At 59.5% G+C, this 230,686-nt stretch carries 208 protein-coding genes, 3 tRNA genes, 1 other RNA gene, 2 pseudogenes and 1 riboswitch (2 of these 215 running past the window's edge); of the genes and pseudogenes, 93 read left to right on the forward strand and 121 right to left on the reverse strand.

All coding sequences use genetic code 11. From position 1 onward, the window contains the following. From ACA060_RS23235 to ACA060_RS23245, 3 genes are all read right to left on the reverse strand, one after another. A protein-coding gene (locus tag ACA060_RS23235) for a hypothetical protein (RefSeq protein WP_497313461.1) crosses the window boundary here: on the reverse strand, positions 1-498 show its 5' end (the start). 768 nt of this gene lie to the left of the window's left edge; only the first 498 of its 1,266 coding nucleotides appear in the window; its start codon is at positions 496-498; its stop codon lies off the left edge, out of view. A gap of 31 nt (positions 499-529) precedes the next feature. Then, positions 530-3,052, reverse strand: coding sequence for a TcfC E-set like domain-containing protein (locus ACA060_RS23240; protein ID WP_497313463.1), 2,523 nt, complete (start codon positions 3,050-3,052; stop codon positions 530-532). 109 nt (positions 3,053-3,161) lie between these two features. Beyond that, complete coding sequence (locus ACA060_RS23245; protein WP_497313465.1) at positions 3,162-3,647, reverse strand: CS1 type fimbrial major subunit; 486 nt, start codon at positions 3,645-3,647, stop codon at positions 3,162-3,164. A 507-nt stretch (positions 3,648-4,154) separates the two neighbouring features. Here ACA060_RS23245 and ACA060_RS23250 point away from each other — a divergent pair. Together ACA060_RS23250 and ACA060_RS23255 are read left to right on the forward strand one after the other, a co-directional pair. Next, complete coding sequence (locus tag ACA060_RS23250; RefSeq protein WP_497313467.1) at positions 4,155-4,736, forward strand: PadR family transcriptional regulator; 582 nt, start codon at positions 4,155-4,157, stop codon at positions 4,734-4,736. After that, positions 4,729-5,511, forward strand: coding sequence for a siderophore-interacting protein (locus ACA060_RS23255; protein WP_497313469.1), 783 nt, complete (start codon positions 4,729-4,731; stop codon positions 5,509-5,511). The genes ACA060_RS23250 and ACA060_RS23255 overlap by 8 nt, the downstream gene beginning before the upstream one ends. A gap of 198 nt (positions 5,512-5,709) precedes the next feature. Here the strand turns inward: ACA060_RS23255 and ACA060_RS23260 are convergent, their stop codons facing one another. Together ACA060_RS23260 and ACA060_RS23265 are read right to left on the reverse strand one after the other, a co-directional pair. Continuing rightward, positions 5,710-6,366, reverse strand: a complete 657-nt coding sequence (locus ACA060_RS23260; RefSeq protein ID WP_497313471.1) for a Pr6Pr family membrane protein — start codon at positions 6,364-6,366, stop codon at positions 5,710-5,712. 2 nt (positions 6,367-6,368) lie between these two features. After that, positions 6,369-6,599, reverse strand: coding sequence for a VF530 family protein (locus ACA060_RS23265; protein ID WP_007903672.1), 231 nt, complete (start codon positions 6,597-6,599; stop codon positions 6,369-6,371). A 283-nt stretch (positions 6,600-6,882) separates the two neighbouring features. On the opposite strand from ACA060_RS23265, the gene ACA060_RS23270 reads away from it, so the two are divergent. From ACA060_RS23270 to cmoB, 8 genes are all read left to right on the forward strand, one after another. Then, positions 6,883-8,265 (forward strand): carbohydrate porin, encoded by a 1,383-nt coding sequence (locus ACA060_RS23270; protein WP_497313473.1) that lies wholly within the window; start codon positions 6,883-6,885, stop codon positions 8,263-8,265. A 213-nt stretch (positions 8,266-8,478) separates the two neighbouring features. Then, positions 8,479-10,890, forward strand: coding sequence for a glucose/quinate/shikimate family membrane-bound PQQ-dependent dehydrogenase (locus ACA060_RS23275; RefSeq protein WP_497313475.1), 2,412 nt, complete (start codon positions 8,479-8,481; stop codon positions 10,888-10,890). Positions 10,891-11,393: 503 nt separating this feature from the next. Further along, positions 11,394-11,771 carry a DUF6124 family protein gene (locus tag ACA060_RS23280; protein WP_497313477.1) on the forward strand — a complete coding sequence of 126 codons (378 nt, stop codon included), beginning with the start codon at positions 11,394-11,396 and terminating at the stop codon, positions 11,769-11,771. A gap of 916 nt (positions 11,772-12,687) precedes the next feature. Further along, a complete protein-coding gene (gene lon / locus ACA060_RS23285) occupies positions 12,688-15,105 on the forward strand; it encodes an endopeptidase La (protein WP_109634562.1) in 2,418 nt (805 codons plus the stop codon). A 214-nt stretch (positions 15,106-15,319) separates the two neighbouring features. Continuing rightward, positions 15,320-15,712, forward strand: coding sequence for a protease inhibitor I42 family protein (locus ACA060_RS23290; RefSeq protein ID WP_497313479.1), 393 nt, complete (start codon positions 15,320-15,322; stop codon positions 15,710-15,712). Positions 15,713-15,714: 2 nt separating this feature from the next. Then, entirely contained in the window at positions 15,715-16,350 is a 636-nt protein-coding gene (locus ACA060_RS23295; RefSeq protein WP_497313481.1) for a lysoplasmalogenase, read from the forward strand. A 142-nt stretch (positions 16,351-16,492) separates the two neighbouring features. Further along, a complete protein-coding gene (gene cmoA, locus ACA060_RS23300) occupies positions 16,493-17,272 on the forward strand; it encodes a carboxy-S-adenosyl-L-methionine synthase CmoA (RefSeq protein WP_497313483.1) in 780 nt (259 codons plus the stop codon). Beyond that, the gene (gene cmoB, locus ACA060_RS23305; RefSeq protein ID WP_497270968.1) at positions 17,269-18,225 is read left to right on the forward strand and encodes a tRNA 5-methoxyuridine(34)/uridine 5-oxyacetic acid(34) synthase CmoB; all 957 of its coding nucleotides are present in this window, start codon (positions 17,269-17,271) and stop codon (positions 18,223-18,225) included. The genes cmoA and cmoB overlap by 4 nt, the downstream gene beginning before the upstream one ends. 131 nt (positions 18,226-18,356) lie before the next feature. On the opposite strand, the gene tadA is transcribed toward cmoB, so the two are convergent. The 7 genes from tadA to treP form a co-directional block, all read right to left on the reverse strand. Further along, positions 18,357-18,854: a tRNA adenosine(34) deaminase TadA gene (gene tadA, locus ACA060_RS23310; RefSeq protein WP_497313485.1), complete on the reverse strand. Its 498-nt coding sequence runs from the start codon at positions 18,852-18,854 to the stop codon at positions 18,357-18,359. Next, positions 18,854-20,230 (reverse strand): multicopper oxidase family protein, encoded by a 1,377-nt coding sequence (locus ACA060_RS23315; protein WP_109634573.1) that lies wholly within the window; start codon positions 20,228-20,230, stop codon positions 18,854-18,856. Before ACA060_RS23315 ends, tadA begins: the two co-directional genes overlap by 1 nt. Before the next feature lie 296 nt (positions 20,231-20,526). Then, a complete protein-coding gene (locus tag ACA060_RS23320; protein WP_109634574.1) occupies positions 20,527-20,826 on the reverse strand; it encodes a PTS sugar transporter subunit IIB in 300 nt (99 codons plus the stop codon). Between the two features lie 2 nt (positions 20,827-20,828). Then, positions 20,829-23,363 carry a phosphoenolpyruvate--protein phosphotransferase gene (gene ptsP / locus ACA060_RS23325; RefSeq protein ID WP_497313487.1) on the reverse strand — a complete coding sequence of 845 codons (2,535 nt, stop codon included), beginning with the start codon at positions 23,361-23,363 and terminating at the stop codon, positions 20,829-20,831. Between the two features lie 62 nt (positions 23,364-23,425). Next, complete coding sequence (locus tag ACA060_RS23330) at positions 23,426-24,649, reverse strand: maltoporin (protein WP_497313489.1); 1,224 nt, start codon at positions 24,647-24,649, stop codon at positions 23,426-23,428. 105 nt (positions 24,650-24,754) lie between these two features. Continuing rightward, entirely contained in the window at positions 24,755-26,401 is a 1,647-nt protein-coding gene (treC, locus tag ACA060_RS23335; RefSeq protein WP_497313491.1) for an alpha,alpha-phosphotrehalase, read from the reverse strand. 118 nt (positions 26,402-26,519) lie between these two features. Then, positions 26,520-27,962 carry a PTS system trehalose-specific EIIBC component gene (gene treP / locus ACA060_RS23340; protein ID WP_109634579.1) on the reverse strand — a complete coding sequence of 481 codons (1,443 nt, stop codon included), beginning with the start codon at positions 27,960-27,962 and terminating at the stop codon, positions 26,520-26,522. A 236-nt stretch (positions 27,963-28,198) separates the two neighbouring features. On the opposite strand from treP, the gene treR reads away from it, so the two are divergent. Both treR and ACA060_RS23350 read left to right on the forward strand, forming a co-directional pair. Further along, a complete protein-coding gene (gene treR, locus ACA060_RS23345) occupies positions 28,199-28,903 on the forward strand; it encodes a trehalose operon repressor (RefSeq protein WP_497313493.1) in 705 nt (234 codons plus the stop codon). A 100-nt stretch (positions 28,904-29,003) separates the two neighbouring features. Continuing rightward, a complete protein-coding gene (locus tag ACA060_RS23350) occupies positions 29,004-32,057 on the forward strand; it encodes a membrane-targeted effector domain-containing toxin (protein ID WP_497313495.1) in 3,054 nt (1,017 codons plus the stop codon). A gap of 89 nt (positions 32,058-32,146) precedes the next feature. On the opposite strand, the gene guaA is transcribed toward ACA060_RS23350, so the two are convergent. The 4 genes from guaA to ACA060_RS23370 form a co-directional block, all read right to left on the reverse strand. Then, entirely contained in the window at positions 32,147-33,724 is a 1,578-nt protein-coding gene (gene guaA / locus ACA060_RS23355) for a glutamine-hydrolyzing GMP synthase (RefSeq protein ID WP_109634585.1), read from the reverse strand. A 99-nt stretch (positions 33,725-33,823) separates the two neighbouring features. Further along, the gene (guaB, locus tag ACA060_RS23360) at positions 33,824-35,293 is read right to left on the reverse strand and encodes an IMP dehydrogenase (protein ID WP_109634587.1); all 1,470 of its coding nucleotides are present in this window, start codon (positions 35,291-35,293) and stop codon (positions 33,824-33,826) included. Between the two features lie 117 nt (positions 35,294-35,410). Beyond that, the gene (locus tag ACA060_RS23365) at positions 35,411-35,959 is read right to left on the reverse strand and encodes a sugar ABC transporter ATPase (RefSeq protein ID WP_497313497.1); all 549 of its coding nucleotides are present in this window, start codon (positions 35,957-35,959) and stop codon (positions 35,411-35,413) included. Positions 35,960-36,144: 185 nt separating this feature from the next. After that, on the reverse strand, positions 36,145-36,912 hold the full coding sequence (locus ACA060_RS23370) for a sulfite exporter TauE/SafE family protein (RefSeq protein WP_497313499.1): 768 nt from the start codon (positions 36,910-36,912) through the stop codon (positions 36,145-36,147). A 100-nt stretch (positions 36,913-37,012) separates the two neighbouring features. On the opposite strand from ACA060_RS23370, the gene ACA060_RS23375 reads away from it, so the two are divergent. From ACA060_RS23375 to leuA, 4 genes are all read left to right on the forward strand, one after another. Beyond that, the gene (locus tag ACA060_RS23375) at positions 37,013-37,963 is read left to right on the forward strand and encodes a LysR family transcriptional regulator (protein WP_497313501.1); all 951 of its coding nucleotides are present in this window, start codon (positions 37,013-37,015) and stop codon (positions 37,961-37,963) included. A gap of 87 nt (positions 37,964-38,050) precedes the next feature. Beyond that, on the forward strand, positions 38,051-39,430 hold the full coding sequence (gene xseA / locus ACA060_RS23380) for an exodeoxyribonuclease VII large subunit (RefSeq protein ID WP_497313503.1): 1,380 nt from the start codon (positions 38,051-38,053) through the stop codon (positions 39,428-39,430). 3 nt (positions 39,431-39,433) lie between these two features. After that, entirely contained in the window at positions 39,434-40,255 is an 822-nt protein-coding gene (locus ACA060_RS23385) for a peptidoglycan DD-metalloendopeptidase family protein (RefSeq protein ID WP_497313505.1), read from the forward strand. Between the two features lie 502 nt (positions 40,256-40,757). After that, positions 40,758-42,437: a 2-isopropylmalate synthase gene (gene leuA / locus ACA060_RS23390; RefSeq protein WP_109634598.1), complete on the forward strand. Its 1,680-nt coding sequence runs from the start codon at positions 40,758-40,760 to the stop codon at positions 42,435-42,437. 179 nt (positions 42,438-42,616) lie between these two features. On the opposite strand, the gene ACA060_RS23395 is transcribed toward leuA, so the two are convergent. The 21 genes from ACA060_RS23395 to trmJ form a co-directional block, all read right to left on the reverse strand. After that, complete coding sequence (locus ACA060_RS23395) at positions 42,617-43,408, reverse strand: amidohydrolase (protein WP_109634599.1); 792 nt, start codon at positions 43,406-43,408, stop codon at positions 42,617-42,619. Then, entirely contained in the window at positions 43,396-44,544 is a 1,149-nt protein-coding gene (locus ACA060_RS23400) for a pyridoxal phosphate-dependent aminotransferase (protein WP_497313508.1), read from the reverse strand. Before ACA060_RS23400 ends, ACA060_RS23395 begins: the two co-directional genes overlap by 13 nt. A gap of 310 nt (positions 44,545-44,854) precedes the next feature. Further along, complete coding sequence (gene der / locus ACA060_RS23405; RefSeq protein WP_109634602.1) at positions 44,855-46,324, reverse strand: ribosome biogenesis GTPase Der; 1,470 nt, start codon at positions 46,322-46,324, stop codon at positions 44,855-44,857. Positions 46,325-46,464: 140 nt separating this feature from the next. Further along, positions 46,465-47,616, reverse strand: a complete 1,152-nt coding sequence (bamB, locus tag ACA060_RS23410; protein WP_497313510.1) for an outer membrane protein assembly factor BamB — start codon at positions 47,614-47,616, stop codon at positions 46,465-46,467. Next, positions 47,609-48,250 (reverse strand): tetratricopeptide repeat protein, encoded by a 642-nt coding sequence (locus tag ACA060_RS23415; RefSeq protein ID WP_109634605.1) that lies wholly within the window; start codon positions 48,248-48,250, stop codon positions 47,609-47,611. The genes bamB and ACA060_RS23415 overlap by 8 nt, the downstream gene beginning before the upstream one ends. Before the next feature lie 42 nt (positions 48,251-48,292). Next, entirely contained in the window at positions 48,293-49,582 is a 1,290-nt protein-coding gene (gene hisS / locus ACA060_RS23420; RefSeq protein WP_497313512.1) for a histidine--tRNA ligase, read from the reverse strand. A gap of 37 nt (positions 49,583-49,619) precedes the next feature. Continuing rightward, positions 49,620-50,729 carry a flavodoxin-dependent (E)-4-hydroxy-3-methylbut-2-enyl-diphosphate synthase gene (gene ispG / locus ACA060_RS23425; protein WP_010457850.1) on the reverse strand — a complete coding sequence of 370 codons (1,110 nt, stop codon included), beginning with the start codon at positions 50,727-50,729 and terminating at the stop codon, positions 49,620-49,622. A gap of 3 nt (positions 50,730-50,732) precedes the next feature. Further along, positions 50,733-51,788: a RodZ domain-containing protein gene (locus ACA060_RS23430; protein ID WP_497313514.1), complete on the reverse strand. Its 1,056-nt coding sequence runs from the start codon at positions 51,786-51,788 to the stop codon at positions 50,733-50,735. Further along, positions 51,788-52,546, reverse strand: coding sequence for a type IV pilus biogenesis/stability protein PilW (gene pilW, locus ACA060_RS23435; RefSeq protein WP_497313516.1), 759 nt, complete (start codon positions 52,544-52,546; stop codon positions 51,788-51,790). Before pilW ends, ACA060_RS23430 begins: the two co-directional genes overlap by 1 nt. A gap of 17 nt (positions 52,547-52,563) precedes the next feature. After that, positions 52,564-53,706 (reverse strand): dual-specificity RNA methyltransferase RlmN, encoded by a 1,143-nt coding sequence (gene rlmN, locus ACA060_RS23440; protein WP_007948172.1) that lies wholly within the window; start codon positions 53,704-53,706, stop codon positions 52,564-52,566. Positions 53,707-53,734: 28 nt separating this feature from the next. After that, positions 53,735-54,160, reverse strand: coding sequence for a nucleoside-diphosphate kinase (ndk, locus tag ACA060_RS23445; RefSeq protein ID WP_007916882.1), 426 nt, complete (start codon positions 54,158-54,160; stop codon positions 53,735-53,737). Positions 54,161-54,252: 92 nt separating this feature from the next. Beyond that, on the reverse strand, positions 54,253-54,453 hold the full coding sequence (gene iscX / locus ACA060_RS23450) for a Fe-S cluster assembly protein IscX (protein WP_017340315.1): 201 nt from the start codon (positions 54,451-54,453) through the stop codon (positions 54,253-54,255). A 14-nt stretch (positions 54,454-54,467) separates the two neighbouring features. Then, positions 54,468-54,809 (reverse strand): ISC system 2Fe-2S type ferredoxin, encoded by a 342-nt coding sequence (fdx, locus tag ACA060_RS23455; RefSeq protein WP_109634612.1) that lies wholly within the window; start codon positions 54,807-54,809, stop codon positions 54,468-54,470. Between the two features lie 2 nt (positions 54,810-54,811). After that, a complete protein-coding gene (gene hscA / locus ACA060_RS23460) occupies positions 54,812-56,674 on the reverse strand; it encodes a Fe-S protein assembly chaperone HscA (protein WP_497313519.1) in 1,863 nt (620 codons plus the stop codon). Between the two features lie 51 nt (positions 56,675-56,725). Continuing rightward, entirely contained in the window at positions 56,726-57,247 is a 522-nt protein-coding gene (gene hscB / locus ACA060_RS23465) for a co-chaperone HscB (protein ID WP_497313521.1), read from the reverse strand. An 8-nt stretch (positions 57,248-57,255) separates the two neighbouring features. Next, positions 57,256-57,579, reverse strand: coding sequence for an iron-sulfur cluster assembly protein IscA (gene iscA / locus ACA060_RS23470; RefSeq protein ID WP_007903589.1), 324 nt, complete (start codon positions 57,577-57,579; stop codon positions 57,256-57,258). A 28-nt stretch (positions 57,580-57,607) separates the two neighbouring features. Then, complete coding sequence (iscU, locus tag ACA060_RS23475; protein ID WP_003443374.1) at positions 57,608-57,994, reverse strand: Fe-S cluster assembly scaffold IscU; 387 nt, start codon at positions 57,992-57,994, stop codon at positions 57,608-57,610. Between the two features lie 82 nt (positions 57,995-58,076). Beyond that, complete coding sequence (locus ACA060_RS23480; RefSeq protein WP_010457878.1) at positions 58,077-59,291, reverse strand: IscS subfamily cysteine desulfurase; 1,215 nt, start codon at positions 59,289-59,291, stop codon at positions 58,077-58,079. A gap of 51 nt (positions 59,292-59,342) precedes the next feature. Beyond that, a complete protein-coding gene (gene iscR, locus ACA060_RS23485; protein WP_007903581.1) occupies positions 59,343-59,834 on the reverse strand; it encodes a Fe-S cluster assembly transcriptional regulator IscR in 492 nt (163 codons plus the stop codon). 237 nt (positions 59,835-60,071) lie between these two features. Further along, on the reverse strand, positions 60,072-60,848 hold the full coding sequence (gene cysE / locus ACA060_RS23490) for a serine O-acetyltransferase (protein WP_007903579.1): 777 nt from the start codon (positions 60,846-60,848) through the stop codon (positions 60,072-60,074). 2 nt (positions 60,849-60,850) lie between these two features. After that, on the reverse strand, positions 60,851-61,621 hold the full coding sequence (trmJ, locus tag ACA060_RS23495; protein ID WP_010457884.1) for a tRNA (cytosine(32)/uridine(32)-2'-O)-methyltransferase TrmJ: 771 nt from the start codon (positions 61,619-61,621) through the stop codon (positions 60,851-60,853). Positions 61,622-61,766: 145 nt separating this feature from the next. Here trmJ and suhB point away from each other — a divergent pair, with 145 nt between their 5' ends. After that, positions 61,767-62,585, forward strand: a complete 819-nt coding sequence (gene suhB, locus ACA060_RS23500) for a type III secretion system regulator SuhB (RefSeq protein WP_008014726.1) — start codon at positions 61,767-61,769, stop codon at positions 62,583-62,585. 251 nt (positions 62,586-62,836) lie between these two features. Here the strand turns inward: suhB and ACA060_RS23505 are convergent, their stop codons facing one another. The 6 genes from ACA060_RS23505 to queA all read right to left on the reverse strand — a co-directional run bounded on the left by ACA060_RS23505 (position 62,837) and on the right by queA (position 68,923). Next, positions 62,837-63,385 carry a glycine zipper 2TM domain-containing protein gene (locus ACA060_RS23505; RefSeq protein WP_010457893.1) on the reverse strand — a complete coding sequence of 183 codons (549 nt, stop codon included), beginning with the start codon at positions 63,383-63,385 and terminating at the stop codon, positions 62,837-62,839. 120 nt (positions 63,386-63,505) lie between these two features. Then, on the reverse strand, positions 63,506-64,420 hold the full coding sequence (gene secF / locus ACA060_RS23510; RefSeq protein WP_497313524.1) for a protein translocase subunit SecF: 915 nt from the start codon (positions 64,418-64,420) through the stop codon (positions 63,506-63,508). A 9-nt stretch (positions 64,421-64,429) separates the two neighbouring features. Continuing rightward, positions 64,430-66,298: a protein translocase subunit SecD gene (secD, locus tag ACA060_RS23515; RefSeq protein ID WP_497313526.1), complete on the reverse strand. Its 1,869-nt coding sequence runs from the start codon at positions 66,296-66,298 to the stop codon at positions 64,430-64,432. A gap of 63 nt (positions 66,299-66,361) precedes the next feature. After that, positions 66,362-66,700, reverse strand: a complete 339-nt coding sequence (gene yajC, locus ACA060_RS23520) for a preprotein translocase subunit YajC (protein WP_131059389.1) — start codon at positions 66,698-66,700, stop codon at positions 66,362-66,364. A gap of 43 nt (positions 66,701-66,743) precedes the next feature. Beyond that, the gene (gene tgt, locus ACA060_RS23525; protein WP_010457900.1) at positions 66,744-67,859 is read right to left on the reverse strand and encodes a tRNA guanosine(34) transglycosylase Tgt; all 1,116 of its coding nucleotides are present in this window, start codon (positions 67,857-67,859) and stop codon (positions 66,744-66,746) included. Between the two features lie 14 nt (positions 67,860-67,873). Further along, positions 67,874-68,923 (reverse strand): tRNA preQ1(34) S-adenosylmethionine ribosyltransferase-isomerase QueA, encoded by a 1,050-nt coding sequence (gene queA / locus ACA060_RS23530; RefSeq protein ID WP_497313528.1) that lies wholly within the window; start codon positions 68,921-68,923, stop codon positions 67,874-67,876. Between the two features lie 107 nt (positions 68,924-69,030). On the opposite strand from queA, the gene ACA060_RS23535 reads away from it, so the two are divergent. The 4 genes and pseudogenes from ACA060_RS23535 to ACA060_RS23550 all read left to right on the forward strand — a co-directional run. After that, positions 69,031-69,115: transfer RNA gene (locus ACA060_RS23535), tRNA-Leu, on the forward strand. A gap of 162 nt (positions 69,116-69,277) precedes the next feature. Continuing rightward, positions 69,278-69,607: a hypothetical protein gene (locus tag ACA060_RS23540; RefSeq protein ID WP_497313530.1), complete on the forward strand. Its 330-nt coding sequence runs from the start codon at positions 69,278-69,280 to the stop codon at positions 69,605-69,607. A gap of 540 nt (positions 69,608-70,147) precedes the next feature. After that, positions 70,148-70,474: a hypothetical protein gene (locus ACA060_RS23545; protein WP_497313532.1), complete on the forward strand. Its 327-nt coding sequence runs from the start codon at positions 70,148-70,150 to the stop codon at positions 70,472-70,474. Between the two features lie 91 nt (positions 70,475-70,565). Next, a pseudogene (locus tag ACA060_RS23550) lies at positions 70,566-70,688 on the forward strand (DUF3077 domain-containing protein); the annotation flags it as partial. Positions 70,689-70,864: 176 nt separating this feature from the next. Here ACA060_RS23550 and ACA060_RS23555 read toward each other — a convergent pair. Beyond that, positions 70,865-71,362 carry a DUF4411 family protein gene (locus ACA060_RS23555; protein ID WP_497313534.1) on the reverse strand — a complete coding sequence of 166 codons (498 nt, stop codon included), beginning with the start codon at positions 71,360-71,362 and terminating at the stop codon, positions 70,865-70,867. After that, a complete protein-coding gene (locus tag ACA060_RS23560; protein ID WP_497313536.1) occupies positions 71,359-72,495 on the reverse strand; it encodes an ImmA/IrrE family metallo-endopeptidase in 1,137 nt (378 codons plus the stop codon). Before ACA060_RS23560 ends, ACA060_RS23555 begins: the two co-directional genes overlap by 4 nt. Positions 72,496-73,230: 735 nt before the next feature. Between ACA060_RS23560 and ACA060_RS23565 the strand changes: the two genes are divergently transcribed. Further along, entirely contained in the window at positions 73,231-73,542 is a 312-nt protein-coding gene (locus ACA060_RS23565) for a DUF3077 domain-containing protein (RefSeq protein WP_497313538.1), read from the forward strand. A 197-nt stretch (positions 73,543-73,739) separates the two neighbouring features. Here the strand turns inward: ACA060_RS23565 and ACA060_RS23570 are convergent. Together ACA060_RS23570 and ACA060_RS23575 are read right to left on the reverse strand one after the other, a co-directional pair. Further along, positions 73,740-73,850, reverse strand: a pseudogene (locus ACA060_RS23570) (PH domain-containing protein); the annotation flags it as partial. 12 nt (positions 73,851-73,862) lie between these two features. Then, positions 73,863-74,222: a potassium channel family protein gene (locus ACA060_RS23575; protein WP_497313540.1), complete on the reverse strand. Its 360-nt coding sequence runs from the start codon at positions 74,220-74,222 to the stop codon at positions 73,863-73,865. A 434-nt stretch (positions 74,223-74,656) separates the two neighbouring features. Between ACA060_RS23575 and ACA060_RS23580 the strand changes: the two genes are divergently transcribed. From ACA060_RS23580 to ACA060_RS23595, 4 genes are read left to right on the forward strand one after another with little or no spacing between them, the layout of a single operon-like run. After that, the gene (locus ACA060_RS23580; RefSeq protein WP_497313542.1) at positions 74,657-75,133 is read left to right on the forward strand and encodes a formate dehydrogenase subunit gamma; all 477 of its coding nucleotides are present in this window, start codon (positions 74,657-74,659) and stop codon (positions 75,131-75,133) included. Further along, complete coding sequence (locus tag ACA060_RS23585) at positions 75,130-76,692, forward strand: formate dehydrogenase beta subunit (protein WP_497313544.1); 1,563 nt, start codon at positions 75,130-75,132, stop codon at positions 76,690-76,692. Before ACA060_RS23580 ends, ACA060_RS23585 begins: the two co-directional genes overlap by 4 nt. After that, a complete protein-coding gene (gene fdhF, locus ACA060_RS23590) occupies positions 76,689-79,571 on the forward strand; it encodes a formate dehydrogenase subunit alpha (protein ID WP_497313546.1) in 2,883 nt (960 codons plus the stop codon). The genes ACA060_RS23585 and fdhF overlap by 4 nt, the downstream gene beginning before the upstream one ends. Then, positions 79,568-79,789: a formate dehydrogenase subunit delta gene (locus tag ACA060_RS23595; RefSeq protein ID WP_109634638.1), complete on the forward strand. Its 222-nt coding sequence runs from the start codon at positions 79,568-79,570 to the stop codon at positions 79,787-79,789. Before fdhF ends, ACA060_RS23595 begins: the two co-directional genes overlap by 4 nt. A gap of 133 nt (positions 79,790-79,922) precedes the next feature. On the opposite strand, the gene ACA060_RS23600 is transcribed toward ACA060_RS23595, so the two are convergent. Genes ACA060_RS23600 through ACA060_RS23610 form a run of 3 tightly spaced genes read right to left on the reverse strand, consistent with a single transcriptional unit; the run spans position 79,923 to position 82,367 of the window. After that, positions 79,923-80,291: a PH domain-containing protein gene (locus tag ACA060_RS23600; RefSeq protein WP_497313548.1), complete on the reverse strand. Its 369-nt coding sequence runs from the start codon at positions 80,289-80,291 to the stop codon at positions 79,923-79,925. Positions 80,292-80,319: 28 nt separating this feature from the next. Then, on the reverse strand, positions 80,320-81,660 hold the full coding sequence (locus ACA060_RS23605; protein ID WP_497313550.1) for a sensor histidine kinase: 1,341 nt from the start codon (positions 81,658-81,660) through the stop codon (positions 80,320-80,322). Beyond that, complete coding sequence (locus ACA060_RS23610) at positions 81,657-82,367, reverse strand: response regulator (RefSeq protein WP_109634641.1); 711 nt, start codon at positions 82,365-82,367, stop codon at positions 81,657-81,659. Before ACA060_RS23610 ends, ACA060_RS23605 begins: the two co-directional genes overlap by 4 nt. A gap of 166 nt (positions 82,368-82,533) precedes the next feature. Between ACA060_RS23610 and ACA060_RS23615 the strand changes: the two genes are divergently transcribed. The 5 genes from ACA060_RS23615 (at position 82,534) to ACA060_RS23635 (ending at position 86,619) form a co-directional block, all read left to right on the forward strand. Further along, positions 82,534-83,325 (forward strand): MlaA family lipoprotein, encoded by a 792-nt coding sequence (locus ACA060_RS23615; RefSeq protein WP_497313552.1) that lies wholly within the window; start codon positions 82,534-82,536, stop codon positions 83,323-83,325. Then, entirely contained in the window at positions 83,315-83,578 is a 264-nt protein-coding gene (locus ACA060_RS23620; RefSeq protein ID WP_497313554.1) for a hypothetical protein, read from the forward strand. Before ACA060_RS23615 ends, ACA060_RS23620 begins: the two co-directional genes overlap by 11 nt. A gap of 147 nt (positions 83,579-83,725) precedes the next feature. Beyond that, entirely contained in the window at positions 83,726-85,648 is a 1,923-nt protein-coding gene (locus ACA060_RS23625; protein WP_497313556.1) for an alkaline phosphatase D family protein, read from the forward strand. Between the two features lie 14 nt (positions 85,649-85,662). Then, positions 85,663-86,172: a P-loop NTPase family protein gene (locus tag ACA060_RS23630; protein ID WP_497313558.1), complete on the forward strand. Its 510-nt coding sequence runs from the start codon at positions 85,663-85,665 to the stop codon at positions 86,170-86,172. A 12-nt stretch (positions 86,173-86,184) separates the two neighbouring features. Continuing rightward, positions 86,185-86,619 carry a bleomycin resistance protein gene (locus tag ACA060_RS23635; protein ID WP_497313560.1) on the forward strand — a complete coding sequence of 145 codons (435 nt, stop codon included), beginning with the start codon at positions 86,185-86,187 and terminating at the stop codon, positions 86,617-86,619. 64 nt (positions 86,620-86,683) lie between these two features. Here the strand turns inward: ACA060_RS23635 and ACA060_RS23640 are convergent, their stop codons facing one another. Further along, the gene (locus ACA060_RS23640) at positions 86,684-87,859 is read right to left on the reverse strand and encodes an aspartate aminotransferase family protein (protein WP_497313562.1); all 1,176 of its coding nucleotides are present in this window, start codon (positions 87,857-87,859) and stop codon (positions 86,684-86,686) included. Positions 87,860-87,961: 102 nt separating this feature from the next. On the opposite strand from ACA060_RS23640, the gene ACA060_RS23645 reads away from it, so the two are divergent. The 3 genes from ACA060_RS23645 (at position 87,962) to ACA060_RS23655 (ending at position 90,354) form a co-directional block, all read left to right on the forward strand. Continuing rightward, the gene (locus ACA060_RS23645; protein WP_109634652.1) at positions 87,962-88,867 is read left to right on the forward strand and encodes a LysR family transcriptional regulator; all 906 of its coding nucleotides are present in this window, start codon (positions 87,962-87,964) and stop codon (positions 88,865-88,867) included. Between the two features lie 72 nt (positions 88,868-88,939). Beyond that, entirely contained in the window at positions 88,940-89,953 is a 1,014-nt protein-coding gene (locus tag ACA060_RS23650; RefSeq protein ID WP_497313564.1) for a sensor domain-containing diguanylate cyclase, read from the forward strand. Further along, positions 89,950-90,354: a GNAT family N-acetyltransferase gene (locus ACA060_RS23655; protein WP_497313566.1), complete on the forward strand. Its 405-nt coding sequence runs from the start codon at positions 89,950-89,952 to the stop codon at positions 90,352-90,354. The genes ACA060_RS23650 and ACA060_RS23655 overlap by 4 nt, the downstream gene beginning before the upstream one ends. A 12-nt stretch (positions 90,355-90,366) precedes the next feature. Here the strand turns inward: ACA060_RS23655 and msrA are convergent, their stop codons facing one another. From msrA to msrB, 3 genes are read right to left on the reverse strand one after another with little or no spacing between them, the layout of a single operon-like run. Further along, the gene (msrA, locus tag ACA060_RS23660; RefSeq protein ID WP_497313568.1) at positions 90,367-91,074 is read right to left on the reverse strand and encodes a peptide-methionine (S)-S-oxide reductase MsrA; all 708 of its coding nucleotides are present in this window, start codon (positions 91,072-91,074) and stop codon (positions 90,367-90,369) included. A 31-nt stretch (positions 91,075-91,105) separates the two neighbouring features. Continuing rightward, positions 91,106-92,869 carry a cytochrome c biogenesis protein DipZ gene (locus ACA060_RS23665; RefSeq protein ID WP_497313570.1) on the reverse strand — a complete coding sequence of 588 codons (1,764 nt, stop codon included), beginning with the start codon at positions 92,867-92,869 and terminating at the stop codon, positions 91,106-91,108. A 43-nt stretch (positions 92,870-92,912) separates the two neighbouring features. Beyond that, positions 92,913-93,431, reverse strand: a complete 519-nt coding sequence (gene msrB / locus ACA060_RS23670) for a peptide-methionine (R)-S-oxide reductase MsrB (RefSeq protein ID WP_497313572.1) — start codon at positions 93,429-93,431, stop codon at positions 92,913-92,915. 152 nt (positions 93,432-93,583) lie between these two features. Here msrB and ACA060_RS23675 point away from each other — a divergent pair, with 152 nt between their 5' ends. The 4 genes from ACA060_RS23675 (at position 93,584) to ACA060_RS23690 (ending at position 97,432) form a co-directional block, all read left to right on the forward strand. Continuing rightward, the gene (locus ACA060_RS23675; RefSeq protein WP_497313574.1) at positions 93,584-94,300 is read left to right on the forward strand and encodes a response regulator transcription factor; all 717 of its coding nucleotides are present in this window, start codon (positions 93,584-93,586) and stop codon (positions 94,298-94,300) included. Beyond that, on the forward strand, positions 94,297-95,814 hold the full coding sequence (locus ACA060_RS23680) for a sensor histidine kinase (RefSeq protein ID WP_497313576.1): 1,518 nt from the start codon (positions 94,297-94,299) through the stop codon (positions 95,812-95,814). The genes ACA060_RS23675 and ACA060_RS23680 overlap by 4 nt, the downstream gene beginning before the upstream one ends. Positions 95,815-95,867: 53 nt before the next feature. Beyond that, the gene (locus ACA060_RS23685; RefSeq protein WP_497313578.1) at positions 95,868-96,611 is read left to right on the forward strand and encodes a DUF72 domain-containing protein; all 744 of its coding nucleotides are present in this window, start codon (positions 95,868-95,870) and stop codon (positions 96,609-96,611) included. A gap of 116 nt (positions 96,612-96,727) precedes the next feature. Further along, on the forward strand, positions 96,728-97,432 hold the full coding sequence (locus ACA060_RS23690; protein ID WP_109634666.1) for a hypothetical protein: 705 nt from the start codon (positions 96,728-96,730) through the stop codon (positions 97,430-97,432). A 174-nt stretch (positions 97,433-97,606) separates the two neighbouring features. Here ACA060_RS23690 and ACA060_RS23695 read toward each other — a convergent pair whose 3' ends face one another. Beyond that, on the reverse strand, positions 97,607-98,101 hold the full coding sequence (locus ACA060_RS23695) for a RidA family protein (protein ID WP_497313580.1): 495 nt from the start codon (positions 98,099-98,101) through the stop codon (positions 97,607-97,609). Between the two features lie 121 nt (positions 98,102-98,222). On the opposite strand from ACA060_RS23695, the gene ACA060_RS23700 reads away from it, so the two are divergent. Then, entirely contained in the window at positions 98,223-99,626 is a 1,404-nt protein-coding gene (locus tag ACA060_RS23700) for an aminotransferase-like domain-containing protein (protein WP_497313582.1), read from the forward strand. 187 nt (positions 99,627-99,813) lie between these two features. On the opposite strand, the gene cyoE is transcribed toward ACA060_RS23700, so the two are convergent. From cyoE to hmpA, 7 genes are all read right to left on the reverse strand, one after another. Continuing rightward, positions 99,814-100,701 carry a heme o synthase gene (gene cyoE, locus ACA060_RS23705; RefSeq protein WP_497313584.1) on the reverse strand — a complete coding sequence of 296 codons (888 nt, stop codon included), beginning with the start codon at positions 100,699-100,701 and terminating at the stop codon, positions 99,814-99,816. Positions 100,702-100,712: 11 nt separating this feature from the next. After that, positions 100,713-101,048, reverse strand: a complete 336-nt coding sequence (gene cyoD / locus ACA060_RS23710; protein ID WP_096481055.1) for a cytochrome o ubiquinol oxidase subunit IV — start codon at positions 101,046-101,048, stop codon at positions 100,713-100,715. Then, on the reverse strand, positions 101,049-101,675 hold the full coding sequence (locus ACA060_RS23715) for a cytochrome o ubiquinol oxidase subunit III (protein WP_109634674.1): 627 nt from the start codon (positions 101,673-101,675) through the stop codon (positions 101,049-101,051). 3 nt (positions 101,676-101,678) lie between these two features. Next, entirely contained in the window at positions 101,679-103,709 is a 2,031-nt protein-coding gene (gene cyoB, locus ACA060_RS23720; RefSeq protein ID WP_109634676.1) for a cytochrome o ubiquinol oxidase subunit I, read from the reverse strand. Between the two features lie 3 nt (positions 103,710-103,712). Then, entirely contained in the window at positions 103,713-104,657 is a 945-nt protein-coding gene (gene cyoA, locus ACA060_RS23725; protein ID WP_497313587.1) for a ubiquinol oxidase subunit II, read from the reverse strand. An 826-nt stretch (positions 104,658-105,483) separates the two neighbouring features. Further along, entirely contained in the window at positions 105,484-105,993 is a 510-nt protein-coding gene (locus ACA060_RS23730; RefSeq protein WP_497313589.1) for a disulfide bond formation protein B, read from the reverse strand. Between the two features lie 286 nt (positions 105,994-106,279). After that, positions 106,280-107,461 carry an NO-inducible flavohemoprotein gene (hmpA, locus tag ACA060_RS23735; RefSeq protein ID WP_497313591.1) on the reverse strand — a complete coding sequence of 394 codons (1,182 nt, stop codon included), beginning with the start codon at positions 107,459-107,461 and terminating at the stop codon, positions 106,280-106,282. Positions 107,462-107,617: 156 nt separating this feature from the next. Here hmpA and norR point away from each other — a divergent pair, with 156 nt between their 5' ends. The 5 genes from norR to ACA060_RS23760 all read left to right on the forward strand — a co-directional run bounded on the left by norR (position 107,618) and on the right by ACA060_RS23760 (position 112,148). After that, positions 107,618-109,171: a nitric oxide reductase transcriptional regulator NorR gene (gene norR / locus ACA060_RS23740; RefSeq protein ID WP_497313593.1), complete on the forward strand. Its 1,554-nt coding sequence runs from the start codon at positions 107,618-107,620 to the stop codon at positions 109,169-109,171. A 266-nt stretch (positions 109,172-109,437) separates the two neighbouring features. Then, positions 109,438-110,340 (forward strand): chemotaxis protein CheV, encoded by a 903-nt coding sequence (locus ACA060_RS23745; protein ID WP_010458072.1) that lies wholly within the window; start codon positions 109,438-109,440, stop codon positions 110,338-110,340. A gap of 27 nt (positions 110,341-110,367) precedes the next feature. Further along, a complete protein-coding gene (locus ACA060_RS23750; protein ID WP_497318340.1) occupies positions 110,368-110,826 on the forward strand; it encodes a GNAT family N-acetyltransferase in 459 nt (152 codons plus the stop codon). 162 nt (positions 110,827-110,988) lie between these two features. Beyond that, positions 110,989-111,315, forward strand: coding sequence for a hypothetical protein (locus ACA060_RS23755; protein ID WP_109634685.1), 327 nt, complete (start codon positions 110,989-110,991; stop codon positions 111,313-111,315). A gap of 83 nt (positions 111,316-111,398) precedes the next feature. Next, positions 111,399-112,148, forward strand: a complete 750-nt coding sequence (locus tag ACA060_RS23760) for a YkgJ family cysteine cluster protein (protein WP_109636219.1) — start codon at positions 111,399-111,401, stop codon at positions 112,146-112,148. Between the two features lie 155 nt (positions 112,149-112,303). Here the strand turns inward: ACA060_RS23760 and ACA060_RS23765 are convergent, their stop codons facing one another. Both ACA060_RS23765 and ACA060_RS23770 read right to left on the reverse strand, forming a co-directional pair. Further along, complete coding sequence (locus tag ACA060_RS23765; RefSeq protein ID WP_109634687.1) at positions 112,304-112,561, reverse strand: hypothetical protein; 258 nt, start codon at positions 112,559-112,561, stop codon at positions 112,304-112,306. 232 nt (positions 112,562-112,793) lie between these two features. Continuing rightward, entirely contained in the window at positions 112,794-113,165 is a 372-nt protein-coding gene (locus ACA060_RS23770; RefSeq protein WP_497313596.1) for a DUF6124 family protein, read from the reverse strand. Positions 113,166-114,340: 1,175 nt separating this feature from the next. Here ACA060_RS23770 and ACA060_RS23775 point away from each other — a divergent pair. From ACA060_RS23775 to ACA060_RS23805, 7 genes are all read left to right on the forward strand, one after another. Next, a complete protein-coding gene (locus ACA060_RS23775; RefSeq protein WP_497313598.1) occupies positions 114,341-115,501 on the forward strand; it encodes an efflux RND transporter periplasmic adaptor subunit in 1,161 nt (386 codons plus the stop codon). Continuing rightward, positions 115,498-118,599: a multidrug efflux RND transporter permease subunit gene (locus tag ACA060_RS23780; protein WP_497313600.1), complete on the forward strand. Its 3,102-nt coding sequence runs from the start codon at positions 115,498-115,500 to the stop codon at positions 118,597-118,599. Before ACA060_RS23775 ends, ACA060_RS23780 begins: the two co-directional genes overlap by 4 nt. A 9-nt stretch (positions 118,600-118,608) precedes the next feature. Further along, the gene (locus ACA060_RS23785) at positions 118,609-119,286 is read left to right on the forward strand and encodes a heavy metal response regulator transcription factor (RefSeq protein WP_007916978.1); all 678 of its coding nucleotides are present in this window, start codon (positions 118,609-118,611) and stop codon (positions 119,284-119,286) included. Continuing rightward, entirely contained in the window at positions 119,276-120,640 is a 1,365-nt protein-coding gene (locus tag ACA060_RS23790; protein ID WP_497313602.1) for a heavy metal sensor histidine kinase, read from the forward strand. The genes ACA060_RS23785 and ACA060_RS23790 overlap by 11 nt, the downstream gene beginning before the upstream one ends. Positions 120,641-120,917: 277 nt before the next feature. Continuing rightward, the gene (locus tag ACA060_RS23795; protein WP_109634694.1) at positions 120,918-121,142 is read left to right on the forward strand and encodes a hypothetical protein; all 225 of its coding nucleotides are present in this window, start codon (positions 120,918-120,920) and stop codon (positions 121,140-121,142) included. Positions 121,143-121,337: 195 nt separating this feature from the next. Beyond that, positions 121,338-122,657 carry an OprD family porin gene (locus ACA060_RS23800; RefSeq protein WP_497313604.1) on the forward strand — a complete coding sequence of 440 codons (1,320 nt, stop codon included), beginning with the start codon at positions 121,338-121,340 and terminating at the stop codon, positions 122,655-122,657. 148 nt (positions 122,658-122,805) lie between these two features. After that, positions 122,806-124,302, forward strand: coding sequence for a sensor domain-containing diguanylate cyclase (locus tag ACA060_RS23805; protein WP_497313606.1), 1,497 nt, complete (start codon positions 122,806-122,808; stop codon positions 124,300-124,302). Positions 124,303-124,507: 205 nt separating this feature from the next. Here ACA060_RS23805 and lpxC read toward each other — a convergent pair whose 3' ends face one another. The 18 genes from lpxC to rsmI form a co-directional block, all read right to left on the reverse strand. Continuing rightward, a complete protein-coding gene (gene lpxC / locus ACA060_RS23810; RefSeq protein WP_095130494.1) occupies positions 124,508-125,419 on the reverse strand; it encodes a UDP-3-O-acyl-N-acetylglucosamine deacetylase in 912 nt (303 codons plus the stop codon). Between the two features lie 112 nt (positions 125,420-125,531). Next, positions 125,532-126,725, reverse strand: a complete 1,194-nt coding sequence (ftsZ, locus tag ACA060_RS23815) for a cell division protein FtsZ (RefSeq protein WP_007943486.1) — start codon at positions 126,723-126,725, stop codon at positions 125,532-125,534. Between the two features lie 71 nt (positions 126,726-126,796). Beyond that, positions 126,797-128,056, reverse strand: a complete 1,260-nt coding sequence (gene ftsA, locus ACA060_RS23820) for a cell division protein FtsA (protein WP_033061341.1) — start codon at positions 128,054-128,056, stop codon at positions 126,797-126,799. Positions 128,057-128,071: 15 nt separating this feature from the next. Continuing rightward, the gene (locus ACA060_RS23825; RefSeq protein ID WP_109634700.1) at positions 128,072-128,941 is read right to left on the reverse strand and encodes a cell division protein FtsQ/DivIB; all 870 of its coding nucleotides are present in this window, start codon (positions 128,939-128,941) and stop codon (positions 128,072-128,074) included. 4 nt (positions 128,942-128,945) lie between these two features. Beyond that, complete coding sequence (locus ACA060_RS23830; protein ID WP_497313609.1) at positions 128,946-129,914, reverse strand: D-alanine--D-alanine ligase; 969 nt, start codon at positions 129,912-129,914, stop codon at positions 128,946-128,948. After that, the gene (gene murC / locus ACA060_RS23835; RefSeq protein WP_109634701.1) at positions 129,911-131,371 is read right to left on the reverse strand and encodes a UDP-N-acetylmuramate--L-alanine ligase; all 1,461 of its coding nucleotides are present in this window, start codon (positions 131,369-131,371) and stop codon (positions 129,911-129,913) included. Before murC ends, ACA060_RS23830 begins: the two co-directional genes overlap by 4 nt. Continuing rightward, positions 131,364-132,434 (reverse strand): undecaprenyldiphospho-muramoylpentapeptide beta-N-acetylglucosaminyltransferase, encoded by a 1,071-nt coding sequence (gene murG / locus ACA060_RS23840; protein ID WP_010458119.1) that lies wholly within the window; start codon positions 132,432-132,434, stop codon positions 131,364-131,366. The genes murC and murG overlap by 8 nt, the downstream gene beginning before the upstream one ends. Further along, positions 132,424-133,641 carry a putative lipid II flippase FtsW gene (gene ftsW / locus ACA060_RS23845; protein ID WP_109634705.1) on the reverse strand — a complete coding sequence of 406 codons (1,218 nt, stop codon included), beginning with the start codon at positions 133,639-133,641 and terminating at the stop codon, positions 132,424-132,426. The genes murG and ftsW overlap by 11 nt, the downstream gene beginning before the upstream one ends. Continuing rightward, entirely contained in the window at positions 133,638-134,984 is a 1,347-nt protein-coding gene (gene murD / locus ACA060_RS23850) for a UDP-N-acetylmuramoyl-L-alanine--D-glutamate ligase (protein WP_497313612.1), read from the reverse strand. Before murD ends, ftsW begins: the two co-directional genes overlap by 4 nt. Before the next feature lie 5 nt (positions 134,985-134,989). Further along, positions 134,990-136,072, reverse strand: a complete 1,083-nt coding sequence (gene mraY / locus ACA060_RS23855; protein WP_109634708.1) for a phospho-N-acetylmuramoyl-pentapeptide-transferase — start codon at positions 136,070-136,072, stop codon at positions 134,990-134,992. After that, positions 136,072-137,439: a UDP-N-acetylmuramoyl-tripeptide--D-alanyl-D-alanine ligase gene (locus tag ACA060_RS23860; RefSeq protein WP_497313614.1), complete on the reverse strand. Its 1,368-nt coding sequence runs from the start codon at positions 137,437-137,439 to the stop codon at positions 136,072-136,074. Before ACA060_RS23860 ends, mraY begins: the two co-directional genes overlap by 1 nt. Next, a complete protein-coding gene (locus ACA060_RS23865; protein WP_497313616.1) occupies positions 137,432-138,895 on the reverse strand; it encodes a UDP-N-acetylmuramoyl-L-alanyl-D-glutamate--2,6-diaminopimelate ligase in 1,464 nt (487 codons plus the stop codon). The genes ACA060_RS23860 and ACA060_RS23865 overlap by 8 nt, the downstream gene beginning before the upstream one ends. Next, a complete protein-coding gene (locus tag ACA060_RS23870) occupies positions 138,895-140,634 on the reverse strand; it encodes a peptidoglycan D,D-transpeptidase FtsI family protein (RefSeq protein ID WP_497318342.1) in 1,740 nt (579 codons plus the stop codon). Before ACA060_RS23870 ends, ACA060_RS23865 begins: the two co-directional genes overlap by 1 nt. Then, the gene (gene ftsL / locus ACA060_RS23875; protein ID WP_010458132.1) at positions 140,634-140,927 is read right to left on the reverse strand and encodes a cell division protein FtsL; all 294 of its coding nucleotides are present in this window, start codon (positions 140,925-140,927) and stop codon (positions 140,634-140,636) included. The genes ACA060_RS23870 and ftsL overlap by 1 nt, the downstream gene beginning before the upstream one ends. Beyond that, complete coding sequence (gene rsmH / locus ACA060_RS23880; RefSeq protein WP_010458133.1) at positions 140,924-141,871, reverse strand: 16S rRNA (cytosine(1402)-N(4))-methyltransferase RsmH; 948 nt, start codon at positions 141,869-141,871, stop codon at positions 140,924-140,926. The genes ftsL and rsmH overlap by 4 nt, the downstream gene beginning before the upstream one ends. Further along, positions 141,868-142,323, reverse strand: coding sequence for a division/cell wall cluster transcriptional repressor MraZ (gene mraZ, locus ACA060_RS23885; RefSeq protein ID WP_008147486.1), 456 nt, complete (start codon positions 142,321-142,323; stop codon positions 141,868-141,870). Before mraZ ends, rsmH begins: the two co-directional genes overlap by 4 nt. Positions 142,324-142,677: 354 nt before the next feature. After that, positions 142,678-143,031, reverse strand: an RNA gene (gene rnpB / locus ACA060_RS23890) — RNase P RNA component class A. A gap of 76 nt (positions 143,032-143,107) precedes the next feature. Continuing rightward, on the reverse strand, positions 143,108-144,013 hold the full coding sequence (gene rsmI, locus ACA060_RS23895; protein ID WP_167362276.1) for a 16S rRNA (cytidine(1402)-2'-O)-methyltransferase: 906 nt from the start codon (positions 144,011-144,013) through the stop codon (positions 143,108-143,110). A 175-nt stretch (positions 144,014-144,188) separates the two neighbouring features. Here rsmI and ACA060_RS23900 point away from each other — a divergent pair, with 175 nt between their 5' ends. The 4 genes from ACA060_RS23900 to ACA060_RS23915 all read left to right on the forward strand — a co-directional run bounded on the left by ACA060_RS23900 (position 144,189) and on the right by ACA060_RS23915 (position 147,635). Further along, the gene (locus ACA060_RS23900; RefSeq protein ID WP_497313618.1) at positions 144,189-146,000 is read left to right on the forward strand and encodes a penicillin-binding protein activator; all 1,812 of its coding nucleotides are present in this window, start codon (positions 144,189-144,191) and stop codon (positions 145,998-146,000) included. Continuing rightward, the gene (locus ACA060_RS23905; protein WP_007904371.1) at positions 146,000-146,362 is read left to right on the forward strand and encodes a YraN family protein; all 363 of its coding nucleotides are present in this window, start codon (positions 146,000-146,002) and stop codon (positions 146,360-146,362) included. Before ACA060_RS23900 ends, ACA060_RS23905 begins: the two co-directional genes overlap by 1 nt. Positions 146,363-146,466: 104 nt before the next feature. Then, entirely contained in the window at positions 146,467-147,060 is a 594-nt protein-coding gene (locus ACA060_RS23910) for a phosphoheptose isomerase (protein WP_123365680.1), read from the forward strand. Next, positions 147,057-147,635, forward strand: a complete 579-nt coding sequence (locus ACA060_RS23915) for a BON domain-containing protein (RefSeq protein ID WP_109634717.1) — start codon at positions 147,057-147,059, stop codon at positions 147,633-147,635. Before ACA060_RS23910 ends, ACA060_RS23915 begins: the two co-directional genes overlap by 4 nt. 53 nt (positions 147,636-147,688) lie before the next feature. Here ACA060_RS23915 and ACA060_RS23920 read toward each other — a convergent pair whose 3' ends face one another. From ACA060_RS23920 to rplM, 7 genes are all read right to left on the reverse strand, one after another. Next, positions 147,689-148,102 carry a ClpXP protease specificity-enhancing factor gene (locus ACA060_RS23920; protein WP_008155980.1) on the reverse strand — a complete coding sequence of 138 codons (414 nt, stop codon included), beginning with the start codon at positions 148,100-148,102 and terminating at the stop codon, positions 147,689-147,691. A 16-nt stretch (positions 148,103-148,118) separates the two neighbouring features. Beyond that, positions 148,119-148,736 (reverse strand): glutathione S-transferase N-terminal domain-containing protein, encoded by a 618-nt coding sequence (locus tag ACA060_RS23925; protein ID WP_027922678.1) that lies wholly within the window; start codon positions 148,734-148,736, stop codon positions 148,119-148,121. A gap of 150 nt (positions 148,737-148,886) precedes the next feature. Further along, positions 148,887-149,669, reverse strand: coding sequence for a cytochrome c1 (locus ACA060_RS23930; protein WP_497313620.1), 783 nt, complete (start codon positions 149,667-149,669; stop codon positions 148,887-148,889). Then, the gene (locus ACA060_RS23935) at positions 149,669-150,880 is read right to left on the reverse strand and encodes a cytochrome b (RefSeq protein WP_109634721.1); all 1,212 of its coding nucleotides are present in this window, start codon (positions 150,878-150,880) and stop codon (positions 149,669-149,671) included. The genes ACA060_RS23930 and ACA060_RS23935 overlap by 1 nt, the downstream gene beginning before the upstream one ends. Next, entirely contained in the window at positions 150,880-151,473 is a 594-nt protein-coding gene (petA, locus tag ACA060_RS23940; RefSeq protein WP_008060255.1) for a ubiquinol-cytochrome c reductase iron-sulfur subunit, read from the reverse strand. Before petA ends, ACA060_RS23935 begins: the two co-directional genes overlap by 1 nt. A gap of 267 nt (positions 151,474-151,740) precedes the next feature. Beyond that, on the reverse strand, positions 151,741-152,133 hold the full coding sequence (rpsI, locus tag ACA060_RS23945) for a 30S ribosomal protein S9 (RefSeq protein ID WP_002555064.1): 393 nt from the start codon (positions 152,131-152,133) through the stop codon (positions 151,741-151,743). A 14-nt stretch (positions 152,134-152,147) separates the two neighbouring features. Next, complete coding sequence (rplM, locus tag ACA060_RS23950; RefSeq protein WP_007905295.1) at positions 152,148-152,576, reverse strand: 50S ribosomal protein L13; 429 nt, start codon at positions 152,574-152,576, stop codon at positions 152,148-152,150. Positions 152,577-152,821: 245 nt separating this feature from the next. Between rplM and ACA060_RS23955 the strand changes: the two genes are divergently transcribed. Next, the gene (locus ACA060_RS23955) at positions 152,822-153,862 is read left to right on the forward strand and encodes an NADP(H)-dependent aldo-keto reductase (protein ID WP_497313623.1); all 1,041 of its coding nucleotides are present in this window, start codon (positions 152,822-152,824) and stop codon (positions 153,860-153,862) included. Between the two features lie 105 nt (positions 153,863-153,967). Here ACA060_RS23955 and ACA060_RS23960 read toward each other — a convergent pair whose 3' ends face one another. After that, positions 153,968-155,104: an acyl-CoA dehydrogenase family protein gene (locus ACA060_RS23960; protein WP_497313624.1), complete on the reverse strand. Its 1,137-nt coding sequence runs from the start codon at positions 155,102-155,104 to the stop codon at positions 153,968-153,970. Between the two features lie 245 nt (positions 155,105-155,349). Here ACA060_RS23960 and ACA060_RS23965 point away from each other — a divergent pair, with 245 nt between their 5' ends. After that, positions 155,350-156,246 (forward strand): GlxA family transcriptional regulator, encoded by an 897-nt coding sequence (locus ACA060_RS23965; RefSeq protein ID WP_178082360.1) that lies wholly within the window; start codon positions 155,350-155,352, stop codon positions 156,244-156,246. A 172-nt stretch (positions 156,247-156,418) separates the two neighbouring features. Here the strand turns inward: ACA060_RS23965 and zapE are convergent, their stop codons facing one another. From zapE to ACA060_RS23980, 3 genes are all read right to left on the reverse strand, one after another. Beyond that, the gene (gene zapE / locus ACA060_RS23970) at positions 156,419-157,513 is read right to left on the reverse strand and encodes a cell division protein ZapE (protein WP_109634727.1); all 1,095 of its coding nucleotides are present in this window, start codon (positions 157,511-157,513) and stop codon (positions 156,419-156,421) included. A 91-nt stretch (positions 157,514-157,604) separates the two neighbouring features. Continuing rightward, positions 157,605-158,960 carry a tryptophan--tRNA ligase gene (locus tag ACA060_RS23975; protein WP_497313626.1) on the reverse strand — a complete coding sequence of 452 codons (1,356 nt, stop codon included), beginning with the start codon at positions 158,958-158,960 and terminating at the stop codon, positions 157,605-157,607. Positions 158,961-158,984: 24 nt separating this feature from the next. Then, the gene (locus ACA060_RS23980) at positions 158,985-159,614 is read right to left on the reverse strand and encodes an alpha/beta hydrolase (protein ID WP_497313627.1); all 630 of its coding nucleotides are present in this window, start codon (positions 159,612-159,614) and stop codon (positions 158,985-158,987) included. 144 nt (positions 159,615-159,758) lie between these two features. Between ACA060_RS23980 and ACA060_RS23985 the strand changes: the two genes are divergently transcribed. Further along, positions 159,759-160,193 (forward strand): Z-ring associated ZapG family protein, encoded by a 435-nt coding sequence (locus ACA060_RS23985; RefSeq protein WP_109634733.1) that lies wholly within the window; start codon positions 159,759-159,761, stop codon positions 160,191-160,193. 268 nt (positions 160,194-160,461) lie between these two features. Here ACA060_RS23985 and ACA060_RS23990 read toward each other — a convergent pair whose 3' ends face one another. Both ACA060_RS23990 and ACA060_RS23995 read right to left on the reverse strand, forming a co-directional pair. Beyond that, positions 160,462-161,196, reverse strand: a complete 735-nt coding sequence (locus tag ACA060_RS23990; protein WP_497313629.1) for a YiaD family glycine zipper/OmpA-like lipoprotein — start codon at positions 161,194-161,196, stop codon at positions 160,462-160,464. Positions 161,197-161,298: 102 nt separating this feature from the next. Next, on the reverse strand, positions 161,299-161,943 hold the full coding sequence (locus tag ACA060_RS23995; protein WP_311096636.1) for an MBL fold metallo-hydrolase: 645 nt from the start codon (positions 161,941-161,943) through the stop codon (positions 161,299-161,301). A 211-nt stretch (positions 161,944-162,154) separates the two neighbouring features. Here ACA060_RS23995 and ACA060_RS24000 point away from each other — a divergent pair, with 211 nt between their 5' ends. Then, a complete protein-coding gene (locus ACA060_RS24000) occupies positions 162,155-170,011 on the forward strand; it encodes a M10 family metallopeptidase C-terminal domain-containing protein (RefSeq protein WP_497313631.1) in 7,857 nt (2,618 codons plus the stop codon). 77 nt (positions 170,012-170,088) lie between these two features. On the opposite strand, the gene ACA060_RS24005 is transcribed toward ACA060_RS24000, so the two are convergent. From ACA060_RS24005 to ACA060_RS24025, 5 genes are all read right to left on the reverse strand, one after another. Then, positions 170,089-172,827, reverse strand: coding sequence for a winged helix-turn-helix domain-containing protein (locus tag ACA060_RS24005; RefSeq protein ID WP_497313633.1), 2,739 nt, complete (start codon positions 172,825-172,827; stop codon positions 170,089-170,091). Positions 172,828-173,205: 378 nt separating this feature from the next. Continuing rightward, positions 173,206-174,570, reverse strand: a complete 1,365-nt coding sequence (locus ACA060_RS24010; protein WP_109634739.1) for a DUF1329 domain-containing protein — start codon at positions 174,568-174,570, stop codon at positions 173,206-173,208. A gap of 28 nt (positions 174,571-174,598) precedes the next feature. After that, positions 174,599-176,485 carry a DUF1302 domain-containing protein gene (locus ACA060_RS24015; protein ID WP_497313635.1) on the reverse strand — a complete coding sequence of 629 codons (1,887 nt, stop codon included), beginning with the start codon at positions 176,483-176,485 and terminating at the stop codon, positions 174,599-174,601. Positions 176,486-176,821: 336 nt separating this feature from the next. Then, positions 176,822-178,504, reverse strand: a complete 1,683-nt coding sequence (locus tag ACA060_RS24020) for a fatty acid--CoA ligase (RefSeq protein ID WP_497313637.1) — start codon at positions 178,502-178,504, stop codon at positions 176,822-176,824. A 151-nt stretch (positions 178,505-178,655) separates the two neighbouring features. Next, positions 178,656-179,285, reverse strand: a complete 630-nt coding sequence (locus ACA060_RS24025) for a LysE family translocator (protein WP_109634745.1) — start codon at positions 179,283-179,285, stop codon at positions 178,656-178,658. A gap of 286 nt (positions 179,286-179,571) precedes the next feature. Between ACA060_RS24025 and ACA060_RS24030 the strand changes: the two genes are divergently transcribed. The 3 genes from ACA060_RS24030 (at position 179,572) to ACA060_RS24040 (ending at position 182,408) form a co-directional block, all read left to right on the forward strand. Continuing rightward, on the forward strand, positions 179,572-180,537 hold the full coding sequence (locus ACA060_RS24030) for a 2-hydroxyacid dehydrogenase (RefSeq protein WP_497313639.1): 966 nt from the start codon (positions 179,572-179,574) through the stop codon (positions 180,535-180,537). A 33-nt stretch (positions 180,538-180,570) separates the two neighbouring features. After that, a complete protein-coding gene (locus ACA060_RS24035; protein WP_109634748.1) occupies positions 180,571-181,569 on the forward strand; it encodes a methyltransferase in 999 nt (332 codons plus the stop codon). A 40-nt stretch (positions 181,570-181,609) separates the two neighbouring features. After that, positions 181,610-181,734: riboswitch (yybP-ykoY riboswitch) on the forward strand. An 89-nt stretch (positions 181,735-181,823) separates the two neighbouring features. Beyond that, a complete protein-coding gene (locus ACA060_RS24040) occupies positions 181,824-182,408 on the forward strand; it encodes a TMEM165/GDT1 family protein (protein WP_497313641.1) in 585 nt (194 codons plus the stop codon). A gap of 149 nt (positions 182,409-182,557) precedes the next feature. Here ACA060_RS24040 and ACA060_RS24045 read toward each other — a convergent pair whose 3' ends face one another. Continuing rightward, complete coding sequence (locus tag ACA060_RS24045; protein WP_497313643.1) at positions 182,558-183,376, reverse strand: M48 family metallopeptidase; 819 nt, start codon at positions 183,374-183,376, stop codon at positions 182,558-182,560. Positions 183,377-183,645: 269 nt separating this feature from the next. Here ACA060_RS24045 and ACA060_RS24050 point away from each other — a divergent pair, with 269 nt between their 5' ends. Next, complete coding sequence (locus tag ACA060_RS24050; RefSeq protein WP_497313645.1) at positions 183,646-185,787, forward strand: methyl-accepting chemotaxis protein; 2,142 nt, start codon at positions 183,646-183,648, stop codon at positions 185,785-185,787. 126 nt (positions 185,788-185,913) lie between these two features. Here ACA060_RS24050 and ACA060_RS24055 read toward each other — a convergent pair whose 3' ends face one another. The 3 genes from ACA060_RS24055 to ACA060_RS24065 are packed head-to-tail and all read right to left on the reverse strand — an operon-like array spanning position 185,914 to position 187,025. Continuing rightward, positions 185,914-186,537, reverse strand: coding sequence for an SOS response-associated peptidase (locus ACA060_RS24055; protein WP_046048287.1), 624 nt, complete (start codon positions 186,535-186,537; stop codon positions 185,914-185,916). A gap of 35 nt (positions 186,538-186,572) precedes the next feature. Next, a complete protein-coding gene (locus ACA060_RS24060) occupies positions 186,573-186,833 on the reverse strand; it encodes a putative signal transducing protein (RefSeq protein WP_497313647.1) in 261 nt (86 codons plus the stop codon). 9 nt (positions 186,834-186,842) lie between these two features. Further along, a complete protein-coding gene (locus ACA060_RS24065) occupies positions 186,843-187,025 on the reverse strand; it encodes a CPXCG motif-containing cysteine-rich protein (RefSeq protein WP_109634758.1) in 183 nt (60 codons plus the stop codon). A gap of 139 nt (positions 187,026-187,164) precedes the next feature. Here ACA060_RS24065 and ACA060_RS24070 point away from each other — a divergent pair, with 139 nt between their 5' ends. Continuing rightward, the gene (locus ACA060_RS24070; RefSeq protein WP_109634759.1) at positions 187,165-188,331 is read left to right on the forward strand and encodes a 1-acyl-sn-glycerol-3-phosphate acyltransferase; all 1,167 of its coding nucleotides are present in this window, start codon (positions 187,165-187,167) and stop codon (positions 188,329-188,331) included. A 224-nt stretch (positions 188,332-188,555) separates the two neighbouring features. On the opposite strand, the gene ACA060_RS24075 is transcribed toward ACA060_RS24070, so the two are convergent. Next, the gene (locus ACA060_RS24075; protein ID WP_497313649.1) at positions 188,556-188,834 is read right to left on the reverse strand and encodes a hypothetical protein; all 279 of its coding nucleotides are present in this window, start codon (positions 188,832-188,834) and stop codon (positions 188,556-188,558) included. Positions 188,835-189,026: 192 nt separating this feature from the next. Here ACA060_RS24075 and ACA060_RS24080 point away from each other — a divergent pair, with 192 nt between their 5' ends. Beyond that, a complete protein-coding gene (locus ACA060_RS24080; RefSeq protein WP_018929592.1) occupies positions 189,027-189,233 on the forward strand; it encodes a hypothetical protein in 207 nt (68 codons plus the stop codon). A gap of 191 nt (positions 189,234-189,424) precedes the next feature. On the opposite strand, the gene ACA060_RS24085 is transcribed toward ACA060_RS24080, so the two are convergent. After that, positions 189,425-190,009 carry a YajG family lipoprotein gene (locus ACA060_RS24085; protein WP_109634763.1) on the reverse strand — a complete coding sequence of 195 codons (585 nt, stop codon included), beginning with the start codon at positions 190,007-190,009 and terminating at the stop codon, positions 189,425-189,427. 205 nt (positions 190,010-190,214) lie between these two features. On the opposite strand from ACA060_RS24085, the gene ACA060_RS24090 reads away from it, so the two are divergent. Together ACA060_RS24090 and mqo are read left to right on the forward strand one after the other, a co-directional pair. Next, a complete protein-coding gene (locus tag ACA060_RS24090; protein ID WP_010458219.1) occupies positions 190,215-190,448 on the forward strand; it encodes a hypothetical protein in 234 nt (77 codons plus the stop codon). Positions 190,449-191,185: 737 nt separating this feature from the next. After that, positions 191,186-192,694 (forward strand): malate dehydrogenase (quinone), encoded by a 1,509-nt coding sequence (gene mqo / locus ACA060_RS24095; protein WP_497313652.1) that lies wholly within the window; start codon positions 191,186-191,188, stop codon positions 192,692-192,694. A gap of 239 nt (positions 192,695-192,933) precedes the next feature. Here mqo and ACA060_RS24100 read toward each other — a convergent pair whose 3' ends face one another. Together ACA060_RS24100 and ACA060_RS24105 are read right to left on the reverse strand one after the other, a co-directional pair. Continuing rightward, complete coding sequence (locus ACA060_RS24100) at positions 192,934-193,221, reverse strand: PA4642 family protein (protein ID WP_497313654.1); 288 nt, start codon at positions 193,219-193,221, stop codon at positions 192,934-192,936. A 63-nt stretch (positions 193,222-193,284) separates the two neighbouring features. Then, complete coding sequence (locus tag ACA060_RS24105) at positions 193,285-193,770, reverse strand: hypothetical protein (protein WP_109634767.1); 486 nt, start codon at positions 193,768-193,770, stop codon at positions 193,285-193,287. 151 nt (positions 193,771-193,921) lie between these two features. Between ACA060_RS24105 and dauA the strand changes: the two genes are divergently transcribed. Further along, the gene (gene dauA / locus ACA060_RS24110) at positions 193,922-195,643 is read left to right on the forward strand and encodes a C4-dicarboxylic acid transporter DauA (RefSeq protein ID WP_497313656.1); all 1,722 of its coding nucleotides are present in this window, start codon (positions 193,922-193,924) and stop codon (positions 195,641-195,643) included. Between the two features lie 9 nt (positions 195,644-195,652). Here the strand turns inward: dauA and ACA060_RS24115 are convergent, their stop codons facing one another. Both ACA060_RS24115 and ACA060_RS24120 read right to left on the reverse strand, forming a co-directional pair. Beyond that, a complete protein-coding gene (locus tag ACA060_RS24115; RefSeq protein ID WP_497313658.1) occupies positions 195,653-196,126 on the reverse strand; it encodes a WbuC family cupin fold metalloprotein in 474 nt (157 codons plus the stop codon). Between the two features lie 4 nt (positions 196,127-196,130). After that, positions 196,131-196,688, reverse strand: coding sequence for a hypoxanthine-guanine phosphoribosyltransferase (locus ACA060_RS24120; protein WP_109634772.1), 558 nt, complete (start codon positions 196,686-196,688; stop codon positions 196,131-196,133). A 165-nt stretch (positions 196,689-196,853) separates the two neighbouring features. Here ACA060_RS24120 and upp point away from each other — a divergent pair, with 165 nt between their 5' ends. Together upp and ACA060_RS24130 are read left to right on the forward strand one after the other, a co-directional pair. Further along, positions 196,854-197,492, forward strand: coding sequence for a uracil phosphoribosyltransferase (gene upp / locus ACA060_RS24125; RefSeq protein ID WP_010458234.1), 639 nt, complete (start codon positions 196,854-196,856; stop codon positions 197,490-197,492). 2 nt (positions 197,493-197,494) lie between these two features. Then, positions 197,495-198,769: a uracil-xanthine permease family protein gene (locus tag ACA060_RS24130; protein WP_109634774.1), complete on the forward strand. Its 1,275-nt coding sequence runs from the start codon at positions 197,495-197,497 to the stop codon at positions 198,767-198,769. A 154-nt stretch (positions 198,770-198,923) separates the two neighbouring features. Here the strand turns inward: ACA060_RS24130 and hemH are convergent, their stop codons facing one another. Together hemH and ACA060_RS24140 are read right to left on the reverse strand one after the other, a co-directional pair. Beyond that, the gene (gene hemH / locus ACA060_RS24135) at positions 198,924-199,949 is read right to left on the reverse strand and encodes a ferrochelatase (RefSeq protein ID WP_497313660.1); all 1,026 of its coding nucleotides are present in this window, start codon (positions 199,947-199,949) and stop codon (positions 198,924-198,926) included. A 13-nt stretch (positions 199,950-199,962) separates the two neighbouring features. Next, entirely contained in the window at positions 199,963-200,865 is a 903-nt protein-coding gene (locus ACA060_RS24140; protein WP_497313661.1) for a TIGR01777 family oxidoreductase, read from the reverse strand. A 196-nt stretch (positions 200,866-201,061) separates the two neighbouring features. On the opposite strand from ACA060_RS24140, the gene ACA060_RS24145 reads away from it, so the two are divergent. The 12 genes from ACA060_RS24145 (at position 201,062) to ACA060_RS24200 (ending at position 211,204) form a co-directional block, all read left to right on the forward strand. Beyond that, positions 201,062-202,048: an NAD(P)/FAD-dependent oxidoreductase gene (locus ACA060_RS24145; protein WP_109634779.1), complete on the forward strand. Its 987-nt coding sequence runs from the start codon at positions 201,062-201,064 to the stop codon at positions 202,046-202,048. Then, the gene (locus ACA060_RS24150) at positions 202,045-202,260 is read left to right on the forward strand and encodes a TIGR02450 family Trp-rich protein (RefSeq protein WP_497313663.1); all 216 of its coding nucleotides are present in this window, start codon (positions 202,045-202,047) and stop codon (positions 202,258-202,260) included. The genes ACA060_RS24145 and ACA060_RS24150 overlap by 4 nt, the downstream gene beginning before the upstream one ends. Positions 202,261-202,480: 220 nt before the next feature. Then, positions 202,481-203,443 (forward strand): YbgA family protein, encoded by a 963-nt coding sequence (locus tag ACA060_RS24155; RefSeq protein ID WP_109634782.1) that lies wholly within the window; start codon positions 202,481-202,483, stop codon positions 203,441-203,443. Next, positions 203,443-204,384: a MerR family transcriptional regulator gene (locus ACA060_RS24160; RefSeq protein WP_497313665.1), complete on the forward strand. Its 942-nt coding sequence runs from the start codon at positions 203,443-203,445 to the stop codon at positions 204,382-204,384. Before ACA060_RS24155 ends, ACA060_RS24160 begins: the two co-directional genes overlap by 1 nt. Positions 204,385-204,395: 11 nt before the next feature. Beyond that, the gene (gene phrB, locus ACA060_RS24165) at positions 204,396-205,841 is read left to right on the forward strand and encodes a deoxyribodipyrimidine photo-lyase (protein ID WP_497313667.1); all 1,446 of its coding nucleotides are present in this window, start codon (positions 204,396-204,398) and stop codon (positions 205,839-205,841) included. Continuing rightward, positions 205,834-206,256, forward strand: coding sequence for a nuclear transport factor 2 family protein (locus tag ACA060_RS24170; protein ID WP_109634785.1), 423 nt, complete (start codon positions 205,834-205,836; stop codon positions 206,254-206,256). Before phrB ends, ACA060_RS24170 begins: the two co-directional genes overlap by 8 nt. Continuing rightward, positions 206,253-207,035 (forward strand): SDR family NAD(P)-dependent oxidoreductase, encoded by a 783-nt coding sequence (locus ACA060_RS24175; protein WP_109634787.1) that lies wholly within the window; start codon positions 206,253-206,255, stop codon positions 207,033-207,035. Before ACA060_RS24170 ends, ACA060_RS24175 begins: the two co-directional genes overlap by 4 nt. Next, positions 207,032-208,279 (forward strand): NAD(P)/FAD-dependent oxidoreductase, encoded by a 1,248-nt coding sequence (locus ACA060_RS24180; RefSeq protein WP_109634789.1) that lies wholly within the window; start codon positions 207,032-207,034, stop codon positions 208,277-208,279. Before ACA060_RS24175 ends, ACA060_RS24180 begins: the two co-directional genes overlap by 4 nt. Beyond that, positions 208,276-209,091, forward strand: a complete 816-nt coding sequence (locus tag ACA060_RS24185; protein ID WP_497313670.1) for a DUF1365 domain-containing protein — start codon at positions 208,276-208,278, stop codon at positions 209,089-209,091. The genes ACA060_RS24180 and ACA060_RS24185 overlap by 4 nt, the downstream gene beginning before the upstream one ends. After that, positions 209,078-210,349, forward strand: a complete 1,272-nt coding sequence (locus ACA060_RS24190) for a class I SAM-dependent methyltransferase (RefSeq protein WP_497313672.1) — start codon at positions 209,078-209,080, stop codon at positions 210,347-210,349. The genes ACA060_RS24185 and ACA060_RS24190 overlap by 14 nt, the downstream gene beginning before the upstream one ends. Beyond that, the gene (locus ACA060_RS24195; RefSeq protein ID WP_497313674.1) at positions 210,342-210,845 is read left to right on the forward strand and encodes a DUF2878 domain-containing protein; all 504 of its coding nucleotides are present in this window, start codon (positions 210,342-210,344) and stop codon (positions 210,843-210,845) included. The genes ACA060_RS24190 and ACA060_RS24195 overlap by 8 nt, the downstream gene beginning before the upstream one ends. A 53-nt stretch (positions 210,846-210,898) precedes the next feature. Then, positions 210,899-211,204, forward strand: coding sequence for a YkgJ family cysteine cluster protein (locus ACA060_RS24200; protein ID WP_084320418.1), 306 nt, complete (start codon positions 210,899-210,901; stop codon positions 211,202-211,204). 130 nt (positions 211,205-211,334) lie between these two features. Here the strand turns inward: ACA060_RS24200 and ACA060_RS24205 are convergent, their stop codons facing one another. The 6 genes from ACA060_RS24205 to hemA form a co-directional block, all read right to left on the reverse strand. Continuing rightward, positions 211,335-211,853 (reverse strand): acyloxyacyl hydrolase, encoded by a 519-nt coding sequence (locus tag ACA060_RS24205; protein ID WP_109634796.1) that lies wholly within the window; start codon positions 211,851-211,853, stop codon positions 211,335-211,337. Positions 211,854-211,968: 115 nt separating this feature from the next. Beyond that, entirely contained in the window at positions 211,969-212,760 is a 792-nt protein-coding gene (murI, locus tag ACA060_RS24210) for a glutamate racemase (protein ID WP_497313677.1), read from the reverse strand. After that, positions 212,753-213,508: a molybdopterin-synthase adenylyltransferase MoeB gene (locus ACA060_RS24215; RefSeq protein ID WP_461955693.1), complete on the reverse strand. Its 756-nt coding sequence runs from the start codon at positions 213,506-213,508 to the stop codon at positions 212,753-212,755. The genes murI and ACA060_RS24215 overlap by 8 nt, the downstream gene beginning before the upstream one ends. Further along, positions 213,502-214,332: a peptide chain release factor N(5)-glutamine methyltransferase gene (gene prmC / locus ACA060_RS24220; RefSeq protein WP_497313679.1), complete on the reverse strand. Its 831-nt coding sequence runs from the start codon at positions 214,330-214,332 to the stop codon at positions 213,502-213,504. The genes ACA060_RS24215 and prmC overlap by 7 nt, the downstream gene beginning before the upstream one ends. Beyond that, entirely contained in the window at positions 214,333-215,415 is a 1,083-nt protein-coding gene (gene prfA / locus ACA060_RS24225; protein WP_219094342.1) for a peptide chain release factor 1, read from the reverse strand. It lies immediately after the preceding gene. Next, positions 215,412-216,701: a glutamyl-tRNA reductase gene (gene hemA / locus ACA060_RS24230; protein ID WP_046053450.1), complete on the reverse strand. Its 1,290-nt coding sequence runs from the start codon at positions 216,699-216,701 to the stop codon at positions 215,412-215,414. Before hemA ends, prfA begins: the two co-directional genes overlap by 4 nt. 182 nt (positions 216,702-216,883) lie before the next feature. Here hemA and ACA060_RS24235 point away from each other — a divergent pair, with 182 nt between their 5' ends. The 8 genes from ACA060_RS24235 to ychF all read left to right on the forward strand — a co-directional run bounded on the left by ACA060_RS24235 (position 216,884) and on the right by ychF (position 223,804). Next, positions 216,884-218,608, forward strand: a complete 1,725-nt coding sequence (locus ACA060_RS24235; protein ID WP_109634805.1) for a tetratricopeptide repeat protein — start codon at positions 216,884-216,886, stop codon at positions 218,606-218,608. 4 nt (positions 218,609-218,612) lie between these two features. Next, on the forward strand, positions 218,613-219,230 hold the full coding sequence (gene lolB, locus ACA060_RS24240) for a lipoprotein insertase outer membrane protein LolB (protein WP_109634806.1): 618 nt from the start codon (positions 218,613-218,615) through the stop codon (positions 219,228-219,230). A gap of 2 nt (positions 219,231-219,232) precedes the next feature. Next, positions 219,233-220,084, forward strand: coding sequence for a 4-(cytidine 5'-diphospho)-2-C-methyl-D-erythritol kinase (gene ispE, locus ACA060_RS24245; RefSeq protein ID WP_497318344.1), 852 nt, complete (start codon positions 219,233-219,235; stop codon positions 220,082-220,084). A gap of 36 nt (positions 220,085-220,120) precedes the next feature. Continuing rightward, positions 220,121-220,195, forward strand: a tRNA-Gln gene (locus tag ACA060_RS24250). Between the two features lie 46 nt (positions 220,196-220,241). After that, on the forward strand, positions 220,242-221,183 hold the full coding sequence (locus ACA060_RS24255; RefSeq protein WP_003208392.1) for a ribose-phosphate pyrophosphokinase: 942 nt from the start codon (positions 220,242-220,244) through the stop codon (positions 221,181-221,183). A gap of 141 nt (positions 221,184-221,324) precedes the next feature. Next, positions 221,325-221,927 (forward strand): 50S ribosomal protein L25/general stress protein Ctc, encoded by a 603-nt coding sequence (locus ACA060_RS24260; RefSeq protein WP_109634809.1) that lies wholly within the window; start codon positions 221,325-221,327, stop codon positions 221,925-221,927. Between the two features lie 169 nt (positions 221,928-222,096). Then, positions 222,097-222,681, forward strand: a complete 585-nt coding sequence (gene pth / locus ACA060_RS24265) for an aminoacyl-tRNA hydrolase (protein ID WP_046030136.1) — start codon at positions 222,097-222,099, stop codon at positions 222,679-222,681. A 22-nt stretch (positions 222,682-222,703) separates the two neighbouring features. After that, positions 222,704-223,804 carry a redox-regulated ATPase YchF gene (ychF, locus tag ACA060_RS24270; RefSeq protein WP_046053455.1) on the forward strand — a complete coding sequence of 367 codons (1,101 nt, stop codon included), beginning with the start codon at positions 222,704-222,706 and terminating at the stop codon, positions 223,802-223,804. A 131-nt stretch (positions 223,805-223,935) separates the two neighbouring features. On the opposite strand, the gene ACA060_RS24275 is transcribed toward ychF, so the two are convergent. Both ACA060_RS24275 and ACA060_RS24280 read right to left on the reverse strand, forming a co-directional pair. Continuing rightward, positions 223,936-224,871, reverse strand: a complete 936-nt coding sequence (locus ACA060_RS24275; RefSeq protein WP_497312732.1) for an IS110 family transposase — start codon at positions 224,869-224,871, stop codon at positions 223,936-223,938. A gap of 300 nt (positions 224,872-225,171) precedes the next feature. Then, positions 225,172-226,389: an MFS transporter gene (locus tag ACA060_RS24280; protein ID WP_497313682.1), complete on the reverse strand. Its 1,218-nt coding sequence runs from the start codon at positions 226,387-226,389 to the stop codon at positions 225,172-225,174. 332 nt (positions 226,390-226,721) lie between these two features. Here ACA060_RS24280 and ACA060_RS24285 point away from each other — a divergent pair, with 332 nt between their 5' ends. Next, positions 226,722-228,779: a methyl-accepting chemotaxis protein gene (locus tag ACA060_RS24285; RefSeq protein ID WP_497313684.1), complete on the forward strand. Its 2,058-nt coding sequence runs from the start codon at positions 226,722-226,724 to the stop codon at positions 228,777-228,779. A gap of 116 nt (positions 228,780-228,895) precedes the next feature. Then, positions 228,896-228,972 (forward strand) — tRNA-Met (locus ACA060_RS24290). A gap of 72 nt (positions 228,973-229,044) precedes the next feature. Here the strand turns inward: ACA060_RS24290 and ACA060_RS24295 are convergent. Next, positions 229,045-230,154 carry a DUF2817 domain-containing protein gene (locus ACA060_RS24295; protein ID WP_497313685.1) on the reverse strand — a complete coding sequence of 370 codons (1,110 nt, stop codon included), beginning with the start codon at positions 230,152-230,154 and terminating at the stop codon, positions 229,045-229,047. 165 nt (positions 230,155-230,319) lie between these two features. Here ACA060_RS24295 and ggt point away from each other — a divergent pair, with 165 nt between their 5' ends. Further along, positions 230,320-230,686 carry the beginning of a gamma-glutamyltransferase gene (ggt, locus tag ACA060_RS24300; protein ID WP_497313687.1) on the forward strand. The gene runs 1,466 nt beyond the window's last position, so 367 of the gene's 1,833 nt are visible here — the first part of the coding sequence; its start codon is at positions 230,320-230,322; the stop codon falls past the right edge of the window.

Here is a 230,686-nt window from a genome sequence, read left to right on the forward strand (position 1 = left end):
CCCAGGCGCTGTTCGCCAGTCGCGTCCCCACAATGCCGTATGCGCCCTGACATACTCCGTTTCCCCTGTCAGCTCCATCACGGAATCGCTGAGCCTGTAAACACCGCCCATCCCGGCAATGCGCACCTCGACCGTAGCGGGTTCACCGGTCTCGCGGTTCAACACCGTCAACGCTCGCCAGGCCGCTGGCGTCTTGATCATCGCGCCTTTTCGTACGTCCTCGTGGTTAGGCTGGATAGCGCCTTGGATTCCAACATTCACGTGAGAGCGCAAACTGAATATGCCGTAAGCATTGCAGATGGCGGGTTGATCCCAACAAAACCCTTGATTGCGCGTCGTGTTCTTGAACTCGTTTTTCTGCGGGTTGCTCGGGTCAGGGTTGAAAGTCGCGGTGATCTGTTTGACCACCGCTCCCGCCTTCAACGGCGTAGCAACCAGGCAGGCAGCGATGAAAATCGTTCTTGCCGTTCGCCATGACGCAGTCAATAAGCTCTTCATTTTGCAGACTCCAGAGATTGATCAACCCACATCAGCCGGCGCTCTGCGCGGCATCGCCAACGTCTGCCAGCGTGTCTGGGCTGCAACGCAAATCCCCGATCATCAACACATTGTTTTCAGTACGCCCCTCGCTCGGGTCCAGCCGGAACTGGCACAGCAACTGGTCGCCGTAGCGCACTTCCAGGGTCGGTGCGCCGGCGTTCATTTCCATGGAGAAGAACCCGTCCACCTCGCTCACCCCGCGACTGGCGTGGTTGATGATGTGATGGCCTTTGAGCGGATTGCCCTGGGGGTCGATCAGGCGGCCGAGTACGGTGAGGGTTCGCATCACGCGAATCTGGCGGTAGCCCACGCCGCCCTTGTTCAGGTGGTAGCTGGAACGGGCAGGCTGAATGGTTGCGGCGGGGACGTCGGTGCCCTCGAAATCGAAACTCACCGAGCTGCTTTTGTACGCCGTGATCGGCACAAAATTGCGCCCGGGTTTGAGCACCGCGCTGCCGCCGCTCAAGTCGTCGGCACGCAAGGCGATACCGTCGATGTCTGATTCGACATCGATGATCATGCCCGCACCGTTGCGGTGGAATTGACTGGTCATGACCATTTTTTGCCCGCCGACGGCCACCGTGCTGTCCAGGTTCAAACCGCCAGTGAGGTCGTTGTTGAACGACGAACGCTGGATAAATCCGTCACCGCTGACCCGGTCCGATTGCATCGTCGCCATCGCGTTCAGACCGATGCCGTAGGTGTCGGTGATCGCCGTGGCCGAGACGCTCTGCAGCAGGTGATCCTGTAAGGTTTTGCGGTAGGTGAGCGAGGCATTGTTATCGCGCCCGCCGTCGCGATCGGTGCGGGTGCCGATGCTGCCGGATAGCTGCTCTCCCGGGCCGCCCAGCGCGATGTTCACGCTCAGGTCGAGGCCGCGATTGCGATCATTGCCCGAGCTGAAACTGCCCGGACGGTCGAATAGCGACAGGCGCCAGTTGGCGTCGCTGCCAAATAGCTGAGTGCGTTGCGTCCACCCTAGATCCAGGCCGACGCCTTCGGTGTTGCCCTCGCTGTGGGACACCCGGGCATTGACCGAACTTTTGCTGGTAAGTCGATGATTCACCGATAAGGACGAGTTGCTGGTCTGGCCGATAAATACGTTGCGCTGCCGCACGCGCGTGCCGTCGGGCAGGGTGTCGTAGAGCCGGGTGGTGTCGAGCCAGCTGCGGTTATGGCTGGCGACGAGGCTGCCGCTGCCGTAGGAATAAAGGCCCTGCACATCGAGGCCGGTGCCGTAGTCCTGGGTCTTGTAGACGTTGGCATAAACGCTGGCGTTGTTGACGATGGCCCAGTCGACCGACGTGCCGTATTGCAGGGAGTCTTTCACCTGTCGACTCGACAGCCCGAGGATCACCCTTGGGTGCCACAGGAAGTTGAGCGCGGCACCGGCGGTCATGTCGCCGTCGGCCTGCTCTTCCCAGTTGCTGAGCATTTTCGATTCACGTCCGGCGAACAGGTTGTAGCGCCAGCGCTCGTCATGATTGCGCCAGTTGTTGGGCTTGTAGACCAGTTCCTGAGTGCTGGAGGTGATCTGGCCGTCTTCAATCAGCCGCACTTCTACTTCATAGATACCGCCGGGCAGTGGCCGCGTATCGAGGGTCTGCAAACCGGCCGGCATCGCCTGAGTGTTGATCAGCAAACCGTCGCGATAGATTTCCACCGAGCCTTGGCGATTGGCTGTGACGTAGATCGGGTAGACCGCCGGTTTCGGGTTGTTGATGGCCAGGCTGTCGGAGCTGCCGTACATGACGCCCAGCGCAGTGTCAGGGCTGGCGCCAAAGGAGCGTGGCTGGCGAGTGAGCCCTTCCGAGGTAGGCGTGAACAAGCCCAGGCGCAGAAAGTTGCCTTGCAGTTCGCGTTGGGTGAAAAGCTCGTGCACCGCGTGATAGGTCTGGTTGTCCATGCCGCCCAGGCGGGACAACTGCAGGTTCACCGCCTGGGTCCAGTTGCCCAGGCTGCTGCTGGCTTCCAGACCGTAACGGCCACCGAGGTCCTGGTTCTGGCCGCCATTGAGGTTCAACTGGTTGCGCACGATCAACCCGGTGCTGCCGCCTTCGGGCAAGTTGTAATAGAGCTGCACCTGATCATCGCGTTCGGCGTTTTCCGTGAGGATCGACACCAGCGAGTTTTCGAGGCTGTAGTGCACAGCCAACAGTTGTTCGGGGCAGTTGGCCTGGCAGGCGCCCAGCGCCACGCCTTGTTTAAGATGGTTGGCCCAGATGTCACGCTCGCTGGGCTTGATTGTGCTGTCGCTGACATCATTGAAGTTAACTAAGGTGATTCGATCGTCGCGGGTTAATACGACCATCGCCTCGCCGAGAAACTGTTGGTCAAGTTCCACCCGCACCGCCAATGGCACATCAAAGAAATGCTCTTCGAAGTCGGTCGGCAAACCCTTGGCTTGCGCAAGCAAACTTCGAGGTGTGTGGCCGTTTTCCGTGGGCGCGGCCAGGGCAGTTGCACAAAAACATAGGGCAAGCGCCGTCGCGATGGGCGTCATCGGGAACATGAACGGGATACTCTGCAGATAAGTGCGTTGAAACCCGATCGACAGGCAGTGATTACCCATCGACCGGTAAGTGTTAACGAATAAGGCCGAGCCTTAAGTCATGGCTGACTTAGATGCGCGGAACGGCATCGAAAATCAGGACTGGATTGGCCGTGTAAAGACCTGTCTGAGTGCTAATCGGATAGGCGGCGCTAATCACCAGATCAGCCCGCATACCCCCGTTGGATTCGGTATCGCCGACCACTTCTTGAGAAGTACCGGTCAAAGTGACTCCGTTGAATTTGTAGGTCAGAAAGATGTTGTTGTTGCCGTTGGTCAGCGGTTGCGGACCACCTTCCACGTAAGCATTGACCGAACCGAGAGTGTGGCGGATATCGTAAGTCGCACGCAGCGGCCTCAAGCCCTCGTCTACAATATCCCAGGTCATTTTTTCATCTTTACCAAAGTTAGGATCCACCGGTTGGGCGTGGAATGCAAAGGTGGGGATATTAGCGCTGATGTTGATGGACGAGCGTATTTCATCCGCAGCGAACGCCACCGAAGAACTCAGGGCCAAGAGGGTCATCGGAACGGTGATTGCAAGCTTCTTGAACATTATTAAGTACCTGTCAATTTCAAGGGATTGGGCCGAGGAAAGTCTTGTAACGCGAATACCACTCAATACGAAGATGGCGATTTCGCTTAACTTTCGACGCCGGAGAATGATCGACCAATCCCTTGAGAAAGTAAGTACGTAACTTCCGAAGAACATGTAGTAACAACGGCCTCCGAACAGCAGGAAAATAGTTAAAAAAACACCAACTGAATTGTTTTACCCTCAGAGAAATACTACACACAGATTTAACTGAAAAAGCACACAGACAATAACTAATTAAACTTCCGTAAGACCGGTACTACTGATCACGATAACGAAGTAATTATCAACTGGCGAACTTCCATGATTAGTTTAATTACTCTAAAAGAGCAACCGATGCCTCATTCCCGGTCGTTGAGGGCGCCTGTCCTCCCAGCGGCGACCGAAGCGACCGCTGGTCAAGAAGGCTTGCACAAGGCTAAAGATATATCTTAAGTTGTATCTAAACACGACGAGAGAAGACGCAAAATGAGAGACCATCATTCCCATCGAGACCACAGCGACAGCCGCGACGGCTTCGAAAAACGCCCAGGCCCCGGCCGTGAACGCGGCGGACGCGGTCCCCGGGTGTTCGCCCCCGGTGACCTGAAATTGCTGTTGCTGGCACTGATCGCCGAACAGCCCTGCCACGGTTATGACCTGATCCGCCAGATCGAAAGCATGTTCGACGGCGCGTACAGCCCCAGCCCTGGTGTGATTTACCCGACACTGACCTTTCTTGAAGAAAGCGAAATGATCCTGGGCGATGCCGAGGGCGGCAAAAAACGCTACAGCATCACCGACGCCGGACGCCTGTCGTTGACCGAGCAAGCCATTGCGCTGGACGGCGTGCGGATGCGCATTGAGGTCAGCAAGCGCTCATTGCGTGGCCATGATCGTCCCGCCGAGATTCACGAAGCGGTGCATAACTTGCGTCACGCCTTGCAGATGCACCACGGCCGCTGGAGCCCGGAAGAAATCCTGCGGGTGCGCGATCTGCTCAACAACACCGCCAAAGCCATCGTCGACGGCCCGGCCGTTCAACCCGTTCAGGAGCAGCCGAATGACTGAAGTTGTGCACACCATTCACCGCGTCATGCATGAAATCAAACGCCGTCGCCTGCAAGTGCTGCGCGTGGTCGACCTGACCCCGCGGATGCGCCGGATCACCCTGGGCGGCCCGGAGCTGGCCGGTTTCGTCAGCCTGGGCACGGACGACCACGTCAAACTGCTGTTCCCGCAGAACGCAGCAGAACAAGCAGCGCTGGAAACCCTGGTGCTCGGTGCTGGCAAGGACAACGGGCCGATGCCGGCGATGCGCGACTACACGCCCCGTCGTTATGACCTCGACACGCTGGAACTGGACATCGACTTTGTGTTGCACGGTGACGGCCCTGCCGCGACATGGGCCGAGCAGGCCCAACCCGGCCAGTTCCTGCACATCGGCGGGCCACGCGGCTCGATGATCGTGCCGGACATGTTCGACAGCTACCTGCTGATCGGCGACGAAACCGCCCTGCCCGCCATCGCCCGGCGTCTCGAAGGCCTGGCGGCCAATCGGCGTGCACTGGTGATCGTGGAAGTGGAAAACGGCGCCGAGCAGCAACGCCTGGAAAGCGCCGCGCAGGTCAATGTGATCTGGGTGTTGCGTGACGGTGGCAAAGACAATCTGCTGACCACCGTGAAGCAGCTGCAAGTGCCCATCGGCAATCTATATGCGTGGGTGGCGACGGAGACCAAGGTGTCACGGCAGATTCGTCGGGTGCTGCTTGATGAGCATGGTTTGAATGAGCAATTCGTCAAAGCCGTGGGTTACTGGCGGGCGGATGGCAGCGACGAAGAGTGACTGCGGCTTTTATGCCTGCCAGTTTTCCTGTGGTTAAGAGGCTCCTGTGGTGAGGGCTTTTGTGGCGAGGGGACTTGTCCCCGTTGGAGTGCGAAGCGCTCCCCAAAATCTTCGACAACTGCCGAGATTTTGGGGCTGCTGCGCAACCCAACGGGGACAAGTCCCCTCGCCACAAAGTCCCCTCGCCACAATGGGGGTTCACTTTCGGCCCGGTCGCCACCGATCCAACCCGATTACCAACAATGAGATCACCAAAAACCCAACCAACAATCCCCCCGCATTCAAAAACACCTGTGGATAACCCAACGTACCGACATCAATGAACGGATAGGGATAAACCGCCAACTCATGCCCACGCAGCAGTGAATAGGCGAAGTACACCAGCGGATAAATTACCCACAGGCCGATATGCCGCAGGCGCAAGGTGCCTTTGGGCACGCACCACCACCAGTACGCCAGAAACAGCAGCGGCATGACGTCGTGCATCAATTCATCGGCCAGCAACTGCCAGCCTTCGGGATGCCACAAGTGGCGCAACAACAGGCTGTACGCCAGGCCGACGACCACGATGCTCACGGCAATCGCGCTGCTGACCCACGGCTGCAAGAACCAGCGTCGCGCCGCCGACTCACGGGACGTCCATTCGCAGGTCAACACGGTCGCCACCAGCGTATTGGTCAGCACAGTGAAGTAGCTGAAAAAGCTCAGCAGCCCACCGATCAAGCTCGCTTCCAGCGTCCAGCGCGAGTACAGAATCAGGTACAGCTGAATGGCCAGCCCCGCCCAACCCAGCACCGCGGCCACCGCCACAAAACGACGCCTCGCGGCAGAACCTGGTGTCGACAGGTTGGCCATGTTCAGAGCGGGCGCTTGGTGCGCATCAGCTTCACGTACAAGCGTTCGACCTTCTCCCGCGCCCACGGGGTTTTGCGCAGGAAGGTCAGGCTCGACTTGATGCTCGGGTCACTTTTAAAGCAGCGAATATCAATACGCTCGGCCAGCCCCGACCATTCGTAATGTTCAACCAGGGCGTTGAGGATTTGCTCCAGCGTCACGCCGTGCAGCGGGTTGTTGTTCTGTTCGGTCATGCCGGGCCTTCGAGCGATGTCAGGAGGGGAAGCCGCGCACCTTAGCCGAGGGGATGGCCGGGTGGAAGCGCTCTGTGCGCTCTCTGGTAAATGTAGGTGACCTTGAACAGATCGCTGCCTGGCACTGTTACCAAACAGGAAATAATTCATGTCACGAAAAGCGCTTTCTCTATTTGTAACAGGACATTATCCTTGCGCCCGTCAAGCTGAAACGCTTCATCTGCCCGCGACATAGTGCCGCTTTCCGTTCACCCACCAGAAAAAGATCAAGAATTCCTTCTCTATGCCTGATTTCCCAACTCCGCGAGACAGCGCTGTCTGCACCGCTATTGCCAGCCGAAAAGCCCTGAACCTGATCGGTGGGTTGACCGCTTTAGGCCTTGCAACCTGCACCCAGGCCGCTCCCGCCTTCGATAGCGAATCGCCCTGGATGCTCGGCGACTGGAACGGCACGCGCACCGAACTTTCGGAAAAAGGCTATGACTTCAAAGTCGATTACACCGGCGAAATGGGCAGCAATCTGCACGGCGGCTACGACCACGATCGCACCGCGCGCTACAGCGACCAGTTTGGTTTCGGCACGCATCTGGATTTGCAGAAAATCCTCGGCTGGGACGACGCCGAATTTCAGCTGACGATCACCGAGCGCAGCGGCAACAACATCAGCAACGACCGAATCAACGACCCGCGTGTGGGCGGTTTCACTTCCGCCCAGGAAGTCTGGGGCCGTGGGCAAACCTGGCGCCTGACGCAGATGTGGTATCAGCAGAAATTCTTCGACCAGAAGCTCGACATCAAGGTCGGCCGCTTTGGCGAAGGCGAGGACTTCAACAGCTTCCCGTGCGACTTCCAGAACCTGGCGTTCTGCGGTTCCCAGGTCGGCAACTGGGTTGGCGGCATCTGGTACAACTGGCCGGTCAGCCAGTGGGCGATGCGCGTCAAATATCACCTGACGCCAGAACTGTACGCGCAAGTCGGCGCGTATGAGCAGAACCCGTCGAACCTCGATCGCGGCAACGGCTTCAAGCTCAGCGGCAGCGGCACTCAGGGCGCGATTTTACCGGTGGAGCTGGTGTGGTCACCGAAGCTCAACGGCCTGCCGGGTGAATACCGCGCCGGTTACTACTACAGCAACGCCAAGGCCACCGATGCCTACAAGGACAGCAATGGTCAGCCCGCCGCCCTGAGCGGTGAGGCTTACCGCAGCGCGTCGAGCAAGCACGGCGTGTGGCTGGGCGTGCAGCAGCAAATCACTAGCCGCGCCAGCGACAACTCTCGCGGCTTGAGCGTGTTCGCCAACGGCACGATGCACGACAAGAAAACCAACGCCATCGACAACTATGTCCAGGCCGGCGTCGTCTACAAAGGCCTGTTCGATGCGCGCGCCAAGGACGACATCGGCTTTGCGCTCGCCCGCGTCCACGTCAACCCGGCCTATCGCAAGAACGCCGAAGCGACCAATCAGGCCCGCGCTGTCTATGACTACGACGATCCCTCGTTCCTGCCACCCCAGGACACCGAATACAGCGCCGAACTCTATTACGGCGTGCACGTCACGAACTGGCTGACCGTGCGCCCGAACCTGCAATACATCCGCCACCCCGGTGGCGTGGACAAGGTCGATGACGCGTTGATTGGCGGAATAAAAATCCAGTCATCCTTCTAACCCACACCACAAAACCCTGTGGGAGCTGGCTTGCCAGCGATAGCGGTATGTCAGTCAACATCTGCGCCGGCTGACACACCGCTATCGCTGGCAAGCCAGCTCCCACAGGTATCGCGTCAACCGAACCATTTTTATATGAACCATGCCCGCACAGGATCGTCATCTACAGTGAACTTGCGCGGGACTACTTAAAACGTCACGGAGAACCACACTATGAGCACTGATGGTGCTTTGAGTCGAAGCCGTCTGTTGCCGACCCTGCTCGGCATTCTGCTTCTGCTAATGGGCCTGGCCATGCTGGCCGGCGGGATCAAGCTGAGTATGCTCGGCGGCTCGCTGTATTACCTGCTGGCCGGTATCGGCCTGACGCTGACCGGCGTGCTGCTGATCCTGGCCCGCCGCGCTGCGCTGGGCCTTTATGCATTGGTGCTGTTTGCCAGTACCGTGTGGGCTTTGTGGGAAGTCGGCCTCGATTGGTGGCAACTGGTGCCGCGTCTGGCGATGCTGTTTGCGCTGGGCCTCGTCATGTTGCTGCCGTGGTTCCGCCGTCCGCTGCTGATCACCGGCCCTGCGCCGATGGGCACTGGCGCGTTGAGCGTGGCCGTGGTGCTCGCTGGCGTTACCGCGCTGGCCAGCCAGTTCACCAACCCGGGTGAAATCAAAGGCGAACTGGACCGCGACAGCGTGCCGGGCATGACCAACACCGCCCCGGCCATGCCCGACGGTGACTGGAATTCCTACGGCCGTAGCGCCCACGGTGATCGTTACTCGCCACTGGCGCAGATCACCCCGCAGAACGTGAACAAACTGGTTCCCGCCTGGACCTACCGCACAGGCGACCTGCCTGGGCCGAACGACCCGGGCGAAACCACGGCCGAAAACACCCCGCTGAAAGTCAACGGCATGCTCTACGTGTGCACGCCGCACAGCCAGGTGATCGCCCTTGATCCGGACACCGGCAAGGAAATCTGGCGTTTCGATCCGAAGCTCTCCACGCAAAACGCGGCGAACTTCAAGGGTTGGGCGCACATGACCTGCCGTGGCGTGACCTATCACGATGACGCCGCTTACGCGTCCGAGCAAAGCCCGACCGGCACCGCCAGTTCTGGGCCAGTCAGCACGGTCTGCCCGCGCCGGATCTTCCTGCCGACCGCCGACACTCGTCTGATCGCCCTCGACGCCGACACCGGCAAGATGTGCGAAGACTTCGGCAACAAAGGCCAGGTTGACCTCACCGCCAACATCGGCGGCTTCAACGCCGGCGGTTACTACTCCACCTCGCCTCCAGCCGTCACCAAAGACCTGGTGGTGATTGGCGGCCACGTCACCGACAACGTTTCCACCGACGAACCCAGCGGCGTGATCCGCGCGTTCGACGTGCACACCGGCAAACTGGTGTGGAACTGGGACAGCGGCAACCCGGACGACACCACGCCGATTGCCGAAGGCCAGGTCTACACCCGCAACTCGCCGAACATGTGGTCCATGTTCGCGGTCGACGAAAAACTCGGCATGCTCTACCTGCCGATGGGCAACCAGACCCCGGACCAGTTCGGTGGCGATCGCACCCCTGAATCGGAGCTGCATGCCGCCGGCCTGACCGCCCTCGACATCGCAACCGGCCAGGTGCGCTGGCACATGCAGTTCACCCACCATGACCTGTGGGACATGGACGTCGGTGGCCAGCCAACCCTGATGGACCTGAAAACCGCTGACGGCGTGAAGCCAGCGGTGCTCGCGTCCACCAAGCAAGGCAGCATTTATGTGCTGGATCGCAGCACCGGCAAGCCGATCGTGCCGATCAACGAAGTGCCGGTGCCACAAGGCGCTGTCGAAGGTGATCACACCTCGCCGACCCAACCGAAGTCCGACCTCAACCTGATGCCGCCGCCGCTGCAAGAGCGCGACATGTGGGGCGTGACCCCGTTCGACCAACTGATCTGCCGGATCGACTTCAAATCCATGCGCTACGACGGCCCGTTCACGCCGCCATCGCTGCAGGGTTCGATCGTTTACCCCGGCAACTTCGGCGTGTTCGACTGGGGCGGCATCTCGGTTGACCCGGTGCGTCAGATCGCTTTCATGAACCCGGACTACATGGCGTTCAAATCGAAAATGATCCCGGCCGCCGAAATCGCCGCCCAAGGCCCGCGCAAAAGCGAAACCGAAGGCGTGCAGCCGAACAAAGGCGCGCCATACGGCGTCGTCCTCGAACCCTTGCTCTCGCCTGTGGGCCTGCCATGCCAGGCACCTGCCTGGGGTTACGTGACAGCGGTCGACCTGACCACCAGCAAAATCATCTGGAAACACAAAAACGGCACCGTGCGCGACAGCTCGCCAGTTCCAATTCCGCTGAGCATGGGCGTGCCTAGCCTGGGCGGCACCTTCGTCACTGCTGGCGGCGTTGGTTTCCTGAGCGGCACCCTCGACCAGTACCTGCGCGCCTATGACGTGAAAAACGGCAAGCAGTTGTGGGAAGGTCGCCTGCCAGCAGGTGCACAAACCACACCGATGACTTACACCGGCAAGGACGGCAAGCAATACGTGCTCGTCGTGGCTGGCGGTCATGGGTCGCTGGGCACCAAGCAAGGTGACTATGTGATTGCGTACAAACTGTCGGAATAAGTTGTAGCGACAGATAAAGGAAAGGCGACTCCTGCGAAGGAGTCGCCTTTTTTGTGGCCGCCAATTTTGTCGCCACACAACCGAACAAAATGTGGGAGCGAGCCTGCTCGCGATAGCGGACTGTCAGCCAACCTAGACGTTGAATGTTAAACAGCTATCGCGAGCAGGCTCGCTCCCACATTGGGTCGCGTCAGGCCTGAATTTGTTTACCACCGTCCTACAGCCGTTGCTGTTCTGGAGGAGGATTCCGACAAGTTCTATCGGTTGTCGTGTCAGAAGCCCGTTCGATAGGCTTTCGAGGTCGCTGCAAATTCAGCGGCCGGGTTTGGTCGCCCAGGTTTAGAATGACGCACTTTTCGTGATTGCTTCATGGCGAGCTGTGCGTGGGAGGGCTTCGGCCCTGCCGGGTTCCATTCCCTGGTCGACCAACCTGCGTACGGTTCGCCACCCAACTGCTTGGTCGCAGTCGTGGCGAACTCCCTGTCCCCGAATGGAGCTTCACCATGTTCAAAGAAACCCCGAATCCCCCGCAAACCGACGACGTTTCCCCCTACGAGTCCCTCGATTCCAAAAAACTCAACGAAGCCGCCGAGCGCGCACTGGATCACTACCTCAATCCCGCCGCCCTCAAATCCCCCGCTACCCGCAAACCCAGCACGATGTTTTTGATTGCGCCGGATATCAAAGACGAAGACCTGCTGGCCCATACCTGTGAATCGTTGGCCCAGGCCAGCGTGATGGCGAGTGATTTCGCGGATTATCTGGAAGGCCCGCACCGGCACAAGGCGATGGCCATTCAACAGATCGTCATGCTGGCCGAGCTGGCAGCAAACCGGATGCTCGATAACGTCGCTATACCAAAACCTGCGCCGCACAGCTGATCCCCAGTGGAAGCAAATCCCCTGTGGGAGTGAACCTGCTCCGGGCGGCGCTCCGACGATTGCTGTCCGACATCCGGCATTGATGTTGGCTGACACTCCGCCATCGCTGGCAGGCCAGCTCCCACAATTGGATTGGGTACTTCAGCAAGAGATTGGTCGGCTGTCAGGCCGCCTTCGCGGGCAAGCCAGCTCCCACAATTGAATTGGGTACATCAGCAAGATGTTGGTCGGCTGTCAGGTCGCCATCGCTGGCAGGCCAGCTCCCACAATTGAATTGGGTACATCAGCAAGATGTTGGTCGGCTGTCAGGTCGCCATCGCTGGCAGGCCAGCTCCCACAATTAAATTTTGTACATCAGTAAGAGATTGGTCGGCTGTCAGGCCGCCATCGCGAGCAGGCTCACTCCTACAAGGGCCCGGCGTACATCCGCTTCTCACCACTCAACAGGCCGAGCGTTAGCTCGCCTGCAGCTCTTGATCTTGATCCACCCGCCCCTTTCGGGAGGCTGAGTGGAGGTGTTCATCCGGGGAGTGGCGCGCAGCGCCGTTCGACGCAGTCGAACACGCTGCATGTAGGTCGTCGCGAAGCAGACCGGAGGGCAGTGTCCCCGGATGGATACCGGAGCGAAGGTACGCCGAGCCTTAGCGAGGGGCCGGACGCTTGGGGCGAGCGTTTTTTTGCTTACTTTTTTTAGGCGCTTGTAAAAAAAGTGAGTCGCCGTAAGGGCGAAACCGCCAGCCGCCATTACCGCAGAAACGGATATGTACACAACCACCAAGAACATGGTCGGCCCAAAGGCCGCCAAGTCAAAAGCACCTGTCCAAACCCTGAACACACACCCAGAAATATCCCGCCCCATTGAAACCACCCCCCACCTGCCCCATCTAAGACCCATACCCCATTGCGCAGGTGCCCCATGAGCGACCAGCAAGAATTCCCTGAAGACCCGAGCGAATACGCCGACCCAGAGAACGCCGAACACCATTCCACCGGCAAAGGCCTCGCCCTGCCCGGCCAGAACCTGCCGGACAAGGTCTACATCATCCCGATCCACAATCGCCCGTTCTTCCCGGCCCAAGTGCTGCCGGTCATCGTCAATGAAGAACCGTGGGCCGAAACCCTCGACCTGGTCAGCAAATCCGACCACCACTCCCTGGCCCTGTTCTATATGGACACGCCCCAGGAGGATCCGCGCCATTTCGACACCTCGGCCCTGCCGCTGTACGGCACGCTGGTCAAGGTGCACCACGCCAGTCGCGAAAACGGCAAACTGCAATTCGTCGCCCAAGGGCTGACCCGCGTGCGCATCCGCACCTGGCTCAAACACCATCGCCCGCCATACCTGGTGGAAGTCGAATACCCGCACCAGCCCACCGAGCCGACCGACGAGGTCAAGGCCTACGGCATGGCGCTGATCAACGCGATCAAGGAACTGCTGCCGCTCAACCCGCTGTACAGCGAAGAGCTGAAAAACTACCTCAACCGCTTCAGCCCCAACGATCCGTCACCGTTGACCGACTTCGCCGCTGCCCTGACCTCGGCCACCGGCAACGAGCTGCAAGAAGTGCTCGACTGCGTGCCCATGCTCAAGCGCATGGAAAAAGTCCTGCCGATGCTGCGCAAGGAAGTCGAAGTCGCGCGGTTGCAGAAAGAGATTTCCGCCGAAGTTAACCGCAAGATCGGCGAGCATCAGCGCGAGTTCTTCCTCAAGGAACAACTCAAGGTCATCCAGCAAGAGCTGGGGCTGACCAAAGACGACCGCAGCGCCGACATCGAACAGTTCGAGCAGCGCCTGGAAGGCAAAGTCCTGCCGGCCCAAGCGCAAAAACGCGTCGAAGAGGAAATGAACAAGCTGTCGATCCTCGAGACCGGTTCGCCGGAATACGCGGTCACCCGCAACTACCTCGACTGGGCGACCTCGGTGCCGTGGGGCGTGTACGGCGAAGACAAACTCGACCTCAAGCACGCGCGCAAGGTGCTCGACAAACACCACGCCGGCCTCGACGACATCAAGGACCGCATCCTCGAATTCCTCGCGGTGGGTGCCTATAAAGGCGAGATCAGCGGCTCCATCGTGCTGCTGGTCGGCCCGCCGGGCGTGGGTAAAACCAGCGTCGGCAAATCCATCGCCGAATCCCTCGGCCGGCCGTTTTACCGCTTCAGCCTCGGCGGCATGCGCGACGAAGCCGAGATCAAGGGCCACCGCCGCACCTACATCGGCGCACAACCGGGCAAACTCGTGCAGGCGTTGAAAGACGTCGAAGTGATGAACCCGGTGATCATGCTCGACGAGATCGACAAAATGGGCCAGAGCTATCAGGGCGACCCGGCCTCGGCGCTGCTGGAAACCCTCGACCCGGAACAGAACGTCGAATTCCTCGACCACTACCTGGACCTGCGTCTGGACCTGTCGAAAGTGCTGTTCGTCTGCACCGCCAACACCCTGGATTCGATTCCCGGCCCCTTGCTGGACCGGATGGAAGTGATTCGCCTGTCGGGTTACATCACCGAAGAAAAAATCGCCATCGCCAAGCGTCACCTGTGGCCCAAGCAACTTGAGAAGGCTGGCGTGTCCAAAGGCAGCCTGAGCATCAGCGACAGCGCCTTGAAAGCCTTGATCGATGGTTACGCCCGCGAAGCCGGGGTGCGCCACCTGGAAAAAGAACTGGGCAAACTGGTGCGCAAAGCCGTGGTGAAGTTGATCGACGAGCCGAAAGCGGTGATCAAAATCGGTCCGAAAGACCTCGAAGCCTCGCTCGGCCATCCGGTGTTCCGCAACGAGCAAGTGCTGTCCGGCACTGGCGTCATCACCGGCCTGGCCTGGACCAGCATGGGCGGCGCCACTTTGCCGATCGAAGCCACGCGCATCCACACCTTGAACCGAGGCTTCAAACTCACGGGGCAATTGGGCGATGTGATGAAAGAGTCGGCGGAAATCGCCTACAGCTACGTCAGCTCGAATCTGAAGTCATTTGGCGGTGATCCGAAGTTCTTCGACGAAGCCTTCGTCCACCTGCACGTCCCCGAAGGCGCCACCCCGAAAGACGGCCCGAGCGCCGGCGTGACCATGGCCAGCGCCCTGCTCTCGCTCGCCCGCAACCAGGCGCCGAAAAGAGGCATCGCCATGACCGGCGAACTGACCCTGACCGGACATGTCCTGCCGATTGGCGGGGTGCGTGAAAAAGTGATCGCGGCGCGGCGGCAGAAGATCTTTGAGTTGATCCTGCCGGAGCCGAACCGAGGGAGCTTTGATGAACTGCCGGACTATCTGAAGGAAGGGATTACCGTGCACTTTGCCAAGCGGTTTGCGGATGTGGCGAAGATTCTGTTCTGACGGTCACCTAGCGCCCTTCTACCGCTATCGCTAGCAGGCTAGCTCCCACAAGGATGGGTGGTGTTCACAAATTTTGTGTTCACTGCAACCCCTGTGGGAGCTAGCCTGCTAGCGATGGCGTCATTACTGACACCCCCATTTCTGAACCTGTCACACTTTGTCTCATCTTCAGTTATGCTCGCCGTTCGTCGTGAACGCCGGAGCCACTGACCTTATGTCCCCCACCCGCCTGTTTGTCCCCCTCGCCCTCTCCTTGCTGGCCGCCTGCGCCACGCAACCGAAACAGAACGTGACCGTGGAAAAACAAGGCGAATGCCCGCTGCAAATGCGCAACGGACAGATCCTGATCCTGACTCTGCCGAGCAACCCGACCACGGGTTATCGCTGGGCGATCCAGGATTCGGCCGGCGGTGTGCTGCATGCGCTCAGTCCTGAGGTGTACAGCAACCCGGAAGATGCCGGGATCGTCGGCAGCGCCGGGATTTCGACCTGGCGCTTTCAGGCGTTCGCTGCCGGTACGGGGCGTTTGCGTCTGACCTATTCACAGCCCTGGGCACCGGAAGTGCCGGCCGTGAAAACCTTCGACTGCCCGATCGCGGTTAACTGATCGTGGGCTGGCTGATTCTGGCGCTGATGGGCGCGGTGACTTTTCTGTATGGCCTGAGCGTGCACGCCGCGTTGCTCTGTCTGCTGGTCAAGCCGTTGCCGGTGTTGGCCTTGCTCGGTTGGTTGCATGACGCACCACCCAGCGAATACCGGCGCTGGATCAGCCTTGGATTGATTTTCTCCCTGCTCGGCGATGTGTTGCTGGCGTGGCCGGGGGATTTGTTTGTGTTTGGTCTCGGGGCTTTTTTGGTCGCCCACCTGGCGTATCTGAAAGCCTACTTGAGCGATTGCCGGCGGTTGGCGTTGTTGCCGCTGATCATCGCTTTGGGCGTCGGCGCGATATTGCTGGGGATCTTGATTTCCAATGGGCTGGGTCCGCTGCTCATCCCGGTGATCGTCTACGGTCTGGCCATCAGCGCGATGCTCTGGCGGGCGCTGGCTCGACTCGGCACTGACGTGCCCAAACGCTCGGCGCTGTTGGCAGCGGCTGGCGCCGTGGCGTTTGTGTTTTCGGACAGCGTGATTGGCATCAACCGGTTTGTCTTGCCGTTTAACGCCGCGCCTTACGTGATCATCCTCAGTTACTGGCTGGGGCAATGGGGGATTGCGGCGTCGGCGTTTGGCCCGAAATCGCGTTGAATTTGTGGTGAGGGGATTTATCCCCGTTCGGCTGCGTAGCAGACGCAAGGCTTTGATCCTAGGGACCGCTACGCAGTCCAACGGGGATAAATCCCCTCACCACGTCAGACAACCCGCGCATCCCCCCGTCAATTTGGCTAAAATGCCGGCCTTTTCCACCTATGCCGCTGGAACCGCCGTGAGCAAAGACCCCGATCGCCTTTTCGCCCAGCCTTTGGCCCAGGTGCCTGACTTCGCCTTCAACGAGGACGTGGTGCGGGTGTTCCCGGACATGATCAAGCGCTCGGTGCCGGGTTATCCGACCATCGTTGAGAACCTCGGCGTGCTCGCCGCGCAATTCGCCCAGCCCAACAGCGTGCTCTACGACTTGGGCTCGTCCTTGGGCGCCGTGACTCAAGCATTGCGTCGTCACGTGCGCACCGACGGTTGCCGAGTGATCGCTGTGGATAACTCTGCGGCGATGGTCGAGCGCTGCCGCGAATACCTCAACGGTCAGGACTCGATGTTCCAGGAGTTGCTGCCCGTGGAAGTGATCGAGGGCGACATCCTCGCCCTCGACTTTCAGCCCGCCTCGGTGGTGGCGCTGAACTTCACCCTGCAATTCATCGCCCCGGACCAGCGCACCGCGTTGCTCACACGCATCCGCCAATCGCTACTGCCCGGCGGCGCGCTGATTCTTTCGGAGAAGCTGCGCTTCAATGATCTGGAGGAACACGCGCTGCTCACTGATTTGCATGTCGCGTTCAAACGCGCCAACGGCTACAGCGAGCTGGAAATCGCCCAGAAGCGCAGCGCCATCGAAAACGTCATGAAGCCCGACAGCCTCGAAGAACACCGCGAGCGCCTGTTGGCTGCCGGGTTCTCGAAAGTCGTGCCGTGGTTCCAATGTCTTAACTTTGCCTCGTTGATTGCCTTGCCATGATTGATCTGTCCCCCCTCGCCCGCCGATTGGCCGGCACACCGCTGGCCGACTGGGCCAACACCCTGCAAGCGCAACTCGACAAGAAAATGGAAAAGGGTCACGGCGACCTTGAGCGCTGGCAAAGTGCGCTGGATGCTCTGCCGAAGATTCAGCCGAGTGAAGTTGATTTGCTCAACGGTCTGACGCTGGACACTGACTGCGATGACGAAACCCGTGCGCAAATGCGCACGGCGTTGATGGGTTTGTCGCCATGGCGCAAAGGCCCGTTTGACCTGTTCGGCGTGCACGTCGACACCGAATGGCGTTCGGACTGGAAGTGGTCGCGGGTCGCTCCGCACCTGGATTTGAAGGGCAAACGCATCCTCGATGTCGGTTGCGGCAATGGTTACTACATGTGGCGCATGCTCGGTGCCGGGGCCGACAGCGTGATCGGTGTCGACCCGAACTGGCTGTTCTTCTGCCAGTTCCAGGCGGTGCAGCGTTACTTGTCAGAACCCAATGCCTGGCACCTGCCGTTCCCTTTCGAAGACCTGCCGCCAAACATGGAAGGCTTCGACACGGTGTTTTCCATGGGCGTGTTCTATCACCGTCGTTCGCCGATCGAGCATTTGCTGGCGCTGAAGGATTGCCTGGTCAAGGGTGGTGAACTGGTGCTGGAGACGCTGGTGATCGAAGGCGATCAGCAGCAGGTGCTGGTGCCGGAAGACCGTTATGCGCAGATGCGTAACGTGTGGTTCCTGCCGTCGGTGCCGGCGCTGGAATTGTGGCTGCGGCGTGCCGGGTTCACGGATGTTCGCTGTGTTGACGTGAGCGTGACCACGGTCGAGGAACAGCGCGGGACGGAGTGGATGAAGTATCAGTCGTTGAGTGATTTTCTGGATCCGCAGGATCACAGCAAGACGGTTGAAGGGCTGCCGGCGCCGATGCGGGCCGTCATTGTTGCTCGTAAGTAGAACTCCAATTTCCCAGACACCAGATAAACCTGTGGGAGCGGGCTTGCCCGCGATAGCGTTGGTTCAGTCAAAATCAATGTTTGATGTGCCGACGCCATCGCGGGCAAGCCCGCTCCCACAGGGGCCGGTGTTTATTCTGAAGGTTTGGCTCTGCGGGCCTTGAAGAACTCGCTGAGTACAGCCCCGCACTCTTGCGCCAACACCCCGCCCTCAAACAGCACCCGGTGATTCAGGAAGCCCTGGGTAAAAAACTGCCCCTGACTCTGCACAATCCCCGCTTTCGGCTCCAGAGCGCCATACACCACCCGCGCAATCCGCGAATGCACGATCAGCCCGGCGCACATGCTGCACGGCTCAAGGGTCACGTACAGCGTGCTGCCCGGCATCCGATAGTTGCTGGCCGCCAACGCCGCGGCGCGGATCGCGACCATCTCGGCATGGGCACTCGGGTCGTTGCCGCTGATCGGGCAGTTGAAGCCGCGACCAATAATTTCGCCGTCTTGCACCAGCACTGCGCCCACGGGCACTTCACCCAGCGCCGCGCCTTGTGCGGCCAGGGCCAGGGCTTCGCGCATGAAGTCGCGGTCGCGGCTACGGTCGATGATCGCGGCGGGACGAATCTGACGCATCAGGCCACCTCGATGGCGGCCATCAGGCCGGTTTCCATGTGATCGATCACGTGGCAATGGAACATCCACACGCCGGGGTTATCCGCCACCAACGCAACTCGCGCGCGCTCGTTCTTGCCCAGCAGGTAGGTGTCGGTGAAGTACGGAATGACCTTGTGCCGGTTCGAGGCGATGACCTTGAAACTCATGCCGTGCAGGTGAATCGGGTGCTGATACTGAGTCATGTTCTTCAATTCGAAAATGTAGCTCTTGCCCTTCTCGAGCTTGGCAATCGGCCGGTCGGCACAGGTCTTGTCGGTGATGTCCCAGGCCTTGCCGTTGATCTGCCACAAGCTCGGCGGCTTGCCGTTGTCGACGTTGACCGACACCGAGCCTACCCATTCGAAATTGAAGTTGAGTTTCTCGGCATTGGCCAGGTCCGGTTCTGCCACCGGGTTGGCGGGCAGCGCGGGCGGCCATTCGGTGGGTGCATCGGTATTCGCTACCGAGCGCAATGTGCCCAGGCGAACCGGGCCGTTGCGCAGGGACAATTCCACACCGACGGGCGGCGCCTTGATCGCCAGGCAGATGCGCATGCCCGGGCCGAGCCAGTATTCCTTGCCCATGGGCCGCGGTTCTACGGGATTGCCGTCCAACGCATAGATCTGCGCTTCGACGCCGGGAATGTTGAGGCGATAGGTCAGCGTGTTATCGAGGTTGAGCAGGCGCACACGGGTGATTTGCCCGGCGGGCAAGTCAATCACCGCTTGCGAGACACCGTTGATGGTCGAGAGGCGCCCCGCCGTGCCACCACGGGCGGCCTCGCGAGGAATGCTGAACGCTACGAAAGCGCCCTCTTCATCAACGTGCCAGCTCTTGAGGCTCAGGGTTTTCTCGTACTTGAAACCGGTAGGCTCGCGCTCTTCGACGATCAGCGGGCCGACAAGGCCACGGCCGAGTTCTTCGCTGCTGTTCACGTGCGGGTGATACCAATAACTGCCGGCGTCCGGTACACGGAATTTGTAGTCGAAGTATTCGCCCGGCAACACCGGCAATTGCGAAACGTACGGAACACCGTCCATCTCCAGTGGCAGGCGAATGCCGTGCCAGTGAATGGTGGTCGCCACCGGCAGATGGTTGATGAAGCGCACCCGCAGCCATTCGCCCTGACGCACCCGCAACTCGGTGCCTGGCGCCGACGGGCCGAACGCCCAGGCTGGGGTCTTGTGCCCAGCGACCAGTTCGACATCCAGCGGTGCTGCGATCAGTTCATAGTCGTGGCCGGCGTCAGCGTCAGCCATCTTGCCCAGCCAGTACCGCGAAGCGCCCCCCGCTCCGACACCAACGACAACAAGACCGGCCAGGCCACCGAGGATTTGGCGACGGGTAAAGGACATGAACTCAACTACCTCACGTATCAGCGACAGGCCCGAGGGCCTGTAAAAGGCGAATACGATACACCTGCGGATGAGAAACGGTAAGGGTGGGGGCGGCGGATGGCCGCAGAGAGCCACCCCTCACCCTAACCCTCTCCCCAGGGGGTAGAGGGGACTGACCGAGTTGTTCCTGGAGCTACATCGACCTGAAAAATCGAGCCGAACTCAGGTTTGAAAAGCTTGAAGATCTGCTCCCTTTCCCCCTCTCCCCCGTGGGGAGAGGGCTGGGGTGAGGGGTGGCTCTTGAATCTGATCAACTAACGTCCGGCAGCTACCAATCCCATCAACAAATGCACAACGCCTTCGCCCAGCATCATGACTCCTGGCACCCCAGCCACATTCAATGCCTGCCGATCCATCCGCGACACATCCCGCAACTCCACCCGCACCCGGGTCAGCGCCACAGGCTGCTGCGACTTGAGGTTATCCACACCGCCCAGCGCGGCTACGACTTCTGGCGCCAGCCCGGAAACAGGCTGAGCAATTACCTTCGGCTCATCAACCACCAGATCCGGCGTCAACGCTTTCCAGAACGCTCGCTGCATTTTCTCGAACATGTTCAGTTCTCCAGAACCAGTGAAGTATCGACCGTCGCCTCGTGATACAGGCGCAACGCCTCGCGCACCTGCCCGGCACTTTCCAGACCCAGGACCTGTTGGGCAATGGCCTGGCAGTCCACCAGATCCACTTCGCGAACGGCCGCCTTGATGGCCGGAATCAACGGCACACTCACTGACAGCTCATCCACCCCCAGCCCCAGCAACAGCGGCACGGCCAGCGTCTCGGAGGCCATGGCGCCACACACACCGACCCACTTGCCGTGGGCGTGCGCGGCCTTCACGGTGCTGGCAATGAAGCGCAGCACCGCCGGATGAAAGCTGTCGGCCTGACTGGCCAGACGCGGGTGATCGCGATCCATGGCCAGGGTGTATTGCGTAAGGTCGTTGGTGCCGATGGAGAAGAAATCCACTTCGGGCGCAAACAGATCAGCCATCAGTGCCGCCGCCGGCACTTCGATCATGATGCCCAGCTTGGGAAGTTCCGTGAGGCCCAACGCAAGCACCTCCTCTTCAAGCAGTTGCCGAGCCAGACGCAACTCCGAAAGCTGCGTCACCATCGGCAGCATGATGTGCAGCCGGGCCAGCCCGGCGCTGTTCAGAATGGCCTTGAACTGATCGCGCAAAAGCTGCGGGCGCTCCAGGCATAAACGAATCCCGCGCATGCCCAGGAACGGGTTGGTTTCGCTGTCCATCGGCACGTAGGCCAGCGGTTTGTCGCCGCCGACGTCCAGGGTGCGCACCACCAGATTGCGCGTCGGCCCAAGTGTCTTGGCGATGGCGCTGTAGATAGACGCCTGCTCGTCATGGCTCGGTGCATGGTTGCGATCCAGATAAAGAAACTCCGAACGCAGCAAACCGACGCCCTCGCCTCCCAGTGCCATAGCCTGTTCGGCTTCAGCCAGCGAAGCGATGTTGGCCGTGACTTCAAAATGATGACCGTCGCGGGTACAGGCGGCCTGCGTTGCGTTCGCCAACTCATGTTGCTGGCGTTGCTGTTGCAGCTGCCGTTTGGCTTGCAGCTGTTCGATGGCCTGCAAGTCCGGATCCAGTTGCAGTTCGCTCTTGTCGGCGTCAAGCAGCACCTGGGTGCCGTTGACCAGCGCCAGCACTTGCACCGGCAGCCCGCAGATCGCCGGCAACCCGAACGCCCGGGCGAGGATCGCGACGTGACTGGTGGCGCCGCCGCCGACCGTGGCGAAACCCAGCACCTTTCGGGTATCGAGCCCGGCAGTCTGTGACGGCGTCAGTTGTTCGGCGATCAGGATCGCTCCTTCTGGTAGCTCCATCGTCTGATCCCGTACGCCGAGGATCAGCTTGAGCACCCGCTGGCTCACGTCGGCCAGGTCCGCCGCCCGCTCCGCGAGCAAGGCATTGCCCAGGCTTTTGAACAAAGCAGCGGTCGACTCAGTGGCCGCGCGCCAGGCAAACCCGGCACTTTTGCCTTCGTTGATCATCACGTGAGCCACTTCCAGCAAACCCGGGTCTTCGAGCAGTTCCTGATGCGCCTTGAAGATATCTGCCTGCGCTTCGCCAAGGGCGTTGTCACGCAACTGTTGCAGGGCCACCAGCGCCTCGGCCAGGGCGCGAGACAGATGATCGCGTTCAACCTGCGGTGTGGCGCCGAGTTCATTCACTTCCAGGTTTTGCTCGGCTATCTGCACCACCTGGCCAAACACCGATCCGGGTGATGCGCAAACTCCACGCAAAACGGTCAGCGATGTAGCCTCGATCGCATTTGCCTCAACCTGCGCCGGAGCTTCCACCGCTTCGCCGCACCCCGTCATTAGCAATTCGGTCAGTGTCTTGATCGCCGCTTCAGCATCAGGGCCGGCCGCGCTGACTTGCAAAACGTCACCGTGAGCCGTCTGCAATGCCATGATCGCCACCAGGGATTTCCCGTTCGCACTCTCCTGCTTCTTATGCAGGCAAATGCTCGCCGAAAAACCTTTCGCCGCCTGGGCGAACACCGCGGCCGGACGGGCGTGCAAGCCATTCGGATTGGCCAGTGTCACCGGTTTGGAGAACACTGCTTCGTCTTCTTCCACTACCGGTGCATCCGTCCCCTGCTCAATCGGATTCAAACTCAAGAGCGGCTGACCACTTTCCACCAGGCCCGTTTCCGGCGTCACCCAGGCGAACGGCTCACCGCTGACCACCAGCATCAACGTCAGCAGGCTGCGGGCATTCGTCGCAACAAAATCGGCATCGAACTCGATCAGCGCCTGCCCGACATCAACCTGCTGGCCCTCCTCCACCAGTTGCGTGAACCCCTTGCCTGCCAGGTTCACCGTGTCGAGGCCGATGTGCATCAACACCTGCACGCCGTTTTCATCGGTGATGCTGACCGCATGCCCACTGGCCTGCACATTGCTGACAACCCCTGCCAGCGGCGCACACAAGGTCGATGAAGTCGGATCGATGCACACGCCATCGCCGATCACGCGGCTGGAAAACACCGGATCGGGCACGAGGTCCAGTGGCATCAATACGCCGGACAACGGGGCGTGCAGTTGCAATTGTTGGGGTGTGGCCATGACGTCACCTGCTGTTTTGTTCTTTGAAGTGCCGATGGAGCGCGAGGCTCCGACAGCATCGCTTATTTCCACCAGTACTCGACCTGCAATCCGACATTCGAGCCGTGCCGCGCCGTGCCGAAGGCGCCGGTATCGGACAACGCCGAACCCGCCGCCAGTTCATTGGCCGCCCGTTTGGCCGCCTCGTTCCAGCTGGCATAGGTGTAATACAGACGCACCTCGGGGCGAGCCCAGAATTCCGGGCCTTTGGGCGACCACGTCGGAGCGAAGGTGAACTTGCTCAGCTTGCGTGTGCCGCCCTCGGCTTCGACCTGATCGTGACCCAGTTCGGTCACCAGCTTGAACTGCTCGGTGATCGCGTAGGCCGGGCGAATCCCCAGGGAAATCCAGTTCTGGTCGGCACCGTCCGGGCGAATGTCTTTCTGGTAAACCGCCTCGAGTTGCCCACCGAACCGCGGTGTCACTTGCCAGTCGAAAAACTCCACCACACGATAGCTTTTGTTGCTGTCGTCCAGTTTCACGTTACCGGTATAGCCCAACCCGGTGCCGGGGCCTTCGCCATACTGGAAGGCCAGTTTGTTCTTGCCGCCCAGAAAGCCTTTCTGCACATGCTGAGTGGTGATTGCCCAGCCGCGGTGTGCATTGCGGCTGTCGGGTTTGTCGATGTAGCTCAGGCCGAATTCCAGTTCACCACCGGGGTTAGTGTTGAAACCGGCGACGTTGAAATCGTGACGATTGATGTAGTCCTTCTGGTACAGGTTGTCCTTGCGTGAAAAGGCATAGCTGTATTTCAGATCGCCGATCAACACATCCTCGATACCGCCGCCGGTGGCGCTCTGGTTCCAGTAGTAGAAGTCGGAAATATGGATGTCGTTTCGCTTGTAGTAACGTCGACCGGCCCACAACGAGCCGCCGTTGAGGCTCGGCATGTTCGACCATTGCGCGTAAAGCTGTGGCAAGCGGATCGAGCCGTTATCCTCGTTGAACGTCAGGTCCTTGTCGTACTGGTTATACAGCGAAGCCATGCCGTCGACACTCAGCACCGAACCGTCGTCCAGGGTGTACAGGTCCTGGCGTAGTTCGAGTTCACCATACTGCTCACACTCGTTGCCCAAGCGGTATTTGGTCTGCGCGCCGGGCAGATGGAAACACTGCTGTTTACCACTGTTGACCGACGTTCCGACGCCGCTGCGCAAGTAACCGCCGAACTCCAGGGCCTGCGCCGACAATGGCAACGCCAGGCATACGCTCGCGACGGCAAGGCTGCGATTTAGTGTTGTTTTCAAGAACCACCCCATTATTTTTATTGTGTTGTTCTGCAAATTCGGCGCGCAAAACTCCCCCGCGCAGCGTTCTGCGTGTTTTTAAAGTCGGTGTTTTTTAGTGGTCGGTCAGTCGGTCAGGTGCAAAACGAATGACTCATAGGGCCTGAGAAGAATCTGCCGATTTCGCTGCGGGCAGTCCGGGTAGTTGCTGATGACCAGACGCTGAGCCATCGCTTCGCTGATCACGTCATCCGTCAGTTCGACTTCGCACGGCGTGCCATAGAAGTTGTTCAGTACCAGCAAACGTTCGCCATTCCCTTCGCGGACATACGCCCAGATCTGCGTGTGCTCCGGCAACAACTGCCGATAGACGCCATCGCAGATCAGCGCTTCACTGCGGCGCAGGGCAATCAACTGACGATAGTGATGCAACACGGAATCCGGGTCGTCGAGCTGGGAGGCGACGTTGATCTGCGTCGCGTTGGCCGGTACGCCGATCCAGGGTTCTGCGGCGCTGAATCCGGCGTTCGGCTCGGCGTTCCAGTGCATCGGCGTACGGCCGTTGTCCCGGGACTTCTGCATGATCGCCGCCATGTTGTCGGCATCGCTAGCACCGGCTTCGCGCTTGAGCCGGAAGATGTTCAGCGTCTCGACATCGCGATACTGATCGATGTGATCAAACCCCGGATTGGTCATGCCCAACTCTTCGCCCTGATACACAAACGGCGTGCCCTGAAGGAAGTGCAGCGCGGTGCCGAGCATCTTCGCCGACACCACGCGATGCTCGCCGTCATGGCCAAAACGCGAGACCACGCGCGGCTGGTCGTGGTTACACCAGAACAGCGCATTCCAGCCACCGCCGGCCTGCATACCGGTCTGCCAGTCCGAGAGGATGCGCTTGAGTTGGAGGAAGTCGAAGTCGGCGCGGATCCACTTCTGCAGGTTCGGGTAATCGACCTTCAGATGGTGGAAGTTGAAGGTCATCGACAGTTCTTTTGAATCCGGCTTCGAGTAGCGAATGCAGTGCTCAAGGCTGGTGGAGGACATCTCGCCAACGTTGATCAGGTCGTGACCTTCGAAGACTTCGCGGTGCATTTGCTGCAAGTACTCGTGCACGTTCGGGCCGTCGGTGTAGAAGCGTCGCCCGTCGGTGTTGTCCTCGGGGAAATCCGCCGGTTTGGAGATCAGATTGATCACATCGAGACGGAAACCGCCCACGCCTTTATCGCGCCAGAAACGCATCATCTTGAAGACTTCGGCGCGCACCTTCGGGTTGTCCCAATTCAGGTCGGCCTGGGTGTGATCGAACAGATGCAGGAAGTATTGGCCGGTTTGCGCCTCGTATTCCCAGGCCGAACCGCCGAACTTGGATTCCCAGTTGTTCGGCTGATCGCGCCAGATGTAGAAGTCGCGGTACGGGTTGTCGAGGCTGCTGCGGGCCTGCTGGAACCAGGTGTGTTCAATCGAGGTGTGGTTGACCACGATATCGAGCATCAACTTGATCCCGCGCTTGCCGGCCTCGGCGATCAATAACTCGCAATCGGCCATGGTCCCGTAGCTCGGGTCGATGGCGTAGTAATCGCTGATGTCGTAACCATTGTCGCGCTGGGGCGAACGCAGGAACGGCGTGATCCAAAGGCAATCGACACCCAGCCAGTGCAGGTAATCGAGCTTGGCCACGACGCCGAGCAAATCACCCGTGGGGTTGCCGGCGTGGCTGTGAAAACTCTTCGGGTAGATCTGGTAGATCACCGAACGTTGCCAGTCTTGCATGGCGCTATTCCTTCAATAAGTTTTGTAAGGGCCTTGAGGGCCCCTTCGCGAGCAAGCCCGCTCCCACATTGGAATGCAGTCAACCTGTAGGAGCGAGCTTGCTCGCGAATGCGATCTTTCAGGCAACCCGAAACCCTGGCCGGACAATCTTCATGCTCAACCCACAGGTCAGAACAAACGGCACCACCATCGCGATGACCATCCCGATCACGAACATCGGAATGAACTGCGGAATGATCGAGATGAAACCAGGCAAGCCGCCGACCCCGATGGCCGAGGCCTGGACCTTGTTCATCGACAGGAAGATGCAGCCCAGGGCCGAACCGCACAGGGCCGCATAGAACGGAAATTTGTAGCGCAGGTTGACCCCGAACATGGCCGGTTCGGTGATGCCGAAATAAGCGGAAATCGCCGAGGTCGAGGCCATGCTTTTATCGCGCACATTGCGGGTCATGTAGAACACCGCCAGTGCCGCGCTGCCCTGGGCGAGGTTGGACATGACGATCATCGGCCAGATGAACGTGCCGCCCTGGGTGGAGATCAGTTGCAAGTCGACTGCGAGGAACATGTGGTGCATGCCGGTGATCACCAACGGCGCGTAGAGCAGCCCGAAAATCGCCCCGCCGACCATGGGCGCGAGGTCGAACAGCATGACCACGCCTTCGGTGATGAGAATCCCCAGATGACGGGTCACCGGGCCGATGACGGCCAGTGCCAGCACACCGGTGACAACGATGGTGGTAATCGGCACCACCAACAATTGCACCGCGTTCGGCACCCGCGCCCGCAGCCATTTTTCGATGACGCTCATCACATAGGCCGCCAGCAGGATCGGCAGGATCTGCCCCTGGTAACCGACCTTTTCGATCTGGAACAGCCCGAGGATGTCGAAGTACGGAAGGCTCTGGCCGTCGAGACCCGCAACGGCCTTTCCGTAGTTCCAGGCATTGAGCAGATCGGGGTGAACGAGCATCAGACCGAGCACGATACCGAGGATTTCACTGCCACCAAATCGCTTGGCCGCCGACCAGCCGACCAAGGCAGGCAGGAACACAAACGAAGTGTTGGCCATCAGGTTGATCAGGCTCCAGAGCCCGTCGAGTTTCGGGTAGGCGTCCAGCAGGGTCTGGCCCTCGATGAACATGCCCTTGGCGCCGATCAGGTTGTTGATGCCCATCAACAGCCCCGCAATGATCAGCGCCGGCAGGATCGGCATGAACACGTCGGAAAACACCCGCACCAGACGCTGCATGGCGTTTATCTTGTCGGCGCTTTTTTGTTTAACGTCGGCGATGGTTGAAGCGGCGAGACCGGTTTGACGGCGCAGTTCGGCGTAGACCTTTTCAACTTCGCCGGGGCCGATGACCACCTGGAACAAGCCGCCAGTGAAGAACGAGCCTTTGACCAGGTCGATCTGGTTCAGTGTGGCGCTGTTGACCAGGCTCGGGTCCTTGAGGGCCAGGCGCAGGCGTGTGACGCAGTGCGCGGCCTGCTCGAGGTTGTCGCTGCCGCCGAGGCTTTGCAGCAGCTCGCTGGCGATATTCGGATAGTCGTGGCTCATGCTTTTCTTCCGCTGTAGTTTTTTGTTTTTGGCAGCACGCCGAAGCGAAAAGTACTCGTCTGTACGAGTTAAAGCAACAACTCGTACAGACGAGTTTGATTTTGTTTATTCTGAACCCGACCGGCGGCGAAGTTTCCTACTCCTAGAAGGGATGAAACCTAAAGCTGCATGGACAAACCCCTACCCTGCCCTTAAGGTTCGAAACCTTGAGTACATCGCGGCACAGAGCCATCCCCATGAGTAAATACAACCAGATCTACAGCGATCTGCTTGCCAGCATCACGACCGAACGTCTGGAACGCGGCGCACGGTTGCCTTCTGAAACCGAATTGATGGACAGCTACCAGGCCAGCCGCGGCACCGTGCGCAAGGCCATCGAGCAATTGCAGGAGCGTGGTTTCGCCCAGAAAGTCCACGGTAAAGGCACCTTCGTGCTGTCGACCAACCCGATCGAATTCCAGTTGGGCGGCATCGTCAGCTTCCAGGAGACTTATCCGCGACTGGGCAACGACGTCAGCACCGAGGTGGTGGAATTCACCCAAATTCCCCTCGAAGGGCCGCTGCTCGAACACATCAAGGCTGAAAAAGGCAGCCTGATCACGCGGATCAAACGCGTGCGGCGCATCGACGGCAAACGCGTGATCCTCGATATCAACCATTTCGTCAGCGACGTGATTCCCGGCCTGTCCCGCGACATCGCCGAGCAGTCGATCTACGCCTTTATCGAGCAGACACTGCAACTGCAAATCGCCTACGCCCAGCGCACTATCGAAGCAGTGCCGCGGAGCAAGGACGACCAGCACCATCTGGACCTCGACGGCCAAAGCCATGTGATCGTGGTCAGCAACCAGACCTTCCTGCAGGACGGTCGCCAGTTCGAGTACACCGAATCTCGGCATACCCTCGACAAATTCTACTTTTCGGATGTGGCACGGCGCTGACCCTACACGCTTCAGAATCGCGTTTGGGCATAACTATGTAGTGCACTTGCCTTGAGCAAATGGGCCATTCTCACCGCCCATTTTCTCAAGGAGCGAGAGCATGCCTGTTGATCAACAAATTGAAGTGCCCACCACTGCCGCCGATAAGGATCAGCTGAAAGTCATCGCGCCCGTCATCGTCACGGCCTGTCCGGACTTGCAGGAAGAAGCCCATGCGATGGCCAGCGAAATCCTCGCAAAGCATGGCATTACCGGCCTGGACCCGGATCGGGTCTGGTGGCATCGGTTCAACAATGTGTCAGCCAGCAGCACCAAGGCCTTCCTCGGCTGGGAACACGGTCCTAAACCCAGTGAATCAATGACCCTGACTCAACTGGTCATTCATCGGTATTACGTCACTGATCAGGACTACGCCGACCAACTGGACGCTTACGGCGGGTTTTACACCGCTGACGCTACCGCGAGCATTTTCAACGAAACCAATGAAGTGCGGATGTACCCCAGCGAAGTGCTCAAGGACTTCTGGCACGAGACCTTCAGCGACCGTTATCTGAACAAACTGAACGCCTACTGGAGCGCACATTTCGATGACTACCGGGCCTTGGCGAAATGCAATTTCCTGAGTAAAGCCGTCGAGGCACGGGAAAACGGTACGCTCCAGGAGGAAGAGTTTCAAACCCTCATCCGGGCCGTCGCCGCTGACAAAAGCTGGCCGATCACCCTGGAGACCTTGCGTGCGCAAACCTCTGTTCCCGCCGACCTGCGGGTGTGCGCCCTTGACGTCGCCGGGCATGTCGCCACGGATATTCTGCGCATTGTCGACAGCAGTGGCCGGCAAATCACCTACGTTCCCGGCGCCGCAGAAGCCTTCCATGTGCATCCGACGCTGACGGACATGCATTGGTGGATCTTGCTGCAAATGAACGATGACGCGCGCTATGCCGAATTCATGACCCATTTCCCGCTGTCGGTGCGTCAGGAAATCCACGACAACATCACGCCCCTGATGAATCAGTTGGTGGGCACGTGGGGCAAATACGACCACCATTTGATCAATCAGAAGAACATCACCATCGGCGGCGACGCGTTTACATGGCTGAGCGGCAATGTCCGGAGCGCGATGTCGGAAGAAGCGGATCTGTCCCTGGTCACCAATGGACAACTGCGCAAAGGCATGTGGCTCGGCTACCTGACTGCCGGGCTGCACGTCTTCGGACCGCTGGCACTGCTCGGCTGGCCGATTGCGCTGCCGGTGATTGGAGCCAGCATCGCTTCAATGGGCTTGAACATCGACAAGGCCGTCAACGGCAAAACCGTGGCGGAGCGCAAGGCCGGCGTCAAAGGCGCCGTGCTGGATGGCATCAACCTCCTGTTCAACCTTCCGCTGCTCAAGGAGGTCGAAGTTCTGGAGGAAGTCGGCGCTTCAGCCGAGGCCGCCGAAGCCGCCGAAATGGCCAGGCTGCGGGAGGCCAACAACCCTTCTGAGCCGATCGGTGCACAAGACCCGGAGGTAACTGACGGTTCAGAGCGCGCAACCACTCAACTTCAAGAGTTCATCCCCCTGAGACCGGCACCGGCACCGGCACAGCACCTTGAAGTACCAGAGAACTGGCAAAGCAACGAGATTCTGGAAAGTGAGGCGCCACTCGCCACCAGTGGCAAGTTCCAGGGCATCTACACACTCAACTCCAACCCCTCGACTGCCATCATGATGAACGACGTGGCTTACTACGTGCGCTACGAAGCCGACATCAACGGCGGCGGTAACTGGGCCATCATCGACCCGGCAAACCCTCACGCCTCCTCAGGATCGATACCTGTCCGCTTGAATGGCGAGGGTGAGTGGGAGCTGATACCGAAATCCGGTTTAAAGGCTGGCGGCAACGACGGCCTCGCCGCTGTTCCGGGACCGTCCCGGTTGCCCGACCCTGTCCGACCACCGGAAGAACTTCGCGTACCCTCGACGAAATACGATACCCCCAATGGGCGGTCACTTAACGTCCTGGCGCTAGGTAAAAAAGAAACGCATATAAAAGTCATCAACCTTCCCGATGGGCGCCTAAAAGGGATGACTCCGTATGAAGAGTTCGTCGCTGGACGTCGCGCAACCCTATTGAGCGATACTCGCGCCGCGCTTTCGAAAAAGAACTTTTTTTCCTCATTACCAGCGCGTCCGGTACAACCCGTCATTACGCCATCCATGACCGTGCAGGAACTCATCGAGAAGATATTCGACGCCGCGCCCGGGTTAGTGATTGGTGAAAGCCAGGATCGAATTGCCAGCATGCAGTTCCTGATCGAGAACATGCAGACATTGGCCCGGCAAGGCGTCAAGACGATCTATATGCATCGCTTGCTCAACGATTTCAATCAGTTAGACCTGAATATTTTCGCCAGAAGCGAAAAGATGGACGGCATGCTCGAAAAATATCTGAAGCAGTTACAAAGCGATCCGAGCGGACAGTTCACCCCCCTTGAGGTCGTCAAGGTGGCTCGCGAGAACGGTATCCGGATCCAGGCGATCGACTGTCTCGCAAGTTACCGCTATCCAGCATCGTCCTTCATTGACGTTCAGGAACAATCCATTAAAAACTACCTCACCACTGCGATCATGCGTGCCGATGAAGCGCTTGGCAGGACAGGTAAATGGGTCGTACTGACAGGCCAGGAAAACACCAATACCTTTAGAGGGATGGCCGGCATCAGTGAAATGAATGGCGGTATCGGTTTGCGTATTGAGGAGGTACTTCCCGAACACAGCCTGCAAATAGAGATAGATCACGGCGTAGAGATGGGCCGTAATGCCAGCCCGCTTCCCGTCAACTTTCATGGAGATTTCGACACCTTGTATACCGATATCAACCTGCAGGTCCCCTTGCCCATGCTGCAACGAACCCCGGTTGAAATAGATCGCATCCTGTTCCGTCAGGGAATGTTCTCCTTCAAGGAATCCAATGGAGCCTGGACACTGATCCATCGCAGCAGGACCGGTCTGATCACCGAAACGCTGGTTGAACGAACAGCCGATGGGCAATACCTGGTCAATCGCCCCGCCTGGGCCGATATCCATCAAAAACCTTACCCTGGACTGGTCGATCTCTCGCACGCCCTCACCCGCATGGGCATGAAACTCGAAGGACGCTTGCCCATGTAGGAAAACACCGTACCGCGATACGCAAAAGGCCCCGTGAACTCACATTCACGGGGCCTTTCGGTTGTCACGGACGATCAGTCAGACCGGGATCACTCCCACTCGATCGTCGCTGGCGGCTTGCTCGACACGTCGTATGTGACGCGGGAGATGCCCTCGATTTCGTTGATGATCCGGCCGCTGACGGTTTCCAGCAGTTCGTAAGGCAGGTGTGCCCAACGCGCGGTCATGAAGTCGATGGTTTCCACGGCACGCAGGGCCACGACCCAGGCGTAACGACGGCCATCGCCTACAACGCCAACCGATTTCACCGGCTGGAACACCACGAATGCCTGGCTGACCTTGTGGTACCAGTCGGCCTTGCGCAGTTCTTCGATGAAGATGTGGTCGGCGCGACGCAGCAGGTCGGCGTATTCCTTCTTCACTTCACCAAGGATCCGCACGCCCAGGCCCGGGCCCGGGAATGGGTGACGGTAGACCATGTCGTACGGCAGGCCGAGTTCCAGGCCCAGACGACGGACTTCGTCCTTGAACAGCTCGCGCAGGGGTTCAACCAGCTTGAGGTTCATTTCTTCCGGCAGGCCGCCCACGTTGTGGTGCGACTTGATCACGTGAGCCTTGCCGCTTTTGGCGCCAGCCGACTCGATCACGTCCGGGTAGATGGTGCCTTGGGCGAGGTACTTGATGTTGTCCAGTTTGTTGGACTGGGCATCGAAGACGTCGATGAAGGTACGGCCGATGATCTTGCGCTTCTTCTCTGGGTCGCTTTCGCCAGCCAGGTTGTCGAGGAACTGGTCTTCAGCGTTGGCGCGGATCACCTTGACGCCCATGTTCTCGGCGAACATGGCCATCACTTGCTCGCCTTCGTGCAGACGCAGCAGGCCGTTGTCGACGAAGACGCAGGTCAGCTGGTCGCCGATGGCTTTGTGCAACAGCGCGGCAACCACCGAGGAGTCAACGCCGCCGGACAGGCCGAGCAAGACGTTGTCGGTGCCGACCTGAGCGCGAACCTGAGCGATGGCGTCTTCCGCGATCTTCGACGGCGTCCACAGGGCTTCACAGCCGCAGATGTCGAGGATGAAGCGCGACAGGATGCGACCGCCCTGCTTGGTGTGGGTCACTTCCGGGTGGAACTGCACGCCGTAGTAGCCGCGAGCGTCGTCGAACATGCCGGCAATCGGGCAGCTCGGGGTGCTGGCCAGGATGTGGAATTCCTGCGGCATCTTGGTGACTTTGTCACCGTGGCTCATCCACACGTCGAGGCCGAACAGGCCATCAGCGTCGATGTGATCTTCGATGCCGTCGAGCAGGCGGCTCTTGCCGACTACGTCAACGCGGGCGTAACCGAACTCACGCAGCTCGGAACCTTCAACCTTGCCACCCAGCTGTTCAGCCATGGTCTGCATGCCGTAGCAGATACCGAAGACCGGTACGCCCAGGTCGAACACCGCTTGCGGGCAGCGAGGGCTGTTGGCTTCGTGCACGGACTCGGGGCCGCCGGCGAGAATGACGCCTTTTGGAGCGAATTCGCGAATCGCTTCTTCATCCATATCGAACGGATGCAGTTCGCAGTACACGCCGATTTCACGCACGCGGCGGGCAATCAGTTGGGTGTACTGGGAACCGAAATCGAGGATCAGGATGCGGTGAGCGTGAATGTCGAGGGCCATGATTCAGTCTCGTCTAAGTAATTCAGAAACAGTCGTGATTCAGAAACAACTCGGGGCTGAATAAAACAGCCCCGGTTACTTAACTTTTTGCTGGAAGCCTCAACCTACGCGGTAGTTTGGCGCTTCTTTGGTGATCTGTACGTCGTGGACGTGGGACTCGGCCATGCCAGCGCCGGTGATCCGCACGAACTCAGGCTTGGTGCGCATTTCTTCGATGTCGGCACTGCCGGTGTAGCCCATCGAGGAACGCAGGCCGCCCATCAGTTGATGGATGATGGCGCTCAGGCTGCCCTTATAAGGAACACGCCCTTCGATGCCTTCCGGAACCAGCTTCTCGGCGCCCGCGGAGGAGTCCTGGAAGTAACGGTCGGAAGAACCTTGAGCCTGGGACATGGCGCCCAGCGAACCCATGCCGCGGTAAGCCTTGTACGAACGACCCTGAAACAGTTCGATCTCGCCCGGCGCTTCTTCAGTACCGGCGAACATCGAGCCCATCATCACGCAGGAAGCACCGGCTACGATGGCCTTGGACAGGTCACCGGAGAACCGGATGCCGCCGTCGGCGATCAACGGAACGCCGGTGCCTTCAAGGGCAGCGGCGACGTTGGCGATGGCACTGATTTGCGGGACGCCGACACCGGCGACGATACGGGTGGTGCAGATCGAGCCCGGGCCGATACCGACCTTGACTGCGTCAGCGCCGGCTTCGGCCAGGGCCTTGGCGGCAGCGCCGGTGGCGATGTTGCCGCCGATGACCTGCACTTCAGGGAAATTCTGTTTGACCCAGCGAACGCGGTCGATCACGCCTTTGGAGTGACCGTGAGCGGTGTCGACCACCACTACGTCAACGCCGGCATTGACCAGGGCAGCTACGCGGTCACCGGTGTCTTTACCGGTGCCGACGGCAGCGCCAACGCGCAGACGACCTTGATCGTCCTTGCTGGCCAGCGGGTAAGCCTTGGCTTTTTCGATGTCGTTGACGGTCATCATGCCTTTGAGGGCGAATTTGTCGTCGACGATCAGGACGCGTTCGATGCGGTGTTTGTGCAACAGCTCGCGAACGTCGTTCTTGTCGGCGCCTTCCTTGACCGTGACCAGACGCTCTTTAGGCGTCATCACTTCGCGGACAGTGGCTTCCAGACGATTTTCGAAACGCACGTCACGGGAAGTGACGATGCCGACCAGGTCGCCATTGTGCAAAACCGGAACGCCGGAGATGTTGTGCTGGCGGGTCAGTTCGAACAGTTCACGAACGGTGGCGTCGGCCTCGATCGTGATCGGGTCCTTGACCACACCGGCTTCGTAACGCTTGACCTTGCGGACTTCGGCAGCTTGCTGCTCGATGGTCATGTTCTTGTGGATGATGCCGATGCCACCTTCCTGAGCCATGGCAATTGCCAGACGGGCTTCAGTGACGGTGTCCATGGCGGCAGAAACCAGAGGAATATTCAGCTCGATGCCACGGGTTAGGCGGGTCTTGAGACTGACTTCGTTAGGAAGCACCTCGGAATAACCAGGCACTAGGAGAATGTCGTCGAATGTCAGAGCTTCTTGGCTGATACGCAGCATCGCGGGGGCTCCCGAGCGGGAAAATGGAAGCGCGCCATTATAGTCAGACACCCCCTCGGGTTCAATGTAAAACTCTGTCTATTATTAGCATTACTGATATACGGGGATTGCTGCTTCCTACAACTCGACTTTCACCCAACTGACGGGTTGATCAAGCCAATCGGCGAATTCATCGATAAAGCTCTGCTTGAACCCGGCCTCTGCCCAGTTGTTGAAGATGAACCCCAGGTTGGAAAAGCCGCATTCCTGCAGGAAAAGAAAGCCGTTGATGTCGTCTTCATGCCCGCATTCCGGGCAGGTGAAGTTATCGGTGCGCCCCGGCATCCAGTCTTCCAGGCTTTCGAACAGCGCTTCACCGACTTCCTTGCGGCACTCGGCGCAACCCGCCTCCTCCATGAACCCCTTGGCCGGCGTGTAGATGCAGCGCTTGGTGATGATTTCCAGGCCATTGATCGGCTCGCCGAAAGGCAGGGCTTCCGGGTGAAGCACCACAGCGCGGGCACCGTCGCCGATGGCGTGAGCCATGCGATTACCCGTGCGGCCACAGGTGGTCAGTTCTTCTTTGACGATGTTCTTGCGCACCAGCCAGCGCACGACCGCCCGGGCCCGGGGTTCGTGCACCGGCAGCGTGGAGATTTTCGGGACGATGATGCTTTGCGAATTCATGGATGCAGCCTACTGCGTTAAAGAGAAAGTTCTGCGGTGTGCCACCCGACGCTATCGCGGGCAAGCCCGCTCCCACAAGGATTGGCGGTGTACATAAAAGTTATGTTCACCCCGGTCACTGTGGGAGCGGGCTTGCCCGCGATAGCGTCAGGGCGGCCGGCAGCTTAATCCCTGAGGAAATCCGGTCAAGTACTCAAATAACGCCCGATCAAGGCAATCCCGCTGGCCAGCACCAGCCAGGTCACCAGCCGCACGAACGCCTCGCGGGACAATCTCATGGTCAATCGCCGCCCGACCCACAGCCCCAATGCCATGGCCGGCAACAAACACACGGCCAGTATCAATAAGGGTAGCTCGGCATAGACACCGGCGACGGCAAACAGGCTCAAGCGCACCACGGTGCTGCAACTGATCAGCGCACTCTGGGTCGCCCGCGCCGCCTCTTTCGGCAACCGACTGTTCAGATAGATCGCATATAAAAAGCCGCCACTGCCAAACAATGCTCCGAACATCCCGCCCACCGTGCCCATCGGCACAGCCCAACCGGCGGACAATTGCGTCGGCCGGGTTTTGACCCACAAGCTGTAAATCGCGTAGGCGCTGATAAACAGCCCCATCAACAGCAACAACACATCGGATTTGAGGTTCAGCAGAAAGATCACCCCCAGCGTGCAGCCCACCGCCATGCAGGGCAGCAGCCGCAGCAACTCGGGTTTCGCCACATCCCGCCGCGAAGGCAGCAGATTGCCGAACGCCGCGACGAAATCCAGTAGCACCAGCAACGGCACAATCTTCGACAGCGGCATAAACAGAATCAGAATCGGCCCCGCCACCAACGCCGTGCCAAACCCGGCGATACCAAACACGATGTAAGCCAGGGCGATGCCCAATCCGATCACCAGCCAATCCGTGGCGCCGAATGGCCATTGGTGCAACAACTCAAGCACATTCATTTGCACGGCTTCCTTGAATAACTGTGATGACTTTAGCCAGCGCCGAGGCTTGCGACTAATATCTTCAACGCCACTCACCCATCTCAAAAAGGCATGCCTTGTGCTTTCAACCCGCCAATTGCGTTACTTCGTGGAAATCGCCGACAGCGGGAGTTTCAGTGCCGCAGCCGAACGGCTGTTCATTGCCCAGTCGGCCCTGAGCCGGCAAATAAAGGACATGGAAACCCGACTGCAAACGCCTTTGTTCCAACGTACTGCACGCCAGCCCCGACTGACGGCGGCCGGTGAAGCCTTCTTGCCCCGAGCCAGAAACCTGCTGAATGAACTGACTAAAGCCAGTGAGATGGCCACCCAGGTCGGCAATGGAGAGTTCGGCACCTTGCGCCTCAGCCATTCCAGCACCGTGCCCATGAGTGGTCGTTTGCTGCGAGGCATCAGCGACTATCTGGATCAGCATGTCGGCGTGTCCATGGACATCGCCAAACTGTCTTCCGAAGCGCAACTCGAAGCGCTGGCCGACAATCGGCTGGATGTCGGACTGCTGCGCTTGCCGGTATTGCGTCAACGTGAAGGCGTGCGGATTGTTCCTTTATATAGCGAGCGCTTGCTGCTGGCCGTGCCGCCCAATCACAGACTGGCTGTGGATAAGTCCGCGCAAGCCATCGACTTGGCGCAATTGAAGGATGAGGCCTTTATCTCCATTCCTCATCCGCAGCGTGGCGGATTGAGCTATCTGTCCGCCGAGTTGTGCATGCGCCAGGGATTCTTCCCGAAAGCGGCGCGGGTGGTGTCGCGCAAAACCACGCAACTGCAATTGATTCAGGCCGGTTTCGGCATCGCCCTGCTGCCGGAATCGATGCAGGACATTGCACCGCCCGACATCCACTTCCTACCCCTGGCCGATCCGGATTGCCACAGCACCGTCGCCCTCGCCTGCAAGCAAAATCCCACCGCATTGGTCCAACACTTCATCAAAACCTGCACAAATCCCTGTGGGAGCGGGCTTGCTCGCGAAGGCGGCGTGTCAGTCGACATAAATGCTGAATGTTAATCCGCATTCGCGAGCAAGCCCGCTCCCACAAGGGGATTTTCGCTGGGTCATGGAGATTCAGCGACGAATGCCTTTAAACTGCGCCCCATGATTAAAGATCCCTTTGCAAGACTCGGCCTGGACCGTGAAGTCCTGACTGTCAGCCAGCTCAACGGCCGCGCGCGGGTGTTGCTCGAAGACGTGTTCAGCAACATCTGGGTCGAAGGCGAAATCTCCAACCTCGCCCGGCCGGCATCCGGCCACGTGTATTTCACGCTCAAGGACAGTGGTGCCCAAGTGCGTTGCGCGCTGTTTCGGCAGAACGCGGCACGGGTCCGTCAGGCGCTGAAGGACGGTCTGGCGGTCAAGGTGCGCGGCAAGGTTTCGCTGTTCGAGGGGCGTGGCGACTATCAGCTGATCCTCGACACCGTCGAGCCGGCCGGTGACGGCGCGCTGCGTCTGGCTTTCGATGCATTGAAAGAAAAACTCAGCGCCGAAGGCCTGTTCAGCGCCGAGCGTAAAGTGCCGCTGCCGGCGCATCCGCAACGCATCGGCATTATCAGCTCGCCGACGGGCGCGGTGATTCGCGACATCATCAGCGTCTTTCGCCGCCGCGCGCCGCAGGTCCAACTGACGCTGATCCCGACCGCCGTGCAGGGCCGCGAAGCGACCGCACAGATCGTCCGCGCGCTGAAACTGGCAGACGCCCGTGGTTTCGACGCACTGATCCTCGCCCGTGGCGGCGGTTCGCTGGAAGACCTCTGGTGTTTCAACGAAGAAGCCGTGGCCCGCGCCGTGGATGCCTGCGTGACGCCGATTGTCAGCGCCGTCGGCCATGAAACCGACGTCTCGATCAGTGACTTCGTGGCCGACGTTCGCGCCCCGACGCCGTCCGCCGCCGCCGAATTGCTTGCACCGGATTCCAGCGACCTGGTGCGCCGGGTCGAAAGCCTGCATCGGCGCCTGGTGATGCGCATCCGCGACCGCCTGATGCGCGATCGGCTGCGCCTGGAAGGCATGTCCCGCCGTCTGCGTCATCCTGGCGAACGTCTGCGCCAACAAGCGCAACGTCTGGACGACCTGGACATGCGCATGCGCCGCGCCTTTGAACGCAGTTTGAATACCCGTCGCGAACGGCTGATTCGCCTGGAAACCCGCCTCGCCGGGCAACACCCGGGACGGCAACTGGCGATGCTTCGTCAGCGCCTCGACAGCTTCGCCGAACGCCTGCCGCGCGCCATGCGCGAAGGGCTCAAGGCCCGTCGCCTGCAATTGCAAAGTCAGGTGCAGACGTTGCAGGTGGTCAGCCCGCTGGCCACCCTCGCCCGTGGCTACAGCATTCTGCTGGATGAACGCGGCAACGCGATCCGCAGTGCCGAACAAACCCATACCGGTCAGCGCCTGAAAGCCAAACTGGGCAACGGCGAGCTGCAGGTCCGGGTTGAAGACAATCACCTGACGCCTGTCACCCTTTCTTTACTGGATTGATCCATGCCGCGTTTTTTAGCTCCGCTGTTGTTGCTGTGCCTGACCTTCAATGCCCACGCCGACAGTTACATCACCCGTCTATTGAACAAACCGGTGCCGGGTGGCGTGGCCGTGGTGGATCTGGGCGCTTCTGCCCAGGCGCCAAAAGCCAGCTATCAAGGCAAACCGGTGCTGGTGGTCAAGGAGCAGAACAATTGGCTGGCGATTATCGGCGTGCCATTGACCGTCAAGCCGGGCGCGCAGTCGATCAGCAGCGGCGGCCGTAATCTAGGTTTCACCGTCGGCAACAAGAAATACCCGGAACAGCGCATCACCCTGAAGAATACGCAGCAGGTCAATCCGAACCCGGAGAACCTTAAGCGCATCGAGCGCGAGCTGGCCGAGCAAATCGCCGCCTACCGCACGTTCAGTCCGAACACCCCAAGCAACTTGCTGCTGGACAAACCGGTCAACGGCCCGCTGTCGAGCAAGTTCGGTGTGCGCCGGTTCTTTAATGGTGAAGAGCGCAATCCGCATTCGGGCCTGGATTTCGCCGTGGGTGCCGGCACACCCATCAAGACCCCGGCGGCGGGCAAGGTGATCCTGATCGGCAACTACTTCTTCAATGGCAACACGGTGTTTGTCGACCATGGGCAGGGCTTTATCAGCATGTTCTGCCACATGTCGAAGATTGATGTGAAGGTGGGGCAGCAACTGGCTCGCGGTGGCGTGGTCGGGAAAGTCGGCGCCACCGGGCGGGCGACCGGGCCGCATATGCACTGGAATGTCAGCCTGAATGATGCGCGGGTGGATCCGGCGATTTTTATTGGCGCGTTTCAGCCTTAGTCATCTGTGAGGCTACTGGCCTCTTCGCGGGCAAGCCCGCTCCCACAGTGATCGGGGTGAACATGAATATTGTGTACGCCGCCAATCCCTGTGGGAGCGTGGCTTGCCCGCGAAGACGGCCTCAAAATCGCCGAAGCATCTCCCGACAACTTGGGTCTTTGCATCGACACAGCTCGACTTCTTCAATTGCGCATCCCTCAAGCCTCGCGCAAACATAAAAACGATCATTTCCATTCAAAGCAATAAAATCGCGACAAAATCGCTTTTTCGGGTATTCCTCTCAATTTTTTTCGACTGCTTGCCATCCTCCACCCCCGAGGTTAGGGTTGAAGGCATGAAAACCTCTCACACCCTCATTCAGCTTCGCCAGCACCGCAGCCTGTGCCTCGTCAGCGCACGACTGCCGGGCTGAATCGCGGTGCCTCGCCCTACGCTTTTCCCCAAGAACAATTGATCCACCGGCAGGCCGCCTTTTTTCGGCCCACACAATAAGGATTTCCCGATGAGCATGCTCAAAGACCCGTCTTCGAAATACCGCGCGTTCCCGACCATCGATATCCCGGACCGCACCTGGCCATCGAAGACCATCACCGCAGCGCCGATCTGGTGCAGCTCCGACCTTCGTGACGGCAACCAGTCGCTGATCGAGCCAATGGACGCGGTCAAGAAGCTGCGTTTCTGGAAAACCCTGGTGCAGGTCGGTGTGAAAGAAATCGAAGCGTCGTTCCCGGCCGCGTCGCAAACCGACTTCGACTTCGTCCGTACCTTGATCGAAGGCAACCACATCCCGGACGACACCACCATTCAGGTGCTGACCCAGGGCCGTGAAGACTTGATCGAGCGCACTTTCGAATCCCTGCGCGGGGCGAAGAAAGCCATCGTTCACTTGTACAACGCGACCTCCCCGTCCTTCCGCCGCATTGTCTTCAACCAGGACAAGGAAGGGGTCAAGGCCATCGCCGTGAACGCGGCCAAGCTGTTCGTCAAATACGCCGCCCAGCAGCCGAACACCCAGTGGACGTTCGAATACTCGCCGGAAACCTTCAGCGCGACCGAACTGGAATTCGCCAAGGAAGTCTGCGACGCGGTGATCGAAGTCTGGAACCCGACGCCTGAGCACAAGGTGATCCTCAACCTGCCGGCCACCGTCGAATGCGCGACCCCGAACATTTATGCCGACCAGATCGAATGGTTCGGCCGTCACATCAACCGTCGTGACAGCGTGATCATCAGCCTGCACACGCACAATGACCGTGGCACTGGCGTTGCGGCCACCGAACTGGGCTTGATGGCCGGAGCGGACCGAGTCGAAGGCTGCCTGTTCGGCAACGGCGAGCGTACCGGTAACGTCGACCTCGTGACCGTGGCTTTGAACCTCTACACCCAGGGCATTCACCCTGAGCTGGACTTCTCCGACATAGACGGCGTGCGCAAAGTCGTCGAAGAATGCAACCAGATCCAGGTTCACCCGCGTCACCCATATGTCGGCGACCTGGTTCACACCGCGTTCTCCGGCTCGCACCAGGACGCCATCCGCAAGGGCTTCGCTCAGCAGAAACCGGACACCCTGTGGGAAGTGCCGTACTTGCCGATCGACCCGGCCGACATCGGCCGCAGCTACGAGGCGGTCATCCGCGTCAACAGCCAGTCGGGCAAGGGCGGTATCGCCTACCTGCTGGAGCAGGAATACGGCATCAGCTTGCCGCGTCGCATGCAGATCGAGTTCAGCCAGGTCGTGCAGCGCGAAACCGATCGCCTCGGTCTGGAGATGACCGCCCAACAGATCCACGCCTTGTTGCACAGCGAGTATTTGCAGGCCAACACCCCGTATGCGCTGGTCAGCCATCGCCTGCAGGAAGAGAACGGTCACAGCGCCGTGGAAGTGGAAGTCTCGGGCAAAGGCCAAGGCGAAACCAACCTGCACTGGCGTGGCAAGGGCAACGGCGCGCTGGAAGCCCTGGTGGCCGGTCTGCCGATTCCCGTGGAAATCATGGACTACAACGAACACGCAATCGGCGCGGGCACCAATGCCAAGGCCGCGGCCTACATTGAACTGCGTGTGAACGGTGAACGTGCGGTGCATGGCGTCGGCATCGATGAAAACATCACCACCGCGAGCTTCAAGGCCCTGTTCAGCGCGCTGAACCGCTCCCTGAGCCAGCCGGAAGCGAAAGCCGCGTAAAAGCGTTCGCTGAAATACAAAAGGCCCCTAGGTGAAAACCTGGGGGCCTTTTTGTTTGCCTGAAAATTATGCAGTGGCTGTCATGGCCTCTTCGCGAGCAAACCCGCTCCCACATTTGACCGCATTCCAATGTGGGAGCGGGCTTGCTCACGAAGGGGCCGGTTCAGGCTGCCGAGATCTCAGGTGAACTCGAAAGTATCGGCATCCAGATTCGCCGGAAACCGTGTGCGATAGGCTTGCAGATCCGCCGCATTCAGCACGACCTGAAACACACCATCGGCTTCGCCCGCACTGAGCAATGTCTCACCCTGGAAATCCAGCACCTGGCTATCACCGGTGTAAGCAAAGCCTTTGCCATCGGTACCAATGCGATTCACCGCCGCCACGTAGCACAGGTTTTCAATCGCCCGCGCCGGCAGCAAACGGTTCCAGTGCTGACGGCGTGCGCCGGGCCAGTTGGCGGTGTACAGCAACAGGTCGGTGTCCTGTGCATCGCGGCTCCACACCGGGAAACGCAAGTCGTAGCAAATCAGCGGCCGCACTCGCCAGCCCTTGAGCTCGAATTGTACTTGGCGCTCGCCCGGCGTGTAGTGGTTGTGCTCGCCGGCCATGCGGAACAGATGACGCTTGTCGTAATGCCAGACTTCCCCGTCCGGCCGTGCCCACAGCAGACGATTGCGATGGCTGCCATCGGCGGCCTGGACGATCACGCTGCCGGTTATCACCGCGTCGAGTTTCGCCGCCTGAACGCGCAGCCATTTGCTGGTCGGACCGTTTTCTGCTTCGGCGAGGGTTTCCGATTCCATGGAAAAACCGGTGGTGAACATCTCCGGCAGGATAATCAGATCCGCCCCGCGAGCCTGCTCAAGCAATTGCTCGAAATGCTCGAGGTTGGCCTGACGGTCGTGCCAGGCCAGGGTGGTCTGGATCAGCGCGACGTTCAGATTGGGCAGTGCACTCAGATCACGCATAGTTTTGCCGCTGCTTCACGCAACGTCTCCTCGCGTTTGGCGAAGCACAAGCGCACCAGGCGCTGGCCTTCAGGTGGAGTCTGGTAGAACACTGAAATCGGGATGCTCGCCACGCCATGTTCACGGGTCATCCACAGCGCCATCTCGACATCATTGAGGTCCGGGCGAATCTGCGAGTAATCGACCAGCTGGAAATAGGTGCCGGTCACCCGTTTGAAGCTGAAACGCGACGGTGCCAGCAGATCGCAGAACAGATCGCGCTTGGCCTGGTAGAAACCCGGCAGTTCTTCAATGTGTTCGGGATGTTCGGCCATGAAGTCGGCCAAGGCGTATTGCAGCGGGGTCACGCCGCAGAAACTGACGTACTGATGCACCTTGCGCAGCTCGGCGGTGAGCGCCGGCGGGGCGACGACGTATCCGGTTTTCCAGCCGGTGACGTGATAAGTCTTGCCGAAGGAACTGACCACGAAGGCGCGCTGATACAGCTCTTCGTGATTGAGCACGCTGACATGAGGCACGCCGTCGAAAACCAGGTGTTCATAGACTTCGTCGCTGACGATGTAGATGTCGCGATTCCGAATCAACGCTGCCAACTGATCCAGTTCGGCACGACTGATCAGTGCGCCACTGGGGTTATGTGGCGAGTTGAGAACGATCATCCGCGTGCGTGGGGAAATCGCTTCGGCGAGCTTTTCAAAGTCGATGGCAAAATCGTTCAGGCCCAACTGCACATGCACGCAACGACCTCCGGCCAGCTCAACCGACGGCTCGTAACTGTCGTAGCACGGGTCGAACACGATCACTTCATCGCCGCTGTGGATAACCGCCTGAATCGCGCAGAAGATCGCTTGAGTGGCGCCGGGCGTGACCGTCACTTCATGGTCGGCATCCACGTTGACGCCGTAGCTGCGGGCGATCTTCGCCGAAATCTGCTGGCGCAGCGCCGGCAGGCCGGTCATCGGTGAATATTGGTTGTGGCCATTGGCAATGTGCCGGCCGACCGCATCGCACAGGGCTTGCGGGGCATCGAAATCGGGAAAACCCTGGGACAGGTTGATCGCCCCGGTTTGCGCCGCGAGCTGAGACATCTGAGTGAAGATAGTGATGCCGACATTCGGCAGCTTACTGGTGATCATCGGTGATTCCCTGCTCTACACCCGGCTCTAACGGCGGCGCGGGAGAGCCCGAGGATAGCCCATCCGGCGCCCATAAAAAAAGGGCGCCTGGTGGGCGCCCCTCTTCTTATGCATTCACCACAGAACCTGTGGCGAGGGAGCTTGCTCCCGCTGGACCGCGAAGCGGTCCCATTACCTGCAACCGCGTTCGTTCAGCTAAACCGCGTGGGCCGCGTTGCGGCTGCTGCGCAACCGAGCGGGAGCAAGCTCCCTCGCCACATCAAGCTAGCTGACCACAAGATGCCCGCACCAATGTGCAGGCAGTAGTGAATCAACGCTTGTCGCGGCGCTTTTTGTCGGCCTTTTTGTGGTGCGACATCATGCGGCGTTTCTTGTTGACCTGACGGTCGGTGAGCGAGGTCTTGTTACCTTCATATGGGTTCTCGCCGCCCTTGAACTCGATGCGAATCGGCGTACCGACCAGCTTCAAGACACGACGGTAAGTGTTTTCCAGATAACGGACGTACGACTTCGGCACCTTCTCGATCTGGTTACCGTGGATCACGATGATCGGCGGGTTCGCACCACCCAAGTGGGCATAACGCAGCTTGATCCGGCGGTTGTTGACCATCGGCGGCGCGTGCTCACTGACCGCATCTTCCAGGATCGTGGTCAGGCGGTTGGTTGGCCAGCGGGTGACCGCAGACTTGAACGAGTTCTGTACGGAGGCGTAGAGGTTGCCCACGCCCGTGCCGTGCAGGGCCGAGATGAAGTGGATGTCGGCGTAGTCAACGAAGAACAGTCGACGTTGCAGCTCGACCTTCACGAAGTCGCGCTCGCTCGGCGTCATGCCGTCCCACTTGTTGATCGCGATGACCAGCGCACGACCCGACTCAATGGCAAAGCCCAGCAGGTTGAGATCGTGATCGACCACGCCTTCGCGGGCGTCCATCACAAAGATCACCACGTTGGCGTCTTTGATCGCCTGCAGGGTTTTGACCACGGAGAATTTTTCGACTTCTTCATGGATCTTGCCGCGCTTGCGCACACCGGCGGTGTCGATCAGCGTGTACTTCTCGTCGTTACGCTCGAACGGGATGTAGATACTGTCGCGGGTGGTGCCGGGTTCGTCATAGACGATGACCCGGTCTTCACCGAGCATGCGGTTGACCAGGGTCGACTTGCCGACGTTCGGGCGGCCGATGATCGCGATCTTGATCCCGTCTTTTTCGCTAGGGCCAGGAATGCGCTTGGCTTCCTCGCCTTCGGCAACGATCTCTTCCTCGCCTTCTTCCAGCTCGTCATCGTCTTTCGGGAAGTCGCTGAGGGCGATTTCCAGCATCTGGGTGATGCCACGACCATGTGCACCGGCGATCGGAATCGCGTGGCCCATGCCCAACGGGGCGAATTCGGCGCGGGCCATTTCAGGGTCGATGTTGTCGACCTTGTTGGCAACCACGTAGGAACGCTTGTTACGTTTGCGCAAATGCTCGGCGATCATCTGGTCGGCGGCGGTGAAACCGGCCTTGGCATCTACCAGGAACAGAACGACATCCGCTTCTTCAATGGCCAGCAGCGACTGCTCGGCCATTTTTTCGTCCATACCGTGCTCGTCACCGGAGATACCGCCGGTGTCGACCAGAATGTAGGAACGCCCTTGCCACTTGGCCTCACCGTATTGGCGATCACGGGTCAGACCGGACAAGTCGCCGACGATGGCGTCGCGAGTCCTGGTCAGGCGGTTGAACAAGGTGGACTTGCCGACGTTCGGTCGGCCCACCAGGGCGATTACGGGAACCATGCGGCTCTCCACTTCGTTATTTCAGAAAATACAAAAGCCGCTGCGAGGCAGCGGCTGGTGCTCGGGGCAGCGCTTGAAGGCGCCGCAAGCCTTGCAGAACAAGGCCGCCTGGGGGTTAAACCCCAAGCATAGTCAAATCTTTACTTAATGGTCAGGGCTTCCAGTTTGCCGCTGTTGCCATACACATAAATCGAGTCACCCACCACCAGCGGACGGGCACGCAGGCCGTCGCTGTCGATGCGCTCGCGGCCGACGAAACGACCGTCCACCTGGCTCAGCAGGTGCAGGTAGCCTTCCATATCACCGACTGCAACATAGCTGGAAAACACTTCCGGAGCCGACAGTTGACGACGGGCCAGCGAATCGTTGCTCCACAAGGCTGTGGTGGAACGTTCGTCGACGCCTTCAACGGTGCCCGAAGACAGGCTCACGTATACGCTGCCAAAACCTTGGGCGACGCCGGCATAGCTGGAAGCATCACGCTGCCAGAGCTGACGACCGCTTTCCAGATCCAGTGCCGCAACGCGACCCTGGTAGCTGGCGACATACAGCGTACCGCCGGACAGCAGCAAGCCGCCGTCGATATCAACCACACGTTCCAGTTCCGAACGGCCTTGTGGAATCGCGACCCGTTGTTCCCACACCGGCACGCCGTTGGAAATATCGAGAGCGACCACTTTACCGGTCGACAGGCCAGCCACCGCGAGGCGGTTGGTAACGATCGGTGCACTGGTGCCGCGCAAGGTCAGGACCGCAGGGGTGCTGTCATACAACCAGCGCTGGTTGCCGGTAGCGGCATCCAGACCGATCAGACGGTCGTCCTGAGTCTGAACCACCACAACGTCACCGTTGTTGGCCGGCGGTGCGAGGACTTCGCTGGACACGCGAGCGCGCCATTTCTCTTCACCGTTGATCGCATCCAGGGCAACGATTTCGCCCTTGATGGTACCGAACATGACCAGACCGTAACCCACGCCAACGGCGCCGGAAACAGGCAGTTCAAGGTCCTTCTTCCATTTGACGTCGCCGTTGCTGCGATCCAGCGCCATCACCACGCCAGTGACGTCGGCGGCATAAATGGTATCGCCTTCGATCGCCGGAACCAGCATGTTGTAGGTTTCGCCCTGACCGTCACCGATCGAACGACTCCACTGCTTTTGCAGAACCACTTCTTCCTTGAAGTCGGTCAACTCGGCCGGTGGCAATTCTTTTTTGCTGTTGCTGCTGCAACCCGCGGCCAAAATGGCCAGAGCCAGCAATGCTGCATGTTTCCAACGGATCACGTCACGCATCCCCTTTGGCCAGGTCGTCCAGCTTGATTTGTAGGCCACCGACCGCCGCTTCATCCGACAGTGCCGCCTTGGCTTTTTGATACGCCGCGTTTGCTTCGTCAGTACGACCCAGCTGCACCAGCAGGTCGCCCTTGAGTTCTTCGCGAGTGGCCAGGAATGCCTTGTCGGCATCGCCTTCGAGCAGCTTCAGGGCTTCATCGACCTTGTTCTGCGCGGCCAGCACCTGCGCCAGACGCTGACGGGCGATTTCGCCCAGCGCCGGGTTGGCCGGTTTGGCAACGATGGCTTTCAGCTCGGTGGCCGCGTCGTCCAGCTTGCCGCTGTCGACCGCGACTTTCGCCACGAACAGGCTGCCGTACTGCGCATAGGCGCTACCGCCGAACTCGCTGTTGAGCTTGCCGGCCAGGTCAGAAACGCGGGCGGCATCAGGCTTGCCGTCAGGCGTCAGCGTGGTTTCGAGCAATTGCTGATAGAGAATCGAGGCGCCTTGCGACTGATTGCTCTGATACTTCTGAAAGGCCTGCCAGCCGAACACGATGACCAGCGCCAACAGGCCGCCAGTGACCAGGGGCTTGCCGTTGCGTGTCCACCAGTCCTTTAAATCCGCCAGGTTTTCGTCTTCGGTACTCGACACCCCAATACTCCTTAATCGCTAAATCGGCTGTTTATGACAGCTTCAACCCTGCACGACGCAGGTGGCCAGGTGTGCAGCAAGCGCATCCCAGGCAATGCTTTGTTGTTCGCCCTGGCCACGCAGGGGTTTGAAACCTACCACTTGCTGGGCCATTTCGTCGTCACCGAGGATCAGCGCATACAACGCACCGCTCTTGTCGGCCTTCTTGAACTGGCTTTTGAAGCTGCCGGCGCCGGCATTGACTTGCAGGCGCAGGTTGGGCAATTCATCACGAACGCGTTCACTCAGGGTCAGACCGGCCAGCTCGGCAGCTTCACCGAAGGCGCAGAGGTAGACGTCGACCTGACGGGAGATCTCTTGCGGGATCTGCTCCAGGGTTTCAAGCAACAGCACCAGGCGCTCGATACCCATGGCGAAACCAACGCCGGGGGTCGGCTTGCCGCCCATCTGCTCCACCAGACCGTCGTAACGACCACCGGCACACACGGTGCCCTGAGCGCCCAACTTGTCGGTGACCCATTCGAAAACGGTCTTGCTGTAGTAATCCAGCCCGCGAACCAGCTTCGGGTTGATCACGTAAGGAATGCCGGCGGCGTCCAGGCGAGCCTTCAGGCCCTCGAAGTGCACGCGGGATTCTTCGTCGAGGTAGTCGGCCATTTTCGGCGCGTCGACCAGGACCGCTTGAGTGTCGGCGTTCTTGGTATCAAGCACCCGCAAAGGGTTGGTCTTCAGACGGCGCTGGCTGTCTTCGTCCAGCTTGTCCAGGTGAGCGGACAGGAATTCGACCAGCGCTTCGCGATAACGACCACGGGATTCGCTGGTGCCCAGGCTGTTAAGTTCGAGCTTGACCGCATCACGGATGCCCAGCTCGCCCCACAGGCGCCAGGTCAGGATGATCAGCTCGGCGTCGATGTCCGGACCGTCGAGGTTGAACACCTCTACTCCGATCTGGTGAAACTGGCGATAGCGGCCTTTCTGCGGACGTTCGTGGCGGAACATCGGGCCGATGTACCAGAGTTTCTGCACCTGGCCACCGCCGGTGATGCCGTGCTCGAGCACCGCACGCACGCAGGCCGCTGTGCCTTCAGGGCGCAGGGTCAGGGAATCGCCGTTGCGGTCGTCGAAGGTGTACATCTCTTTTTCGACAATGTCGGTCACTTCACCGATGGAGCGTTTGAACAGCTCGGTGAACTCGACGATCGGCATGCGGATCTGCTTGTAACCGTAGTTATCCAGCAGACGCGAGACGGTGCCCTCGAAATGACGCCACAGGGGCGTCTGTTCGGGCAGGATGTCGTTCATGCCACGAATGGCTTGCAGAGACTTGCTCACTATAAATCCTTAAATTCGTTCGGCTCTTCAGTCGGGCTCAGCCGCGGGCGATAACTGCCGCGTCGGCTTCGACCTTTTCGGCCGCTTTCTGGCGGATCAAGCGTTCAAGCTCATCCACCAGATTGTCATTCGTCAGTTTCTGCGACGGCTTGCCGTCGATGTAAATCAGGTTGGGCGTGCCACCGGTCAAGCCGATATGGGCTTCCTTGGCTTCGCCCGGCCCGTTGACCACGCAACCGATGACCGCGACATCCAGCGGCACCAGCAGATCTTCGAGGCGCCCTTCCAGTTCGTTCATGGTCTTGACCACATCGAAGTTCTGCCTCGAGCAGCTCGGGCAGGCGATGAAGTTGATGCCACGGGAACGCAGGTGCAGGGATTTGAGAATGTCGTAGCCGACTTTCACTTCCTCGACCGGGTCGGCCGCCAACGAGATGCGAATAGTATCGCCAATCCCTTCGGCGAGCAGCATACCGAGGCCCACGGCGGATTTCACTGTGCCTGAGCGCAAACCACCGGCTTCGGTGATGCCCAGGTGCAGCGGCTGGACGATTTCCTTGGCTAGCAGGCGGTAGGCGGCGACGGCCATGAACACGTCGGAGGCCTTCACGCTGACCTTGAAGTCCTGGAAATTCAGGCGTTCGAGGTGCTCGACGTGACGCAGGGCCGACTCGACCAGCGCGGCCGGGGTCGGCTCGCCGTATTTCTTTTGCAGGTCTTTTTCCAGGGAACCGGCGTTGACGCCGATGCGGATCGGAATCCCGCGATCACGGGCGGCATCGACCACCGCACGCACGCGGTCTTCACGACCGATGTTGCCCGGGTTGATGCGCAGGCAGTCAACGCCCAGCTCGGCTACCCGCAAAGCGATCTTGTAGTCGAAGTGGATGTCGGCCACCAACGGCACTTTGACCAATTGCTTGATCTTGCCGAAGGCTTCGGCGGCGTCCATGTCCGGCACGGAAATGCGCACGATATCGACGCCAGCGGCTTCCAGACGATTGATCTGGGCCACGGTGGCGGCCACGTCATTGGTATCGCTGTTGGTCATGCTCTGAACAGCGATGGGCGCATCGCCGCCAACGGGCACGTTACCGACCCAGATCTTGCGGGATTCGCGACGTTTGATTGGAGATTCGCCGTGCATGACTTATTGACCCAACTTCAGGCGAGCAGTCTCGCCACTGGTGAACGGAGCGACATCGACCGCCTGCCCGTTGTAGCTGACCTGCGCGCCACGGGCAAAGCCCAGACGTACGGCAAAGGGCGGCTTGCCGCTGACGGAAACGTTTTCGCCTTTACGCTTGAGACCGCTCAGCAGCACCTTGCCAGTGCCATCAGTTACTTGAGTCCAGCAATCGGCGGTGAACTGCAATTGAACCTGGCCTTGGCCGGCCACCGGAGCAGCGGCTGGAGCGGCTGGAGCGGGAATGGTCGGAGTGACCGATGCGCTTGCAGGCGGGGTCGACACAACAGGCGCAGTCGGCGCTGGCGCAACTGGAGTCGCGACAACGGGCACAGTGCTGTGCGTCGGTGCAGCAGGCGCTGGGGTAGCAGGTGCAGGTGCAGTTGGAGCGGCAGCAGGCGCGGTGGCTTCAGCCTCGGCCGGTGCTTCAGTGGAATTCTCGGCTTGCGGCAACGCGAGCGCGGTGGCGCCGTCAGCCTGACCTTCCGCACCTTCCGCGACGGCCTGGTCTTCCGGCTCGTCCAGCGGATGGATCTGGGTGGTCCCATCAGCGCCTTCGACTTCGACGTGCTCCGGACTCGGGCTGATCAGGTCCTTGGTGCGCAGGGAAGTCTGATCCTGCCACCAGACAAAACCACCACCAATCACTGCAATCAGCAACAGCAGGCTGACAATGCGCAAAATAGTGTGGGAAACCCGAACCGGTTCTTCGATACGGCCCAGGCTGTGGACGTTGCTGCCCTGGGAGTCGGTGCCGGTGGATTGGTCGAACTGCTGCACCAGAACGGTCTGGTCCATGCCCAGCAACTTGGCGTACGCGCGAATATAACCGCGAGCAAAGGTGTGCCCTGGCAGCTTGTCGAACGCGCCGGCTTCCAGGTTGCTCAAGGAATTAACGGTGAGGTTGAGCTTGAGGGCCACTTCGGCCAGCGACCAGCCATTGCTTTCGCGGGCCTGGCGCAAAGTCTCACCGGGGTTAACGCGATTCGCTGCTACAACTTCGGGATGCGCCGCTTTCATCATTGCTCCGACAGGTATTGCTGATATTCCGGCGTACCGGGATAGAGTCGTTTTAGTTGCAGGCCAAAACTGGCGGCCTTGTCGCGATCTTCAAACACTTTTGCCAGCCGAACGCCGAGCAATAGACTACGTGCATTTTGCTCGGTGAGCAGGCTAAAACGATCGTAGTAGTCACGCGCGGGCACATAATGCCTGTCTTCGAAGGACAACTCAGCCATTTCCAGCAATGCACGCGGTTGTTGGCGGTTCAAACGCAGGGCTTTTTCCAGTTGCTGCTGCGCCAGATCACGCTGGCCCAGCTTCGAAGCGGTCATGCCCAGGTTCTCGAACACCCGCGAACGCTCAGGATACAGGGTATCGGCGGCGGCCTGTTCAAAGCGCTCGTAAGCCTCTTTGTAACGTTTTTCTTCGAAAAGAAAGCTGCCGTAGTTGTTCAGGATTCGAGCATCGTCGGGACGGGAAGACAGCGCCTTGCGAAAGTGCTGGTCTGCCAGCTCAGGTTCCATTTCCGCCTGGAACACCAATCCAAGCGCCGCATTGGCATCCGGATCGGAGTCATCCAGATCCAGGGCTTTCTTCAATGGCACTTTCGCCCGCTCGGTCATGCCTTGCTGCAAGTATCCCAAGCCCAGTTGCACGTAGGCATTACGCGCTTCATCGCGACCCTTGCTGGTTTTCATCGGGTTGAAATCGCCCGACAGGACGCAGCCAGCACACAGGCTGGCCAACAGCAAAAGCAGCGCGAAGCGCAGGGACATAGAGATCCTCTCTTGATTTATTTCGCGGCGTTTTGCGCCATATCGTTCTCGGCGCTCAATTCGCGCACGGCGATATAACGTTCGCTGCGACGGGTGCGATCCAGCACCTGCCCTACCAATTGGCCACACGCGGCATCGATGTCTTCACCGCGGGTAGTGCGTACGGTGACATTGAAGCCTGCATGGTGAAGCTGATCCTGGAACCGGCGAATCGCGTTGTTGCTCGGGCGTTCGTAACCGGAATGCGGGAACGGGTTGAACGGAATCAGGTTGATCTTGCACGGGATGTTCTTGAGCAGCTCGATCATCTCGACGGCATGCTCGACCTTGTCATTGATATCTTTCAACAAGGTGTACTCGATGGTCAGCACGCGCTTTTCGCCCAGGGACGACATGTAGCGCTGGCACGACTCGAGCAGCATCTTAAGCGGATATTTCTTGTTGATCGGCACCAATTGGTTACGCAATGCGTCGTTTGGTGCGTGCAGCGACAACGCCAGGGAGACGTCGATGTGCTTGGACAGCTCATCGATCATCGGCACCACGCCCGAAGTGGACAGGGTCACGCGGCGCTTGGAGATCCCGTAGCCCAGGTCATCCATCATCAGATGCATGGCGGCCACGACGTTGTCGAAGTTCAGCAGCGGCTCACCCATGCCCATCATCACCACGTTGGTGATGGCACGGTCGGCGGTCGCCGGGATGCTGCCGAACGATTTATTGGCAATCCACACCTGGCCGATGACTTCGGCGGCGGTGAGGTTGCTGTTGAAACCTTGCTTGCCGGTGGAGCAGAAACTGCAATCCAGGGCACAGCCTGCCTGGGACGAAACGCACAGAGTGCCGCGCTTGCCCTGGGGAATGTAGACGGTCTCGACGCAGCTGCCGGACGCCACGCGCACCACCCACTTACGGGTGCCGTCGGTGGAAATGTCCTCGCTGACGACTTCAGGACCACGAACTTCGGCAATAGCCTTGAGCTTGTCGCGCAAGGCCTTGCTGACGTTCGTCATGGCGTCGAAATCATCGACGCCAAGGTGGTGAATCCATTTCATTACCTGACCGGCACGGAAACGCTTCTCCCCGATTGAGTCGAAGAATTTTTCCATTTCCTGTTGGGTCAGACCCAGCAGGTTAGTTTTTACAGTCGATGTAGTCATGGATTCACCTTCACTCATAAGCCAATGCTTAGCGAGTGGTTACTTCAGTAGCTGCGAAGAAGTACGAGATTTCGCGAGCAGCAGCGGCTTCGGAGTCCGAACCGTGTACAGCGTTGGCGTCGATGGAATCAGCGAAGTCAGCGCGGATGGTGCCGGCAGCAGCTTCTTTAGGGTTGGTAGCGCCCATCAGCTCACGGTTCAGAGCGATAGCGTTTTCGCCTTCCAGAACCTGAACGACAACCGGACCGGAGATCATGAAAGCAACCAGGTCGCCGAAGAAACCACGAGCGCTGTGCTCAGCGTAGAAGCCTTCAGCTTCGGCTTTGGACAGTTGCTTCAGTTTCGAAGCTACAACGCGCAGGCCTGCTTTTTCGAAACGAGTGGTGATCTCGCCGATGACGTTTTTTGCAACAGCGTCAGGCTTGATGATGGAGAAAGTACGTTGAACAGCCATGGTGTAACTCCAGAAACGGTAATTTGCGAAAAATTAAACCCGCGAATTATACGCGGGTTCTTTGGTATTGCCTAACTGCGTACGGCGCAGACTCAGTCTGCTTCTTCGATCCAGGCGGCCTGAATGGCTTCAAGCACCTTCTCGCCACCGCGGGTCGGATCATCACTGAACTCCGGCAATGCCAGCACCCATTTGTGCAGATCGACGAAGTTCACGTAACGCGGGTCCACTTCCGGCTTGGATTCAGCCAGTTGGATCGCGATTTCCAGCACATCAACCCATTTCAGACTCATGTCACTTCCTTGAATCAGTGCGGCGCTTCGGCGGCATGGTTGAGCGAGTATTTCGGAATTTCAACGGTCAGGTCTTCAGTCCCGACTTTTGCCTGACAGGCCAGGCGCGACTGAGCTTCCAGCCCCCAGGCCTTATCAAGATAGTCTTCTTCCAGCTCATCAGCCTCTTCCAGCGAGTCAAAGCCCTCACGGATTAGGCAATGACAAGTGGTGCAGGCACAGACGCCGCCGCAAGCGCTTTCCATCTCGATATGGTGCTCATGCGCCAGTTCGAGGATGGAGATGCCGGGTTCAGCCTCCACAACCATGCCGTCCGGGCAAAACTTCTCGTGTGGCAGAAAAATGACCTGCGGCATCGTTATTCCTCAATCTCATTCAGGTTGCGACCCGCCAGCGCGGCTTTCACCGTCGAATCCAGGCGGCGGGCAGCAAAGGCATCGGTCACTTGCGACAGACGCTTGGTCTGCTGCTCGATGGCGAAACCATCGGTGCCTTTCATCAGTTCGGTCAGTTCCTGCATCTGCAATTCAATGACCATGCGCTCTTCGGCGTCGAGCAAGCGCTCACCGTCGACATCGAGGGCGGCCTGCACCGCTTCGATCAGGCGCTGCGCATCGACCTGCTGCTCGCGCAGTACACGGGCAACCTTGTCGTCGTTGGCGTGCTGGAACGATTCCTTGAGCATCTTGGCGATTTCGCCGTCGGTCAGGCCGTAGGAAGGCTTGACCTGAATGCTCGCCTCGACGCCCGAACCCAACTCGCGAGCCGAAACACTGAGCAGACCGTCGGCATCGACCTGGAACGTCACGCGGATTTTTGCGGCACCGGCGACCATTGCCGGGATACCGCGCAATTCGAAGCGCGCCAGGGAGCGGCAGTCGCTGATCAGCTCACGCTCGCCCTGCAACACGTGAATCGCCATGGCCGACTGGCCATCTTTGTAAGTGGTGAAGTCCTGGGCGCGGGCGACGGGGATGGTGGTGTTGCGTGGAATCACCTTCTCCATCAGCCCGCCCATGGTTTCCAGCCCCAGGGACAACGGAATGACGTCGAGCAAGAGCAATTCGCCGCCATCGCGCTTGTTACCAGCCAATGTATCGGCCTGGATCGCAGCACCGATGGCCACCACTTGATCCGGATCGATTTCAGTCAGCGGCTGGCGACCGAAAGCTTCAGCGACGGCTTCGCGAACGCGAGGTACGCGCGTCGAGCCACCAACCATCACCACGGCGTGCACTTCATCCAGCTCAATGCCGGAATCACGCACCGCGCGGCGGCAAGCTTTAAGGCTGCGGGCAACCATTGGCTCGATCAGCGCATCAAAAGCTTCGCGAGTCAGTTGCGCTTTCCAGTCACCGTAAGCGACTTCAACGGATGAGGCGTTGGTCAGGGCTTCTTTGGCTGCGCAAGCGGATTGCAGCAGATGGCGTTGCGCACCCGGATCGAGGTCGGCGGACAAACCGGCGCTCTCAATGATCCAGCCAGCGATCGCGTGATCAAAGTCATCGCCGCCCAGGGCGCTGTCGCCACCGGTAGCGAGCACTTCAAACACACCGCCGGTCAGGCGCAGGATCGAAATATCGAAGGTACCGCCGCCCAGGTCGTAAATCGCGACCAGGCCTTCGGCGTGTTGATCCAGACCGTACGCCACAGCGGCAGCGGTCGGCTCATTGAGCAAGCGCAGGACGTTCAGACCGGCCAGCTTGGCCGCATCCTTGGTGGCTTGACGCTGAGCATCGTCGAAATAGGCCGGAACGGTGATCACCGCCCCCACCAGTTCACCGCCCAACGCCTCTTCAGCGCGTTGACGCAGCACTTTCAGGATATCGGCAGAGACTTCGACCGGGCTTTTCGGGCCCTGAATCGTGTCGATGAACGGCATGTGCGACTCGCCACCGACAAAGCGGTACGGCAGTTGGTCGCCCAATTGCTTGACGTCGGACAGACCACGACCCATCAAGCGCTTGACCGACAGCACCGTGTTCAAAGGATCGGTCGCGGCCGCCAGCTTGGCGGTCTCGCCGACTTCGACGCGATCGGCGTGGTAGCGCACGGCGGACGGCAGAATGACCTGCCCGTCAGCGTCGGCCAGAGGCTCGGAAAGACCACTGCGCAATGCAGCGACCAGCGAATTGGTAGTGCCCAAGTCGATCCCCACAGCCAGACGACGCTGGTGCGGTTGAGGACTTTGGCCGGGTTCGGCGATCTGCAGTAGGGCCATCGTTATCAGGACTTATCTGTATATCAGGCGTGCGACCGGAGCGGCACTGGGTTAATCGTCGAGGCGCTCTTCTAGCTGGCGCACTTCGTAGGTGAGCTTGTCGAGGAACTGCATGCGTCGCATCAGGCGTTCGGCCTGCTCACGTTGCGCTGCATCATCCCAACAGGCTGCGAAGCTTTCGTTCAGCTCATCCTGAGCGGTCCTCAGGCGACGCTTGAACACTGCAACACCCGCCAGGTCGGCGCTGTCTTGCAGGTCTTCGAGCTCTTCACGCAACTCCATCTGCTGCAGAAGGAACTCCGGATCATGCACCGTGACCTCCAGCGGCAGCTCGCGCCCGCCCATGGCGAGCAGGTATCGCGCGCGCTTCGGGGGACTTTTGAGCGTCTGGTAGGCCTCGTTGAGGCTCGCGGATTGCTCTAGCGCCAGCCGTTGCTCGCGCTCGGAAGCGTCTGCAAAGCGGTCCGGATGAACACCGCGCGCCAACTCACGATAGCGCGTGGCCAACTGATCGAGATCCAGACGGAAGCTCGGCTGCAGTTCAAATAAAGCGAAATGACAAGGAGTACCCACGAGCAGCCTCAGATGTTGAAGCTTTCGCCGCAGCCACATTCACCGCGTACGTTAGGGTTGTTGAACTTGAAGCCTTCGTTCAACCCTTCCTTGACGAAATCGAGTTCGGTGCCGTCCAGGTAGGCCAGGCTTTTCGGGTCGATGATCACTTTCTCGCCGTGACTTTCGAACACCTGATCCTCTGCAACCACCTCGTCGACAAACTCCAGCACGTAGGCAAGGCCGGAACAGCCTGTGGTGCGAACACCCAGACGAATCCCCTCACCTTTGCCGCGCCCGTTGAGGGAGCGTCGCACGTGTTGAGCAGCCGCTTCTGTCATGCTGATAGCCATCGGTGACTCCTTACTCGTCGCTTAATGCTTAGATCAAGCCTTTCTTCTGCTTGTAGTCACGGACGGCCGCTTTGATAGCGTCTTCAGCGAGTACGGAGCAGTGAATTTTTACTGGCGGCAGGGCCAGTTCTTCGGCCAGCTGAGTGTTCTTGATGGTCTCTGCTTCATCCAGAGTCTTGCCTTTCATCCACTCGGTTGCCAGGGAGCTGGAGGCGATTGCCGAACCGCAACCGTAAGTCTTGAACTTGGCGTCTTCGATGATGCCTTGCTCGTTGACCTTGATCTGCAGGCGCATCACGTCGCCGCACGCCGGAGCGCCGACCATGCCGGTGCCGACATCAGGATCTTCCGCGTCCATCTTGCCGACGTTGCGCGGGTTTTCGTAGTGGTCGATGACCTTTTCGCTGTAAGCCATGGTTCTTAATCCTCACTCATCAGAGAGTCGCTCTTGAGCCCTGAAACCTTGGTTTGCAGGGCCGGTTTGCGGCGACTTGAAATCAGTGTGCCGCCCACTCGATTTTCGAAATGTCGACACCGTCTTTGTACATGTCCCACAGCGGCGACAAGGTGCGCAGCTTGGTAACGGCCTCGCAGACTTTCTGCGCGGCGTAGTCGATTTCTTCTTCGGTGGTGAAACGGCCGAAGGTGAAGCGAATCGAGCTGTGTGCCAGTTCGTCGTTGCGGCCCAGGGCGCGCAGTACGTACGAAGGCTCAAGGGAAGCCGAGGTGCAGGCCGAACCGGACGAAACCGCCAGATCCTTGAGCGCCATGATCAGCGACTCGCCTTCAACGTAGTTGAAGCTCAGGTTCAGGTTGTGCGGTACGCGGGCGGTCATGCTGCCGTTGATGTACAGCTCTTCCAGGCCTTCGACCTGTTTGAAGAAACGGTCGCTCAGGGCTTTGATGCGAATGTTCTCGGCCGCCATGTCTTCCTTGGCTACACGGAACGCTTCGCCCATGCCGACGATCTGGTGGGTCGCCAGGGTGCCGGAACGCATGCCACGTTCGTGACCGCCGCCGTGCATGGTCGCTTCGATGCGAACACGCGGCTTGCGGCTGACGTACAGCGCGCCGATGCCTTTAGGGCCGTAGGTTTTGTGGGCGGAGAACGACATCAGGTCGACTTTCAGCTTCTGCAGGTCGATCTCGACCTTGCCAGTGGACTGAGCCGCGTCGACGTGGAACAGAATGCCCTTGGAGCGGGTCAGTTCGCCGATGGCTGCGATGTCGTTGATGGTGCCGATTTCGTTGTTCACGTGCATGACCGAGACCAGGATGGTGTCGTCGCGCAGAGCGGCTTCGATCATCGCTGGTGTAACCAGGCCATCAGTCTGAGGCTCGAGGTAGGTCACTTCGAAACCTTCACGCTCCAGTTGGCGCATGGTGTCGAGGACAGCCTTGTGCTCAATCTTGGTGGTGATCAGGTGTTTGCCTTTGGTCGCGTAGAAATGCGCCGCACCCTTGATTGCCAGGTTGTCGGACTCGGTGGCACCGGAGGTCCAGACGATTTCACGCGGATCGGCGTTGACCAGGTCAGCGACCTGACGGCGAGCGTTTTCGACGGACTCTTCAGCTTTCCAGCCGAACACGTGGGAACGGGACGCCGGGTTACCGAAGTTTCCGTCAACCAGCAGGCATTCACTCATCTTTTGCGCCACACGCGGATCAACCGGGGTGGTTGCAGAGTAATCAAGGTAAATCGGCAATTTCATGGACTATCTCCTAAATCAGGCTGGCTGGCGTACCGCTTGGCTCTGTGGCTGTCATTCGACGGCGGACGCTTCAATCTTGTCCAGGCGTGGCGCCTTGCTGTTGCAACGGCGCTGGTCCTGACGCTGGGCTACTTCTTGCACCTCACGGCGAGTTACAAGGTCAGCCAAGCTGATACCGCTCAGAAATTCGTGAATCTGCAGGCTCAGATCGCACCACAAGTGGTGGGTCAGGCAGGTGTCGCCTTGATGGCAATCACCCTGGCCCTGGCATTTGGTCGCATCGACCGATTCGTTCACCGCATCGATCACCTGGGCGACCTGGATGCCCTGCATGTCGCGGGACAGTTGGTAGCCACCGCCCGGGCCACGAACGCTGGAAACCAGATTGCTGCGGCGCAATTTGGCGAAAAGCTGTTCGAGGTAGGACAGGGAGATGCCTTGGCGCTCGGAGATATCGGCCAGGGACACCGGCCCGTGCTGCGCGTGCAACGCCAGGTCAAGCATGGCGGTTACGGCGTATCGGCCTTTTGTAGTCAGTCGCATGGACAATTACCACGGAGTTCGGAATGGGGCGAGTATGCAATTCCCGAGTATTTAAGTCAACTATAAGACCTAGTACTTTAGTCAGGATTACCCGCAAAAGAGCGGCCGCATCATAGCAAAGGCTGGCGGCGTACAGCCAGCAATTGCGCGTTATCGCTCTTCGCGAGCAAGCCCGCTCCCACAAGGACGATGAGCATCCTGTGGGAGCGGGCTTGCTCGCGAAGAGGTCAGCGCGGTTTAGCTGGCCTGACTCTGATCTTTGTCCTTCACACAGGCGAAGTCTTCTTCGCGCAGCTCAGGCAGATCTTTCGCACAGTAATTACTGCCCAGATCCTTCAACGCCCCGCACATCCCCTCCAGACGCCCATCAACCGCTTGCAAGTGGTCGAGCAACTGATTGATGGCTCGCGCCACCGGGTCAGGCATATCTTCGCCGACACCGTAGGCATCGAAACCGATCTTCTCGGCCATGGCCTTGCGCTTGGCGTCCTGCTCTTCATCGGACTTGACGATGATCCGCCCCGGAATCCCGACCACGGTCGCACCCGGCGGCACAGCCTTGGTCACCACCGCATTGGAACCGACCTTGGCCCCAGCGCCGACCGTAAACGGGCCGAGCACCTTGGCGCCCGCCCCTACCACCACGCCATCTTCCAATGTCGGGTGACGCTTGCCCTTGTTCCAGCTGGTGCCGCCCAGGGTCACACCCTGATAAAGGGTGACGTCATTGCCGATTTCAGCGGTTTCACCGATGACAATACCCATGCCATGGTCAATAAAGAAGCGACGACCGACCTTGGCGCCCGGATGGATCTCGATCCCGGTCAACCAGCGACCGAAGTTCGACACCAGACGCGCCAGCCACTTCCAGCCCATGCCCCACAGGGCCGATGACAGGCGATGTATCCAAATGGCGTGCATGCCCGGGTAGCAAGTCAGGACTTCAAAGGCGTTGCGCGCTGCCGGGTCACGATGGAAAACACTCTGGATATCTTCACGCAAACGCTCGAACATTTTTAATCCTTCCGCTTTAGAAGCTCGCCACGGGCCGCTTTCTGGGTTTCCGTGAGGATGCCACGCAATATATTCATTTCCGCCCGGCTGACCGAGCTTCGACCGTACAACCGGCGCAGGCGCGCCATCAAGTGCCGCGGCTTTTCCGGATCGAGGAATTCGATGGCCACCAGGGTTTGCTCCAGGTGCTCATAGAATCGCTCCAGCTCATCCATGGTCGCCAGCTCACCACTTTTGGTGGAGGCCACTTCATCCTTCTCGACCTTGCTCGGCTGGCCTTGGGCCGCGAGCCAGGACATGCGCACTTCATAACTCAACACCTGCACCGCTGCCCCAAGGTTCAGCGAGCTGAACTCAGGGTCTGATGGGATGTGCACGTGATAATGACATCGCTGCAGCTCTTCATTGGTCAGGCCGGAATCTTCACGACCAAAGACCAAGGCAATCTCGGCCCCCGACGCGGCTTCCTCGACCACTTTCACGCCGCATTCGCGGGGATCGAGCAACGGCCAGGGAATACGACGGTCACGAGCGCTGGTGCCGAGCACCAGATTGCAGCCGACCAAGGCATCTTCCAAGGTGGCGACGACTTGCGCGTTTTCAAGGATGTCCCCGGCGCCGGAAGCGCGAGCATCGGCCTCGTGGTGCGGGAACAGCCGCGGTTCGACCAGCACCAGCCGCGACAGGCCCATGTTCTTCATGGCACGCGCAGCCCCGCCGATGTTGCCGGGGTGACTGGTATTGACCAGGACGACACGAATGTTATGCAGCAAGGGAGGCGTCTCGAACACAGAAATGGGGAGCAGAATCTTACAGTTCATCCTACCGTTAAGCTACGAAAGCGAACACCGACCTTCACCTGTAGAAAAGTTCTGATAGAATGCCCGGCTTTCTTTAACAACCTTAGGTGACACATCCATGCAGCCCATGCTGAATATCGCGCTGCGCGCCGCCCGCAGCGCCAGTGAATTGATCTTCCGCTCCATCGAGCGCCTGGATACCATCAAGGTCGACGAAAAAGACGCCAAGGATTACGTATCCGAGGTGGATCGCGCCGCCGAACAGAAAATCATCGACGCACTGCGCAAGGCCTACCCGAATCACTCGATCATGGGTGAAGAAACCGGCATGCACGCCGGCACCGGGATCGAAGGCGAAGAATACCTGTGGATCATCGATCCGCTGGACGGCACCACCAACTTCCTGCGCGGCATTCCTCACTTCGCTGTCAGCATCGCCTGCAAATACCGCGGTCGCCTGGAACACGCTGTTGTTCTGGACCCGGTTCGCCAGGAAGAATTCACCGCCAGCCGTGGTCGCGGTGCCCAACTGAACGGTCGTCGCCTGCGCGTCAGCGGTCGCACCAGCCTCGACGGCGCCCTGCTGGGTACCGGCTTCCCGTTCCGCGACGACCAGATGGACAACCTCGACAACTACCTGGGCATGTTCCGCGCCCTGGTAGGCCAGACCGCCGGTATCCGCCGCGCAGGTTCGGCGAGCCTAGACCTGGCCTACGTGGCTGCCGGCCGTTTCGATGCGTTCTGGGAGTCGGGCCTGTCCGAGTGGGACATGGCTGCAGGCGCCCTGCTGATCCAGGAAGCTGGCGGTTTGGTGAGCGACTTCACCGGCGGCCACGATTTCCTTGAGAAAGGCCACATCGTCGCCGGCAACACCAAGTGCTTCAAAGCAGTGCTGACGGCGATCCAGCCACACCTGCCGGCTTCGCTGAAGCGCTAAGCGAACGCCCACAAAAAAGCACCCTTCGGGGTGCTTTTTTTATGCCTGGGATTCGTCCCCGAAAACACCGACGATCCCTGTGGGAGCGAGCCTGCTCGCGATGACTGAGCCACATTCAACATTAATGGAGGCTGACACACCGCTATCGCGAGCAGGCTCGCTCCCACAGGGGACTTGTGGTGAGGCATAAATTGCGGGCACAAAAAAAGCACCCCGCAGGGTGCTTCTTTTGAATCTGAATTTCAGCTTTGTTAGTGGGCCTGCTCATTCTGCGACAGGACCAGCTTGCCTTCCTTGTCGACCGGAATCTGGTTGCCCGGATCACGATCCATCCGCACCTTGCCTTCCTTGCCGTCCAGCGAATAACGAACGTCGTAGCCTACAACCTTGTCGCTGATGTCATTCACGGTGTTACAGCGAGTCTGAGTCGTGGTGTAGGTGTCACGCTCTTGCATGCCTTCCTGAACCTTGTTGCCCGCATAACCACCACCGACAGCGCCTGCGACCGTGGCAATCTTCTTGCCGGTGCCGCCGCCGATCTGGTTACCCAGCAAACCACCTGCCAATGCACCGACCACTGTACCGGCGATCTGGTGTTGGTCTTTCACCGGCGCTTGCCGGGTCACTGCTACATCCTTGCACACTTCACGTGGCGTCTTGATTTGTGTCTTGACCGGTTCAACGGCTAGCACTTGCGCATACTCAGGGCCGCTTTTAACCAGGCTGTAGGTGGCAACAGCACCCCCGGCAGTTACACCGACAGCACCCAATACCGCACCAACCAGCAACGACTTGTTCACATGAACCTCCTGACCATCACATGCGGGCAAAGCCCGCGCTTCTCCCAGCCTTGGAGCATAAAAAAAGGCGCGAGTTCAACTCGCGCCTTTTTCGGCTGACAGCTGGAAAAGCGATGGCCGTTATGGACGGTCGTCGACTTCCTTGTCAGTGGCCACAGGAGCAATCAGATCTTCGCTGCTCAGGTTCAGCCAGATCAGCATCACGTTCGCGATGTAGATCGACGAGTAAGTACCCGCCAGAACACCGATGAACAGGGCGATGGAGAAGCCGAACAGGTTGTCGCCACCGAAGAACAGCAAAGCAGCGATCGCCAGCAAGGTGGAGATCGACGTCGCCATGGTCCGCAGCAGGGTTTGCGTGGTCGAGATGTTGATGTTCTCGATCAGGCTGGCCTTGCGCAGTACACGGAAGTTCTCACGAACCCGGTCGAATACCACGATGGTGTCGTTGAGCGAGTAACCAATGATCGCCAGTACCGCCGCCAGCACCGTCAGATCGAAGGTGATCTGGAAGAACGACAGGATACCGATGGTCACGATCACGTCGTGGATCAGCGAAACGATGGCACCGACCGCGAACTTCCACTGAAAGCGGAAAGCCAGGTAGATCAGAATGCCGCCCAGCGCCATCAGCATGCCGAGGCCGCCCTGGTCGCGCAGCTCTTCACCGACCTGCGGGCCGACGAACTCGACGCGCTTGACCATCGCCGGGTTGTCGCCGCCGACTTTCAGCAGCGCTTCGGCCACTTGATGGCCCAGCTGCGGGTCCTCACCCGGCATGCGCACCAGCAAATCGGTAGTCGCACCGAAGCTCTGCACGATTGCCTCGTGATAGCCCGAAGTAGCAAGCTGCTCACGCACCTTGGTGACATCGGCCGGACGCTCGTAGGTCAGCTCGATGAGCGTACCGCCGGTGAAGTCCAGGCCCCAGTTCATGCCCTTGGTGGCGACGCTGAACAAAGCCAGCACCGTAAGGAACAATGTGACGCCGAACGCAACGTTGCGAACGCCCATGAAGTTGATTGTACGTAACATGGCAGCCCCTTAAATCCACAACTTCTTGAAGTCACGACCGCCGAAGATCAGGTTGACCATCGCGCGGGTCACCATGATGGCCGTGAACATCGAGGTAAAGATCCCGAGGGACATGGTCACTGCGAAACCTTTGACCGGGCCTGTGCCCATCGCAAAGAGAATCCCGCCGACCAGCAATGTGGTCAGGTTGGCGTCGAGAATCGCAGTAAATGCCCGGCCGAAGCCTTCGTTGATTGCCCGTTGTACGGTCATGCCCGCCGCGATCTCTTCACGAATCCGCGAGAAGATCAGCACGTTGGCATCGACCGCCATACCCATGGTCAATACGATACCGGCGATACCCGGCAGGGTCAGCGTTGCCCCCAGCAGCGACATCAAGGCCAACAGCAACACCATGTTCACCGACAGTGCGACGGTGGCGATGATGCCGAAGAAGCGGTAGATGGCGATGATGAACAGCGAGACAAACAGCATGCCCCACAGCGATGCATCGACACCTTTGACGATGTTGTCGGCACCCAGGCTCGGGCCAATGGTACGTTCTTCAGCGAAGTACATCGGGGCAGCCAGACCACCGGCACGCAACAGCAGCGCCAGTTCGGACGACTCGCCCTGACCGTTCAGGCCAGTGATGCGGAATTGAGCACCCAGCGGCGACTGGATGGTCGCCAGGCTGATGATCTTCTTCTCTTCTTTAAACGTTTGAACCGCTACGTCTTTCTCGACACCGTTCACCATTTGTTTGGTGTACGTGGTGACCGGACGCTGCTCGATGAAGATCACCGCCATGCTGCGACCGACGTTGCTGCGCGTCGCACGACTCATCAGCTCGCCACCGTGGCCATCCAGACGGATGTTCACTTCTGGCGTACCGTGCTCGCCGAAGCCAGCCTTGGCGTCAGTCACCTGGTCACCGGTGATGATCAGGCCACGCTCGATCTGTGCCGGCGGACGATTGCCTTCACGGAACTCGAAGCTTTCGGAAGTGGCTTTCGAAGCGCCCGGCTCAGCGGCCAGACGGAACTCAAGGTTGGCCGTCTTGCCGAGGATACGCTTGGCTTCTGCGGTGTCCTGCACGCCCGGCAGCTCAACCACGATGCGGTTGGCGCCCTGACGCTGAACGATCGGTTCGGCAACACCCAGCTCGTTGACGCGGTTACGTACCGTGGTCAAGTTCTGCTTGATGGAGTATTCGCGGATTTCCGCCAGCTTGGCCGGGGTCATCGCCAGACGCAGCACCGCCTGACCATTGAGGTCGGCCGGAACAATGTCGAAATCGTTGAAGTTCTTGCGGATCAGCGCACGGGCCTGTTCGCGGGAAGCTTCATCACTGAAACCCAGCTGAATGGCACCGTTGAGTTGCGGCAGGCTGCGATAGCGCAGTTTCTCTTTACGCAACAGGCTCTTTACATCGCCTTCGTACACTTTCAAGCGTGCGTCGAGGGCTTTGTCCATGTCCACTTCGAGCAGGAAGTGCACACCACCGGACAAGTCCAGACCCAGCTTCATCGGGTGCGCAGCGAGATTGCGCAGCCATTGCGGGGTGGTTTGTGCCAGGTTCAGCGCGACGACGTAGTCATCACCCAACGCCTTGCGCACAACGTCTTTGGCCGGCAGCTGATCTTCAGCCTTGGTCAGACGAATCAGACCACCCTTGCCATTGGCCGCCAGCGTGGCTGCCTTGACGTTGATCCCGGATTCCTTGAGCGCAGCGCTCACACGATCCAGATCAGCCTGATTGACTTGCAGCGAAGTGCTTGCGCCGCTGACCTGAATGGCCGGGTCATCAGGATATAAATTGGGAGCGGAATAAATCAGACCGACCGCCAGCACCGCCAGGATCAGAATGTATTTCCACAGAGGGTATTTGTTCAGCATCACGCCGCCCGCTTATGACGCGGGGCGCCTTGCGCGCCCCGTCGATTGAGTAGAAGTTGAAACTTAGATCGCTTTCAGCGTGCCTTTTGGCAGCGTGGCGGCAATGGCGCCTTTCTGGAACTTCATTTCGACGGTGTCGGAAACTTCCAGAACCACGAAATCATCAGCCACTTTAGTGATCTTGCCGGCGATACCACCGGTGGTCACAACTTCGTCACCTTTTTGCAGGCTGCCCAGCAGGGTTTTCTGCTCTTTGGCGCGCTTGGCCTGTGGACGCCAGATCATCAGGTAGAAGATGACCAGGAAACCGACCAGGAAAATCCACTCGAAACCGCCACCCATTGGGCCGGCAGCTGCCGGTGCAGCAGCGTCAGCCATGGCATTAGAGATAAAAAAGCTCATTTAGCACTCCAGTTGCAAATGTTGAATCTTGGGGTCAGAAAACTCAATCCAAAGGCGGAACAGGTAACCCGCGTTTGGCGTAGAAGGCATCGACAAAGGCGGCCAATGTACCCTGTTGAATAGCCTCGCGCAAACCAGCCATAAGCACTTGATAATGACGCAAGTTATGGATGGTATTGAGCATGCTCCCCAGCATTTCGCCGCACTTGTCCAGGTGATGCAGATAAGCGCGGGAGAAGTTCTGGCAGGTATAGCAATCGCAGGTCGGATCGAGCGGCGAATCATCATGGCGATGGAACGCGTTTCGGATCTTCAGCACGCCAGTATCAATGAACAGATGCCCATTGCGGGCATTACGGGTTGGCATCACGCAATCGAACATGTCCACACCGCGGCGCACACCCTCAACCAGATCTTCCGGTTTGCCAACGCCCATAAGGTAACGAGGTTTGTCAGCCGGCATCTGGCCCGGCAGGTAATCCAGCACCTTGATCATCTCGTGCTTGGGCTCGCCCACCGACAGACCACCGATGGCCAAGCCATCGAAGCCGATCTTGTCGAGGCCTTCCAGGGAGCGCATGCGCAGATCCTGGTGCATGCCGCCCTGAACGATGCCGAACAGCGCCGCCGTGTTGTCGCCATGGGCTTCTTTCGAACGCTTGGCCCAACGCAACGACAGCTCCATGGAAATCCGCGCGACATCTTCGTCGGCCGGGTACGGCGTGCATTCGTCGAAAATCATCACGATGTCCGAGCCCAGGTCACGCTGGACCTGCATCGACTCTTCCGGGCCCATGAACACTTTGGCGCCGTCGACCGGAGAAGCGAAGGTCACGCCCTCCTCCTTGATCTTGCGCATCGCGCCCAGGCTGAACACCTGAAAACCGCCGGAGTCAGTCAGAATCGGGCCTTTCCACTGCATGAAATCGTGCAGATCGCCGTGCTTCTTGATCACTTCGGTGCCAGGACGCAGCCACAAGTGGAAGGTGTTGCCCAGAATGATTTCCGCGCCGGTGGCGACGATATCCCGCGGCAGCATGCCCTTGACCGTGCCGTACGTGCCCACCGGCATGAAGGCCGGGGTCTCGACGGTACCGCGCGGAAAGGTCAAACGACCGCGACGAGCCTTGCCGTCAGTAGCAAGCAACTCAAACGACATACGACTTTGGCGACTCATTCTTTGTCCTCAGGGCCACGTGGTGCGGGGTTACGGGTGATAAACATCGCATCACCGTAGCTGAAAAAGCGGTATTCATGCTCCACGGCGGCTTTATAAGCGGCCATGGCTTCGGGATAACCGGCGAACGCCGAAACCAGCATCAACAGCGTGGATTCGGGCAAATGAAAGTTGGTGACCAAGGCATCGACCACATGAAACGGCCGGCCCGGGTAGATAAAGATGTCGGTGTCGCCACTGAACGGCTTGAGCACGCCATCGCGCGCCGCACTTTCCAGAGAACGCACGCTGGTGGTCCCCACGGCAATCACCCGACCACCGCGAGCCCGACAAGCCGCGACGGCATCGACCACGTCCTGGCCGACCTCCAGCCATTCGCTGTGCATGTGGTGATCTTCGATCTTCTCGACCCGCACCGGCTGGAACGTACCCGCCCCCACGTGCAAGGTCACGAACGCCGTCTCGACGCCCTTGGCGGCAATCGCCTCCATCAGCGGCTGATCGAAATGCAGCCCCGCCGTCGGCGCCGCCACCGCGCCCAGGCGCTGGGCGTACACCGTCTGATAACGCTCGCGGTCCGAGCCTTCATCCGGGCGGTCTATATAAGGAGGCAACGGCATGTGCCCGACGCGGTCGAGCAGCGGCAACACCTCTTCGGCGAACCCCAGCTCGAACAACGCATCGTGCCGCGCCAGCATTTCAGCCTCGCCACCGCCATCGATCAGGATCTTCGAACCCGGCTTCGGCGACTTGCTGGAGCGCACATGGGCCAGCACGCGATGACTGTCGAGCACCCGCTCCACCAGGATTTCCAGCTTGCCGCCGGAAGCCTTCTGGCCAAACAGCCGCGCAGGAATCACCCGGGTATTGTTGAACACCATCAAATCGCCCGGGCGCAAATGCTCAAGCAAATCAGTGAATTGACGGTGCGCCAGGGCGCCGCTGACCCCATCAAGGGTCAACAGGCGACTGTTGCGACGCTCGGCCAAAGGGTGGCGAGCAATCAGCGAATCAGGGAGTTCGAAAGTAAAGTCAGCAACGCGCATGATGGGGTTCGTCTAGCAGGGGCCGGAAGTCTAGCCGAAATAGTGAAAATTCTCTATGTACCTGATTGACCGACGGTAATCTCATCTCTATACTTCGCCGCCATTGAGCCCTGATGGCGGAATTGGTAGACGCGGCGGATTCAAAATCCGTTTTCGAAAGGAGTGGGAGTTCGAGTCTCCCTCGGGGCACCAAAATTAAGAAAGGTCTTGCTTTGCAAGGCCTTTTTTTTCGCCTACAGAAAAGTGAGCTCGCCCCGCCGCCCCGTAGGAGCTGCCGAAGGCTGCGATCTTTTGATTTTGTCTTTTCGGTACTACAGCTCCAAACCGCTGGCTAACGAATCAAGGATTCACACAATGGAATTGCCACTGGAAACCGTTGCCCTTTTCTCCCTCAAGCTGGCTTATGAGAGGGAGGGGGAAAGTCCGATTTTGCGGGATGATCCGATCATGAGTGATTATGAGCGGGAGGTGTTTGGGTTGTTGGTGCGCAGGGGCGATATCGACGCGATCCAGTTTAGAGTGGCGCACTGTGTGGGTTTGGCGATGGAAGCTTTAGGCGGTGTTGAAACGCCACTTGGGCGTGAGCTGCATCGGTTGTCAGCTGATTTCAGCAATGCACGGACGATGGAGCAGCTTAATGCGCCGCTCATTGCGCTTAAGGATTACTTGAAAGACATTCAGTGAATGATCAGGTTAAGGACAAGTTTGGTGCCCCTTTACACCGACTGATACTGGACAGGGCTTTGGCTGATATGAAAATGGACCTTTCCCCTTATCCACCCCCACTGATCGTTCCCACGCTCCGCGTGGTAATGCATCCCGTGACGCTCCGCGTCACAATAAGCTGCCCCCCCCAAAAAAATCACAGACCCATCCCGCACCGCCTCGATCAGCTGACAGAAAAACAAATCCTCTTTACGGTCTTCGCATGGGATCGGGATCTTGTTTTTGTGTAGTGCAATATAAGCTGCCGACCCATGCAGGCCTCTTCAATTCCTAACCTATTGATTTCTTATAATAAAAAGCTGGAACCCCTCAGGTCTGCCTCGTTTTTTCCCTGTCTTTTCTCACCAAAGCGAATATAGAACATTCAAAAAAAGTATAAAAAACTGTCAATTATGACAGTAGCCAACTCATTCAAATCATTCCACTGTTCACCATGTAGCATGAAGCTTTAAACGCATACCGACCCAAATATACTTATCCGCAATGGAGGATAAAAAGATGGCAATTAATCTTAATGGATCGTATGACGGCGGACCCAATAACGAATATCGCTTGACGATTGAAAATCATAGCGAGGCTAGTGGAAGCTTTTCTGGACAGTTTCACAATGGTGTAACCAACGCATGGTCAAATGTGACTGGAGGGTTTAATTTCCATGACGACCGCCAAGAAACAGTTCTATCTTTTTCGACCCCTGATTTTGAATGGAGCTGGCAAAATGACTACGTAAATGGATCCCGAACATCTACTGCCCCATGGACTGCCAGCTACACTTACAAGTCCGACCGCAACAACACTCAGCAAACTAAGTTTTACAAGGAATAATCCGCCCTCATCAAACACCAATCTCAGCTCGCCTACAGCTCAAATAGTAAAAGGGATCTCTACTTTTGAACAGTAGGGGTCTCTTTTTTACTGGGCCGCGCATTATTTGACGGCGATGAGTAAGGCGATGGTTGATGATGCGGTGAAGGTGCTTACGCGGGATCGGACTTCTGCACCGACGCCTGAGCGGGCGGCGGCGAAGTCTGAAGGGTAGTGACTGGAAAATGGCGGGATCGTTCTGATGTCGGTCGGTGCGGTGTGAAGTCTGGGGGAACGGACTGTTTGGGATGATGCTAGGGCCTTCAGCATTGATGTTGAAGAGAAAAAGGGGATTTATTTCCATTCTCTGCTAAACATTTAAAGCCCACACGATTTGAGTAAGTTACTTTTTCAAGCAGATAAAACAAACCTTGCTTCAAGTCTATGCATCAACTCAAACGTATTCAAAAAAGGAACATTCAGCTCCTTACAAATATTGGGAATGATAAATTTTCGTTTAGCATCAAGATTTAGCACTTCATGAGTAACGACTGTAGCCCCTGTAGTCATTGCTTTCGCAATTAACCAAGGGTCAGCACCCGCTAAAAATTCTTCCATAGCGCCTACTTTCATCTTATGCGTTTGATCAGCTACAAGTCCCGCGACCTGCATGAATGCCAGTTGGGTATCCTGATCAGTGGTGGAGTGAAAGAAATCAGAATTGTCTTTCGCCCAATCCGCCAGATCGTCATGCCCTTTTGTTAGCTCATCCATTACAGGTGCAATGCTGGATAAAGCTAATGCTTTATTCTTAAGTAGTAACCACTGCCAAAATCCAGGACAGATAGCCATCCCGTAGTAACGATTTTTTGCTTCGATCAGCGTGTTAGCGTCGAGTAAATGATTCATTCCGTAATCATGCTGGCGAGAGTCCTTAATTTGGCAGGTTGCACGCCGAGCAAATGTCCCGCATCGCGCAGCAGCATCCGGCCACTCATTGCTTCAGTTAGCACCGCCTTGCTTAGGCTAGGGCTATTTTTCGCGGTGGCGTTGCGGTAGTAGTTACCCGCGCCACCTTTATCATCCTGAAAAGCCTTGAGGATCATTCGATAGTAAGCGCTGTATTGGGCCTGGCTTATGTATCCAAGATCTAATGCGCGGCGACCAATCGCCAATTTACTGATGTGAAACCGAGTTGCCATCGGAGCTAGGTTTTCTTCCCAGTTAACATCGGCGTTCCACAGAGCGCGGAACTGCGCTTCGGGAGCCAGAAATTCACCTGCAACTGCATTGCAGAATCGTTCCTCGTCTCGACCATTGGCAGAATTTCCGTCAGACACTCCGCTGCTACCAATCCAGATATGGGCCAACTCGTGAAGCAGGGTGAACAAGCGGGCAGTGGGGGCATCGGAACTGTTGACGAATACAACGGGAGCGTAGGTATTACTGATGGCAAACCCCCGGAACTCGCTGACTTCAAGTTTGCGATGAGTATTTCCTAGAGCAATGCCACTGCGCATAACCAAAATGCCAGCTGCTTCCGCTGCCTCGATCAAGGCACGGCTGTATTTGTCGTAATCCAATCGAGCAGCGTCAGGGTTCACGCCAAGCGTTCGGCGGATATCGTCCACCACCTCTGCGACTCGAGATCGGCTGTTGAAGCGACCGACAAATGCCAGCGGTTGATGCTCTTGGTGTTGCAGATACTCCAGGTACCAATCCTGCTTACGTATGGAATCCCTGACGGTGTCCAACAGTTCCAGACTTGGCCGTTGAGGCGAAAGCCCACCGACGGTCCGCAGATCAGGTAAAGGCAGTTGTTCGACCGGCGGCTGCGGAAGAAACAGGAAGCCGAAAGGGATGTGAGCGAGACTCGCCCACTTTTGAGCCTGAAGGAATGTAGGTTTGGTCTCGCCAGCTTCCCATTCCGCTACTCGAGCAGGTTTCGCTGGCAGCTTTTTTGCTACCTGCTCAGTGGAGAGGCCTGCACGCTCTCGAGACCATGTGAGCAGGCTGGGATTGACTAAGGCGGCTTGGCTCATAGGGTCGCAGGCAAATCAGATGGGGCCGGCAAACGTGCGAGATCATCCTTGGCAGATGCATCCGACTGATGCTGGTTCCAGTTATCTGGCATCGCCTTTCTCCTTGGCTATTTAAGGTCTAGTGGTCAGCGTCTACAGATTAGTCGAGAAGCAGAGCTAGCGACGGTAGAAGCGCGCGAGTATGAGGTAAATACGCAACGATCCGAAGCGCAAATATGTAACCCGCAGACAGATGGCATTGTCCTGTTTCAATGCATTTCATGACGCAAGCAGACATTTTTCCATCCCGCCGCCTCTTCAACACCCGAGTATCCGCTGTGACTGGCCACATAGTCCCCAGAGCTCTGGAAGGTTGCAGGAAAAGAGTCCACACGATACCCTTCCACCGTCGCTGCCAATTCAGCGACCGGGTGTGGAAACCCGTGTAATTCAAGGCGCAACAGCGCCCCCATCACGTCTGCCGGCGCTTTTTTTATGCCTGCGGCGTGAGTTATGGCGGCTGTGCGTGGGACGTCTTCGGGCGTGCCGGTTTCCTTGATTCCCGGTTTTCCACCCTGCGCACAGCTGTCACCCATTCGTGTGGAAACGAATGCGGCAGCTTCACATATCAAGGAGTCTGATAATGCGCAGCATCAATCCGTACAAAATTTGGCTTTTCCCTCAACGCGACTCCCGGTTGCGTAACGCCTCAATGTCCACCCTCTCCCACCGCCGCTCCTTCATCGGAGGTGGCAAATGACCGAACAACCCGAACTCAAAACCATCGGCCTTACACCCGCGATCTACTGCGCGGATCAACCACTCTTCCACGTCACTCGCGGCGTCCCCCTCGGCGATGCGTTATCGATGGCTTCTGACTTTCTGTTCCTAGCCAAGAAGCTGAACGAAGATGCCGCCTACGCCACAGACACCGACCGCCACGCCTGGGCCGCGCATTATTTGACGGCGATGAGTAAGGCGGTGGTAGATGATGCGGTGAAGGTGCTGAATCGGGATCGGGACAATGAGCTGGCGTCTAAGCGGGCGGGGGCGAAGTCTGAAGGGTAGTGGCTGGAAAATGGCGGGATGGTTCTGATGTCGGTCGGTGAGGTGTGAAGTCAGGGGGAGCGGACTGCTTGGGATGATGGTAGGGCATTCAGCATTGATGTTGGATGGTCTGGCGCTTTCGCGAGCAAGCTTTGCTCCTACAGGGTTTGCGGTGAATTGACTGGCATTGTTAGCCCCGAGTTCTTTCGGGGCTTTCGACCTGCGGGTGATGTCCTGCACGTTGACCGCGATGATGCGTTTGTTGGTAAACACCACGTCGTCGCGCATGGATTTGCAGGAGTCGATGGCTGCTCCCCTTCCAGTAGCAACCAAGCATGACTTCACGCCATCGGCTTACCCGGCTCGTCCTGCCCCGCCGCCCGCACTGCAATCTCAATCGCCCGAACACTGATCGCCGCAAATATCGCGGTCATCAGCACCCCGTTGAACCCCAACAAAATCGCCAGAATCCGCGAGACGCCAAGTTTCGGCACGAGTTCTCCATAGCCAATGGTCAAACCGGTCACGAAGCCGAAATAGATGCCGTCAAAAGGATCCCACCCCTCCAGGTAGCTGATGATGAGGCCGAACAGCACGATAAGAAAAAACAGTACGGAAAAGATCGGCCAGACAACACGCAAGTAGAACCCGATTGCTTTGAAGAATTCTCGACGGACGTGCGATGCATGAGTGGGCTTCATGTCATGGGTTTCCTGAGGTTTGCCTGAGCGGCAGGCGTATTAACACTCCATCAGCTTGGCACAAGCACTGGAAACTGGTGCATCAGCAGCGGGTCGGGGTGGTTCAAGCACGATTCGCGATAGCGTTGCACATAGTCCCCGACCATTCAGGGACGACGCCTCCGGCCACACTCTTCTAGACTCAATAGAAGGTCGTAGAAAGAACCGAACACGTCGCTTTGGTGCAGATGAATCAAAAGCAGCGTGGCAAGCTGCCTTAATGCCCTTATGAGGTGCGGCGAAGACCGCGTCGGGCACAACAAGATGCCCGCCAAGGGTGCCCTGGCCAACGGCCTGAAATTGCCACGATTCCGTGACGTGGTGTGAGTGCCGCAGCCGACACTTTCGGACGACCGACGACCATCTGGTTTGTCCGTGACCGTGAGGATTGCTGAATGCCTGATGAGACGTTGCACGTGCCTTTGGTCAACAGCCTGCTGGAGCGCCACAAGGGCTCTGCGGGTGCACTGTTGCCCATTCTTCATGATATTCAGGAACGCATCGGTTACATCCCCGATGCGGCCGTCCCCGAGATTGCCCACGCCCTCAATCAGAGTCAGGCCGAGATTCGCGGGGTGATCAGCTTTTACCATGACTTCCGTACTTCGCCTCCGGCCCGACACATTCTGCGTTTGTGCCGGGCTGAGTCGTGCAAGAGCCGCGGTGCCGAGCAGCTTGCGGCGCAGTTGCGCGAACGTCTGCAACTGGATGACCACGGCAGCAGCGCCGACGGCAGCATCAGTTTGCGGCCGGTGTATTGCCTCGGTGCCTGTGCCTGCTCGCCCGCTCTGGAGCTGGATGGGCGGGTGCATGCGCGGCTGAGTGCTGAGCGTCTGGATGCTTTGCTCGACGCTTGCCGGGAGGACGCATGATGCCGTCGCTCTATTTGCCCAGTGATTCGCTGGCCCGTGCGGTGGGTGCCGATGAGGTGGCGGTGGCCCTGATCACTCAGGCCCGGGAACGCAATCTGCCACTGGAGTTGCAGCGCACCAGTTCGCGCGGCCTGTATTGGCTGGAGCCGCTGTTGGAAGTGGAGAGCCCGCAAGGCCGGATCGGCTTCGGTCCGCTGACCGCTGCCGATGTGCCGTCCGTGCTCGAAGCCTTGCAAGGTGAACCGTCCGCGCATCCACTGGCCTTGGGGCTGGTGGAAGAATTGCCTTATCTGAAAACTCAACAACGCCTGCTGTTCGCCCGCGCCGGTATTACTCGGCCGTTGTCGCTGGATGATTACCGGGCCCATGGCGGTTTCGAGGGTTTAACGAGGGCCGTGGCCGTTGGCGGTGAGCAAACCGCGACGGAGGTGTTCGATTCAGGCCTGCGTGGCCGTGGCGGCGCGGCTTTCCCCGCCGGGATCAAATGGCGCACGGTGCGCGCCACCCAAGCGGCGCAGAAATACATTGTGTGCAACGCCGACGAAGGCGACTCCGGTACTTTCGCCGACCGCATGCTGATGGAGGGCGACCCTTTCCTGTTGATCGAAGGCATGGCCATTGCCGGCATTACCGTCGGTGCCACTTACGGCTACATCTATGTGCGCTCGGAATATCCAGACGCCGTGGCCACCCTGCGCCAGGCGCTGAACCTGGCTCGGGCCGCCGGTTACCTCGGCGCCAATGTCGGCGGCAGCGGCCAGGCTTTCGATATGGAAGTGCGGGTCGGTGCCGGGGCTTATATCTGCGGTGAGGAAACCGCGCTGCTGGACTCCCTCGAAGGCAAACGCGGAATCGTCCGCGCCAAGCCGCCGATCCCCGCGCTGAAGGGTTTGTTCGGCCTGCCGACGCTGGTGCACAACGTGCTGACCCTGGCCTCGGTGCCGCTGATTCTCGCCAAGGGCGCGCAGTTTTATCGCGATTACGGCATGGGCCGCTCCCTGGGCACCATGCCTTTCCAATTGGCGGGCAATATTCGTCACGGCGGCTTGGTGGAACGGGCGTTTGGCCTGACCTTGCGGGAACTGGTGGAAGACTACGGCGGCGGCACCGCCAGTGGCCGGCCGCTGAAGGCCGCGCAGGTGGGCGGCCCGCTCGGCACGTGGGTGCCGCCGTCGCAATTCGACACGCCGCTGGATTACGAAGCCTTCGCCGCCATGGGCGCGATGCTCGGTCACGGTGGTGTGGTGGTGGCGGATGACACGGTGGACATGGCTCAAATGGCGCGTTTCGCCATGCAGTTTTGCGCCGAGGAATCCTGCGGCAAATGCACGCCCTGCCGTATCGGCTCGACCCGGGGCGTTGAGGTGATTGACCGCCTGTTGGCCGCGCCGGACCAGAGCGGTCGCAATGAGCAGGTCATCATCCTCAAGGACCTGTGCGACACGATGCAATACGGTTCGCTGTGTGCCTTGGGCGGCATGGCCCCCTTTCCCGTGGTCAGCGCCCTCAAGTACTTCCCCGCTGACTTCGGTCTGCAAGCCTCGGAGGCCGAGCAATGATCACCCTCTTCGACCCGAAAACCGATATCGATCTTGGAACGCCGGCCCGCGACAGCGACGTGCAGGTCACGCTGAACATCGACGGCCGCAGCATCAGCGTGCCCGAAGGCACCTCGGTGATGCGCGCCGCCGCGCTGTTGGGCACCACCATTCCGAAACTCTGTGCCACCGACAGCCTGGAAGCCTTCGGCTCCTGCCGCATGTGCCTGGTGGAGATCGACGGCATGCGCGGTTACCCGGCGTCCTGCACCACGCCGGTCACTGAAGGCATGACCGTGCACACCCAGACGCCGAAACTCGCGACCCTGCGCCGCAACGTCATGGAGTTGTACATCTCCGATCACCCGCTGGACTGCCTGACCTGCTCGGCCAACGGCAACTGCGAACTGCAAACCGTCGCCGGCCAAGTCGGCCTGCGTGAAGTGCGTTACGGCTATGAAGGCGACAACCATCTGGCTGACGTCAAGGACACCTCCAACCCGTATTTCGACTACGACCCGAGCAAGTGCATCGTCTGCAACCGCTGCGTGCGCGCCTGCGAAGAAACCCAGGGCACCTTTGCGCTGACCATTACCGGGCGCGGTTTTGAATCGCGGGTGGCGGCGGCCGGTGGCGATAACTTCCTCGACTCGGAATGCGTGTCCTGCGGCGCCTGTGTGCAAGCCTGCCCGACCGCGACCTTGATGGAAAAAAGCGTGGTCGAACTGGGTCAGCCTGAGCGCAGCGTGATCACTACCTGCGCCTATTGCGGCGTGGGCTGTTCGTTCCGTGCCGAGATGAAAGGCGACCAGCTGGTGCGCATGGTTCCGGACAAGAACGGTCAGGCCAACCACGGCCACTCTTGCGTCAAGGGGCGCTTTGCCTGGGGCTACGCCACTCACCCGGATCGCATCACCAAGCCGATGATCCGCCAGCACATCAACGACCCGTGGCAGGAAGTCAGCTGGGATGAAGCGGTGACCTACGCCGCCAGCGAATTCCGCCGGTTGCAGCAAAAGTACGGTCGCGACTCGATTGGCGGCATCACCTCCAGCCGCTGCACCAACGAAGAAACCTACCTGGTGCAAAAACTGGTGCGCGCCGCGTTTGGTAACAACAACGTCGACACCTGTGCACGGGTCTGCCACTCGCCGACCGGTTATGGTCTGAAACAAACCCTGGGCGAGTCCGCCGGCACTCAGAGTTTCGACTCGGTGATGCAAGCCGACGTGATCCTGGTGATGGGCGCCAACCCCAGCGACGCCCACCCGGTGTTCGCCTCTCAGCTCAAACGCCGCTTGCGTGAAGGCGCGCGGCTGATCGTCATCGACCCGCGCCGCATTGATCTGGTGGACTCGGTGCATGCCCGCGCCGAACTGCACCTGGCCCTGCGCCCGGGCACCAACGTCGCCATGCTCAATGCGTTGGCCCATGTGATCGTCACCGAAGGCCTGCTCGATCAGGCGTTTATCGACGAACGTTGCGAGGGCAGCGATTTCGCCCGCTGGAGCGAGTTCGTCAGCCGTGCGGAAAACTCGCCGGAGATGCTTGGCGACATTTGCGGCGTAGCCGCTGCCGACATCCGTGCCGCCGCCCGTCTGTACGCGGGTGCCGGCAATGCGGCGATCTATTACGGCCTCGGCATCACCGAACACAGCCAGGGCAGCACCGCGGTCATGGGCATCGCCAACCTCGCCATGGCCACCGGCAACATCGGTCGCGAAGGCGTCGGTGTGAACCCGTTGCGCGGACAGAACAACGTCCAGGGCTCCTGCGACATGGGCTCCTTCCCACACGAGCTGCCCGGTTACCGGCACATCTCCAACGAGGTGGTACGGGCGCAATTCGAACAAGCGTGGAACGTGACCTTGCAACCCGATCCGGGCCTGCGCATTCCCAACATGTTCGAATCTGCGCTGGCCGGCAGTTTCAAAGGCCTGTATTGCCAGGGCGAAGACATCGCCCAGAGCGACCCGAATACCCAGCACGTCACCGCGGCCCTGTCGGCCATGGAATGCGTGGTGGTGCAGGACATTTTCCTCAACGAAACCGCCCGGTTCGCCCACGTGTTCCTGCCGGGCAGTTCGTTCCTGGAAAAGGACGGCACTTTCACCAACGCCGAGCGGCGTATCTCGCGGGTGCGCAAGGTCATGGAGCCGCTGGGCGGCAAGGCAGACTGGGAAGGCACGGTGGCACTGGCCAACGCGTTGGGCTACCCGATGAACTACACGCATCCGTCGCAAATCATGGATGAAATCGCCAGCCTGACGCCGACCTTCACCAACGTCAGCTACGCCGCACTGGATAGCCACGGCAGCCTGCAATGGCCATGCAACGCCGCGGCACCGGACGGCACGCCGACCATGCACATCGAGCAATTCGTGCGCGGCAAGGGGCGCTTCATGCTCACCGGTTACGTGCCCACCGAGGAGAAGGTCAACAATCGCTATCCGCTGCTGCTGACCACCGGGCGCATCCTCAGTCAGTACAACGTGGGCGCTCAGACGCGGCGTACCGAAAACGTCGCCTGGCACGATGAAGACCGTCTGGAAATCCACCCGACCGACGCCGAGAGCCGTGGCATCAATGAGGGTGACTGGGTCGGCATCGGCAGCCGCGCCGGCCAGACCGTACTACGTGCGCGGGTCACCGAGCGGGTCGCCCCGGGCGTGGTGTACACCACGTTCCACTTCCCGGAATCGGGGGCCAACGTCATCACCACCGACAACTCGGACTGGGCCACTAACTGTCCGGAGTACAAGGTCACCGCCGTGGAAGTCAGCCGCGTCTACCACCCTTCGGAGTGGCAAAAACGCTATCAGGCTTTCAGCGACGAACAGGACCGTTTGCTCAAGGAACGCCGTCATGCCCGTGGCGCTAAAGCGGAGGTGCGCCGATGAGTACGGAGAACCTGATCAAGATGGTCAACCAGATCGCCCTGTACTTCGCCACCGAACCGGACGAGCAAGCGGCCGTGCTCGGCGTGCGTAATCATCTGCAGATGTACTGGACGCCGGGCATGCGCAAGGAATTGCTGGCCTGGCAGACGGAACATCAAGGGGCGGATTTGCACCCGTTGGCGCAGGCTGCGGTCAGTGGCGCGGGGTGGGAGGCTTAGGCTCCCACGATCTTGAGACTAGCTAAAAACCTGTGGGAGCGAGCCTGCTCGCGATGAGGCCAGTACATTCAGCATCAATGTTGACTGAACTGACGCTATCGCGAGCAGGCTCGCTCCCACAGGGGTTGTGTGTTCAGAGCAAATGCTTGGAAATCAGCTTCGAAATTTCCACCATCGATGTCTTCCCGGTGAACTCGAACTTCACCTTCCCCAGCGACGAGAAATAAATCTCCAACTCGGAATCCAGGTCAAACGTCCCGGACGTTTCCACCGAATACGCCACGATGTTTTTGTACGGCAACGAGGTGAAGTCTTTCTTGCTGCCGGTGAGGCTCTGGACGTTGACGGCGATGATCCGCTTGTTGGTAAACACCACGCCATCGCGCATGGATTTGTAGGAGTCGATGACCTGCTCCCCATCCAGCAGCAGCGCAGTGACGCGTTCGGCGTATTCGTCGTTCTGCTTGAGTTTGAAGAAGCCTTTGTTGTTGAAATCAATCATCTGTCATTCCCTGTTTTCAAATGAACCTCTAAACCGGATGCACCGGCAACACCACCAACGCTTCCAGCCCGCCCTTCGACCGATTACGCAGTTTCAGTTCCCCGCCATGCTCCAACACTATCGCCCGCGCCGCCGATAATCCCAAGCCCACGCCGCCGGTGCTTTTGTTTCGCGATCCTTCCATGCGAAAGAACGGCGCAAACACTTGTTCAAGGCTGGCCTCCGGAATCCCCGGCCCACGGTCCAGTACTTTGATCCGCACTTCCCCGGCATCAGCAATCAGTTCAATCGCCGGTTCGCTCCCGTATTTGATTGCGTTATCCAACAGATTGGTCATCACCCGCTTAAGTCCCAACGGCCTGCCGAAATACACCAGCCGCAACGGCCCGCTGAAGGCCATCTCAACACCTTGATCCCGATAATCATCCAGCAAGGTTTGCAGCAATTCAGACAGATCAAACTGGGTCGCCGGTTCTAGCCGCGCATCATCCCGGAAGAATTCCAGCGCCGAATTGATCATCGCCTGCATTTCATCCACGTCGCGAAACAGCCGTTGCTGTTGCTCGCTGTCTTCGATGAATTCCCCGCGCAAGCGCATCCGCGTCAGGGGCGCGCGCAGGTCGTGGGAGATCGCGGCGAGCATTTGCGTGCGGTCGCGGATGAAGTGTTGCAACTGCGCCTGCATGGCATTGAAGGCGAGGATCGCCTGGCGGATTTCCTGGGGTCCGAGGGGTTCGATGGGTGGCGCGCGGAAGTCCACGCCGAATCGCCGAGCGCCTTCGGTGAAGTGTTGCAAAGGTGTGGCGAGGCGGCGAGTGGCAATCAGTGTGACGAGGGTGGTGGAGATCAGCACCAGCAGGATGACGATCAGGTAGCGTGGCGTGTCGTCGAGCCCCCAATTGCGCGAGTGTGCGGCGAACATCAGCCAGGAGGCGTCCGGTAGCTCGATCAACAGCGCGTAATGCGCGTCCGCCGAGTTGTCCGTCCAGTCAGACGGCTCATAGACCTGGATTCGACCGGCGAATTTAAGTAGCGGTTGCAGGACAGTCGAGCCTATTTCGGAGTCCAGATCCTCCACCGGTGGCAGATCGAGTTCACGCCGATCAAGGTGCCAGCTAACGGTGAAGCCATCATCGCTGACGGCTTGCGCCATTTGACTGCGCAGCGGCGCCGGAGCGGCCTGGATGATGCGGGTGATGGCGGCCATTTTATCGAGCAGCCCGGTTTCGGTCAGCGGCGGACGTGCCCACACGCCGGCCAATTGTATAAACAGTCCATTGAGCGCCAGAGAAATGAGCATCGCCAGAATGATGGTCAAGGCGATCCAGCGCGCCACCGTGTCCCGGCGAATCCGCTTGAGCCAGCTCATCGCCGCGTCACGCTGGGGGTGAACAGGTAGCCGCCATTGCGCACGGTGCGAATCATTGCCGGGCGCTTGGTGTCGGACTCGAGTTTGCGGCGCAGGCGGCTGATTTGCACATCGATGCTGCGATCAAACGCGTCATGGCAATGCCCGCGCGCCAGGTCCAGTAACTGCTCGCGGGTGAGGATGCGCTGGGGGTGTTCGACGAAGACCAGCAGCAAGTCGAACTCACCGGCCGAGAGCGGGATCATCACGTTGTCCGGCGAACGCAGTTCACGGCGGGTGACGTCGAGGTGCCAGTCGGCGAAGTCGATCAGCGGCCGTGGGCGCTCCTGCACGACCGGGCGGCGTTCGTCCACGCGCCGCAGCACGGCGCGCACCCGGGCCAGCAGTTCGCGGGCGTCGAAGGGTTTCGTCAGGTAATCATCGGCGCCGAGTTCGAGGCCGACGACCCGGTCACTGAGCTCACCCATGGCGGTCAGCATGATCACCGGCATGGCATAGCGAATCCGCAGTTGCTGACACAGGATCAGTCCGCTGTCACCTGGCAACATCACGTCAAGAATGATCAGGTCCGGCGGCTGTCGCTCGATGGCCGCCCACAGCGACGCGCCGTCGGTGGCGACCTCGACGCTGTAACCGTGTTGTACGAAGAATTTTTTCAGCAGATCGAGGACTTCAACGTCGTCGTCCACAATTAAAAGGCTGTTCACCGAAGGTCACTTAAGGGCCGAATGGAACCGCCATCTAAAACCATTCACGGCAGCGCGTCATATATTTCAATCCTGCAATAAAACATCAGCGCCGCAATAAACCGGACATCTTTGCGCAAGGCTTGGGGCTCAGCATCTCGGCGAATTCCTACCGAGACTTGCGTCCATGTTGCCTTTCAAATGTGCTCCCTGGCTGGCCCGCAACACTTCGATTGCCGTGCTGGCCGCAGGGCTGGCGGGTTGCAGCAGCCAACCGCCCGCGTCCGCCACGGTGGCCTGCGCCGAAATCAGCTATTCGGTGTACGACCCGGTGGAGCCGTTCAACCGCGGCGTCTTCGCCTTCAATCGGGTGGCCGATGACTATGCCTTGGCGCCGGTCGCTCGTGGCTATCGTTACTTGCCGGACTTTTTCCAGACGGGTGTGCATAACTTCGTGGCGAACTTTGGCGAGCCCAAGGTCTTTATCAATGACCTGCTGCAAGGCAACCCGAGGCGCTCGGTCAACACGTTGGGGCGTTTCGCGCTCAATACCACGGTGGGTGTGGTGGGCTTGATCGATGTGTCCGGCATGGCCGGCATCCCGCGTCATGACGCGGACTTTGGCCAGACCTTTGGCGTGTGGGGCATCGGCGGCGGTCCGATCGTCGAGCTGCCATTGTTCGGCACCTCGAACAGCCGCGATGCGGCCGGGCGAGTGCTGAGCTTTGTGGTCGATCCGTTCGGCAGCAACAGCGACACCGTGGATACGCTGTCCACCATCAATACGGTCGGCGGCATCGTCGATGGTCGAGCAGAAGCGTTACCGCTGACCGACAGCCTGCAAAAAATGCCGGATTATTACAGCGCGCTGCGCAACGTGGTCGCCGAGCATCGTGCTGCTTATGTGGAGGATGGCAAACAAGGTTCAGCGCAAACATCCAAACCTCAATGCGAAGGAGCACCGGCCGATGGTTTCTGAAAGCAATCATTTGACGCTGCAACAGCGCGTGACCCGGCAGGACGCGGTCAATCTGCATTGCCGGGAAATCACCCTGCGCCTGTCACCGGACTGCCGCCAACTGGTGCTCAGCCGCTACACCGAACACTACGGCCCGGCAGTGGTGCGCTGGATCGAGCGCAGTCATACGGTGTCGCTGAGCGAGCTGTTTCGCTGGCTGGTGGCCAATGGGGAAACGAGTGTCATGAGAGGGGACAGCCTTTCGCTGCCTTGATGAACCCCTTAAGCCTTCGGGTGTGAGTGATGCCGAAACGATCACCGCTTGTTACAGATTCAGCAGCAAGCCAGTGGCCATCAGATAATCCTGGGCGCTGGCTGCGCTATCATCGCGCGCTCTGTGCACCAAGAGTCTTGAACCTGCATGCCCATGTCTTCGCCATTCCCCGACAGCCATCGCTCTCTGCCTCCGGTCCTCGCCGGCCCGCTGTTGCGGCGTCTGGAGCCCACGCGCCTGGTGCTCTGGCTGGTGGGAACCCGGGCCTTGTCGCTGACCTTGCGCCTGCAAGGTGTCGGCGACATTCGCCTCGACGCCGGGCAATGCACGGTCATCCCGATTGGCAAGCATGCCTTCGTTCATCTGATCGATGTGCCGCTGACCACCGCCCTGCCCTGCGACACGCTGATCGACTATGACCTGCTGATAGATGACGCGGCGGCCGGTATTGCCGACTGGGCGCCTCATCTGCTGTATGGCGAAGCCCGTTGCCCGAATTTCGTGTTGCGTTCGCGCATTGATCAGTTAATGCACGGTTCCTGCCGTAAACCTCACCACCCGGCAGCCGACGGCTTGCTGTGCGTCGATCGTTTTCTGGCGACAGAACATGTCGCGACAGAGCGCCCGGCCCTGCTGATGATGAGCGGAGATCAGGTCTACGCCGACGACGTTGCCGGTCCGACGTTGCGAGCGATCCATGCCCTGATCGAGCAACTGGGATTGTTCGAAGAACACCTCGAAGGCGCGGTGGTCAGCGACAGCGCCAAGCTCTACGAGCACCCCGCCAGTTACTACCATCGTGCGGATTTGTTACCGGCGCTTGAGAGCAACAAAACCCTGCGCGAACGATTTTTCGGCGGGGCGCGTAAGCCGATTTTCACCAGCAGCAGTGCCGACAACCATCTGGTGACGTTCGCCGAAGTCATGGCCATGTACCTGCTGGTCTGGTCGCCGACACCCTGGACGCTGATCGCGCCACAACCCCCGGCGCTGACGCCCGAAAGACAAAAGCGTTATGCCCTTGAGCAAACCCGTATCGATGACTTCAAGGCAGGGCTGGGCGGTGTCGCGCGTGCGATGGCGCATCTGCCGTGCCTGATGATTTTCGACGACCATGACATCACCGATGACTGGAATCTGTCCGCGCAATGGGAGGAAACGGCCTACGGCCATCCGTTCTCCAAGCGCATCATCGGCAACGCGCTGCTCGCCTACATGCTGTGCCAGGGCTGGGGCAACAACCCGGATGCGTTCGGCGGTGTGCTGGAAAAAGCCCGCTTATTGAGTGCCACCGGGCAAGACCACTATCTCGACAGCGACGTTCAGGACGCTCTGATCGATGAGCTGCTGGTTTTTCAACACTGGCATTACGTGCTGCCGACCAGCCCGGCGCTGGTGGTCATCGACACTCGCACCCGACGCTGGCGCAGCGAGATGAACCTCAAGCAACCCTCGGGTCTGCTGGACTGGGAAGCGCTCAGCGAACTGCAACAGGAACTGCTCGATCACCCGTCGGCGATCATCGTTTCGCCGGCGCCGATCTTCGGCGTCAAACTGATCGAAACCGTGCAACGCGTCTTCAGCTGGTGCGGTTATCCCCTGCTGGTCGACGCGGAAAACTGGATGGCCCATCGCGGCGCGGCGCAGGTGATCCTGAACATTTTCCGACACTCGCGCACACCGGGTAACTACGTGGTGCTGTCGGGCGATGTGCATTATTCCTTCGTCTACGAAGTCCTGATCCGACACCGTAAGGCCGGTCCGAGGATCTGGCAGATCACCAGCAGCGGCATCAAGAACGAATTCCCGCCCGCACTGCTCGAGTGGTTCGACCGCCTAAACCGCTGGCTTTACTCACCGCGCTCGCCGCTCAACTGGCTGACCAAACGCCGCCGCATGCGCATCATCCCGCACACCCCCGAACATGCTGAAGCGGGTGAACGGTTGTGGAATTCGGCGGGGATCGGCCAAGTGTTCTTCAATGAGAAAGGACAACCGCAGGGAATCTATCAGCACAACTCAAACGGTGCGCCAAAGACGCGGATGATTGCGCCCGACAACGACGACTGAAAATGTGAGCCACCATGGACCTCACCCGAACCCTGATCATCGGCAACTCCGGCGCTGGCAAAAGTTGGCTGGCTAAACGACTGGCTGAGCAACTGCATGCGCCACGGACCGATCTTCACCAGGTTCATTGGGTGTCGGATGAATGCAGCATCGCCCGCCCTCGCCCCGAAGCACTCGCCATGGCGCGCGTCGCGGCGGATGAACCGCGCTGGGTGATCGAAGGGGTGTACGGCTGGATCGTCAACGAACTTATCCACCGCGCCACTGCGCTTGTCTGGCTGTGTGTTGACGACGAAAGCTGCGTCACCAACATTCGCCAACGAGAAAACCGACAGGATAACGACGAGTTGCTGATAGCGTTGCTCGAATGGGCTGGCAGTTACCGTGTTCGCGAAGACTCCAGTGGGTTTTCCGCACACCGGCAATTGTTCGAAGGATTCAACGGTTCAAAAATCAGGCTCATGGATCGGAGTGAAATCGCGGCCTTCGTGAACACTCTTCCCGACTCATCTCACAGCGCTTAAAAAAGGATAGGTATGTTTGCACGGAGCAAGTTGGTGCCCGAACTGATGGTCACCGACATCAAGAAAAGCCTGCATTTCTGGACCTCGTTAATCGGTTTCGAAATCGCCTACGAGCGTCCGGAAGCAGGTTTCGCCTACCTCGATAAAAACGGCGTGCAGATCATGCTGGAGCAATACGCGCCGGACGAAGGCCAGTGGATGACGGGGGCATTGGAAGCGCCGTTTGGTCGGGGCATCAACTTTCAGATCACTGTTGATCTTGTCGAACCGATACTCACGCGATTGGCGGATGTTGAATGGCCGCTGTTTCGTCCCTGCGCCGACGTCTGGTATCGCGCCGATGCGGTGGAAGTCGGGCAGCGTGAGTTTCTGGTGCAGGACCCGGATGGGTATCTGGTTCGGTTGGTGGAGAGTTTGGGGGAGCGGGTGTGTTTGTCAGATTGTTGAGGTCGCAACAACCATTACCCCGAGCAAGATCGTTCCTACGCTCTGCGTGGGAACGATCCTTATGTCAGGCCGCGCTCACCGCTCGACAAACCCCTCTGACAATCATTTCCACTTCCCGCTCATCAATCGTCAGCGGTGGCAGCAGGCGAATGGTCTTGCCCCGTGTCACGTTGATCAGCAAGCCGTGGTCCCGTGCGGCGATCAGGGTCAGGTCGCGGATCGGTTGCTTGAGTTCGATGCCTATCATCAGGCCTTGGCCACGAATCGCCAGGACGTTCGGGTCGTCTGCCAGTTCGGCACGCAGTCTGGTCAGCAGGCGATCGCCCTGAAGCCTGGCGTTTTCCAGCAGGCCTTGTTCTTCGACGATGTCCAGCACCGTGCAGCCGACCCGGCACGCCAGCGGATTGCCGCCGAAGGTGCTGCCATGGCTGCCGGGGGTGAACAGCTCGGCGGCTTTGCCCCGGGCCAGGCAAGCGCCGATGGGGATGCCGTTGCCGAGGCCCTTGGCCAGGGTCATGACGTCCGGAACGATGCCTTCGTGCTGAAAGGCGAACCATTGGCCGGTACGACCGATGCCAGTCTGGATTTCGTCGAGCATCATCAGCCAGCCGCGCCGGTTGCACCGTTCGCGCACGGCTTTCAGGTAACCGGGAGGCGCTAACTGCACGCCGCTTTCGCCCTGAATCGGTTCCATCAGAATCGCCACGATGCGCGGGCCGTGGGCTTGCTGCACCTTTTTCAGCGCGTTGAGGTCGCCGAAGGGCACTTTGACGAAATCGCCGGGCAACTTATTGAATCCCAAGCGCACGGCCGGGCCGTCGCTGGCGGATAACGTGCCCAGCGTCCGGCCATGAAAGGCGTTCTCCATGACCACCACCAGCGGCTGCTCGACGCCTTTGTGCCAGCCGTAAAGCCGTGCGAGTTTCAGCGCGGTTTCATTGGCTTCGGCACCGGAGTTGCTGAAAAACGCCCGCTCCATGCCGGACAGTTTTGTCAGTTTCTGCGCCAACCGCTGCTGCCAGTCGATGCTGTAGAGATTGGAGGTGTGCAATAGCAACCCGGCCTGCTCGCTGATTGCTGACACGATTTTGGGATGAGAGTGGCCGACATTGGTCACCGCCACACCGGCCACCGCGTCCAGATATTCACGACCCGCCTGATCCCACAGTCGAGTGCCCAGGCCTTTGCTGAAACTCAGGGCCAGGGGTTGGTAAGTGGTCATCAGGCAGGCGGCGGTCATGACATCAAGCTCCATCAATTGTCGGTGTTTTTGCAGTATGGTTAGCCACCTGAGCTGGATAAACGCTGCAACACTTCAATCATCTTAAAGCTGAGCTTGATAATGGATTTATTCCAGGCAATGACGGTTTACGTCAGGGTTGTAGAAGCCGGCAGCATGACCGCCGCCGCGCAGCAGTGCGAAATGTCGACAACCATGGTCGGCAATCACCTTCGCGCGCTGGAGCAACGTCTGGGTGTGCGCTTGTTGAACCGGACGACACGGCGCCAGCGACTGACGGAGTTCGGTTCCGCTTATTACCAGCGCTGTCTGGAGGTGCTGGGGTTGGTGGAGGATTCCGAGCGGCTGGCCGAACAAAGTCAGGACACACCGAGCGGGACCTTGCGGATCACGGCGCCGTTGACCTTCGGCACTGAAAAGCTTGCGCCGGCGCTTAGCGAATTCGCCCTGCGTTACCCGCAAGTCAAACTGGACGTGGTGCTCACCAACGGGCGACCCGACCTTCTAGAGAACGGTCTCGACGTGGCTTTTCGCCTAGGCGCAATCGAACCGTCCAACCTGATCGCCCGCCCGCTCATCGACTACACGCTGACCATGTGCGCCTCGAAATCTTATCTGGCACGCCGGGGCACACCGGAAAAACCCGAAGACCTGCAACATCACGACTGCTTGTCCTTTGCCTACCCGGTCGGCGATGACTGGCAGTCAGTGGAAAAACAGTGGCGCCTGAGCGGACCCGAAGGCGAAGTCATGGTGGCCGTCAAAGGCCCGATGCTGATCAACAGTTCGGCGGGGCTTCATCAGGCCGCTCGAACCGGGATGGGCATCGTGATGTTGCCCGATGCGTTGGTCGAGCAGGATTTGCTGAACGGAAAACTGGTGGCGTTGATGCAGAACTATCAATTGCCGAGCCGGCCAATGCACTTGGTGTACGCCCAGGATCGCTACCGCTTGCCGAAATTACGTCGCTTCGTCGACTTCGCCATGCAGTTGTGGGCCAAGCACTAGCCGGAGCATTACGCCATGCACTAATCTCCCCGACTGACGGGTCACTTTGATATCAGTGCAAGGAGAGCGGTGATGGGTGAGGCATCAAATATCGAGCCGTTGAAATTCAATGTGTCGGATTTGAACGAGGACATGTTGCACACCATTCTGGAACTGGTCAGTGATGGCATATGGGACTGGAACGCCAACACCGGGTTCGTCTACCGCAATCCCGGGTGGTACGAAATGCTCGGCTACGCGCCTCACTCCCTGGACAACACCGTGTTTACCTGGGAAAACGTGATGCACCCCGATGACTATCCGCGGGTGATGACGGTGTTTGATGATTACCTGAATCAACGAGTGCCGGGCTACCAGGCTGAGTATCGCTGCCGCAAGCAGGACGGCAGTTATATCTGGATCGAAGATCGCGGCTACGTGCTGGCACGCAACGCCGACGGATCGGTCGCGAGGATGGTCGGTGCGCACCGCAGTATCGAAGACAAGAAACGTCTGTTCGAGGAGATGGAACGGCGCAATCAATCCCTTGAAGCCATCGTCGAAGAACGCACCCGCGAGTTGTCGCGGGTCAATCAGCAGCTGCAAATTCAATTGGAAGAAAACCGCAAACTGGCGGAAACCGATGCGCTGACATCGATCGCCAATCGCTATCGTCTGGAAAAAACCCTGCCCCAGGAATGCGACCGTGCCCAGCGCTTTCGGCAGCCGCTGTCACTGATTGCGATGGACATCGACGACTTCAAGAACATCAACGATCACTACGGCCATGCCCTGGGAGATGCGGCGTTGGTGCAGGTCGTCAAGAGCGTAAAACGCTGCGTGCGCTACGGCGACCTATTGGCGCGCTGGGGCGGCGACGAGTTCATCATGATCCTGCCCAATACGTCGCTGGCCGACGCCAGATCCTTCGCCGAGAACATCCGCCATGGCCTGTCGAGCCTTCCGCCGGTGGGAGAGTTTCAGGTGACCATGAGTTTTGGCGTGGTCCAGCGCTTTGAAGAAGAGCAACAGACCGGTCTTCTGGCCAGGGCCGATCAGGCGCTGTATCGGTCAAAAGTCGCGGGCAAGAATGTGATTTCCGGGTGAGTGCCGTCCTGCATGTCCGCGATGTACTGCCCTTGGAAGTGGAATCCGTGCGGCTTTTTCTTGAGCAGAACGGATGGGCTCATCGTCTGGGTTCACCTGAACATTTTGAACTGTTGATCGCCAACTCCCAACGCACAGCGCTTGCCGTGAAGGACTCCCACATCGTCGGGTTTGCCCGTGGCATTACCGACGGCCTGTCCAACGGTTATCTGTCGATGGTTGTCGTGTCCGGGCAGCATCGACGTGAAGGCGTTGGTCGGGCGCTGGTCGAGCATGTCATGGGCGAGAACACCGACATCACCTGGGTTCTGCGCGCTGGCCGCGAAGGCGCTTCGGCATTCTTCTCGCGCCTGGGTTTTGAACCGTCGAGCATCGCGATGGAGCGCCCACGCAGTCGATAGCCAAAACGTCCTTCACATTCCCGACTTCACCAGCACCGGTTTCTCCTGATACCGATCCGGGTACAGCTGCTTCAGCTGCGCGACTTTCGGCAGGTCGTTGATCACGATGTATGGATACGTCGGGTGCTCGGTCAGAAAGTCCTGATGCTCCTCCTCCGCCGGGTAAAAACCGTTGTAGGTTTCAAGCTTGGTCACAATGGGTTTGTTGAACGAATGGGCGGCGTCGAGCTGGGCAATGTAGGCCTGGGCGACGCGCTGCTGTTCAGTGTTCGCCGGGAAGATTGCCGACCGATACTGCGTGCCGCTGTCGGGGCCTTGGCGGTTCAACTCGGTGGGGTTGTGCGCCACTGAGAAATAGATCTGCAGCAAGGTGCCGTAACTGACCTGCGACGGATCGAAAGTGACCTCGACCGATTCCGCATGACCGGTATCGCCGTCGCTGACGCGCTCATACCGAGCGGTGTTCGCTTCACCGCCGGCGTACCCGGAGACGGCTTGTTTCACGCCTTTGACGTGCTGGAACACCCCTTGGACGCCCCAGAAGCAACCGCCAGCAAAGACTGCGGTTTCACTGTGGGCCTGAGTGGTTTCGTCCAGGGCAGGCGGCGGGATGATGACCCCCTTCTGCGCTGCACCGAAAGAGAACGCCGCGCATTGGCCGATGACGCCAGCGGCTGCCAAACCCAACAAGGTACGGCGCCATACAACTGGGATCTTCATGAGTCTGACTCCTGAACAAATGATAGGGCTATCAACCGAAGGTAAAGGCATACGCCGACACACCCGGATCGAGAAACTCGATGCTGAAGGTTCGGTCCGCCACACCGCCGTTCTGGCGCACCAATTGATATAACCGTTGCTCGGTGACACTGCCGCTGCCATCGGGCGCCACGTCGGTACCGTGGGCATCGCCGGGGGCTTTTCCGTCGATCAGCACTTTGAAGCGCACCGGTTTACCGTCTGCGCCGGGGCCCAGTACGAGGTGCAAATCGCGAGCGTGGAAGCGGTAGACGATGCGGCTGGCGGGCGCAGTTGAGGTCGCGCGTTCAGAACCGACGTTCCATTGACCGTCCAGCCCCCAATCGTTGAGTGCCAATTGCGGTGGGGTGGTGTACGCCGACGCCTTGTCCGGTACCAGACCGGTTGCCGGTACGAAGTGCTCCGCCCGCTGGTAGCCGACATAGGTTTCCGGAGACTGGACCTCATTCATGTCGGGGGCGAGCTGAACCCCAGTGGCGTCGGCTTTGATCAGCCCGTCGGCGACCTTTGTGGCGCCCGCTTCACGCAGCAGTTGCTGGATGACCCGTTCCGACTCGGCATAATCGCCTTCACCGAAGTGGTGATAACGAATACGCCCCTGCGCGTCGGCAAAATAATGGGCTGGCCAGTATTCGTTGTTGAATGCACGCCAGATCTTGTAGTCGTTATCGATCGCCACCGGATAGGTGATGCCCAGGTCTTTCATGGCTTTGGTGACATTGCCCACATCACGCTCGAAGGCGAACTCAGGCGCATGAACACCGATCACCACCAGGCCCTGATCGCGGTATTTCTCGGCCCAGGCTTTGACATACGGCAAGGTGCGCAGGCAGTTGATGCAGGAGTAAGTCCAGAAATCCACCAGCACGACTTTGCCCTTCAATGCCTGTGCGGTCAGTGGAGGTGAATTGAGCCACTGCACGGCGCCGTCCAGTGGCGGGAGGTTGCCTTCAATCGGCAATGCGCCCGGCGCTTTCGCCGCCATTTTCATCGCCCCGCCAGCGGCCATCATCGCTCCGCTGTTGCTCGGTGACTTACCGGCTAACCGACCCACCAAGGCCTGCTCGATGCCGCCGGTGGAAGCTGTCGAAATCCGCGCCAGAATCCCGGTGTCCAGCCCGAGGGCAATCGCCGCCACGCCGGCCAGCATCGCCGCGCCCAAACCTCGGCGCAGCCATTCACCCGCGCCGATCGAGCGCTTCATCGCCGCAAAGACTTTACCGCCCAGCAACAACGCCACGGCGAGGGAAGTGGCGGCACCCGCGGCGTAGGCCAGCAACAGCAACGTGGTGGCGATGCTTGCCCCTTGCAGCGCTGCGCCGGTCAGCAACAGGCCGAGAATCGGTCCGGCACACGGCGCCCAGAGCAGGCCCGTGGCGACGCCGATCAGGAACGAAGCGCCGGGACGCGGACGAGCATCGGCGCCCGCCGCTTCCGACAGTCGGCTGCCGGCCGCCACCAGTGGACGTGTCAGGCGCTCGGCCAGTCGAGGCAGCAGCAGCGTCAGCCCGAACAGTGCCACGAACAGCAACGCGAGCCAGCGACCGTACTGATTGACTTGCACCACCCAACCGCCGCCCACCGCCGCCAACGAGGCGACGAGCGCGAAGGTCAGCGCCATCCCCGCCAACAGCGGCAAGCCACTTTTCATAAACGGCTGCCCGGTGCGAGCGAAGACAAAGGGCAATACCGGCAGAATGCACGGGCTGACAATCGTCAGCACACCACCGAGATAAGCGAGAACCAGAAGCCACATAGCATCGACCTGCATTAAATGAGTGAAAGGAAGTGCCCATGGGTCACGCCGCCTGGGGCTCGAAGGTCATCGCCAGACCATTCATGCAGTAATGCAGGCCGGTGGGCTTGGGCCCATCGTCGAAGACATGGCCCAGATGCCCACCGCAACGCCGGCAATGGACTTCTTCGCGCAGCACGCCGAAGGATCGGTCCTGACGAGTCGCCACTGCCTTGTCCAGCGGCGCCCAGAAACTGGGCCAACCGGTGCGGCTATCAAACTTGGTGTCGGAAGAAAACAGCGGCAAGGCACAACCGGCACAGGCAAAAATCCCCTCGCGATGCTCGTTGTTCAGCGGGCTGCTGTAGACCCGCTCGGTGCCCTCTTCCCGCAGGATTTCGTACTGTTCGGCGCTGAGCAGGGCGCGCCATTCGCTGTCGGTGTGAGTGACCTCGAACACCTCCGACGCACTGGCGTCGCTGATCAGCTCGGTACGGGCGGCAAATTTTGGCAACACACCGACCACCAGGGCTGCAGCGCCCAGCCCGCCGCTCGCTACAAGAAACTGTCGCCGTGAAAACATGGCCTTCTCCAAAATTCCAGATGCCTGATAGGGAGCACAGCCTAGGCTTGGGTTGATCGCCAAATCCTCACGGACAGTTAAACAATTCGTGATAACTCGACCCGAGGAAAACCCGCACAATGTGCCCATTGCGCTACAAAGGATTGAGCTTTATGGAACAGACCAAACGTGTCCTGGTGGTCGAGGACGACCTGCACATCGCCGACCTTATCTGCCTGCATCTGCGCGATGAGCAGTTCGAGGTGGTGCACTGCGCCGACGGTGATGAAGGCATGCGACTGCTGCAGCAAGGAAGCTGGGACGCATTGATCCTCGACCTGATGTTGCCCGGTGTCGACGGCCTGGAAATCTGCCGTCGGGCGCGGGCCATGGCCCGCTACACACCGATCATCATCACCAGCGCCCGCTCCAGTGAAGTTCATCGGATCCTGGGGCTGGAACTCGGTGCCGACGATTACCTGGCCAAGCCTTTCTCCATGCTTGAGCTGGTCGCCCGGGTCAAAGCCCTGCTGCGACGAGTCGACGCCATGGCCCGCAACCTGAAAATGGACGCTGGCAGCCTGATCACAAATGGCCTGTCCATCGACCCGATCACCCGCGACGTCTCTCTCGACGGTCGTCGCCTGGACCTGACTCCACGCGAGTTCGACCTGCTGTATTTCTTCGTCCGTCAGCCTGGCAAGGTGTTCTCGCGGATGGACCTGCTGAACGCGGTCTGGGGCTACAGCCACGAAGGCTACGAACACACGGTCAACACCCATATCAACCGCCTGCGGGCCAAGATCGAAGCCGATCCGGCACAACCCGCGCGCATCCTGACGGTGTGGGGTCGCGGCTATAAATTCTCGGTCAGGGAGGAGCAGCCATGAGGCTAACCCTGACACAGCGCCTGTCCCTGGTGTTCGCCGTTCTGTTGCTGGTGTGCTGTAGCACCTCGGCCTGGATGCAAGTGCGCTCCAACAAGATGCACGAACTGGAAGTGGTTCAAGGGCTGTCGCGCGATCTCGCCCAACACATCGCCCGCGACACCGTGCTGATGGACACCAATGGCCTGATGCCGAACGCCGTGCGCGAACTGTTCAGCAAACTCATGCTGGTCAATCCCAGTGTCGAGGTCTACCTGCTCAACACCGAGGGACATGTCGTCGGCAGCGCTGCCCCCGAAGGCCGGATGCGCCGGGACCGGGTCGATCTGGCACCGATCCAGCGGTTGCTAAAAGGCGATGCGCTGCCGATTCTCGGCGACGATCCGCGCAGCGTCGACGGACGCAAAGTGTTCAGCGCCGCGCCGTTGCAGGTCAACGGCAAACAGGAGGGTTACCTCTATGTGGTGTTGCTCAGCGAAGAACACGACCGCTTCGCCGAACGCGGCGCCACCAGCGCCGCGCTCGATACCGCGCTGCTGTCCATCGGTCTGGTGGCGTTGTTGTGCCTGATCGCTGGCCTCGCGGCATTTGCCCTGATCACCCGACCGCTGCGTCGGTTGACCGAACGAGTCAGCCAGTTCGACATCGACGGCGTCCCCTCCTCCCCGCCCGTCACGGACCCGGTAGAAAAAACGTCCAGTCATGATGAGATTGCCGTACTCGACGCAGCCTTCCGCCAGATGCAAACCCGCCTCAGCGAACAGTGGCGCTCGCTGACTCGCCAGGATCAGGAGCGTCGCGAACTGGTGGCGAACATTTCCCACGACCTGCGCACACCGCTGGCCTCGCTGCACGGGTATCTGGAAACCCTGTCGCTCAAAGACGCCACGCTGTCCCCCGTCGACCGCCGTCGCTACCTGGGCATCGCCCTGGATCAAAGCCGCAAGGTGGGTGGCCTGGCGCAATCGCTGTTGGAACTGGTTCGGCTGGAACACGGTTTCGTGCAACCGGTGCTGGAGCGTTTCTCCCTGACCGACCTGGTGCAGGACATCTTCCAGAAATTCGAACTCACCGCCGAATCACGGCAGATCGAACTCAAGGCCACCTTCGCGCCCAACGTTTCGGCCGCCTGCGCCGACTTGGGGCTGATCGAGCGCGTATTGACCAACCTGTTCGACAATGCCCTGCGCGACACACCTCAGGGTGGCGAAATCGAACTGAGCCTGCGCCCTCAGGGGCCCTTTATCGAAGTCACCGTCAGCGACACCGGCCCCGGCATCGCACCCGAATTACGCGAGGGCTTGTTCTTGCGACCGTTCAACATTGGCGGTGCCCGGCGCGATGGCGGACTGGGGCTGCGAATCGTGCATCGGATCCTGCAATTGCACGGTCGCGAGATTCAGTTGATCGACGTTCCGGGACGGGGTGCGACTTTCCGTTTCTCCTTGCCGGTGGATGAGCAAACGGCGGAAAAATGGGCTGTTCGCTCGATGAACCTGAATTCGATGGGGAGATAGCCAGGTTTCAGCGGTCACAGTTTTTAACCTGATGCTGAGGCGAGAAAACGCTGATGACTGCCACCACGCCCCTGTATATCGGCTGCGCCGGATGGAGCCTGCCCCGCGAACAGTGGGAAGTATTTCCCGTCGCAGGCACACACCTGCAACGGTACGCGGCACGACTAACGTGTGTGGAGATCAACAGTTCGTTTTATCGGCCTCACCGCCCGGCGACCTATGCACGATGGGCCGAGAGTGTGCCGGAGGGTTTCAGGTTTTCAGTCAAAGTCCCCAAGCAGATCACTCACGAAGCTCGCTTGCTGGATTGTGAAAAGTTGATCGATGACTTTGTCGAGCAATGCTGCCATCTGGGTCAGAAGCTTGGTTGCCTGCTAATCCAGATCCCGCCCTCCCTGTCCTTCGAAATCAAAACCGCCGAAACCTTCTTCACCACATTTCGTTCGCGTTACTGCGGCTTCGCGGTATTTGAACCGAGGCATGTCAGCTGGCAAACACCTGAGGCGCAAGCGCTACTGATTGAGCATCGAATCGGCCAAGTGGCCGTTGATCCTTCGCCATTGCCCGATGGAGATGTGCCCGGAGCCTGGCCGGGCATCCGCTACTACCGGTTGCACGGATCACCACGAATCTACTACTCAAGCTACGAAACGCCTTGGCTTGAACTCCTGGCTCAAAAGCTACAACCCCAAGCCGACGGCGTTCCCACCTGGTGCATCTTCGACAACACCGCCAGTGGCGCGGCGACGGCCAATGCGCTGGAGCTTCAGCGAATGACGCTTCCCCGCCAAAAATGATGACCAACCGCCTGTTCATCCGTGACAACTCAGGTCAGGTCCAATAGATTAGTCGGCCTGAAAAGGCCCCGTGCTTTCTCGCCTAAACCCAAGTTAAAAGAAGTAGTGAAATTTCAATGTCCGATTCCAATACCGCTGAATCCGTAGTCACCTTGTCGTCCAAAGCGGAATACGAAAACTCCATCAATCTTTCACAGCATGTGCCACAGGCCAAGACCATCAGCGAGATGGTCCTGGACGCTTTTCAATCGACCCGGGAAAGCGACCAGATCCGCGAGCTGCGCGCCGCGATTCGCCAGGCTCACGACAGCTTCGACGACGATAAAGCCTATGAATTGATGGGCGAGCTGAAACAACTGAAAGACGCCGAAGCGTCCGACATTGCCGCGCTGGAAGACCTGAGCAGCAAGTTTCCGATCAGCCGTATTCTGTCCAGTTTCAAGGAAGACCCGGCGTTTCAGGAAATCGTCTATGGCCTGGCCTTGAAGGTGCTGAACCAGACGCATCAGGCCATCAGCAACCCAAGCACCGGCAAGAGCAAAGTGGCTCGCGCCAAGAAAGACCTCGAAGTGTTTACCATCAGCAAGGATGGCGCGAGCGTCACGCTGCCGCTACGCACGCCTCGTGCGAGCCTGAACGTAGATCGCAAAGCGCTGGAGTTCCTCGGTTTCACCTTCGTCGGCGAAGGCGAGGATGCGCAGATTGAAAGCGAAACGTTCCTGGACAACACCGGGGCCGAACAAGCGGTCAACCGCAAAAACATCATCACCGCACTTCAGCAGCAAACCGCGTTCGACGGCTACAGCATCGCCGCGCAGTAACACGATCGACCTGAAAGCTTTCAGTCAGTAAGCAACCTGTGGCGAGGGAGCTTGCTCCCGCTGGGCTGCGTAGCGGCCCCAAAAAAATGTGGCAACAATGCCGATTCTTGTGAGTGCTACGCACTCAAGCGGGAGCAAGCTCCCTCGCCACAAAAGCAGGTATGCCCAAAAGACTTACCGCTCGGTCGGATACAAGGCCGCAATCATATCCACTTCTATCGGCGCGTTTTTCGGCAACTGGTAAACACCGACGGTCGTTCGTGTGTGCTTCCCGGCTTCACCCAACACATGCGTAAAGACGTCGGACGCGCCGTTGGCCACCTCGCTGAGGTCCACAAAGTCGAACGTGGATTTCACGTAGACGGTGATGCGCAGCAGTGCCTTGACGTTATCCAGTGAACCGATGGCCTCACGGATCAGTGCAAGCCCACGGATCGCGCTGATACCCGCGGCCTCTTGGGCATCGGCCAGGTTGAGTTCCAGCCCCACTCGGCCGGGGTACTGGATTTTGCCGTTCATTCGCGGCACCAGCCCGCTGACATACAGTTCGTCATCGTGCCGGATCAGCGGCGCGTAATGCCCGCCGGCAGAGTTCTCGTCGTAGATATCAAAGCCGAGTTCTTTCGCCATCGCGAGGAAGCGCTCGTCGCGACTCATTTGATTACTCATTAACCGAACCCTCTTAATCAATCATGCATACGCGCAGGTGATGGTAGAGAGAGATGCGTGTCTTGATCAGGGCAACTTCGTATAAGATCCAACAAACTTTACTGCCAGGGAGACCAGTAAAATGCAGCGCGCCGTCATCGCCGCCATCGAGTTCCAGCCAGGAGTGCCGCTGGTGCAGCAGATCGTCGATCAGTTGTCTGCGGCCATCAGCCAGGGAGGCCTGCCTAACGGGGCCAAGTTGCCGCCGATTCGCGAACTCTCCGAGTTGATGAACGTCGGTAAATCCACGGTGGTCGACGCCCTCGACCGCTTGCGGGCCAAGGGGCTGGTGGTCTCACGCCAAGGTTCGGGGCATTACATCCATCGCCCGAGCCCCTCTCCCCAACACGCAGCGGCCCCAAATCTACAACCCCAAGACACGCTCAGCCGGGTCCGCCGCGCAATGCTGCTGGACAACGGTGCGCTGCGTCCCGGCTGCGGATTTCTGCCAGCCTCGTGGCTGCCCGCCGACGAACTGCTCAAAGCCGTGCGCAGCACCCTTCGCGCGACCGCGCTGCGCATGGGCGAATATGGCGAGGTCGGTGGTTACCTCCCGCTGCGCGAGGCGTTGCGGGTCAAGCTGTCGACCGTCGGCATCGAGGTGCCAGTGGCGCAGATCATCACCACCGCCAACACCGTACAGGCCATCGACCTGCTGATGCGCCTGTTGATAAAACCCGGCGACACCGTGCTGCTCGACGATCCGTGTTATTTCAACATGCACACCAACCTGGCGTTGCACGGCGCCAAGGTCATCACCATCGCCCGCGATTGCGACGGCCTGGATCTGGAAGCCTTCGAGCAATTGCTGATCGCCCATCGCCCCGTGCTGTACATGACCAACAGCACGCTGCACAACCCGACCGGGCACTCGTTCTCCGCCGCCCAGGTATATCGCTTGCTGGAGCTGAGCCACCGTTACGGCGTCCACATCCTCGAAGATGACTTGTATGGCGACATCCAGCAAAGACGCACCCCGCGCCTGGCCGCGAGCGGTCTGGACAATGTCAGTTACGTCTCCGGTTTCTCCAAGACCCTGACCGCCAACAGCCGGGTCAGCTATACCGCGCTATCGCCACAATTGGCCGCACGACTGATCACTTTGAAGATAGCCTGCGGCGGCGTGACCTCGGAACTGGCGGAGCAGATCACCTGCACCATGCTCAGTAACGGCAGCTACGCCAAACACACCCGGCGCACGGTTGATCGCCTGTATGAATCGAGCAGTCGCGTGACGAAATGGCTGACAGAGGCTGGATGCTCGGTGTCATCGATACCGGGTGAAGGGCTGTTCATCTGGACACGACTGCCCGAAGGACTGCATGCCGAAACGCTGGCCAGCAAAGGCCTTGAAAACGATCTGGTCCTGGCGCCTGGCACTCTGTTGAGCAAAGCCGCTGATGCCAGCAGCTTCCTGCGTTTCAACGTGGCACACAGCGATAGCCCGCAGGTGCGCGAGCGGTTTTTCCGGCTGCTTGATCGCTGAGGTTTGCTGAGGCCATTAGTCCAAGATCAAAAGATCGCAGCCTCGTTTCACTCGACAGCTCCTACAGGGAGTACGCATTCCAATGTAGGAGCTGTCGAGTGAAACGAGGCTGCGATCTTTTGCTGTTCCAACAAAAAGCCCCACCCTTCTCTCGAAGGGCGGGGCTTTTATTTACAGCATCCGACGCTTAAGGCGCGTACGTCAGCAACAACTCGCTCGGCACTTTGAAGTCCAGGGACATCATCACGCTCAACGCGGTAATGGTGAAGATCGAGAACACGAACAGCTTGCGTGCCCAGACCGTGTCATCCACTGCCTTGTAGCCGGTCCAGGCCATGTACAACCAGTACATGCCCATGGCCGCGGCGACGGCGAGGTAGCTCATGCCGGCGTAGCCGCTGAAGGTCAGCATCAAGGTCGCCACGAGGAACGCCAGGATGTAGAGCAGGATGTGCTTCTTGGCCACCTGGATTCCGCGCTTCACAGGCAGCACCGGAATCGATGCGGCCAGGTAATCGTTGAAGCGGAAGATCGCGATGGCGTAGGAATGCGGCATCTGCCACAGGCTGAACATCACCAGCAGCGTCAGTGCGGCCATGTCGAAGCTGTTGGTCACAGCCACGTAGCCAATCACCGGCGGCATTGCGCCCGACAGACTGCCCACCAGCGTGCCGTGAACCGACTTGCGCTTGAGGTACAGGCTGTAGAAGCCGACGTAGATGACAAAGCCGATCACCGCGAACAACGCGGCCAACGGGTTGGCCACTTTGTACAACAGTGCAACGCCGAAAACACCCAGGACGGTCGCAAAAGCCAGGGCCAGTTTCAGGGAGATCAAGCCCTGGACCAGCGCCCGGTTTTTGGTGCGTTCCATCTTCAGGTCGATGTCGCGGTCGATGCAGTTGTTGAACACGCAACCGGAAGCCACTACCAGGGAGGTGCCGATCATTGCGGCCAGGAAAATGGCCAGATCGACATGCCCTTTCGAGGCCAGGAAAAATCCGCCTGCCACAGAAAGCACGTTACCGAAAATGATCCCCGGTTTGGTGATTTGGATAAAGTGCTTCAAGGACATCCGGATTTACCTCAGTGCGCCATCATGTTGGTGTGGATGCTGAACATGATCCACAGCGACAGGCCAACCAGCAGGACAATCACGATGGCGGCGAAAACAAACGCAATCACGTTGTTACGCTGCGCGGCCGAACGGTCCAGGTGGAGGAAGTACACCAGGTGCACCAGCACCTGGATCACTGCGAAGGCCAGTACGATCCACAGGGTCATGGCTTTCGGCAGCGATGGGTACATCACCAGGCCGAAAGGAATGACGGTCAGGATCACCGACAGAATGAAACCGATAGCGTAAGACTTGACGCTGCCGTGGCCGGCGTCGTGGCTATCGTGGGAATGAGCGTTAGCCATTTACATAGTCCCCATCAGATAAACAACGGTGAATACGCAGATCCACACCACGTCCAGGAAGTGCCAGAACAGGCTCAGGCAGCTCAGACGGGTCTTGTTGGTCGCCGTCAGGCCGTTTTTCTGCACCTGGTACATCATGATCGCCATCCAGATCAGACCACTGGTCACATGCAGACCGTGGGTGCCGACCAGGGTGAAGAACCCGGACAGGAAGCCGCTGCGGCTAGGGCCGTAACCTTCGGCGATCAAGATGTGGAACTCGTTGATCTCCATGGCGATAAAGCCGGCGCCCAGCAGGAAGGTCATGCCCAACCAGCCCAGGACCTGATTCTTCTTGCCCTTGAACAACGCCAGCATGGCGAAGCCGTAGGTGATCGAACTGAAAAGCAGCAGAGCGGTTTCGCCCAGTACGTATGGCAGTTCGAAGATGTCGTGGCCCGACGGGCCACCCGCTACGTTGTTAACCAGTACCGCGTAGACCGCGAAGATCGACGCAAACAGGATGCAGTCGGTCATCAGGTAGAGCCAGAAACCGAATACGGTCATCTCGCCCGAGTCGTGGTGATGGTCATCGTGCCCATGTCCATCGACATGGGTGTGTCCAGCATTGGTCACTAAGTTCGACATGGTTTAAGCCTGTTCCAACGAGGTTTCAACACGGGTGGCGGTGGCTGGGATTTTCCCGGCCGCTACCAGACGCTTGTGCTGCTCGGCTTCGATGCGTTCGATTGTCTCGACCGGCACCATGTAGCCTTGGTCATCACGTGCAGCGTGGATCACGAAGTAAACCACGGTGCCAACCAGGCCAACGATGGCCAGCCACCAGATGTGCCAGATCATCGCGAAACCGAACACAGTCAACAGAGCGCCCATGACCACACCGGTCGCGGTGTTGTTTGGCATGTGGATCGGCTCGTACTTGGCCGGAGCCTGGTACGCGGTACCGTTTTCCTTGGCTTCGGTGAACGGGTCGATGGTTTCGGCTTTTGGCAGCACAGCGAAGTTGTAGAACGGTGGTGGCGACGAGGTCGACCATTCCAGCGTGTGGGCATTCCACGGGTCGCCGTGTTCGCACATGTTTTCCGGCTTGTTGCGATCACGCACACTCACGTAGAGCTGGATCAGCTGGCAAGCGATACCCACAGCGATCATCACCGCACCGAACATGGCGACGTACAGGTACGGCACCCACTCAGGGTTGGTGGTGGCGTTCAGACGACGGGTCATGCCCATGAAGCCCAGTGCATAGAGCGGCATGAACGCGACGAAGAAGCCCGAGATCCAGAACCAGAACGCTGCCTTGCCCCAACCTTCGTGCAGCTTGAAGCCGAACGCTTTAGGGAAGTAGAAAGCGAAGCCGGCGATGTAGCCGAATACCGCGCCGCCGATGATCACGTTGTGGAAGTGAGCGATCACGAACAGGCTGTTGTGCAGGACGAAGTCAGCACCCGGGATGGCCAGCAATACGCCGGTCATGCCGCCGATGGCGAAAGTCACCATGAAGCCCAGGGTCCACAGAACCTGGCTGGTGAAACGCAGACGGCCTTGGTAAATGGTGAACAGCCAGTTGAATAGCTTCACACCCGTCGGGATCGAAATCAGCATCGTCGCCAGACCGAAGAAGGCGTTGACGCTGGCACCCGAACCCATGGTGAAGAAGTGGTGCAGCCAGACCATGAAGCCCAGGATCGAGATCGCGCCCGATGCGTAGACCATCGAGTGGTGGCCGAACAGACGCTTGCCGGTGAAGGTCGAGATGACTTCGGAGAAGATCCCGAACGCCGGCAGAATCAGGATGTAAACCTCAGGGTGACCCCAGGCCCAGAACAGGTTGACGTACATCATCGGATTGCCACCAAGTTCATTGGTGAAAATGTGGAAATCCATGTAACGGTCAAGCGTCAGCAGTGCCAGGGTAGCGGTCAGGATAGGGAACGAAGCCACGATCAGGACGTTGGCCCAAGTGCAGGTCCAAGTGAAGATCGGCATGTCCATCAGCTTCATGCCAGGGGTACGCATTTTCAGCACGGTGGCCAGGAAGTTGACCCCCGTCAGCGTCGTACCTAACCCGGATAGCTGTAGCGCCCAGATGTAGTAATCCATCCCTACGCCAGGACTGTATTGCAGGCCCGACAGCGGCGGATAGGCAACCCAGCCGGTCTTGGCGAATTCGCCGACGCCCAGGGACAGGTTGATCAGCACCACGCCCGATACCAGCAGCCAGAAGCTCAAGGAGTTCAGGAACGGATAGGCAACGTCACGCGCGCCGATCTGCAGCGGCACTGCAAGGTTCATCAGGCCGGTGAAGAATGGCATCGCCATGAAGATGATCATGATCACACCGTGAGCGGTGAAGATCTGGTCATAGTGTTCAGGTGGCAGGTAGCCAGGCGAACCCTCGGTGGCCATGGCCAGCTGGGTACGCATCATGATGGCGTCGGCAAAACCGCGCAGCAGCATGACCATGGCGACGATGATGTACATCACGCCGATTTTCTTGTGGTCGACCGAGGTCAGCCACTCGGTCCACAAATAAGTCCACTTCTTGAAGTAGGTGATTGCAGCGAACAGCGCCAGACCGCCGAGCGCGATCATGGCGATGGTAATCATCACGATCGGTTCGTGGAACGGGACCGCTTCCCAACTTAATTTACCAAACATCGTTTACTCCTCTGCCCCGGCAGCTGAATGCGAGTTCATGTCCATTCCTTGCGTAGCGGCCACTTCTTTCTCTTTCTTCTCGTGCTTGACCTTCGGACCCGGTTTCATGCCTTCGTACTTGTCGACGATGATCTGGAACAGGTTCGGAGTGACCGAGGAGTAGAGCTCGACTGGGTTGTTCTGGCTCGGCTTGGAAAGGGCTGCGTATTCAGCTTCTTCAAGCTGTTTAGGTGCCTTTTTGACTTCACTTACCCAGGCGTCGAAATCTTCCTGGGAAGTGGCGATAGCCTTGAATTTCATGCCGGTGAAACCAGCGCCGCTGTAGTTGGCGGAGATACCGTCCATTTCAGCGTTCTGGTTGGCGATCAGGTGCAGTTTGGTCTGCATGCCGGCCATCGCGTAGATCTGGCCGCCCAGGGCCGGGATGAAGAACGAGTTCATCACGGAGTCCGAAGTCACCTTGAAGTTGATCGGCGTGTGCGCCGGGAACACGATCTTGTTGACGGTGGCGATGCCTTGCTCCGGATAGATGAACATCCACTTCCAGTCCAGCGCGACCACTTCAATGGTGATTGGCTTGACGTCGGACTCCAGCGGCTTGTAAGGATCCAGCGCGTGGGTCGACTTGTAGGTGATGTAACCCAGGGCAATGATGATCAGTACCGGGATCGTCCACACTGCGATTTCGATCTTGGTGGAGTGCGACCACTTCGGCGTGTAGACGGCGTCGGTGTTGGAGGCGCGGTATTTCCAGGCGAACAGGAAGGTCATGACGATGACCGGTACCACGACCAGAAGCATCAGCAGCGTTGCGGTGATGATCAGGTTTCGCTCATCCAGGCCAACCTGGCCCTTGGGATCGAGCAAGGTCATGTTGCAGCCTGACAGCAACAACGTGCCGAGCAGCGGCAATAAGCCTAGTAGTCTGGGGTACCTGTTTTTACTCATCTCACGACCTCTAAAGCAGCTTGCGCAATGCAGTTGGGTTTTGATCGCCAACACTTCACCCTGCCAAGGGTTGGCATTTTTCTTGGATTGAATAAGGGCTGCCCGTCGCGCGTCAGACGCTGATCGACAAATCCTGGGCTAGCGGTAAGTTCTTATTCGAATTCGTGGTCAAAGGCCTTGTTACAGACCAATTCCATTTGGTGCGGATAGTTGGAAGGCTCCGACACCTGGGAGTCGCACGAAGCATTCAGCTCCTCGACGCCCTGTTTTCCTGCTCAAGGTGAGCAGTGCCGGAATTCAGTGCGGGCGATTGTAGATACGTAGCGATCCATAAACCATGTCTCATCCCGAAATAATTTTTATCCATTCCAGCAACAATCATTAACCGTTTTTGCAAAAGTGCGGCATCTTATCGAAATTCATTCTCAACAAAAACACCAAAATTTGTAGGTCTACCGCACGCAGTTCAGACAGCTATCAGGGCTTGCGCAGACGCTTCGAGGATGCCCTAGCCCCTATCAGACAAGGGCTCTGGCGATTCGCCAGCCCCTGTTAAAACTGCCTGCTTGCGCGTGATAGCCTTTAAATCGACAGACGCCTGAGCAGGCCAATTTCGTTGTCTGGCTATGCACCAATCAGGCACCTTGAAATGCCTTGCGACAGCCTCGCTGTGACAACATGTCGCACACGTGTCGCACCCTTCGCTGCCGCACATCACTAACTTTTTACGCCGACCCTGAAATGCAAAACGCCCCGGTCCTCTTGATGAAGGACCGGGGCGTTTTTCGTTTCAGTAACGGATCGTCCGCGCGAGTGGCGGATGACCTCAGCGCAGGGCCTTGCGGTTACGCGAAGTGAGCAGCGGCACCAGCACCACGATCAGCACGAACGCCACCAGCGCCCACTGCGCCAGCGACAAACCGAGGATCGGCGGATACGGCGTGGAGCAGAAGCCATCGACCTGGAAGCCCAGCGGGAAGATCTTCGCCAGCGGCAGTCCATCGACAATCGGTTGCAGCACATCGATGCCACAACTCACTGCCGGGTAGAACTGGGTGTAGACGTGATGCCCAGCCACCCCGACGCCTGCGATGGCGCAGATGACCACCAGCGTCTCGAACACCGTGATGCTGCGACGGGTGCGCATGGCCGCGCCAATGAAGGCAAACAGCGCAATCAGCAACAGCGCATAACGTTGCAGGATGCACAGCGGGCACGGCGCCTCGCCCAGCACAATTTGCATGTACAGCGCGCCACCGATCAGCGCCAGGCAGATGATGCCCAGCAACACCAGATAGCGCCGTTCACGTCCCAACCGCATCGTTTCCTCGCTCATCGCGTTTCCCTTGTAAAGATCGATTGCCCGGAAGTCTACACGCAGGCTCCAACCTTTGAGAGCCCGGTGCGTTCCGGTGGTGATCGGGGAATAGACGATAAACCAGTTAAGGAGGGATTAACTTTCGAAGGATTTTTACGAATCGGGACCGTGGTGAGGCCTTCGCGGGCAAGCCTCGCTCCTACAGGTTTTGTATCGGTCCGCAATCGCGCGAACAACACAAAACCTGTAGGAGCGAGGCTTGCCCGCGAAAAGGGCGACTCGGTCTCCCGAGCCGTCGCATAGCTTATTCCAACGCCGAAGCCGGCCCGAAGAACTCGTAACGGCTCTGCTTCTCCGGCACACCCAAGGCTTTCAAGTGACGCTTGATCGCCGCCATAAACCCTTTCGGCCCCAGGAAGTAAGCATCCACATCACGCTGCTCGGGCAGCCACTCACCCAATTGCTCCCGGCTCAACAACCCGACCTTGTCCGCCGCCGGGCTCACGCCGTCATCTTCGGCGTAGCAATAGAAGCGCTTGAGCTGCGGGTGACGCGCGGCCAAGCCATCGATCCAGTCGCGGAAGGCGTGAACACTGCCGTTGCGCGCGCAGTGGATAAAGTGCACCGGCCGCTCAGTCGCCAGCGCCGCTTCCAGCATCGCCAGCGTCGGGGTGATACCGACGCCGCCGCTGATCAGCACCAACGGTTTGTCACTGGCGGTCAGGGTGAACTCGCCCGATGGCGGGAACAGCTGAATGCTCGAGCCGACATGCAGTTGATCGTGCAAGTGGTTAGAGGCGCGGCCACCGGTCTCACGCTTGACGCTGATGCGGTATTGACCTTTGTTGGCCAGCGCCGACAACGAATAGTTACGGCGGATCTCTTCGCCATCGAGGATCAGTTTCATGCCGATGTACTGGCCCGGCTCAGCCGCCAGAATCGCGCCTTTGTCCGCAGGTTCGAAGTAGAACGAGGTGATTTCCGCGCTTTCCTCGACCTTGGCCGCGACGATGAATTCACGCGCCCCGCGCCAGCCGCCGGGGGCTTGTTCCTTTTGATCGTAGATGCTGGTTTCGGCGCCGATCAGGATATCGGCCAATTGACCGTAGGCCGCGCCCCAGGCACTCATCACTTCAGGGGTGGCGATTTCGTCGCCCAGCACTTCGGAAATGGCGCGCAGCAGGCAATTGCCGACAATCGGGTAGTGTTCGGGCAGGATTTGCAGGGCCACGTGCTTGTTGATGATCTTGGCGACCAAGTCGCCCAACTGATCGAGCTGGTCGATGTGACGCGCGTACATCAAAACGCCGTTGGCCAAGGCGCGAGGCTGATCACCGCTGGCCTGGTGGGCCTGGTTGAACAGCGGACGGACTTCCGGGTATTCGGAGAGCATCATGCGGTAGAAGTGAGTGATCAGCGCTTCGCCACCGCTTTCCAGCAGCGGCACGGTGGATTTGACGATGGCACGGTCTTGAACGCTAAGCATAAAGTGACTCCTGGGCTACTTGGGTTACTAACTGATTGGCCTAGACTTATCACTTTCCATGCCAGAAATTTAAACGTTTAAAATCAATATCTTATAAACAAGATAGTCATATCGACACACACTGCCTTATAGTCATACCGACTACACGGAGTCACTATGACTGCAAAATCTCTGCTCACCGCCCTACTGCCGCTGGTCTCCGACCTGTCCCGCGAACTGCCCGAAGGCGAGCGCTATCGACGCCTGCTCGAAGCCATGCGCGCCCTGCTCCCCTGCGATGCCGCCGCCCTGCTGCGCCTGGATGGCGAATGGCTGGTGCCGCTCGCCGTCGACGGGTTGAGCACCGACACCTTGGGCCGGCGTTTCAAAGTCAACGAACACCCACGCTTCGAGGCGTTGCTCAGCAGCCACGGCCCGACCCGGTTCGCCGCCGACAGCGACTTGCCTGATCCTTACGACGGTTTGGTCGACGGTCTCGACGAGCATCTGGAAGTCCACGACTGCATGGGCTGCCCGCTGTTTATCGACGAGCGACCGTGGGGTTTGCTGACCCTCGACGCCCTCGACCCGGAACAATTCGAACCCATCGAACTGGACGCCCTGCAAGCCTTCGCCAGCCTCGCGGCGGCCACCGTCAACGCCGCCGAGCGCATCGAGCGCCTGGCCAATCGCGCCGAAGACGAACATCAGCGCGCCGAGGTCTACCGTCAGGCCAGCGGCCAGCAGAACCGCGAGATGATCGGCCAGAGCAAGGCGCATAAACGCCTGGTGGAAGAGATCAACCTGGTGGGCGGCAGCGACCTGACCGTGCTGATCACCGGCGAAACCGGGGTCGGCAAGGAACTGGTGGCGCAGGCGATTCACGCCGCCTCGCCTCGGGCCGACAAACCGATCATCAGCCTCAATTGCGCCGCCCTGCCGGACACATTGGTGGAAAGCGAATTGTTCGGCCATGTGCGCGGCGCGTTCACTGGCGCCACGAACGATCGACGCGGCAAGTTCGAACTGGCCAATGGCGGCACATTGTTTCTCGATGAAGTCGGCGAACTGTCGCTGACCGTGCAAGCCAAGTTGTTGCGGGTGCTGCAAAGCGGTCAGTTGCAGCGCCTGGGGTCGGATAAAGAGCATCAAGTCGACGTGCGGCTGATCGCGGCGACCAACCGCGACCTGGCCGAAGAAGTGCGCAGCGGCCGCTACCGTGCTGACTTCTACCATCGCCTGAGTGTTTACCCGCTGCTGGTGCCTGCCCTGCGTGATCGCGGGCGCGATGTGTTGCTGCTCAGCGGTTATTTCCTGGAACAGAACCGCTCGCGGATGGGCCTTAATAGCCTGCGCCTGAACAGCGACGCGCAAGCGGCACTGCTGGCGTATGGTTGGCCGGGGAATGTGCGGGAGCTGGAGCACTTGATTGGTCGCAGCGCGTTGAAAGCGTTGGGCAACTGCAAGGAACGGCCGAAGATTCTCAGTTTGAGTGCGGCGGATCTGGATTTGCCCACTGGCAGCGTCGAAATCGCCGCCACCGAGCAACCGGCGGCCAGCCCTGCTGTTTTGGTCGCGGGAGATTTGCGTGAGGCCACCGAAAATTATCAGCGACAATTGATCAGCGCTTGCCTGGAACGGCATCACGACAACTGGGCGAGCGCGGCCCGTGAGCTGGGCCTGGACCGGGCGAATCTCGGGCGGATGGCCAAGCGGCTGGGGATGAAGTAGCGCCCCCTGTGGCGAGGGAGCTTGCTCCCGCTGGAGTGCGAAGCGCTCCCAAATCAGACGACGCGTTTTGTCGGGCAATCCGCAGGCGCAGGTTTTGCGACTGCTGCGCAGCCGAGCGGGAGCAAGCTCCCTCGCCACAGGGGATCACCGTTTGGCTGCCAATGGGTATTTAGCCTAAAGCCTGCCCCCAACAAGTCGATAACCCGGCATCAATAGCTTTTGGCGACTTTTTATTCGCCGATCACCTTTTTCCACAGAAGGTTTTTATGTCCACCACCAAAGCCCGCGCAGACTCACTTTCGCTTCTGCTGTTTACCTTGCGCAGCGGCAAGCTGATGGCGATCAACCTGCTGAAAGTCAGCGAGATCATCCCCTGCCCGCCGCTGACCAAGCTGCCGGAGTCGCATCCCCACGTCAAAGGCATCGCCACCCTGCGCGGCGCCTCGTTGTCGGTGATCGACCTCAGCCGGGCCATCGGCGAGCGGCCGTTGGAAGACCCGAACGGTGGCTGCCTGATCGTCACCGACGTCAGCCGTTCCAAGCAGGGCCTGCACGTTCAGGCCGTGAGCAAGATCGTCCACTGCCTGACCACCGACATCCGCCCGCCGCCCTTCGGCTCCGGCGGCGTGCGTTCCTACATCACCGGCGTGACGTCGGTCGACGGCACACTGGTGCAAGTGCTGGACATCGAAAAGGTCATCCACGGCATCGCCCCGGCGCAGATCGAAATGGCGCCGACCGAACTGAGCATGGAGGACGCCGAAGTGCTGGGCAACGCGCGGATTCTGGTGGTCGACGACAGCCAGGTCGCGCTGCAGCAATCGGTGCACACCCTGCGCAACCTCGGCCTGCAATGCCACACCGCCCGCAGTGCCAAGGAAGCCATCGACTGCCTGCTGGACCTGCAAGGCACGGCGCAGCAGATCAACCTGATCGTCTCAGACATCGAAATGTCGGAGATGGACGGCTATGCCTTCACCCGCACCCTGCGCGAGACGCCGGACTTCTCGCACCTTTATGTGCTGCTGCACACGTCGCTGGACAGTGCGATGAACAGCGAGAAAGCGCGCCTGGCCGGAGCCAACGCGGTGCTGACCAAGTTCTCCTCACCGGAACTGACCCGATGCCTGATCGAGGCGGCCAAGGCCGTCGCCGAACAAGGTCACTGAGTCTTGGCCGAGCAATTCTGCTTTTTGTTGCGGCGCAACCTTGCTGAGGTTGTGCCCGCGATCACCTGGCCCGAGGGAATAGTCCTCGTCGAATACCGCCCCGAACTGGCTGAAGCCGTTCATCACTTGATGGAACAGGGGTATAGAGAGGGCGGTGGTCGTGTGCCGGCACTGGATGTCTGGCAACAGCGATTTGAGACCGATCCGGAATACGATCCGAGCCTGTGTTTCGTTGCGCTGGATGGCGGAAACATCGTCGGTGTTTGCCAGTGCTGGACCAGCGCGTACATCAAGAGTTTGGTGGTGCATCCACAGGCTCAGGGCCTCGGATTGGGTCGTGCGTTGCTGCTGCATGCTTTCAAGGTGTTTCAGGATCGCCGCGAAGGCTTTGTGGATTTGAAGGTATTGGAAGACAACCTTCGGGCGCAGCGGCTGTATGAAAGTGCCGGGATGTATGTGGTCCGCCGAGAGCCGGTCCCCTTCTGATACACCGCCATCGCGAGCAGGCTCGCTCCCACAAGGGTCTGGTGAACACTACAAATCCATTGTGGGAGCCAGCCTGCTGGCGATGAGGCCGACACATTCAACCCAACACCATCAGGCATACTCCCCCCCTCGGCCAACTCACCGCCCAAGGATGCCAGCCCCATGAAAACCGCCACCCTGACCTTCCTCTGCCTTACCGCCCTCGCCACCCAGGCCCACGCCTCCAGCCCTGACGCCTGGGCTGCCTACGACAAAGCCGTGCTCGCCAGCTGCAGCAAAGCGAGCGGCCTGAAAAACGCCAAACCCGTCGGTAACGCCGCGCAATTCGACGACCGGGTCGGCTACACCGCGCTCCTGCTGCAAGGCCAATACCCGCAAAAACACATGAAAGGCCAGCAAGGCACCGAGCTGTGCCTCTACAACAAAAAGACCAAAACCGCCTACGTGACCGAGTGGGACTCCATCCGCCCCACCGCCAAAGCCCAGTGAATGGCGCATAACTTGCTTCGAAACGTGCTTTCGCGGTGTCTTTCTGGCGCCGTTTCATGCCTTAGGAAGCGACCTGCCGCTCAATGAATACGACTTTTTCCTGCGTAGGTTGCGGCAAATGCTGCAACGACCACCACGTGCCCCTGACCCTGGCCGAAGCCCGCATGTGGGCGGCCGACGGCGGTCAGGTGATCGTGTTGGTGGAAGGTTTCCTGGGCAACGGCCTGGGCCTGCCCGTGCAGCAACGCGAACACGCCGAACGCCGTTCAGTGGTGGTTCGAAGCGGCACGTCGGAGGCGTACGTGGCGATCACCTTCGCCGCCTACAACGTCGGCCCCTGCCGGAATCTTGACGAAGACAACCTCTGCCGCATCTACGAACGCCGCCCGCTGGTGTGCCGCATCTACCCAATGGAAATCAATCCGCACATTGCGCTGAACACGGCAGTGAAGGAATGCCCGCCCGAATCGTGGGAACAGGGTCCCGACTTGATCATCGGCGGTGAGCTGGTGGATCAGGAACTGGCAGGATTGATCCAGCGTTCACGTCAGGCAGATCGCGATGACATTCAGACCAAGGATGCGATTTGCGGGTTGCTGGGGATTCGGACTACAGCGCTGAAGGGGGATGGGTTTACGGCTTATCTGCCGGATATGAATGCGTTTGCCATGGTTATTGATCAGCTTGCCGGTCAGCCGCTGGCGGGCTCAGACAGTGAATGGCAGTTCCATGTGTCGGGCGACGATATCGCCGGACAAGTGCTGGCGGCTGGAGCGCAAGTGGCGACTGAAGCGCCGGTGAACTATGCGTTTATATCGTTGCGGGCGGCTTGATCCTGAAGATGTATCGCCTGTTATTGCCTCATCGCGAGCAGGCTCGCTCCCACAGGGGATCCTCGTCGTACACAAAATCTGTGTCTTGAGGAGATCAAATGTGGGAGCGAGCCTGTTCGCGATGGCGATGGATCAGGCACCGCAGAAATAGAAACTCAGCGCTTACCCATCGACCGACGAGTCCCAGGAGGCGCCGCCCCAGGCGTCTTGGTATGGCCATTCTTCGCGCCATTCTTGTACCAAGGCTGGCTGGCGTTCTTCGCGGCGGCCAGATCACCCGGTTTGAACGGGAATTTGAACGCCGGGATCGCGGCTTTGGATTCGCTGTCTGCGCTGGAGTCGACGCTGTCTGGCAGGTCTGCCTGGTCGTCGCTCAAAGCGTCGGCAACCGGCGGTTGTGTCGGGGAAGTCATGAAAGCTCCGGGGTGATGCAAAAAGTCGGGCCCGGTCAGCGAGCCGCGAAAGGCGGCAGTATACCTGTGTCCAGAGCCGCAAGCTTCACACTGCAAGCGAGTCCGTCGGGTTTTGTGTCCACTGACACACCGCCTTCGCGAGCAAGCCCGCTCCCACAAGAACACCGCAGTACCTGTGGGAGCGGGCTTGCTCGCGAAGAACGAAACCGCGGTTTACCAGACCAAACGCAATCTAAGCCGGAAGCTCAACCCTATCCAACACCCGATTCACCGCCAACTCCGCCAGCATGATGACCTGCTGAATCGCCATCAGCGTATGCCGCTGCGGCCCCTCCAGACTCATCGCAAAATCACTGCTCATCACACTCGCCGACGCCAAAGACTCACAGGCATGGGCCAACAGACTTTCAGAATCAACCTCAGGGGCGACCACAAACATCGTGCTCGGGCGACGCGGTTTTGCCCTGTAGCGCTCGGGGGGATCGAGGTAGTAATCGAGCGCGCGTTTTATGGCTTCGTGGTCTTTGATCAGCGATTCGGCCTGGGTGGTCTCTTCGCGGGGAGTGGTGGTGTCGATGGGTGGATCGGGGATTAACTTATCCATGCAAACTCCTACTGAAATGGGTGCCACCATTCGCCGGATCTCAAGCGGCGAAGAGGTGGCAGCTATGTGCAGTGTGAGATCACCGGTAGTAGGCACCCGGCCAGACCGAAGTCTGCCCGCACACAGCCGCCATAACGCATTTACAGGCAGCGGATAAGCTGGCGCCAATTATGGTGACATTGGCGCTAGATGCATACTAGTTGCCGGGGATCTCACGCCCGGTCGCTGAATTTGCAGCGACAGCCACAGGTTAGAGAACACGCTTCCTACCCGGCAACCTGAAAAATGCGTGGGAAAACACTGTGTTTCTTACACATCTTTCAACACACAAAAATGGAACGCGGAGCGTCCCGGGCGGCATTCCCACGCGGAGCATGGGAACGATCAATCGAGGCAACGGGAAGAGATTGGTTGACTGTCAGTCCGCCATCGCTGGCAGGCCAGCTCCCACAGGGGGTTGGTGTACATCTGCAAGAAATTGGTCGGCTGTCAGGCCGCCATCGCTGGCAAGCCAGCTCCCACAGGGTTTGGTGTACATCGGCTAGAGACTGGTCGGCTGTCAGGCCGCCATCGCTGGCAAGCCAGCTCCCACAGGGTTTGGTGTACATCGGCTAGAGACTGGTCGGCTGTCAGGCCGCCATCGCTGGCAAGCCAGCTCCCACAGGAATCGGCGTGTACCGCTCGCTTCTCACCACTCATCAGGCCGAGCGTTAGCTCGCCTGCAGCTTTTGATCTTGATCCACCCGCCCCTTCGGGAGGCTGAGTGGAGGTGTTCATCCGGGGAGTGGCGCGTAGCGCCGTTCGACGCAGTCGAACACGCTGCATGTAGGTCGTCGCGAAGCAGACCGGAGGGCAGTGTCCCCGGATGGATACCGGAGCGAAGGAACGCCGAGCCTTAGCGAGGGGCCGGACGCTTGGGGCGAGCGTTTTTTTGCTTACTTTTTTTAGGCGCTTGTAAAAAAAGTGAGTCGCCGTAAGGGCGAAACCCTAAGTGGCCGTTACCGCAGGAATGGATATGTACCCGATCAACCACAACATGGTCGGCCCACAGGCCGCCAAGCCCAAACTGACAGCGCCGTCAGTTAGCAGTCACCTTCCTGACCAGCGAACAGGTTTATAAAGGAGGGTATAAACCTGACCCGACTCCCGACCACATAGCCCGGCGCCCCACTCGCATGCGAATTCAGAAAAAAACCGCCTTGATCGCAGGTCTGCTGATTGCCCTGGCAGCGGGAGGCGCGTGGTACGCCACCAAACCCGCCACCGCCAAACTCGCCGCGCCCACGGCAATCCCGGTCCGGGTGGTCAGCGTCACCGAAAAAGACGTCCCCCGCTATGTCAGCGGCATCGGCTCGGTCCTGTCCCTGCACAGCGTGGTGGTCCGCCCGCAAATCGACGGCATCCTCACCAAAATCCTGGTCAAAGAAGGCCAACTGGTGAAACAAGGCGACCTGCTCGCCACCATCGACGACCGCTCGATCCGTGCCAGCCTCGACCAGGCCCGGGCCCAATTGGGCGAAAGCCAGGCCCAACTGCAAGTCGCCCTGGTCAACCTCAAGCGCTACAAACTGCTGAGCGTCGACGACGGCGTATCCAAACAGACCTATGACCAGCAACAAGCCCTGGTCAACCAGCTCAAAGCCACCGCCCAAGGCAATCAAGCGTCAATCGACGCCGCTCAAGTGCAACTCTCCTACACACAGATTCGCTCCCCGGTCACCGGCCGCGTCGGTATTCGCACGGTGGACGAAGGCAACTTCCTGCGCATGACCGACACCCAGGGCCTGTTCACCGTGACGCAGATCGACCCGATCGCCGTCGAGTTCTCCCTGCCGCAACAAATGCTGCCGACCCTGCAAGGCCTGATCGGCGACCCCGAGCGTGCACAAGTGAAGGCTTACATCGGCGCCGACACCGACGGCGAAACCGGCAACCTGCTGGGCGAAGGGCATCTGACGCTGATCGACAACCAGATCAACGCCAACACCGGGACCATCCGCGCCAAGGCCGAATTCAACAATCCCGGACAGAAACTCTGGCCGGGCCTGCTGGTGACGGTAAAAATTCAGACAGCCCTGGATAAAGATGCGCTGGTGGTCCCGCCCACCGTCGTACAGCGCGGCCTCGATCAACATTTCGTGTACCGGGTCAAAGGCGACAAGGTCGAAACTGTCACCGTACAAATGGTCCACCAAGGCAGCGGCCAGGACATCATCAAAGGCGTCAAACCGGGCGATGTGCTGGTCAGCGACGGCCAATCGCGGCTCAAACCCGGCTCGACCGTGCAGGTGCTGACCGAGCCGCCGCAAGTGGTGCAATCGGAGCCCAAGCCATGAAGGGCCACGGCTCGGTCTCGGCCTGGTGCATCGATCATCCGGTGGCGACGATCCTGCTGACCTTTGCCCTGGTATTGCTCGGCGTTATCGCTTTCCCGCGCCTGCCCATCGCGCCGCTGCCGGAAGCCGAATTCCCGACCATCCAGGTCGCCGCGCAACTGCCCGGTGCCAGCCCCGAAACCATGGCGTCATCGGTGGCCACGCCGCTTGAAGTGCAATTCAGCGCCATCCCCGGCGTGACCCAGATGACCTCGAGCAGCGCCCTCGGCTCGACCAACCTGACCCTGCAATTCACCCTCGATAAAAGCATCGACACCGCCGCCCAGGAAGTGCAGGCCGCGATCAACACCGCCGCCGGTAAACTGCCCAAGGACATGCCGAACCTGCCGACGTGGCGCAAGGTCAACCCGGCCGATAGCCCGGTGCTGATCCTCAGCGTCAACTCGACGCAAATGCCCGGCACGGAACTCAGCGACCTGGTGGAAACCCTGCTCTCGCGTCAGATCAGTCAGATCGACGGCGTAGGCCAAATCAACATCACCGGTCAGCAACGTCCGGCTATCCGCGTTCAAGCCTCGGCGGACAAAATCGCGGCTATTGGCCTGACGCTGGCGGACATTCGCCTGGCGATCCAGCAGGCCAGCCTCAACCTGGCCAAAGGTGCGTTGTACGGTGAGTCGAGCATTTCCACGCTGTCGACCAACGATCAGCTGTTCCATCCCGAGGAATACAGCCAGCTCATCGTTTCCTACAAGGACGGTGCCCCGGTTCACCTCAAGGATGTCGCTAAAGTCGTCAACGGTTCAGAAAATGCCTACGTTCAGGCGTGGGCCGGTGATCAACCCGGGGTGAACCTGGTGATTTCCCGGCAACCGGGCGCCAACATCGTTGAAACCGTGGACCGCATCCAGGCCGCCCTGCCCGGCCTCGAAGCCATGCTGCCGGCCTCGGTGCAGGTCAAGGTGCTGGTCGACCGCACCCAAACCATTCGCGCCTCGCTGCATGAAGTGGAAGTCACCCTGCTGATCGCGATCATGCTGGTGGTGGCGGTGATGGCGCTGTTCCTGCGTCAGTGGTCGGCAACGCTGATCGTATCCGCGGTGCTCGGCGTGTCGCTGACCGCCAGTTTCGCCCTGATGTACATCATGGGCTTCAGCCTGAACAACCTGACGCTGGTGGCGATCGTGGTGGCCGTGGGGTTTGTGGTCGACGATGCGATCGTGGTGGTGGAGAACATTCACCGTCACCTGGAGGCTGGCGACGGCATGCGCGAGGCGGCGATCAAGGGCGCCGGCGAGATTGGCTTTACCGTGGTCTCGATCAGTTTCTCGCTGGTGGCGGCGTTTATCCCGCTGCTGTTTATGGGTGGCGTGGTCGGGCGACTGTTCAAGGAATTCGCCCTGACTGCCACGTCGACCATCATGATTTCGGTGGTGGTCTCGCTGACGTTGGCACCAACTCTTGCCGCGCTGTTCATGCGTGCGCCGGTGCATCACGCCCACAGCAAACCTACATTTGGCGATCGCTTGCTGGCAGGCTATGAAAAACTTCTGCGCCGCGCCCTCTCCCATCAAAAGCTGATGATCAGCGTTTTCTTTCTGTCTTTGGGACTGGCGGTCGCCGGTTACATCTTTATCCCCAAAGGGTTCTTCCCGGTGCAGGACACCGGGTTTGTCCTCGGCACCACCGAGGCTGCCGCCGATATTTCCTACGGCGACATGGTGAAAAAACACCTGGCGATGGCCGAAATCGTTGCGGCGGACCCTGCGGTCGCGGCGTTTTCCCACTCGGTCGGCGTCTCGGGCAGTAACCAGACCATCGCCAACGGCCGCTTCTGGATTTCCCTGAAAAAACGCGGCGACCGCGACGTCTCGGCCAGCCAGTTCATCGACCGGATTCGTCCGCAACTGATGAAAGTCCCGGGCATCGTGCTCTATTTGCGCGCCGGCCAGGACATCAACCTCAGCTCCGGCCCGAGCCGCGCGCAATACCAATACGTACTCAAGAGCAACGACGGCGCGACCCTCAGCACCTGGACCCAGCGCCTCACGGAAAAACTGCGCGCCAACCCGGCGTTCCGCGACATTTCCAACGACCTGCAACTGGGCGGCAGCATCACCCACATCAGCATCGACCGCAGCGCCGCCGCGCGTTTCGGCCTGACCGCCAGCGACGTCGATGAAGCGCTGTACGACGCGTTTGGCCAGCGGCAAATCAACGAGTTCCAGACCCAGATCAACCAGTACAACGTGATTCTGGAACTGGACACCAAGCAACGCGGCAAGGCCGAAAGCCTCAACTATTTCTACCTGCGCTCGCCCCTGAGCGGAGAAATGGTGCCACTGTCGGCGCTGGCCAAATTCGATGCGCCAACGGTCGGCCCGCTGTCCATCGCCCATGACGGCATGTTCCCGGCCGCCAACCTTTCGTTCAACCTCGCGCCCGGCGTGGCGTTGGGCGATGCGGTGATCATGCTCAACCAGGCCAAGGCCGAGATCGGCATGCCAGCGGCCATGAGCGGCAACTTCCAGGGCGCGGCGCAAGCGTTCCAGAGTTCCCTGGCCAGCCAGCCGTGGTTGATCCTGGCGGCGCTAGTGGCGGTGTACATCATTCTCGGCGTGCTCTACGAGAGCTTCGTGCATCCGCTGACCATCATCTCGACCCTGCCGTCGGCAGGCCTCGGCGCGGTGATCATGCTGTGGATTTGCGGGCAGGACTTTTCGATCATGGCGTTGATCGGGCTGGTGTTGCTGATCGGCATCGTGAAGAAGAACGGCATTTTGATGATCGACTTCGCGCTGGAAGCTCAGCGCAAAGGTGGATTGCCGCCGGAAGAGGCGATCTACCAGGCCTGTATCACGCGATTCCGGCCAATCATCATGACCACCCTCGCCGCCCTACTCGGCGCGCTGCCGCTGATGTTCGGCTACGGCGCTGGCGCCGAACTGCGCCAGCCATTGGGCATCGCGGTGGTCGGCGGCTTGCTGGTGAGCCAGGCGCTGACGCTGTTTACCACTCCGGTCATATACTTGTGGCTGGAGCGGCTTTTCCATAAGCCCAAACCCGCACCGATGCCGGCGCTGGCAACCACAGACTGAGGCGGGGTCATGCGCGTTCTGATTATCGAAGACGAAGAAAAAACCGCGGATTATCTGCACCGCGGCCTGACGGAACAGGGTTACACCGTGGACCTGGCGCGTGACGGCGTCGAAGGCCTGCACCTGGCGCTGGAAAGCGACTACGCGGTGATCGTCCTCGACGTCATGCTGCCGGGCCTCGATGGCTTCGGCGTACTGCGCGCGCTGCGTGCGCGCAAGCAAACCCCGGTGATCATGCTCACCGCCCGCGAGCGTGTCGAAGACCGCATCAAAGGCCTGCGCGACGGTGCCGACGATTACCTCGGCAAACCGTTCTCCTTCCTTGAACTGGTCGCGCGACTGCAAGCGTTGACCCGGCGCAGTGGCGGCCATGAACCGGTGCAAGTGAGCATCGCCGACCTGTGGATAGATTTGATCAGCCGCAAGGCCACCCGTGCCGGCACCCGTCTGGACCTGACGGCCAAGGAGTTCTCGCTGCTCAGCGTGCTGGCCCGTCGGCAGGGTGAAATCCTCTCGAAAACGGCGATTGCCGAAATGGTCTGGGACATCAATTTCGACAGCGACGCCAACGTCGTCGAAGTCGCGATCAAACGCCTGCGGGCCAAGCTCGACGGGCCGTTCGACGAGAAACTGCTGCACACGATCCGCGGCATGGGTTATGTGCTGGAGAGCCGTGGTGTCCAGTAATTCGATTGCCCTGCGCCTCAGCGGGATGTTCACACTGGTGGCGCTGCTGGTGTTTCTGTTGATCGGCTGGGCCTTGTACCAGCAGGTCGATAAGGGCCTGGGTTTGCTGCCAGAAGCGGAACTGGATGCGCGCTACAGCGTGCTCGAATCCACGGTCGGGCGTTATGGCACGCCGGAGCATTGGGTGAAGATCAACAACAAGCTCAAGTTGCTCGGCGAAGAAGACAAGCGCATCAGTTTCTGGATCATCAGCGGCGATCCGCACTACGAATACGGCAACCTGACGCCGCAGATCCGCGCCTTTTCCGAAGGTCCGCTGGGGATGCGCGACATGACGTTGCCGGACCAGCCTTATCCGCTGAAAGTGCTGGTGAGCCAGTTCCCGGCCAAGGACCAACGTCCGCCGCTGCGCTTCATGATCGGCATCGACACCGAGACGTTTCTCCAGACCCAGCATCATCTGCTGATCGCGCTGATTAGCCTGGCGATTGTCGGTGTGTTGCTGGCGTCGGCGCTGGGTTATTGGGTGGCGCGCATTGGTCTCAAGCCGTTGATCAAGTTGTCCCAGGAAGCCCAGCGCCTCGCGCCGCCGTTGCGTTCCGGGCGTTTGCGCTTATCGCCTTTGCCGCCGGAGCTGAATCAGTTCGTCAATTCGTTCAACTCGACCCTGGAGCGGGTCGAGCAGGCCTATTCGCGCCTTGAGTCGTTCAACGCCGACGTCGCCCATGAACTGCGCTCGCCCCTGACCAACCTGATCGGTCAGACCCAGGTCGCGCTGACCCGCGGTCGCTCGGCGGAACACTACTTCGAAGTGCTGCAATCGAACCTTGAAGAGCTGGAGCGGCTGCGCTCAATCATCAATGACATGCTGTTTCTTGCCAGCGCGGATCAGGGCAGCAAGGCGACCAAACTGACCTCCACCTCGCTGGCCGATGAAGTGGCGACGACGCTGGAGTATCTGGATTTCATTCTGGAGGACGCGCAGGTTCAGGTGCAGGTCAGTGGGGATGCGCAGGTACGCATCGAAATTGCTCATCTGCGCCGGGCGTTGATCAATTTGCTGAGCAATGCGGTGCAGCACACCGGGCCTGGGCAAGTGATCGAGGTGCGGATAGAGGTTGAGGATCATCAGGTCAGTATTGGCGTAGCCAACCCCGGGTCGCCGATTGCCAGCGAGCATCTGCCGCGCTTGTTCGAGCGCTTTTATCGGGTGGATGCATCGCGCAGTAACAGTGGCAACAACCACGGGTTAGGGCTGGCAATCGTCAAGGCGATTGCGCTGATGCATGGCGGGGATGTGTTTGTGCGCAGTGATCACGGCATGAATACCTTCGGCATCCACCTCCCGGTCTAAACCCTTTCCCTGTATTGAAGGGGCTTTTGTGGCGAGGGGACTTGTCCCCGTTCCAGTGCGCAGCGCTGGCAGGATTTCGGTAACACCATAGATTTTTTGGGGCCGCTTCGCAGCCCAACGGGGACAAGTCCCCTCGCCACAGGACTTCATACACTCCGGCTCAACACTGTTGCTTTTAGCGCAACAGTCCTTTCATGAATCCGCTCTTTTTCCCCTGTCCAATCCCCCTTATCGTTGCCGCACCAAACAGCACTTGCCAAGCAAGAAGGTTTTAAAGATGTCCAACACTATGGGTATTGCCAGCGCTTTCGTTTTGTCCTCTTTGTTCCTGTCTCCGTTCGCCCTGGCTGAAGAGTCGCAAACGTTCGTCGCGCAAAATGCAGCGCGCGCCGCGGCGTATGAAGAGCATCAGAGCGAAATGACAGCCAAGGCCCAGGACGCTGCGCAAACCCCTCAAACGTCCACCTCTACGACCCAGCAACGGGTTGAGAAAGACAGCTGATCCCACGTATTCGCTCCATTTCCCTCGACACTTTTCATCGGCTCTTCCCTTTGAAAAGTTGTCTTCAAAGCCGCTGCTATCAGCGGCTTTTTTTCGTTGTGGTTTAAACGCCGTCCGGTTCGTCTTCACTAACAAGAAACATTTTGTACTTCATGCATACGAAGTGCTTAGTTGACCCAAGGAGCTTTACCGCAAGTGCGTTTCCCTCTCCGCTGCACCCCGCTGTTCATTGCAATCGCTGCAACGATGCCCCCCGCCGCCCACGCCGCCGACGAATCCAGCCATGAAGGTTTTGTGCAAGGTTCGAGCCTCAACCTCAATGCCCGTAACTACTACATGAACCGCAACCGTCTGCAGCAGACGGACGACAACATCGAATGGGGCCAGGGTTTCCTGGGCATCTTTGAATCGGGTTTCACCCAGGGCACCGTCGGGTTCGGTGTTGATGCCCACGCCATGCTCGGGCTCAAACTCGACGGCGGTGGCGGCACGGATGGCTCAAGCATCCTGCCGATCGGCGATGGCAACGGCAAAGCGCCGGGGTCGTTCTCGACCGCAGGGGGAACGTTGAAAATGCGCGCCTTTGATACCGAGTTGAAGGCCGGCGACCTGTTCCTCGCCAACCCGGTGATTGCCGGTGGCGAGACCCGCATGCTGCCGCAGACCTTTCGCGGCGTCAGCCTGACCAACCACAGCTTCGATGGCTTCCTGATCGAAGGTGGCCAGGCGAGCTTCACCAAGCCGTACAACCAGAGCGGTCATACCCGCATCGGCACCTCCTACGGCAGCCTGGCGGACGGCGACGACAGTCAGCACCTGAACTGGGCCGGCGTGGCCTGGAGCGGTCTGCCGGGGTTGACCAGCAGCCTCTATGCGTCCGAACTCAAGGACATCTGGAACCAGTACTACTACGACCTGGATTACACCTACGCGCTGAACGACCTGGTCAGCCTCAACCCGGGCCTGCACTTCTATCACACGCAAGACACCGGCGATGCGCTACTGGGTAACATCGACAACAACACCTACAGCCTGCACTTCACCGTCGGCGTGGGCTTTCACAGCGTTACCGCGGCGTATCAGCGGGTCAACGGCAACACGCCGTTCGACTACATCAGCCAGGGCGACAGCGTGTTCCTCGACAACTCCCAGCAGTATTCGGACTTCAACGGCCCGAACGAGCGCTCGTGGAAACTCAAGTACGCCTACGACTTTGCCGGCCTCGGCCTACCCGGCCTGACCTCGGCGCTGTCGTACTCCCGGGGCGAACTGGACTTGACCAAAGTCGATCCGGACAGCCGCGGTTACGCCTCGTGGTACAGCGTCGACGGCAAAAATGCCAAGCACTGGGAGCGTGACGTCGATCTGAAGTACGTGGTCCAGGGCGGCAAGGCCAAGGATCTGGCGGTACGCCTGCAATGGGCCACCAACCGTGGCGGCAATGGCTACGGCGCGCTGGATCAAGACACCGATGAATACCGGGTGATCGTCGACTACCCGCTGAATGTCTTCTAAGCTTTATTAAGCAAAAGGCCAGCATGTTTTGCTGGCCTTTTTTTTATCCGGCATTTATACAAGCGCTCTGGACGCGACCGGTTTCTGGGACTCTGCCCGATTCTTGTAAGAAAACTTTCATAACGCCTTATTTGCAGAAGTCAGAACCATGAGTGTGAGCAGTGTGAAATCTCAAGATCCGATCAGCTCGACACGATCTGAGCGACTTCTGGTTCTCGGCAGTGTGCTGTTGGTAATTGCGATACTCAGCATTGTGACCTTCCTGCTGATCCGTGAACGCGCCAATGCCGAGTTGTCCGCCACTCGCGCCGCCAACAACATCGTGCAATTGATCGACGCCGATGTGCTGCGCAATGTCGAACTCTATGATATTTCCCTGCTGGGTTTGATTGCCGCCTCCCGGCGAGAAGACCTCAAGAGCGTTTCTCCAGCCATTCGCCATATGGCCTATTTCGACCGCGCCACTGCCGCGCCGTACAAGGGCAACATTTTGTTGCTCGACAACAAGGGCGACGTGATCGCGGACTCGGCTTCGGTGGAGCCCAGGCAAGGCAACTACGCCGACCGCGAATACTTCCAGTCTCACGTGAACAACCCGGACCCGGGCATGTTCATCAGCCCCCCCTTCAGAGCCAGATTGCCCGAACAGGATTGGCGGATCAGTTTCAGTCGACGGGTGAGCGGCTCCCAGGGTGAGTTTCTGGGGGTGGCCGAAGCCGCCATGCGGCTGAGTTACTTCGATCAGTTGTTCAACAGTTTAAGCATCGGCCGCGACAGCACGGTCAATCTGATCAGCAAGAACGGAATTCTCCTGGCCCAGCAACCCCGCCTGGCCGAAGAGCTGATCGGCAAGGATTTCAGCAACCGCCCCAATTTCCAGCGCATCGTCAAAGAAGGCAACGGCAGCTTTACGAGCCTGTCCGACCGATACCGCGACAAGCGCCTGTATACCTTCTCCAAGGTCGGAAATTTGCCATTGATCGTCGTCGTTGCGCTGTCCAGTAATGAAGTCTTTGCGGCCTGGAAGCGCACGGCGGTGGTGGTCAGCTCTGCAACCATGGCCTTGTGCGTGAGCCTGCTGTGGCTGACATGGTTGCTTCGCCGGGAACTGCGTCGGCGACACCACGCCGAACACGAGTTGGCGCAACTGGCCGCCACCGACGCGTTGACCGGCCTGGCCAACCGCCGAACACTGGATCAGGCCCTGCGCCACGAATGGTTTCGTGCCCAACGTTCCGGCATGCCGTTGTCGGTGATGATGATCGATGCCGATCACTTCAAGGCGTTCAACGACCGCCATGGCCATCAGGCCGGCGACGAAGCGCTGCGCTCGTTGGCCAATGTCATCAGCGCTAACGTCCGACGACCGGCGGACCTGGCTGCCCGTTACGGCGGCGAGGAGTTTTCGGTGATCCTGGCGGAAACCGATAGCGCGGGTGCGCGGCAGCTTGCCGAAAACATCCGCAAGGCGGTTGAGCAGTTGCCGATGGTTGAGGGCGCCGAGTCGCCGATGACTGTCAGTATCGGGATCAGCACTTGGACGACAGCGACAGATATCAGCCTGGAGATTTTGCTGTTTGCGGCGGACAAGGCGCTGTATCAGGCGAAGGAAGGTGGGCGCAATCGGGTGGTCGCCACGGCTTGAAATCTGCGGTGTCGCTACCGGCCTATTCGCGGGCAAGCCCGCTCCCACAGGCTCAGTGTCGGCCACAGATTTTGTGTACCACTCGACCATTGTGGGAGCGGGCTTGCCCGCGAATAGGCCGGAACAAACACCGCACCTCTTTCCCGCAGGCATAAAAAAAGGCCACCCGAAGGCAGCCTTTAAAAACTAGAGAGGTTTTTTTTACTTACACGGCCGCAACGGGACGCATGTAAGAGATCGGTGCAGTGCTGGCGTCTTCGAAAGTCACGACTTCCCAAGCATCTGTCTGCTCAATCAACTTGCGCAGCAGCTGGTTGTTCAATGCATGTCCGGACTTGAAGCCCTTGAACTCACCAATCAGGCTATTGCCCAGCAGGTAGAGGTCACCAATTGCATCGAGGATCTTGTGCTTCACGAATTCGTCTTCATAGCGAAGGCCGTCTTCGTTCAGTACACCATCCGCGTCGACCACAATAGCGTTTTCAACGCTGCCGCCGAGTGCGAGGTTGTGCTTGCGCAGGTACTCGATGTCACTCATGAAACCAAAGGTACGGGCGCGGCTGACTTCTTTTACGAACGAAGTACTGGAAAAATCCACGCTTGCACTTTGTGTGCGGTCACGGAAAACCGGGTGATCGAAATCGATCTCGAAGCTCACTTTGAAACCTTCGAAAGGGACGAAAGTGGCGCGCTTGTCGCCGTCTTCCACTGTCACTTCCCGCAGGATCCGGATGAACTTCTTGGCGGCGTCCTGTTCTTCCAGGCCCGCCGACTGAATCAGAAATACGAAGGGTCCAGCGCTACCATCCATGATCGGGACTTCAGACGCGGAGAGCTCGACGTAGGCGTTATCGATGCCCAGGCCAGCCATGGCCGAGAGCAAGTGCTCCACCGTATCCACTTTGGTGTCACCACTGACCAATGTGGTCGACATCGTGGTTTCACCAACGTTTTCCGCGCGGGCAGGAATCTGCACGACCGGATCGAGGTCGGCACGAACAAACACAATGCCGGTGTCGATAGGTGCGGGCTTGAGGGTCAGGTATACCTTTTCCCCGGAGTGCAGGCCTACACCTGTAGCACGGATAATATTTTTCAGTGTGCGTTGTTTAATCATGGCTTGGGCCGCTTCAGCGCAAATTGCGAACTGGTATCAACAAAGGCTGGCGATAATAGCAGACCAGACCTTTGCTGAACACCAATCACCTTCATAGCCCTGATACATTCCATCAATCAGCCTGACGACGCAGGAAAGCCGGGATGTCCAGGTAATCCAGATCATCTTGCGGATTCATCTTCGCGGCAGTCGCAGCACCGGCCTGAGCCTGGTTGCGCATGACGGTCGGACGGTCCAGATCACGGTAGTTTACCGCCGGTTGTTCCTGACGAGCGGGCGCCGATTGTTGCGGCTGGGAGGCCATCGAGGTGTGAACGGTGTTGTCGATGACCTTCACAGGCTTCTCGATTTTTGCGCCCAGACCCGTGGCAACCACAGTCACGTGCAGTTCATCGCGCATGTCCGGATCGATAACGGTGCCGACCTTGACCATCGCGTGCTCGGAAGCGAAGGCTTCGATGATGCTACCCACGTCGGAGTACTCACCCAGGGACAGGTCAGGACCGGCGGTGATGTTCACCAGGATGCCGCGTGCACCTTGCAGGTTCACGTCTTCGAGCAATGGGTTGCGAATGGCCGCTTCGGTGGCCTCACGTGCACGGTTCGGACCGCTGGCGCAGCCAGTACCCATCATCGCCATGCCCATTTCGCTCATCACGGTGCGTACGTCGGCAAAGTCGACGTTGATCATGCCCGGACGTTTGATGATGTCGGAGATACCGCGAACGGCACCGGCCAGTACATCGTCAGCCTTGGCGAACGCGGACAGCAGGCTTGCGTCCTTGCCAAGGATGGTCAGCAGTTTCTCGTTGGGAATGGTGATCAACGAGTCGACGCTTTCAGACAGCAGACGGATACCTTCGTCGGCGATCTGCATGCGCTTGCGGCCTTCGAACGGGAACGGACGAGTCACCACCGCAACGGTGAGAATCCCCATTTCCTTGGCCACTTCAGCAATGATTGGCGCAGCACCGGTACCGGTACCACCGCCCATGCCTGTGGTGATGAACACCATATTGGTGCCCTGCAGGACTTCGGCAATGCGCTCGCGATCTTCGAGAGCGGCCTGACGACCTACTTCAGGGTTGGCGCCGGCGCCCAGACCTTTGGTCACACCGGTACCGAGTTGCAGGATGGTCCGCGCGCCGATGGATTTCAGCGCCTGGGCATCAGTGTTGGCGCAGATGAATTCAACGCCTTCAATGTTGCTCTTGACCATGTGGTTGACAGCGTTGCCGCCGCCTCCGCCAACACCGATAACTTTGATTACCGGGCTTGCGGGGATGTTGTCTACGAGTTCGAACATTTTCCCTCTCCTTTACGTTCTCTAGTTTTTTCGCCTACTGCGTGTATCTACAACGGTGCTGCGGTAAATCTTCAGAAGTTGCCTTGTACCCAGCTCTTGAAGCGATCGAGCAAGGCGACTTTCGGTTCTTCATTGCTGTAGCTGTCGCGGCTGCTGATGCCCGAGAATGAAATCCCGTCGGACTGCTTCTGCAGGCCGTACATCAACAGGCCAACGCCCGTGGAATAAATCGGGTTGCGCACCACATCGTCCAGGCCCTTGACGCCGTGAGGCACGCCCAGGCGGACCGGCATGTGGAAGATCTCTTCGGCCAGTTCGACCGCGCCTTCCATTTTCGAGGTACCGCCGGTCAGCACGATGCCGGCCGGGATAAGGTCTTCGTAGCCGCTGCGGCGCAATTCGGCCTGGATCAGCGTGAACAGTTCGTCGTAACGCGGCTCGACCACTTCGGCCAGGGCCTGGCGGGACAGCTCGCGCGGTGGGCGGTCGCCAACGCTTGGCACCTTGATGGTTTCACCGGCACCGGCCAGTTTGGCCAGGGCGCAGGCGTAGCGAATCTTGATTTCTTCGGCGTACTGGGTCGGGGTGCGCAACGCCATGGCGATGTCGTTGGTCACCTGATCGCCCGCAATCGGGATCACCGCGGTGTGACGGATCGCGCCTTCGGTGAAGATCGCGATGTCGGTGGTGCCGCCGCCGATGTCCACCAGGCACACGCCCAGCTCTTTCTCGTCGTCGGTCAGGACCGAATAGGCCGAAGCCAGTTGCTCGAGAATGATGTCGTCGATTTCCAGGCCGCAGCGGCGCACGCATTTTTCAATGTTTTGTGCAGCGTTGACGGCGCAAGTCACCACATGAACCTTGGCTTCCAGACGCACGCCCGACATGCCCAGCGGCTCACGGACGCCTTCCTGGTTATCGATCACGTAATCCTGCGGCAAGGTGTGCAGCACGCGCTGGTCAGCCGGGATCGCCACGGCCTGGGCAGCGTCGAGGACGCGCTCAAGGTCGGCGGAGCTGACTTCGCGATCACGAATCGCCACGATGCCGTGGGAGTTCAGGCTGCGGATGTGATTGCCCGCCACGCCAACGAACGCCGAGTGGATCCGGCAACCGGCCATCAGCTGCGCTTCTTCGATCGCGCGCTGGATCGATTGCACGGTGGACTCGATGTTCACCACCACGCCTTTCTTCAGGCCACGGGACGGATGAGTGCCGATCCCGACGATTTCCAGCGTGCCGTCGTCCGAGACCTCGCCGACCAGCGCCACCACCTTGGAGGTGCCGATATCGAGACCGACGATCATTTTGCCGCTTTGCACGTTTGCCATGGGTCCTGCCTCTTCTTAATTCTTCGCGACAGCGGGTTGGGCTGTCGTGGGCGCTACAGGTTCCCGCCAGCCAACAGCGAGGCCGTTGGCGTAGCGCAGATCGATGCGCGCAATGTTCGTAATCTGTTCTTTAAGCGTCTTGTCGTAGATGGCAATGAAGCGGCGCATCTTTTCCACCAGCTTGCCGCGTCCCAGCAGCAGTTCGATCCCCGGGCCCGCACTGCCGGCTCCGGTGGTCAGGAACCAGCTGCCTCGTTCACGCAATTCCAGGCGTGCAATCGAGAAGCCCAACGGCCTGAGCATCTGGCTCAGCACCTGGTACTGCTGCATTACCTGCTGTTGAGCCCGTTGTGGGCCGAACAGCTGTGGCAAGTGTTCGTAGTTCGCCAGCTCACGCGGGGTGAACGCCTGACCCTGGTTGTTCAACAGCGATTCATCGCCCCAACGTGCCACCGGCAGTTGTTCTTCCAGGCGGATCACCACTTGATCCGGCCACACCCTGCGCACTTCGGCGTGGGCAATCCATGGCATCGTTTCAAGCTCGGTGCGCATGCTCGCAAGATCGATGGTGAAGAAGCTCGACGCCACGTACGGGGCGATCCGCTGCTGCACCGCTTGCTGGCTGATGTAACTCAAGTCGCCCTGCACCGCGATTTTGCTGATCGGCCGGTCGGCGTACGGCAGCAAACGCTGCGCGCCTTCGTAAGTGCCGAACCCCAGCGCCACCAACAGCACCGGCCAGAACAGGCTTTTCAGAAAGCCAAAATTGGCTTTCGGCAGGCGCGCAGACATCGGCTCTTTGGCCACCATTCGGCTGGCACCCCGAGGCACCGGCTTGCGGCCGGGTGCTGGAGGGGGCTGATGTCTCAGCTGTGCGCCTTGCATGGTCTTAACCTCGCGGCTCTTGGTTGCCGGCAATGCTTGCCGCCAGAATCGCCAGAACCAGTTGCTGGAAATCCAGACCGGCAGCACGGGCCGCCATCGGCACCAGGCTGTGATCGGTCATGCCCGGTGCGGTGTTGACTTCGAGGAACCAGAACTGCCCGTCGGCGTCCTGCATCACGTCTGCCCTGCCCCAACCGGCGATACCCAGCGCCTCACAGGCTTTCGCCGTGAGGTCCATCAGTTCTTTTTCTTTGTTGCTGTCCAGGCCACACGGGATCCGGTACTGGGTATCGGAAGCCACGTACTTGGCGTCGTAGTCGTAGAAGCTGTGCGTCGTGCCCAGGGCAATTGGAGGCAACACCTGGTCACGCAGGGTGGCGATGGTGAACTCAGGACCTTGAATCCATTGCTCGACCAACACTTGCGAATCGTAGGTACTGGCCGCTTTCCACGCATCGATCAACTCCGACGCGGAGGTCACTTTGGCCATCCCGATACTTGAACCTTCATGGGCCGGTTTGACGATCAAAGGGAAGCCCAGTTCCGTCGCTGCCGAAATACAATCAGCCTCGCAGCTCAGTACCGCGTGACGTGGCGTCGGAATGCCCAGACTGTGCCAGACCTGTTTGGTCCGCAGCTTGTCCATGGCCAGTGCCGAAGCCAGAATGCCACTGCCGGTATACGGAATGCCCAGGCATTCGAGCAGGCCCTGCATGCTGCCGTCTTCACCGCCACGACCGTGGAGGATGACGAAAGCGCGGTCGATTTTTTCGTTCAGCAAACGCTGCAGAAGGTCATCGCCCACATCGAGGCCGAACGCATCCACACCGGCGCTCAGCAGTGCGTCGAGTACAGCGTTGCCCGACTTCAGGGACACTTCACGCTCGGCACTCTTGCCGCCGAACAGCACGGCGACGCGGCCGAAGTCTTTCGGCGCGATCGTGGAGACGAGGTTGGCGTATGCAGCAGTCATTTCAACTTCCCCGCAGTCGGCGCGGCAACAGCTCCCGCGAATAGTGGACTGGCCAACAGTTTCGGGGCGAGACCACCGATATCACCGGCGCCCTGGCACAGCAGGATGTCGCCAGCACGCAGCAGTGGCTTGACCAGCGGCGCGAGGTCGACACCGCGCTCGATGTAGATCGGGTCGAGTTGACCGCGCTGACGGATGCTGTTGCACAGCTTGCGGCTGTCGGCGCCCGGGATCGGCTCTTCACCGGCCGGGTAGACTTCCATCAGCAGCAAGACGTTGGCATCGGCCAGTACATTGACGAAATCGTCGTACAGGTCACGGGTGCGGCTGTAACGGTGCGGCTGGTACACCATCACCAGACGGCGCTCCGGCCAGCCACCGCGTACGGCCTGGATCACGGCCGCGACTTCGGTCGGGTGGTGACCGTAGTCGTCGACCAGCATCACGTTGCCGCCGTCTACCGGCAGTTCGCCGTAGACCTGGAAGCGTCGGCCGACACCCTGGAAGCCGGACAGGCCCTGGACGATGGCTTCATCGCTGACACCTTCGTCGGTGGCGATGCAGATGGTCGCCAGGGCGTTCAATACGTTGTGGTTGCCTGGCATGTTCACCGAGACATCCAACGGCTCGCGATCCGGGCGCAGCACCGTGAAGAAGGTTTGCATGCCTTGCTGGCGCACGTTGATGGCGCGTACGTCGCAGTCATCGCCGAAGCCATAAGTGACCGTCGGGCGTTTCACCAGCGGCAGGATTTCACGCACCACCGGATCGTCCAGGCACACCACCGCCAGACCGTAGAACGGCAGGTTGTGGAGGAACTCGACGAAGGTTTTCTTCAGTTTGTTGAAGTCACCGTCGTAGGTCGCCATGTGGTCGGCGTCGATGTTGGTGACCACGGCCACCAGCGGCTGCAGGTGCAGGAAACTGGCATCGCTTTCGTCGGCTTCGGCAATCAGGTAGCGGCTGGTGCCGAGCTGGGCATTGGTGCCCGCAGCATTCAGACGACCACCGATGACGAACGTCGGGTCCAGGCCACCGGCCGCGAACACCGAAGCGATCAGGCTGGTGGTGGTGGTTTTGCCGTGCGTACCGGCAACGGCGATGCCGTGGCGATAGCGCATCAGTTCCGCGAGCATTTCGGCTCGCGGCACCACAGGGATACGGCGTTCCAGAGCAGACGCGACTTCCGGGTTGGAGGTGTTCACGGCGCTCGATACCACCAGCACGTCAGCGGCAGAGGCGTTTTCGGCACGGTGGCCGATGAAAATATGCGCGCCAAAGGACTCGAGACGCTCGGTCACCGGCGACGCTTTCAGGTCGGAACCGGACACTTCATAGCCCAGGTTCAGCAACACTTCGGCGATGCCGCACATGCCCACGCCGCCGATGCCGACGAAGTGGATGCGACGGATGCGGCGCATTTCCGGTTGCGGCATGGCTTTCTGTTTCTCAACCATGGGCCACCTCCAGACAGGTATCGACCACGTTACGGGTTGCATCGGGTTTGGCCAGGCGGCGTGCCGCAGTGGCCATGTCGTTGAGTCGTTGTGGTTGCATCAGGACCTCTGTCAGGCGCGCGGCAAGATCCGCTGCGCCAGTCGTTCTTTGCGGCATCAGGAAGGCAGCGCCTTCACGGGCCAAATAATCGGCGTTGCGGGTCTGGTGATCGTCGATCGCGTGGGGCAACGGCACCAGCATCGAGGGCAGACCGGCGGCAGCCAGTTCACTGATGGTCAACGCGCCTGCGCGGCACACCACCAGGTCGGCCCAGCCATAGGCTTGGGCCATGTCTTTGATGAAAGGCTGCACTTGCGCCTCGACGCCAGCCGCGCGATAGCGCTCTGCAGTCACTTCATCGTGGTTTTTGCCGGCCTGATGAAACACTTCCGGGCGCAGGTCGGGGGCGACTTGCGACAGGGCTTCAGGCAGCAACTTGTTCAACGGCTCTGCGCCCAGGCTTCCGCCCAGGATCAGCAAACGCGCCTTGCGTCCCGCCAGGGCAGGACGCTGTGTTTCGAGGAACAGCTCGGTGCGCACCGGGTTACCGGTGGTCCGACGGCTGTCCGACAGGGTAAAGGTGTCGGGGAACGCTTCACAGACTCGGGCGGCCAACGGCACCAGCAACCGATTGGCGGTACCGGCCACGGCGTTCTGCTCATGAACGATCACCGGCACGCCGGCCAGTTTGGCGGCAACACCGCCAGGACCGGTCACATAACCACCGAAGCCGACCACACACACCGGCCGCAGCTGACGAATGATCGCCCGTGCCTGCCAAACCGACTTGAGTACCATGAACGGAGCCTTGAGCAGGGACAACTTACCCTTGCCGCGCAAACCGGTGGCATTGATCCGGTGCAGCTCGATTCCGGCCATCGGCACCAGGTCGTTCTCGATGCCGCGTGGCGTTCCGAGCCAGTGCACGGTGTAACCGCGGGCCTGGAATTCGCGGGCGCACGCCAGCGCCGGGAACACATGGCCACCGGTGCCGCCCGCCATGATCAAGACGTTAGCGCCCATGGGTCGGCTCCTCGGCGAAGTCGCTCTCATGGAACTCCATCTCTTCGCTGCCCAAGTGGGTTCGACTCTCCCACTCGATGCGCAATAACAAGCCGAGACAGGCACCGCAAATCACCAGCGAACTGCCGCCATAACTGAGGAACGGCAGGGTCAGGCCTTTGGTCGGCAGCAGGCCGACGTTCACCCCGATGTTGATCAGGAACTGGCCGATCCACAGGAACGACAGGCCGTACGCAATGTAGGCGGCGAAGAACTGCTTGGCCTTCTCAGCCCAATAACCGATGTACATGCCACGCACACAGACGAAGACGAACAGCGCTACGGTGCACAAGGAACCCACGGCGCCCAGCTCTTCGGCCAGCACCGAGAACACGAAGTCGGTGTGGGCTTCCGGCAGGTAGAACTGTTTCTGCACGCTGTTGCCCAGGCCAACGCCCAGCCATTCGCCGCGACCGAATGCGATCAATGCTTGCGACAACTGGTAGCCGGCACCGAACTGGTCGGCCCACGGATCGGCAAAGTTGGTCAGACGCGCCATTCGATACGGCTGCACTTGAATCAACAGCACCACCGCCCCGACCGCGAGGACCACCATTAAGGAAAACCGGAACAGCCCGACCCCGCCGAGGAATAGCATCGCCGCTGCCGCGCCCATCATGACAACGGTGGCACCGAAATCCGGCTCCATCAGCAATAGACCGGCCATGGGCAGCAGAACGATGAACGGCTTGAAGAAGCCCATCCAGCTTTCGCGCACTTCTTTCTGGCGACGTACCAGATAACCGGCGAGGTAGATCACCACGAACACCTTGGCGATCTCGGACGGCTGAACGTTGAAGAAACTGAAGCCGATCCAGCGCATCGAACCGTTCACTTCGCGGCCGATCCCCGGGATGATCACCATCACCAGCAAACCGAATGCACCCAGCAGCATCAGCCAGCCCAAGCGTTGCCAGGTGGCGATCGGAATCATCATGGTGATGACGCAGGCGCCCAGGCCCAGCACGATGTAGATCAGGTGGCGAATCATGTAGTACAGGGCACTGCCCGACTGCACGGCCGCCACTTCGGTCGAGGCCGAGGCAATCATCACCAGCCCGAGACCGATCAAGGCCAGGCAACCGGCGAGCATCGGGAAGTCGAGGTCGATCCCGCGCCCGGTGATGATCGGCGACGGGTACGGCTTGATGATATTGAGCAGGCTCATGCCAGTTCCTCCACAGCGCGGACGAACTGATGGCCACGGTCTTCGTAATTCTTGAACATGTCGAAACTGGCGCAGGCAGGCGACAACAACACGGCGTCGCCTGGCTCGGCGACGGCGCGGCACTGTGCGACCGCTTCCTCCAGTGAACTGACGCGAATCAGCGGCACGGCATCGCCGATGGCCTGACCGATCAGGTCACTGTCACGGCCCATCAACACCACGGCGCGGCAGTTGACCGCCACCGGGTCACGTAAATCCTTGAACTCGGCACCCTTGCCATCGCCACCGGCGATCAGCACGAGTTTGCCGTCGATGTCCGCGCCCAGCCCTTCGATGGCGGCCAGTGCGGCGCCGACGTTGGTGGCTTTGGAATCGTTGTAATAGCTCACGCCACCCAGGTCACGAACCCATTGGCAGCGATGCTCGAGGCCAGCGAAGGTGCGCAGGCTCGAGAGCATGGCGTCGAACGGCAGGCCGACGGCGTGCCCCAGTGCCAATGCCGCCAGGGCGTTGGACTGGTTGTGGGCGCCACGAATCTTCAACTCGCGCACCGGCATCAGGTTCTGGAATTCGAAGGCCAGGTACTTCTCGCCGTCTTCTTCGCGGATCCCGAAGGCCTTGAAATCGGGTTTGCTCAAACCGAAAGTCCAGCACGGCTGGCCCTCGCCCATCAGCGGACGGCTCAGGGCGTCCTGACGGTTGACCACAAACTGTTTGGCGCCACGGAAGATCCGGTGCTTGGCCAGGTGATAGGCCGGCAGACCGCTGTAGCGGTCCATGTGGTCTTCGCTGACATTAAGCACGGTCGCCACTTCGGCGTTGAGTTGATCGGTGGTTTCGAGCTGGAAGCTCGACAGTTCCATCACGTACAACTCGACGTCGTCGTCGAGCAGATCCAGCGCCGGCGTACCGAGGTTGCCACCGACAGCGACACGCTTGCCCGCCGCCACTGCCATCTCGCCAACCAGGGTGGTGACGGTGCTTTTCGCGTTGGAACCGCTGATGGCGACAATCGGCGCCTTCGCGTTACGCGCGAACAGCTCGATGTCGCCGGACAATTTCACGCCACGGGCGGCGGCAGCCTGCAGGGCCGGGGTCGCCAGCGCCAGGCCGGGGCTCACGTAGAGCTCGTCGGCACGGCACAGGAATTCGACGTCCAGCTCGCCACAACGCACTTCCACGTGCGGATAGTCACGCTTGAGCGTGGCCAGTTCCGGTGGATTTTCCCGCGTATCAGCCACAGCAAACGACGTGCCCCGGTTCGCCAGGAAGCGAACCAGGGACATGCCGCTCTTGCCGAGGCCGACAACGATGCGGAAGTGGTCAGAAGCGATCAGAGACACTCGTTCTACCTCAGCTTCAGGGTGGCAAGGCCGACCAGTACGAGAATCACGGTGATGATCCAGAAACGGACGATCACGCGTGGCTCAGGCCAGCCCTTGAGTTCAAAGTGGTGGTGAATCGGCGCCATGCGGAATACGCGGCGACCGGTCAGCTTGAAAGAAGCAACCTGGATAACGACAGACAGGGTTTCCATCACGAACACACCGCCCATGATGAACAGGACGATTTCCTGGCGGACGATCACCGCGATCGTGCCAAGCGCTGCGCCCAGCGCCAGTGCGCCGACGTCGCCCATGAAGACTTGCGCCGGATAGGTGTTGAACCAGAGGAAACCGAGGCCCGCACCGATCAAGGCACCGCAGAACACGATCAACTCACCGGCACCCGGCACGTAAGGAATCAGCAGGTATTCAGCGAATTTCACGTTACCGGACAGGTAGCAGAAGATCCCCAGGCCGCCGCCGACCATCACCGTCGGCATGATCGCCAGACCGTCGAGGCCATCGGTCAGGTTGACCGCGTTGCTCGAGCCGACAATCACGAAATAGGTCAGAACGACAAAGCCTATGCCCAGCGGAATGCTGTAGTCCTTGAGCATCGGCAGGATCAGGGTGGTTTCTACCGGCGTCGCAGCGGTCATATAAAGGAAGATCGCCGCGCCGAGGCCGAACACCGACTGCCAGAAATACTTCCAGCGGCTCGGCAGGCCTTTAGAGTTTTTCTCGATCACCTTGCGATAGTCGTCGACCCAACCGATAGCACCGAACAGCAACGTCACCAGCAACACGGTCCAGACATAACGGTTGCTCAGGTCAGCCCAAAGCAAGGTGCTGACACCGATAGACGACAGAATCAGTGCGCCGCCCATGGTCGGGGTGCCCGATTTTGAAAGGTGCGATTGTGGACCGTCATTGCGAACGGATTGACCGATCTGACGGTTCTGCAACGTGCGGATCATCCACGGGCCGTAGCACAGCGACAAAACCAGCGCGGTCAGCACACCGAGGATCCCGCGCAGGGTCAGGTACTGAAAGACCGCGAAGCCTTTGTAGAACTGTTGCAGGTACTCCGCTAACAGCAGCAGCATTAATGTTTCTCCAGGCTGGACCCGCACAAAGCGGCGACGATGTTTTCCATCGCAGCGCTGCGCGAGCCCTTGATCAAAATGGTGGTGTTGGTGTCTTGCTCGGCGCCCAAGGCCTTGATCAGCTCAGCCTGAGTGCTGAAGTGAAAGGCCTGGGGACCGAAAGCGTTCACGGCGTGAGCCATCAGTGGCCCGACAGCGTAAAGCGCGGAAACCTTGCCGCGGGCGTACTCGCCCACATCGCGGTGCCCCTGCTCCGCCCAATCGCCCAATTCGCCGATATCTCCGAGCACCAGAACGGTGCGACCGGAAAAGCCGGCGAGTATATCAACGGCAGCGCACATGGAGGTGGGGTTCGCGTTGTAGGTGTCATCGATCACGCGTATGCCATTAGTGGCCAGTTGCGCGACGGTACGACCCTTGACCGGTTGCACCGCGCCGAGACCGGTAGCGATGCCGAACAGCGACACGCCCAGAGCATACGCGGCAGCGGCGGCGGCCATGGCATTGGCGACGTTATGGGTGCCGAGCAGGTTCAGTTGAACGCGTTCCACACCTTCAGGACTGTGCAGGTTGAAGGCAGGGCAACCACGCGCATCGCGATCCAGCTCGCTGGCGTAGAAGTCGGCACTTGGATTGTTCAGGGCGAAAGTCAGCACTTTGCGACCGCCCGCACGAGCCTTCCAAATACCGAACGCTTTGTCGTCAAGATTGAGCACGGCGACGCCATCGGCCTCCAGCCCTTCAATGATCTCGCCCTTGGCTTCAACGATTTTTTCCGGCCCGCCGAACTCGCCGACGTGAGCGGTCCCGGCATTGTTGAGCACGGCCACGTGCGGCTTGGTCATGCCCACGGTGTAGGCAATTTCGCCGAGACGCGAAGCACCGAGCTCGATCACGGCGGAGGTATGTTCCGGCGAGAGTTCGAGCAGGGTCAGTGGCACGCCGAGGTCGTTGTTCAGGTTGCCACGGGTCGCCAGTACCGGACCGCGGGTGCGCAGGATGCTCGCGAGCATCTCCTTGACCGTGGTTTTACCGCTGGAACCGGTGATCGCCGCCACTGGTTGAGTGAACGCGGCACGGTTCATAGCGCCCAGTTGACCCAACGCCTGGCGGGTATCCTTGACCAGCAATTGCGGCAACGCGCTGTCGGCGACTTCGCGCTCGACCAGTGCAGCCACGGCGCCTTTGCTGGCGACATCGTTCAAATAGTCATGACCATCGAAACGCGGGCCGGTCAGGGCAATAAACAACTGACCCGGTTTGATCGCGCGGCTGTCGATGCTGACGCCATCGAATGTGGCATCGCCCGCGATCAATCGTGCATTCAGTGCGCCGGTCAGTTCGCTCAGTTTCAAGGCTTTAAGCATGAGCCACCTCCCACGCGGTCAAGGCATGATCAGCCTCGACCAGATCGGAGAAAGCGTGACGCTCGCCGTTGATTTCCTGATAGTCCTCGTGACCTTTACCGGCCAGCACAATCACGTCATCCGCCGAGGCGCTGGCGATCAACTGGGCAATCGCCTGACCACGGCCGGCGACAAAGGTGACTTTATCCACAGCGGTAAAACCAGCGCGAATGTCATCAAAAATCAGCGAAGGATCTTCGGTGCGCGGGTTGTCATCGGTGACCAGCACACCGTCGGCCAGACGCTCGACCACTTCGGCCATCAGCGGACGCTTGCCGCGATCGCGATCACCGCCGCAACCGAACAGGCACAGCAAACGGCCTTTGGCGTGTGGACGCAGAGCCATCAAGACTTTTTCCAGCGCATCCGGCGTGTGGGCGTAATCGACCACCACCAGCGGCTGGGTGCCGCCGCCGAGACGCTGCATGCGACCGGCCGGACCTTCGAGTTTCGGCAGGACCTTGAGGATTTCGTCCAGCGCGTAGTCCAGACCGAGCAAGGCGCCGACTGCGGCCAGCACGTTGCTCAGGTTGAAGCGACCGAGCAAGGTGCTGCGCAAATGATGCTCGCCCTGGGGCGTGACCAGCGTGGCGCGCACGCCTTCGTCGTCGAACTGTGCTTCACGGCAATAGAGGTAGGCGCTGGCATCTTCCAGGCTATAGGTGATCAGGCGCGACTCACGTTTGTCCGCAGCCAGTTGGCGGCCGAACTCGTCGTCGAGGTTGATCACCCGGCACTTCAAATCGTTCCAGGCAAACAGCTTGGCCTTGGCTTCGCCGTAGGCTTGCATGGTGCCGTGGTAATCGAGGTGATCGCGGGACAGGTTGGTCATCACTGCCACGTCGAACGCCAACGCCGTCACGCGACCTTGATCCAGGCCGTGGGAAGACACTTCCATGGCGACGGCTTTGGCACCGGCCTTTTTCAGGTCAGCCAAGGTCGCTTGTACGGCGATCGGGTTCGGCGTGGTGTGCAGGCCGCTTTCCAGCGCGCCGTAGAAACCGGTGCCCAGGGTGCCGACGATGCCGCAATGCTGTCCGAGCAAGTCCAGGGCCTGCGCAACCAACTGCGTGACGCTGGTTTTGCCATTGGTGCCGGTTACGCCAACCAGGTTCAGGTGCCGGCTCGGGTCGCCATAAAAGCGACCGGCGATGTCCGACAGTTGCGCCGCCAGGCCTTTGACCGGAATCAGCGGCACGTCGGTGATCGGCAATACGGTAGCGCCTTCGACTTCATAAGCCACCGCAGCAGCACCGCGCTGCAAGGCGTCGGCGATGTGCGCGCGCCCGTCTAACTTGCCGCCAGGGACGGCAAGAAACAGATCGCCAGCCCGCACGTTGCGGCTGTCCAGGGTCAGTTCGCGGATCAACAGATCGCGGCCAGCGTGGGCGAAAATTTTATTCAGACTAAGAGACATCAGCCGCGCCCTCCATTGGCTTTCAGTGGAACGACCGGTGTGGCGTTAGCGGTTTGCGTCGGCGGCAGGTTGTCCGGGGTGATGTTCATCAGGCGCAACGTCCCGGACATCACCTTGCTGAACACCGGCGCCGAGACCAGACCACCGAAGTAACCGGCCTTGGTCGGTTCATCGATCACCACCACGATCGCGTAACGCGGATCGCTCATCGGGCCGAAACCGGCGAACAGCGAGCGGTAGGAATTCTCGGCGTAGCCTTTGGTGCCGACCGACGTCTTACGCGCCGTACCCGACTTGCCAGCCACGTGATACGCCGGCACCTGCGCACGGAACACACCGCGCGGGGCTTCGATCACCTGGGTCAGCATGGTCTGCATGGTTTTCGCGACGGCTTCGGGCAGCACTTGCGTGGTTTGCGCCGGCTTGTCGGTCTTGATCAGGGTCAGCGGCGCGAGTCGACCATTGTTGGCCAGGGCCGAGAAGGCGTGGACCAACTGGATCGCGGTGACGGAAATACCGTAGCCGTAGGACAACGTTGCGGTTTCAGCCTTGCGCCATTCGCGGTAGTTCGGCAGGTTGCCGACGCGCTCGCCCGGGAAGCCGAGGCCGGTGTCCTGGCCGAGGCCGACTTTCTGCGCGAGGCGGAAGATGGTTTCGCCGCCGATATCGAACGCGACCTTACTCATGCCGACGTTACTGGAATTGATCAGGATGCCGGTCAGGTCAAGCACCGGGCCTTCGGACTTGGAGACGTCCTTGATGGTGTATTTACCAATCTGCAAAGTGCCCGGGTACACCTCGACGGTGTCACTCGGTTTCCAGCGCCCGGTTTCGATCGCCGCACTCATGGAAATGGCTTTCATGGTCGAACCCGGCTCGAACACGTCGATCATGGCGCGGTTGCGCATCATCGCCGGTTGCAGGTTGCGACGGTTGTTCGGGTTGTAGGTCGGCTGGTTGACCATGGCGAGGATCTCGCCGGTCTTCACGTCCATGATCACCAGGCTGCCGGCCTTGGCGCCGTTCTCAATGATCGCGTTACGCAACTCGCGGTTGGCCAGGTATTGCAGACGCAGGTCAATGGACAACGCCAAGGGCTTGCCGGCCTTGGCGTTTTTGGTGACCTGGACATCCTTGATAAGTCGGCCACGCCGATCCTTGATGACCTGCCGCTTGCCAGGGACCCCGGCCAGCCATTCGTCGTAGGCCAGTTCGACCCCTTCACGACCGTGGTCATCGATGTCGGTAAAACCGACCATGTGCGCGGTGACTTCACCGGCCGGGTAGAAGCGCCGGAATTCTTCGATGCCGTAGACACCCGGCACTTTCAGATCGAGTACAGATTGGCCCTGCTCGGGGGTGAGCCCGCGCACGAGGTAGATGAATTCTTTGTTGGCCTGGGCTTCGAGGCGCTCGGCCAGGGCTTTAGGGTCTTGGCCCAGAGCCGCCGCCAGTGCTGGCCACTTCTCTTTGGCCAGCTGCATTTCCTTGGCGTTCGCCCACAGCGTGGTGACCGGCGTACTCACGGCCAAAGGCTCGCCGTTACGGTCGGTGATCAGACCACGGTGAGCCGGAATCGGAATGTGACGAACGCTGCGCGCATCGCCCTGGCTTTTAAGGAAGGCGCGGTCGACGACTTGCAGATCGATGATCCGCCAGCATATAGCCGCAACCATGACGCCGAGCAAGCCCAGCACCAGGCGGAAACGCCATGGAAACAGTGCGCCCTCGAGTTTCATCATGGCGCCACCATCTGCACTTCAGCGGCGCCGGGAATGCGCATCTTCAGTTGCTCGGTGGCCAGCACTTCGATACGGCTGTGGGCAGTCCAGGTGCTCTGCTCGAGAATCAACCGGCCCCACTCCGCCTGCGCCTTGTCGCGCACACTCAACTCGGCGTACAGCGAGTTCAGCAACTGCCGGTTCCAGTGGGCGCTGTACGACACGCCGATGGCCGACACGAGCACGCCAATAAACAGCAGCAGCATGAAGAAGCTTCCGCCGGGAAGAGGCTTGGCGAAAAGCTTGCTCACCGCAGCTTCTCCGCGACGCGCATGACGGCGCTGCGCGAACGTGGGTTGGCTTTGAGTTCGGCCTCGGAGGCGGACTGCGCTTTGCCATGAATTTTGATGATCGGTTCGAAAGCGACGTGACGGACCGGCAGGTTGCGCGGCAGGTTATCGGCTTCGCCTTTTACCAGTTTGCGCATGAACAGTTTGACGATGCGGTCTTCCAGCGAGTGGAAGCTGATGACGACCAGGCGGCCACCGATTTCCAGGCAGTCCAGTGCAGCTTCGAGGCCGGCTTCCAGATCACCCAGTTCGTTGTTGACGTGAATACGCAGGCCCTGGAACGCACGGGTGGCAGGGTTCTTGCCCTTTTCCCATGCCGGGTTGGCGACTTTCAAGACTTCAGCCAGGTCGGCTGTGCGCTCGAACGGCTTGATGTCTCGGCGCTCGGCCACGGCACGGGCCATGCGGCCAGAGAAACGCTCTTCGCCGTATTCCTTGAATACCCGGGCGATTTCTTCCACCGGTGCGGTGTTGACGAATTCGGCAGCGCTGATTCCGCGGGACGGGTCCATGCGCATGTCCAGCGGGCCATCATTGAGGAAACTGAAGCCGCGCTCAGGGTCGTCGAGCTGCGGCGAAGACACGCCCAGGTCGAGCAAAACGCCGCTGACCTTGCCGTGCAGACCGCGTTCGGCCACTTCCGAACCGAGCTCGGCAAAGCTGCGTTGCACAACGACAAAGCGGCCGTCTTCGGCCGCTAGCGTTTGCCCGGTGGCAATCGCTTGAGGATCTTTGTCGAATCCGAGGACCCGACCATCGGGGCCGAGCTGGCTGAGGATCAACCGACTGTGCCCGCCGCGCCCGAACGTGCCGTCCAGATAGCAGCCATCAGGACGTACGGCGAGAGCCTCCACGGCTTCGTCGAGCAGTACGGTGATGTGGTTAAAGCCGCTATCAATAGTCACAGGATCAAATCACGCAGTTCATCAGGCATGGCGCCCGGTTGTTGAATAGCAGCCAGGTCAGCGGCAGAAACCGCATCCCAGGCATCCTCGTCCCATAATTGGAACTTGTTCAGTTGGCCTACCAACATCGCGCGCTTATCCAACTTGGCATATTCACGAAGACGCGGCGGAACCAGAAAACGACCACTGCCATCGAGCTCAAGGTCGACGGCATTACCAATCAGTAAACGTTGCAGGCGGCGGTTCTCTTCGCGAAGCGAAGGCAGTGCGCGCAGTTTGGTTTCGATAATTTCCCACTCATCGAGGGGGTAAACACACAAACACGGATCAACGGCATCAATTGTGACGATCAACTGACCGGAACTACGCGAAACGAGCTCGTCACGGTACCGGCTCGGCATGGCGAGACGGCCCTTTGCATCGAGACTGATAGCGTTAGCTCCGCGAAACACGTCAGCGTTTCTCCAAATATTAGCGTTTTACGCTCAAAAAACCCACTTCATGCCACTTTCCGCCACTTGCGCACACTATAGGAATGCGGCCACCGCACCGTCAAGGCGCGGTTTAAAGGAAAACCCTTACAGAACTGAGATTTAGGAGGGTAAACAGAGGTGCAACGAGAATCTGACGTGTGATTTTGCTCAATAACTTGAATCAGCACGGAAGGCTGCGTTCGAAAGTTAAAGTAATTTGTTAAGAGTAAGATTTTTTCGGTATTACGAAAGTGTTCTGGCAACGATTCTGGAAGGAGGGAAATTGCTACTACCAGCACCCTGCTCAATGATTAAAGCAGGGGGAGAAAAAAGGTGGAGAGTCGATCTGTAAGCCGGGTTCTGTCTTGAACAGTCATTCGTCTACGATGGCCATCACTGGACATCTTTAGCAACCTACCCGGTCCCAGCGCGGGCCACGCCTTGGGACCCTATTTGGTCTTGCTCCAAGTGGGGTTTACCTAGCCACGAACTGTTGCCAGACGTGCGGTGCGCTCTTACCGCACCTTTTCACCCTTACCGGCGCCGAAGCGCTTAGGCGGTTATTTTCTGTGGCACTTTCCGTAGGCTCACGCCTCCCAGGCATTACCTGGCACTTCGCCCTATGGAGCCCGGACTTTCCTCCCCCCCCTAATTTTCATAGAGGGCAGCGACTGTCCAATCGACTCTCCGCCGCGAAGGTTAACGGCAGAGCGGCCGAAGAACAAGCGCTAAACGCCTTCAGCTGATCCTGCGCGTCGGGTTTTTACTCGCCCTTCTGTTTATCCAGCGCCACCTGATAGAGCACATTCTTGCGCTCACCGGTAATTTGCGCCGCCAATGCCGCCGCACGCTTGAGCGGCATTTCTTCAAGCAACAGATTGAGGATGCGCATGGCTTCGCTGCTGACCGCGTCCTCGGTCTCAGGAACCGACCAGCCAGCCACCAACACCACGCACTCACCGCGCTGCTGGTTGCTGTCTGACTCGACGAACTCGCGCAACTCGGCCAGCGGCAAACCTTTGAGGGTTTCGAACGTTTTGGTGATTTCACGGGCCAGCAACGCCGGACGCTCGGGGCCGAACACCAGCTCCATGTCTTGCAGGCATTCAAGGATGCGATGTGGCGCTTCATAGAAAATCAGCGTGCGCGGCTCTTCCTTGACCAACTCGAGGCGAGCACGGCGACCGACAGCTTTGGCCGGCAGGAAACCTTCGAAAATGAAGCGGTCCGACGGCAGGCCCGCCGCCGACAACGCTGCGATCAATGCACAGGCCCCCGGGACCGGCACCACATTGATCCCGGCAGCACGGGCCTGACGCACCAGGTGATAACCCGGATCGGAAATCAGCGGCGTGCCAGCATCGGAGATCAGCGCCACATCGTCGCCCGCCAGCAATCGCGTGATAAAGCGGCTACCTTCATCTCGCTCGTTGTGCTCATGACAGGCTGCCAGCGGCGTCGGAATGCCGAAATGCTGCATCAAGCGCTGGGAGTGACGGGTGTCTTCGGCGGCGATCAACGCGACGTCGCGCAGGATTTTCAGCGCACGCGCACTGATGTCGTCCAGGTTGCCGATGGGCGTCGCCACCACATAAAGCGAGCCAGCAGCGGAATTCAAAGCACCTGGAGCAGTCAAAGCGCACACCTCATGATCGGTAAAAGGCGACATTGTAGCGCGTAGCGGCGCTTGCGATCGCCCCGCCCTCCTCGGGTTTTTCAGGCGTTTGTGCAGCGCTGCAACATTTGTACGAGCTAAATTGATCGATTCACGCCAGTAACATCGCGCCCCGGCCAGTGCTTGGGTACAATTCCACGCTAATTTGATCGAGTATCAGGAACACTACATGATCGCTTGCCTGCGGCTGTTCACTGCCCTCTGCCTCGCTGCCTTGCTGGCGGCTTGCGCCAGCTCGCCCTCCTCCAGCCTTGGCGAACTTCCACGGACCCCGGACGCCAGTATCGAGCAACTGCTCGAACAGGCTGCTCAAAGCAAGGACCCGGAAAAAGCCGCGCTGTTGCGCCTGAGCGCGGCCGACCTGGCTTATCGTCAGGGCAATGCCGGCCAGTCCGCGCAAATCCTGCAACAGGTTCCGGTGGAACAACTCAAGCCCGGCCAACAAGTCTTCGCCAGCACCCTGGCGGCTGAACTGGCCATGGCGCGCAACCAGCCGAAGGCGGCGCTGACTGCCCTGAGCCATCCGAGCCTGCAACGCCTGAGCGAATTGCCGGTCGAGCAACAGGTTCGCACCGGCACCGTTCATGCCCGCGCCCTTGAGGCCGACGGCCAGACCCTGGCCGCCGCACGGGAGCGCATCTTTATTGCGCCGATGCTTGAAGGTGAAGCAGCCAGCAAAAACCACGAAGCAATCTGGACCCTGATCGCCTCGCTGCCAACCGATCAACTGCAGCCCACCACCAACGATGACCTCGGTGGCTGGATAGGCCTGGCACTGGCGGTGAAAACCGCTGGCACCCTGGAACAGCAGCAAGCTGCGATCGACAACTGGCGCGCCCAGAACCCCAAGCACCCGGCCGCCATTCAGTTGCCGCTGCCACTGACCAAGCTCAAGGAACTGGCCAGCCAGCCGTTGAGCAAGATCGCCCTGCTGCTGCCGCAAGACGGCCCGCTGGCCTCGGTCGGCAAAGCACTGCGCGAGGGCTTCATGGCCGCTCACTACCAGGCTCAACAAGCCGGGCAGAAGCCGCCAGCCATCGAGTTCTATGACAGCTCGAAACTGACCTCGATGGACGAGTTCTACCGCAAGGCCCAGGCCGACGGCGTGCAACTGGTAGTCGGTCCGCTGGAAAAACCGCTGGTCAAACAGCTCAGCGCTCGCCCGCAACTGCCGATCACGACCCTGGCGCTGAACTACAGCGAAGGCGAACAAGGTCCGGCCCAGCTGTTCCAGTTTGGCCTGGCCGCTGAAGACGAAGCCCGTGAAGTATCTCGTCGTGCCCGCGCCGACGGCCTGCATCGCGCCGCGATCATGGTGCCGAAAGGCGAATGGGGCGATCGCGTGTTGCGCGCCTTCAGCCAGGACTGGCAAGCCAACGGTGGCAGCATCGTTGCAACCGAACGCGTTGACCAACCAGTACAACTGGCCCAGCAGATTGCCGACATGTTCCAGCTGCGTCAGAGCGAAGGTCGCGCCAAAAGCTTGCAAAGCACCGTTGGTTCGCAGGTAGCGGCCCAGCCTTCGCGCCGTCAGGACATCGAGTTCATCTTCCTGGCCGCGACCCCGCAACAGGCCCAGCAGATCAAACCGACCCTGAACTTCCAGTACGCGGGTGATGTGCCGGTTTACGCCACATCACACGTATTCAGTGCCAGCGGCGATGTGAATCAGTACAACGACATGAACGGTATTCGCTTCTGCGAAACCCCATGGTTGCTGGACGCCAATGATCCGCTGCGCAAACAGGTCACCGCACAATGGCCACAAGCCGCCGGCAGCCTCGGCCGCCTGTACGCAATGGGCGTGGATGCGTATCGCCTGGCGCCGCGACTGGGGCAACTCAAGGCGCTGCCGGACAGTCGCATTGAAGGCCAGTCGGGCAGCCTGGGCATGACCCAGAACCAGCGCGTGGTGCGCCAGTTGCCGTGGGCACAGTTCGTCAGCGGCCAGGTTCAACGCCTGCCGGATACCCCGCGCTGATGCCTGACAGGTCACGCCAGCAAAGCGGTAAAGATGCCGAGCGCCACGCGCTCGAGCATCTTCAACAACAGGGTCTGCGCCTGCTGGCGCAGAACTGGTTGTGCAAACGCGGCGAGCTTGATCTGGTCATGCTTGATGGCGATACAGTAGTATTCGTTGAAGTCCGCTACAGAAAAAACACCCAGTGGGGTGGAGCGCTCGACAGCATCGATGGGCGCAAACGGCAGAAACTGATTTTCGCCGCGCAGTATTTTCTTCAGCGCGAGTCGCGTTGGGCCAATTCCCCCTGCCGCTTCGACGTGGTTGCCATCGACAGCAACCTCGATCAGTTGAACTGGTTGCAGAATGCCTTTGACAGCTGATCACGTGCGACCCGAAGCGGACACCTTTACCCAACACTTTTGCTCTTTGCTTTGCGGGCTGCACATTCATGTGCCGAGTAGCCGCGCTAATTAAGGTCACACAGATGGACATGCAATCCCGAATTCGCCAGCTTTTTCAGGCCAGTATCGACACCAAGCAAATGGCGATGGACGTACTTGCACCGCACATCGAGCAAGCCAGCCAGGTGATGGTCAACGCCCTGCTCAACGAGGGCAAAATGCTTTCCTGCGGCAACGGCGGCTCCGCCGGTGACGCCCAGCACTTCTCATCCGAGCTGCTCAACCGCTTCGAGCGCGAACGCCCGAGCCTGCCAGCCATTGCGCTGACCACCGACAGCTCGACGATCACCTCGATCGCCAACGATTACAGCTACAACGAAATCTTCTCCAAACAGATCCGCGCCCTCGGCCAGCCAGGTGACGTATTGCTGGCAATTTCCACCAGCGGCAACTCGGCGAACATAATTCAAGCGATCCAGGCCGCACATGATCGCGAAATGATTGTCGTAGCATTGACCGGTCGCGATGGCGGCGGCATGGCGTCGCTGCTATTGCCCGAGGACGTCGAGATTCGCGTACCGGCCAACGTCACCGCACGTATTCAGGAAGTCCACCTGCTGACGATCCATTGCCTTTGCGATTTGATCGACAGCCAACTGTTCGGGAGTGAAGAATGACCCCTAATCGCCTAGGCCTTCTGGCCTTGACCCTGTGCCTCGGCATCAGCGGCTGCACTTCGGTGGTTAAAGCCAGCCGTGAAGCGCCAATTGAAGATGACCGCGGAACGCGCACCTTCGGCAGCAAGATCGACGACTCCCTGATCGACACAAAAGTCGGCGTGAACGTCGCCAAGGCCGATCCGGCCCTGGACAACGATTCGCACATCGTCGTCACCAGCTTCAACGGTGTCGTGCTGCTCGCCGGGCAAACACCGACCGCAGACCTCAAGGCCAAGGCCGAACAGGCTGCCGCTGCGGTTCAGCGCGTGAAGAAGGTGCATAACGAACTGCAAGTGCTGCCGCCTTCCGGCTTCCTTGCCCGCCAGAACGACACCTGGCTGACCTCCAAGATCAAGACCCAGATGCTCACCGACCCGAACATCCCGGGTTCGCGCATCAAGGTCGTCACCGAGAACGGCATCGTTTATCTGCTGGGTCTGCTGACCAAGCAGGAAGCGGCGCAGGCCACCAACCTGGTGCAGAGCGTTTCCGGTGTGCAGAAGATTGTGAAGTTGTTTGAGTACATCGACTGACCCCTTGGGGGAGCAGGCACAAAAAAGGCGATCCATCCGGATCGCCTTTTTTATTACTTCACCACTTTCAAACTGGGTCGACCGCTGGGACGCGGCGGCTCACTGTCGGGCGGCGGAATATCATCATCCGGCTCGATCTCTTCCTCGTCTTCCATAGGCGATTCCAGATCGAACACCATGCCCTGGCCATTCTCCCGGGCGTAAATACCCAGGATCGATGCGATAGGCACGTACAGGGTGTGCGGTACGCCACCGAAGCGCCCTTCGAAGCTGACCGCCTCGTTGTCCATGTGCAGATGACGCACGGCAGCCGGTGATACGTTCAGGACAATCTGTCCGTCACTGGCAAAACCCTGAGGCACCTGCACCGACGGATACTCGGAATTGACCAGCATGTGCGGGGTGCAATCGTTGTCCACAATCCACTCGTAGAGCGCGCGGACCAGATAAGGTCGACTGGAGTTCATAGCGGCTCCTTAAGCCTTAGCGCATATCGCGTTCGACACCAGACAGACTCGCCTGGAAAGCCTCACGCGCAAACGAGCGCTCCATGTAATCAAGCAACGGCTTGGCAGGCCGCGGCAGTTCAATACCCAAAATCGGCAAACGCCAGAGTATTGGCAATAGGCAGCAATCCACCAGACTTTGTTCCTCACTGAGGAAAAACGGCTTGTCGGCGAACAACGGCGACACGCCAGTCAGGCTTTCACGCAACTCTTTACGAGCCACGACGCGGGCGGCTTCCTTGGTCTTCGAATCCAGGATCAGATCCACCAGACCACACCAGTCACGCTGAATACGATGAATCAGCAGACGGCTGTTGGCACGCGCCACAGGATAAACCGGCAGCAAGGGCGGGTGCGGGTAACGCTCATCCAGATATTCCATCACCACGGTCGACTCCCACAACGCCAGGTCACGATCGACCAGGGTGGGCAGACTTCCGTAAGGGTTCACTTCAATCAGTTTAGGCGGCTGGCGACCAGCTTCCACGTAAATGATCTCTGCGCTGACACCCTTCTCTGCAAGTACGATGCGCACTCGGTGGGAATAGTGGTCGGCGGGGTCGGAGTAACAGGCCAACCGATTGGTCACGCCCATGGCGGTCCTCCTCGCTTGTTGAAATTATCGGAAGCGGAAAAACGCACGCGCCCAGAAGACGCCTCCCGTAACGCCTGGCTTACCAGACTCGTTACACCTTCAGAGACGCCCCTGGGCGCGTGCGATTAACAGCAATTGCTTACAGCTTTATCAATGGACGTCTTTCCAGTATTCACGCTTGAGCAAGTAAGCGAATACGAAGAAGAACGCCAGGTACAGCAACACATAGGTACCGATGCGCTGATGCTGCAGCTTCACCGGGTTGGCCGAATAGGCCAGGAAGGTCACCAGATTCTTGACCTTCTCGTCGAACTGCTCTGCGTTCAGCGTGCCGGTCTTCGGCAGCACGGTCAGCTGGTCACACGCCTCATGAGTCAGAGCCGTACCGGTCAGCGGATCGTATTGCTTCTTGCCGTCTTCGACGATTTGAATTTGTTTGCAGCCTACCACCTGACGACCCTGCAGGCCGACCAGAACGTTAGGCATCCCGACGTTCGGGAAGACCTTGTTGTTCACGCCCCAAGGACGCGACGGGTCTTCATAGAACGAACGCAGGTAACCGTAGAGCCAGTCAGTGCCACGAACGCGAGCGACCAGGGTCAGGTCGGGCGGTGCCGCACCGAACCAGGTCTTGGCGTCTGCCGGCTGCATGCCGATGCTCATGTGGTCGCCAATCTTGGCGCCGGTGAACACCAGCTTCGAGAGCATCAGGTCGTGCGGAATGCCCAAGTCATCGGCAACACGCTCGTAGCGCTGGAACTTGGCGCTGTGGCAGCCCATACAATAGTTGGCGAACGTACGTGCGCCATCCTGCATGGCAGCCTGATCGGAAACGTCAATGTCGACCTTTTCCAATTCAGGAGCACCGGCTGTCGACGCGAACGAGAACACAGGCATGGCAGCAAGAATCAGTACAGCAAATAGCTTTTTCATCAGCCAGTCACCCTTTCCGGAACCGGTTTGGTCTTCTCGAGCCTGGTGTAGAACGGCATCAGAATGAAGTAGGCGAAGTACAGGAAGGTACAGACCTGCGACAGCAATGTACGGCCTGGAGTCGGAGCCAGAACACCCAGCACACCCAGAATCACGAACGATACGCAGAACACCACCAGCCAGATCTTGCTCAGCCAGCCTTTGTAGCGCATCGACTTGACCGGACTGCGGTCCAGCCATGGCAGGACGAACAGCACCGCAATGGCCGCACCCATGGCAATAACGCCAAGGAGCTTGTCCGGCACCGCTCGCAAAATCGCGTAGAACGGTGTGAAGTACCAGACCGGAGCAATGTGCTCTGGGGTCTTGAAGGCGTTCGCCACTTCAAAGTTCGGCTTCTCGAGGAAGTAGCCGCCCATTTCCGGGAAGAAGAACACGATCGAGCAGAAGATGAACAGGAACACCACCACGCCGACGATATCTTTCACGGTGTAGTACGGATGGAATGCAATACCGTCCAGCGGTACGCCGTTTTCGTCCTTGTGTTTCTTGATGTCCACGCCGTCCGGGTTGTTCGACCCGACTTCGTGCAACGCCAGGACGTGCAGCACCACCAGGCCGAGAATCACTATCGGCAAAGCCACGACATGCAACGCGAAGAAGCGGTTCAGGGTAATACCGGAAATCAGGTAGTCACCACGGATCCACTGGGTCAGGTCGTTACCGATGACCGGGATCGCACCGAACAGCGAGATGATCACCTGGGCACCCCAGTAGGACATCTGGCCCCAGGGCAGCAGGTAACCCATGAAGGCTTCAGCCATCAGCGCCAGGTAGATCAGCATACCGAAGACCCATACCAGCTCACGCGGCTTCTGGTAAGAACCGTAAAGCAAGCCACGGAACATGTGCAGGTAGACCACGATGAAGAACATCGAAGCGCCGACCGCGTGCAGCAGACGCAGGATCGAGCCGTACTCGACGTCGCGCATGATGTATTCGACGGAAGCAAACGCTTCTTCCGCCGACGGGGTGTAGCTCATGGTCAGCCAGACACCGGTTACGATCTGGTTGACCAGAACGAGCAGTGCCAGGGAGCCAAAGAAATAGAAGAAGTTGAAGTTCTTCGGGGCGTAGTACTTGCTGAGATGGTCTTCCCACATTTTGGTCGCGGGAAAGCGCGCATCAACCCAATCCATGAACTTGCTCATCACGCTTTCTCCGTATCGACGCCAACGACAATAATGTCATCAGTCTCATAGGAATGCGGGGGAACTGGCAGGTTCAAAGGCGCAGGTTGCGACTTGTAGACGCGGCCAGCCAGATCGTAGTGGGAACCATGGCAAGGGCAGAAATAACCACCTACCCAGTCCTTGCCCAGATCCGCAGGTGCCACTTCTGGACGGAAGGTCGGCGAGCAACCCAGGTGCGTACAGATACCGATCAGCAGCAGAACTTCTGGCTTGATCGAACGCGTTTCCGGGTCGACATAGGTCGGTTGTGTCGAGTTCTTGGAGGTCGGGTCAGACAACTGGCCCTCGATCTTTTTCAGATTCCCCAGGATTTCCTCGGTACGGCGGACAATGAACACCGGCTGACCGCGCCACTCAGCAATCATCTGCTGGCCTGGCTCGATTTTGCTGACATTCACTTTCACCGGTGCACCTGCGGCTTTCGCCTTGGCACTGGGAAACCATGACCCCACGAACGGGACCGCAGCCCCCACCGCTCCTGCAGCACCCACCACGGATGTGGCTGCTACCAAGAAGCGACGCCGGCCTGCATTCACGCCGTCATTGCTCATTCAGTCCTCTCCCATCAGCTTTGTGGCCTGTTAAATCAGGCGTCTACTAAGTAAATCTGTGTACTTATAAAAATTTTGCCGAATGGTAATGAAAAGCCCCAATTCTGACAAGGTAATTACCGAGGGGCTCCACTGCCAAGCCTTGCAGTATAGGGGCTCTGCGGCTGTGGCAAGTTGTCACAGCGCAATTCTTTGATAAATCGCGCCCATAAAAAAACGCCCAGCTTCGCGAGGAAACTGGGCGTTCTTTTTGAACGCGAAAGCGAATTAACGCTTCGAGTACTGCGGACGCTTACGCGCTTTACGCAGACCAACTTTCTTACGTTCAACTTCACGAGCATCGCGAGTAACGAAGCCAGCTTTGCGCAGAGCGCCACGCAGGGTTTCGTCGTACTGCATCAGTGCGCGAGTGATACCGTGGCGGATTGCGCCAGCTTGACCACTTACACCACCGCCGATCACGGTGACGTAGATGTCGAACTTCTCGACAGTCTCAGTCAATTCCAGCGGCTGACGAACTACCATGCGGGCAGTTTCGCGGCCGAAGAAATTATCCAGCGAACGGTTGTTGATGGAGATGTTACCAGTACCCGGACGCAGGAAAACGCGTGCGGTTGCGGTCTTGCGACGGCCAGTGCCGTAATTTTGAGTCGCCGACATAATGAACTATTCCGTTAAAACTTCAGTTCTTGGGGCTGCTGAGCAGTATGAGGGTGTACAGCGCCCGCATAGACTTTCAGCTTACGATACATGTCGCGACCCAGCGGGTTCTTAGGCAGCATGCCTTTGACCGCAGTCTCGATCACGCGCTCAGGGGCTTTAGCGATCAGCTTTTCGAAGTTGATCGACTTGATGCCGCCCGGGAAACCGGAGTGGGAGTAGTAGATTTTGTCGGTGGTTTTAGCACCGGTTACACGAATCTGCTCGGCATTGATAACGACGATGTAATCGCCGGTGTCAACGTGAGGAGTGTACTCAGCTTTATGCTTGCCACGCAGACGGCTCGCGATTTCGGTGGCCAGACGACCCAGGGTCTGACCTGCAGCGTCGACGACAAACCAGTCGCGCTGTACTGTTTCCGGTTTAGCAGTAAAAGTTTTCATTCTTTATAGCCTCAGGGGCCGCCCTGTAAATTAGACGGCGGATCTTACTGAATAGTGCGTACTTTGACAAGTCAAAGGCAGCCGGATACAGACGCTTTCGGGGGCTCGGGTCGGCGCGTCCGTTCAACGGCAAGATTCTTCGGCGGCGGCGCATCACTTCCACTGCAGAAAGAGGTGCGCAATTATGCAGATTGCGAAAAATATTTCAACCTGCTTTTATGATTGTTTTGCCCAAGGAGCACCCGATGGACTATCGCCAGCTAGGCCGAACCAATCTGAACGTGAGCGCCATCTGCCTCGGAACCATGACCTGGGGCGAGCAAAACACTGAAGCTGAAGCCTTCGCCCAGATCGAACGGGCCAAGGAAGCCGGGATCAATTTCATCGACACCGCCGAGATGTACCCGGTGCCGCCTAAGGCCGAAACCTACGCCACCACCGAGCGTTACATCGGCAATTACTTCAAAAGCCGGGGTGATCGCGCCGACTGGATCCTCGCCAGCAAGATCGCCGGCCCCGGCAACACCATCGATTACATCCGCGACAAAAACCTGCGACACAACCGCCAGCACATCACTGAAGCCGTAGACGCCAGCCTCAAGCGCCTGCAAACCGATTACATCGATCTCTATCAGTTGCACTGGCCGGAACGCAGCACCAACTTCTTCGGCCAGCTGGGTTACAAACACAAGATCGAAGCCAACCTGACGCCGCTCGAGGACACCCTCGAAGCGCTGGACGAGCAGGTCAAAGCCGGCAAGATCCGCCACATCGGCCTGTCCAACGAAACGCCGTGGGGCACCATGCGTTTTCTGGCGCTGGCCGAAGCCCGTGGCTGGCCGCGTGCGGTGTCGATCCAGAACCCGTACAACCTGCTCAACCGCAGCTTCGAGGTCGGTCTGGCGGAAATCGCCATCCGCGAACAATGCGGCCTGCTTGCCTATTCGCCGCTGGCGTTCGGTTTCCTGTCGGGCAAGTACGAAGGGGGCGCGCGTCCGCCGAAAGGTCGCCTGAGCCTCTACAGTCGCTTCAGCCGCTATTTCAACCCGCAATCGGAAGCTGCATGCAGCCGTTATGTGGCGCTGGCCCGTGAACACGGCCTGGACCCGGCGCAGATGGCGTTGGCATTTGTTACCCAGCAGCCGTTCGTGACCAGCAACATCATTGGCGCCACGACCATGGAGCAGCTGGAGAGCAACATCGCCAGTTTCGAGCTGAAACTTTCCGATGAAGTGCTGGAGGGGATTGAGGCGATTCACAAGGATCACCCGAATCCGGCTCCTTGATTGATTCATAGAACCCGTCGCGGGCAAGCCACGCTCCCACAGGAGATCACTTAACCTGTGGAAGCGTGGCTTGCCCGCGATGGCGCCAGTCCAATCACCGCAAAATCAAAGCGACCTGGCAATAATCTCCTTCATGATTTCATTGGTCCCCGCATAAATCCGTTGCACCCGCGCATCCGCCCACGCCCGGGCGATCGGGTATTCCCACATGAACCCGTAGCCGCCATGCAGTTGCACGCATTCGTCGAGCACCTTGCATTGCAGGTCCGTGCCCCAGTACTTGGCCATCGCGGCCGTCGGCACATCCAGCTTGCCTTGCAGATGCAGCTCCAGACAGCGGTCAACAAAAACCCGGCCGATCTGAATTTCAGTGGCCATCTCCGCCAGCTTGAAGCGCGTGTTCTGGAAATCGGCAATCGCCTTGCCGAACGCCTTGCGCTCGCGGGTGTAATCCAGCGTCCATTTCAATGCGGCCTCGGCCGAAGCCAGTCCACCGATGGCCACAGTGAGACGCTCCTGAGGCAATTCCTGCATCAAGTAGGCGAAGCCCATGCCGGCCTGCCCTAACAGGTTTTCCTTGGGTACTCGCACGTCCTGGAAGAACAGCTCCGAGGTGTCCTGAGCCTTCATGCCGACTTTTTCCAGGCGCTTGCCCTTGTCGAAACCCGGGGTGTCGGCCTCGACCAGAAACAGACTGGTGCCCTTGGCGCCGGCCTTCGGATCGGTCTTGGCCACGACGATCACCAGATCAGCCAGATAGCCGTTGGTGATGAAGGTCTTGGAGCCGTTGATCACGTACTCCTCGCCGTCCAGCACGGCGGTGGTCTTCACCCCTTGCAGGTCGGAACCGGCACCAGGCTCAGTCATGGCAATCGCTGTCACCATCTCGCCGGACACCAGTTTCGGCAGGTATTTGTGCTTCAGCGCTTCGCTGCCGTAATGCAGGATGTACGGCGCGACAATGTCCGAATGCAGCGAAAAACCGATGCCGGTCAGGCCGAGGCGACCGACCTCTTCGATCACCACTGCGCTGTAGAGAAAGTCCGCCCCCAGCCCGCCGTATTCTTCCGGCAGATGCGAGCACAACATCCCCGCCTCTCCTGCCTTATTCCAGAGTTTACGGTCGATGTAGCCTTGTTTTTCCCATTGCCCATGGAACGGCACGGCCTCCTTTTCGAGGAACGTTCGCACGCTGTCGCGAAACAATTCGTGCTCGGAACTGAACAAGGTTCTGGGGATCATGCGGCACCTGTCGTTAATTGTTAGAAGGAATTGACCTTCAGAGACTAAGCCCCGCATCCGATACAGGACACTGGACACATCAGACAAAAAATAAGACGATCCAGCCGTCTGGTGACCACTTTCCCCTATAAGAATAAAGTTGAATTATGTCTAACCAAGTCTCCACGCCCTTGCGGCGCGTCAGCATCCTGGCTATCGACCGGGTTTTCGCTTCCACCCTCATGCAAGCCAAGGATTTCTTCCACCTGGCCAGCCTGCGCTACGGCAAACAACTGGGGCAGGGCCTGACTCCAGCGTTCGAAACGCGACTGGTCAGCCCCGACGGCAAACCGGTGAACAGCTTCAGTGATGTGATCATGCCGGTGGACGGCGGTCTGGAAAATGCCGACGTCATCATCCTTCCGGCCTTCTGGGACGATTTCGATACCCTTTGCCAACGTTATCCTCAGGTCCTGCCATGGCTGCGTCAGCAACACGCTCGCGGCGCCGTGCTGTGCGGTGAGGCGACCGGAGTGTTCTGGCTGGCCGAGGCCGGGCTGCTCAATGGCAAGGAAGCAACCACGTACTGGCGCTTTTTCAATGCCTTCGCCGAACGCTTTCCACAGGTTCAGCTCAATCAGGACAAACACCTGACCGATGCCGACAACCTGTATTGCGCAGGCGGCACTACTTCGGCGTGCGATCTCTACATCTACCTGATCGAACGCTTCTGCGGTGCCAACGTATCGCAAGCCGTGGCGCGGGACATTCTCTACGAAGTGCAACGCAGCTATTCCCCAGGACGCATCGGCTTCGGCGGGCAGAAGTTGCACCAGGACGTGATCATCCTGCAGATCCAGCACTGGCTTGAAGAACACTTTGCCGACAAATTCCGCTTCGAAGACGTCGCCCGCGAACACGGCATGAGCATCCGCAACTTCATGCGCCGCTTCCAGACCGCCACCGGTGACAAGCCACTGCATTACCTGCAACGCCTGCGTATCGAGACAGCCAAGGGCTTGTTGTCGGGTAGCCGCAAGAGCATCAAGACCATCAGTTATGAAGTCGGTTACGACGATGCGAGCTTCTTTGCGCGGCTGTTCCGCCAGCACACAGAATTGTCGCCGAACCAGTATCGGCAGCAATTCCAGCAAGCGGCTTAAGCGCTAGACATACATCCAATGCGGGAGCGGGCTTGCTCGCGAAAGCGGTGCTTCAGTCACCTTCAATATTGAATGTCAGATAGCTTTCGCGAGCAAGCCCGCTCCCACATGGGTTCTGCTGTGAACGAAAAAGGGCCTGCAATGCAGGCCCTTTTTTATTTTCCGAAATGTCCTACGGCTTGTGCGCCCGGGACAGGAATTCGTGCGACTGCATCTCCAGCAAGCGGCTAAGCGTGCGCTGGAACTCGAAGTTCAAGCGACCGCCGGTGTAGAGGTCTTTGAGCTCGACTTCAGCCGAGATGATCAGCTTGACGTTACGGTCGTAGAACTCGTCGACCATGTTGATAAAACGTCGGGCGATGTCGTCGGTGGTGACGCTCATTTGCTCGACACCGCTGAGCAGCACGGCGTGGAAGATCTTGCCCAGTTCGATGTAGTCGTTCTGGCTGCGCGGGCCGTCGCACAGTTCGCGGAAGTCGAACCAGGCCACATCATCACAGGTACGCACCGCACGAATCTCACGATTCTCGATCATCAGCACGTCATTCTCGATGGCGGCCGTGCATTCCGGTGTCAGGGCGCGGAAGCTTTTGCGCAAGCTTTCCTGAGCGGCTTCGTCCAGCGGGAAGTGGAACAGCTCGGCTTGCTCAAGGTGACGCAGACGATAATCGACGCCGCTGTCGACGTTGACGATGTCGGTGTTCTGCTTGATCAGCGCAATGGCCGGCAAGAAGCGCGCACGTTGCAGGCCATCCTTGTACAGACCGTCCGGCACGATGTTCGAGGTGGCGACCAGGGTCACGCCGTTTTTGAACAGCTCTTCCATCAGCGTGCCTAGGATCATCGCGTCGGTGATGTCGGACACGAAGAATTCATCGAAACAGATCACCCGGGCTTCGTCGGAGAAGCGCTTGGCGATGATGGTCAGCGGGTTTTTCTCGCCGCCGAGGGTCTTCATCTCTTCGTGCACACGCTTCATGAAGCGGTGAAAGTGAGTACGGACCTTTTCCTTGAACGGCAGCGCTTCGAAGAAGGTGTCGACCAGGTAAGTCTTGCCGCGACCCACGCCGCCCCAGAAATACAGACCTTTGACCGGTGCCTGGTCTTTCTTGCCAAACAGTTTGCCGAGCAGGCCCGGCTTGTTGTTCGACGCAGCGACCAGATCGTCGTACAGGCGCTGCAAATGGCGCACGGCAGTTTCCTGCGCGGCGTCATGGAAGAATTCCGGGCGTTTCAGATCAGCTTGATATCGTTCTAGGGGCGTCATAATTCGTTAGCAAGGCAACAAAAACGGGCCGTCACTGTAGCGACGGCCCGTGGGAATGGCAATCGGCCCTTGGTCGGGTCGAGCCGTTGATTTATTCCTGAACCGGCGTCAGCGCAACCCGCAGGGCGTCGATGGCGACGTCGCGAGCGGCGTTGTCAGCAAATGTCGGGCTGTCGCCAACGCATTCGCCTTCCAGCCAGACGCTGAAGCTGCGGTCTTCACTGCGCACATCCAACGGCAGGCCAGATTGCAGCTGCTTGGTCACCTGGCCTGCGGTTTTGCCGTCAGCGAAGTTGCGCGACAGCAGCAGTTGCTCGCCATCGGCCGCCAACAGACGGAAGCGGAAACTGCTGTCTTCTTCGCGGAAGCTGACAAAACGCGCGGCTCTCGCGGCTTTCTTCTTGGTCGTCGCAGCGACTTGAGTCTGGGCGACGAAAGAACGCAGACCGACCGCTTCACGCAGTTCGTGGAGAAACGGCGTGGCGACCGAACGGGCCTTTTTGGCGCCGATCTGCAGGATGTCTTCCAGGTCTGCCGGGCGCTCGATCAACTGGTGATAACGCTCGCGAGACTCGCCCAGCTCGCTGTCCAGCAACTGGAACAGACGATTCTTCGCTTCGCCCCAACCCAGGCCCTGCAACAGTTCGCTGCGGAACTCGTCGGCCTGTGCCGGCGTGGCAAACGCCTGGAACAGGGTAAACAGGTGCGAGTTGTCCGGGTCTTTGGCTTCGCCCGGCGCGCGGGAGTCGGTGACGATCCGCGAGATCGCGTCCTTCATTTCCTTGGCGCTGCTGAACAACGGAATGGTGTTGTCGTAGCTCTTCGACATCTTGCGACCGTCGAGGCCCGGCAGCGTAGCAACGCTTTCTTCGATCAGCGCCTCGGGCATGGTGAAAAATTCTTTGCCCTGGCCAAACAAGTGGTTGAAGCGCTGGCCGATGTCGCGGGCCATTTCCACGTGCTGAATCTGGTCACGACCGACCGGCACCTTGTGCGCGTTGAACATCAGGATGTCCGCGGCCATCAGCACCGGGTAGCTGTACAAGCCCATGGTGATGCCGGCATCCGGGTCTTCGCCGGTCTCGACGTTCTTGTCCACCGAAGCCTTGTAGGCGTGGGCGCGGTTGAGCAGGCCCTTGGCAGCGACGCAGGTCAGCAGCCAGGTCAGCTCGGGAATTTCCGGGATGTCGGACTGGCGATAGAACGTCACGCGGTCCACATCCAGGCCACCGGCCAGCCAGGTCGCGGCGATTTCCAGACGCGAGCGCTGGATGCGCAGCGGGTCATCGCATTTGATCAAGGCGTGGTAGTCGGCCAGGAAGTAGAACGAATCGGCATTGCTGTCACGGCTGGCCAGGATCGCCGGGCGGATGGCACCGGCGTAGTTGCCCAGGTGCGGCGTGCCGGTGGTGGTGATGCCAGTGAGGATACGGGTACGAGTCGTCATGGGTAATCGCTTGTCAGACTGCAATCAATTCGAAAGACGCGGCAGGATCAGATCCTTGAGATCGGTCAGCTTGCCATGAAAAAAGTGTCCGCATTCTGCCACTTTCAGCAGCTCATGGGGACGTTCGAGCTTGTCGGACCAATCGTAGACGAGTTGTGGATCGATCACTTCATCGGTTTCCGGCTGGATCAGGGTCAATTCGCCCTGCTGCGGCAGTTGATCCTGATCGCCCAGGCGCATGACGGCTGGCGCCACCATGAACACATGCTTGAGCTGCTCGCCCTTGGCTTCCAGGCGTCCGCCGAGACTTGCTGCAACAAAACCACCGAAGGAGAAACCGAACAGGGTCAGCGGCAAGTCAGGATGTTTGGTCCGCAACCATTCGGCGGTGGCCTGAGCATCATCGACCTCACCGGTGCCCATGTCGTGAGTGCCTTCGCTGGCACCGACGCCACGGTAGTTGAAACGCAACGTGATCAAACCGGCGTCGCGCGCGGTGCGCTGCAAGGTCGAGACCACTTTATTGAGCATGGTCCCACCCTGCACCGGGTTCGGATGGCAGATCAGCGCCAGGCCGCGCGGCTGCTCATTATCAAGATAAAGGGCTTCCAGTTGGCCCGCCGGGCCATCAATCACTACAGGGGTTTCGCGCATAAGCAAGGAAGGAACTCCGTGACCTCGAATCGGGTCGACTCGTCTAGCAAATTGTCTGTGCCAATCTATTGCGAGTGAATCGCGGTATACAGCGCAGGTTCGAGCCGTTAACGTAAAGCAAAGCCGTTTATAGAGGAAGGACTCGTGGAACACTCGCTCTTAGTTTGGTTGTTGCCGACTCTTGCCCTGGTTGTGGGTGTCGCCATTGGTTTCCTGATCGCTCGCTTGGTGCCGAATGCCGCGCCGAGCAGCACACAACGTCAGCTGGATGACATTCAGGAACGTTTCGACAGTTATCAGAACGAGGTGGTCACTCACTTCAACAGCACTGCAAACCTGGTCAAGAAGCTGACTGCCAGCTATCAGGAAGTGCAGGATCACCTCGCCGAGGGTGCCAACCGCCTGGCCCTGGACGAGCAGACTCGTCAACGCTTGCTGGCCGCCCTGCACGCCGACGCGGCGCAGGCTCCACGGGAACGCCTGACGCCACCGCGCAATCAGGAGCCGCCTCGTGACTACGCACCGAAAGCCCCGAACGCGCCGGGCATGCTCGATGAACATTACGGCCTGAAGAAGTAATCAGGTTTCGCGCGACATGAAAAAGCCCCCGGATGAGTAATTGTCCGGGGGCTTTTTTAATTTTGAAGTTTTCATCGCCTGTTCTGTCCCCTTCGCGAGCAAGCCCGCTCCCACAGGGGATTTGTGCTTTGCCACATTGTTGTGATCGACACAGAACACTGTGGGAGCGGGCTTGCTCGCGAAGGGGCCGGAACTGGCGACAAAAAAAAACCGCCCGATCTGCTGAGAATCGGGCGGGCTTTTTTACGCCTGGGGTTCAATCAGACGATTATGGGTACTGCTGAACCGTACCCGGCTGCTGCTGACCGCCACCATACTGCTGACCCGGAATCGCCTTCAGGTTGACTTCAACGCGGCGGTTCTGCGCCCGGCCATTGACATCGCCGTTGCTGGCAATCGGGTTATCCGGCCCGGCACCGCGAGCCGACAGGTTCGCACCGCTCACGCCTTGTGAGGTCAGGTAAGTCGCCACGCTCTGCGCACGACGCTGGGACAGGTCCATGTTGTGCTGGCGACTGCCGGTGCTGTCGGTATAACCGACGATTTCGATCTGGTTCTGGCTGAACTCTTTGAGCGAGCCAGCCAGACTGTTCAGCGGCTGATAGAAGCTGGAAGCGATATTCGCCGAATCGGTAGCGAACGTGATGTTGCCCGGCATGATCAACTTGATCTGGTCACCCTGACGCTGCACCTCGACACCGGTGTTGGCCATGCTGGCCCGCAGCTTCTTCTCTTGCTGGTCGGCGTAGTAGCCGTAACCCGCAGCGGAAGCACCCACGACGGCGGCGCCGATCAGCGCGCCCTTGCCACGGTTATCGTGACCGATGGCGGCACCAGCCAAGGCGCCAGCCAGAGCGCCGAGGCCACCGTATTTAGCGGTTTTGCTCATGCCCGTGGAGCCACTGTCAGCCTGGCCCTGGCTGTCGTAAGGGTTCGGCGAGGCGCAGCCAGACAGCAGGGCCACAGCCGTAGCGACAATAATCAAACGCTGCTTGGTGAACATGAAGAGCTCCTACTTTTTGCATTCTGGGGTGCAACGGACAAAGGCAATGGACCTTTGCGGGTGTTGGATCATTTTGCCCGGCGAAAATTCCATCGGTTACATTCAAGCCCGCACAAACGGGTTCTCGCGCATTTCATCGCCCAGGCGCGTGTCCGGACCATGCCCGGTCACCACCGTCGCCTCTTCGTCGAGCGTATACAGCCGCTGCTTGATTGACCGCACGATGGTCGCCTGATCGCCGCCCCACAAATCCGTGCGCCCTACCCCGCGACGAAACAACGTGTCACCGGCAATCAGCAGCTTGGCCTCGGAAAACCAAAAACTCATGGAGCCCGGCGTATGACCCGGCGTGTGCAACGCCACGCCGCACCCGCAGGCCAACTCTTCATCGTCGGCCAACCAGCGATCGGGCGACGGCACCGGCGTGTAAGGCACACCGAACATCTGGCACTGCATCTCCAGATTGTCCCAAAGGAACTGATCTTCTTTATGCAGGTGCAGGGTCGCGCCGGTTTTCTCCTTGAGTTGACCGGAGGCCAGAAAGTGATCCAGGTGCGCATGGGTGTGGATGATGCTGACAACCTTCAAGCCCAGGGCATCGAGGCGCGCCAGGATCAACTCATGATTGCCGCCCGGGTCGACCACGATGGCTTTTTTGGTGATCGGGTCACCGATGATGGTGCAGTTGCACTGCAAAGGGCCGACGGGGAAGGTTTCGCGAATCAGGGTGGGGCTTGGAACGGTCATGGTCAGTCGATGGCCTGTATCAGACGGAAGGCGTTGGGCGTAGTTCAGGATTCTACGCCACTCGCCGATACAGATCGCCAGGCCAATTACTTGACGCCACAAAACATAAAAGTAGTGGCCAGATGATGTCAAATACACCCGTTCTGGTGCAAAATCATACTTTTGTAGCGGTCGCATTCAGGAAGGGCCGCAGCGCACTCAGGAATTTCGAATGCCTTCTCCGTCTGGTTCCACCTCAAGCTTTTATTCTTTGTTGACTGGCGTCAAACCCGTCGACAGCCTGCTGTCCGGAACTTACTGGCTAGGTTCCAACTGGACCGTTGGCGGGCCGACGAACCTGAGCTATAGCTTCATCTCGGGCAGCAATTCCTACTTTGCCACCAACTACAGTGCCGACAATGAATACCTGGCGATGTACCAGCTGTCGCAGGACCAGTGTGGCGGCATTATCAGAGCGCTGAGCTCCTGGAGTGCGGTCGCCAATATCAAATTCACACAGACCACCGACGACATCTCGAACGTCGGAGACCTGCGCTTCGGCGGCTATGCGCTGATGGAGGATCAGGCCGCTGCCTGGGCCTACACACCGTCCAATACGCCCAAGGGGGGGGATGTCTGGATCGGCGAACCGGCCAATGAGTTTCCTATCAATGGCTCTTACGATTACATGACCTATATCCACGAGATCGGTCATGCCATCGGGCTTAAACACCCCTTCTCGCCCAACTCGCTGAACTCCACGATCCTGGATCCGTCGCTGGACGATGTCCGCTTCACAGTGATGAGCTACAACAATAACTACTCGTATCAGCCTACAACGCCGATGCTCCTGGACATCCTCGCGATCCAGGCACTGTATGGAGCCAATACCCAATGGCAATCCGGCGACAACGTTTACCGCTGGGAGCACTACCAGAAAGTATTCGAAACCATCTGGGATTCGGGCGGCACCGACACCATCGACGCCAGCAACCAGCTGAATTCGGTCAACCTCGACTTGAACGAGGGCGCGTTCAGTTCCATCGGTGTCTACTTCGACAACAGCACCAGCGGGACCACCTACACGTTCAATAGCGGCCTTGCGATTGCTTACGGCACGAAGATCGAAAACGCTACTGGCTCGACGTTCAACGACATTTTGAAAGGCAATGCCCTGGACAACGTCCTGGATGGCCGCGAAGGCGCGGACACCATGTACGGTGGCGCGGGTAAAGACACTTACTACGTCGACAACACAAATGACGTGGTCGTTGAAACCGGTACGTCCGCCACGGAAATCGACTCGGTTTTTTCCACGGTCAGCTACAACCTCAGTTTCAGTCCAAACGTAGAAAACCTCACGTTGCTTACCAGCGGCAACCTCAACGGGACCGGCAACGCCTCGAACAACGTGATCACCGGTAACGCCGGCAACAACGTCCTCGATGGCGATGCCGGCGCCGACACCCTGATCGGTGGCACCGGCAACGACACCTACATCGTCGACAATGTGAACGACGTCGTCGTCGAGACCAGCACCCTGGGCAGCGAGATCGACACCGTTCGCGCCTCGGCGACGTTCATGCTGGGCGCCAACCTGGAAAACCTCATCCTGACCGGCAATGCCAGTGTCAACGCCATTGGTAACGCACAGAACAACGTGCTCACGGGCAATGATGGCGACAACCAGCTGAATGGTGGCGTAGGGCTGGACACCATGCTCGGTGGCAAGGGCAACGATGCCTATGCGGTGGATCAAGCGGGCGAGTTAACGCTGGTCGTGGAAAACGCCAACGAAGGCAACGACACCCTGCATGTCATCTACAACGCAACGGCCCAGGACAATGTTGTCGATCTGCGTGTGAGCAACCTGCAGAGCGTCGAGAATGTGTTGCTGCTGGGCACCGGCGCTTTTTCGGCTGTCGGCAACGACCTGAACAACGCCCTGACCGGCAACGGGTCGTCCAACACGCTTGACGGTGGACTGGGCAACGACACCCTTGACGGGGGTGCTGACGCCGACACGATGATCGGCGGACTCGGTAACGACACCTACGTCGTGGACGACGTTGCGGACTCGGTAGTCGAAGCCGCCAGTGAAGGCATCGACCTGGTCCAGAGCTCCATCGGGTACACGCTGGGCGCCAATATCGAGAACGGCCAACTGGTGGGCAATGCTCAGGTCGACCTGACCGGTAACGACCTGAACAACCTCCTGACCGGTAACGCGAGCGCGAACATTCTCAACGGCATGGCCGGTGCCGACATCATGGACGGCGGTGCCGGCAACGACAGCTATTACGTCGACAACATCGGGGACGTGGTCATTGAACGGGGCGCGTCCGCCTCGGAAATCGACGCGGTCGCCACATCGATCGACTACACCCTGGGTGTCAATGTCGAATACCTGACACTGCTGGGTTCGGCCAACCTCAACGGCACCGGCAACATCCTGAACAACGTGATCTACGGCAATGCCGGCGACAACGTCATCGACGGTGGCGCCGGCGGCGACTACTTGGCGGGCGGGACGGGTAACGACATTTACCTCGTCGACAATGTCGGCGACGTGGTGGTGGAAACAAGTACCCTGGCCAATGAAATCGACACCGTCCGCTCCTCCGTGACATTCACGCTGGGCGCCAATCTGGAAAACCTGACACTCGTCGGCACAAACACCGGCCCCATCAACGCATTCGGCAACAGCCAGAACAACGTGCTGACCGGCAACGATGCCGACAACCAGTTGAGCGGTGGTGGCGGTCTGGACACCCTGATCGGCGGCAAGGGTGATGACGGTTACATCCTGGATCAGTCCGGTGAACTGGCGTTGGTTCAGGAAAACGCCAGCGAAGGCAAAGACTCGCTGTACGTCATCTACAACGCGACCGCGCAGGATTATGTGGTCGACCTCGGCTTGAGCAATCTGCAGAACGTCGAGGACGTCCTGATCCAGGGCAACGGCGCGTTCAACGTGACTGGCAACGCCTTGAACAACGGGATGATCGGCAACAACAGCGACAACCTGATAGACGGTGGCCTGGGCGCCGACTTCATGGCAGGCGGCTTGGGCAACGATACCTATGTCGTCGATAACATTGGCGATGTCGCCAGTGAAACCAGCACCATCGCCGGCGAAATCGACACCGTCCGATCCTCGGTCACTTACGTGCTCGGCGCCAACCTGGAAAACCTGACCCTCACCGGCAGCGCGAACATCAACGGCGTCGGCAACAGCCAGAACAACGTGCTGATCGGCAACGATGGCGACAATCAGCTTAACGGTGGCGCCGGGCGGGACACACTGATCGGTGGCAAGGGTAACGATGCCTACGGAATTGACCAGGCGGGCGAACTGTCTCTGGTCCAGGAAAATGCGAACGAGGGGACCGACACGCTCTACATTGGCTACAACGCCGTCGACCCGAGGTTTTTCGGCAGCTCTGTCGACCTGATCGGCAATCTGCAGAACGTCGAAAACATAATTTTGCAGGGCAGCGGGGCATTCAACCTGACGGGCAACAGCCTGAACAACGCCCTGACCGGCAACGCTGACAGCAACACCCTGGACGGTGGAACCGGTGCCGACACCCTGGACGGTGGCGCCGGCAACGACACCTACATCGTCGACAACGTCGGTGACGTCGTCATCGAACGAGGCACCTCGGCGTCGGAGATCGACACCGTCAACTCCACGATCAGCTACACCTTGGGCGCCAACGTTGAAAACCTGAACCTGCTGGGGGTCGGTGACATCAACGGTACAGGCAATGCCCTGAACAACCGTATCACCGGTAACTACGAAGACAACATCCTGGACGGTGGCGCGGGTGCCGACTTCATGGCGGGTGGTCGAGGCGACGACACCTACATCGTCGACAACGTCGGCGATGTCATCAGCGAAACCAGTGAAGTGAATTTCGAGATCGACAACGTTTTCGCCTCGGTCACTTACACCCTGAGTGCCAACCTGGAAAACCTGACCCTGACTGGCACCGACAACATCAATGCCATCGGTAACAATCGTAACAACGTGTTGATCGGCAACGATGGCGACAACCAGCTCAACGGCGGCACGGGCCTGGACACCATGAGCGGCGGCAAGGGCAACGATGCCTATGCGCTCGACCTGGTCGGCGAACTGACGCTGATCCAGGAAAACGCCGGCGAAGGCAATGACTCGCTGTACGTGGTCTACAACGCGGATCAAGGCAACGCCATCAACCTGAGCGCGAGCAATCTGCAAAATGTCGAGAATATCCTGTTGCTAGGGACCGGCGCGTTCAACCTCACCGGCAACAGCCTGAACAACACCTTGACCGGCAACGCCGACAACAACGTGCTCGACGGCGGCACTGGGGCGGACACTCTGGAAGGCGGTGCCGGTAACGACACCTACTACGTCGACAACGTCAGTGACGTGGTCATCGAGCGCGGCGCCTCGTCCTCGGAAGTCGACTTCGTCAATGCGTCGATCGACTACACCCTGGGCGCCAACCTCGAATACCTGATACTGCAGGGCTCGGCCAACCTCAGCGGTACCGGCAACGCCTTGAACAACGTGATCTTCGGTAATGCCGGCAACAACCTCATCGACGGCGGCGTGGGTGGCGACTACCTGGCCGGCGGCGCAGGTAACGACACCTACATCGTCGACAACAGTGGCGACGTGGTGGTGGAAACTAGCACCCTGGCCAATGAAATCGACACCGTCCGTTCCTCGGTCACCTACGTGCTCGGCGCCAACCTAGAGAACCTGAGCCTCACCGGCGCGGCCAACATCAACGGTGTCGGCAACGCCCAGAACAACGTGCTGATCGGCAACGACGGCAGCAACCAGCTCAACGGTGGCCTGGGGCTGGACACCATGAGCGGTGGCAAGGGCGACGATTACTACGCTGTAGACCAGGCCGGTGAACTGGCGCTGGTCCAGGAAAACGCCGGCGAAGGTAAAGACGCGCTGTACGTGATCTTCGACGCGACCGCACAGGACCATGTCATCGACCTGGGCTTGAGCAATCTGCAGAACGTCGAGGACGTGCTGCTACTGAGCAACGGTGCGTTCAACCTCACCGGCAACAGCCTGAACAACAGCTTGACCGGCAACGCCGACAACAACGTACTCGACGGCGGCACCGGGGCCGACACCCTGACGGGCGGCGCGGGCAACGACACCTACATCGTCGACAACAGCGGCGACGTGGTGGTAGAAACCAGCACCCTGGCCAATGAAATCGACACCGTCCGTTCCTCGGTCACCTACGTGCTCGGCGCCAACCTGGAGAACCTGAGCCTCACCGGCACCGCCAACATCAACGGCGTCGGCAACGCCCAGAACAACGTGCTGATCGGCAACGATGGTAGCAACCAGCTCAACGGTGGCCTGGGGCTAGACACCATGAGCGGTGGCAAGGGCGACGATTACTACGCCGTGGACCAAGCCGGTGAACTGGCGCTGATCCAGGAAAACGCCGGCGAAGGTAAAGACGCGCTGTACGTGATCTTCGACGCGACCGCACAGGACCATGTCATCGACCTGGGCTTGAGCAATCTGCAGAACGTCGAGGACGTGCTGCTGCTGAGCAACGGTGCGTTCAACCTCACCGGCAACAGCCTGAACAACACCTTGACCGGCAACGCCGACAACAACGTGCTCGACGGCGGCACCGGGGCGGACACTCTGGAAGGCGGTGCCGGTAACGACACCTACTACGTCGACAACGTCAGTGACGTGGTCATCGAGCGCGGCGCCTCGTCCTCGGAAGTCGACTTCGTCAATGCGTCGATCGACTACACCCTGGGCGCCAACCTCGAATACCTGATACTGCAGGGCTCGGCCAACCTCAGCGGTACCGGCAACGCCTTGAACAACGTGATCTTCGGTAATGCCGGCAACAACCTCATCGACGGCGGCGTGGGTGGCGACTACCTGGCCGGCGGCGCAGGCAACGACACCTACATCGTCGACAACAGTGGCGACGTGGTGGTGGAAACTAGCACCTTGGCCAATGAAATCGACACCGTCCGTTCCTCGGTCACCTACGTGCTCGGCGCCAACCTCGAGAACCTGAGCCTCACCGGCACCGCCAACATCAACGGCGTCGGCAACGCCCAGAACAACGTGCTGATCGGCAACGATGGTAGCAACCAGCTCAACGGTGGCCTGGGGCTAGACACCATGAGCGGTGGCAAGGGCGACGATTACTACGCCGTGGACCAAGCCGGTGAACTGGCGCTGATCCAGGAAAACGCCGGCGAAGGTAAAGACGCGCTGTACGTGATCTTCGACGCGACCGCACAGGACCATGTCATCGACCTGGGCTTGAGCAATCTGCAGAACGTCGAGGACGTGCTGCTGCTGAGCAACGGTGCGTTCAACCTCACCGGCAACAGCCTGAACAACACCTTGACCGGCAACGCCGACAACAACGTGCTCGACGGCGGCACTGGGGCGGACACTCTGGAAGGCGGTGCCGGTAACGACACCTACTACGTCGACAACGTCAGTGACGTGGTCATCGAGCGCGGCGCCTCGTCCTCGGAAGTCGACTTCGTCAATGCGTCGATCGACTACACCCTGGGCGCCAACCTCGAATACCTGATACTGCAGGGCTCGGCCAACCTCAGCGGTACCGGCAACGCCTTGAACAACGCGATCTTCGGTAATGCCGGCAACAACCTCATCGACGGCGGCGTGGGTGGCGACTACCTGGCCGGCGGCGCAGGCAACGACACCTACATCGTCGACAACAGTGGCGACGTGGTGGTGGAAACTAGCACCCTGGCCAATGAAATCGACACCGTCCGTTCCTCGGTCACCTACGTGCTCGGCGCCAACCTGGAGAACCTGAGCCTCACCGGCGCGGCCAACATCAACGGTGTCGGCAACGCCCAGAACAACGTGCTGATCGGCAACGACGGCAGCAACCAGCTCAACGGTGGCCTGGGGCTGGACACCATGAGCGGTGGCAAGGGCGACGATTACTACGCTGTAGACCAGGCCGGTGAACTGGCGCTGGTCCAGGAAAACGCCGGCGAAGGTAAAGACGCGCTGTACGTGATCTTCGACGCGACCGCACAGGACCATGTCATCGACCTGGGCTTGAGCAATCTGCAGAACGTCGAGGACGTGCTGCTACTGAGCAACGGTGCGTTCAACCTCACCGGCAACAGCCTGAACAACAGCTTGACCGGCAACGCCGACAACAACGTACTCGACGGCGGCACCGGGGCCGACACCCTGACGGGCGGCGCGGGCAACGACACCTACATCGTCGACAACAGCGGCGACGTGGTGGTAGAAACCAGCACCCTGGCCAATGAAATCGACACCGTCCGTTCCTCGGTCACCTACGTGCTCGGCGCCAACCTGGAGAACCTGAGCCTCACCGGCACCGCCAACATCAACGGCGTCGGCAACGCCCAGAACAACGTGCTGATCGGCAACGATGGCAGCAACCAGCTCAACGGTGGCCTGGGGCTAGACACCATGAGCGGTGGCAAGGGCGACGATTACTACGCCGTGGACCAAGCCGGTGAACTGGCGCTGATCCAGGAAAACGCCGGCGAAGGTAAAGACGCGCTGTACGTGATCTTCGACGCGACCGCACAGGACCATGTCATCGACCTGGGCTTGAGCAATCTGCAGAACGTCGAGGACGTGCTGCTGCTGAGCAACGGTGCGTTCAACCTCACCGGCAACAGCCTGAACAACACCTTGACCGGCAATGCTGACAACAACACCCTGAACGGCGGCGCAGGTGCGGATACCCTCACCGGCGGCGCCGGTGCGGACACGTTCGTGTTCAGCAGCGTCAGCGACATGGGCACCGGTAGCAACCGCGACGTCGTTACCGACTTCAGCACCTTGCAAGGCGACAAGATCGACCTGACGCAGTTCGATGCCAATCTGCAGCTCAACGGCTTCAACGGCTTCACCTTCATCGGTGCCGGGGATTTCACGGGTGCAGGGCAGCTGCGATTCGTCGATCACGTGCTGTCGGGTAATGTCAGCGGCAATGCGGGTGCCGACTTCGAAATCCAGCTGGTCGGGGTGAACACCTTTAGCGCCACCGATCTGGTGGCGTAACGTTTTCGCCACCCGCACTAATAAAAACGCCCCGACTTGATCGGGGCGTTTTTATTGGCGGTGTGTGCGTTGTGACGCTAGGTCAACAGTCCCAACTCTTTAGCTCGCGCCACCGCCTGCGTGCGCCGCTCAACACCAAGCTTGCTGTTGATGTGGCTGGCGTGGGTCTTGACCGTGTGCAGCGAGATGAACAGTTGATCGCTGATTTCCTGGTTGGAGCAACCCTGGGCGATCAGGCGCAGGACGGCCAGCTCACGGGCGCTGAGCTGTTCCGCCCCGGGGGATGCCTCCAATGCCGCACGAGGGGCCATGACCGGAAGTTTTTCGGCCAGGTTCTGCGACACCACTGTCGGGGCACAGAGCTGCAGTTGCCCACGCAGCCAGTCCGGGTGTTCGGTCAGCAACGCGTCGAACGGTTGCAGGACGCCCCCGTCAGCCGCTTCCAGCGCCTGGACCAGCGCCTTGCGGGCTTCGGGTTCACGGCCGCACGCCAGCAACAGGGGGATTTTCTGAGTCAGCGCCATCACGCTGAGCATTTGCCGTCCCGATTTCTGTCCATGCTCAAGCAGCGCGTTCAAACGCCCCTCGGCCAGCATCGGTTGCCCCTGAATCACCTCCAGCAAGGCTTGCTGCAATTCGATGTGCAGTGGCAGCTGTGGATGAAATTCCGGCGGCGCGGCCGCATGGTCGCCGTTGTAGGTCTGGCCCAGTCGTGCCAGCCAGGCTTCGGCCAGATCGGTACGCCCCTGGGCCAGCCAGAGTTCGCATTTGACCAAGGTGATCATCGCCAAGTAATAGATCGGCGGCACGTCCCAGATGTGCATCAAGCGTTCGGCTTCGGCAAGTTCGGCGAAGGCTTTGGCGAACTCGCCGCTGCTGCCCTCAAGCCGGGCGATCACGCAGTGACCGATCAACACGCTGATATCGCGACAGGCTCGGGCTTCACTCAACCCGGCTTGCAGACGTGCCCGCGCGGCTTGTGGTTGCAAGCGAACGGCCAGCAAAAAGCCCTCGTACAAGGTCAGCCGTGCACGCACGGCGTAAAGCCGTTGCGGGGATAACCCTTGCAGGCGTTGCAGCCCCTGACGGACTTCTTGCAGTGAACGCAGGATTTCCCCACGCGCCTGCAACACACGTGCGCGGTCGTAATGGGCCAGCGCTTCGAACAGCGGGTTGCCAACCCGTTGCGCCAATTCCAGCGATTCGCGGTTCAAGCTGCGGGCACGCCACAGGTCGCCGTCGGCGATCGCCAGGTTGGACAAGGTCGAAAGGCACATCAGCCGTTGCCCGTAGCGCTTGGCCGGCAGGCTCTCCAGCGCTTCGGTGCAGTAAAGTTGCGTGAGCGCGCGATGGCCTCGCCCCCGGGCGATGATACCGCTCAGGGCCAGCCATTGCGCCAGCATGGACTTCTGCGCGGTGGCCGACGGGGCTGGCAGGAAGCGGCTCAAATGGGCCGCAAGCTCCTCGGCAGCGTCCAGCTGACAGGCCAGCCCCAACGCCCAGCTGTAGAGCACGATCAGCCGCGGCGTGCTGATCAGCAGGCTGTCGGGCAAATCCATTTTCCAGCGCAGCAACATGCCGACGTTCTGTTCGGCGAGCAGTTGTTCTTCAGAGAGGTTTTGCACCAGGTTCGCCGCAACGTCCAGGTGCCCGGCGCGTAACGCTTGCTCCACCGCCTCGTCGAGCAAACCTTGTGCATTGAACCAGCGACAGGCGCGCAGGTGCAGGCTGGCGGCCGGCACGATCGACTGGGTGGTGGGCCGGGTACGCAGCAGATCGGAAAACAGGTGGTGATAGCGATACCAGCGGCCGTGCTCGTCCAGCGGTACCAGGAACACTTGGTGCGCCTGGAGGAAACGCAGGATTTCGGCACTGTCATGGGCCTCGCGAACCGCGTCGCAGAGCTCGCTGCAAAAACGTTCCTGAGGCGCGGTGTCGTAAAGGAACGACTGCACTTCGGCGGGCAGGCAATCGATGACTTCTTCGAGCAGGTAATCGCGAATCAGCCCTTCCCCGCCGTGCAACGACTGCGGCAACGCACCGTCGGTGCCTGCCTCGGAGGCCGCCAGCAACCAGAAACGCAAGCCGGCGACCCAGCCTTCACTGCGCTGGATCAGGTTTTCCAGGGCCTCGCCTCGCAATGAACTGCTGTGTCGATCGAGCAATGTGAGGGCTTCATCGTGGGTCAGTCGAAGGTCCTGCTCATGCAACTCGAGCAGTTGTCGCGACAGGCGCAAACGCGCCAGGTGCCAGTCCGGACGCTGTCGACTGGTGACCATGACCAGTAAGCCATCGGGCAAGTGATTGAGGAAAAACTGCAGGCAACGATCGAGTACCGGGCCTTGGGCCAGATGATAGTCATCCAGCACCAGCAGCAAAGGCGTCATCGGCGAAAGGTGGATGGCCAGCTCATCCAGCAATCCGTCCAGCCACTCTTCGAAGGCGAAGGGCTGGTGGCGCTGGCGCATTTTCAGCAGGCCAAGGGCCTGGCTGCCGAGCGTCGGAAAGTAATCCTGCAGACCTTCGAGCAAGCGTTCGAGGAAACGCCCCGGATCGCTGTCTCGAGGACTCAGCCCCAGCCACAGACTGTGCCAATCGGCCGGCAATCCCTGGCAGAACTCCACCGCCAATGAACTCTTGCCGAACCCGGCCGGTGCGCTGACCAGCAACAGCCTGCCACCGAGGCCGGCACTCAGGCGCTCGCACAGACGAGGCCGCAGCACATGGCCGTCGGGCAACGGGGGCCGAAAAAAGCGCCCGTCCAGTGCCGCGACGGCAACGCTTGCAGGGCCCGGGAGTGGGGACAGATCAGTCATGGCCGGCTCTTGTTTGAATTGCGGGTGGCGGCGTTGCAGATGTCCGCAGACTATCGGTAAACGAAGAGGGAATGAAGGTTATTGCTACAAATGGCTACAAAAAGAATACAAGCAGAAGTGTCGAGCAAACCCGACAGTCACACCGCCCTCGTAGCAGCTGTCGAGCCTGCGAGGCTGCGTTCGGCTGCGAAGCAGTCGTAAACCCATGCAACGCGGTCTGCCAGACAAACCGCGTGCACCGAATTTACGAGGACTTCGTCCTCGAACGCAGCCTCGCAAGCTCGACAGCTGCTACAACGATCATTATGAAATTCAAAAAAAAACGCCCCGAACCAGTCGGGGCGTTTTTTCGAGGATGCGGCCTCTGTTCAGTGCAGGTTAACGAACCCCGTCCTGACGCAGCGCAGCGGGTGTGAAATCGCTGGTGGTCGCGGTGAAGCCGAAGTCATACGCCGACTTCTCTTCGTTCTTCATGCCCAGTGCCAGGTAACGGCCCGATTGCAGGTCGTACAAGGTTTCCAGGGTGTACCAAGGCACTTGAACGTTGTAGTAGTTCTGGGAGTGAGCTTCCGCCACACGCCACAGCTGATTACGACCGTCGTAGTGGTCGATCACCGCGGCTTGCCAGGTGTCTTCATCGATGTAGAAGTCACGTTTGGCGTAGATGTGACGCTGACCTTCCTTCAGGGTGGCAACCACATGCCAGACGCGACGCAGCTCGTAGCGAGCCAGGTCCTGGTTGATGTGACCGGCCTTGATGATGTCGTCGTACTTGAGTTGTGGCGAGTCGAGCTTGTAGCTGTCGGAGGCGATGTACATCTCTTTCTTGCCTTCGAGTTTCCAGTCGTAACGATCCGGCGCACCGTTGTACATGTCCAGGTTGTCGGAGGTCCGCAGGCCGTCAGCCGCAGTACCCGGCCCGTCATAGGACACTTGCGGCGCACGACGCACACGACGTTGACCGGCGTTGTAGACCCACGCCGAACGCGGCTCTTTAACCTGGTCGAGGGTTTCGTGCACCAGCAGCACACCACCGGCCAGACGTGCCGGCGCGGTCACTTTCTGCTTGAAGTAGAACAGGATGTTGCCCGGGTTCGCCGGATCGTAATCCTTCATCTTGTCGCGGAACACGAACTGATCCTGGAAGTACACCAGGCTGTACGAGCCATTCGGCTGCGGCGTGGCCTGGGTCACCAGACGGGTCACGCTGCCACCGCGATAGCGGGTGATGTGGTTCCAGATGACTTCGACGCCGGTCTTCGGAATCGGGAACGGCACGGCCGTTTCGAAGTTCTCCAGACCGTTGCCGCCAGACACCAGATTGGTGCTGGTGGCGTTTTTCTTGATCGAGGCAAACACGGCATCCGGCACGGTCGCGCCGCGATGGGACGGGTAAACCGGCATCTTGAAGGTTTCCGGGTAGCGCTTGAACATCGCGTACTGGCCCGGAGCGAGTTTGTCTTTGTACTGGTCGACGTTCTGCGCCGTGATGGTGAACAGCGGTTTTTCACTGGCGAACGGGTCAGACAAGAAGCCTTTGCCGTCGACAGTGCCGGCGTTTTTCGCCATCGGTTTCCAGGCCGGGATCGAGCCGTCGGCGTTGCCCGCCATCTCGGCGCCCATCGGCGTCAGGCTCTTGCCCAGTTTGTCCGCTTCGGCGGCAGGCACGGCTGCCATGACGCTGGTCGCCAGCAGCGAAAGCCCCAGAACTCCGGCGTGGAACAGACTCTTTGTTATTTTCATATGTGTGTTCGTCCTGAAAAAACAGTGCTTAGAAGTTCACGCCGAAGCTGAGCGCAACGAAGTCGCGGTCATCGACGGTGGTGTACTTGCCATCAAAGAAGTTGGTGTAGGCCAGGCTCGCGGTGTAGGTGTTCTGGTACTCGGCGTCGACGCCCAGGCTCACCGCTTTGCGACCTTCCTCGAAGTTGCCGCCAGGGCCAGGCGAATAACCGTCTACGTCATGGGACCAGGCCACGTTCGGCTTGAGGTTCACACCGGCAAACACGTCGTTGTATTCCCAGATGGCCCGACCACGGTAGCCCCACGAAGTCGACGTGGTGAAGCCGTCGCTGTTGCAGTTGCGGCTGCGGTTGTTGGTCGCAGTGCCCGGGCCGGCGCCGTTGATGGTGCTGGTGTTGAGCGCCACGCAAGTGTTGACAGCGCCAGTGGCTGGCAAGGCACCCGGGCCGTAGACCGGATCGCGGCCATAACGGACGTCGGATGTGCTTTCCAGGCCGCCGACGTGAGTCACGCCCACTTCGCCCACCAGGGTCAAACGGCTCGCGCCCATGACTTGGTCAAAGAAGTGCGTCAGGGTGGTCTGGAACTGGGTGATTTCCTTGCGACGATAGCCATGCAGGTCTTGACCCGGGCCGGCAGAGAGCAACGAAGCGTTACCCAGTGCGCCGCCCAGAGGACGTACACCGGCGAACAGAATGTCAGTGGAGTTGAGTTGCACCGGCGCGTTCGGACGGTAGCTCAGTTCACCGCTCCACGCCGTACCGGTAGGCAGGGTGGTGGAGAAGCTCAGGCCGTAGAGACGAATGTCTTCCGGGTACTCGATGAAGTATTTCGAGTTACCTGCCACCAGCAGCGGCGCGAGTGCAGCGAACGGACCTGGCAGAGACGCCGCGGTGTTATAGACCGACTGCGGCGCACCCGTGGCGCTGAAGATCGGCGCACGGCTGTGGTAGTTCATGAAGTAGGCACCGAACTCGGTGTCCAGCGGCTCGAACATGTACTTGAGGGACGCGCCCCACTGGCCGCTGTCGCGAGCATCACGATCGCCGCCACGCTGGACCAGCACACCTTCCTCGTTGACATTGACGCCGTTGGCGGCCAATGGACCCAACGCAACGGCTGGAATCTGCGAGCGCTTGTTCAACACGCGCAAGTTGTTGTCGCAACCATCGGCAACGATGTCCGGCTGCGAGAAGAACGTGCCGCAGTTATCGACAACGGTCTGGTCCCATTCCAGCTGATAGAACGCTTCAGCCGACAGGTTTTCGGTCAGGCTCTGGGACACATAGAACATGTTGACCGGGATCAGGCCTTCCTTGATCTCGGCACCCGGACGACGGAACGCGGACACGTCGATCGGGTTGATCGAGTTGATGCCGCCGCCGATGAAGGTACTTTCACCCCAGCTCACCACCTGCTTGCCCAGACGCACGGAACCCGGCTGATCGGCAACGGAGTAGTTGTGGTAGACGAAGGCGTCGAGGATCTGACCGCCAGAGGACTTGGCGCCTTCCTTGCGGTTGCTGTCGCTGATGTCCTTGAACGGACGGCTTTCGTCCTTCAGTTCAAAGTCGTACCAGTATTTGCCACGGACGAAAACGCCGGTGTCGCCATATTTCAATTCAAGGTCATGGATGCCCTTGAAGATCTTCGAGAAGGTTTTCCCGCTCTCGAAGTTCAAGTGACCGTCATCGGAGGTCTGGGACAGGCCACGACCACCGTTGTTCACGCCGATGAGGTTCTTGTTGGCGCTCTCGGTAGACCAGCTCGCACCGATCGAGAGGGAGGAATCGAACTGACCTTCGATTTCACCAACGTTGAAACTGACGCCGAATGCAGGCCCGGCGAGCGAAGAGGCGAGACTGACCGCCAGGGGCAATTTCGCCCGGCGCCAGAACGTATTTACTGATGTCATCGACGCTACTCCATGTGCATTATTGTTATGGCAGTTAGCACTTCTAAAAACGTTGTGGATGACAGGGAGCAAAGGCGTCCCGAAGTCATTCCAAATTGCATCGCCCCGTTTTGTGCGTGCGCTCCGTTCTTAAAAATCCTTGAGCGGACTATAGCCAGCAGGTAGTAGAGCTTGATCCCTCTAAAGTGTGATTTGCAGCTGCCGGCCACTCTGGAACAGTCCTTTCGCCAGTCCGACACATGTCGGCACGGCAAGGATGGCTGAAAATTCGGATTTCACAAGCCAAGCGCTTGCTTGGTGGGGCTGGCGTGCCTTTTCAGGCACGCCAGAAGGCGCTTAAAGCGTCGAGAGGAAGGTGCTGTTGTTGGCCTGCCATTCAGTGATGTCGAGGCGGATACGCTTCTTGTCGAGCTTGCCGACACTGGTCTTGGGAATTTCAGTAACAAGGGCGATCTGGCTCGGGATCGCCCACTTGCTCAGGTGGCCCAGTTCCACGAATGGCTTGAGGTGTTCTTTGAGCTCCTTAGCCCCTATCTCATGCCCTTCGCGGATCACCAGCAGCGCAAACGGGCGCTCGCCCCACTGTGGATCGGCGATGCCCACCACTGCTACTTCGCGTACCGCCACGTGGCGACTGATCAGGTCTTCAAGGTCCAGTGAGGAGATCCACTCGCCGCCGGTCTTGATCACGTCTTTGATCCGGTCGCGGATGTCGATCACGCCCATGCTGTCCAGCGTCGCCACGTCGCCGGTGTGCAGCCAGCCCCCGGCCCAGAGCTCGGCGCCCTTCTGCGGCTCGTTGAAGTAACCCTCGGTAAGCCACGGCGCACGCAGCACCAGTTCGCCCTGAGTCTCGCCATCGGCAGGCAGGAAGTTGCCGTCGGTGTCGACGATCGCCGCCTCCACCAAAGGCCCCGGCACGCCGGCCTTGATGCGATACGTGGTGCGTTCGTCTTCGGTGCCGGCCATCAACTCATCGTTGAGGTGGGCACAGGACACCAATGGCCCGGTTTCCGACATGCCGTAAGCGGCGGTCAATTGAATGCCCTTGGCCTTGGCCGCGTCATACAACGCACGGTTCAGCGCACTGCCGCCGATGACGATTTTCCAGCCGCCGAAATCGGTGGCTTGAGCCGCCTTGGAATTGAGGACCATCTGCAGGATGGTCGGCACGCAATGGGAAAAGGTGACCTTCTCCTTGCGCCACAGCTCCACCAGGTATTCCGGGTCGTAACGACCGGGGTAAACCTGCTTGAGCCCGAGCATGGTCGCCACATACGGCAAGCCCCAGGCATGCACGTGGAACATCGGCGTAATCGGCATGTACACGTCGTTGGTGCCCAGCAGGCGCACGCTGTCGATCGCGCCCATGATGGTCGACACACCCATGGTGTGCAGCACCAGTTGCCGATGGGTGAAGTACACGCCTTTAGGGTTGCCGGTGGTGCCCGTGGTGTAGAACGTGGTCGCGACCGAGTTCTCGTCGAAATCCTGGAAGTCGTACTGCGTGCTCGCAGCCGCCAGTAACTGCTCGTATTCGCCCACCAGATTCGGCAGGTCGGCGGTTTTTTCCGGCAGATCGGTCAGCAGCAGGGTTTTCTCGACCGTGGTCAGGTGCCCGGCAATCGCCTGGTACAGCCCGACGAACTCGCTGTTGACCAGCACGAAGCGGTCCTCGGCGTGGTTCATGGTGTAGAGGATCTGTTCCGGTGACAGGCGCACGTTGATGGTGTGAATCACCGCGCCGATCATCGGGATGGCGAACATGCATTCCAGATACCGATGGCTATCCCAGTCCATCACCGCCACGGTATCGCCGGCCTTGACGCCAGCTTCCGTGAGCACGTTGGCCAGCCGCGCGACCCGCTCTATCAGGGTCGGGTAGCTGTAGCGCAACTGGTCGCGGTAAATGATCTCGCGGGTTTTCTCGTAACGAGCGCCGGACAGCAGCAGCCGTTTGATCAGCAACGGATACTGGTAAGCGCCTTCGGCTGGGGGGATAACGCGAGTCTGCAACATAAGAATCCCTTTTCTGACTGCACGGTGTTGGCTTTTAGAGGTAACCACTCTAGAACCCTTATACGCCGGCCAAATCAGCCAAAGGAATGATTTGCAGAGCCGTACAAATGCTAGCTTTGCGCCAGCATCTGCGGGAAAGCGTTCTGCGCGATCAATGCATCTCGGTGAAGGCGAGTTTCACGCCGATGGCGATCAGCACCACACCCATGGTCCGGTCGAACCAATGGCCCATGCGAGCGAAACCGGCGCGCACGCGTTGCTGGCTGAACAGCCGCGCCACCAGGCAGAACCACACGGCCGTCGCCGCGGCGAGATAGAGCCCGTAGCCAGCCTGTACCGCCAGCGGCGTGTGGGGGTTGATCACCACGGTGAACAGCGACAGGAAGAACAGCGTGGCTTTCGGGTTCAGGCCATTAGTCACGAAACCCGAGGTGAAGGCACCACGAGGCGTGCGCTCGCCGGCCTCTTTGTGCAGATCGTCGCCGACTACTTTGGCCGGCTGCGCGCGCAGGGCTTTGTAGCCGATGTACAGCAAATAGGCGGCAGCCGCCCATTTCAAGGCGTTGAACAGCACGATGGACTGCGACACGATCAGGCCGATACCGAGCAACGAATAACCGACGTGCAGGAAAATCGCTGTGCCGACCCCCAGCGCTGTCCAGGTCCCGGCGCGGCGACCGTGAGTCACGCTCTCACGCACCACCACGGCGAAATCCGGGCCGGGGCTGGCAACGGCGAGCAAGTGAATCAGGGCAACGGTCAAGAACTCTGTCCAGTACATGGGGGCTCCTTTGGGGCGGATCGGTTTGATTGATCAATTCTGAAGCGAACTCAATCTCTGTGGCGAGGGAGCTTGCTCCCGTTCGACTGCGAAGCAGTCGTTAAAAAGGATGATGCGGTACTCCTGACAAACCACGCCCACATGGGTTGGAGCTGCTACGCAGCCCAGCGGGAGCAAGCTCCCTCGCCACAGGTTGTGTGTCAATCCAGCTATTGGGTAACCATTTGTTTCATCTGGTAGGCTCGGCAGATTACGCCTTCAGTTCACCGCACAAAAGGTACAGTTGATGACGAACTCTCGCCGCGCCGTTTTCCTCGACCACCCGTCCCTGGACCTGGGCGATCTCGACCTCAGCCCGTTGCGCGCCTGCTTTGACGATTTGCAGCTGTTCGCACAGACCACGCCGGACCAGGTGATCGAACGCCTCAAGGGCGCCACCGTGGCCATCAGCAACAAGATCCTGATCGATGCCGCCGCCATTGCCGCCAGCCCCGAACTGAAGCTGATCCTGATCACCGCCACCGGCACCAACAATGTCGACCTCGCGGCCGCTCGCGCCCACGGCATCACGGTCTGCAACTGCCAGGGTTACGGCACGCCATCGGTGGCGCAGCACACGATCATGTTGCTGCTCAACCTGGCCACGCGCCTGGCCGATTATCAGAAGGCCGTCGGCGAAGGTCGCTGGCAACAGGCGAAACAGTTCTGCCTGCTGGATTACCCGATCGTCGAACTGGAAGGCAAAACCCTCGGCCTGCTCGGCCATGGCGAACTGGGTGGCGCGGTTGCGCGGCTGGCCGAAGCGTTCGGTATGCGCGTGTTGCTGGGGCAGATTCCGGGGCGCCCTGCCCGGCCGGATCGCTTGCCGCTGGAAGAACTGCTGCCGCAAATCGATGCCCTCACCCTGCATTGCCCGCTCAACGAACACACTCGCCACTTCATTGGTGCCCGCGAATTGGCCTCGATGAAACCCGGCGCTTTCGTGGTCAACACCGCGCGCGGTGGCTTGATCGATGAACAGGCACTGGCCGATGCCTTGCGCAACGGTCATCTGGGCGGCGCGGCGACTGATGTGCTGAGCGTCGAGCCACCGACTGCCGGCAATCCGCTGCTGGCCCATGACATCCCACGGTTGATCGTCACGCCGCACAACGCCTGGGGAAGTCGTGAGGCACGGCAGCGGATCGTCGGTCAGTTGACCGAAAACGCACAGGGATTTTTCAGCGGTAAAGCGCTGCGGGTCGTCAGTTGATAGACTGCGGCACTTTTTTTCACAGGAGCAGTTATGGATCCGCGCAGTGAAGTACTGCTTCGTCAGGCCGAGTTATTTCAGGGTTCGGTGCTGCTGGCCGGTTTGCCCGCCGACGATTTGCTGGGCCGTCTGCCCGACGCCCACGGCTGGTGCTGGCATGCCGGCGATCAAGCGGCGCTGGATGCGCGTTTTGCCGAGCGCAGCCATTTTGGCGTGAACGCACCCGAGCGCGAGTTCGAGACGGCGGTGGTGTTCTTGCCCAAGTCCAAGGACCTGACCGACTACATCCTCAACGCCCTCGCTTCGCGCCTGGCCGGTCGCGAGTTGTACCTGGTGGGTGAAAAACGCAGCGGCATCGAAGGCGCGGCCAAGCAATTGAACCCGTTCGGCAAGCCACGCAAGCTCGACAGCGCGCGGCATTGCCAGCTCTGGCTGGTCACCGTGGCCAACGCGCCAGCAGCCAAGTCGCTGGAAAGCCTGGCCCAGACTTATGAATTGCCGCTGGCCGAAGGTCCGTTGAAAGTCATCAGCCTGCCGGGTGTGTTCAGCCACGGTCGGCTGGATCGGGGCAGCGCGTTGCTGCTGGAGCATCTGGACAAGTTGCCAAGCGGCCACCTGCTCGACTTCGGTTGCGGCGCGGGTGTGTTGGGCGCTGCGGTGAAACGTCGTTATCCACACAATCAAGTCACCTTGCTCGACGTCGACGCGTTTGCTGCCGCCAGCAGTCGTTTGACGCTGGCGGCCAATGGCCTGGAAGCGGACGTGATTACCGGTGACGGCATTGATGCGGCACCGATGGGTTTGAGTGCCATTCTGAGCAATCCGCCGTTCCATGTCGGCGTTCATACCGATTACTTCGCCACCGAGAACTTGCTGCGAAAAGCAGCCAAACATCTGAAAAACGGCGGCGAACTGCGTTTGGTCGCCAACAGCTTCCTGAAGTATCAACCGCTGATCGAAGAGCACTTGGGCGTGTGTGCGATCAAGGCCGAGGGACAAGGTTTCAGAATTTATCGGGCCAAACGAGGCTGAAAAATAAGTGCTTGCCTAACGGGTTTCGCCTAGGCAGAATCCGCTCCGTCCTAGGGGAGTAGTCTCCCACGAGCGCCATGCTCGTCCGGCATACGTCAACATACTTGGTCAACAGACCATGGCGTATGCGACCCAAGCGTCCGCATCAGACGGATCGCAGGGTTTGACAAGACCTATGACACGAACACCTTACCCGGGGCGGGAAGGCTGTACGTGTCATAGCCGTGTCGACCCGCCCCTTAGGAAAATCCCTGATGCTGGACTCTTTGCTCGTTCCCACCGCAATCGTTGCCTTGGCCGAAATCGGCGACAAGACGCAACTGCTCGCGCTCATTCTCGCTGCCCGCTTTCGCAAACCCTGGCCGATCATCGCCGGCATCGTCGCCGCGACCCTGGCCAACCATGCGGCGGCCGGCGCGGTAGGCGCCTGGTTCGGGAGTTTCTTCTCGGACGCGGTGTTGCACTGGATCCTGGCCGCGAGCTTCGCCGCGACCGCGCTGTGGACCCTGGTGCCGGACAAAATGGATGACGATGAAGCCAGCACCGCCCGCAAGTTCGGGCCATTCCTGACTACGCTGATCGCGTTCTTTCTGGCCGAAATGGGCGACAAGACTCAAGTCGCTACCGTGATGCTCGCCGCGCAATACCCGGAACTGTGGCTGGTGATCATCGGTACCACCGCCGGGATGTTGATTGCCAACGTGCCGGTGGTGTTGGCGGGTAACTTTGCGGCAGACAAATTGCCGCTCACCCTGATCCGTCGCCTGGCGGCGGCGGCGTTCCTTATCCTGGCGATTGTGGCGGTGTACAAGGCAATGCAGAGCAGCGGGTGGGTTTGACGCGGTAGGTCGATAGACCGCGTTATAGTTCTTCGCGGGCAAGCCACGCTCCCACAGGTTTTTGGTCGATTACATAATTTGTGTACGACACAAAACCTGTGGGAGCGTGGCTTGCCCGCGAAAGCGTCAGTGGCATCAACGCCTGGCTATCAGGACTTCGGCGCTTTCTCGTACAACGGCATCACCTTGGGAATCGCTGCCTGCAACGAAGCAATACGACTGGTCGAAGCCGGGTGCGTGCTCAAGAACTCCGGTGGCGCGCCTTCCGAGGCTTTGCTCATCTTGTTCCACAACGTGATCGCGGCATTCGGGTTGTAACCGGCGCGGGCCGCCAGTTCGAGGCCGATCAGGTCCGCCTCGTTTTCATTGCCACGGCTGTTGGGCAAGGTCATACCGTATTTCGCCACGGTGTCCGCCAGGGCCAGGCTGTCCTGACCCAGACCGAGCAACGCGCCAGCACCCTGCTTGGCCATCTCGACGCCGTAGGCCTTGGACATCGCTTCACGACCATGTTCGCGCAGGGCATGGGCGATTTCATGGCCCATGATCGCGGCGATTTCATCGTCGGTGAGTTGCAGTTTGTCGATCAGCCCCGTGTAGAAAATGATCTTGCCGCCAGGCCCGCAGTTGGCGTTGAGCTCGTCGCTCTTGATCAGGTTGACTTCCCATTTCCACTGGGCCGAATCCGGACGGAAAACCGGCGCCTGGGCAATCAGCCGGTCAGCGATCCCCTGCACGCGTCTGGCGTCGTTGCTGGTCTTGTCCAGCACACCTTTGGTGTTCGCCTCACCGACCGTCTTTTGATAAGACTGAGCGTACATCTGGTTGACTTCGTCGGTGGACAACATGCTGAACATGTACTGCTTACGCTCAACACCCACGGCACCGCCGCTGGTGGTGTTGACCGACTGACAACCGGCAAGCAACAAACCTGCGCTCAGCGCACACACAACCAATGTCTTGTTCATCAAAAACTCCCTGGAAACATGGCGCGTATCCTGGGCGGGAATGTATCGACGCCAGTTACGCAGATGAGTAGACGTCTATTTCAGTCAAAACTCTCATGACCGTAGGAAAAAATTCACATACCGACGCCGGCCACGGCCGACAACGGCCCGCAATGATTCATTTGCGACATCCAACACTCCAAAACAGCCATTTCGCCCGACCCCGCTCATGGCCCTCCGGGCGCCTGCCGATACACCACCGCAGACGTCCTCTTGCGTGCGGAGCACCCATGAAATTCAAGTCGATCCAGTTTTCCGTGGCCGCCCTCGCCGGCGCCATCGTTCTTAGCGTAGTCGCCGCGCTGGTGCTGTACGCACTGTTTTCCGGCGCCCGGACGCAAGACATGGTCCAGGAGCGGACCCAGGCGCAATTCGAGCAAGTCATCGAGCAGCGCCTGACCTCCCTGGCGCAAACCCAGGTCAGCCAGATCCAGCGTGAGCTCGAAGCACCGCTGCTGATCGCAGGCGGCCTGGTGCGGGTCAACGCGTTGATCGGCACACCGGGCGCCGATGGTCAGCCGCAGCTGAGCCTGAGCCGTGAACAGTTGATCAGCCTGATCAAGGAAAACGTGGCCAGGAACCCGAAAATTCTCGGCACTTATATCGGCTGGGAAAAAGACGCCCTCGACCACAACGACGCGGCCTATGTCGACACCAAAGTGGTCGGCATCGATGCCAGCAACGGGCGCTTCCTGCCGTGGTGGTTCCGCAACGAGGACGGCACTCTGGGCCTGGACAAACTGGTGGACGTCGACGACCAGAAAACCCTGTCCACCGGGGTCCGCGCCAGCGAGTACTACCTGTGCTCGAAAGAAACCAAAAAGTCCTGCGTGATCGATCCGGCGCCTTACAAGGTCGGCGACAAAATCGTCATGCTCGCCTCCTTTATTGAACCGATCATGCTCAACGGCACCTTTCAGGGCATCGTCGGCGCCGACTTGTCGGTGAACTTCATCCAGGAAATGTTGCTGGGCGCGAATCAGAAACTGTACAGCGGCGCAGGGGAAATGGCGCTGATCGGCGGTAATGGCCGGATCGTGGCCTACACCAAGGACCCGAGCAAATTCGGCGAGAAGGTCAGCGACATTCTCGACAGCAAGCAGATCGCCAACATGGCCAACCTCAAGCGCGGCGAAGTGACTTACACCGTCGACAAGGCCCAGGGTCGGATCGAGCTGTACTTGCCGTTCGGTATCGGCCAGACCGATGCACGCTGGACCTTGATGCTGCAGTTGCCGTTGAACGCAGTGATGGCCGGCCTGCAAAAGCTGCAGGGTGATCTGGACGTTCAACGCAAATCCGACACCTTCGGCATGGCCATGGTCGGTTTGTTGATCGCCGGTATCGGCTTGCTGGTGATCTGGTTGGTGGGCCATGGCATTGCCCGCCCACTCAAGCAAATGGTGGCGATGCTCGACGATATCGCCAAAGGCGAAGGCGACCTGACGCGCCGCCTGACCAGCGACCGCGCCGACGAACTGGGCTCGATCGCCAAAGGCTTCAACACGTTCCTGGCCAAGTTGCAGGCAATGATCACCCAGGTCGTGACCTCGGTGCAGAGTGTCAGCGATTCGTCGGAACACACCGCCGACATCGCCATCCGCACCAACATCGGTGTGCAGAAACAAATGGCCGAGATCGATCAAGTGGCCACGGCGGTGCATGAAATGACCGCCACCGCCCAGGACGTGGCGCGCAACGCGACCCAGGCGGCGCAAGCCGCCAGCCATGCCGATCAGGCCGCGGCCCAGGGCATGCAGATTGTTCGTGATACGTCGAACTCGATTGGCGTGTTGGCCGTGGAAATCGGCAAGGCTGTCGGCGTGGTGCAAACCCTGGCCAAGGACAGCGAGAACATCAACGCGATCCTGACCGCCATTCGCGGGATCGCCGAACAAACCAATCTGCTGGCCTTGAACGCGGCCATCGAAGCCGCCCGCGCGGGCGAACAGGGCCGTGGTTTTGCGGTGGTGGCCGATGAAGTGCGCAACCTGGCGCAGAAAACCCAGAAGGCCACGGAAGAAATCCAGACCATGATCCAGCAACTGCAACAAGGCACCCGCGATGTGGTACGGGTGATGGAGGACAGCCAGAACCGCACTGACGAAAGCGTGCAACATGCGGCGAAAGCGGCCGAGGCCTTGGAGACGATTACTCAGGCGGTGTCGGTCATCAACGACATGAACACGCAGATTGCCAGTGCGGCCGAGGAGCAGAGCGCGGTGGCCGATGACATCAACCGTAACGTGATCAACATCGGGCAAGTGGCCAATGAAGTGGCGGGCGGGGCGGATGAATCGAGTGCGGCGAGTGCGGACCTGACCAAACTGGCTGAGCAGCAGCGGCGGTTGATCAATCAGTTCAAGGTTTGATCCAAAGGCCCCATCGCTAGCAGGCTAGCTCCCACAGTTGATCTTCAGTGAACACACAATTTGTGTACAGCACAGATCCAATGTGGGAGCTAGCCTGCTAGCGATGGGGCCAGCAGAGACACCCCATCAGCCGGGGGTAAGACACTCCGGCCCATTCAACTTCGGATCATTCACCAGATTCGCCAACACCCGCTCGCGCAACGCTGCGGGCTCACTGGCGAGCAACGCCTGCAAGGCATGCAATGGCGTTTCGGGATTGAGCCAGGCCTCTTGCCCCGCCGCGTCGAGAATCAACGGCCGACGCTGACTCGCGGCTGGTTGGGTGATCACGGCCGTGCTCAGCCACACCTGCTCCTGCACCGGATACGCTTCCCAGATTGCCGCGAAAAATAAAGTAGAGCCCTCCCCCGGCGTTAGCCAATACGGCCGCTTGCGGGTGGTGCCGCGCCATTCGTAAAAACCGTTGGCCGGCAGGAGGCAACGGCGCTCGCGCAAAGCCTGGCGAAACATCGGTTGTTCAGCGACGGTTTCGGCCCGGGCATGGGCCGGGGTGCGGGAAAGGTCAGTCAGCCACGGCGGCGTCAAACCCCAACGCGCTCGGGCCAACTCACGCTGGCCGTCGACACCGGCACGCAGCATCAGCACCGAATCGTTGGGGGAAATATTCCACTGGGCCTGCTGATCGGCGGGGAAGCCAGGCAGGGCCGCGAAGGCGGGGTTCCAGCGAAACAGGGCATAACGTCCACACATGGGGCAACACGACTCTCAATAAAACGAACGCCAGCCTAACAGACCAGCGTGCCGGGAAAACTGTCCGGCTCATCACAGGGCAGTGGCAGCGCGGCATTGTACGCGGTGATCAGCTCCCGGGCGTATTCGGCCTGGTCGTTGTCCACCGACAAACCCAGCAGGCCATAAATCGGCAATTCACCGGCCCCGCCGATCAAATCGCGGCCCGCCAGATGCGCCTCGATGCCCTCGCTGGCCAGCATGCCTTGCAGCAACTCCCCTTCCATCAGGTTTTCCGGCTCGTAGATTCGCTGCATAGACGCCCCTTACTCGTTTTCACTGAACACTTCGAGATGCCATTCCTCTCCTTCCACCTGCAACACAAACGTTATCGGCCGACAGCACACCTGACAGTCCTCGATATAGGTCTGATCGCCACCGGACAGGTCCACCGCCGTCTCAACCTCCTCACCACAATACGGACATTCATACAGCGCAGTTTCCAGCATCGCGGTCTCCCAGGTGACTTGTGCGTATAATCGCCGGTCTATTTGCAGGGCTATTTTTGTCTGGCTAACTTTTCAGACCGTGCCCCGTTGGTTTTCGATCAAAACCTTTACTTACCCTAGCCGTTTCTAACAAGAGAGCATGATGGGCGAATTCGATGCCATCCGACCTTACGACGACAGCGAAGTCCCAGCGGTGCTGGACCGACTGCTCGGCGACAAGGCGTTTCTAGATATCCTCATCCACTTCCGCTTCCCGCGCTTTGCCGGTGCTTTCGGCTGGGCGCTCAAACCTCTTATAGCTCATCGGCTGCGCCGTGAGTTCGCCGGCGTCACGTCGGTGGCCACGCTGCAGGATAAAGTCGAGATGTATGTCGACCACACCATCGAGCGAGCCACGGACGGTGTAACGTACACCGGCGTCGAGCAGTTCAAGTCCGGCAGCGCCTACCTGTTCATCGCCAACCACCGCGACATCGTGATGGACCCGGCCTTCGTCAACTACGCCGTGTACCACGCCGGCCTGCCGACCCCGCGCATCGCGATCGGCGACAACTTGCTGCAAAAGCCTTTCGTCAGCGATCTGATGCGCCTGAACAAGAGCTTCATCGTGCACCGCTCGATCACCGGGCGTCGCGAGAAAATGGCGGCGTACCAGCTGCTGTCGGCCTACATCAACCACTCGATCCGCAACGATTGCGCCTCCATCTGGATCGCCCAGGCCGAAGGCCGGGCCAAGGACGGCGACGACCGCACCGAGTCGGCGATCCTGAAAATGTTCCACATGAGCCGCAAGGACGAGCCGTTCGGCGAAGTCATCCGCTCGCTGAACGTGAGTCCGGTGTCGATCAGCTACGAATACGACCCGTGCGACCAGGCCAAGGCCCGCGAGCTGTTCATCCGCGCCACCACCGGCAGCTACACCAAAGTGCCGGGCGAAGACGACGTCAGCATCGCCAAGGGCATCACCGGCTACAAGGGCCGGGTGCACGTTAACTTCGCTGCGCCGATCACCGAACTGTTCGACGATACCAAGCAATTGGCGATCGAAATGGACCGGCAGATCCTCGGCGGCTACCGGTTGTTCCCGGTGCACTACCTGGCTTACGCGCAGTGGAAAGACGCCGATCCGCAACTGCAGGTGCCGAAGGCTGCCGAGGTGTTTGCGGCGGACGAACTGGCCAAGGCCCAGGAAGAATGGCAACGTCGCCTGGAGGCTTGTCCCGAGGAGCATCGTCCGTATCTGGTGCTGCAATATGCGACACCGGTGCGGAATCAGTACCGGGTCAAGGCTGGCTTACCGCTGTAATTGCCCGGATACAACAACGGCGCCCTGTGGCGAGGGGATTTATCCCCGTTGGGCTGCGCAGCAGCCCCAACACCTGCAATCACAGTTTTCAGACAGACCGTGGGCGCCGATTTACGACTGCTGCGCAGCCGAACGGGGATAAATCCCCTCGCCACAGAGTCCCCTCAACACGGCAGTCTCTTCACCACAGCAGCTCCCTCACCACAGGGGTCTGCGCAAGAGATTCAGAACCGGGTGCTGATCCACGACACCAGCAGCGCCAGCCCCAGGCAGGCGAAACCGAAGCGGTAGAAGAACCGGTTCATGCGCAAGGTCGCCCAATCCAGGGTGGGCTCTTCGTTCGGGCGGCTCTGGCGCTGGGCGACAAGGCTCGCCATGGCGCGTTGTTCACGGCGGCGAGTGGCATGCAGCAGCCAACCGCCCGGGAACGCCAACAGCAGCGCAAGCAGGTTGATCAACTTAGCGGGATGGTGGGTGAACAGCGAAATCAAATGCAACGACATCACGGACCTCGGCAGAACAGGTGTGGCAAACGCCGAACCGACGATCGCGGCGCGGATTCTACCGAAAGCCCGCCCACCTGCGCCGCCTTTCCGACAAATAACGAAGCATCTGACCAAATGCTGCCCTGTGTCACGGCGCCGTCATCTGTATAGGCCAGTCTGGCGGCCCTCGAAACCGACACGGAAACCGTCATGCTGCACGCCGAAAACCAGGACCGCCTCTACCTCATCGCCCAGAGCGACGAACAACAAACCCTAGTAGGAAGCCTCGCCTTTAACGTTCAGGACCGCCACTGGCTGGTTTATTGCGCGTTGGGTGGGCATCAACATGCGGATTTGCCGGAGACGGATTTGCTGACGGGCGTGAGTGTGCTGGATTTTTATTCGCAAGCTGCCTGATCACCGATGATCCCTTGTGGGAGCGAGCCTGCTCGCGATGGGGATTTAAGGTTCAACATCAAGTTGCCTGACACTCCGTCATCGCGAGCAGGCTCGCTCCCACAATTGTTCGATGTATGCCTGAGTAGTCAGCAGCCATGAAAAAGCCCGGGGCCATTGCTGGCACCGGGCTTTTTTGCATCTCGCGAACGTTATTCGCTGAGAATCTGACCAATCGTCGGGTCCTTGAACAGACGCGTCAACGCATCGCTCAATACATCACTGACCAGCTTGGTGTTGGTTTCCTGATTCGGCGCCATACCAAAACGCTGATCCAGGGACGCACCGTAACGACCGCTGTAGCGACGGTTGGCGTTCTGCACATCAGAGCGGAACGTCGCGCCAATAGTCGCCTCGGTCACGTACATGCCTTCTTTGGGCGACTGATACTTCAGTTCGGCCAGCGTCACCGTCAACTGCGGAGCATTCAGCGCATTCGACGTCGGGGTAAAGCCCAGCAACCGCACGGCCGCCTCGGCCTGAGCCTGCAACTTCGGCAGAATCTGCGCGCCCTGCACGGTGATCGCGCTGGTCTCAGGGTACAGGCCTCCACGAGTGCCCAGGGTCGGCGACGGACGACCGTCCACCACACGCACCACCACCGGCTGACCACGGCCGACCGGCGCCAGCTGAGTCGTCAGCTTGGGTTCAGGGTTCAGTTGTTGCGGGCTGTGGGCGCAGCCGACGAGGGTCAAACTGGTCACAGTGATCAAACCGAACAACAGGCGTTGCAACATGCTCTTCTCTCCAGAATCAGGCACAAACAGGCCCGCAGTATAGCGGTGGGCCACTGCGGGTAACTAGCACCTCACAGTGAATACTGAAATGTCTGACAAACCCGTGGGAAACCGGTTCCTGTCACAGATCTGTCATCGCCCATACACTTGCACGTCACGGCTTGCTGGCAACCTTCACTACAGGTCACCCACAAGGTACTTCGCCATGCGTTATCTCATCTCGCTGTTCGCACCACGCCCGCTGCACCGCAGCTTTGCCCTGCTCGACCGCAACGGTCACTGCCAGGCGTTCAAGCAGTGCAGCCTCCAGCCGATGGGCGATGGCTGGGTCGAAATCGAAGAAATCCGCCTCAACTGGCTGCACCATCCGCTGCCGCCTAGCGCCCGTGTCAGCCAGCGTCGGCCACGTGCACGGGTGCAACATCTGTTGACCACCTGACCAGACGCCTAATAAAAGTCATTAAACACGTCCATTTCCCCGCGTTTCTTAGATACAATCTCCCCCCGATTATAAGGACGTCTCCTGATCGGGCCTCGCAGCATCGTCAATGCTTCGGTATTGGCACCCCGCACCGCCCACAGAGAGCCGCCCACACAGATCGAGTGAAGCTGGCGCGCTTGCTGTTCCTTGAGCAAAACCCCCACTTTTCGCGAATCTGCAGAGCTGTCATTACGCTCGGTCACTGAGCTGTTTGCCCGTTTTGCCTGTCATGCACCCCATGGCGGCAATCCATCCGGGCACGGTGCCAGGCTGGGGCAGCCCTTTTTTGAGGTTCACGTCTTCAAAAGAGCGTGAAAAAAACGGGTTTTCACAACTTCACAAGAGTGTGGCGAGCAAATGAATAGTTTTGCGTCTGAATATGCACCATTAGCGTCTGGAACAGCCCAACGACACAGGACCGAGTATTCCTCGAACACCGGCGCCTGAAGCCTGTCCGCTACGGATTTGGTTGCACAAACGGATGTCTCGACCATAAGTCGAATTGCCAGTCGCGCGTTGAAATGAGTTCATAGACCTCATTGACCCGGCCGGTAGCGTCCGTCGAAGTTGCGATAAATTGCGAAGATTCGGACATGGCGATACTGCCATGAGTACCAGGGGCATCACTGACTCGCCCCGGAACGCCTGGCAGCCATGCCGACAATTTGGTGCTGCAGATTTTGGAGACGCGTTAAATGGCGCATAACGAAGCAGTCGACGTAGTACTGGTTGGGGCCGGCATCATGAGTGCCACCCTTGCCGTACTGCTCAAAGAGCTCGACCCCGCGATCAAGCTGGAAGTCGTCGAGCTGATGGATTCCGGTGCCGCGGAGAGTTCGAACCCGTGGAACAACGCCGGTACCGGTCACGCCGGGCTGTGTGAGCTCAATTACACGCCGCAGGCCGCCGACGGCACCGTCGACATCAAGAAAGCCGTGCACATCAACACTCAGTTTGAAGTGTCGAAGCAGTTCTGGTCGTACCTGACCAAAAAAGTCACCTTCGGTTCGTGCAAGTCTTTTATCAGCCCAGTGCCACACCTGAGCTTCGTGCAAGGTGAAAGCGGTGTGTCCTTCCTCAAGGAACGCTTCAAGGTGCTGAGCAAGCACCACGCTTTCTCCGACATGGAATACACCGAAGACAAGGCAAAAATGGCGGAGTGGATGCCATTGATGATGCCCGGTCGTCCGGCTGACGAAGTCGTCTCCGCCACCCGTGTGATGAACGGCACCGACGTCAACTTCGGCGCACTTACCAACCAATTGCTCAAGCACCTGACCAGCGCACCCGATGCCCAGGTCAAGTACTGCAAGCGCGTGACCGGCCTGAAGCGCAACAACGGTGGCTGGACCGTCAGCATCAAGGACGTCAACAGCGGCAACTCCCGTGAAGTCGATGCGAAGTTCGTCTTCCTCGGCGCGGGCGGTGCGGCATTGCCGTTGCTGCAAGCCTCGGGCATCGAAGAAAGCAAAGGCTTCGGCGGCTTCCCGATCAGCGGCCAGTGGCTGCGTTGCGATAACCCGGAAGTGGTCAAGCACCACCAGGCCAAGGTGTATAGCCAGGCCGCCGTGGGCTCGCCACCGATGTCCGTGCCGCACCTGGACACCCGCGTGGTCGATGGCAAGAAGTCCCTGCTGTTCGGGCCTTACGCCGGTTTCACCACCAAGTTCCTCAAGCATGGCTCCTTCATGGACCTGCCGATGTCGGTTCGCGCCGGCAACATCGGCCCGATGCTGGCCGTGGCGAAAAACAACATGGACCTGACCAAGTACCTGGTCAGCGAAGTGATGCAGTCGATGGAGCAGCGCCTGGAATCCCTGCGTCGTTTCTACCCGGAAGCGAAAGCCGAAGACTGGCGCCTGGAAGTGGCCGGCCAACGGGTGCAGATCATCAAGAAAGACCCGAAAAAGGGCGGCGTTCTGCAGTTCGGTACCGAACTGGTCGCGGCCAAGGACGGTTCCCTGGCCGCCCTGCTCGGCGCCTCCCCAGGCGCTTCGGTGACTGTTTCGATCATGCTTGAGCTGATCGAAAAATGCTTCCCGAACAAGGCGTCCGGTGAATGGGCTGCCAAACTGGCGGAAATCTTCCCGGCCCGGGAAAAGGTTCTGGAAACCGACGCTGCGCTGTATCGCAAGATCAATGCGCACAACAACGTCGCACTGGAACTTGTTGAAGCCAGTAACGAGACCGAAAGCTACGCTTGATTCGGCCGCATAAAAAACGCCCCGTTCTCAGTGAGAGCGGGGCGTTTTTTTATGGGCCTGAAATCATATTGCTGGCTGACTTTATTCTGTGGCGAGGGGATTTATCCCCGTTGGGCTGCGAAGCGGCCCCAAAAACTGCTTGCATGGTGTGTCTGGCAAACAGCATTCAAAAGATTTGCGACTGCTGCGCAGCCCAACGGGGATAAATCCCCTCGCCACAGATTCCGGTGTATCCGGGATCAGCCGCGCGCCTTGGCGATCAACTCGATGTACTCGGCCGCATTGCGCTGGTCCTTGATCAGGGCAACGAAGTCATTGCCCTGCTCATCCTTGCCATCCAGGTCCAGGCCAGCTTCAACGAAGAACGTCAGAAAACGCTCGAAGTCATCGATGCGCAGGCCACGGTAGGCCTTGATCAGTTTGTGCAGGGACGGCGAAGTGGCGTCGACCGGTTCGAAATCGAGAAACAACTTGATCTGCTCATCGCCGATCTCGTCACCAATCACTTGTTTCTTATCTTTACGCATTGCCGACTCCAGCTCGCAGACATTTCACGGGGCGGGCAGTTTACCCCTGCCCGGGCAAAAGGCTCAACGCGGACGAACAGCCCCGGTGTGCAGATCTGCCCAGACATGGCCGTTGGCGTAGCTGAGGAACTGGCAATACACCGTGTCATTACGCAACAAATCGATCACCACCCGGTACTGCGCCATCGGGTAAAACAGCGTCAGGGTTTTGCTTTTTTCGTCGTAGATCGGCTTTTTCAGGCTTTTACTTTCGCCGTCGAAATTGACCAGCACCTGGTTGATGGTCGCTCCCTTGTTCAAGGACTTGCCCTTGAGGCGGATCAGCAAGGGGGAAGTCACAGGAATCGGCTGCTGATTGGACTGACGCTGGCTGCCGACCACCACCGAATACTCGGTGACCTGCAACAGTTGCTGCTGTTCAGGTTCAGCGTCACGCAGGGTCAGGTCATCCGGCGGCAGAAACTGCGCGTGCATCGGCGCCGGGGCGGCCGCCAGAGGCAGGCTTAGGGTCAGCAACAGGGCGGCGCAGCTGCGGATCAAAAGGCTCATGACGGGCTCCGAAGGCGAGGCCAAGCACTCTAGCATGAGGATCAACCGCGCGAATTGGCGATATAGGTCAATACTTCGCAGTACGAGGCTGGCGATGCTGGACGAGCTTTCAGCCGTCGTTCAACAGTTCATCGTCTTCTAGGGAGTGTTCATGACGTTCTCCGTCCCCCCGTTGTTCGCGGCCTGGCGTCAGACCTGGCGCGCCGGCTACACCCTCAGGCGCTTACGCGGCGACATCAGTGCCGGGGTAACGGTAGGGATTATCGCCATCCCGTTGGCCATGGCCCTGGCGATTGCCGTAGGTGTACCGCCCCAGCAAGGGTTGTATACGGTACTGATCGCCGCGCCCCTGATCGCCCTGACAGGCGGGTCGCGTTTCAATGTCAGTGGGCCGACCGCCGCGTTCGTAGTCATTCTGCTGCCCATCACCCAACAATATGGCCTGGGCGGCCTGCTGCTTTGCACCATGCTTGCCGGCGTCATCCTCATTGCCCTGGGGCTGATTCGAGCCGGGCGGTTGATTCAGTACATTCCGTACCCGGTCACCCTGGGCTTTACCGCCGGGATCGGCATTGTCATTGCCACCCTGCAATTGAAGGATTTGCTGGGCCTGAACACCGCCGGCCAGGCAGAACACTACATCGAACAGCTGGGCGTTTTGATTCTGGCATTGCCCAGCGCCCGGCTAGGGGACGGGATCATCGGCCTCACCTGCCTGGCCGTTCTGATTGTCTGGCCACGGTGGGTGCCGAGGATTCCGGGGCATCTGGTAGCGCTTACCATCGGCGCGTTCCTGGGGTTGGCGCTGGAGCACGGTGGGCTGGCGGTGGCGACATTGGGTGAGCGTTTCAGCTACATGGTCGAGGGCGTCAGCCATCCCGGCATTCCGCCGTTTCTGCCAAGCTTTGATTGGCCGTGGAATCTGCCCGGTCCCGACGGCCAACCTCTGCACCTGTCGTATGACTTGATCCGTCAATTAATGGCGCCGGCGTTCGCCATCGCCATGCTCGGCGCCATCGAATCCTTGCTGTGTGCGGTGGTGGCGGATGGCATGACCGGCAGCAAACACGATCCCAACGCAGAACTGCTGGGCCAGGGCCTGGGCAACCTGATCGCACCGTTGTTCGGCGGCATTACCGCCACGGCGGCCATTGCCCGAAGTGCCACCAACGTGCGCAGCGGAGCCTTTTCGCCACTGGCCGCCATTATTCATAGCGCAGTGGTGCTGATGGCAATACTCGTCCTCGCACCGCTTTTCAGCTACTTGCCGATGGCTGCACTGGCAGCATTGCTGATCATGGTGGCGTGGAACATGAGCGAGGCCCGGCACGTGCTGCATACCTTGCGCATCGCACCTCGCAGCGATGTGCTGGTCTTGCTGACCTGCCTGAGCCTGACGGTATTGTTCGACATGGTGATGGCCGTCGCCGTCGGCCTGCTGCTGGCCGCCGGGTTGTTTATCAAACGCATGAGCGATCTCACCGACACCGCTGAACTACCCCGCGCCTTCCATCAAGCCTTGCAGGACATGCCGGAACATGTTCGTTGCTATGCGATACGCGGGCCGCTGTTCTTCGGCGCAGCTGAAAAAGCCTTGGGAGTGCTACGCAAATTCAGTCCGGAGGTCAAAGTGGTGATCGTCGAGATGAGCGCCGTGCCGATGCTGGACATGACGGCGCTGGCGGCCTTCGACAATATCCTGAGGGATTACCGCACGGACGGCATCGGCCTGATTCTGGTGGCGACTACTCCAAGGGTGCGCCTGAAGCTCAGGCGCGCGGGCATCCATCGGGAACAGCGTCAGTTGGCCTACGTGAACAACCTGGAACAGGCTCGTCGCAAAAGCGAACGCTGGCTGGCCGGGGAAAATTGAGCGCACGGCTCAATCAAACTGCGCGCGCATCCACGCCTGATACTCGGCCACACCCGGCTCGCCTTCACGTGGCGCCCACGGAGCAAGCTCACCCTCACCGACCGGGCGATAAGGCCCGGCTTTGCACTCGAACATCACGCTGTCGGCTTCCAGCACGACCAAGCCATGGAACACGCCGGGAGGAAGATCGACACCCACCGATTCGCCACCGGCCTGCAGAACCCGCGTGTGGATCACGCCTCCGGATTCATCAAAAATCAACAGACCGAGAAGCCCCCGCAGCACCAGCAGCGTTTCCGCCTTGTCATCGCTCAGATGCCGATGAGGAGGAATGTAGGTACTCGGCTGCAAACCCACGGCCATGCGATGGCACGGCTCTTCCATCTGATGGAAGTTGTGATGCTGACGCCCGCGAGGATTCGCCGCCGCTTTCTCGGCCAATTCGGTGAACAGGGTTTGATCAAGAAAGCTGGGCACGGTCATGTTCTTACATTCCTTTAACAGCAAAAATCCCGTTGGCGTTCCGCCAGTAGCCTTTGTAGTCCATGCCGTAACCGAAGATGTAGCGGTCGATACACGGCAGGCCGACGAAATCGGCTTTCAGGTCCGGGCGAGCCTTGCGGTCGTGGTCCTTGTCGATCAGCACAGCGGTGTGCACTTTGCGCGCGCCGGCGTGTTTGCAGAAGTCGATGATCGCGCCCAGGGTGTGACCTTCGTCGAGGATGTCGTCAATGATCAGCACGTCACGGTCGATGAACGAGACTTCCGGCTTGGCTTTCCAGAACAGGTCGCCGCCGCTGGTTTCGTTGCGATAACGGGTGGCGTGCAGGTAGGACGCTTCCAGCGGGAATTGCAGATGGGTGAGCAGCTTGCCGGCGAAAATCAGACCGCCGTTCATCACGCAGAACACCACCGGGTTAGTGTCAGCCAGTTGTTCGTTGATGTGTGCACCGACGCGGGCGATGGCCGCCTCGACTTCAGCTTCGGTGTACAGGCAGTCAGCCTCTCGCATGATTTGACGGATATGCTCGAGATCAGCGGACATGGCGCTCTCCAGGGGGTGGCAGGATTCGGGAAAAGCGGGCAAAGGTACGCATCCCGCACGGCCAGATCAAGCGTTTGTGGACTAACGTACTCTATGTCTATAGGACAACACCCTCGGATAGATTAATCTAGGCCGGTTTTTTTGCCCGCCGCCGGAGCCTTTCCCATGCCCATCCTCGAGATCCGCCATCCGCTGATCCGTCACAAACTCGGCCTTATGCGCCGCGCCGACATCAGCACGAAGAATTTCCGTGAGCTCGCTCAGGAAGTCGGTGCGTTGCTGACCTATGAAGCTACCAAAGACCTGCCGCTGGAAACCTACGACATCGAAGGCTGGTGCGGCACCGTGTCGGTGGAGAAAATCGCCGGCAAGAAGATCACCGTGGTGCCGATCCTGCGCGCCGGTATCGGCATGCTCGAAGGCGTGCTGAGCTTGATCCCGGGCGCCAAAGTCAGCGCCGTCGGCGTGGCCCGCAACGAACAAACCCTGCAGGCTCACACCTACCTGGAAAAACTGGTTCCGGAAATCAACGAGCGCCTGGCAATGATCATCGACCCGATGCTCGCCACCGGCAGCTCCATGGTCGCGACCATCGACCTGCTGAAAAAGGCCGGTTGCCGCGATATCCGCGCCATGGTGCTGGTTGCCGCGCCGGAAGGCATTGCCGCTGTAGGCAAAGCGCACCCGGACGTGATGATCTACACCGCCTCCATTGACGAAAAACTCAACGAACACGGTTACATCATCCCAGGCCTGGGCGATGCCGGTGACAAGATCTTCGGTACCAAGCAGAAGGACGCTTGAGCATGCAGCAAGAGTTCAACGATCCGCTCTGGCGCACGGTACTGTCTGGCGCACAGATGCTGTTCGTGGCCTTCGGCGCCCTGGTGTTGATGCCGCTGATTACCGGCCTCGACCCGAACGTGGCGCTGTTTACCGCAGGTCTGGGAACGATCCTGTTCCAGATCGTCACCGGGCGTCAGGTGCCGGTGTTCCTCGCGTCGAGCTTTGCCTTCATCACCCCGATCATTCTCGCCAAGGGCCAGTTCGGCCTCGCGGCGACCATGGGCGGCGTGATGGCGGCGGGCTTCGTCTACACCTTCCTCGGCCTTGCCGTGAAGATCAAAGGTACTGGGTTTATCGACCGTCTACTGCCACCGGTGGTGATTGGTCCGGTGATCATCTCCATCGGCCTGGCCATGGCGCCGATTGCCGCCAACATGGCGATGGGCAAGGCTGGTGACGGCACCGAGCTGATTCATTACCAGACCGCCATGCTGATCTCGATGCCGGCGCTGCTCACCACCCTGATCGTCGCGGTGTTCGGTAAAGGCATCTTCCGCCTGGTGCCAATCATTTCCGGCGTGCTGGTCGGGTTTGCCATGGCGTTCTATTTCGGCGTCGTTGATACCGCGAAGATTGCCGCCGCACCGTGGTTTGCGATTCCGCAATTCACCGCGCCGGAGTTCAACTGGCAGGCGATTCTGTTCATCGTTCCGGTAGCGCTGGCGCCGGCCATCGAGCATATCGGCGGGGTGATTGCCGTCGGCAGCGTGACCGGTCGCGACTACCTGAAGAAGCCCGGCCTGCACCGCACCCTGCTCGGCGATGGCATTGCCACCACTGCGGCCGGTCTGTTCGGCGGCCCGCCCAACACCACCTACGCCGAAGTGACGGGCGCGGTGATGCTGACCAAGAACTACAACCCGAAAATCATGACCTGGGCGGCGATCTTTGCCATCAGCCTGGCGTTCGTCGGCAAGTTCGGCGCGTTGCTGCAAAGCATTCCGGTGCCGGTGATGGGCGGGATTCTGTGCCTGTTGTTTGGATCGATTGCCGCGGTAGGGATGAACACGCTGATTCGCCACAAGATCGACCTGGGTGAAGCGCGCAATCTGGTGATTGTGTCGGTGACGCTGGTGTTCGGGATTGGCGGTGTGCTGGTCGGCACTGGCACCGGCCCCGACGACTTCGGCCTCAAAGGCATCGCGTTGTGCGCGGTCGTGGCGATCGGGCTGAATCTGCTGCTGCCGGGCAATGACAGCTGGAAGCACAAGAAGGCGGATGAGCCGTTGCTCTAAAGGTTGACGCGACACCCGTGGCGAGGGAGCTTGTCGGATCGCCGCACCGTCCCGCTTGAGTGCGCAGCACTCACAAAATCTTCGTCGACTGCGAGAGTTTTGGGGCCGCTTCGCGACCCAGCGGGAGTAAGCTCCCTCGCCACAGTTCGTGTTCTTACAACGCCAACGGCGCTCGTTCACACAAGGCACTCAACGCCCGCGCCCACTGCGGATCATCGTTGAGGCACGGCACCAGCACCAACTCCTCTCCCCCCGCCTCGCGGAACAATTCGTTGCCGCGATCACCGATTTCCTCAAGCGTCTCGATGCAATCGGCCACGAACGCCGGGCACATGACCAGGACTTTCTTCACGCCCATCCCCGCCAATTCATCCAGGCGCGCCTCAGTGTAGGGTTCGATCCATTTCGCCCGGCCCAGGCGCGACTGAAACGACACCGACCATGTGCCGTCCGGCAGGTCCAGCCGTTTAGCAAACTCGGAGGCAGTGCGCAGGCATTGGGCTCGGTAACAGGTCGCCAATACTTCTGGCGAAGCGTTCAGGCAGCAATTATCGCCTTTGAAACAATGGTGACCGGTAGGGTCGATCTTGGTCAGATGCCGCTCCGGCAAACCGTGGAAACTCAGCAGCAGGTGATCGTAATCCTGCTGCAAATAAGGCTTGGCGCTGGCCACCAACGCATCAAGGTATTCCGGCTGATCGTAGAACGGCTGGAGAATCGAGAACTGCACATCGAGCTGCTTCTCGCGCACTACCCGCTTGGCTTCCTCGATCACGGTGGTCACGGTGCTGTCGGCGAACTGTGGATAAAGCGGCGCGAGGGTGATTCTTTTGTGGCCCTGGGCCGCCAGCTCAACCAGTTTCGACTCAATCGACGGCTCGCCGTAACGCATTGCCAGCTCAACCGGCCCGTGGGTCCATTGGGCAGTCATTGCCTGTTGCAGACGACGGCTGAGCACCACCAGCGGTGAGCCCTCCTTCCACCAGATTGACGCGTAGGCGTGGGCCGATTGCTCTGGACGCTTGATCAGGATCAGCGACACCAGCAAGCGTCGCACCGGCCATGGCAGGTCGATCACATACGGGTCCATCAGAAATTGATTGAGGTAGCTGCGCACATCCGCCACCGAGGTGGAGGCAGGTGAACCCAGGTTAACCAGAAGCAATGCGTGATCGGTCATTCAACGTCCTATTTCAAAGGCGGCTGGACAGGTCGTCCAGGGCCGCGCGCAAATCAGTGAACTGGAAAGTGAAACCCGCTTCCAGCAAGCGCACCGGTACGGCCTTCTGACCACCCAGCAACAGCAGGGACAACTCGCCCAGGCACACTTTCAGGGCCAGGGCCGGCATCGGCATGAACGCCGGGCGGTGCAGCACGCTGCCCAATGTCTTGGCGAACTCGCTGTTGCGCACCGGTTTAGGCGCGCAGGCATTATAGGGACCGCTGGCGTCGTTGCGATGCAGAAGAAAATCAATCAAGGCGATTTGATCGTTGATATGAATCCACGGCATCCACTGCCGACCACTGCCCAGAGGCCCGCCCAGTCCCAGTTTGAACGGCAGCAACAGCCGCGACAAAAAGCCGCCCTCGGCGGACAACACCAAACCGGTTCGAATCAGCACCACTCGAATACCCAAGGCCTCGGCGCGCTGAGCGGTTTCTTCCCAGGCAATGCATAACTGACTGGCGAAATCATCGATGGACGGCGGAGAGGCTTCCGTCAACTCCCGCTCACCACTGTCGCCATACCAGCCAATGGCGGAACCCGAGATCAATACCTGCGGTTTCTGCTCGCGGGTCTCGAGCCAGGCCAGCAAGGTTTCGGTCAGGGTGATGCGACTGCTCCAGAGCAAGGCTTTGCGCCGGGACGTCCATGGCCGGTCGGCAATGGGTGCGCCCGCCAGGTTGATAATCGCGTCTACCGGTTCTTGCCCGAGGTCTTCGAACAACGCGACGCCGCGAACCTGGGCGCCGCAGATTTTTGCGACTTTTTCGGGCGTGCGACTCAAGACGGTCAGGCGATGTCCCTGGCTCAACCAGTGTCGGCAGAGTTGACGTCCTATCAAACCAGTACCGCCGGTCAGCAATATGTGCATGACTTCTTCCTCGCGTGGCGTTTTACCCTGATCACTAGTCTATTTTTATAAGCAGGGATCTTTGATATCGGGCAGTGTCTGTGTTTAACAATAGGCCAAGCTGTCAGATCGAGAACGCTAAAAGTTATACCGAAAAACAATATTGTACAGGTTTAAACCACGGCGTAGTCTGTACAGAAAGGTAAACGAGGCCCCTATGACTGTACCTATCGCAATCATCGGCACCGGCATCGCCGGGCTCTCAGCCGCGCAAGCCCTGACAGATACAGGGCATGTCGTTCAACTTTTCGATAAAAGCCGCGGCAGTGGCGGACGCATGTCGAGCAAGCGCAGTGATGCGGGAGCTCTGGACATGGGTGCCCAGTATTTCACTGCCCGCGACCGGCGCTTCGTCACCGAGGTCCAGCGTTGGCAATCCAACGGATGGGTCGCCGAATGGGCGCCGCAGCTCTACACCTTTCACGGCGGCCAGCTCAATCTGTCACCGGACGAACAGACGCGCTGGGTCGGCACGCCCCGCATGAGCGCCATCACGCGCGGCCTGCTCGGCGATCTGGAAGTGCATTTCGCCTGCCGGATCACCGAGGTGTATCGCGGTGAAGAACACTGGCATCTGCAAGACGCCGAAGGCTTCACCCATGGTCCGTTCAGTCATGTGGTGATCGCCACACCGGCGCCTCAAGCCACTGCACTGCTGGCCTCCGCGCCGAAACTCGCCGGGGCCGCCGCCGGGGTAAAAATGGAGCCGACCTGGGCCGTAGCGCTGGCGTTCGATACACCGCTGGATACGCCCATGGAAGGTTGCTTCGTGCAGGACAGCCCGCTCGACTGGCTCGCGCGCAACCGCAGCAAACCCGGACGCGACAACACCCTCGACACCTGGGTGCTGCATGCGACCAGCGCCTGGAGCCGGCAACATATCGACCTGCCCAAGGAAGCGGTGATCGAGCAACTGCATGGCGCATTTGCCGAGCTGCTGCACAGCGCCATGCCCGCTCCGACCTTCAGCCTGGCGCACCGCTGGCTCTACGCGCGTCCCGCCAGCAGTCACGAATGGGGCGCCCTGGCCGATGCCGATCTGGGCCTGTATGTGTGTGGCGACTGGTGCTTGTCCGGGCGTGTAGAAGGCGCTTGGCTCAGTGGTCAGGAAGCTGCGCGGCGGTTGCATGAGCACTTGCAGTGAATCGCATTAATCCGAGTAAATTGCTGCTGTCGAAATGGACAGCAGCCCACCCGCAAAACCGCGAAAAACATTTTCTGGTGACCGCGCTGTTCCGCGATGAGGAAGGTATGGTGCTGGACATTGAGTTGCAGGCGGTGCTGACCCAGCGCAGTGAGCGTCTCGCATGGCAGACTTTGAAAGATAGCGACGGCTGGATCCTGGGCTGGAAGTAGATCCAGTGTGGGAGCGGGCTTGCTCGCGAATGCGGTGTGCCAGCCTCCCATGTCTCTTCTGATACACCGCATTCGCGAGCAAGCCCGCTCCCACATGAGCATTGCACCCCTCTCTAAAATACTTATACAAATAATTTGACTTGTACACCTTTGAATCTATGATGAAGACAAAGTTGTACAGAGTTCCCACTCTGTACAAGTCTGGATTCGAGGTGCTCCGATGTCCGTACAGCCAGCGACCCAACCGAAAATCGCCATCAGCGCCTGCTTGATGGGGGCCGAGGTGCGTTTTAACGGCGGGCACAAGGAATCACGGTTGTGCAGCCGAACCCTCACTGACTATTTCGATTTCGTCCAGGTGTGTCCGGAAGTCGCCATTGGCCTGGGCATTCCTCGCGAACCGATCCGCCTGATCGGCGATCCCGAACGTCCCGAAGCCGTCGGCACCGTCCACCCCGAGATCAACGTCACCCGTCCGCTCGCCGAGTACGGTCAGAAAATGGCCGCGGAACTGGACGACATCTGCGGCTACATCTTCATGCAGAAATCGCCTTCCTGCGGTCTCGATCGGGTCAAGGTCTACCACGCCAACGGGTCGCCGGTGGACGGTGGTGGTCGCGGCATCTACGCCCAGGCCTTCTGTGCCCAGCACCCGGACTTGCCGGTGGAAGAAGATGGCCGTCTCAACGACCCGGTGCTGCGCGAAAACTTCCTTACCCGCGTGTTCGCCTACAGCGCCTGGCAGCAGTTGCTGCAAGAAGGCCTGACCCGGCGCGGCCTCACGGACTTCCACTCGCGCTACAAATACCTGCTGATGGCCCACAACCCGGTGCAATACAAAACCCTGGGTAACCTGCTGGGCAACATGGGTCAGACCGATCCTGCGGACATCGGCCCGCGCTATTTCAGCGAGTTGATGTCGGCATTGAAAAAATGCGCCACGCGCCGCACCCACACCAATGTGCTGCAACACATCAGTGGTTACCTCAAACAGGTCATCAGCCCTGAAGACAAGCAGGAAATGCAGCACGTCATCGCCCAATACCGGCTTGGCGTCGTGCCGCTGGTGGTGCCGTTGACGCTGCTCAAACATTTCTTCCGCCAACACCCGGATCCGTATATTGCGCAACAGGTTTACCTTCAGCCGCACCCGGAGAACCTCAGCCTGCGAAACGCAATCTAATGAAAAGCCCACTCGACACCAGCGCCCGGGAAGACCTTGGCGATGACTTCAAGAAAGCCCTCGACGAAGGCTGGTTGCCGATTCGCGAAGTGGCGCGCCAGACCGGCGTGAACGCCGTGACCTTGCGCGCCTGGGAACGACGTTACGGGTTGATCGTGCCCCAGCGCACGCCCAAGGGGCATCGCCTGTTTTCTGCCGAACACGTGCAACGGATTTTGACGATCCTCACCTGGCTCAATCGCGGCGTGGCCGTCAGCCAGGTCAAGCAACTGCTCGACACGCCGCAAGCCTTTACCGAAGCCATCGAAAACGATTGGCAGGTGCTGGGCCAGACGTTGCTGCAAGCGGTAACCCAACTGAACGAACGCACGCTTGATGACACCGTCAATCAAGCCATGGCGCTGTATCCGCCACGCACTTTGTGCGAACAACTGCTGATGCCGTTGCTGGCGGAACTGGAGCAACGCTGGCAAGGCCAGTTCGGCGCGCAGATGGAGCGGGTATTTTTCTTTTCCTGGCTGCGCAGCAAATTCGGCGCACGCATCTACCATAACAATCGTCAGTTACGCACCGCCCCGCTGCTGTTGATCAATCAGTCAGACCTGCCACTGGAACCTCATCTGTGGCTGACCGCGTGGCTGATCAGCAGCGCCGATTGCCCGGTGGAAGTCTTCGACTGGCCGCTGCCGGTGGGCGAGCTCGCACTGGCGGTCGATCACCTGCAAGCCCGCGGCGTACTGCTGTATTCCAGCAAAGCCATGAATCTTTCGCAGTTGCCGAAACTTTTGAGCGGCGCCAGTTGCCCAAAAATAATCGCCGGACCAACGGTATGCATTCACCACGCCGAGTTGTCCGCAAAAACGACTGAGATCGCTGATTTATTCCTGGCCGAAGACCCGTTATCGGCTCACCAGGAACTGGTCAAGCGTGGGCTGATTTAATGGATACCGCCATGCAATTGATCTGGCTGCGCAGCGACTTGCGCCTACACGACAACACCGCCCTCTCGGCTGCCGCAGCGCGCGGCCCGACGGTGGCGGTGTACCTGTTGAGCCCGCAGCAATGGCTGGAACACGATGACGCACCGTGCAAAGTGGATTTCTGGCTGCGCAACCTGCGTGAGCTGAGCCGCGCGCTGGGCGAATTGAACATTGCGCTGCTGGTCCGCCAGGCGCCTCGCTGGGATGAAGCGCCGAAGGTTCTGCTCGAACTGTGTCAGCAATTGAACGTTGAGGCGGTGCACGTCAACGAGGAATACGGGGTTCATGAAAGCCGTCGTGATGCGGCGGTAGCCGAAACGTTGAAGGCCAACGGCATCGACTTCTTCAGTTACCTCGATCAGTTGCTGTTTAAACCCGGCACCGTGCTGACCAAGACTGGCACTTACTTCCAGGTCTTCAGCCAATTCCGCAAGGTCTGTTACGAACGCCTGCACCGATCACTGCCAGGTCAGGTGATCGCCCCCATGGCCCAGGCGCCGGTGGACCTCAGCAGCGACACGATCCCGTCGAGCGTTGAAGGGTTCGAAACGCCCAGCGACAGCTTGCGCAAGCTCTGGCCAGCCGGTGAAGCCGAAGCCCGCCGCCGCCTCGACACCTTCGCCGACGCGCAAATCGACTACTACAAGAACGAGCGCGATTTCCCGGCCAAACCCGGCACCAGCCAGCTTTCGGCCTATCTCGCCGCCGGGGTGATTTCCCCTCGTCAGTGCTTGCACGCTGCCCTGCAAAGCAATCAAGGCGAGTTCGAAAGCGGCAAGGTCGGCGCCGTCACCTGGATCAACGAGCTGCTGTGGCGCGAGTTCTACAAACACATTCTGGTGGGTTACCCACGGGTCTCGCGTCATCGCGCCTTCCGGCCGGAAACCGAAGCCCTGGCCTGGCGCGACGCTCCGGAAGAACTGCTGGCCTGGCAGCAAGCCCGTACCGGCCTGCCAATCATCGACGCGGCCATGCGCCAATTGCTCGAGACCGGCTGGATGCACAACCGCTTGCGCATGGTGGTGGCGATGTTCCTGACCAAGAACCTGCTGATCGACTGGCGCGAAGGTGAGCGGTTCTTCATGCGCCACTTGATCGACGGCGACCTGGCGGCGAACAACGGTGGCTGGCAGTGGAGTGCGTCCACGGGCACTGATTCGGCCCCTTATTTCCGTATTTTCAATCCACTGAGTCAGTCGGAGAAATTCGACGCCGAAGGCGTGTTCATCAAGCACTGGTTGCCGGAACTGGCCGGGCTGAACAAGAAAGAAGTGCACAACCCGGCGAACCTCGAAGGCTTGTTCGGTGTTGCGGATTATCCATCGCCAATCGTCAATCTAAGTAAATCCCGCGAACGTGCACTGGCTGCATTCAAGAACCTGCCCTCGCGACAACATGCCGGAGGCGCTCATGAGTGATTTCCTGGAGCATTTTGCCCGGCAGTTCGCGCAGTTGGACAAAGACAATTTACAACGCCTCGGTGAGCTCTATGCCGATGACGTGCACTTCACCGATCCGCTGCACGACGTGCAAGGGCTCGGACAGTTGCGCAGCTACTTCGCCGAGCTCTACGCCAACGTCACCGAACTGCGTTTCGATTTTCGCGGCTTCGATCAGACCGGTGAAGGCGAAGGGTATCTGCGCTGGGTCATGAGTTACCGCCATCCACGCCTGAGCGGCGGCCAGTTGATTCACGTTGACGGCTGCTCGCACCTGCTCTGGCGCGACAAGGTTTATCGCCACCGGGATTATTTCGATGCCGGGGCACTGCTTTATGAGCACTTACCCGTATTGGGTCGGGCGATTTCGTGGCTGAAAAGGAGAATGGGATGAGCCTTACACCTCCACGGCGATACTGGCTGACGGGCGCCAGCAGTGGCATTGGCGCCTCGCTGGCCGAAGAAATTCTGAAAACCGGCGCTCACCTGGCCGTGAGTTCGCGCTCCATAGCGGTACTGAAAGTCTTGTCCCTGCGTTATCCCGGGCAAGTGCTGGTGGTGCCTGGCGATCTGACCGACAGTCAGACGGTGCGCGAAATCGGCGAACAAATCGCTCATGAATGGGGCTCTCTGGACACGGTCATCCTCAACGCCGGCACCTGCGAATACGTCGACGTTCAGCAGTTTGATGCGTCGATCGTCGAGCACGTGGTGCGCACCAATCTGCTCGCGAGCGCCTATTGCATCGAGGCCGCTTTGCCGCTGTTACGCAAGGGCACTGCGCCGCATCTGGTGGGCGTCGCCAGTTCAGTAACCTATTTGCCGTTGCCTCGGGCCGAAGCCTATGGCGCGTCGAAGGCCGGGCTGCGCTACCTGTTCGAATCCCTGCGCATTGACCTTGCGCCGGAAGGCATCGAAGTCACGGTGGTCAGCCCGGGGTTTGTAGAGACCCCGCTGACGGCGAAAAACGATTTCCCGATGCCGCTCAGTTGGCCAGTGGCCAAAGCCGCACGGCACATCTTCGCCAAGCTCAAGCACCGTCCACTGGAAATCGCCTTCCCGGGACTGTTTATGGCTGCGCTCTGGCCCCTGTCGAAAATGCCCGCATGCGTGAAACTGGCAATCGGCAAACGCATGGTGCGCAGCAGTCCACCGATCAAGGATGTGCCGTGAACATCGCCATTATCGGCAGCGGGATCTCGGGGCTGACCAGCGCCTACCTGCTCAATCGCAGGCATGAGATCACCCTGTTCGAGGCCAGCGACTGGATCGGCGGTCACACCCACACCGTGGACGTGACCGTCGATGATCAGCGCTACGCCGTGGACACCGGTTTCATTGTGTTCAACGACTGGACCTACCCGAATTTCATTCGCCTGCTGGGCCAGATCGGCGTCGCGTTCAAACCGACGCAAATGAGCTTTTCGGTGATGGACCCGGACACCGGGCTTGAGTACAACGGCAACACTCTCAACAGCCTGTTTGCTCAACGCCGCAACCTGTTGTCACCAGGGTTTTGGGGCATGTTGCGCGACATTCTGCGCTTCAACAAAGAGGCGCAGCGCGACCTCGCCGAGGGTCGGATTGCCGCCGACACCACGCTGGACGAGTATCTGAAAAACGGCCGCTATGGCGAACGCTTCATCCTCCATTACATCGTGCCGATGGGTGCGGCGATCTGGTCGATGTCCATGGCCGACATGCTCGGTTTCCCGCTGCAGTTTTTTGTCAGGTTTTTCAAGAATCATGGCCTGCTGTCCGTCAGCAATCGCCCGCAATGGCGGGTGATCGAAGGCGGCTCAAGTGCCTACATCGGGCCATTGACGGCGACCTTTAACGAGAAGATCCGTCTCGACTGCCCGGTGACCCGGGTCGAGCGCGATGAGGATGGCGTCGTTATCCACAGCGCCGCCGGCCGCGAGCGATTCGACAAAGTGGTGTTTGCCTGCCACAGCGATCAAGCCCTGAAACTCTTGGCCAAGCCGAGCGATGCCGAACACTCGATCCTCAGCGCCCTGCCCTACGCCGACAACGAAGTGGTGCTGCACACCGACACAAGGATGCTGCCCACACGAAAACTGGCCTGGGCCAGCTGGAACTATCGCCTCGGTGGCCCGGGCCACACGCAGGCCGCCGTCACCTATGACATGAATATCCTGCAAGGCATCCAGAGCGACACGACGTTCTGCGTCAGCCTCAACCAGAGCGCGGGCATCAGCCCGAGCAAAGTGCTCGGCAAATACACCTACGCCCATCCGCAATTCAGCCTGGCCGCCGTCGCCGCGCAAAACCGCTGGGAGGAACTGGACGGTGCGCAGCATTCTTACTATTGCGGCGCCTATTGGGCCAACGGTTTCCATGAAGACGGCGTGGTCAGCGCGTTGCGCGTTGCCCGCTCGTTTGGCGAAGTGTTGTGAACAGCGCCCTCTACAGCGGCTGGATCGCCCATCGGCGGTTCGCCCCAAAGCCTCACGCCTTCCGTTACCGGATCGGTCTGCTGTACCTGGACCTCGACGAACAGGACGCCGTGCTGGGTTTGTCGCCGCTCTCGGGCAGCAGTCGCTTCGCACCGTTCTCGTTTCGTGAGAGCGATTATCTCAAGGCCTATACCGGCAACGGCACGCGCTTGATTGAAGCGGTGCGCCAACTCGTCAGCCAGGCCATCGGCCATGCACCGCAAGGTTCGGTCTACCTGCTGACCCAGGCGCGCAGCTGGGGCCTGTCGTTCAACCCGGTGAGTTTTTTCTACTGCCATGAGGCTGACGGGCAACTGGCGGCGATTCTTTGCGAAGTCACCAACACCCCTTGGCGCGAGCGTTATCACTATGTATTGCCGGCCAAGACCCCGACGAACCTGAGCGACTTCCATCAACATTTTGCTGTGGCAAAGGCGTTCCACGTCTCGCCGTTTTTGCCGCCGGATCTGGAGTACCGCATGAGTTTCAGCCCCGCCGCAAAAAAGCTCGGCGTGCACATGGCGGACTGGCAGGGCGAACTGAAATTGTTCGACGCCACGCTCAACCTCAAACGCGAAGCACTGGATCGCGCCAGCCTGCACCGTTACTTGCGGCGCTTTCCATGGATGACGGCGAAAACCTGCCTGGCGATCTATTGGCAGGCTCTGCGCTTGTTGTTCAAACGCGCACCGATCTTTGCTCATCAGGCTGCCGATGGCAGCTTCCAGACCGCCATGGTGCCTCCCAAGGATCGCCGTCATGAAATCCTCTAGTGCCTCGGCCAAAGTCAATCTGCTCAGCACCAACGGCCTGACCGGGTCGTTGCTGCGCCGTGGCGTACTACGGCAACTGAAGCACCTCAAGCATGGACAACTGGTGGTCATCGAAAACGGTGAACGGCAGGTCTTCGGCACCGCAGGCAGCTCATTGATCGGGGAGATCCATATCCTCGACGCGGCGGCGTGGGGACTGGTGGCGGGCAACGGGTCGATCGGCGCTGGCGAAGCGTATATCCATGGTTATTGGAGTTCTCCGGACCTGACCGCGGTGGTTCGCGTGTTTGTCAGCAACCTTGAAGTGCTGGATGCGCTGGAAGGCGGCCTGGCGAAACTCGGCCGGCCCTTCGTCCAAGGGCTGCACTGGCTCAATCGCAACACGCGCAAAGGCTCGCAGAAAAACATCGCCGCCCACTACGACCTGGGCAACGACCTGTTCGAACAGTTTCTCGATCCCACCATGATGTATTCCGCCGCGCAGTTCCTGACGGATGAAGACAGCCTGGAACAGGCGCAGTTGAACAAGCTGGAGCGGATCTGCCAGAAACTCGCGTTGAAGCCCAGCGATCACTTGCTGGAAATCGGCACCGGCTGGGGCAGCATGGCGCTTTACGCGGCGCAGCATTACGGCTGTAAGGTCACCACCACCACGCTTTCAAAAGAGCAGTACGCCTTTACCGCACAACGCATCGAAGCCCTCGGCCTGCAAGAACAGGTCACGCTGCTGCTCAAGGATTACCGCGACCTCACCGGGCAGTACGACAAACTGGTGTCGATCGAGATGATCGAAGCGGTCGGCCATCGCTTCCTGCCGGTCTATTTCAAGCAGTGCGCGCAGTTGCTCAAAAGCAACGGCTTGATGCTGTTGCAGGCGATCACTATCCGTGAACAGCGCTACGAACAGGCCAAGGGCAGTGTCGATTTCATTCAGCGTTACATTTTCCCTGGCGGCGCCCTGCCCTGTGTGCAGAAGATGCTGGAAGTCATCAGCCGCGACACCGACATGAATTTGCTGCACATGGAGGATTTCGGCCTGCACTACGCCCGGACCCTGCGCCTGTGGCATGAGAATTTTCGCCGCGCCCAGGGCCGTTTGATCGAGTTGGGCTACGACGATTATTTCCTGCGCTTGTGGGAATTCTATTTGTGCTACTGCGAAGGGGGATTTCTGGAACGCACCATCGGCACTGCGCAATTGCTGCTGGCCAAACCGTCGGCGATGCCCGCGCCGCTGCTGGGTCGTTTCGATGCGTGAGCGGGTAGCCAATGCCGCGTTGTTTCAGCTCGGCTGGTTTGCCTGTGTGCTGGGCGGCAACAGCCTGTGGTTGTTAGTGGCGCTGGCGGCGCTGGTGATTCATCTGCTGTGGATAAGTCGCTGGGCTGATGAGGGCCGACTGATCCTCAGCGTTGTGTTGTTGGGCACCACCGTCGACAGCACATTGCGCTGGTTGGGGGTGTTCGACTTCGCCGATGTCGCGCCCTTGATTCCGCTGTGGTTGATGCTTTTGTGGGCGTTACTGGCAACGACCTTGCGCCATTGCCTGCAATGGACCGCAAACCCCTGGTGGCTCGGCAGCCTGCTGGGCGCCGTGGGTGGACCAGTGTCCTATTTCGCCGGTGGGCAACTGGCGGACGTGCAGTTCCCCTATGGTCAGGTGCCCACGTTGGTGGGCCTCGGGCTGCTCTGGGCCTTGCTGTTTCCCGCACTGCATTTCATGGCGCAACGGCTGGCGGCGGACACTCGCAGCTAAGCGTCCGTCAGGCCTTTCACACAGCATCGGCCCACTGCCTTACACTGCGCGGCATGAAAACCATTCCCCACACGCAAATCGCCGAGCCGGCCGTCACATGCTCGACCTGTGCAGCCTGCTGCTGCCAGCTCGAAGTCATGCTGATCACCGACACGGGCGTGCCCGAACGATTTATCGATACCGATGATTGGGGCGGGGAAGTCATGCTGCGCCTGGATGACGGCTGGTGCGCTGCGCTGGATCGCAACAGCATGATGTGCACCATCTACGAAAAACGCCCGCTGATCTGCCGGGAATTCGAGATGGGCGCACCGGAATGCATCGATGAGCGCCAAGGGATAACCACGGCGTATCGCTGAAAGTCAGGCCATTGAAGATCTATTGTGAGAGCGGGCTTGCTCGCGAAAGCGGTTTAACATTCAACATTGATGTTGACTGACAGTCCGCTTTCGCGAGCAAGCCCGCTCCCACATTTGACCGAGTCCAGCCTTACAACGGCATCGTGTAGTGCAGCGCGTAGCTTTCTACACCGTTGTTCGGGCTACTGAGCCCGGCATTGGAATAGTGCGTCGCACGAATCCCGACTTCATGCCCGCCCGCAAAGCGCAGGCCAAAGCCGAACCGGTCTTCGAACTGAAAGGCACTGCCGAGTTGATTGTTTTCGACTTCAGTATTGGCGAACACCGCGACGCCAACGCCCAACTCCACGTAGGGCTTGACGGTCTGGCCGGAAAATTCGTAAACCAGCACCGGCGAGAACGACAGGCTGTGGTTGCTGGAGGACTCGTCGCCGTCCCAGTAGGTGTAGGCGCCGCTCCAGTAACCGGTCAAACGACCGACATCACTCTGCAACCAGCTCTTGTCCCAATCGAATTGCATGCCCAATCGATAGGTCATGGTCGACTCGCTGGTCTGGCCGACCGCGAACTCCACGCCTGCTGCCTGTGCGGTAAAACTGTGCCCCATCAGTGCGGCCGCAATCGCGGCCAAGCAGAATAGTCGCTTCATTAGAAACATCCTTTTCCGAACGATTTCGTAAGGTTTTTTTTGTTGCTCACCGCTATAGAAGTCGACGTTTAATCAGAAGTTCACCCCAATTATTCGTTTGCCCCAGGATTTTTGTTTACCCCTTGAAGCTTTGCACAACGCCGGCGGTATTCCACAGGATCGGCAAGATATTTCTGAAGTGCTCCGGATCGGCACTCGTCCAGAACTGCGCAGCACGTGCAGGTCCTTCGGCGAGCAATTCACGCTCGGCCAACAAGCGCTGAAGTTGCCGCGCCACAGCGGCGCCGGTATCAATCAAGCTGATGTCATCGGGGATCATCTGCTTAAGCAATGGCTTTAGGAAGGGATAATGCGTGCAGCCCAGAATTATTGTGTCGCACCCGGCGCCGAGCAGCGGCCCGACGTACCCGGCCAGCAAATGACGCAATGCCTCACTGTGCAGATCGCCATTTTCAATCAGCTCCACCAGGCCGGGGCACGGCTGAGTGATGACTCGAACGTCCGTGGCGAATCGATCGAGCAAGGCGGCGAACTTGGCGCTCTGCAACGTGCCGGTGGTGGCGAGCACACCCACCACACCGCTGCGGGTGGCGGCAGCGGCAGGTTTGACGGCGGGCTCCATGCCAACGATGGGCCACTCGGGATAATCGCGTCGCAAGTCTGCAACGCCAGCGACGGTCGCCGTGTTGCACGCCAGCACCAGAGCCTTCGCGCCCTGCTGCTGGAAGAATTCGGCCATCACGCTGCAACGCTGCTGGATGAATGCCGGGGTTTTCTCGCCATAAGGAATGTTGCCGCAATCGGCGACGTACAGCAGAGACTCGTTGGGCAGCAAACGCTGGATCTCGGCCAATACCGAAAGCCCGCCGACGCCGGAGTCGAACACGCCGATCGGCGCTTCACGCATGTTTCGAACCACAGACGCTGCAGCCCGGATCACGCTTGACCCGTAGTTCACGGAAGCGCGAGCCCAAGGCATCGATCAACAACAGGCGCCCCACCAGTGGTTCGCCGAAACCCACCAGCAATTTCAGGGCTTCCAGCGCCTGGAGACTGCCCACCAACCCAACCAGTGGACCGACGACGCCGGCTTCACTGCAGGTCAATTCGGCTTCGCTGCCGTGACCGTATAAACAGTGGTAACACGGGCTTTCCGGGCGGCGCGGGTCGAACACCGACAATTGCCCTTCAAGACGAATCGCCGCGCCGCTGACCAGCGGTTTGCCGGCGGCAACGCACGCGGCATTGACCGCTTCGCGGGTGGAAAAATTGTCGGAGCAGTCCAGCACCAGGTCCACCGCAGCCACGGCGGCGGCCAGGGAGTCTTCGTCCAGCGCGGTGCGATGGGCGATCAATTGGATCTCGGGATTGATTGCGCTCAAACGGCGGATCGCCGAATCGACTTTGCTCAGGCCAACGCTGTCGGTGTCGTGAACAATCTGGCGTTGCAGGTTGGTCAGGTCGACCGTGTCGAAGTCCGCCAAATGCAACTCACCGACACCGGCAGCGGCCAGGTACAGCGCCACCGGCGAGCCGAGGCCGCCGAGGCCGACGATCAATACGCGGCTTTCTTTCAGTCGCAGCTGGCCGTCGATGTCGACGTGTTGCAACAGAATCTGCCGGCTATAGCGCAACAATTCCTGATCATTCAGCACGGCAGGCGCCCCAGGCTGATACGTTCGTGACCGCCCAGATCGGTGCGGCTGTGGACTTCTTCAAAGCCGCGGGTCAGCAGCAAATCGCGTACGGCCACGGCTTGATCGTAACCGTGTTCGAGCATCAGCCAGCCACCCGCCTCCAGATAATCCGGCGCCTGGGCGACGATCAGACGCAAATCGTCGAGCCCGTCGACACCGGCGACCAAGGCGCTGGCCGGTTCAAAGCGCACATCACCTTCCACCAGATGCGGATCGGCGGAAGCGATGTAAGGCGGGTTGCTGATGATCAATTGAAAACGCTGACCTTCCAGGGCGCTGAACCAGTGGCTGCTCAGCACGATGGCGTTGTTCAGGTGCAGGCGCTGACGATTGCGCTCGGCCAGCGCCACGGCTTCGAGCACGCGATCCACGGCGGTCACTTTCCACGCCGGACGTTCGCTGGCCAGAGCCAAGGCAATGGCGCCGCTGCCGGTGCCGAGATCCAGGACCTTGGCCGGTGTCGCAGGCAATAATTCCAGCGCGGCTTCCACCAGCAATTCGGTATCCGGGCGCGGGATCAGCGTGTGCGGCGCGACTTCCAGATCAAGCTTCCAGAACCCTTGCTGCCCCAGAATGTAGGCCACTGGCTCACCGCCACGACGACGTTGCAGGAATTCAGCAAATTTCAGCGCCGCTTCGCTCGGCACGATGCGTTCCGGCCAGGTGTGCAGAAAGCTGCGGGACTTGCCCAAGGCCGCGGCCAGCAACAATTCGGCATCCAGCCGCGCCGTGGGCGAATCGGGCAAATCGGCGGCGCGCAACAAACTGGCAATGATCGTCATTTACTCACCTATCGCTGCCAATTGATCGGCCTGGAACTCGGCCAGTAACGGTTCGATCACCGCTTCGACGCCACCCGCGAGGATTTCGTCGAGGGAATACAGCGTCAAGTTGACCCGGTGATCGGTCACCCGGCCCTGAGCAAAGTTGTAGGTGCGGATGCGCTCGGAGCGATCACCCGACCCGACCAGCAACTTACGCTCGCTGGCGATCGCATTGGCGGCGGCGCTGGTCTGCTGATCGTTGAGTTTGGCCGACAGCCAGGACATCGCCCGGGCGCGGTTCTTGTGCTGGGAACGTTCTTCCTGGCACTCGACGACGATACCGGACGGCAAGTGCGTGATGCGGATCGCCGAGTCGGTCTTGTTGACGTGCTGGCCGCCGGCACCGGAGGATCGATAGGTATCGACCCGCAAATCCGCCGGGTTGATCTCGATCGTTTCCTGCTCATCCGGCTCAGGCAACACCGCCACGGTGCAGGCCGAGGTATGGATGCGACCCTGGGATTCGGTAGCCGGAACCCGTTGCACGCGGTGCGCGCCGGATTCGAATTTCAGTTTGCCGTAAACGTTCTCGCCTTCAACCCGGGCGATGACTTCTTTATAGCCGCCATGCTCGCCGATGTTCTCGGAGAGGATTTCCACCCGCCAGCCGCGACGCTCGGCGTAACGCGAATACATGCGGAACAGGTCGCCGGAGAAAATCGCCGCCTCGTCACCGCCGGTGCCGGCACGGATTTCGAGAAACACGTTGCGCCCGTCATTCGGGTCCTTGGGCAGCAGCATGCGCTGCAGGCTGGCTTCGATGTCGATCAGTTGCTCTTTGGCTTCGCGAACTTCTTCCACGGCCATTTCACGCATGTCCGGGTCGCTGTCCTTGAGCAGTGCCTGGGCGCCTTCGAGGTCGCCTTGCACTTTGAGCAGCTGTTTATAGGTGGCGACAATCGGTTCGACTTCCGCGTATTCCTTGGAATAGGTGCGGAACTTGTTCTGATCGGAAATGACTTCGCCATCGCCAAGCAAGGCGGTCAATTCCTCGAAACGGTCCTGGAGGATGTCCAGCTTATTGAGCAGTGACGCTTTCATTGCGGTTTCTTATCCGAAAAGCTATCCGATGAGCCCTCATTCAGGGCAAAGAGTTCCTGGGCCATGGCCAGCGCATCGAGGCGGCCTTCGGCAGAGAGCTTTTTCAACTGCACGCTCGGGGCGTGCAAGAGTTTGTTGGTCAGGCCACGTGCCAATTGCACCAGCACGTCTTCGGCGCTGCTGCCGTTGGCCAGCATGCGCTGGGCCTTCTGCAATTCTTCGTCGCGCATGCGCTCGCTTTGTTGGCGATAGGCCTTGAGCACATCCACCGCCGCCAGCTCACGCAAGCGGACCATAAAATCTTCGGCACCGACCGAGACCATCTCTTCGGCCGCCTGGGCTGCACCCTGCCGGCTCTTGAGGTTCTCGGCGACCACTTCGTGGAGATCATCGACGCTGTAGAGGTAAACGTCGTCCAACTCGCCGACTTCTGGCTCGATATCGCGCGGTACGGCGATGTCTACCATGAAGATCGGTTTGTGCTTGCGCAGTTTCAAGGCGCTTTCCACGGCGCCTTTGCCCAGGATCGGTAACTGGCTGGCAGTGGAACTGATCACGATGTCGCTGCGCACCAGCTCGGCCGGGATGTCCGAGAGCAAAACGGCATGGGCGCCAAACTGCTCGGCCAGGATGCTCGCGCGTTCCAGGGTCCGGTTGGCGACCACGATACGCTTCACACCCAGTTCATGCAGATGACGGGCGACCAGGGTGATGGTCTCGCCGGCACCAATCAGCAAAGCCTGGCTGCGTTGCAAGTCACTGAAAATCTGTTTCGCCAGGCTGACCGCGGCAAACGCCACGGACACCGGGTTCTCGCCGATGGCCGTGTCGGTGCGCACCTGCTTGGCGGCATTGAACGTCGCTTGAAACAAGCGCCCAAGCAACGGACCGATGGTGCCGGCCTCACGCGCTACGGCGTAGGCCGATTTCATCTGGCCGAGAATCTGCGGTTCGCCCAACACCAGCGAATCGAGCCCGGAAGCGACCCGCATCATGTGACGAACTGCCGCATCATCTTCGTGCACATAAGCGCTCGCGCGCAGCTCTTCGAGGCTCAAATGGTGATAATCGGCCAGCCAGCGCAAGATGATGTCAGCCGAAAGGTGATCCTGTTCTATATACAGTTCACTGCGATTGCAGGTGGAAAGGATCGCAGCTTCGCGGCTGTCGGTGAGTCGGCAGAGCTGCTGCAAGGCCTCCACCAGCTGCTCAGGGGTAAAGGCCACGCGCTCGCGGACGTCTACTGAAGCAGTCTTGTGGTTGATACCGAGTGCAAGGAAGGCCATTCAAGGTCGCTGATGGTGACGTGAAGCCGGCAATTGTCCTACTTCGACAGAGCCAGAACAACTACCGCTGACTATTGTCCCAATGACCTGCCTCTATAAAGGCATCCATCGAGACTCGGTTATGTTTGGCCGAAGGCTTGTGTCATGATGATCCGACCGCAGGTTAGTCGTCCTCTCTCTATATGAATAGATCTTCCGCGTTGCTCCTCGCTTTTGTCTTCCTCAGCGGCTGCCAGGTCTTGGCACCCGTTTCGTCGGACGGTACGCCGCCGGTCGAAGACAGCACTCCGGCCCCTGAAAAGCCCAAGGTTTACAGCTCATTCAGCGAAGAAACCGTCTTCAGCCTGTTGAGCGCCGAACTGGCTGGCCAGCGCAATCGTTTCGACATTGCCCTGGACAACTACGTGACCCAGGCGATCAATACCCAGGATCCGGGCATCTCCGAGCGGGCTTTCCGCATCGCCGAGTACCTGGGCGCCGATCAGGCTGCCCTGGACACCGCTTTGATCTGGGCGAAAAACGCCCCGGACGATCTTGAGGCGCAACGAGCGGCTGCCGTGCAACTGGCGCGCGCCGGGCGCTATGACGACTCCATGGTCTATATGGAGAAAGTCCTGCTCGGCAAGGGCGACACGCATTTCGACTTCCTGGCCCTGTCCGCGTCCGATACCGACCAGGACACGCGCAACGGCCTGATGAAAAGTTTTGACCGTTTATTGCAGCGCCACCCAAACAACAGCCAGTTGATTTTCGGCAAGGCCTTGCTGCTGCAACAGGACGGTGACGCCAAAGGCGCACTGGCGTTGCTGGAGGACAATCCGCCGGACGAAGGCGAAATTGCTCCGATTCTGCTGCGCGCGCGCCTGCTGCAAGTGCTCAACCGGGGCGACGAAGCCTTGCCGCTGCTGCAAAAAAGCATCAAGAAATACCCGGACGACAAACGCCTGCGCCTGACCTATGCACGCATGCTGGTTGAACAGGACCGCATGGACGACGCCAAAGTCGAGTTCTCCAGCCTGGTTCAGCAATACCCGGAAGACGACGAACTGCGTTATTCCCTGGCACTGGTGTGCCTGGAAGCCAAGGCCTGGGACGAGGCCAAGGGTTACCTGGAAGACTTGATTGCCCGGGAAAGCCACGTCGACTCGGCGCACCTGAACCTCGGTCGCATTGCTGAAGAGCGCAATGATCCACAAGGCGCGCTGATCGAGTACGCTCAGGTCGGCCCCGGCAATGACTATCTGCCCGCGCAACTGCGCCAGACTGACATCCTGATCAACAACGGCAAGACCGCCGAAGCCCAGCGCCGCCTGGCAACCGAACGCGACGAGCAACCCGATTACGCGATCCAGTTGTACCTGATCGAAGCCGAGACCTTGTCTGCCAACAAGCAGCCCGACAAGGCCTGGCAGGTTCTGCAAACCGCGCTGCAAAAGTACCCGGACGATCTGAACCTGCTTTACACCCGCGCGATGCAGGCGGAAAAACGCAATGACCTGGCGCAGATGGAAAAAGACCTGCGCCTGATCATCAAACGCGACCCGGACAATGCAATGGCGTTGAACGCCCTCGGCTACACCCTGTCCGACCGTACGACGCGCTACGTCGAAGCCAAGGCCCTGATCGAACAAGCGCACCAGATCAACCCGGAAGACCCGGCGGTCCTCGACAGCCTCGGCTGGGTGCACTTCCGCCTGGGCAACCTCGATGAAGCCGAGCGCTACCTGCGTCAGGCCCTGGAGCGTTTTCCCGATCAGGAAGTCGCCGCTCACTTGGGCGAAGTCCTCTGGGCTAACGGCAAGCAAAGCGAAGCCAGGCAAATCTGGAGCAAGTTCCTCAAGGAACAACCCGACAGCCCCATCCTGCGCAGCACCATCAAGCGCCTGACCGGATCAGAGACTCTTTAAGATTATGTTTTTGCGCCACCTTATTGTTTTCAGCTTCATCGCCCTGCTCGCCGGTTGCGCGGGCTTCGGCGCTCGCGAATCGGTCCAGGGCCAAGGCAACCCGGCCCAATGGCGCGATTACAAACAACAGCTGACCAGCCTTGATGGTTGGCAGATCAACGGCAAGATCGGTATCCGCGCGCCCAAAGATTCGGGCAGCGGTACGCTGTTCTGGCTACAGCGACAGGACTACTACGACATCCGCCTCTCCGGCCCACTGGGTCGCGGCGCAGCTCGCTTGACGGGTCACCCTGGCAAAGTCTCGCTTGAAGTGGCCAATCAGGGCCGCTATGACGCCACGACACCGGAAGCGTTGGTCGAAGAACAGCTCGGCTGGAAGTTACCCGTTTCCAACCTGGCCTGGTGGGTTCGCGGGCTCCCGGCGCCGGACAGCAAAAGTCGCCTGACCCTGGATGCCGACAGCCGCCTGGCCAATCTCGAACAGGATGGCTGGCAGGTCGAATACCTGAGTTATGCCGAGCAAAACGGTTATTGGTTGCCCGAGCGGATCAAACTGCACGGCACAGACCTTGATATCACGCTGGTGATCAAGGAATGGCAACCACGCAAACTGGGGCAGTGAACATGACCGCTCCTCGCTTGACGCTACCCTCCCCGGCCAAACTCAATCTGATGCTGCACATCCTTGGTCGCCGTGAAGACGGTTATCACGAATTGCAGACGATTTTTCAGTTTCTCGATTACGGCGATGAAATCACCTTCGCCGTACGCGACGATGGTGTGATTCGGTTGCACACCGAATTCGACGGTGTTCCTCACGACAGCAATCTGATCGTCAAAGCCGCGAAAAAACTTCAGGAGCAATCCGGTTGTTCGCTCGGCATCGACATCTGGATCGAAAAAATTCTGCCCATGGGCGGTGGCATCGGTGGCGGCAGTTCAAATGCCGCGACGACTTTGCTGGGCCTCAATCATCTCTGGCAACTGGGTTGGGATGAGGATCGCCTGGCTGCGCTAGGCCTGACGCTGGGCGCCGACGTCCCGGTTTTCGTGCGTGGACACGCCGCTTTTGCCGAGGGCGTAGGGGAAAAACTCACCCCTGTAGACCCCGAAGAACCGTGGTATGTCGTGCTGGTGCCGCAAGTCTCTGTAAGTACAGCAGAAATTTTTTCAGATCCGTTGTTGACACGTAACTCTTCTCCCATTAAAGTGCGCCCCGTTCCCAAGGGAAACAGTCGAAATGACTGCTTACCGGTGGTAGCAAGGCGTTATCCAGATGTACGTAACGCTTTGAATTTGTTAGGTAAATTTACCGAAGCAAAACTCACCGGAACTGGAAGTTGTGTGTTTGGGGGCTTCCCAAGCAAAGCTGAAGCTGATAAAGTCTCGGCCCTTCTTACAGAGACCCTTACAGGGTTTGTAGCAAAAGGAAGCAACGTTTCGATGTTGCATCGCAAGCTGCAAAATCTGCTCTAAAGGAATCGATTACTGGGTAATCGTTGCAACAGATACAGGGGCGTCGCCAAGCGGTAAGGCAGCAGGTTTTGATCCTGCCATGCGTTGGTTCGAATCCAGCCGCCCCTGCCATTTTCCTATACTCATCCAGGTTACCCTCAGCCTTCAGGTACTGCGCGTGTCCAAGATGATGGTCTTTACGGGGAACGCTAACCCCGATCTGGCTCGGCGTGTTGTACGTCAGCTGCATATCCCTCTCGGTGACATCTCTGTCGGTAAGTTCTCCGACGGCGAAATTACTGCCGAGATCAATGAAAACGTCCGCGGTAAAGATGTCTTCATTATTCAGCCGACTTGCGCTCCGACCAACGATAACCTGATGGAACTGGTAGTGATGGCTGATGCCTTCCGCCGCTCCTCGGCTACTCGTATCACTGCTGTTATTCCTTACTTTGGTTATGCCCGTCAGGATCGCCGTCCGCGTTCCGCACGTGTGGCTATCAGCGCGAAAGTCGTTGCTGACATGCTTACCGTAGTCGGCATCGACCGTGTTCTCACGGTTGATCTGCATGCTGACCAAATCCAGGGTTTCTTCGATATTCCGGTAGATAACATCTACGGCTCCCCGGTATTGGTGGATGACATTGAAGATCAGCGCTTCGAAAACCTGATGATCGTTTCCCCGGACATTGGCGGCGTCGTGCGTGCACGTGCTGTTGCCAAATCCCTGGGCGTTGATCTCGGGATCATCGACAAACGCCGTGAGAAAGCCAATCACTCTGAAGTGATGCATATCATCGGTGATGTCGAAGGGCGTACCTGTATTCTGGTCGATGACATGGTCGATACCGCCGGCACTCTGTGCCACGCGGCCAAGGCCCTGAAAGAGCATGGCGCTGCCAAGGTTTTCGCCTACTGCACACACCCTGTGCTGTCCGGTCGGGCGATCGAAAACATTGAAAATTCCATGCTGGACGAACTGGTGGTGACTAACACCATCCCGTTGTCCGCTGCAGCTCAAGCCTGCTCGCGTATCCGTCAACTGGATATCGCGCCGGTAGTTGCCGAGGCGGTCCGCCGCATCAGCAATGAAGAATCGATCAGCGCGATGTTCCGTTAAGGGCCCTGCCCTTCTCGACTGTCTCGTTGACGAAAAGCGCCCCGCCCCGGCATTCCTGTCGGGGCGGGGCTTTTTTGCCCATATCGCCTTTAGCGCTGGTCGCAACCGCTGGGGCGAATGTGGTTATTTTGGAGATACAACATGAACGATTTTACTCTGAATGCTGAAGTGCGTTCCGACCTGGGGAAAGGTGCGAGCCGCCGCCTGCGTCGTCTCGCAAGCCTGGTTCCAGCTGTAGTTTACGGTGGCGAAAAAGCCCCTGAATCCATCAGCATGCTGGCTAAAGAAGTTGCCAAACTGCTCGAAAACGAAGCGGCTTACAGCCACATCATCGAGCTGAACGTTGGCGGCACCAAGCAAAACGTAATCATCAAAGCTCTGCAGCGTCACCCGGCCAAAGGCCACGTGTTGCACGCCGACTTCGTACGCGTTGTAGCTGGCCAGAAACTGACCGCTATCGTGCCTGTACACTTTGTTGGTGAAGAAGCTCCGATCAAGAAAGGCGGCGAAGTTTCGCACGTTGTTTCGGAAATCGAAGTGACCTGCCTGCCGAAGGACCTGCCTGAGTTCATCGAAGTCGACCTGGCTAACGCCGAAATCGGTTCGATCATTCACCTGTCCGACCTCAAAGCCCCTAAAGGCGTTGAGTTTGTTGCTCTGGCACACGGCGATGACAAGGCTGTTGCCAACGTCCACGCTCCACGTGTTGCTCCAGAAGCTACCGAAGAAGGCGAAGCAGAGTAATTTCACTCTGTTTGCCGGAGTGTCTGGAAACATCGCGGACTAGAGCGTAGCGAGAAAGCGGGCGAGAACGCGGAGTTTACATAATGGTAAATGAGCACTTGTCGTCCACTTTCGCCGCACACACTGATTGCGGCGATGTTATCCACCACTCCAAGGAAGGGCCCCTATCGTGACTGCCATCAAACTGATCGTTGGCCTGGGAAATCCAGGCGCTGAATACGAACAGACCCGGCATAACGCAGGGGCCCTTTTTGTTGAGCGCATCGCGAACGCACAGGGCGTAAACCTTGTGGCGGATCGCAAATATTTCGGCCTGACCGGTCGCTATTCGCACCAGGGTCAGGATGTTCGTCTGCTGATTCCCACCACGTACATGAACCGCAGCGGCCAGGCCGTCGCGGCACTCGCCGGTTTCTTCCGCATCAAGCCTGAAGAAATCCTCGTGGCGCATGACGAACTCGACCTGCCACCGGGCGTTGCCAAACTCAAACAGGGCGGCGGTCACGGCGGTCACAACGGGTTGCGCGACATCATTGCGCAACTGGGCAATCAGAATACCTTTCATCGCTTGCGGCTTGGCATTGGCCACCCGGGCGTTGCCAGTATGGTTTCAAATTTCGTCCTGGGTCGTGCGCCACGCGCCGAACAGGAAAAACTCGATGCCAGCATCGACTTTGCCCTCGGCGTGCTGCCGGATATCCTCGCCGGGGAATGGAACCGCGCGATGAAAAACCTGCACAGCCAGAAGGCCTGACTCTTATCCGAGGGGAAACACCATGGGATTCAATTGCGGCATCGTCGGCCTGCCTAACGTCGGCAAGTCCACCCTGTTCAACGCCCTGACCAAATCCGGGATCGCGGCCGAGAACTTCCCCTTCTGCACCATCGAGCCGAACACCGGTATCGTGCCGATGCCGGATTCGCGTCTGGAAGCCCTGGCGGCCATCGTCAATCCAAAGCGCATCCTGCCGACCACCATGGAATTCGTCGACATCGCGGGCCTGGTCGCCGGCGCCTCGAAAGGTGAAGGCCTGGGCAACAAATTCCTCGCCAACATCCGCGAGACCGATGCCATCGCCCACGTGGTCCGCTGCTTCGAAGACGAGAACGTGATTCACGTCTCCAACAGCGTCGACCCGAAACGCGACATCGAAATCATCGACCTGGAACTGATCTTCGCCGACCTCGACAGCTGTGAGAAGCAACTGCAGAAAGTCGCGCGTAACGCCAAGGGTGGTGACAAGGACGCCGTGGTCCAAAAAGGCCTGCTGGAGCAACTGATCGCTCACTTCACCCTCGGCAAGCCAGCGCGCACCCTGATGAAGACCATGGGCGCCGACGATAAAGCGGTGATTCGTGGTTTCCACCTGCTGACCACCAAGCCGGTCATGTACATCGCCAACGTCGCTGAAGACGGTTTCGAGAACAACCCGCTGCTGGACATCGTCAAAGCCATCGCCGAAGAAGAAGGCGCCATGGTGGTTCCGGTCTGCAACAAGATCGAAGCCGAAATCGCCGAGCTTGAAGACGGCGAAGAAAAAGACATGTTCCTCGAAGCCCTGGGCCTGGAAGAACCTGGCCTGAACCGCGTAATCCGCGCCGGCTACGAAATGCTGCACTTGCAGACCTACTTCACCGCCGGTGTCGAAGAAGTCCGCGCCTGGACCGTCCGCGTCGGTGCCACCGCACCACAAGCCGCTGGCGTGATCCACACCGACTTCGAAAAAGGCTTCATCCGCGCCGAAGTCATCGCCTACGACGACTTCATCCAGTACAAGGGCGAAGCCGGCACCAAAGAAGCCGGTAAATGGCGTCTGGAAGGCAAGGACTACATCGTTAAAGACGGCGACGTGATGCACTTCCGTTTCAACGTCTAAGTTTTCAAGACGAAACAGCCGCACAAGAAAAAGCCGCGTTTGATACGCGGCTTTTTTGTGCCTGAAATAATCATCCGCCACACCACCAAACCAATGTGGGAGATTCTATGTTGCCCGGCAACCCTGAATTCTCAGGCTGACAGGTATTCGCTCTGATTTTTCATCAGGGCAAATGCCACTCGACAGAGCTTTCGGGCCAAGGCAACCAAGGCCTGGGTTTTCGAGAAGCCTCTAGCCAGGTATGCCTCGTAAAACGGCTTCCATTTAGGCGAGCGACACGCCGCCATTGCGGCGTTGTACGCCAAACGACGAACCTCCGGATCTCCTTTTTTGGTCAGGTACCGCTGCCCATTCTTCTTGCCGGAGTCTTCGACTGCCAAGTCCATTCCCAGGAATGCGATGAACGCATCGCTGTTCGCAAAATCGCCCCGCATAAAGGTCGTCGCCAACCCGGTTGCGGTCAGTTCCCCAACGCCTTCGATGGCTTTGCAGCGATCAATATTCGCCTCAATTCCCGCCTCTTTGCTGACCTTGCGCAGCAGTTTCTGAATCGCCTGATCCGCTTGCTTGAACGCCTTCTGCTGAGCGACCTGCACTTTCTTCAACAAGGGTTCATTGGCCCAACTCAACATCAGCCCAGCATGGTTCTGGATCAGCGTTGCACGTCTGTGAAGCAGGCTTTTCAGCGAGCTGTAGGCCTTGGGTGGCGGGCTCCAGACCCGCAGTTTGCTTTGTTCATTCTCCAGGTAACGCGCCAGCAAACGCGCATCGCAGGGATCGTTCTTGGCTCGTTGGCCAACGCCACGGCGGTAATGACTCACGCGATAAGCATCCACCACGTAGACCTGATGACCCATCTCATGGGCCAGCTCTACCGTGTCCAAGTGGTAGATGTTGGTGGCTTCAACGGCGATAGCGCTTTGGGCAGGCAGGGTTTTAAGCCAACGCTTGAGGGCGGTTCGATCGTTCTTGATGTCTTGAATGATTTGCAGGTCGGTGCGATAGACAGCAATTTGGGCCTTGGCGATATCGATACCAACAACCGTCTGCGAAGTAAGGATTGTCATGACGAATCCTCGGAGCTAGGGTTTAAGTGCTTGTTGGGGTCTACCGTTGCGCTGGCTTGTCTCTATCGTCGGTTTACCGATGAATTCCTTATCGGCGCTTTGGGTAGAAGGGGCGGGACGAGAAGTCTCCCACAGTCTGTACTGGTCAGAGTCAGAATCGAGTCTGTAGTCCCACCCACCCCTTCAAGTCTAAACATACAAGCGAGCCTGCTCGCGATGGCGGAGTGTCAAACGACATCCATGGTGAATGTGAGACCGCAATCGCGAGCAGGCTCGCTCCCACAGGGGATTTGTGTTTGGTCAGGGCGTATTGGTTTTTGGCAGGAAGATCGCCAGTACGCCTAACAACGGTAAGAACGAACACAGGTAGTAGACGTATTCGATGCCGTGAATGTCGGCCAAATGCCCGAGCAACGCCGCGCCAATCCCGCCAAAACCGAACATCAATCCGAAGAACACCCCGGCAATCATTCCGACATTGCCCGGCACCAGTTCCTGGGCATAAACCACGATGGCCGAGAACGCCGACGCGAGGATGAATCCAATCACCACGCTGAGAATGCTGGTCCAGAACAGATCAACATGCGGCAGGATCAAGGTGAACGGCGCAACACCAAGGATCGAAAACCAGATCACCGCCTTACGGCCAATCTTGTCGCCAATAGGGCCACCGAAGAAGGTCCCCGCTGCCACCGCACCCAAGAACAGGAACAGATGCAGCTGCGAACTGGCCACCGACAGGTCGAACTTCTTGATCAGGTAGAAGGTGAAGTAGCTGGTGAAGCTCGCCATGTAGAAATACTTGGAGAACACCAGCAGCCCGAGCACCACCAGCGCACTGATCACCCGACGTTTCGACAGCCCGTGAGTGGCGGCCTGACCTTGCTTGAGCTTGAACAGGTTCAAGTGATTGGCGTACCAGCGGCTGATCCGATAGAGCACGAACAGCGCAAACACGGCGAACAATCCGAACCAGGCCACATGACCTTGGCCAAACGGAATGATGATCGCCGCCGCCAGCAATGGACCAAAAGCGGAACCGGCATTACCGCCCACCTGAAAGGTCGATTGCGCCAAGCCGAACCGCCCGCCCGAGGCCAGCCGTGCCACACGAGAGGCTTCGGGATGGAAGGTCGACGAGCCGATGCCGATCAACCCCGCCGCGAGCAGAATCATCGGGAAGCTGCCGACCACCGACATCATCAAAATGCCGATCAGCGTGCAGACCGTTCCCGCCGGCAGCAGCCAGGGTTTGGGATGGCGATCGGTGTGGTAACCGACCCACGGTTGCAACAATGACGCGGTCAGCTGAAAGGTCAGGGTAATCAATCCAACCTGGGTAAACGTCAGGCCATAGTTGGCCTTGAGCATCGGATAAATCGACGGCAGCACCGACTGGATCAAATCGTTGATCAAATGCGCCAGCGCCACCGCGCCGATGATGCGCATGACCAGCGGGCTGCTTTGTGGAGTCGCGGGTGCCGACGTCGCGCCGGTCTGAGCGTTCGTAATAGCCATGAGATTTTCCGTACAGCAGATGGGTGCACACGGGCAGGTGCGTCAATGTGCCATTTTTCAGTGCAGCAGCGCCATCCCCTTAGCCTGCTAACGACCTCGACTTTCATCGCCGAGGAGGTGATAGCGCAACGCCATGGTCTGAATCTTGCGTTGTTAATCCGCTTCAACGCGGCCCCTTACAAAGGGGACCGAGAATGGGAAGTTTCGCCACAGAGTCGGCCTACAGAGCTGACAAGGGTGAACTTTCGAGGCCTTTTAAAGGGGCACAAGTCGCGGTCGCAACGACCCCGACGCACGCCATTGGTGCGTGGTGTCCAGAGGAGTCATGGGGCATGCAGGCTTTTTTATCACCGGGGATTGGATTGCTGGGGCGTTTTGGCTTCGCACGCAAATTTCAGCTGTTGTTCCTGCTGTTTATCCTGCCGCTGGCGGGCAGCCTGTTGATGATCGGTCAGGACTATCGGGCCAAACTTAATTTGATCTCCGGCGAACGTGCCGGCGTTCGTCAACTGCTCGCCCTGGATGCGCTGGATAACCTGCTCGCCGCCCAACGTGACCGCGCGGCGCGTTGGCGCGCGACGGAAACCAATCGCCAGCCAACGCCTGCGACCCTTGCCGCGATGGCCGCGTTCGATGCGGTTCAACCCGCCGTCGCCCAAGCCACCACAGACCTCGGTAATGCGCTTAAAACCGAAGGCGCCGAGGGCGAAACCCTGACCCGTTATCAGGCGCTGCAAACCGCACTCAACGGCCTCGACTCGAAAAACCTGAGCAGCGTCGGCTGGTGGCCGGATGGCTACGATCGTTTCACCAATGCCTTGAGTGCGCTGCAAGCCTTGCGCGAGCAGATCGCCATGGACAATCGCCTGACGCTCGCGCCGTGGCTGGAAACCTACCTGCTGACGCAAATCTCGACGCAACATGCGCCGGACCTGATTGAGCGGGTTGGCCGCCTGGCCAGTGTCGGCCAGGCATCGGTGGTGTCCGGGCAGTTCACCCTGCAAAGCCGTCTGCAACTGCGCGATTTGCGCAGCCGCATCGGCGATGCCCGGGAACAGTTGGTGAAAACCGCCAGCCTCCTGGAAGCACGCCTGCCCAGCGCCTTGCAGAGCTGGGCCGGGCAATACCACGACAGCCTCAAGCATCTGGACGCCGAACTGAAAGTCCTCGATGACGGAGTCTTCGGCGGCAGCATCAAGCTCAAGCCGGAAGAGTTCGAACGCAGCCTCGACAGCCTGCTCACCGACCTCGCCTCGCTGCGCCAGCAGTCGCTGGTGTCGCTGGATCATCGCCTGGATTACTACCATGGATCGGCGATAAGCCAGTTCATTCTAGTGGCGACAATCTTTGGCTGCCTGCTCCTGGCGGCGCTGTACCTGTTCATCTGCTTGCAGACCTCGATCCGTCGCAGCGCCAGCGGCATCACCCTGCTGGCCGAAGCGTTGCGCGACGGCAACCTCAGCCTGCAAGTGCCGGTGCAGGGGCGCGATGAATTGGCGGCCATCAGCACTGCGCTGAATGTCGCGGTGGTGCAACTGCGCAACAGCTTGCTGGGGGTCGATCACGAAACCTTGCAGGTGAGCAATGCGGTGCGCACCCTCAACCATCACTCGAGCGGCGCCCTTGGCGAAGTTGAAGCGCAGCAGTTGCAGATCAGCCAGATCGCCGCTGCAGCCACGCAATTGGCGGCCACCTCGCAAGGGGTCGCCCAGAGTTGTGAACAGGCCTCCGGCAGCGCTCAACACACCCAGCGCATTGCGGCCGACAGCAGCCGCGACAGCCAACGCACCACGGCGAGCATTCAGCAGCTCAACCAGCGTTTGAACGAGACGGCGGCAGCACTTGGCCGGGTCAGCGAACAAGGGCAACAGATTCAATTGGTGGTCGACACCATTCGCGGCGTCGCCGAACAGACCAACCTGTTGGCGCTCAATGCGGCCATCGAAGCGGCTCGCGCTGGCGAACAAGGTCGCGGCTTTGCAGTGGTCGCGGATGAAGTGCGCAGCCTCTCGCAACGCACTCAATCCTCCACCGCGCAGATCGCCGGCACGGTCGACAGCCTGCGCAGCACGGTGAATGAAGCGGTAAACCTGATGGAAGCGGCCTGTAACCAGGCGCAAAGTGACGCCCAGTCGGTGACCGGTTTAGGCGAACGCCTCGGGGAAATTGCCCTGGCGGTACAAGGCGTGACCGACACCCTGGCGCAGATCGCCACGGCAGTTGAGGAACAAGCCAGCACAGCCGATGAAGTCAGCGGCAACATCCAGCAGGTCGATCAGGCAGCGGTGAGATTGCTCGAAGGCGCCCGGGCGGTGAACCTGGCGGCGGACACCTTGAGCCAGGGCAGTAAGGCCTTGAGTGCCAATACCGGGAGATTTCAGCTCAGTTGACGCCCTCCTCCGGTCCGGATTTTCGGGTCAGGTGGATAAGCGGTTGAAAGCGTAGAGAAATATTTTAGATTTACGCTTGACGCATCTGCATTACCGGTGAATAATGCGCGCCACTTGGCTACATAGCTCAGTTGGTTAGAGCATAGCATTCATAATGCTGGGGTCCGGGGTTCAAGTCCCTGTGTAGCCACCAAGTACTAAAAACGGCTTACCGAAAGGTAGGCCGTTTTTTTATGCCTCGAGAAAAGCGCCTCTCAACAGCACATCAAGAACGAATCGTCGGCAACGCCGACAACGCCCGCTCCCAAATTTGCCAGGTCCTCAGCCAGACCATCGCCTGCCAGTCGCTGTCGGCAGGATAGAACTGCTCCAGCAGATTCAGTTTGATCTCCCGCCCTACCGCATCACTCGGATTGCCGTGCAGATGCAGCCAATGATCATCGCGCAAATGACGATGAACGTCCGGCCCCGGATACGTCCCGCACTCGATCACGAACGGCATCAGTTTTACCTGCGGCAGCGCATTGATCAGCGCCTGCGAGGTGTAGCCCGTAGCGGTGGCCGCCACACCGGTCTCACTCAAGGTGTCGGCGCTCGTGAGCAACGTGTAGAGCCACGGACCGTAGATGGCCTGCGCATCGGGCAGCGCGGGATAAGCGCCCTCGGTGATGGCCAGCAACATCGGATGACCGTATTCGCCAGCACCGGTGTGCAAGTCGAAACACATTGCGACCTCGCCATGGGAAACATGCTTATGCAGGATTTCGTGCAGCGTACGGTTCGACCAGCTCGGCGCCAGCCCGCCATAAAACAGACCATCGGGATGACTGTGCTGGCCACCCTCGACAATCGACATCACCGCCGGCCAGCCGTGCTTTTGAATCTGCTCGTCGAGCAAGGCATCGGCGCGACCACGCTCGGGGCCTCGCAACTCGGTGAAGGCATAGATTTCATGCAGCGCTGCGTAAGCCCGATTGTCCGGCAGCGGACGTTCGAAGTTCAGGTGATTGCGGTTCAGGTCGATGTTGTCTTCGTTGACCCGACGCAGCCACGCGGTGCCCCAGGGATTGATCAGGTGGATCATCACCACCGCGACATCGGCCGGCAGTGAACGCTTGCCCAACTCCTGCATCCATTTGATCTGGCATCCCGATCCATAGAAACCTTCCACTCCATGGGTGCCGCTCAACGCGATCAGAAGTCGCTTGGCGGCCGGATCGCCCAACACCGCCACATCGGTGCTCAAGGGCTCGCCGAATGGCCCTGTGAGTGGGTGAGGATACTCGGTCAACGTCGCTCCGGCCGCGGTCGCTGCCGCGAGGAATTGCTCACGTTGAGTGCGATAACTCGGCTGCGTGGGAAACTCGGTCTGCATGGCTGCCTCTTGTTGATCTTTTGACCCGTCTGTTGCCCTCGACCCTACAGAAAATCTGTCGACTGATGAAGGACAAAAGCGCCTGTGCTGTAGTCCGTGATTTGCACCTCGCTCTGGCGGCCGATAAAGTCCCATGATCTTTTCCCACGGACGGAGTGCCCACACGTGTTCTCAGCCTTCCACTTGAGCCGCTATCGCCTGTCAGCCCTTTCGCTGATCGCCACCGCGCTGACCCTCGCTGCCTGCAGCGCTCCGCCCACTTCGACGTTGCCAATCGCGCCGGAAGTTGCGTCGGGTTATCGCACCGACCTGAAAACCCAATACGCCTCGAAACACATGGCCGCAGCCGCCAACCCTCTGGCAGCCGAAGCCGGCCGGGAAATACTGCGTCAGGGCGGCGCGGCGATTGATGCCGCGATTGCCATGCAAGCGGTGCTGACGCTGGTGGAACCGCAATCCTCGGGCATCGGCGGCGGCGCGTTCATTGTGTTGTGGGATGGCAAGAACGTGCGCACGTACGACGGTCGCGAAA

This window comes from Pseudomonas sp. LBUM1671 (genome assembly GCF_059695685.1).

Excerpts from the sequence above, each read along its gene's own strand:
- ACA060_RS24105 (WP_109634767.1), bottom strand. The coding sequence starts at position 193,770 with ATGAGCCTTTTGATCCGCAGCTGCGCCGCCCTGTTGCTGACCCTAAGC.
- msrB (WP_497313572.1), bottom strand. The coding sequence starts at position 93,431 with ATGTTTTCACGGCGACAGTTTCTTGTAGCGAGCGGCGGGCTGGGCGCT.
- ACA060_RS23400 (WP_497313508.1), bottom strand. The coding sequence starts at position 44,544 with ATGATCACCAGTAAGCTGCCGAATGTCGGCATCACTATCTTCACTCAG.
- ACA060_RS23980 (WP_497313627.1), bottom strand. The coding sequence starts at position 159,614 with ATGCGCGAAACCCCTGTAGTGATTGATGGCCCGGCGGGCCAACTGGAA.
- ACA060_RS24065 (WP_109634758.1), bottom strand. The coding sequence starts at position 187,025 with ATGCTGGAAACTGCGCTGTATGAATGTCCGTATTGTGGTGAGGAGGTT.
- ACA060_RS24295 (WP_497313685.1), bottom strand. The coding sequence starts at position 230,154 with ATGCAGACCGAGTTTCCCACGCAGCCGAGTTATCGCACTCAACGTGAG.
- iscR (WP_007903581.1), bottom strand. The coding sequence starts at position 59,834 with ATGCGACTGACTACAAAAGGCCGATACGCCGTAACCGCCATGCTTGAC.
- upp (WP_010458234.1), top strand. The coding sequence starts at position 196,854 with ATGCCCATCCTCGAGATCCGCCATCCGCTGATCCGTCACAAACTCGGC.
- ACA060_RS23640 (WP_497313562.1), bottom strand. The coding sequence starts at position 87,859 with ATGACCGCCGCCTGCCTGATGACCACTTACCAACCCCTGGCCCTGAGT.
- ACA060_RS23690 (WP_109634666.1), top strand. The coding sequence starts at position 96,728 with ATGTCCGATTCCAATACCGCTGAATCCGTAGTCACCTTGTCGTCCAAA.
- ACA060_RS23975 (WP_497313626.1), bottom strand. The coding sequence starts at position 158,960 with ATGACGACTCGTACCCGTATCCTCACTGGCATCACCACCACCGGCACG.
- ACA060_RS24120 (WP_109634772.1), bottom strand. The coding sequence starts at position 196,688 with ATGTCCGCTGATCTCGAGCATATCCGTCAAATCATGCGAGAGGCTGAC.
- ACA060_RS23385 (WP_497313505.1), top strand. The coding sequence starts at position 39,434 with ATGCCGCGTTTTTTAGCTCCGCTGTTGTTGCTGTGCCTGACCTTCAAT.
- ACA060_RS24075 (WP_497313649.1), bottom strand. The coding sequence starts at position 188,834 with ATGTCGTTGCATTTGATTTCGCTGTTCACCCACCATCCCGCTAAGTTG.
- ACA060_RS24015 (WP_497313635.1), bottom strand. The coding sequence starts at position 176,485 with ATGACATCAGTAAATACGTTCTGGCGCCGGGCGAAATTGCCCCTGGCG.
- ACA060_RS23270 (WP_497313473.1), top strand. The coding sequence starts at position 6,883 with ATGCCTGATTTCCCAACTCCGCGAGACAGCGCTGTCTGCACCGCTATT.
- rlmN (WP_007948172.1), bottom strand. The coding sequence starts at position 53,706 with ATGACTACATCGACTGTAAAAACTAACCTGCTGGGTCTGACCCAACAG.
- ACA060_RS23915 (WP_109634717.1), top strand. The coding sequence starts at position 147,057 with ATGACCCCTAATCGCCTAGGCCTTCTGGCCTTGACCCTGTGCCTCGGC.
- ACA060_RS24145 (WP_109634779.1), top strand. The coding sequence starts at position 201,062 with ATGACTGTACCTATCGCAATCATCGGCACCGGCATCGCCGGGCTCTCA.
- bamB (WP_497313510.1), bottom strand. The coding sequence starts at position 47,616 with ATGCGTGACGTGATCCGTTGGAAACATGCAGCATTGCTGGCTCTGGCC.
- ACA060_RS23560 (WP_497313536.1), bottom strand. The coding sequence starts at position 72,495 with ATGAGCCAAGCCGCCTTAGTCAATCCCAGCCTGCTCACATGGTCTCGA.
- guaA (WP_109634585.1), bottom strand. The coding sequence starts at position 33,724 with ATGGCCCTCGACATTCACGCTCACCGCATCCTGATCCTCGATTTCGGT.
- ACA060_RS23365 (WP_497313497.1), bottom strand. The coding sequence starts at position 35,959 with ATGAATTCGCAAAGCATCATCGTCCCGAAAATCTCCACGCTGCCGGTG.
- yajC (WP_131059389.1), bottom strand. The coding sequence starts at position 66,700 with ATGAGCTTTTTTATCTCTAATGCCATGGCTGACGCTGCTGCACCGGCA.
- xseA (WP_497313503.1), top strand. The coding sequence starts at position 38,051 with ATGATTAAAGATCCCTTTGCAAGACTCGGCCTGGACCGTGAAGTCCTG.
- rpsI (WP_002555064.1), bottom strand. The coding sequence starts at position 152,133 with ATGTCGGCGACTCAAAATTACGGCACTGGCCGTCGCAAGACCGCAACC.
- mqo (WP_497313652.1), top strand. The coding sequence starts at position 191,186 with ATGGCGCATAACGAAGCAGTCGACGTAGTACTGGTTGGGGCCGGCATC.
- ACA060_RS23865 (WP_497313616.1), bottom strand. The coding sequence starts at position 138,895 with ATGTCTCTTAGTCTGAATAAAATTTTCGCCCACGCTGGCCGCGATCTG.
- ACA060_RS24235 (WP_109634805.1), top strand. The coding sequence starts at position 216,884 with ATGAATAGATCTTCCGCGTTGCTCCTCGCTTTTGTCTTCCTCAGCGGC.
- ACA060_RS23755 (WP_109634685.1), top strand. The coding sequence starts at position 110,989 with ATGAAAACCGCCACCCTGACCTTCCTCTGCCTTACCGCCCTCGCCACC.
- ACA060_RS23680 (WP_497313576.1), top strand. The coding sequence starts at position 94,297 with ATGAGGCTAACCCTGACACAGCGCCTGTCCCTGGTGTTCGCCGTTCTG.
- ACA060_RS23700 (WP_497313582.1), top strand. The coding sequence starts at position 98,223 with ATGCAGCGCGCCGTCATCGCCGCCATCGAGTTCCAGCCAGGAGTGCCG.
- ACA060_RS23860 (WP_497313614.1), bottom strand. The coding sequence starts at position 137,439 with ATGCTTAAAGCCTTGAAACTGAGCGAACTGACCGGCGCACTGAATGCA.
- zapE (WP_109634727.1), bottom strand. The coding sequence starts at position 157,513 with ATGACGCCCCTAGAACGATATCAAGCTGATCTGAAACGCCCGGAATTC.
- ACA060_RS23555 (WP_497313534.1), bottom strand. The coding sequence starts at position 71,362 with ATGAATCATTTACTCGACGCTAACACGCTGATCGAAGCAAAAAATCGT.
- ndk (WP_007916882.1), bottom strand. The coding sequence starts at position 54,160 with ATGGCTGTTCAACGTACTTTCTCCATCATCAAGCCTGACGCTGTTGCA.
- fdx (WP_109634612.1), bottom strand. The coding sequence starts at position 54,809 with ATGCCGCAGGTCATTTTTCTGCCACACGAGAAGTTTTGCCCGGACGGC.
- leuA (WP_109634598.1), top strand. The coding sequence starts at position 40,758 with ATGAGCATGCTCAAAGACCCGTCTTCGAAATACCGCGCGTTCCCGACC.
- ACA060_RS24070 (WP_109634759.1), top strand. The coding sequence starts at position 187,165 with ATGATGGGCGAATTCGATGCCATCCGACCTTACGACGACAGCGAAGTC.
- ACA060_RS23320 (WP_109634574.1), bottom strand. The coding sequence starts at position 20,826 with ATGTTCGAGAAAATGCAGCGAGCGTTCTGGAAAGCGTTGACGCCGGAT.
- ACA060_RS23745 (WP_010458072.1), top strand. The coding sequence starts at position 109,438 with ATGTCCACCACCAAAGCCCGCGCAGACTCACTTTCGCTTCTGCTGTTT.
- hmpA (WP_497313591.1), bottom strand. The coding sequence starts at position 107,461 with ATGCTTAGCGTTCAAGACCGTGCCATCGTCAAATCCACCGTGCCGCTG.
- msrA (WP_497313568.1), bottom strand. The coding sequence starts at position 91,074 with ATGAAGATCCCAGTTGTATGGCGCCGTACCTTGTTGGGTTTGGCAGCC.
- ACA060_RS23765 (WP_109634687.1), bottom strand. The coding sequence starts at position 112,561 with ATGACTTCCCCGACACAACCGCCGGTTGCCGACGCTTTGAGCGACGAC.
- pilW (WP_497313516.1), bottom strand. The coding sequence starts at position 52,546 with ATGTCCCTGCGCTTCGCGCTGCTTTTGCTGTTGGCCAGCCTGTGTGCT.
- ACA060_RS24155 (WP_109634782.1), top strand. The coding sequence starts at position 202,481 with ATGTCCGTACAGCCAGCGACCCAACCGAAAATCGCCATCAGCGCCTGC.
- ACA060_RS23260 (WP_497313471.1), bottom strand. The coding sequence starts at position 6,366 with ATGGCCAACCTGTCGACACCAGGTTCTGCCGCGAGGCGTCGTTTTGTG.
- ACA060_RS23665 (WP_497313570.1), bottom strand. The coding sequence starts at position 92,869 with ATGTGGCTTCTGGTTCTCGCTTATCTCGGTGGTGTGCTGACGATTGTC.
- ACA060_RS23625 (WP_497313556.1), top strand. The coding sequence starts at position 83,726 with ATGCCCATGTCTTCGCCATTCCCCGACAGCCATCGCTCTCTGCCTCCG.
- ACA060_RS23910 (WP_123365680.1), top strand. The coding sequence starts at position 146,467 with ATGGACATGCAATCCCGAATTCGCCAGCTTTTTCAGGCCAGTATCGAC.
- lpxC (WP_095130494.1), bottom strand. The coding sequence starts at position 125,419 with ATGATTAAACAACGCACACTGAAAAATATTATCCGTGCTACAGGTGTA.
- cysE (WP_007903579.1), bottom strand. The coding sequence starts at position 60,848 with ATGTTCGAGCGTTTGCGTGAAGATATCCAGAGTGTTTTCCATCGTGAC.
- ACA060_RS23585 (WP_497313544.1), top strand. The coding sequence starts at position 75,130 with ATGATGCCGTCGCTCTATTTGCCCAGTGATTCGCTGGCCCGTGCGGTG.
- ACA060_RS24275 (WP_497312732.1), bottom strand. The coding sequence starts at position 224,871 with ATGACAATCCTTACTTCGCAGACGGTTGTTGGTATCGATATCGCCAAG.
- ACA060_RS23350 (WP_497313495.1), top strand. The coding sequence starts at position 29,004 with ATGCCTGTTGATCAACAAATTGAAGTGCCCACCACTGCCGCCGATAAG.
- ftsZ (WP_007943486.1), bottom strand. The coding sequence starts at position 126,725 with ATGTTCGAACTCGTAGACAACATCCCCGCAAGCCCGGTAATCAAAGTT.
- ACA060_RS23935 (WP_109634721.1), bottom strand. The coding sequence starts at position 150,880 with ATGAGCAAGTTCATGGATTGGGTTGATGCGCGCTTTCCCGCGACCAAA.
- ACA060_RS23805 (WP_497313606.1), top strand. The coding sequence starts at position 122,806 with ATGAGTGTGAGCAGTGTGAAATCTCAAGATCCGATCAGCTCGACACGA.
- rplM (WP_007905295.1), bottom strand. The coding sequence starts at position 152,576 with ATGAAAACTTTTACTGCTAAACCGGAAACAGTACAGCGCGACTGGTTT.
- ACA060_RS23580 (WP_497313542.1), top strand. The coding sequence starts at position 74,657 with ATGCCTGATGAGACGTTGCACGTGCCTTTGGTCAACAGCCTGCTGGAG.
- phrB (WP_497313667.1), top strand. The coding sequence starts at position 204,396 with ATGCAATTGATCTGGCTGCGCAGCGACTTGCGCCTACACGACAACACC.
- ACA060_RS23615 (WP_497313552.1), top strand. The coding sequence starts at position 82,534 with ATGTTGCCTTTCAAATGTGCTCCCTGGCTGGCCCGCAACACTTCGATT.
- ACA060_RS23900 (WP_497313618.1), top strand. The coding sequence starts at position 144,189 with ATGATCGCTTGCCTGCGGCTGTTCACTGCCCTCTGCCTCGCTGCCTTG.
- iscA (WP_007903589.1), bottom strand. The coding sequence starts at position 57,579 with ATGGCTATCAGCATGACAGAAGCGGCTGCTCAACACGTGCGACGCTCC.
- lon (WP_109634562.1), top strand. The coding sequence starts at position 12,688 with ATGAGCGACCAGCAAGAATTCCCTGAAGACCCGAGCGAATACGCCGAC.
- suhB (WP_008014726.1), top strand. The coding sequence starts at position 61,767 with ATGCAGCCCATGCTGAATATCGCGCTGCGCGCCGCCCGCAGCGCCAGT.
- ACA060_RS23830 (WP_497313609.1), bottom strand. The coding sequence starts at position 129,914 with ATGACTGCTGCATACGCCAACCTCGTCTCCACGATCGCGCCGAAAGAC.
- murG (WP_010458119.1), bottom strand. The coding sequence starts at position 132,434 with ATGGGCGCTAACGTCTTGATCATGGCGGGCGGCACCGGTGGCCATGTG.
- ACA060_RS23770 (WP_497313596.1), bottom strand. The coding sequence starts at position 113,165 with ATGGATAAGTTAATCCCCGATCCACCCATCGACACCACCACTCCCCGC.
- ACA060_RS23955 (WP_497313623.1), top strand. The coding sequence starts at position 152,822 with ATGGACTATCGCCAGCTAGGCCGAACCAATCTGAACGTGAGCGCCATC.
- ACA060_RS24200 (WP_084320418.1), top strand. The coding sequence starts at position 210,899 with ATGAAAACCATTCCCCACACGCAAATCGCCGAGCCGGCCGTCACATGC.
- ACA060_RS24045 (WP_497313643.1), bottom strand. The coding sequence starts at position 183,376 with ATGAACAAGACATTGGTTGTGTGTGCGCTGAGCGCAGGTTTGTTGCTT.
- mraY (WP_109634708.1), bottom strand. The coding sequence starts at position 136,072 with ATGCTGCTGCTGTTAGCGGAGTACCTGCAACAGTTCTACAAAGGCTTC.
- prfA (WP_219094342.1), bottom strand. The coding sequence starts at position 215,415 with ATGAAAGCGTCACTGCTCAATAAGCTGGACATCCTCCAGGACCGTTTC.
- ACA060_RS23780 (WP_497313600.1), top strand. The coding sequence starts at position 115,498 with ATGAAGGGCCACGGCTCGGTCTCGGCCTGGTGCATCGATCATCCGGTG.
- ACA060_RS24140 (WP_497313661.1), bottom strand. The coding sequence starts at position 200,865 with ATGCACATATTGCTGACCGGCGGTACTGGTTTGATAGGACGTCAACTC.
- ACA060_RS23995 (WP_311096636.1), bottom strand. The coding sequence starts at position 161,943 with ATGACCGTTCCAAGCCCCACCCTGATTCGCGAAACCTTCCCCGTCGGC.
- secD (WP_497313526.1), bottom strand. The coding sequence starts at position 66,298 with ATGCTGAACAAATACCCTCTGTGGAAATACATTCTGATCCTGGCGGTG.
- ACA060_RS24205 (WP_109634796.1), bottom strand. The coding sequence starts at position 211,853 with ATGAAGCGACTATTCTGCTTGGCCGCGATTGCGGCCGCACTGATGGGG.
- prmC (WP_497313679.1), bottom strand. The coding sequence starts at position 214,332 with ATGACGATCATTGCCAGTTTGTTGCGCGCCGCCGATTTGCCCGATTCG.
- ACA060_RS23600 (WP_497313548.1), bottom strand. The coding sequence starts at position 80,291 with ATGATTGATTTCAACAACAAAGGCTTCTTCAAACTCAAGCAGAACGAC.
- petA (WP_008060255.1), bottom strand. The coding sequence starts at position 151,473 with ATGAGCAATGACGGCGTGAATGCAGGCCGGCGTCGCTTCTTGGTAGCA.
- ACA060_RS23905 (WP_007904371.1), top strand. The coding sequence starts at position 146,000 with ATGCCTGACAGGTCACGCCAGCAAAGCGGTAAAGATGCCGAGCGCCAC.
- ACA060_RS23785 (WP_007916978.1), top strand. The coding sequence starts at position 118,609 with ATGCGCGTTCTGATTATCGAAGACGAAGAAAAAACCGCGGATTATCTG.
- ACA060_RS24285 (WP_497313684.1), top strand. The coding sequence starts at position 226,722 with ATGCAGGCTTTTTTATCACCGGGGATTGGATTGCTGGGGCGTTTTGGC.
- ptsP (WP_497313487.1), bottom strand. The coding sequence starts at position 23,363 with ATGGCCACACCCCAACAATTGCAACTGCACGCCCCGTTGTCCGGCGTA.
- ACA060_RS24060 (WP_497313647.1), bottom strand. The coding sequence starts at position 186,833 with ATGCAGCGAATCTACGAGCCGGAAAACCTGATGGAAGGGGAGTTGCTG.
- cmoA (WP_497313483.1), top strand. The coding sequence starts at position 16,493 with ATGCCGGCCTTTTCCACCTATGCCGCTGGAACCGCCGTGAGCAAAGAC.
- ACA060_RS23255 (WP_497313469.1), top strand. The coding sequence starts at position 4,729 with ATGACTGAAGTTGTGCACACCATTCACCGCGTCATGCATGAAATCAAA.
- ACA060_RS24030 (WP_497313639.1), top strand. The coding sequence starts at position 179,572 with ATGACGAACTCTCGCCGCGCCGTTTTCCTCGACCACCCGTCCCTGGAC.
- ACA060_RS24115 (WP_497313658.1), bottom strand. The coding sequence starts at position 196,126 with ATGACCGTGCCCAGCTTTCTTGATCAAACCCTGTTCACCGAATTGGCC.
- ACA060_RS23775 (WP_497313598.1), top strand. The coding sequence starts at position 114,341 with ATGCGAATTCAGAAAAAAACCGCCTTGATCGCAGGTCTGCTGATTGCC.
- ACA060_RS23280 (WP_497313477.1), top strand. The coding sequence starts at position 11,394 with ATGTTCAAAGAAACCCCGAATCCCCCGCAAACCGACGACGTTTCCCCC.
- ACA060_RS23825 (WP_109634700.1), bottom strand. The coding sequence starts at position 128,941 with ATGCAAGGCGCACAGCTGAGACATCAGCCCCCTCCAGCACCCGGCCGC.
- ACA060_RS23695 (WP_497313580.1), bottom strand. The coding sequence starts at position 98,101 with ATGAGTAATCAAATGAGTCGCGACGAGCGCTTCCTCGCGATGGCGAAA.
- ACA060_RS24190 (WP_497313672.1), top strand. The coding sequence starts at position 209,078 with ATGAAATCCTCTAGTGCCTCGGCCAAAGTCAATCTGCTCAGCACCAAC.
- cyoA (WP_497313587.1), bottom strand. The coding sequence starts at position 104,657 with ATGAGTAAAAACAGGTACCCCAGACTACTAGGCTTATTGCCGCTGCTC.
- fdhF (WP_497313546.1), top strand. The coding sequence starts at position 76,689 with ATGATCACCCTCTTCGACCCGAAAACCGATATCGATCTTGGAACGCCG.
- tadA (WP_497313485.1), bottom strand. The coding sequence starts at position 18,854 with ATGCGTCAGATTCGTCCCGCCGCGATCATCGACCGTAGCCGCGACCGC.
- ACA060_RS23430 (WP_497313514.1), bottom strand. The coding sequence starts at position 51,788 with ATGAAAGCGGCGCATCCCGAAGTTGTAGCAGCGAATCGCGTTAACCCC.
- ACA060_RS23545 (WP_497313532.1), top strand. The coding sequence starts at position 70,148 with ATGGCAATTAATCTTAATGGATCGTATGACGGCGGACCCAATAACGAA.
- ftsW (WP_109634705.1), bottom strand. The coding sequence starts at position 133,641 with ATGAGCCTGCTCAATATCATCAAGCCGTACCCGTCGCCGATCATCACC.
- iscU (WP_003443374.1), bottom strand. The coding sequence starts at position 57,994 with ATGGCTTACAGCGAAAAGGTCATCGACCACTACGAAAACCCGCGCAAC.
- ACA060_RS23605 (WP_497313550.1), bottom strand. The coding sequence starts at position 81,660 with ATGAGCTGGCTCAAGCGGATTCGCCGGGACACGGTGGCGCGCTGGATC.
- ACA060_RS23630 (WP_497313558.1), top strand. The coding sequence starts at position 85,663 with ATGGACCTCACCCGAACCCTGATCATCGGCAACTCCGGCGCTGGCAAA.
- ACA060_RS23315 (WP_109634573.1), bottom strand. The coding sequence starts at position 20,230 with ATGTCCTTTACCCGTCGCCAAATCCTCGGTGGCCTGGCCGGTCTTGTT.
- ACA060_RS23265 (WP_007903672.1), bottom strand. The coding sequence starts at position 6,599 with ATGACCGAACAGAACAACAACCCGCTGCACGGCGTGACGCTGGAGCAA.
- ACA060_RS24100 (WP_497313654.1), bottom strand. The coding sequence starts at position 193,221 with ATGCGTAAAGATAAGAAACAAGTGATTGGTGACGAGATCGGCGATGAG.
- ACA060_RS24160 (WP_497313665.1), top strand. The coding sequence starts at position 203,443 with ATGAAAAGCCCACTCGACACCAGCGCCCGGGAAGACCTTGGCGATGAC.
- ACA060_RS24050 (WP_497313645.1), top strand. The coding sequence starts at position 183,646 with ATGAAATTCAAGTCGATCCAGTTTTCCGTGGCCGCCCTCGCCGGCGCC.
- ACA060_RS24085 (WP_109634763.1), bottom strand. The coding sequence starts at position 190,009 with ATGTTGCAACGCCTGTTGTTCGGTTTGATCACTGTGACCAGTTTGACC.
- cyoB (WP_109634676.1), bottom strand. The coding sequence starts at position 103,709 with ATGTTTGGTAAATTAAGTTGGGAAGCGGTCCCGTTCCACGAACCGATC.
- ACA060_RS24280 (WP_497313682.1), bottom strand. The coding sequence starts at position 226,389 with ATGGCTATTACGAACGCTCAGACCGGCGCGACGTCGGCACCCGCGACT.
- ACA060_RS23920 (WP_008155980.1), bottom strand. The coding sequence starts at position 148,102 with ATGAACTCCAGTCGACCTTATCTGGTCCGCGCGCTCTACGAGTGGATT.
- cmoB (WP_497270968.1), top strand. The coding sequence starts at position 17,269 with ATGATTGATCTGTCCCCCCTCGCCCGCCGATTGGCCGGCACACCGCTG.
- treP (WP_109634579.1), bottom strand. The coding sequence starts at position 27,962 with ATGAGCCACGACTATCCGAATATCGCCAGCGAGCTGCTGCAAAGCCTC.
- dauA (WP_497313656.1), top strand. The coding sequence starts at position 193,922 with ATGACGTTCTCCGTCCCCCCGTTGTTCGCGGCCTGGCGTCAGACCTGG.
- ftsA (WP_033061341.1), bottom strand. The coding sequence starts at position 128,056 with ATGGCAAACGTGCAAAGCGGCAAAATGATCGTCGGTCTCGATATCGGC.
- ACA060_RS23245 (WP_497313465.1), bottom strand. The coding sequence starts at position 3,647 with ATGTTCAAGAAGCTTGCAATCACCGTTCCGATGACCCTCTTGGCCCTG.
- rsmI (WP_167362276.1), bottom strand. The coding sequence starts at position 144,013 with ATGTCGCCTTTTACCGATCATGAGGTGTGCGCTTTGACTGCTCCAGGT.
- ACA060_RS23595 (WP_109634638.1), top strand. The coding sequence starts at position 79,568 with ATGAGTACGGAGAACCTGATCAAGATGGTCAACCAGATCGCCCTGTAC.
- hemH (WP_497313660.1), bottom strand. The coding sequence starts at position 199,949 with ATGACCGATCACGCATTGCTTCTGGTTAACCTGGGTTCACCTGCCTCC.
- tgt (WP_010457900.1), bottom strand. The coding sequence starts at position 67,859 with ATGTCGTTTGAGTTGCTTGCTACTGACGGCAAGGCTCGTCGCGGTCGT.
- queA (WP_497313528.1), bottom strand. The coding sequence starts at position 68,923 with ATGCGCGTTGCTGACTTTACTTTCGAACTCCCTGATTCGCTGATTGCT.
- ACA060_RS23730 (WP_497313589.1), bottom strand. The coding sequence starts at position 105,993 with ATGAGCGAGGAAACGATGCGGTTGGGACGTGAACGGCGCTATCTGGTG.
- ACA060_RS24260 (WP_109634809.1), top strand. The coding sequence starts at position 221,325 with ATGAACGATTTTACTCTGAATGCTGAAGTGCGTTCCGACCTGGGGAAA.
- ACA060_RS23650 (WP_497313564.1), top strand. The coding sequence starts at position 88,940 with ATGGGTGAGGCATCAAATATCGAGCCGTTGAAATTCAATGTGTCGGAT.
- ACA060_RS23925 (WP_027922678.1), bottom strand. The coding sequence starts at position 148,736 with ATGGGCGTGACCAATCGGTTGGCCTGTTACTCCGACCCCGCCGACCAC.
- ACA060_RS23675 (WP_497313574.1), top strand. The coding sequence starts at position 93,584 with ATGGAACAGACCAAACGTGTCCTGGTGGTCGAGGACGACCTGCACATC.
- ACA060_RS24130 (WP_109634774.1), top strand. The coding sequence starts at position 197,495 with ATGCAGCAAGAGTTCAACGATCCGCTCTGGCGCACGGTACTGTCTGGC.
- ACA060_RS23370 (WP_497313499.1), bottom strand. The coding sequence starts at position 36,912 with ATGAATGTGCTTGAGTTGTTGCACCAATGGCCATTCGGCGCCACGGAT.
- ACA060_RS24010 (WP_109634739.1), bottom strand. The coding sequence starts at position 174,570 with ATGAAAATAACAAAGAGTCTGTTCCACGCCGGAGTTCTGGGGCTTTCG.
- lolB (WP_109634806.1), top strand. The coding sequence starts at position 218,613 with ATGTTTTTGCGCCACCTTATTGTTTTCAGCTTCATCGCCCTGCTCGCC.
- murC (WP_109634701.1), bottom strand. The coding sequence starts at position 131,371 with ATGGTTGAGAAACAGAAAGCCATGCCGCAACCGGAAATGCGCCGCATC.
- ACA060_RS24020 (WP_497313637.1), bottom strand. The coding sequence starts at position 178,504 with ATGTTGCAGACTCGCGTTATCCCCCCAGCCGAAGGCGCTTACCAGTAT.
- treR (WP_497313493.1), top strand. The coding sequence starts at position 28,199 with ATGAGTAAATACAACCAGATCTACAGCGATCTGCTTGCCAGCATCACG.
- ACA060_RS23240 (WP_497313463.1), bottom strand. The coding sequence starts at position 3,052 with ATGTTCCCGATGACGCCCATCGCGACGGCGCTTGCCCTATGTTTTTGT.
- ACA060_RS24000 (WP_497313631.1), top strand. The coding sequence starts at position 162,155 with ATGCCTTCTCCGTCTGGTTCCACCTCAAGCTTTTATTCTTTGTTGACT.
- ACA060_RS24090 (WP_010458219.1), top strand. The coding sequence starts at position 190,215 with ATGCGTTATCTCATCTCGCTGTTCGCACCACGCCCGCTGCACCGCAGC.
- ACA060_RS24035 (WP_109634748.1), top strand. The coding sequence starts at position 180,571 with ATGGATCCGCGCAGTGAAGTACTGCTTCGTCAGGCCGAGTTATTTCAG.
- ACA060_RS23395 (WP_109634599.1), bottom strand. The coding sequence starts at position 43,408 with ATGCGTGATCTGAGTGCACTGCCCAATCTGAACGTCGCGCTGATCCAG.
- hscA (WP_497313519.1), bottom strand. The coding sequence starts at position 56,674 with ATGGCCCTACTGCAGATCGCCGAACCCGGCCAAAGTCCTCAACCGCAC.
- ACA060_RS23620 (WP_497313554.1), top strand. The coding sequence starts at position 83,315 with ATGGTTTCTGAAAGCAATCATTTGACGCTGCAACAGCGCGTGACCCGG.
- ACA060_RS23930 (WP_497313620.1), bottom strand. The coding sequence starts at position 149,669 with ATGAAAAAGCTATTTGCTGTACTGATTCTTGCTGCCATGCCTGTGTTC.
- ACA060_RS23540 (WP_497313530.1), top strand. The coding sequence starts at position 69,278 with ATGGAATTGCCACTGGAAACCGTTGCCCTTTTCTCCCTCAAGCTGGCT.
- der (WP_109634602.1), bottom strand. The coding sequence starts at position 46,324 with ATGGTTCCCGTAATCGCCCTGGTGGGCCGACCGAACGTCGGCAAGTCC.
- treC (WP_497313491.1), bottom strand. The coding sequence starts at position 26,401 with ATGCAAGACTGGCAACGTTCGGTGATCTACCAGATCTACCCGAAGAGT.
- ACA060_RS24040 (WP_497313641.1), top strand. The coding sequence starts at position 181,824 with ATGCTGGACTCTTTGCTCGTTCCCACCGCAATCGTTGCCTTGGCCGAA.
- ACA060_RS23275 (WP_497313475.1), top strand. The coding sequence starts at position 8,479 with ATGAGCACTGATGGTGCTTTGAGTCGAAGCCGTCTGTTGCCGACCCTG.
- ACA060_RS23635 (WP_497313560.1), top strand. The coding sequence starts at position 86,185 with ATGTTTGCACGGAGCAAGTTGGTGCCCGAACTGATGGTCACCGACATC.
- ACA060_RS24055 (WP_046048287.1), bottom strand. The coding sequence starts at position 186,537 with ATGTGTGGACGTTATGCCCTGTTTCGCTGGAACCCCGCCTTCGCGGCC.
- hemA (WP_046053450.1), bottom strand. The coding sequence starts at position 216,701 with ATGGCCTTCCTTGCACTCGGTATCAACCACAAGACTGCTTCAGTAGAC.
- cyoD (WP_096481055.1), bottom strand. The coding sequence starts at position 101,048 with ATGGCTAACGCTCATTCCCACGATAGCCACGACGCCGGCCACGGCAGC.
- ACA060_RS23990 (WP_497313629.1), bottom strand. The coding sequence starts at position 161,196 with ATGTTCACCAAGCAGCGTTTGATTATTGTCGCTACGGCTGTGGCCCTG.
- ACA060_RS23960 (WP_497313624.1), bottom strand. The coding sequence starts at position 155,104 with ATGATCCCCAGAACCTTGTTCAGTTCCGAGCACGAATTGTTTCGCGAC.
- ACA060_RS24195 (WP_497313674.1), top strand. The coding sequence starts at position 210,342 with ATGCGTGAGCGGGTAGCCAATGCCGCGTTGTTTCAGCTCGGCTGGTTT.
- ACA060_RS23715 (WP_109634674.1), bottom strand. The coding sequence starts at position 101,675 with ATGTCGAACTTAGTGACCAATGCTGGACACACCCATGTCGATGGACAT.
- ACA060_RS23795 (WP_109634694.1), top strand. The coding sequence starts at position 120,918 with ATGTCCAACACTATGGGTATTGCCAGCGCTTTCGTTTTGTCCTCTTTG.
- ACA060_RS23290 (WP_497313479.1), top strand. The coding sequence starts at position 15,320 with ATGTCCCCCACCCGCCTGTTTGTCCCCCTCGCCCTCTCCTTGCTGGCC.
- norR (WP_497313593.1), top strand. The coding sequence starts at position 107,618 with ATGACTGCAAAATCTCTGCTCACCGCCCTACTGCCGCTGGTCTCCGAC.
- ACA060_RS23480 (WP_010457878.1), bottom strand. The coding sequence starts at position 59,291 with ATGAAATTGCCGATTTACCTTGATTACTCTGCAACCACCCCGGTTGAT.
- ACA060_RS23575 (WP_497313540.1), bottom strand. The coding sequence starts at position 74,222 with ATGAAGCCCACTCATGCATCGCACGTCCGTCGAGAATTCTTCAAAGCA.
- ACA060_RS23250 (WP_497313467.1), top strand. The coding sequence starts at position 4,155 with ATGAGAGACCATCATTCCCATCGAGACCACAGCGACAGCCGCGACGGC.
- iscX (WP_017340315.1), bottom strand. The coding sequence starts at position 54,453 with ATGAGTCTGAAATGGGTTGATGTGCTGGAAATCGCGATCCAACTGGCT.
- ACA060_RS23685 (WP_497313578.1), top strand. The coding sequence starts at position 95,868 with ATGACTGCCACCACGCCCCTGTATATCGGCTGCGCCGGATGGAGCCTG.
- cyoE (WP_497313584.1), bottom strand. The coding sequence starts at position 100,701 with ATGTCCTTGAAGCACTTTATCCAAATCACCAAACCGGGGATCATTTTC.
- ACA060_RS24005 (WP_497313633.1), bottom strand. The coding sequence starts at position 172,827 with ATGACTGATCTGTCCCCACTCCCGGGCCCTGCAAGCGTTGCCGTCGCG.
- secF (WP_497313524.1), bottom strand. The coding sequence starts at position 64,420 with ATGTTACGTACAATCAACTTCATGGGCGTTCGCAACGTTGCGTTCGGC.
- ACA060_RS24025 (WP_109634745.1), bottom strand. The coding sequence starts at position 179,285 with ATGTACTGGACAGAGTTCTTGACCGTTGCCCTGATTCACTTGCTCGCC.
- ychF (WP_046053455.1), top strand. The coding sequence starts at position 222,704 with ATGGGATTCAATTGCGGCATCGTCGGCCTGCCTAACGTCGGCAAGTCC.
- ACA060_RS23760 (WP_109636219.1), top strand. The coding sequence starts at position 111,399 with ATGAATACGACTTTTTCCTGCGTAGGTTGCGGCAAATGCTGCAACGAC.
- ACA060_RS24080 (WP_018929592.1), top strand. The coding sequence starts at position 189,027 with ATGCTGCACGCCGAAAACCAGGACCGCCTCTACCTCATCGCCCAGAGC.
- murI (WP_497313677.1), bottom strand. The coding sequence starts at position 212,760 with ATGCGTGAAGCGCCGATCGGCGTGTTCGACTCCGGCGTCGGCGGGCTT.
- ACA060_RS24170 (WP_109634785.1), top strand. The coding sequence starts at position 205,834 with ATGAGTGATTTCCTGGAGCATTTTGCCCGGCAGTTCGCGCAGTTGGAC.
- guaB (WP_109634587.1), bottom strand. The coding sequence starts at position 35,293 with ATGCTGCGTATCAGCCAAGAAGCTCTGACATTCGACGACATTCTCCTA.
- ACA060_RS24175 (WP_109634787.1), top strand. The coding sequence starts at position 206,253 with ATGAGCCTTACACCTCCACGGCGATACTGGCTGACGGGCGCCAGCAGT.
- ACA060_RS23870 (WP_497318342.1), bottom strand. The coding sequence starts at position 140,634 with ATGAAACTCGAGGGCGCACTGTTTCCATGGCGTTTCCGCCTGGTGCTG.
- ACA060_RS23565 (WP_497313538.1), top strand. The coding sequence starts at position 73,231 with ATGACCGAACAACCCGAACTCAAAACCATCGGCCTTACACCCGCGATC.
- ispG (WP_010457850.1), bottom strand. The coding sequence starts at position 50,729 with ATGCACGGCGAATCTCCAATCAAACGTCGCGAATCCCGCAAGATCTGG.
- ispE (WP_497318344.1), top strand. The coding sequence starts at position 219,233 with ATGACCGCTCCTCGCTTGACGCTACCCTCCCCGGCCAAACTCAATCTG.
- ACA060_RS23645 (WP_109634652.1), top strand. The coding sequence starts at position 87,962 with ATGGATTTATTCCAGGCAATGACGGTTTACGTCAGGGTTGTAGAAGCC.